This window comes from Nonomuraea sp. NEAU-A123 (genome assembly GCF_018603905.1).
Taxonomy (GTDB): Bacteria; Actinomycetota; Actinomycetes; order Streptosporangiales; family Streptosporangiaceae; genus Nonomuraea.
This window is the reverse complement of record NZ_JAHFZZ010000017.1, coordinates 1-229681: the sequence shown is the minus strand read 5'-3', so window position 1 is coordinate 229681 and position 229681 is coordinate 1. Positions and strand designations below refer to the sequence as shown.

Sequence of the window (229681 nt, the reverse complement as noted above, 5' to 3'; positions counted from 1 at the left end):
GACCGGTGCGGTGCACAGGCTGAGGATGACGCCCGCCAGCATGGCACCGGCGATCGGACGCGGGATGGCGGCGATCGCCCGGGCCGGCCAAGGCGACAGGCCGGCGAGGACGATGAGCCCGGCGCAGACGATGAACGCGCCGACCGCGGCCGGGAAGCCGCCGGACACAGGACCGGTAGCCACCAGCAGCGCCGCGCCGGGGGTAGACCAGGCGATGCTGATCGGCATGCGGTACCGCAGCCCAAGGAAGAGCGCCGCCGCCCCGATGCCGCAGCAGAGGGCGAGCAGCCCGGACGCGGCCTGCCCCGGCGTCGCCCCGACGGCACGCAGCCCGGCGAGCACGACGGTGAACGAACTGGCGTAGCCGACCACCGCGCTGACCAGCCCCGCCATGACAGCCTGCACCCGCACGCCAACCCCTCAGACTCGCAATCGTTCCGTTTGCGGAACGAACCATAGCCATGTGGCCACCGCGGGACAAGCCCGGCGGCGGAATGCAAGGATTGCCGGGTGAACGGCCGTGACACGGATATCGGGAGCCGGCTGCGGCGATTGCGGGAGGCCCGCGGCATCTCCCTGTCGGCGCTGGCCCGCAGCGCCGGCATCGGCAAGGCCACCCTGTCCGGCCTGGAACTGGGCACCCGCAACCCGACGCTGGAGACGCTCTACGCGGTGGCGGGAGCCTTGGGCCTACCGTTGACGGCCCTGGTTCTGGAGCCCGGCGCACCGCCCACAGAGGCAGTCCACGTGCCCGGCGCCGCCGTAACGGCCACACTGCTGGAGGTCTTCGAGGAGCCGACCGCAACGTTCGAGTTGCTGCGCATGCGCGTCCGCCCCGGCATCGTGCAACACTCGCCACCCCACGCCCCCGGCGTGACCGAACACGTCACGGTCCACGCGGGCGTGCTGCGCGCCGGCCCGGCCGACGCCCCCCTGCTGGCCGCGCCAGGCGAGCACATCTCCTGGCAAGCCGACGTCCCACACATCTACAGCACTGTCGGCCCAGACGAAGCGCTGGCCACCCTACTGATCCGCTCCCCCCGACAGGCCTGAACCGAATCCACGCCACATGAGTGCCGATCTGCTTCAGAGATTTGGTATCAGCCGCGGGCTGATCGGCCGAGCATCGACCCGGACGATGCGTTCGGCGCGTCCGCGCGCGGCTCAGGCCGGGTGAACATCAGCCCAGCGATCCCCTCGGTCAGCTCCGCATCCCAGGACACGATCAGATCGTAGGTACGAGAGCAGGTCACAAACCGACGATGAACCCACTACACCGCCGCATGGCATTTCCTTTGACGCCCGCCCGCCCGTCGGCGAGGGCGACGGTGATGTTTCGGTAGCGGCGACTATTCACGGCGAATGCGCGCGTTTATCGTTCGGAGCCTGCCGGAAGCGAACAACCAACAAATGGGGGCTCCATGTCAGCGCGTTCACGACTGGTCGTGGTGACCATTCTCGCCGTCACGTGGATCGGCGGAGGAGGCGTGAGCGGAGCCGAGGCGGCGGTGAAAGTCGACAGCCTCCAGCAGGACATCGGGACGGCCGTCTACGCGGTCCATCGATTCTGGTCAGATCACTGGTCGGATTACTTCCCCGGGAGATATTCGCCGCCCCGCGTCCTGGGTTCCTACGACGGGCGCGACCCGAACCGGCCTGCGTGCTCGGGACACAAGATGCTGCCCTACAACGCCTCCTACTGCATGACCCAGCATTTCATCGCCTGGGACATCAACCTGATGAGGATGAGCTACACCTACGGCGACGGGCTGGTGTACCAGGTCATCTCACATGAATGGAGCCACGCCGTCCAGAATCGTATGCCGTTCAGATATCTGGCGGCGCAGGTCGAACTGCAGGCGGACTGCATGGGAGGGGCGGCACTCGCGGGGGCGTCGAGGGACGGCACGCTGACGTGGGAGCGGGGCGACAACCGAGAGATCGCGGCGACGCTGCGGGGGCTGTCGGGTGACACGCCGTGGACGAACCCGCGCGATCACGGCAGCGCCACCGAACGGATCAACGCGTTCAACACCGGCGTCCGGTACGGCGTCAGGGCGTGCCTGGCCTAGCTCGCCTGCAGATCGACCTGGTGTTCGCCCCCGACGAGCACGCAGTAGTGCAGCACTCTGCTGACCACTTTGGTGACCATGTCCGCGCGACCCCTGTCCAGCCAGACGTATCCGGCCTGGGCCATCGCCCGCAGGGCGGGGTCGTCGGACGAGGCGACACGGTTGATGAGCCCGGCCGCCAGCACGTAGTAGCGCTGGTCGGTGTTGAGCGCGTCGCGCACTCCCGGGCTGGCGAACACGCCCAAGGCGTAGCGGCAGGCGTCGAGCTGCGGAACCGAGCCCGGCTTGATCGGCTGGTTGGCCGCCTCCATGACCGGCCGCTGCCAGGTCATGCGCGCCGCGGGGATGGCCCCGACGGTCAGCCGCCAGTTCAGCAGGGCGCCGTAGACGCCGGCCGCCAAGGCGAGCGTTATCACGATCGTCGCGCTCGCCACGACCGGGCGGTTGACGCCCCGACGCGGTTCGGGGACGGGCGGTCGCCTCCGGGCTCTGAGGAGGCTGCCGCACCCGGCGAGCAGAAGACAGGGGTAGATCGCGTACGTGTACGTGAGCGTGGCGTAGTTGCCGATCGTCACCTGGAGCGGCGCGCCCTGCGCGAAGCAGGCGCCCGCCCGCTCCCACCCGCATTCGGCCACGGCGACATGGCCGAGGATCACCAGAGCCATCGGAACGACCGCCGCCAGGAGCATGACCCCCGCATGAGCCACGGCCCACGTTCCCGAGCCGCGGCCGCCGACCAGGATCCCGGCCGCCAGCGCGGCCAGCGCCAGCAGGCCCACGGCCACGCCCATGGTCACGTAGACGGCCTCGAGGAACTGACCCGTACCCACCTGCCTGCTGCCCGCGGTGAGCATGGGTTGCAGCGCGAAACCGCCCACCGCCATGAGACAGCAGGCCACGGCGAACGGCAGGGATGCCCGTACGAGGTGGGCGGGCAAGCGCTGGAGCAGGACGGGCGCGGCGTCGTCGAGATGAAGCCGCAGGCCGCTCCCCGGTGCCGGCCGCGCTCGTGTCCCGGCCGCCACAAGGTAGGCGCAGGCCAGCGCGATAGTGAGCACCAGTGGGGTGTACCTGACCATCGTCACCAGTGTCACCACCAGCAGGTCCCACGTGACACCGGCCTGGACGACGGTGGCGATGCCATAGAACCAGAATCCCAGCCACGAGCCGATCACCACCGCCGACACCGCCACGGCCGCCAGGGTGATCGTCCGAGGGTGGGTGGAGACGGCCAGCCAGGCCGAGGAGCAAGCCTTGGCCCAGGAGAGGAATGCCCTGATGATCAGCAGAAGCACGAGACAGTAGGTGAGCCCGATCAGCGGGTTCGCGGAGGCGAGGGTCCAGATCCACACCTCCGCGCGGATCATGGCCGCGTACTGGCCGGCGATGACGCCCACCGTGAAGCTGGCCGAGGCCCACCACAGACTCATCCGCGAACCCTGTCCCGCGAGCCGCCCGGTACTCGCCCTCCAGACGGCCACGACAAGGACGCCTGAGATGAGCAGCCCGAACATGAGCCCGGGCGTGAAATAGCGGGCGTCGACCACCCCCTCGATGTCGAGCTGGGAATAGGAGTGGTAGACGGGTGCGAAACCCAGGCCCGCCAGCGACCCCGCGCTGAACATCTCCCACTGGTCCAGACGCAGGAGCCTGCCCGGCTCGTTCAGTACGGCCAGGCGATATCGCCGGGCGGGATGACTGCTGAAGAAGCGCAGCGGCCCCGGGTAGCGCCGGTTCGACGAGGCGGTCTCGATCGCCGCAGCCATCGTCTCCTGTCGTTCGGCGGTGTCGCCCGCCCTGACGTCCGCGTGGTGCTCGCGGGCGCGAAGCACCGCGGTCCTGGCCAGCCACAGCACCAGGGTCATCGCCGCCAGCCTGGCGCACTGCGGAAGCAGGCCGCCGGGAATCCAGATCGCCGTGGCGACCAGCGCGGGCACGCAGGCCGTCAGCAGGAACGACCACCAGATCGCCACCGTGAAGTGCGCGATGCCGACGTCGCGGTTGCGAATGTGCGCCAGTTCGTGCCGCAGGACCGCCTCGGTAATGGCGGGCGTCGTCGCGTGCGCGAGGACCAGCCCCATGCTCAGCACCACGATGTGGCGTCGCGGCAGGCCGAGCGCGCGCCCGGTGACTTCTCCCCTTCCCGGATCCACCAGCAACCGGACGTTCTTGCCGGGAGCCTCCTCCTCGGCGATGGAGGTGAACCCGCGTACCAGGTCCGCGTGGGCTTCGCCGCCGCTCACCTGCGCGAGGGCCATGAGTCCGCGGCGGTACGCCCACAGCGGGTGAAACGCGTAGAGCAGCAGGGCGAACAGCGCGGGCACGACGAGCGACCCGATCGGCAGGAGTGCCTCGCCCGCCGTCACTCCCGCGGTGCATTCGCCGTACCTGTCCACGAGCAGGGTCGGTTCGACCGAGCGCACGCCGGAACGCAGCGATGACAGGCACTCCGCGTGCCGAACGTGCTCGGGCAGATAGGCGACGCGCAGCCGGAGCTCGAACAGAAACAGGGCAAGGTAGAGGGAGCAGGCGATCGTCGCGGTGATCAGGATGAGGAACCGGGACGTCGTCGACGACGGCAGCGCGAACGGGTTCAGCCTGCGGCCTGACACCATCTCGCCCGCCGCGGTCACCTCTCGCCCGACAAGTGCCCGAAGGTCGCCTGTCGCAGGCGGAGGGCCGTGGCCTTGTCCACGCCCAGCGCGAGTGCGATCTCCTCGACAGCCTGCGCGGTCTCCTTCACCTGAGCGGGGTCGAGAACGGGAACGACGGTCTCGGAGCCGGCAATGGGCGCCGGGCGCGAAGGGAAGAGCCTGTCCCACACGCTCTTGGAGACCTGTTTCGAGGTACGTTCGACGGCCTGGGTGAGCGTGTTGGTCGCCGCGCCGGTCAGGACGGTCAGGACGATGGGAGTCAGGAGTGTCACCGCGTCCGCGAGCGAGAACCCGAGAAGGTCGTCACCGCCGCCGCGGAAGGCTCGCCGAGGGTTTCTCCGGGTGGCCTGGGCGATCGCCGGAAAGTATTCCGCCTCTTTGGGGGCGACCTCGGCGACAATGGCGCGAGCCATGTCATCGAAGCGCCGAACGGGCCCGTTCTCCGATTCCGACGCCATACCTGTCCTTAACGAATGAATGGCCAGAGTCACCGCATGCTAACTTCCGTTCTGACGGGAGCACCAGAAAGAAAAGTTCCGGCCACCGTGATACGCGTTGCGCGTCAAGTACAAAAGCAATTCCGATTCGGGCGGAAATGATACGACGTGTCCGGATTTCGCGGCTGAGGGCGGGCGGGTGCAGGCAGGCAAGCCCGTACAGCCGAAAACCGGTTGCCTCGAATGGCAGGGCTCAGGGAATGTGGAGTCCATGATGCTCTGACGGACAGCACCCGCTACCCCGAGATGCCACGGCGTCGGCTCGTGCCGTAATGCCGCCTGCCCACACCCTGTTCAGCGAAGAGAGCGTCTTTGTCTCAGCAAGACACCCGGACCCCGGCCACCGTCACCGTGTTCGCCTCCCCCACAAGCTGGATCGAGTCCGATGCCGTCGCGCAATGCCACCAGGTGGCCACCCTCGACGGCATGATGCACGTAGCCGGCATGCCGGACCTGCACCCCGGCAAGGGCGCCCCCATCGGCGCCGCCATGGCGTCGGCCCTCTTGTACCCGTTCCTGGTGGGGTCCGACATCGGTTGCGGCATCGCCGTGTTCCCCGTCAAGCTGAAGCGCGCCGTACCCGAGAAGCTCGCCGCCCGGTTCCCCGATCTCGATCGAGAGCTGGACCTCGAGGATCCCGCCTGGGCCGTGGTCAAGGGTGATGTTCCCGCGGGTCACGTCGAGGGCCTCGGGACGGTCGGCCGGGGCAACCACTTCGTCGAGCTGGCGCGGATCGGGACCGTCTTCGAGCCGGGGCACGCGAGCCGTCTCGGACTCGCCGCCGGGGACCTGGTTCTCATCGTCCACAGCGGTTCCCGCGGGCTGGGCGAGCGGATCCTGCGGGCGCACACCGAGGTCAACGGCGCGGGACCCGCCCCTGATCCCGGCGCCTACCTGGCGATGCATGACGACGCCGTACGCTGGGGATCGCTCAACCGTCGGCTGCTGGCCGCCCGGGTCGCCCATGCCCTGGGTACCGAGCCCACCGAACCGATCGTCGACCAGTGCCACAACCTGGTCGAGATCCGCGACGGCATCTACCTGCACCGCAAGGGGGCGGCGCCGGGTGACGGCCGCGACGTGCTCATCGCCGGTACGCGAGGCACCCCTTCCTATCTCGTGGCCGCCCACGCCGGGCCGGACGCCAACCATTCCGTGGCGCACGGCGCGGGCCGCAAGATGTCGCGTGCCGACGCCCTGCGCCGGGGCCGGGCCAAGCACACGGTCGAGGAGCTGCGCCGCACACCGATGGGATCGCTGGTGGTGTGCGGTGACCGCCAACTGCTCTTCGAGGAGGCACCAACGGCCTACAAGCGCATCGAACAGGTAATCGCCGACCTCGTCGACCATGACCTGGCCACGCCCGTGGCCACCACGATCCCTCTGGTCACCTACAAGACACCCGACCTCGGCCCCCGAAGCCGCCGGAAGCGAGGCCGGCCGTGAGCGTTCACCTGCTCCTGTCGGCCGGGCGCGGCCCGCAGGAGTGCGCCTGGGCACTGGCCCAACTGCTGCACCGCCTGGAAACCGACGCCACCCGGCAGAACCTGGAGACCCATCGAGCCCAGACCGTTCCCGGTGACCGGCCCGGCAGCTACCGTTCGGTCCTCATCCAGATCGAAGGAGACGGCGCCGAGGCATTCGCCGCCTCGTGGACCGGAACCCTGTGCTGGCAGGCCCCCAGCCCATACCGGACCAACACCAGCCGAAAGAACTGGTACGTCATCGCCCAACCGTGCCAGGTCGACACCCCCCACACGACCTTCACGGAAGCAGACGTCGACATCGTCGCCTGCCGCACCGGCGGCCCCGGCGGGCAACATCGAAACAAGGCCAGCACGGCCGTACGGGCGATCCACCGGCCCACGGGGATCGTCGTCGTGGTCGACACCGAACGGCAGTTCAGCCTCAACCGCCGCATCGCCATACGGCTGCTGCGACAGCGCCTCGAGCACGGCAACGAGGCGGCAGGACGCGCCGTCACCACGGCCCGCTGGCGCATCCACGATGAGCTCGTACGCGGCAACCCCACCCGTATCGAACGTCCGTAAACGTCGAAGCAGGACCTGGCTCCGCCGTCATCGGCATCCACGTCGGCGGCCGGATCTTCATGGCGTGGGGCCGGCAGCGCTGGGATCGAGCAGGATAATGACGGTCAGCACGACGATCCAGGCCACGACCGCAGTCAGGATGAGCCTGTTCAGGGAGGGCCTGCGGCGGAAGAACTTCAGGCTCTTCACAGCCATCCGCTCTTCCGCAGCAGCCGGTGCACGATGATCACGGAGATGACCATGAGGCTCAGGCTGAGGGGATAGCCGAGCAGCCAGTGCAGTTCGGGCATGTAGTCGAAGTTCATGCCATAGATCCCGGCGATCATGGTGGGGACGGCGATGAGGGCCGCCCACGAGGAGATCTTGCGCATGTCGGCGTTCTGTTGCATGGCCGCGGTGCTCTGCTCCCGGCTCACCAGGGCCAGGTGCGCGCTCAAGGCGCTGGTCAGCAGTTCATTGTGCTCATCGACCTGGGCGTCCACTCGAAGCAGGTGGTCCAGCACGTCTCGAAATTGGTCGCGGGCGACGGTGCGCAGCTCCACCCGGCCTTTGACGATCTCCTCCAGGACCGGCACCAGCGGGTCCTGGGCCGCACGGAATTCCAGTACCTCCCGCTTGAGGGAGTAGATGTCCTCGGTGACATCGGTGTACTCCCCGCTGAACACCCGCCGCTCCAACGCGATGAGGTCATGCTCGACCTCATGGGAGATGCGGGAGTAGGTGTCGACGACCTGATCACAGATCGCGTACAGCACCCCAGCCGGCCCTGCCGCCAGCAGGTCGGGATCGGATTCGATGCGCCGCCGCACCCCCGCGAGCGGGTTGGCCCGGCCGTGACGGACACTGATGACGAAGTCGCCGCTCAGGAACAGGTTGATCTCGCCGACCTCGATGTCGGAGGTCTCTTCCACGTACAGCAGCGGTTTGAGGACCACGAACAGGGTGTCGTCGTAGCGTTCGAGCTTGGGCCGCTGGTGGGCGTGGATGGCGTCCTCGACCGCCAGGGGGTGCAGCTTGACCTCGCTGGTGATCAGGTCGAATTCCTCCTGGGTGGGCTCGTGCAGGCCGATCCATAGGTAACAGTCGCCTCTGGCGCGGGCGGCGTTGAAGGCATCGCTGATGTCGCCGGTGATGGTCTCACGCATGCCGTTGCAGTAGATCGCCTTGTCCACAATCACATCAGGCATTGTGACGGATCCGCCAACTCTCCTCCATTTCCTCCCCTGTCAGGGGAGTTCACGCAGACATTCCCCACCATCGCCCGCGCCCTGGCGGAAGGCCGCCGCACCGGACTCACCGCCGACGACATCTTCAACGCGGGCGTATCCCTGATCATCGGAGACCGCGACATGCGGTAGCCCAGGAATTGTCCACTGTCCCTCAGCGCGAGCGAAAACGCGTTGCCGTAGATGCTCGCAAAACGTATGGTTTTGCGCTCGTGATTACAGTGGTGGAGCGAGTCCTGCCTGCTCGGCTGGGGACAGGATTTCGGTGGTTGCTGGCCTCGAGCTGGCTGACAAATCTTGGTGACGGGGTCGCGGCCGCCGCGGGCCCATTGCTGATCGCGACCTTGACTCGCGACCCGCTGCTGATCTCGCTGTCGGCCCTGGTGGGCTGGGCGCCGCCGCTGGTGTTCGGCCTGTATGCGGGCGTGCTGTCGGATCGGCACAACCGGCGCAGGATCGTGCTCGCCGCGAACGCGATGCGGACCGTGGTGCTGGCGGCGCTCGTCGCGCTCATGGTGAGCGGCACCGTGACCGTGGCGACGGCGCTGGTGGCGCTCACGCTCCGATCCGTCGCCGAAGTGTTCGCTGACAACGCGACGGCCACGCTGACGCCCATGATGGTCGGCAAGGACGATCTCGTCATCGCCAACGCCCGCTTGGGCACGGGGTTCATCACGCTCAATCAGCTCGTCGGGCCGCCGATCGGCGCGGCACTGTTCGGTCTGGGCTTGACCTGGCCGTTCGCGGGCCAGTTGCTCCTGGTGGTGGCGGGGATCGTCCTGGTCTCCCGGATCACGTTGCCGCCGCACGGCCGACAGGCCGACGACCCCGTGATGCCTGACACCGTACGAGAACTGATCGCCGGGTTCACCTGGACCATCCAGCACGCGGCGGTCCGCACGCTGGCGCTCACCATCCTGATCTTCAACTTCACCTTCGGCGCGGCCTGGTCGGTGCTCGTCCTCTACGCCCAGGAGCAACTCGGCCTCGGCGCCCTGGGCTTCGGTCTGATGACCACCATCGGCGGGATCGGCGGCTTGATCGGTACCGGCCTGTACGGGGCCATCACCCGCAGGGTGAGCCTCGGCGCTCTGATGCGAATCGGACTCATCATCGAAACGTTCACTCACCTGGGCCTGGCCCTGACCCATTCGCCGTGGGTCGCCGGGGGCATCTTCCTGGCCTTCGGCGCGCACGCCTTTATATGGGGCACGACCTCGGTCACCGTCCGCCAGCGCGCGGTCCCGCGCGACCTGCAGGGCCGAGTGGGCAGCGTCAACACCGTCTGTGTCTACGCCGGTCTGGTGGTCGGCTCGTTGATCGGCGGTGTCCTGGCCACCCACCTCGGTGTCGCAGCGCCCTTCTGGTTCGCCTTCGCTGGTTCCGCGGTGTTCGTGGTGCTGCTGTGGCGGCAGCTCATGCACATCGCCCACGACGACTGAGATGGTCGGTGATCTTTGGGCCTTGACATTCCGCCGACGTTGATCACGATCTTGAGGTAGATGTCGATCCACCGAAGGAGATCTGGCATACGACGCAAGCTTTCCGCGATGCTCGCGGGGACGATCCTCGGCCTGATGTTCGTCAACGCCGCCCCCGCCCAGGCCATGATGCTCGGCTGGGAGATCGTGGCCGTCTACAAGTACGAGGCCACCTGCCACCAGATAGGCAGGCTCTGGCTCGACGTCGGCCGGGCCACCCAGTACAAGTGCCGCTGGGACAGCCCGGGATTCGCCCTGTGGGTCAACCGCATCGACGAGTAAAGGCTCAGAGGGGCCAGTCATGCCGGTCACCAGGTGTTAAGTGAGCCGAAGAGCAACCCGCCGGCGATCCCGGTGAAGAAGAGGGCGAACACGATCTGTACGACGAGATCGGTGCCGGTGGCCAGGCCGTAGGCCAGGGCGTCCGTCGTGATGTCCACTGGCATGAAGCTCATGAACATCCAGGCGAATGTGCGGAAGGCGAGCATGAAGAGCCCGTCCCACCAGCCGAACAGCAGTCCCCACAGCAGGACCCCGAGGCCGAAGAAGGCCAGGTACAGCCAGCCGCCGAGCGTTGTGCCGGACTCCGGCAGGAACCACTGCGCGCCGCCCATCACCTCCACGCCGACGACTTCGTCGTGCCAGAGCCGCAGTGTGGCCGGTTGTCCCTGTTTGGCCTTGGCGTAGAAGCTCGAGGACACGTCGCGGGCCTGCCGGGCACCGTTGGCCCACTGCCAGGTGACCTCGTAGTGGGTGGTCGTGGTCGTGCTCGTGTGCGTTTGGCCGTTGGCGTCGGTGTTCGTCGTCGTCGAGGTCGTGGTGTAGGTGCGCCGACCGACAGTGGATCCCGCCTCGCTGCCGAAACAGTCGCCGACGCTCCGGTCGCACGCCACGACCTCGCGGAACTCCCTGGTCTGCCGGTACGGGCCGGCGGCGCCGGCGAGGGCCGCCACGAGCACACCCAGACCGAGCGCGACCACGATCCACCGCCCTAAGGAGCGCTTGGGCCAAGATACGCGGCGCGGCAGCAGACGGAACCGGCGAAGCCTCATGCCCCATCTTTACAACGATCACTTACCCGTGGGGCCTCCTTGAGGATCGCCTCCGAGGGCTCGGTCAGCCCGACGTGACGGTGACGGCTTGCTGGGCGCGTGCCCGGGCGGAGCCGTTGCACTGGGTCGAGGTTCCGGTGAAGATCAGGTCGGTCGATGGTCCTCGCCTCCCGTAGGGAGAGTGCATATCATCTCCGTCCATGAATGGGCATTCAGGGGAACACGAAGCTGCGTGACCATTGTGCCCAGGTGGAGCTTTGGACGCCATTGCGTTTCGCCGAGCCGTAGCTTTCATGTCCGGGGCGAATTTCGAAGGTGACAGGGCCTCCGTTCTTCAGAGTGATGATGCCGGCGTGGACGGCGGCGAGGCCAATGGAGGAGTCGTCGGTGTAGATTCCGTCTCCCCAGACGCCTCCGGCGTCACTGCGTGTTCCGCCGGGCGGGTAGACGAGGGTGAACACTTCGTAGTCGCGGCCCCGAAGGTCGGCCGCCGTGACGTTCCAGTTCGCGGCGCCGAGGTACACCGCCGCCGGCCCCGACGGAATCGGGCGCGCCCTTCCTTGCTGCTCGGAGAACACGAAGCTGCCTGACCAGTGTGCCCAGGTGGAGCTTTGGACGCCATTGCGTTTCGCCGAACCGTAGCTTTTATATCCGGGGCGAATTTCGAAGGTGACAGGACCTCCGTTCTTCAGAGTGATGATGCCGGCGTGGACGGCGGCGAGGCCAACGGAGGAGTCGTCGGTGTAGATTCCGTCTCCCCAGACGCTTCCGACGTCACTGCGTGTTCCGCCGGGCGGGTAGACGAGGGTGAACACTTCGTAGTCGCGGCCCCGAAGGTCGGCCGCCGTGACGTTCCAGTTCGCGGCGCCGAGGTAAGTCGTCCCCGCCACCGGCTCATCCGCTGGCGCCATATGCCGTGTCCGCACGATGGGCGGGTGCTGCTCGTGGGAGGCGGCGCGTAGCCGGGCGGCGAGCGCGGTGGCGTCGTCCGGACGGTGAGCGGGGCTCTTGGCCAGCAAGTCCATGACAATCTCAGCCAACGCGGCGGAGATTTCGGCGCGCAGTGCACTCGGCGGGACGGGCAGCCGGGACAGGTGTCCCGCCAGAATCTCGATAGGGGTCTCTCCGGGGAACGGCGGCCGCCCGGTCAGCAGGTGGTACAGGGTGCAGCCCAGCGAGTACAGGTCCGCACGCCCGTCTACTGCTTCGTTCGAGAGCTGCTCGGGAGCCGCATAGAGCAGGGAGGCGAACCCCTGGGCGGTCACGCTGGTGGTGGCCCCGGCGGCTCGCGCGATCCCGAAGTCGCAGACCTTGATCCGCCCGCCATCCAGCAACATCAGATTGGCGGGCTTGATGTCACGGTGCACGATCCCTGCGGCATGCGCCACCGCCAGCGCGTCCGCCACCTGTGCACCCCAGTCCGCGACCTCGTCGATCTCCAGCCCCCGAGGGTTCGCACCCAGCACCGTTGCCAGGTTGCGGCCGGAGAGTAGCTCCATCACCACGAACCGGCAGGAGCCGTCGACCCCCACGTCGTGCACCACGGTGATCCCTGGATGCGCTAACCGCGCTCCGAGCTTGGCCTCGCGTTCGAAGAGCCGAGCAGCCTGCCCGTCCCTGTCTCCGGCCCCCAGCAGGATCTTCACCGCTATCTCGCGTTCCAGACGCTCGTCGACGCCCTGCCAGACCTCTCCGAAGCCGCCCGCGCCCAGCGGATGGACCAGCCGGTACCGCCCCGCCAGCACTCGCCCTGGAACGATCATGCGCCACCCTCCACTCCCAGGCATGGACAGTCCGAGCATGCCCATCGCCATGACATGCCGCCAGCCCTGCCTTCGCGCTCCGGCTGATGGCGAGTTCCGGCTGATGGCGAGTTCGCGCTGCCCACACGCCGAGGTTTCGGCCACATTCAGAAAGAGAACAGCCATGGACGTACTGGAAGGCAAGGTAGCAGTCGTTACCAGAGCCAGCAGAGGCATCGGCGCCGCGATAGCCGGACGGCTGGCCGCCGAGGGTGCGAAGGTCGTCATCGCCGCCCGTACCGTGAGCCGTTCGAGTTCCACCCCCGGCCAGGCGGTTCGCGCAGTTCGCCCGCATCGCGGCCGACGAGGTGGTGGCGCAGAGCGGGCAAGTAAAGTGTCGGGATGGCGGGTGAGCAGCTGAGTGCGCGGGCGGACAGCTGGATCTGGTCGGTGCGGCTGACCAGAACTCGTTCGATCGCGTCCGACGCCTGCCGGGGCGGTCACGTCCGAGTCAACGGGGTGCGGGTCAAGCCCGCGCACGCCGTCCGGGTCGGGGACGAGATCCGCCTGCGACACGAGGGGCACGAACGCATCGTGGTCGTCTCCCGGATCATCAGCAAGCGCGTCGGCGCCACCGTGGCCGCCGAGTGCTACGTCGACAAGAGCCCTCCACCTCCTCCGCGCGAGGAGACCGTGACGGTGGCCGTCCGGGCTCGGGGCGCAGGTCGTCCCACCAAACGCGAGCGCCGCAGCATCGACAAGCTGCTCGGACACCCGGCGGTGGAGTCGCCGGGCCGCCGGGCGCACCCGGAGTGATCGGGCGTGCCGCATCGAACGGGGTGTGCGGTTCTCGCGCACCCCGTTCACCGGTACGGTTCCCATCGTCGCCCCTCAGAGCCACATCATGGGCCCGTCACTTGACGGATCCAGCCCGGTGAGCGGCGAGGCCAGCTTGCTCGTCAGGTCGGCGATCACCAGCTCGGTCAAGGTGCCGGAGAAGACGCGTCGATCGAATTCGACGTCCCAGACCATCGTCCACCGGTCGGGGTCCGGATCGCCGGTGTCCCACCAAATGCAGTCGCGGCCTTCGGTGTTCGCACACCACAGCAGCCCTCCCGGGGCGGGATGCACGGCCATCGCCTCGTCTTCCTCCCAGCCGAGATATTCGACCTCCTCTTCATGCCGCTGCTGGAGGTCCTCCGGCTCTCCGATCATGAGGCCGTTGATCCCGATCGTCCCGTACACCTCGAACAACCGCTTGTAGTCGCTCGGAAGCCGCAATCCAAGCGACTGCTCGATCCCCGGCCAGTCGTAGGTGTGGCTACCGGTCCGCGGCTCCCCGATGATCGTGGCCAACTGCGCCAGCGCATCTCGCGGCCCCTCCCCCGCAGGCGTGGCGGAAGCAGCGGGATCGACGCCCGGCGGGAACAGCACGCGCGCACGCGGCACCGCCGACAGCGACAGCACAGGCAGATCCAGCCGCCCATCCAGCCACCGGTCAAGAAACCCTGAGGCGCCGTACGGCAGCCGCTGCCACCCAAGACCGTCGCCATCCAGCAGCACCACCGGCCACTCGGCCGACTCGCCGCTGACAGGAAGCCACCAGCACGTCTCACCCCCGTCGAACACCCCCCACAACCGCAACCCGCCCGGCTCGGGCGCGATCGGCGACGGGACCACCCGCTTCCCCGCCACTCGCCGCGAACGCAACCGCTCGCTCACCACGGCCTCCTCCGCAGTCAGTTCGAACCCCTCCGGCGCCCCGGGACCGAGCAACCGCAGCACGCCGGCCAGCCTCCCCACGCCGTACTCGCCTACAAGCGCGGCATAGTCCTCGGGCACCCCCGTGGCCGCCTCGACCCTCGCCGCTTGCCCAGCGACCTCGAGAACGAGCGGCGCTCCCGGGAAGGAAGTTCTCTCCGGCACGTCCTTCAGCACGAGCGGGGCGAACTTCCAGGCGTACGGAGGCGACACCGCGGGCAGGGCCTCCCCCAGGTCCAGGCTGCCCCCCACCCGCGCGGCGAGCACCTCCGTCATGGGCGCGTCCACCAGCCGCCACTTCTCATCCGGCCAATGCTGGGTGAAGACCCTGGTCGGCCAGTCATTCGGATCGGCGGACACCGAGGTGTCCCAGAAGTAGTGTTCGCTTCCGCGCGACTCACCCCACACCAGGAGCGCACCCGGTTCGGGATGGAAGGCGAACGGGTGAGACGGCGGATCACCGGCACGGATGCTGCGCTGCACCCCCTGCCGCTGGTCGAGTTGCCGGAAATAACCGCCGAGCCCGGAGCAATGCGGCACCACGACCCAGACCCACTCTCCGACCAGTACGGGCCCATACCTCTCTGCGAACTCTTTGTAGTCGTCGGGAAGCCGGAGACCGAGCCACCGCTCAACGCCGGACCAGTCGACGGGAAAGGCAGCAGGGGGCGGCGGGCCGATGATGGCGGCCAGGGAGGCAAGATCCATGCCTGGATTGTGCTGCACCACACCCGGTTCGGGCGGCGGGAGGAAGGCTGAGATTTGAAAGCCGGCTCCGCGAGACCAGCACACCGTGTTGCTGCGCGCCGAAATCGACGGGGCCGCGGGGCTCAGCGGCCCCCATAGACACAAGCAGTACTTCCTGCGACTGGCTCATGCAACGATCCTGGCGACCGGAGAACTCGGGGTCCTACACAGTCATTAGGTTCGAATCCTGCCGAGGCACCAGGTTCGACCAGCAGCAAAGCGCCCTTGACCAGCAGAACGTCGGTCAAGGGCTTTTTGATGTGTCCGGTGGTGTCCGGCCATGGGTGATCGTTGGCGAGTGGTTGTGCCAGATACGTGCGCACGACCACGGACATGCCACACTCTTGCCGACCAGACGTGACACCTAGCGAGCCACGTGCGAGTCCTCACGAGAGGTGGCGCATGTCCGTTCCTGCGAAGCACTCCAGGACGACCTCCTCGCCGAAGACCCAGTCGCCCGAGCCCGGGCTGTCTTCGCCTGAGCCACCTCCTGCCGACGGCGACATCTCTCCCCGCCCCCAGGTCCCTTACAGGCCGCGCCTTGCAGCAGCAACGTCGGGTCCCTCGCCCACCACGCCTAGCGGGCATTTTGATGAGTGCTTACTGCGTAGATCCTCCTCGTTACCGTTCCATAGAGCCCCGAAAATGTCGTACGCGCGTTCTAATGTGAGTGCATGGTGATCGAGGGGCCGGACGGGCAGGGACTCTGGGGAACCAAGACACGCCTATTCATCGTCTCCTATGTTCCACTCATCGGGATCTTCGCGGCCCGGAGTGCACCGAACTGGTTGTGGACCATTTCGCTTTCCATCCTGGCCATAGTGGGCGCAGTTGATGGATGGCGCATGGTACGCACCAGCCAAAAGCGATCGAGCGCGCGCATGAAGATTACCAGCGTCGAAGATCAGGGCAATGCAGTCTCAGGCTACCTTGCGACCTACCTTCTTCCCTTCCTTACAGAGCTACCTAACGGCTGGGGCGACGGGATCGCATACTTCCTATACTTCGCTACTGCCTTTGTGATCTTCCTCAAATCGAATCTTGGAGTCGTTAATCCTACGCTCTACGTTCTCGGCTGGCGCGTCTCGCGTGTTGCCCTCAACGGACGAGACACGCTGCTTGTATCACGCAAACCAGTCAAACTCGGAGAAAGTGTACATGTCGCAGTGGCGCTAGGAGTGCACGTGACTGTCGCAACATATGGCACCATTGAGCAATGACCCCCGATGGACCAAGAGCGCTTGGCGACATCACTCTCGATGGCACTCCCTACCTGGTACTCGGTCGACGCAAAGGGCGGCGCGACATGGAGGCCAAGAAGATCATAATCCACGAGGCCCTACACGAGCCCCTCTGGGAGCTGTCCCTTAACGCCTTGGAGCGAGTTCGGGCAAGTAGCCCGCGCCCCTACGAGCCAAACGCAGAACTCGAACGGGGGGAGGAGTACTTCCTGCTTGACCTCGACGAGATACCCGAGCAGCCCGAGAAACCGTCGAAGCGCAAGAAGAGTGATCTACCTGAAGAGGACCACAATGAAGATCGCACTGCTGCTCTCGTCCGCACACTTCGAGATGTCGGAATCCTGGATGTACTAGGTCCTTACGGGCTCCCGGAGTTCGCTCCGGCCATCTTCTACTCAGTAGCTTGGCAGCAGGCAGACGACGCATGGGTTCACTTCATCCGCAAGACGAACCCACGCTCAGTATTCAAGCCTGGCCTGAAATGGTTCGGCTTCGGCGATAGCTTGAAGCGGATCGAGGATCCGGCCATGGTTATTGACGAGCATGTGGACATAATCCTCACCTCGGATCAACTAGTCGCGTTCAGCGGACAGCACCTCAGAACTCTTTTCACAGACGTACACATCGTTCTGCAAGACGTTCCGAAGTACGTGGAATCCATCAGCAAGGTACTCGAAGAGGAAAGTATCGGCATCACCGGTGATGCCAAGGCGGCATTGCTCGCAGCTTCGAAGAGGCGAGTATCGTTCGCCGCAAGGCTCTATCGATTGCAGGAGCGCCTATCAGAGATCAAACTGGACCTCGACCGGCTAGGCAATGTTCTCGATCTCCATTCGATCGACATCAGCTCTCTACTCGATGGTGAGGGAAGACTTCACTTCCAGGAAGACCAAGCAGGCTTGTTCCTTGATGTCCTCGATGGTCGGTTCTTCAAGGACGACTGGACGGGGGAGCCGCGCCGGGCGGATAGGTACTCGCGCTGGCAGCCAACGTCCAGTCAGTAGATTGCCCTGACGGCCTACTGCTCCTCATCGCGCTTGACCCGGCTGGCAATCGTCTAAGTCTGTGCTCTGACATCATCGAGGGCAGTTCGGATGGCCGTGCGGTGTATCGCCCACTCGTCGCCGCCCGGTCGATCAGTGCCAGCAACTGACGGCCCACATCAATCTGGAGCCATCTGCTGATGCGCAAGGTCTGGGCCTACCAGGCCTGCCGCAGCGCCGAAGCGATGGTCCGCCGAACGCGGTCCCCGGTTGGCGATTTTTCGCTTGTCAGATCCTCGGTAGGCCGTCGAGGGCGCCCGTGTGCAGCCGTAGGACCATGTTTCCGGATATGGGCGGAGTGATCTTGGGATGTTTCACCGCTCACGGCGCTTGTTGCACCAGGTGTTGTGACGCCCACAACCGGCTAAACCTTCTTCAGGTCGTCTCATCCGGCGTGTGGAAGGTAGACCTCTCGATCCGTCCGGCTTGGATAAGCAATCCAGCTTGGACCCGCCCAGTGATGTGGTTGTACACCGTGCCGCCAGGCGCGGCCGAAAGCTTCTGCAACTCACCGACCCAGCTCGAGTCCGACTGGAGAAGCCGCAGCAGGCGAGCCCGCCACTCGCCTTCGACCACCGCCGCCCCCGCGCCGTCTCCCCCTGAAAGGGCGTTCACAAGGACGGCCCGGGAAGCTTCCAGCTCCCGCAGCACGTCCTCCTCGTCACCAGCCCTCCCAAGCACGGCAGCGAGCCTGTCTTTCGTCTGGGCCCAGGCGTCGGAGATCATCAATGTGATCAGAGTCGATGCGCCGGAAACCGCCAGCGCCATCAGTTCAGCTTCCATGATCTCCTCCTTACTGATCGTTCCACGGATTCTGTCCATCAACGTCTGGGTCGTTACGCGCGTCGCTGTCGGGGGGAGCGCTCGGTTCGGCCAGGTCGAATCGGCGTACGATCTCCTCGGCAACATCTGGTCGGCCGTAGTTGTGCACCAGCAGGGCTATCTGGTGCACGAAGAGATCTCTCTGCCCCTCTAGATCGAGGGCGTGCAAGAACGCTGCCAGGTCATCCACCGGCGACGCTCCATTCACCGATGGCATAGCGCTGAACTCGTAGCTGGTTGCGTCCGGCAGTTTCCTGTTATTGGCCGCGGAAGCCAGCGTGGAGAGCAGGCCGATGTCGTTCACCGTCTTCTCCACCTGGTCGTCATTTTTGACGAGCCACCACACGACGGCGCTCCCGGTGTCCTTGAGTACGTCTTCTTCGAGGTACTCCCGCTTGCTCTGCTCGTACTTGCGGTCGTGTTCCCAGACCACCCGGTCCTTGCGCACCTCGGCCAGCTTGTCGAGCCGTTCCTGATCTTGTGCAGAGAGGGTGACCTGTACAGACTCGGCCATGGCTTGGACATGGCCGGTGGGGTCCTTCTGCATCGTGCCTAGAATTCCGCCGAGCTCGTGCGCGACAAGCGAGGCCCTGCCCGGCTCGCGGTGCTCGGTGATCTCCCGCGCGCGCTTGAGGATCGCGTCCATGGCCAACGCTGCGAGATTGACCCGCTTGTCGTCCCAAAGCCGATCGACGGGCGTCCAAAGGACGACCGCGGAGAAAAGGAAATCGTAGTCGTCCTCCTGGCTGGGCAACGGGACCTGGTCAACCCGCTGTTCTCGGGGCTCGACCGGAGGCGGCGGCGGAGGCACGTAGAGGCTCGAAGGCTCTATCGGGGCTGTCGTCCGACGCCTGGCCATGACGAACCTGTAGAGCGAGCCCACCGCGACCACGAGCGCCAACGCGACAGCTGAAAGCCATATTTCCCAGGGAGCGAAGGCGACGAGGCCGGCCAGCAGTACTCCGCCGATGACGCAGAGATAGATCATGACCGTGTTGCGGCCCGAGCTCATGGTGCCCTCCACAGCGTTGATCAGGGGATCTGGATGCCTTGACTGGTGGAAATCTTGCGCAGGACGACATCGAGGAAGGCGGCGGAGTGGTCAGCCCCGTTCTCCGCAGATCGGGACACGGCCCGCGCTTCGGTGTAGAGGCGACCCAGGATCGCGCTACGCTGCTCGCCGCCGGAGACGAGCACGTCGACGAGTACGTCGCGGTGACGATCGTCGTGATGAGCCACGGCGAGCCACTGCCGCATACGCGCCTGCCAGATGGTCTCGTCGCGCTCGTGGAAGACGCGCCTCCACCCGTCGGTCAGCATGGTGCGAACCTCCGCATTCGCAGCGAGGGGCCGGCCGTGGTGCCCGGGAGCGGTGAACGCCGCGGGGTCGGCGAGGTCCAGGAAGAGATCGGGGTCTTTTTCGTACTCCTTCCGGTTACCTTCAAGCGACTGGGTGAGCCGGAGGAGCAACTGCCGCCTGAACCACGGGTCGCCGGAAACCAGCTCCAGCAGCGCGGTACGGGCGTCCGACGTCCGATTTTCCCTCCTGGCGCGGTGATGGAGCCGCACTATGGCCTGGTCGGGATGGCTGAGGGCGATGACCTTGGCGCACATCACGATGACGACCTGGGACAACGCCTCGGAGAGGTGGTCGTCGGTCGCCCAGTTGTAGATCTGCTTGCGGAAGAAACCGCCGTGTTCCTCGGTGTTGAGCGCGCGCTGCAAAGCCTTGTGGGCGGCCATCTGCCGACGGTAGGTCATCGGTCCCTTGGTCCACTCGGCCACCGCGTCGACCAGAACGTGCCGGTATCTCGGGTGCAGGCATTGGCCGGCGAAGCGCGTGACAAGGAGGTCGCGGTCCTTGTCGGGCAGGTCGGTGCGATCGATCATCTTCCCGACCCACTGCCGGATGCCGTCCCGCAGCCCCGGCATGTGGTGCCAGAAGTGCGCGCGGACCGCGGCGTCGTACCCCAGCTCCTCGAACCGCACGTGACCTCGGTCATCGAGTTCCGCGCCAATGCCTTTCAAGCTCTCCACGAGATCGGAACGCTCCAAAGAGTGACATTCATCAGCGTACGAGACAGTCGAAAGCAGCGTCATGGCGGCGTTGTAGACGTGGTCGACGTGGGCGTCCTGGAGCATGGCCGCAGCGAGAAACAGAGCACGTTGAGGGCCGAGGCGCAGCTTGGCGATCCTTTCAGCTACCTCGGCACCGTGTCCGGTGTAGGCCGTTTCCGCGGCCTTGTACCAGGCGGCATAATCATTCCCGGGGTTCTTCTGATGTGCCAGGTCGACGAGATAAGCGAACCGTGCGACGTCCCGAAGCGGCCGGTTGGTACGCAGAAACCCCGGCAGCGGACCGGTCGCAGCGCCGGGTACACCCGCCAGCCGCAGGTAGCGTCGGAGAACCTCGTGCGCGACCGGCCGTCCGATCGCGGCGTGGAACCGAGTGAACTCTGGCCAGAGCCCTTCACCGCCCTTGCTCGGCAAAACGACCACGAGAAGGGCCGAATGCCCGACGATCATCTTGCGTACGGAGGACAGCTCTTCCTGGAACGCGCGCCAGACCCGTTCGTCAGCCTGCGCCAGGTTCAGCCATACGCGGTCGTCGTCACCGACGGCGGCTGGCTCCAGCCGGTATCTCCCGATCTCCTTGTCCCATTCCCAGGTCAGCTCGTGAAAGAGCTCGTCTCCCGTGGACAGCCCGCGCAGAAGAGCCTTGGCCGTCGCGACCCTGCCGCTGCCCGCCTCACCACTCAGCAACACCGTCCGGTGGGTCTCGAGGAGATCGCTCGCCTTGCCGTAGCCGGGAGGATGGACAAAGCGCCGCCAGAACCAGTCCAGTTCCTCGATGAAGGTGAACCGCGGGTCCGGGCTCCGCGCCGCCGTCGCTGCCATGACGGCGTAGTAGTTGAGGTCCCCGCTCCCCGTGTGTATCGGCCCGGTCACCGGTCGTCGTCCTCCTCCTCTTTGTCGCGCGTGCCACCGAAGTCGTGCTGGATCCCACCCTGATTGGCGCCGGCGATATACGTCGCCCCCATCCCCGAGATGCGCGGGGAGTGCTGGTTGATGTCACCCGATCCGGTATGGAGCAGCCCCTGATTGCCTTTGAAGACGGTGCCAGCGTCTCCGGTGAAGTCTCGGGCCTGGATGATGTTCCCGCGCGCCTCGTCGATCGAATTGCGCACGTCGCCGGCCTCGGGCTCCCGCTGCGGGGTCCGGTCCGCGGCCTTGAGCCGGGGCAGTTTCGCGGCGAGCATGTCACCGATTCGTGTGAGACCCGACTGCAAATCATGCAGGTCCAGCCGAACCGATTGGACGTCGGCGAGCCGCCTCAGCGGCGCCGGCAGGTCGGCGGGGTCCAACCGCTCGGTCTTGCGGTCGTCGAGGACGGGGATTACCTCTATGCCGCAGGTGAGTGCCTCCAGGATCTCCTTGCGTACCCAGTCGCCCTCGTCATGCAGCTCGGGGCGCTTCGACCAGTTCGGCCCGATGACGGCCAGCACGACGCCGCTGCGCCGTACCGCGCTGATCAGTTGGTCCGGGTACGCGGCGCCGGGCTGAATGGACTTGGACGCGCGGAAAATGTATTCGTCCCCGAAGCGGTGCGAAAGATCCCGCTCGAGCAGAGCAGCGATCTTCTCACCGTCACCCGTGCGGTAGTTGATGAACACCTCGTACGTCACTGGCTGGTCCCCATCCCTGGGTCTAGGAGTTGACGAATTGCAGAGCCGTGCCGAGTTCCGGCGCCACCCGTCGCACCGCCACGTTCCTGGGATGACGGGAGAGCGTCCGCGCGAGCGCGCGCATGTCCTGTGCGATGGTGGCCGAGCTCACGGTGGCGGCAGCGCCGAGGAGTTGACCGGTCAGATCACAGGCGTGTTCGATCTCACCTGCCATGGCGTGGGCGAGCGCCCGGCGCATCCCGTAGCGGACGCGCGTCCGTAACGCGTGCGGCGGCACGTGCGCCATCTGCTTGCCCATCACCTCAGCCGCATCTCGCGGGCGTCCGAGGTCGTACAGGCACCAACCGGTGATCATGCCCACGGGATCGGGCAGATTGGTGGTGCCGATCACAGGCGGCCCATCCGGTTGCGACCTCACCCCGGTCAGCAGGACGCGAGCCCGGTCCAGGCTTCGCATGCAGGCGTCGTAGTCACCCGCGAGAGCGTGGCCTTGCGCTTCGCGTTGTGCGGCCAGGCCTCGGATCCGAGGCGGTAACATCGGCTTCTGCGCCCGCCTCGCCAGCTCAATCGTCTGCGCAGCATCGTCTCGGTACAGAGTGACCAGGGCGTGACGGACATGGCCATACGCGGCCAGGTCCCTGTCCCCGCCCGCCGCCGCGAGGTCCACCGCGTGGCGGGTCCACCACAAGGCGCCCTGATCGTTGCCGATCTCCTGCATCATCCAGCCGGCGTACTCGGCGTACCGAGAGGCCAACTGCAGTAGTCCTCCACGGGTGCGAGGTCCCGTACCAGAGGAGAGTTCCTGCAGCGAGTGGGTCTGCGCGATGAGCGCAGGCAGCAAAGCCCCAGGCCCGGCTACCTGACCGAGCTGTCGGTAGTTGTCGAACAAGGTACGGGACGTGCCAAGAAGCGTCGTGCCTCCAGCGGGGAAGGATGTGTCCGGGCGGCCTATGCTCATCCCGGCGGCGGACGCGACACCCATGGTCATCACCTGCCGTCTGCTCAACGGCTGGAACCAGCTCTGTCCGTCTCCGGACAACGCCATCAACCACACCTCCTCTCCATTGCGTGCTTCGGTAGCCTCCGTGGAGGTCGGCTGTATGCGAACCAGAGCCGCCAACTCACCAGCGGCGCCGAGCGTGTTGTCACAGAGTCGCGCCAGCTCTCGGCTGGGCGCTTTCAACCCTCGTTCGACCTTGCTGAGCTGGCCTTTGCTGTAGTGGACCAGCTTGGACAGGCCAGTGAGCGTCAGACCTGCAGCCAGACGTCGCCGGCGCAGTTCTCGGCCGAAACCGGCTGGGTCCTGGACCACCTGAACCTCCCCCTCACCCCGCCGAGCAGCCGAGAGTCACTGCCTGTAAGAGTGCGTCAGCAAATCAAGGTGGACAAGGGAGATTTCCTCGTTTCCCGTTTCCACTTGCCTTCGCACCCACCATGGGCGGACTACGCCTGCCCAGTTGCTCTTCCAGCAGAACCGCATCTCCGTACTGGGCCTGTGCAGGAGGGACGTGTGCAAGACCGCGAGAGGATCTCGGCCAGGCTGCGAAACTGCGTTTCCCCTGTTCTTGTCCGGCTGCGACGGCCGCGTCATGGCGGCGTTCACGGCAGCGTGTATTGACCTCTATCGCAGCTCGCTATAGCTGGAGCGAATCGGATATACGAGCGGGCGATGGTCGGATAAGGTCCGGATCATGCACCTGGGTGCGTTTTCGAAGGCAGTTGCCACGGTACTTGCTTGTTCCGCGGTCCTGGCGGGCTGTGCGGGAGAGCCGGAACGACCGACGCTTGCAGAGGCGACCCGGCAGCTCGTGAGCGATGGCGACGCGTTGGTATCCGGGATCAAGTCGGGCCTGACAGGGCTGACGCAGGAGCGGGCGGACCAGGACCGGAACACGACATGCCTGAAGGGCGAGACACAACGCTACTTCAGGGCCAAGGGAACCTTCGCGAACCCGTCCGCGGAGAATCCGCCCAGTCTTGTCGGGTTGCTGAAAGGCGAACTCGAAGGTAAGGGCTACACCGAGGTCGTGGACAACCTGGACCTCTGGGAAGACGATGTGAGTGTTTCTGTGGTGACCAACCCGACGACCAAATTAACTTTCGTGCTCCTCGCCCGCAAAGAGCCAACACCCAACGTCATGATCGTCGGCAAGACAGAGTGCTACCCCGGCAACAGCTGAGCTCGGTCACATGGGATCCGGCACCTGTGCGGCCTCCGTCCGCAACTGCTGGGCTCGGCGGCGAAGGCTTTCAGCGGTGGCCAGGCACGAGTTTTCCAGGTCGCTCATCTCGCGCCTGAGGCGGATGGCATGCGTGAGATACCGTTCCGCGGCTGGCCCCTTCCAGAAAGGCTCGCTGTCGCTTGGTTTTGACGGGATGCCCTCGAATGTGTCGGCCAGGGTCCGCGCATACGTGGTGAAGGTGGTGGCGAGGGCCTCCTTCTCGGCGGCCTCGCGGAGCAGTTGGTGCCGGACGGGCATGGTCAGCCGCCCCTTCTTTTCAGCGCGTCGAGCAGAGCGTCCTGCATCCGGCCCTCCATCGCGTCTCTCATGAAGCCCATCTGCGATGTCGTCATCGGGGCAAGCCCGTGTGCTCGCAGCGAGCCATCCAGCCAGGAGATCTGCTCGTCGATGAGCTTGTCGGCGACTTTCTCAGCAGTGTTTGGTGTCTTCTTGTCGAGATAGTCTGTGATCATGCCCTTCAGCGCGTCTTTGACCTCGTCGAGCCCCTTGGCTTTGCCGGTGGACACGATCTTGCTGCTGATGGGGAAGTGTTCGTCGAAGTAGTCGACGGGCATGAGGACGAAACCGGCTAATCGATCGGCGTACTCATCGTCGCTCCACTCGGCGTAGGTCGAGCCGGCCAGCAACAGGTTGGACAGCGCGCCCGTCCGCTCGGCGAGGTTGATGTGCGCTTCCTGCTTGTAGTTGCTCGGGTCGAAGGGGTGAAAGCGCCCCATGTCGAGTTCCTTGGTGTACTCCGTCCCTGCCTTCATCAATGTGTCGGCTGCGGCGGGGTCCTGCATTAACGCGCCCAGGAACCGGGCGCTCACTGTGGGGTCGAGCTTGTCCCATGGTGGACTGGGCCCCAGGTAGGGCATCTTCGGCGAGTTGCGCTCGGCCTGGCCTCGGGCGAGGTTGTCAAGGATGGGCTCGATGTCCTGGGCTAACACCCGGCTGATGGGCGAGTTGGCGAAGGTCCCGATGCCGCCGCCGACCCAGAAGGTGTTCTCGGATCCGATGCTGTTGATGACGGTGAGCCACGCCCGCCCCCGCACGTCGTCCGCCCCGGAACCCGGCTTCAACGCCCCGTGCAGCGCCTTTGCCAGCGCTTCCTCGTAGGCCGGGACGCCGGTCGTCGTGATGGTGTAGGCGTCCAGCAGGACACCGGCCTCTTTCTGGTGCTCGGCGAGTAATCGCTGGAACGCCTCCGGATTGGCCTGGTATGCCTTGGCCAGGTTGTACAGGTTCCAGTTGGGGTCCGTCGGATATGCGTCGGAGTTCGGTGGGCGATTCAGCAGGTTGGTCGCCACCTGATTGAGGAACGTGCCGGATTGCGGGGCCAGCCGGACCAGGGCCGTCAGGATGTCCGAGGGTGCCGTCTCCACCATCTTCCGCCAGTCGTTCCCGAGCCGCCCGGAGCCCTCCGCGCTGGCGAAGGCCTTGGCCAGCAGCCCTGGCGAAGCGTCGCCGGCTCGCTTGAGCGCGTCCGGGGCCAGGCCTCTGCGGTCTCCCTTGGCCTGGGTGTTCATCCAGTCGCGGAACAATTTCTGGAAGGTCTGGGTGCCGAGTGCGGTCAGCAGTGCAGCGGCGTAGGCAGGGTCGTCAGCCCTGCCCTTGAGCGCCGCCAGAGCCTTCTCCACCTCACTCCAGCTCTGCCCGGAAAGGTACTGGTCATGGTGCTTGAGCGCGTCAGCGATGGCGGCCGCGTCCTTCCTGGCCGCCTGCATCGCCTCGGTCTCGCTGCTGAAGGGGAAGGTGCCGGTCAGCATGCCCTTCTGCTGCGTCGCCACCATCCGCTTGATGGTGCCGACGCGCCATTTGAGGTCCTGCTGCGACTCGTGGAAGAACGCCCAGGTGCGATGCATCGGGGTGACGCCCCCGCGGCCGGCCCAGTCCTCACCGGCCTCGGCGATCGCCGCCTCGAGCCCGGGCCGCGCCCTGCCCAGGACATCCTTCCCGGCCTCCATCTGGCGGATCAGCTTCTCCGCGCCGAGGGGATCGACCCCGACGAACTCCCCCATGGCCCCCTCCCAGAGGGTGTGGCTACACGCCGGGAGTCAAGCACAACGGGCGTCTCACGTAAATGCGTTATACATTCTTACAAACAATCTGAACCGCGTATGTGCGTTTAATCGTAATAAGTACGGACGCAGCCGCAACTTGGCAGAGATCCGATAGCCCAACAACTCATGGCAAGCATGGTTGCGAAGCAGGAACTCGGGGCGATCAGCAGACGAGCCGCTCGTGATCGCGATCAGGTCGGTAAGAATCCTGGGCAATACCTCGCCCAGAGCGGTGAACTTGGCGTCTTGGCGAAGCTGCTCGGCGAGTCGAACATTGGCCTCCAGTTCCTGAAGCGTCCGCGGCTCCCCCGGGGCCGGCAGCACCACCCCACTGGGCAGGGAGGCTTGCTGAAGCGCCAGCCGCAGCCCGGGAACCGCGGCGTGCCCGGAGTCGAGTTCCGCCGTCTCGTGCTGGTAAGGCTGGCCGGTGAGCTCGGCGACCTCGACCCCGAGGACCTCGGCGAGCTGGCCGACGACGCTCATCCGGTCGAGCGGCATCCGTCCGTTCTCCACCTTGGACAGCCAGGAGATGGACCTGCTGATCTTCTCGGCGAGGGTCGCTTGATCCCATCCCTTGCGGTGAGGAGCTCGCGCGATCCGCTGGCGCTGCGTCACGTACTCTGTTGCCACGTCGCCGCCCCTCCTTCTCGTCGTCGCCTGCTTTGACGATAAGGCGGAGGACCTGCGCGACTGGCAGAAAGACTGCCAGTCGGCGGGCATGCGAAACCGCAGGTCGGGCTTCGGTGAGTAGCCGGGGGCATCTCAGCCCCCGGCCCTCGCAGAACCGGGCTTAAGCCTCTCGGCTTACCCGGCTCCCATCATCCGGTCGTTCGCGCTCACGGCTTGACCAGTTGCCAGTGGGCGAAGCCTCTGGGATGGAGCGCTGCGGCTCTGCCCAGGGCGTCTCTCGCTCGCATCCATCGGCCGCGATACCGCTTGTATTTCAGCACGATCCACCGGACCAGATAGTCGTTGATCCGGTTGAGACTGGGAACCAACGCGGACGGATAGAACCGTCCGTAGTAGTTGATCCAGCCCCGCACCACGGCGTTGATCTCGTGTGCGAGGTCCTCAGGCTTGATCCGCTGCGTCGGTGCAGCCGCCAGGCGCGAATCCGCGCGCGGATGCGTTTGGCGGCCTCGTCGCTGATGGCCGGGTTGAAGCTGAAGAAGTACCTTCCATGCCTCGTCCGGACCTTCCGCACCCGAAACCCGTACCCCAAAAAGGTGAAGGAGGTGTGTTCGTACGAGCCGCACCTCTTGCCGTCCTTGCAGTACACGATGCGGGTCTTGCCGGGATGCAGCCGCAACCCCCCGCACGCGTCCAATCGCTGCGCGATCGCTTCCCGCACCTGGTGCGCTTCGGCTTCGCTTCGGCAGTGGACCACCACATCATCGCAGTACCGTTCAAAGGCGACGCCCGGGTACTCCCGAGCCATCCACACATCGAACGCGTAGTGCATGAACAGGTTGGCGAGCAACGGTGAGATCGCCGAGCCCTGCGGGCTGCCGCGATCTCGGGCCTCCAGGGTGCCGTCCGGCCGCTGGAGCGGAGCCTTCAACCACCGCTCCACATACAACAGGATCCACCTCTGGCCGGTGTGATGAGCGACCGCTTGGAGGACCAGATCACGATCGAGATTGTCGAAGAATCCTTCAATATCGAGATCGATGACCCAATCCGTTCGCCAGCAGCGCTCCCGGCACGCCCCCACCGCATCCAGCGCGCTCTTGCGGGGCCGATACTCGTAGGAGTCGGGGTGGAAGATCTTCTCCACTTCCGGCTCCAAGGCCATGGCCGCCACCGTCTGCGCGATCCGATCAGCGACGCACGGCACGCCGAGAACCCGGACCCCCTTGCCTGCCGGCTTGGGGATCTCCACCATCCGCACCGGCGGCGGGAAGTAACAGCCCGACGACATCCGATTCCACAGCTTGTACAGGTTGCCCTTGAGGTCCTGTTCGAACTGCTCGATCGACTGGCCATCGACACCCGCCGCACCCTGGTTCGCCTTCACCCTCCGATACGCCTCAAAGACCATGTGCTTGGAAATCTCAAACGACTTCGGCCCGCTCACCTGGCTCCTCCCGGCAATGCCGGTTGACCACCGAACAGACCAGGATGACCCGTCCCCTTGGCTCCACCCGCATTACCGGGCTTCATCGCTACTACGAGACGGTCCGCCCCCGTGCCCCGCGACGGTACTCGGCCTCTTGCGGCGTGGACCGCTTGAGGATCTCCCTCTCGCCGCCACCCTGACGGGTCGGCGACAGTATCGGGGCGACAGGTTCCCACGTTCCATGCAAGAGCCCAGGCCAGGCTCGCGCCGCCTACATGCCGGACGCCATCTGGGCAGTCAGCAGGCTCCCCCCAGACTTGTCCCGGAGCCCAGGTCTTGCCCCGGTTTCGACGCCACCGGAATTTCTTACGACACGTCATCAGCGGTTCGCTCTCGCTCGCCTTCCTGACCCACACCTGACGCGATCTGGCCGCGCCTTTTCCCGCAGCGCTCACCACGAACGGCACTTAACCGACGCAGCCTGCGGTGGTTTGGAACCTCCCCCTGCAGGGCGATCCCAGAGGACCTACCTCCATCTCTTGCACAGCACCGCCTCCGGTGGCGTCAACGGACACGCCTACTTCAGCGCTCGTGGCACACGACCTGCGGAAACGGCCGTCACAGATCAGTTGCGAATCGTGACGCTACGTGTGTGAGCTATGGGTTCGGCGTGTCATCACCTCGCTTCGCCGCGCATGATGCGCTGCCACAGCACTTCCGCATCACCGACCTTCATCCATGGACTGTCGACGACGATCCACGGGGAGACGGACCGGTCATGCCGCCGTACGAATCCCAGCCCGCCGGCCCTGCACTGCTCGAAGACCAGAGGCAGGCACTCGCAGGTGTGAGCCCGGACGCGGACACGATCCGTACGCTGCTGGACGGGTGACCATGCCACCGATGCGGCGTCCGGCCGCGGCGAGGTGGGATGCATGCTGTGAAAATCGCCGAACGCAGCCACAGGCTCACCGTCCCTCATAGCGCACGAGTGCCCCTGTCGGGCTGGCGATGCCCGAAAAGAGCACGGTCGATGAATGGGCGTTGGTGAGCGAGCAACCAGCTCGTACCGCATGGTGCGCCCTCACGGGGGCGGCCCGCCGGAGCGCACGAGCGGAGCCCCACCCGGAGGGGCTCTAGACCTTCGCTCACCAACGCCACATCTCCAAACTAGCAAGCCTGTAAGTCCCTGTCTACTCCGTGAAATTCCATGGAGCTTCACGATCCGGTGTGAAGGGCAGTGAAACGCCCTCCTACTCTCATACCGTGGCCAGCTATGTCGAGCACACGCGCACCTGGGAGTTCGACGAGGACCGTTCCCGCTGGGAACAGATCCTCGAAGTCCTGCTGGAGCGGATCGACACCGGTGAATGGGGACCCAAGTTCAAGATCTCCGAAGTCAAACTCATGGAAGAGTTCGGGGTCTCCCGCCCCACCATACGTAAGGCCATGGAACGCCTCAGGGCCGCAGACAAGATCTACACCGTCCCCAACCTGGGCAGCTTCGTCAACGCCGCCCATGAGGCGTGAAGAACAACGACGCCGACGAGCCCAGAGACAAGCCTCCAGCGGAGTAGCCTCCTGGGACGTGAGTCAGCGGATCGACTACTTCAACGACCCGAACGCGCCTGCCCCTAACAGCCTCGTCCCGTCCGTGAACGTCGTGGTCACCAACGACGCTGGCGAGGTGCTGCTGATCCGACGTTCCGACAACGACAACTGGGCCGTGCCCGGCGGAGCCATCGACCTTGGCGAGTCGATCCCCCAGGCGGCCATTCGGGAGACTCTCGAAGAGACTGGGATCACCTGCGAGATCACTGGGCTGGTCGGCACCTACAGCGATCCTCGCCACGTCATCCACTACACGAGCAACGACGAGGTCCGGCAGGAGTTCTCCATCGTCCTCACGGGCCGGCCGGTCAGCGGTCGGCCGACTCCGAGTACGGAATCTCGGGAAGTGCGTTGGGTGCCCCGAGACGAGCTTCATGGCTACGGCATGCACCGCTCGATGCGACTGAGGATCAGCCACTACCTCCAAGGCGGCAGTCCACACATTGGCTGAAGCAGCCGCAGCCAACAATGTCAAGCATCAACCGCTACGAAGCAGCAGGTCACTAGGCAGTATGACTGCAGCTCAGAGACATGATTGATCAGCCGGATGAGACTTTTCTCTACGGTTTCAAGGCGCGGGCCGCCTGTGGCGGCACGCGCGTGGGCGGTCGCTGGCCGTGCTGCGGCTCTCCGGCCGGTCACAGCCAGTGCCGCCCATGCGCCGAACCATCACGTGATGGAAGCCGCGAGCAAGTCGGAGCAGCCCAGACGCGCCAACTCGGCGGTAAAGGGAACGTGGAGCGATCCGCAATAAGGCCCCGGCTCGCATGCGGAAGACGCGAGCCGAGGTGGATGAGCCATCACCTCTTCTCTCCGTATGCTCAAGGCATGTCATGCCGACCACTGCCCACGGCCAAGTACCCACAGACCAGCCAGCGCGCGTTGAGTCATCCACGACCAGTAGGTACACGAACAACAGTTTGATCCGGCATATCCGATCCGGCATGGCGGAACTTGAGCAACGTGGAATGACATCTTGAGGAAGACGTGAGCGAACCGGAAACCCCATCCCACACCTTGTGCGCGGTGCTCCTAAATCCCCCTACAGGGACTCCTACCAAAACCCCAACCCACAAAAATCTGATCTCAGCACTATCTGTAGTTAGGTGCAATCTACTGGAGGTTGTCAACCTATTGGACGTCCCCTCTAAGGGGTTGGATACGCTAGGTGAAGTCCACATCGGAGCAACAGAAATTATGAGGTCGCGAGAAGCAATCCAGGCCTCGATAGGTCACGCAAATGAACTTCTATTCGCTTGGGGGACCAGCGCCATACGAGGCAAGCATGCGACCGTCTTAGCCGAGCAAATTGCATGGACTTATCGGCTCGCATTCGATAGCGGCATCTGCGAGGTTTGGATGCTCGCCGGTGCTCCGCGCCACCCATCACGATGGCGACAGTACGTAGGCCCACAAAAGATGCGCGTCAAAGGTAACACCTTTGAAGATAGGCTAGCACAAGCACTGATGCGATATCCGCTTTGCTGTGACAGCAAGCTACCCGTGGCCGGCCAGTAGATGTACTCGTGGCGCCGATTGGGCGATTATCCTTACCTCGGGGGCAAAGTGTTACCCATAGTCTGTGGACGCTCAGGGCATAGATCAACAAACCTTCGGTGCATGACTGACAGCAGCGAAGGGTCGAGGAACCGCAAGAGATCGCTCTTGATTCCAACTGGCGATATTCGCGACATCGTGGAGTTGGGCACGCAACTTCAGCACGAGGCATCCGAATATAACATCCATAACGTTTTCGACGACGGTGGATATAAAGAACTTCTCCTTCTTAAAATGTTTGGCCTCCACAAGCTGAACCGAACGGGCGACGATGCCGCCGACGACGATGGAAATCAGTACGAGATAAAGACAGTGGCACGGGTTAGCTCAAGCGGAAAACGGAAGACAAGCCTTTCAGTTACCACAGAGCACACGTTGACGCTTGAGAACCTTCGGCGCTATCGATCGGTGCGACTCTGGATTGTCGCCGTTTTTAATCAATCCCACCCCGAAGCCATTTACGAGGTCACGCCGCAAGCGTTAGAGCGGTATTTCATGGATTGGGAACAGAAACTCATCACGCAAGCGGAAAACCAGGTAAACGGTGGTGCACCATCACACCTGAACAACCCCAAGATTCCACTCAACTTCATTAAACAAAATGGAGTGCGAGTATGGCCTGAAGGAGAATTGCCAATGCCGGACTACGTACAGCAAGGGCTTTACGAAACCGAGGAATTGCCGTAGCCAGAACGCGCACTTATTGCGAGAGGCCCGGCGCCAGACTCTCTAACAGCCGGGCCTGTGGTACGTTGGATTCCTTTCACCTCTATGCGGCCTGCGCGACGCGGTGGTTTCGATAGCCTTGCAGAGACGACCAGCCTTGGAGGGGCTGCTGCGTCACGAGAACCGAATCTGCTGAGCATCAAGAATGTCGAGGGCTCCTAGATTCTCGGGACGTCGCAGCCAATCTCGGTGTTGAATCCAGATCGGCTCAAGAGCCTTCAACGTCTCTGGGCGAATGGGGCCAGAAGCGCCGCGTTCAACCTGATCTCGAGGAAGATCTCCTAAGGCTCGTAGAGCCAACATGGAACCAAAAGCATTAGAAGTCTCTACCGCCTCTAACAAGGCTTGAACATGACCGTGCCGCGCAAGAAGCGACGCAGCGACTGCCGCCTTACGCTCTTCACCAGCAAACAGCCACTGTTGCAGAGACTCAATAACCGTAGAAGGCAACCCCCCGGTCAGGGAAGATGCTGCATGGAGAGCAACGCGGTCGCTATCATCAGAAAGAAACTCCACGAGCCATTCAGGCCGCTTGTTCGCTCCCACCCCTAAGCCCCACACCGCAGCAGCACGAACCTCCTCAGGCCTATTGCTCTCCGGCCTTGCTAAGTCGTAGAGAGCATCAGCTGCTTCGGTGCTAGCCAAATCTGATAGCAGAAAAACACCTTCTATTTGCTGCTCTGGAGCCATGGATACATCGCTCGCGAACGCTCGGAGAAAAGGTACCCACGCGCTTGCGTCAGCAGCCGCCAACACACCTGCAGCTTCGAGCCTTACACGCCAATCCTGATCGTTATGTGCTATATCGCCAAGCAGGGCATCCAAGTCAGCATCTTGACGCATATAGCATGACTTAACGGCAGCATAGCGATCATCATCATTGGGCGCAGTCAGATCTAGCCGCCAATCCCAGGCATCACCGACGCACTCAATGCTAGCGGGAGCTACACTCCCTGCTACAGCAGTGAACGTGCCCTCAAAAGACTCACCCGGAGATAGGTACAGATAAACCTGCGACCATTCCTTCTTCCGCTTATAGGTTCGCCTTCCGCCGTTCAGCTTTTGTACATAGACGTTGCCGCCACTATCGAAAGGTTCAATTGAGGAAAGTTGCCCCGAATAGCTAGGAACCCAAATCGGCCAAGACAGACTGAGTTCCGAGCCAGCAGAAACAGCCTTCCTAGTACTTTTTTTGGCAGTTCCATATGCATCTTGAAGTGCTGCGCGAGTCACATATACTGGTCGACCTATCCGAACATCTTGCTCGGCGATAGCAACGCGAACAAAGCCGAAAATATCTTCATCACGCATACCTCCGGCGTCCCACTCCCGCCCAGCAGTGGCGGAATCCGAGAGTTGAATCTCAAGCTTTGACTTGCCTTTCGCCTCGAAGCGCCGGCCACATCTGATACAAAGCAGATCAGGGATTCGAAGACGCTTAACCTTTATACCCCAGACCTTATTGGCCAGGGCATATCGCTCAAGCTCTATTATGCTATGATCATGCAACTCTAGATCATTCTTGAGAGCAACCGCCCCATAAGCGCCCATTGTTAAATTTCGAGCGAAGACGGCATCTTCCTTAAATCCCATTTGTCTCCTCGGCATGTTCGAATAGCCGAGCAGGTGAAACCTCCAACGCCCTAGCGATGGCAAAAACGTTGTCCAGGCCCACGTTTCGCTGGCCACGCTCTACGCTAGAGATGTACGTTCGGTGGATGCTCGCCAGGTCGGCCAGCTTCTCCTGGGATAGTCCCTTGGCTTCACGAAGCTCTCGTATACGATTGCCGAACGCTACCCGTTGGGGCTGGAATCTCGCCTGTCCCCGCTCGGTCATGCTGATCGAAGCTAGGGCCGATGCAGACGATGAGGCTACAGACTATGAGTAACATCAGAGCCGTGACAGAAGAGCTCAACGTAGGCAGGAGCGATCCTGCCTACATGGCGCACGCCTACCTGACCAAGGTCCCCGTGCCAGCGATCACCCCGTTCATCGAAGCCCACACCGGCCCCGGGGCCGTGGTGCTCGATCCGTTCGCCGGCTCAGGCATGACCGGCGTCGCTGCGGCGATGCTGGGCCGTTCTGCACGGCTCTTCGACATCAGTGTGCTCGGCCAACACATAGGCAGGAACTACGTAAACCTGGTCGATGCCCAACTCTTGGAGAAACAGGCGGGCGAAGTAGTACGGGCGGCCCAAAGAGAACTTGGCAATGTATATGCCGTCAAATGTCTAAGCTGCTCGCGTACAGGAGAGCTTGCCAAAACCGTATGGTCGGTCGTTATACAATGCCCGGCTTGCGAGCAGCCCGTTAATTATTACGAGTCCATGAAGGCAGTTGAATGGAACAAGCCAAAGATGGTTTGCCCTCACTGCCGCAGCTCTATCAGTAGTCGCAATGAACGTGTCAGCGAAATCCCAGTCCTAGACTACGTCGACTGCGAGTGCCGCAGGACTCAAGTGGAGCAGCGTCCGCAGCAAACTTCGGCCGACCTTGAGATCGAACGACTTCCGTATCCTCGAGTCGAGATAACGCCAGACCGCCAAATGTACAAGGCGTCAGCACTTGGCAAGAGCGGCATGACCACGATCGCTTCCTTCTATTCGAATAGGAATCTAGCTGTTCTCACAACTCTACGAGAGCAAATACGCGCAGTATCCGATGAGGCTATACGAAGCAAGTTGCTCTTCGCGTTCACTGCATGCCTGACGCGCGCCTCCAAGAGATATCAATGGCATCCGAAGCGTCCACTCAACGCCGCAAACGCGAATTACTATATCGCTCCTGTGTTCTACGAGTGGAACGTCTATAATCTCTTCCTTCGCAAGGTAACTGCTGTAGTTCGTTCGGACGAATGGATAAAGTCGGCCCGCCATCCATATTCTACTCCCGATTCCCCTGCGCCTGACGTGACTTATGAAATAAGTAGCGCAGAGGCAATACCGCTTCCTGACCAAAGTATCGACTATGTGTTCACGGACCCCCCGTTCGGATCGAACCTATTCTATGCCGACATGGCTCTCTTTCAGGAAGCCTGGCTTGACGGCTTCTCTGATGTAGAAAAGGAAGCAGTCGTTGACCGTAGCCGGGGAAGCAACAGATCAGCGACGCGGTATGAGGAACTGCTAACCTCAGCCCTTTCCGAATGTCGAAGAGTGCTAAAGCCCGGTGGCAGCATAAGCATGGTTTTTGGCAACTCTTCGGGACGTATGTGGGCGCTTGTGCAACGAGCAATCCGCGGCGCTAAGCTAGCTATCGTTCCGGAATCCCTTACCATCCTGAACAAGGGTCAGCGCTCTGTTAAAGGCTTGGCGTCTGGTTTCGAGCACATCGCCACACTAGACTTGATCATCACAATGCGCTCATCTGATGCAACCCCTCCAGACCTATCTCACATTCCCGCAGGGGAAATTGTGAGGGAAGTGCGTAGGCTAGCAGAAGACAGTCGCGGGACTACACCTAGCCATCTATATTTGGAGATCCTACGAGCGGCGATTCGCAAGAATTGGACAGTCGAAGAGCTCGACCTAAGCGTTATCAATAATACTCTGGTCGAAGACGGGTGGACAATCGAGTCAAAAAGCGGACGACTCTGCCGCAAGGACGAGTCGGAGCAGCAAGTTTCAGAAAGCGCCCCTCTCGCCGATGAAGCAACCGTCGAGGAGGCCTATGCCGATCCGCTCTTCGAGTAGCGCGCCGGTCGCGGCTTTGGCTGTATCTTATCCCTGGTAATCATGCTCTTCTGAGCTGACTCCGGATTGCTGAGGCCGTGACGATCGCCGACTTCGGACCCCGCCGTTCGGGGCCGGGGCGATCGCCGCCAAGTCCTTCCTTCGTCAGGACCCGGCATCGAGTAAGCATGGCTGAGGTAGCAGTCCAGTTGCACGAAGGTTCCAGTCGCCGATCTCGCCCAAGCGCATGCGGGATGCCGACGACGCGTGAACACTGGCACTGGCCAGTACGTAGCGCCCGTCAGAAACGCACGCGCACCTGCGGCTCCAAGGCCAAACGCTATGTCCACAGGGCGTACGACCAAGACTCTCTGTCCGGGCTTGATCGTCCCTGCCATGGCGGGATGAGGACCTTCGCCTCATAGCGCGAGCAACGACCGTTCTTTCGCCGTTCGAGCTGGCGACGCGGCTTCCGTAGCTAGCGGCGCTCGGGGCCGCTGTATTCAGTCACATGCGCCTGGCATGATCGCCCTATGACCAAACGTGGGCTATTACAGGAGTTCCGGGCTATCACGTCGATCAAACGGCCCGCGCAGCGTGGTTACGCCCTCGAACGGTTTATGGTCGATCTGTTCCGCGCTCATCACTTTCAAACTACGCCGAACGCTGGAGCTGCCAAGCCTCGACAGGTGGATCTCTTCGCGACACGGGACGCGGAGAGCTACCTGATCGAAACAAAGTGGCGAAGCGACAAGTTGGACATCAGTGATATCGATGGGCTGCGGTCGCGGCTACGCCGAGTACCTGCGTATGTAGCCGGGCTCCTGGTCAGCGTTGAGGGATTCTCTGAGTCCGTGATCGCAGACGTGGTGGCGAACGCCGCCCAACCAGTCATTCTTCTGTCCGGTGGCGAACTTGAGCGAATCCTGCTCGATCGCGAGTCGCTACTGCGGCTCCTGCATCGGAAGAAAGATGCCCTGCTTACCCATGGTGAGGTGCTGCTGGACGCGCCGCTCGTGCAACCCAAGCCGGCGAGGCGCAAGAAGTCGCCCACGGCGCTGCCCGCGTCACCTGCGGAGTTCGTATGGCCTGACGGTCATCGCACCCGCGTGCTGGACTGTCGTGGTGGGTTCGGGCAGTTCGTGTTCACCCAGGAGATCCCGGACATCGACTGGGTGCCGGCTGCCGGCGTCGGCGTAACACTTGATCTGTACCCGGAGATCTTCAGTGAGCAGGCAGTCCTAAATTTGATCGATACGCTCGCGAGCCTCGGATGGGCGACCGGGCAAGCGCGCTGGAGCATCCAGCAGTCCTCCCAGAACTGGCACGGCCTTGGCACAGACGAGTTCACCGCAGTGCTCCCTCGGTGGGCAGAGCGAGCCGCGTCCGAGGATTCTCACCATTCTGAGGAGCTCTGCTACACCGATGTGTGCGACGGCGGGTTCTATACCCTCACGGCTAAACTCGCCGCTCACAAGTCGCGGCTCGCGTCGATAGTCAATCTGTCGTTTCAGCTACAAGGTATCCCGCTGGACCTAGCCCCGCTGATGCAACTGTGTAAGGCCATCGGACTTCATGAGGCGGTGTACTTCCGGCCATTGGAAGGCCGATCGATCACCCATTCCCGGAGATTCTCTACGGGAACGCAGATCGATATCAGGAAAGTGGCCTACATCGTTCAGCCCGATGTGTTCGACCTAGACTTCGATCTTGACGACGAAGATGCAGAGCCAATCGCCAACATGCGAGTGCGGGAGTGGGTTACTGGAATTGTCATCGAGAACCCACTCTGCGGCGATCCTGAGCTTGCGCGTTCAGAGGTGGAACTGGAACTGCGACCGCTCGAATCCAGTGAACTCGTAATCTGTAACCTCACCCATCACCACCCACTCGACTATGAGCCGGTGATCTACCGCGCCAACCGAGTGGAGTGCGCGAGCTCCACAAGCGCACAGCTGTACACACTGAGCTGTGACTGGGAGCCAGTCGAGCCGCGGAGTCGAGTCCGCGATCTCATTCCGGGCGAGCCACGAGACTCTGGACGTCACCGGCCTCGTCCCACTGCTGGCCTGTAAGGTAGCCCGGTGCCGCGTCGTGGAGCAGTTCGTAGGACAGCGGAAAGGTGAGCCCCAGCCAGTTCCAGTCGAGGATCAGAGGTCGCCCGTAGAGCGTCGAGGTCCTGGTCGGAGAACGACTCGGGCATGGAGATTCCCATGCCGCTCAACAGAGCTCTGCGCTGGGCGTGCGGATCAGCGGCACCAGGAGAGGGCGGTGGCCGTCAGGGTGGCCCGGTGCTCGGGCCACAGTGGGCCCAGCACGAGCACCGGTGCCCTGCCGGGGTAGCGCAGGAGCTCCCGCAGGCCTGCGACCACCCGCTCACCCAGCGAGTCCGGAGCAAGGTAGAACTGAGACTCGTTCAGCCACACCACGGTGCGGGGACCGATCTCGGACAGCACTTCGGCTGCCGCGTTGGGTCTGTTCGGGTCGATGGGATGCCATAAGCGCCATCCGCTGTCGCGCAACCTCTGGACGGCCTCCCAACAGGCGCGGGTCTTGCCGGTCGATGATCCGCCCACCAGTACCGCCAGAGAATGAATATCCATCCATTGAGTTTCTGAGAAGGGCTACCGCACGTGACTTCCTGCGGCGGGCATGAGAGTGCCGGAGTTGGTAGAGATCTCGTAATTCGGCGCACATGGTTACGGCCGTTTGTCACAATCTGAATCACCACGATCTGATCACGAAGAACGGCCGTAGGGCGTCATTGTGCTGCACCGGGTCATCGGTAACCAAGCTCGTCTCCTTGTCCTGCTTTTTCCGCACCTGGACGACCAGGCGTTCGTATCTTGTCGGGCCGTACGCTGAATGACAGCTGCGGTACTAGGTCAACACCGTCAAGATCAACCGATAGTCGTTGGCACGCATCTCAGCCGGGCACCAGATAGCCGCTGGCAAGCGGCACTGCCCTCAGCCGTAGGACCGTGATCACGGGTGTCCGAGATAATCTTGGATGCGTTTCCCCAGATCACTCACAGGTCATGGGTCACCCTCGCGACCGGGACTCCCCTTCAGGAAGAACACGTACAAGCCGCCACCTCCTCTTGAGATCGGCCTGGTTTAGACGCTGCGGAACAGCGATGGTGGATACACAGAGGTGACGAGACCGGAGCAAGAGTCCTTCGACGGGCCGTTTCGTGGCTAGGCGCAGCAGCCTTCGAGCGAACGCGCCGACCTTGACCAGGAGATCGTGTGGACAGCACGGTGTGGGTTGCGATCTTGACGGGCGGGACGGCGATCCTAGCGGGATGGGTGACCAGCCTGGGGAACGCTCCCGCAGCACGAATCCAGGCCGAAGCGTCCGCTAAGGCTCAACATCATGCTCAGATTCGTGAAGCACGTCGGACGACCTACCTCGAGTTCTTGGAGCAGGCCCACATCACGGGCGAGCTCTACTACAGGCTCGGCGACGTCTACATGCAACTGACGGAGCAGGACGAGCAGTTGGAGAAGATTCAGGACTTACGTACTGCCCTGCGGGATGCTTATGATCCGCTGGCACGATGCGCCAGGGTGGTTCTCCTCGAAGGACCCGAAGCAGTCGCTGCGAAGGCAGAAGCCGTCAAACATGCGGCCACGGACGCCAACGGAGCGCTGTGGTACATCGCGCAAGGCGCCCCTGAAGCACGTTCACGCTTCGACAACGCGCACCAGGTGTTCCGTGACCGGCTGCAGAGCTTCATCGAAACGGCCCGAGCGACGATCGGCTCCCCGTAACAGGTTGCTCTGCGAATACCAAAGGGGGCGTAGTGGCGTTCACTGGCCTCACTGGACGCTTCGGAGGTGAGACACGAACATAAGCTGGCCTCGCCCGAGAGGATCAGCGCCCACATGCGTTCCGCTACCTGGCGGCGCCACGGGCCGGCGTATGTCTCACCAGGAGACAATGCCTGGTCCGTGCGGCGGATCCGATAGTTGCCACCGCAGGCCAGGAACTCGTAAACGACCGCGTCGCATGAGCAGGTGTAGTCGAGGACCCGGCAGCGGGACGACTTATCCGCCGTCCACTCCAGGAGGGTCTTCGGGTCGTCTGCCCGGTGGGGTGGGTGTGGGGAGAGTCCAGGGCAGGGCCATGTCTTCGTCTCCAGACCTGCGGGTGGAGCCGGGGCGTCAGCCGCGCGCTTCTCGTTGGCCATGGCCTCAGCGCGGCCCATCCGGCGCTCCAGACCCTTGGTTGATCTTCAGTGCGGCCCAGACGATCTTCCCGCCCGTGCTCGGCCATCGATAACCCCAGCATGCGGCTGTCTTGTCGACCACCTGCAGCCCTCGTCCGCCCTCTTCCGACGCGTTGGGGTGGCTGATTCTCGGCGGCTTACGACTGGGATCCCACACCTCTATGACCACGTCATGGACCGTCCGATGGAGGCCGATCCACACGTGTCGATCACACCAGGCGAACATCCCGATTTCTTCTCCATGGGAATGTTCGCTTGGCTCGACGGCTTTTATGCCGTTTGTCACGAGCTCGCTGATGATGAGCTGGGCGTCGGCAACCAGCTCTTCGCAACCCCACCCCTTCAGCACACGCACGACATGTCTACGCGCAATCGACACAGATACCGGAAAGGCGGGTAGCTCTATGCAGGTGTGTCGATTCGCCATTTCCTTCGCCGCTCCGTCCATATCGTGCTCCCGGAGACGGTCGCGTTGATCCACACCCGCTTGGGTCGGCGACGGCCACATCTCCCGCTCATGGCCTGCGCCCCCTTTCTCTTGCCGATCAAGATCCGGATGTACGGGCCGGACGACCTCTCCACGAGCTGAGCCGTGCGCGTCCATCTCGTCGACCACCTCCACGGGCCTGGAAATCCGTTCACCGCACGCGACGAAAGCTCCGTCTTTCGCTGTTGCTTGGAACCCAAGCATGAGCAATATTGGCGGCCGATAGAGCCTCCACTTCACGAAACTGGATGACAAAAGAAGACGCAAAGCCTGTATTATCTGTCGCATATCCGTCGTTCTATTGCTGCGGCCCTGGCCATGAACGGCAGAGCGTGATGATCGGAGGGCAGGGTGGATACCGGCAACAGCGATCAGATGTCACCGCGGGCGCGCTTCGCCTCCAATCTGGAGCACTACCGGAAGAAGGCGAAGCTTTCCCAAATATCGCTAAGCGCCCGTATGCGATGCCATACCTCCCTCATTAGCCACGTCGAACGAGGGCGCCGGACGCCGACACTGGAGTTCGCCGAAGCGGCCGATCAGGCTCTCGGGCTTGACGGGCATTTTGCAAAGCTATATAGGCAAATCGCCCATTCACCCGCCCTCGGTTGGTTTGCACGCTGGGTGGAGGAGATAGAGCCACAGGCGGTCATCCTTCAGTCGTGGGATCCACTCCTGGTGCCAGGGCTACTCCAGACCCCGGAGTACGCGCGAGCGCTCTTCTCCACAACGTCTCCTCCCGACCGAGTGGAGGAACGGGTTCAAGCGCGAACGCGACGCATACAGATCTTCGAAGGTCCGACGCCTCCGACGTTCCTCGCCCTGGTCGACGAGAGCGTGCTCGATCGCCCCATCGGAGGGCCGGCAGTCCTCCTGAACCAGCTCCATTACCTGCACGAACTGACGCAGCACCCGCGAATCACCATCCAATTGGTGCCAGTCGCAGCAGGCTGCGTGGTTGGCATGGTGAGTGCATTCGCCCTGGCACGTCTTCGTGACGGGACCGAAGTGGTGTCGGCGGACTCGATCCTGTCTGGCCATGTCACTGGGGATCATGGTGCAGTAGCACAAATCAAGGTGAGATATGACACCATCAGAGCGGACGCTCACTCACAATCAGTGTCACAACGGGCAATAGGGGATGCGATAAGAAAATGGTCGAAGTGAACCTGGAGCAAGCGGAGTGGCGTAAGGCGACCGCCAGCGGCGATACCGGCCAGTGCGTCGAAGTGGCAACCAATCTCCCGAACGTCGTCGCCGTACGTGACAGCAAGAACCCAACCGGGCCTGCATTGATCTTCACGCGCGATGAGTGGACGGCGTTCCTGCACGGAGCGACCCACGGCGAGTTCGACGTCTGATCGCCGGGAAGCCCTCGCGCGCTATCGCAAAGACTTCCCGCATCGCCGTACGACACTTAACGAGAACTCCATGTTCGGGGTCGGGCGCCGCAGCAGCGGGTACAGCGGCATTGTGGCGGCGGTCCTCTTCTCGCCCACGGCGGTTCTGGTACTGCCCGCGGTCACCGTCCTGGCGATCATCGTGCAGGTCGGGTATGGCAGCGGTGGCCTCAGGCACGCTCGCCCTGCGGTGTGAACCAAGGCTCCGAACCACGGTCAGTCGCTGCCTCCGATGATGAGGCACGTGGTGGTGGCGTGGGCGACCAGTTTCCCCTGATCGTCCAGGACCTTTCCTTCTGCCGTGGCGGTACGGCGGCCAGCGTGGATGACGTTCCCCTCGGCGGTGAGCGTTTGACCCCCGGTGTGGGCTGCCCGGATGTAGTTGACCTTGAGTTCGAGGGTCGTGTAGCCGACGCCCGCGGGGAGGGTGGTGTGCACCGCGCATCCCATGACGGAGTCCAGGAGGGTGGCCGCGATGCCGCCGTGGACGGTACCGAGGGGGTTGGCGAAGTCGGGTCGGGTGTCAAGCGAGATGACGATGCGGCCGTGCTCCACTTCGTCGAACCGCATGCCGAGCAGCCTGCCGATCGAAGGGATGTCGGTTTCGGTCGGCCGCACGGACTGTACCCAGCGCATCATTTCGAGGCCCGACAGAGCGGTGAAGTCGGTCGTGGACACGGATTGCTCCTTGCGGTGGTGCTGATAGAGCCGTCGGGTGACGGTCAGTCCTGGAGGCGTTCCATACGGGCAGGCGCCTGCTTGTGCCAGGTGGGGGTGGTGCCGGGCAACTCGTCGGCCGTGGGGCGGATACGGTGTCAGCCCATGAGGCTGGTCGTGTCGCGCAGCGCGGCCAGGACAGGTGCGTACATGCGGGTTCTGATCGTGGCGAGTGTGTCGCCCGCCTTGGCCGCCTGTGCCCGGGCAAGCTCAACGGCGGTCGTCCGTACGGCGTTCTCGTCGACGGCGTGGTCGACGATGCCGGCGGCCACGGCTTCATGGCCGCCGTAGCGGCGGGCGGTGAGCATGGCCTCGTGGGCGGTCTGCGGCGTCAGACGGGATTGGATGAGAGCGGACATGCCGGGTGTGAAGGGAATGTTGATACTGGCCTCGGGCAGGCACCAGAAGCCGCGGTCGGCGCGCATCACACGGAAGTCGTGGGCCAGCGAGAACATGGCGGCGGCCGCGAAGGTGTGCCCCTGCAGCGCCGCCACGGTGGCCACCGGCAGGGACAGCAGCCGCGCGAAGAGCGCGTGCACCGAAATCACGTAATCCTGGTGCTGGTCCGGATGGGCGAAGTACCAGTCCAGGTCGAGCCCGGTGGAGTAGAACTTTCCCGTCGCGGCGGTCACCAGGGCGCGAGGCCCGTCCGCCTTCTCCACCTCGTCCAGGGCGGCATCGACGGCGGCTATCCAGTCGGGGTGGAATCGGTTCTCGCCGTCGCCGAGGTCGAGGATGAAGACGTCGTCCTGGCGGTCGAGTACGGGCATGGCGCGGCTCCCTCGGGCTGAGCGGTCGCGGACGGGTGCCGTGACCGGAGTTGGGCGGTCACGGGCGGGTGCCGTGACCGAGGTCAGGGTCGGGCCGGTCCCGCAGGGCGTGGACCAGCAGGTCGTGGATCTCGGCGGCGGCGTCGTCCAGAGGTGCGGTGCCGCGTTCGGCTCGGCACATGACCACGGCGCCCTCAACTGCGGCGATGACGAAGGCGGCCAGCCTCCTGCTCCGCCCCTCGGGCAGGCCGTTGTGGAGGAACAGGCCGGTCAGTGCCTCCCTCCAGCGGGCGAAGACCTCGGCGGCGGAGCGGGCGAGTTGCGGGGCGTCGTCGTTGGTCTCCACGGCCACCGCCACGATCGGGCAGCCGGCCCGGAAGTCGCTCTCCACCAGCCGGTCCCGCCACAGGGCGAAGAACGTGTCGAGGGCCTCCAGCACGTTGTCGGCCCGCGTCGCGGCGTCGATGAGGCCCGCGACATAGTCGCCGGCCAGCGTCACCGCTTCGTCGATCAACTGGGCGCGTCCGCCTGGGAAGTGGTGGTAGACCGACCCGCGCGGGGCGCCGCTGTGCGCGAGGACGCGGTCGATGCTCGTCGCGCCGGCGCCGTACTCGCGCAGCAGGGTGGCAGCGCTGAGGACCATCCGCTCCCGGCTGTCGCTCCTACGGGGACTCACACCGCCACCGACCTTCATTCGACGCTACTCGTGGGTAACTTATGCCATATGTCATAGAACATGCAAGAAGGAGCCGGACGGGGTAGCGGCGCCGCCCACGACCGCCTTTCCGCCGCGCGACGGAAGGCATGGCAGGACAGAAAGCGGCGCTGTCGGGCTCGCCGGCGGTCTCTTTCGGTCAAGAGAACCGGAAGCTCGGAACCCCGACGGCGTGAATCGTTTTAACACCACGTGCATAAGAGGGTGGGGGTGCGAGACATGGCGGCGCTTGACGCCTGAGCCTCTCGCGCAGGGAAGCGAGGCTCGTCGGGCCCAGTTAGAGCAGGAAGCCGCCCACACCGACATTTTATAGTTTCCTCACGACATTGCTTTTGCGCGCGGCGCGGCCTAGTGTCGGCCCCAACGGCACCCGCAGGATGCGTTAAATCGATGCAACCATGAAGAGGAACGCATGTCACTTGACGACCTCACCCGCCTGGTCACCGACCCGCCCATCGAGTTCCGGCCTGAGGTGCGATGGTGGCTGGCCGAGGGCCTGCACACCGACGAGACGCTGTTGCGCGAGGTCGACACCGCGCACCGGCTCGGGTTCGGCGGGATGGAGTTCCTCGCCATGGACGAGGCCGGCATCGACCATGCCCGTTACGGCTGGGGCTCGGAGGAGTGGACGCACGACTCCCACGTGGTGGTGGAGGAGACGACCAGGCGGAACATGGCGGTGAGCTTCACCTCCGGTACGAACTGGGCGAACGCGAACCTGCCCACCATCACGCCCGATCACCCGGCTGCGGCGCAGGAGCTCGACGTGGTGACCGAGGACCTCGGGCCCGCCGGCTCGCGCAGCGGCCTGCTCCCGCGCGTGGACCTCGACGCCGAGGCGCCCGTGACTCAGCTTCCCGGTCATCGCGGCAAGGTGACCGAGCAGCATCTGGTGGCCGTCGTGGCCGCGCGGGTGTTGGAAGCCACCACGCTCGACCTTCAATCCGTCGTCGACCTCACCGACCAGGTACGGGACGAGACGCTGGAGTGGCGCGCCCCGGACGACGGCCCGTGGCGGCTGTTCGTCTTGTGGATGCACGGCACCGGGCAGACCGCCTCGCCCTCGGCCTCGGTCAACTACACCGTCAACTACCTGGACCGGGACGGCGTCGAGGCGGTCATTGACTACTGGAACTCGGTCGTGCTCACCCCCGAGCTGCGCGAGCAGATCAGCCGCAACCCGCGGGTGCAGATGTACATGGACTCCCTGGAGCTGTCGACCTACGGCGCCGGCGGCCTGTTCTGGGGGCGTACCTTCGCCGAGGAGTTCCGTGCCCGCCGCGGCTACGACATCACGGTCTGGCTGCCCTTCCTGCTGCGCAGTGTGCCGTTCATGGCGGTCAGTACGACCTATCACTACGACGTACGCGAGGAGCATCGCGTCACCGTCGAGAAGGTGCGCTTCGACTACGTGCGCACGCTCACCGACCTCTACATCGAGAACATGCTGCGCCCGTTCGCCACGTTCCTGCACGACAACGGGATCGGGCTACGCTCCGAGATCAGCTACGGGCTGCCGTTCGAGCTCACCCGGCCCGGGCCAGAGGTCGACGGCATCGAGACCGAGTCACTGGAGTTCGGTGCGCAGATCGACGCCTACCGGTTGATGGCCGGGCCCGCCCATCTGTTCGGCAAGCAGTACTCCTCCGAGACCGGTGCGACCACCCGCAACCACATCCTCGACCACCGCTTCTACGACCAGATCATCGCCACCCAGCTGGCGGCCGGGATCACCAAGACGGTGCTGCACGGCTGGGCGAGCACCGCCGGCGCCGAGGGTGTCACCCAGTGGCCGGGGCATGAGGGCATGTGGTCCAGGTTCTCCGAGCGGTTCGACACCCGGCAGCCCGCGGCCGAGTTCTATCCCCTGTGGAACAAGGCGATCGGCCGATTCCAGGCCGTCCTGCGTCAGGGCAGGCCACGGATCGACGTCGGGATCCTGCGTACCGACCACTTCACCGACAACACCTGCGGCGTGGCCCTGACGGACTCGGAGGGCCGTCGCATCCCGGACGAGGACGCCTACGGGCGCATGTGGATGCGCGACCGCCAGAACCACTGGTGGCAGGACCTGGGCATGCAGGACGCCGGATGGACGTATGAGTTCTTCGACGGATCGCTGCTGCTGCGCGAGGAGGTGTCGTTCACCGGCGGGCTCGTCCAGCCCGACGGCCCTGGCTACCAGGCGCTCATCGTCTACCAGGAGACGTTGGACGCGGACGTGGCGGCCGAGCTTCTGCAGTGGGCGCGCCAGGGTCTGAAGCTTGTCATCGTCAACGGCGCCCGCGAACTCAAGTGGCTCGTCGCCGGCCAGCACACCACCCATCACCAGGCGGCGGCCCGCACCCCGGGCCTGGATGGCCGCGATGAGGAACTCGCCCAGACGATGGCGCAGCTGCGCGTGCTCCCGACCGTCGCCGAGGTGCCCGATCCCGCCCATAGCCTCCAGGCGTTGCGCGACCTCGGCCTCTCCGGACGCGCCGAGTTCACCACCAGCAACGACACCGTCCTGAGCCATCTGCGCGAGGACGGTGACCTGCTGCACCTGTACCTGTACCACTTCCTCTACGAGACCGGCGAGCCGACCACCGTCGAGGTCGCTCTCCCGGGTACCGCGGCCGTACACCGGATCGACGCCTGGACCGGCGACATCCGGCCCCATCACGGCGTACGGCACGAGGCGGGCCGGACGATCGTCACCGTGGCCCTGGCCCCCGGTCAGACAGCGCTGCTCACCCTCGACCGCGCGGCGCCGCAGCCGACGGGCACCGATCCTGTCACGGCCAAGCCGTTGCGGGAGATCCCCCAGTGGACGATCGCGGTCGAGAGTTGGGACGCCGGCGACCTGGAAGTGATCTCCGAGGACCGCGGGCTCGGCTATGAGACCCGCGAGGAGCGCCCCACCACGGCCATCACCCGCCTCGACGCCGGTCACGGCCCCCTGCGGCCATGGAAAGACCTCCCCGAGGTGGGGCCCGAGGTCAGCGGCATCGGCGAGTACACCACCACGTTCACTCTCGATCAGGCCCCGGCCGCAGGAACCAGGTACCTGCTCGACCTCGGATCGACGGCCGGCGCCTTGGGCTGTGTCCAGGTCAACCAGGGCGCGGTCAAGGGCTTCGACACGTCCTGCCCGCAGGTGGACGTCACCGGCGACCTGCAGTCGGGCCAGAACCGGGTGACGGTCCGGGTTTCCAGCTCACTGAACAACCGGCTGCTCGCCCGTGGCTACTACGACGCCATCCCTGACGTGATCGCGTCCTTCACCGGCGGCAACGAGACGCAGAAGACGACAGTGCACGGCCACGGGCTGCTCGGACCGGTACGGCTGCTGCTCGAAGCGACGACAAGCTGAGCCATCCGCGCGGGCGACCATGTGCCTGACCGGTCGCCCGCGCCTGAACCGCCAGCACATAGGCTTTCGCCGAGTACGAACTATGCAACGCCATAGGGGAGGCACATCGTGGCGCGCGTACAACGCTACGAGCTGGGCGATCCAGACATCGACCTGTCACCCGCCATCCCGCCGGACCCTCTCGACCTGCGTGTCTCCTTGGCCTCGATCATCCACGAGGCCGACAGTCTCACCAGGCGGCTGACCGTCATGGCCGCTGTCGACTTCCCCGTGAACGACGTGTCGATGTTCCTCGTCGTCAACCAGCTCAGTTATCGAGGGGCGATGCGCCCCAGCGAACTGGCGGAGGCCCTGGGCACAGGACGGGCGAACCTCTCCAAGATCGCCCACCGCCTGGACGAGGCGGGCCTCATCGTACGGGTGCGCGAGCCCTCCGACGAACGCGGCGTACTGCTCGCGCTGACTCCCCGAGGCCGGGAGATCGGAGAGCGGATCATGACGCACGGCCAGCAGTACGTCGACACGATGCTCACCGACTGGAGCGAGGAGGACGTGACCACGCTCAAACATCTCCTCTCCCGCCTGGCCCGCGACGCCATGCGGATGCAGCAGGCGCCACGAAAGCGCATCGAGCCGAACACGTGCTGAACCATCTCCCATACTCACGGGCGGTCGTCAGCCCGCGGCGGCCGTGAGCGCTCCAAGAGCGCTGGCCTGCGTCCGCCAGTCGGTCTGGTTGGGGCTGGTGCCGGCCCAGCGTTGACCGAGGGCGTTGAGGGAGCTGCGGTCCTGCGCCCACAGCGTGTCCGCCTGCTTCTGGATGTAGCCCTGGTAGACGCTGGAACCGGTGGCCTTCGCGAGGTCGGCGAAGTGCCGCATGAAGATGCCCTTGAACTGCTTCTGGTTGTCGTCGCATGACGCCGAGCCGATGTCGCAGGACTCGGTGAGCACTCCGTCCCGGGTCAGCGCCGGGCGGCTGATGGCGGCGTCGGCCAGGGCCCGCGCGGTGGTCAGCAGCGAGCTGTCCCCGGTCGTCTTCCACAGTTCGGTGAAGCCGCCGATGGCCAGTCCTTGGTTGTAACTCCACACGGTGCTGCCGTTGTTGGCGCAGGAGGAGTTCAGTCCGTCGTTCACCAGTCCCGAGGAGTTGATCATCCCACTGGACCTGTACCAGTCGGCGGCCGTCTTCGCCCGCTGGAGCCATCCGGTGTCGCCGGGGATGCGCTGGTGGAGCGCCGTGGTCAGCCAGAGGTGCTGCCCGTTCGTCACGGCGTTCTTGTAGGTGCGTTCCCGATCCCACCACACGCCGCCTCCGCAGGTGCCGGGGTCCCAGTACTGCTGGACGTAGTTGGCGATGATGACAGCCTCATTGAGGTAGCGGGCGTCGCCGGTGTAGTCGTACGCGTCGATCCAGGCGATGGCCCACCAGGCCGAGTCGTCGATGGAACGGCTGATGAAGTGACCCTCGAGCGCGTCCGAGCTGCGCACTCCGGCGGCGAAGACGCCCTTGTTCTGCTCGAAGGTGCGCGCCAGGATCCAGTCGTAGTCGTGCGTGCCGGTGGTCCTGGCGAAGCCGATGAGGGAGCTGAGGGTGGCGGCGGAGTTCCACCAGCTGCTGGGCCACCAGCCGTTGTACGGGTCGTAGGAGTACATGAGCGCGTCTGCCGCGGCGCGCGCCCTCGTCGGCGCGGGCCTGACCCAGGCGGTGCAGCTGCCCTCCTGGTGGGAGGCCTCCCGGCCGCAGGCGCGAACCGCGCCGCCGTAGAGGAGGCCGCGCGGATCGCGGGTGGCGTACATGGCGGTACGGGTGCTGGTGGCTCCGGACGGGGTGCTGGTACGGCCGAGCGATGAGCCGTCCGGCCAGGTCGAACCGCCGTCCCAGGAGCGGTCGAGCCAGATCTCGTCGCCGCTGCCGCCGGATTCGATGCTCGCCCAGGCCATGGAGTTCTTCTGGTCCATGTGCAGCCGGATCGTGCGGCCGTAGAGGGTCTTGGTCGGCACCGGCTGGTCGTCCCCGGCCGCCTGACCGGCGTTGGTGCCGTCGCAGAGCGTGTCGCAGACAGTGGGGTAGACCCAGTCCGTACAGCCGACGGCGGCGGCGTCGCCGCAGGCCCGGACCAGGCCGCGTCGGTGGTTGCGAGGATCGGTGATGTTGTACATCAGCGTCCTGGTGCCGGTCCAGGTTCCCGGGATGCTCGCCTTGCCCAGCAGTCCCTCCCAGGTGGCACCGCGGTCCCAGGAGCGGTCCAGCCACACCGAGTCGCCCGTCACGCCGTCGTCGATGCTGGCCCACGCCATGTCGTCCGCGTCGGAGACGTGCAGTGCGAGGCGGCGGCCGTTGAGGTTCTTGGCCGGTACCGGAAAGCTCTCCTGCCGAGCCAGCGAGGGGTCCCGCGTGTCACAGGCCAGTACGCACACCGGGGTGGCGGCGGCCGCGGGCGTCGCGGCCGGGACCAGTGCCGCACACGCGAGAGCGGCCGTCAGCAAGAAGGTGAGGAGTGATCTGACAACGTTGTCGGCGCTGCGTGAAGACACCGGAGCTCGCCTCGATTTCACGGTGGGGGATGCCGCCACGCGGGCGGGAATCGGGCACTTGTCCATCTGTTTTCGACCGCAGTGAAACCGGGTTGGCAGGGCTTGTCAATAGTTTCGGAAGGAACGTTTTAAGAGCGGTCCGCGGTGGCGGCGACGGGTTGACACGCTGTTTTCACACGTCCATCATTCGGTGGGAACTTATCTTGTAACAAACTTTCCGATTGACTGTCGGGGTTTCATGATCGTTTATTAAAACGATCAAATGGCCCCCGGTCCCAGGAGGTTTCCGTGCGTCGGCACCACTTACCCAGCCTCGCTTTGCTCGCCGCTCTGCTGACAGCAAGTCCGGTGCCGTCCGCCGCCGCGGCGGCCTCGACCGGCTCGGCGGCCGTTGACCCCCTGAGCTACTCGCCGACCTCCCGCACCCTCAAGCCGACTGCCGTGTACTCCACATCCGGCAGCGTCGCGAACCCGCAGAACGTCCTCAGCGGACTACCTACGCGGATCTCCGGCGCGCAGTCGGCCATCACCCTCGACTTCGGCAAAGAAGTCGCCGGCCTGACAACGTTGTCTTTCGGCGACACCAGCAGCGGCCAACGGGTCGGCCTCGCCTTCAGCGAGTCGTCCCTGTACGTGGGCACCAACAGCGACCGGAGCAGCGGCCGCGACAGCGAGGACGGAGCGCTCCACGCCACGGCCTCCACCAACGGCACCTACACCATGCCCACCGCGCAACAGCGGGGCGGCTTCCGCTATCTCACCGTCTTCCTCGACACCTCGGGCTGGGTGGACCTCAAGGGCGTCAGCCTCGCCTTCACCGCGGCTCCGGGAAAGGCCAACCCGGCCGACTACGCCAACTACTTCCACTCCAACGACGACCTGCTCAACCGCATCTGGTACGCCGGGGCGTACACAGTGCAGCTCAACACGATCGCCTCCAACCAGGGCCGCGCCTGGCCCCCACCGGCCACGCAGTGGGACAACGGCGCCACCGTCGGCGTGGGCGACTCCGTCCTGGTCGACGGGGCCAAGCGGGACCGGACGGTGTGGCCCGGCGACCTGGGCATCGCCGTACCCACGCAGTACGCCTACTCGGGTGACCTCACCTCGACGCGCAACGCGCTCAGCACGATGTACGGCGTGCAGTCCGCCGAGGGGGAGATCCCCTGGTCCGGACCGCCGTTCAACCTCACCGGGTCGGACACCTACCACCTGTGGACACTCCTTGGCACGGCGACGTACTACACGTACTCGGCCGACCGGGCCTGGCTGGACTCCCAATGGGCCAACTACAAGCGGGGAATGGCCTTCATCATCGCCAAGATCGGCGGCACCGGTCTCCTCAACGTGACCCGCACCCAGGACTGGGCCCGCGTCGGCCAGGGCGGCGAGAACATCTCCGCCAACGCGCTGCTGTACGCCACGCTCAAGGGCGGCGCCACCCTGGCCTCGGTCAAGGGTGAGAGCGCGCTCGCCACGAACTGGGCCAACAGGGCGACCGCCCTCAAGAGCGCGGCCAACTCCCGACTGTGGGACGTCTCGCAGGGCCTGTACAGGGACAACCCGACCAGCGGCCTGTACCCGCAGGACGGCAACTCGCTCGCGGTCTGGTACGGGCTCACCGACTCCACCGCGAAGTCGCGGACCATCGTCAGCCGACTCGCGACCCGTTGGGGCATCTACGGCCCCACCACCCCCGAGTGGGGCGGCAACGTCTCGCCCTTCGCCGGCGGGATGGAGCTGAACGCCCACTTCGCCGCCAACGACGACCACACCGGCCTAGCGCAGATCCGCCGTACCTGGGGCCACATGCTCAACAGCGACATCGGCACCAAGAGCACCTTCTGGGAGGGCATCAGGGCCGACGGCGGCCACGCCTACGGGGGTTCGTTCATGAGCCTGGCCCATGGCTGGTCCACCGCGCCCACCTCCACGCTCACCTTCGACGTGCTCGGCACCGCACCGGAGTCGGCGACCGGCGCGTACCGCTTCGTTCCGCACCCCGGCGACCTGACCAGCACCGAGGGCCGCATCACCCTGCCCCAGGGTGCCGTCAACGCCTCTTGGTCCCGCGTCCCCGCCGCCGGCACGTACACGGCGCACCTCACCAGCCCGGCCGGCACCACCGGCCGTATCGGCGTCCCGAAGTTCGGCGGCGGCAACATCTCGGTGTCCGTGAACGGCAACGTCGTCTGGAGCAACGGGACCTTCACCCCCACCCCGGGAGTCACCGGCGCGAGCCAGGACGACACCTACGTCTACCTCACCGGCGTCGCTCCGGGCAGCTACACCGTGAACGCCACCGGACTGGGCAATCCTCAAGCGCCCGCCGAGCCGGGTACGGGCGCCCTGCGCGCGGGCTACACCCGGTGCGCGGGCGAGGGCGGCACGTGCTCCTTCAGCGGTACCCGTTCGGTGGCCTACGGGGCAAGGGCCTACACGTACAAGACGGCGACCGGCAGCACTGCCTGCACCAACGCCTCCTTCGGTGGCGACCCGGCGTCGAATCTGGTCAAATCCTGCTACGTCGCCGACGCGGGCGGCCCGCCCGGATACACCGTCTGCGCAGCCGAGGGCGGCACCTGCGCCGTGCCCGGCTACAACCGTGACGTCGCCTACGGCGCCAACGGCAACTTCGCGCACCAGGTCACCAAGGGCTCCGTCCCCTGCACCAACGCCCACTTCGGCGATCCCATCGACGGAGTCGCCAAGTCCTGCTATCTGCCGCCCGACGGAGGGCCGCCCGGCGGCTGGACCAAGTGCGCGTCCCAGAACGGCACTTGCCCGGCCGCCGCGGGACAGCCGGTGATGTACGGCGCCTTCGGCGCGTTCACCACGATCACCGCCACCGGCGACACCCCGTGTACCGACGCCACGTTCGGCGACCCGATTCCCGGCGAGTCGAAGGGCTGCTACACCGCCACCGGCGGCCCGGCCGGCTACGCCACGGCCTGCTCGGACGAGAACGGGACATGCGCCTTCGGCGGACAGCAGACCGTCGCCTACGGCGCACGGGGCAGCTTCGTGTACAAGTCGTTCACCGGCGGCACCGGCTGTACGACGGCGGCGTTCGGCACCGATCCGCTGCCAGGCGTACGGAAGGGCTGCTTCCTCACCTCCTGAGGAGCGCAGGGTCCGGACCCTAGGTGGTGGTCAGGCGACGGACCGCCTCCACGACGGTGGCCCGTTGGGCGGCGGCGTCCGCGTACGTGGGCTTGGCCAGCGCGCCGTACCTGCTCGGCCAGGCCTGCACGTGCCGCGTGTGGACGGAGGCGGCCCTGGAGCGCGGCGACTCGGTGGCCGCGACCGCCCGTGACCTGAACGCGCTCGCGCCCCTCGTCGAAGCATGGGGGACGCCGTCCTGCCGATCGAACTGGACGTCACCGACCGCGACGCCGCGTTCGACAGGGCAAGGAACAGCAGGCCACACGCGGCGATCGTCGCGCCGTAGATGGATGTGGCCAGGGCGCTGTCGTTGTAGCGGCTGAGGAGTTTGGTCGGGAACGGCAGGGCCGCGATCACCGCGAGCAGCGCCAGATCGATCTGGATGGTCCGGCGGTCCAGGACCTCGACCATGCTGAGCAGGCGATGGTTGGAGATCCAGAGCACGGCGATGCGGATGAGGGCCACCCGCGCTCACCCCGTCTGTCGTCGCTTGTACGGCACTCAACAGCGTGAGTTCGTGGAATTTCTCTCAGTCCAGAACTGTTCCTCAAATCGACTGTTTAATATTCAACCAGATTTGGAGGAGCCCATGCCCGCCATCACCGCCAACACGCTGACGCTGCCCCGCGTCGTCGTGGCCGATCCCGCCGCCGCCGTTCAGCGCCCGGTCCGGTCGGTGACCACCGCGCCCAGCGACTTCGAGGGCGAGGGTTTCCCTGTACGGCGAGCCTTCGCCGGGGTCTCCTTCGCCGACCTGGACCCGTTCATCCACATGGACCAGATGGGCGAGGTCGAGTACGCGCCCGGCGAGCCCAAGGGCACCCCCTGGCACCCGCACCGCGGCTTCGAGACCGTCACCTACATCATCGACGGGATCTTCGACCACCAGGACTCCAACGGCGGCGGCGGCACGATCACCGACGGCGACACCCAGTGGATGACCGCCGGCTCCGGGCTGCTGCACATCGAGAAGCCGCCCGAGCACCTGGTGGTGTCCGGCGGGCTGTTCCACGGCATCCAGCTGTGGGTCAACCTGCCGCGAGCGGACAAGTTCCACCCGCCGCGCTACCAGGACATCCGCGGCGGCCAGGCAAAACTGCTCGCCTCGGCCGACGGCGGCACGCTGCTGCGGGTGATCGCCGGCGAGCTGGACGGCCACGAGGGGCCCGGGGTCACGTTCACCCCGATCACGATGGTGCACGCCACCCTCAGCCCGGGCGCGACGCTGAATCTGCCGTGGAACCCCGGCTACAACGCGCTGGCCTACGTGCTGGCCGGCCAGGGTACGGCAGGCACCCGGCATGCGCCGATCCGCAAGGGGCAACTGGCCGCATTCGGGCCCGGCGGGGCGCTCACGCTGGCCGCGGACCAGCGCCAGCCGCAGGCCGAGCCGAACCTGGAGGTGCTGCTGCTCGGCGGGCAGCCGATCCGCGAGCCCGTCGTGCACTACGGCCCCTTCGTGATGAACACCCGCGCCGAGATCCTGCAAGCGATGGAGGACTACCAGGCCGGCCGCCTGGGCGTCGTCCCCGCCGCCCGGATGCCGCACACCGACGGAAAGGAGCGGCCATGACCGTGAGCCTGGCCGAGGAGTTCGCCCGCGGCCGGATGTACTTCGAGCTGAAGGATTACATCGGCGCCGCCCGCATCCTGGCGCCGTTGGTCGCCGCCGAGCCGGGCAACGTGGCGGCCCGGCTGCTGCTGGCCCGCGCCTACTACCACTCCGCCCAGCTCGGCCGGGCCGAGGCGGAGCTGCGGGCCGTCGTCGAGCTGGCTCCCACCGAGGAGTACGCCCACCTGCTGCTGGGCCGTACCCTCCAGCGGGCCAACCGGCACGCCGAGGCGGCGACCTACCTGCGGTTGCACGCCGCCATGACCGGATGATCGACGGCGTCCCTGGCCGGCGCGGCCGTCCTGGGACGCTCATACAAGCCGCAGCTCACCGCTGGGCAGCCGTCCCTGGCGAGGCGTTTGATCGCGGCGGGCACCGCAAGGGTGAGCCCCGGGGGCTGGTGTGCTCCCGGGGCTGATCGGATATGTCGTGGCTACCGCTTGCTGCACAGTGCGGTGTCCATGGCGTCGATCACGTGCTGCATGGTGTCCCGGGTGGCGGGCAGGGCCGTGACGGCGACGGTGGCGGCCCGGCCGCCCTCGGTCACCCCGTTGCGGGTCTCGTAGCCGTCGATGTCGCCGCCGTGGCCCCACGCGACGCCGCCGCAGGTCAGCGGCATCTTCACCAGGCCGAGCCCGTACTCCCAGCCGGCCGGCATCCCGGTGGCCTTCACCGTGTGCTTCATGGCCGCCAGTTGCGCCGGCTTGAGCAGCTTGCCATCCACCAGCGCACTCATGAAACGGTTGAGGTCGCTGGGGGTGGCGATCAGCTGCCCGGCCGCCCACGCCCGCGACGGGTCCTGGTCGGTGATGTCGACCAGCTTGCCGCCAGGCTTCTCCGAGCCGTACCCCTGAGGGTGACGCCCGCGGATCGTCGCGTCCCCCTTGGCCGGCCAGTATGTGTGGCGCAGCCCGATCGGCTTGATGATCCGGTCAGTGATCGCCTCAGCCAGCGGACGGCCGGTGACCTTCTCGATCAGCAGACCGGCCAGCACGTAGTTGGTGTTGCTGTACTCCCAGCTCGTGCCCGGCGCGAACGACGCCTCGCGCGCGAAGGCCAGCTTCAGCAGGTCCTGGGGCGAGTAGGAGGCGTTACGGGCGGAGAAGACGCCCGGCAGATACCGGACGTACTCCGGCAGGCCACTGGTGTGCTGAAGCAACTGCCGCACCGTGATCTTGCCGCCATCTATGCCCTTGCCGCGTACCACCTTCGGCAGGTACGTCTCGATCGGTTCGTCCAGACTCACCTTGCCCTCTCCGACGAGCTGGAGCACGGTGACGGAGGTGAACATCTTGGTGTTGCTGGCGACGCGCACCTGACCGTCGACCGGGACCTTCGCCTTGGTCGTCAGATCCGCGACCCCGGCGGTGTAGTGGCGCGTCCGGCCCTTTCGGTCCTGTACCGCGGCCAGCGCCGCCGGGAACGTGTCCTTCGCCACCAGTTCGTCCAAACTCTTCTGCACGGCGTCGGGCCTGTGGTTGCGCTTCAGCTCGTCACGAATCTCGGCCAGCTCGGCGGACAGGCCCTCGTCCGGGCTCTGGCGTACGACGTTCGTGGTGCGGTCAAGGCTGGTGGCCGCGGCGGCCGGCGTCCCTGCCACGACCAGCCCCGTCAGCACCGCCGCTGCCAGAACCCGCACGCGCCGGGTGGACTTCGACTCGGAAGAGGTACGTGACATGGGGAAACGCTCCTGATTTCTTGGTGAGGGGCTGTCCGCTCCGGACATCACCAAGCATGTCGATGGACGGTATCCCTCATCGATCCCGTGCACTGGAGCGCTCAGGTATAGCCAGCGCTACCTCTGGGGAACGACTGGTAGTAGATGGATCACCGGCTTTGACGATGGGCTTGGCTAGCCGTAGATCTGATGACACACCTGGTTGCGTAGGCGGAACGCGGGGCGGGAAGGCGGGAACAACTCATCGCACTTCCCGGCGATCAGCGCTGCCACTCCCTTCTTGCTGCTGTCATCGGGACCGATGCGCTTGGGCTTTCTAGCACGATCAACAAGGGTCGTTGTCTTTGTGCGCGGTGCCGCCGGGACGCTCTCACGCCGCTGCCGCGGCACAGCCGAAACCGCTGATCGATGAAGGCTTCCCGACGATGTCCACACCTTGGGACTTGAGCTGGGCGTCGCCGGGGGTGGCGTCCGGGGCGTGGATGTGGGCGGTGAGGTGGCCACCGAGCGTGCAGCAATGCTCAGGCGAGGCGTCGGCATCGAGGCGGCCCTCGTACGGGGCGAGGCGCTGTCAGTGCCCCACACGCTCGACCAGATGCCGGCAGCTACGCAGGCTAGGACGCCATGGATGAGCGCCAGCCGGGTCAGGCGGTCCCAGCTTTGAAAGGATGTTCGCTCTGGTGGGGCTGGAAGGGAGTACTTTCGCCAGTCGAGGGAGTCGGATGCGGCGACGAGCCGGGGCCGGTCGCGGAGCGGCAGGCCGTACGGTGGCCGTCTCAGCGGGCGCGGCTCGCTGGGAGACGGGGCGGGGCTGTCGTGGTCATCGTGCATGGTCCTCCTCTCTCACTACCCGTTCATGCCAGAGTGACGCAGCGTGGCGATGCCTGGCAGGAACGACGCGGCATGCCAATGCGGAAGTGGCCCCGGCCACCCCGAGGCCGAAGGTGGAAAAGCGTCAGCTAAATCGTCGATCTTCGGCTGGCGCAAGCTTCCGGAGTTTCCCGAGGCGGACGCTCATGACGAGCCCAGACCAGACACCCGCACGGCTTCGCCTGGACGCCGCCCTGGCGGACTTGGCCGTCACCTTTCGCGGGATGACCGCCCGCCCCGACGAGCACAACTGCCCGTGTCACTGGGGCAGCGCCGAAAACCTCGCCCTGCTCAAGGTGCCGGACGTGGAGCTGTACCCCGACCTGCTACGGCGCGCCTAGCAGCCCACGGACTGGGACGATCACCCATCGGTACTGCGCCGCATTCTGCCCCAGCTCGCATCCGACCTGGTCAATTGCGGGATGCCAGGGGCCGGAACGCCCGAGTTCAGCCAGAGCGAGATGAAAGATCGAACGGTAGCCTGTGCTTCAGCGGCGACCTGCCAAACCGCAACCGGATCGACGAGCAGAGCAATCTCCTTCCTCCCTCGGGAGAAGGTTTCAGGGCGGCTACGGCCGCCCGTTGAACCGTTTCGCCAATGCGTCCTCTCGCATACTAGGAATTGGTCATGCGGAAATCTGCCTTAGCACCCCTGGCGATCGCAGGAATGCTGATCATCGTGGTCGCGGCCGCGATTGCCACTGTCGTGCTCGTCCTACCAGGGCCGTCTGGCGAAACCCGCCCAGCGACCACCCCGGCACCTGCCGCGTCCCAGCAAGTCATCGACGAGGACGAAGAAGACGGGGAACGGGTAGCTCCCGGGACCGCATGGTCGCTGCAGCTCGACGGGGAGACACGCGAGAGCCTCGTTGACGCCGCTCGTGAAGCAGGTACGCCCGCAGCGCTGACGGTGGCTGCGAGCGGGACCGTTTACTACGGCGCCGTATATGGGCAGACCGAAGCCGACGATGTTTTCTATGCCATCGCCATTGTCGACAGGATCCATTTCTGGAGCAAACATGGCGGCAACGCATGGCGCTATGGGGGCGACTTCGAAACGGCGGGCTGTATAGCCCCGGTACCGCTCCGGCTGTACACCGCATGGGGCTTGAGTCTTTCGACGGAGCGGCCGGCCGGCCAACCGCCTTGTCCTAACCGACAATAGACAGGTCCATACCTCTCTCCATTCCGCATTGAGGTCACTCCATCACCTGTCGTGGCAGACAATATGACCGGTCCCGCGCTCTGCGGTTCACTCGATGACGGTGTACTGTACTACGTCGAAAGCAACCCGGCGATGAGCCGGATGAGCCTACGCACCCTGGAACGCATCCTGGCGGACAAATCGCTCGCCCGACATCATTGCCACGATGCGTGAGGGCGACGAGCCACAACCGGATTCGGGTGAGACTAGGGCACGCTTAATGGTGTGATGGCGATTCATTCCCGCTCTCGCGCAGCACCGCACGCACTCCGGGCTCGACGGCGGCGCGGAAAGCGGCGTCCAACTCGGCGGGCGAGGCCGTGGTCTCACCCTCCAGCCACGCCCGCAGCAGCCCCATGAATGCACCCACCACGCAGACCACCAGCAACTCGAGCGTCGCCGAGGGCCGCGCCCCCGCGCCCAGCAGCTCGTCCCGCACGACGGCGGCGAGCAACTGCTCCCCCCGCGCGTGCACCGGCCCGCCACCGCGCCGCCCCAGCAGTGCCCGCACCAACCGCTCCTGCTCGCGCACATGCTCGAACATCGGCAGGCTGAACGCCAGCAGCCGGTCCGATCCGCCGTCGGCCGGCGAGCGATGCAGGACGGTGAGCTCGTCGAGGTTGCTGAGCAGCACGTCCTGCTTGTCGGTGAAGTGCGAGTAGAAGGTGGAGCGGCCCACGTCCGCCCGGTCGATGATGTCGGTGACGGTCACCGCGTCATAGCCCTTGTCCAGGATCAGCGTCACGAGCGCCTCCTGGATCAATCTGCGCGTGCGCCGCACCCGCCGGTCTCCGGACACTTTCCCGCTCCCTGTTCGGTACGGCACAACACGACCGATCTGCTCGTTGACCCGCCCTCAGTATGAACGCATCATTCATAACCGAACACTCTGTTCGGCACTACTTGGGAGGCGACGCCATGGGACTGGGAAAGCTCCTGCACCAACACACCGAGCACGCCGACGCCGGCGGCGTCCTCAACCGGCCGCGCGCATATGAGCTCTTCGGCGCGATCGCGTTCCTCGGCGGCCGCCGGGCCGCCTTCACGCGCGTAGCCGCAGCGGCCCGGCCACGCGCCGGCGATCAGGTCTTGGACGTCGGCTGCGGCACCGGCTACCTGAGCCGCATCCTTGCCCCGGTGGTCACGCCCAGCGGTCACGTCACCGGTCTCGACCCGGCGCCGGAGATGATCGACTACGCCACCCGGAACGCCCCAGGCAACTGCACCTACGTGCATGGCGAAGGGCAGCGCCTGCCCTTCCCGGACGGCTCGTTCGACCTGGTGATCTCCAGCCTCGCCGTGCACCACATACCCGTCGAGGCACGCCCGCAGGCCCTGCGGCAGATGGTGCGCGTGCTGCGGCCGGGCGGACGGCTGCTCATCGCCGAGTTCCGCCCGCCGGCCAACCGCCTGGCCCGGCACGTCATCGGCGCGCTGTCCGGTCCGGCCATGCGACACGACCCCCGCGACCTGCTCGGCACCATGATCCCGGACGCCGGTTTCACCGTGGAGTCCGAAGGCGACCTGCCCTACCTGCTGTACTACGTCCGTGCCAGGCGGCCGTAGACCACCGGTCGCCCTTCCCCGGCCGTCTCAGGACCAGGTGACCGGCAGCGAATGCACGCCGAAAATAAGCATCTCGTTGCGTACGGGCACCTTCTCGGCGGGCACCGCCAGGCGCAGATCCGGCAGACGGGAGATCAGTTCGCCCAGCCCTATCCGCATCTCGATCCGGGCCAGCTGCTGACCCAGGCACTGGTGAACCCCATGCCCGAAGGCCAGGTGCGGAGTGCGCGAGCGGTGCAGGTCGAGCGCGTCGGGATCGGGCCAGTGTCGCGGGTCCCGGTTGACCTCCGGCGTGGCGATCACGACGGTCGCGCCGGCCGGGATGTCCACACCGCCCAGCGTCACCGGCTCCGTGGTGACCCGGCTGACCCCGAGCTGGATGATCGACAGGAACCGCAGCAGCTCCTCCACCGTGTTGTCGATCAGGTCCGGATCGGCACGCAGCGCCGCGAGCTGGTCAGGATGCTCCAGCAGCGCGAACGTACCCAGACCCAGCATGTTCGCCGTGGTCTCATGGCCAGCGTTGAGCAGGATGAGTGCGACATCGACCAACTGCGCGTCCGTCAGGGGCGGGTCGGCGTCGTGGATGAGCCCGGACAGTAGGTCATCGGTGGGGTTCGAGCGCTTGTCGGCCACCAGCCGCCGCATGAACGCATACAGCCCGGCGCGCGCCATGGCCTGCTCCTGCGGGGTCGAGTTCGCGTTCAGCCCGACCGACGTACGCTCCTGGAACTCCGCACGGTCGGCGTAGTCCACGCCCAGCAACTCGCAGATGACCAGCGACGGCAGCGGCAACGCGAACGCGGGCACCAGATCGGCCTCCGTGCCCGCCGCCTTCATCGCCTCGATGTGCTCGACCGCGATCTCCGTCACCCGCGACTCCAGCTCGCGCATCCGCCGCACCGTGAACTGTCCCGTCAGCAACCGCCGCAACCGGGTGTGCTCCGGTGGGTCCATGAAGACGAAGATGCCGTCCTCCCGCTCCACCACCTCCGCCTTCGACGGCTCCGCCGCCTCCATCGCGGCCACCTCGTGCGGCTGCAGCTTCGTCGCGTCGCGATGGCGCATCTTGTCGGCGCTGAAACGCGCGTCCGACAGGACCGTACGGGCCTCTTCGAACCCCGTCACCAGCCACGCCCGCGCGCCATTGAGCAGATCCAACGGCCGGACCGCGCCCTCTCCCCGCAGACCCGGTGGCGGATCGAACGGGCAGCGCCCCCGCTCCACCATGTCCGCTGGCAGGATCTGCCGCATCGCCGTGGGGCTCGCGCTCGGAGACTCCTTGATCAAGCTGTCGTCGGCCATCAGCACGTCCTGTTCTCGAAGGGGTTTTAGAGTACGGGGCTGTATCTAACGGTGGACACCGTAAGTCACCGCGATAAGATACGCAAGTGAATCGTAAGCACGAGCGGATCGCGGGTGAGCGCGGGACGATTGGGGCGCAGACGGCGAAACGTCGTGCCGACGGCGGCACGACCCGCGACAGCGGCGCATCCCGTCGACGCGGGCCCAGACTCGAGGACGCGATCCTCGACGCCGCGTGGGACGTGCTGGTCGAGCACGGATATCACGGCTTCACCTACGAAGCGGTCGCCACCCGCGTCGGCACGAGTCGTCCTGTGCTCTACCGGCGCTGGCCGCAGCGCGACGACCTACTGCTGGCCACTCTCACCAAGTTCTGGCAGCCGATCGCGGTGCCCGACACCGGCAGCCTCCGCGATGACGCGATCGGCTTCCTGCACAACGCCGACGCCGACCGCGCAGGCATGATCACGTTGATGAGCGTGCAGTTGGCGGACTACTTCCGCGACACCGGTACCAGCCTCAGCGAGCTACGCGACACCCTCCTACCGCCGGGCCAGGCGACCGCCTTCGAGACAATCGTCGCCCGCGCGGTCGAGCGCGGCGAGCTGCCCGACGTGCCGCGTTCGTCCCGCGTGGTGAACCTGCCGTTGGACCTGTTTCGCCACGACATGTTCATAACGATGCGCTCGGTGTCGGACGAGTCGATCGTCGAGATCGTGGACGAGGTGTGGCTGCCGCTACTGGGGGTGCCTGGGGCCCCGTCCGCGTCGTCGGCTCCGGCCCCACCGGCCTGACCCTCGCCTGCGACCAGGCCCGCCGGGTGTCGCCGCTCGCGACCTGACCCGCTACCGACGCAGCCTGGTCCGCGAACGCACCCGCGAAAAGCAGCGCGTGGAGAAACCACTGGAAGACACGCAGATCAAACTGTCCAGCATGATCAGCGACATCTTCGGCCGCGAGATGCTGCAGGCGCTGATCGACGGCCGACGTGACCTCAAGACGCTGGCCCAGATGGCCCGCCTTGCTGGCGGTGTCGCCGCTGTCGACTGCCTGGCGATAGCAGGCTTCGGCCTCCTCGGAGCGGCCCTGCTCGAAGAGGAGGAAGCCGAGGTTCAGCATGGCGTGGGAGTGTCGGCGTCGGCGGCTACGCGGTACCACTCCGCCGCCTCGTCAGTGTCGCCGCATTCATAGGCCAACACGCCGAGTTCGTGCGCCGAATCGACGTGCCCTGCTTTGGCTGCTCTGCGGAACCGGTTCGCGCCTTCCTCGACGTTGCCCCCAGGTAGGTCAGCCCACGCAGCCAGAACATGGCGTCGGTGTGGCCACTTTTGGCGGCCTGGCGATACCAGTGCATGGCGTCCTCGCGGCGATTTTCCAGCCGACGGGCGGTGGCTGTGGGTAGGTGTCGTCAGCGGAGGGCCGAGGGCGCTCATGGCGGCCGTTGCCGGCCCTGGATCGACGGCGGCACAATGGAACAGCACTCGAGGCTCCTGGTTGCGACGGTGTGGATTGTGGTGATCAACCCGTCTACCAGGAGCTTCCTCGCGTCACCGGCAGAACACCAGCGCAGCACTTAGCCGGGCCCTGAGGGACGTGGACCTGCTGTCGGGGAAGTCGACGAGGAGGGAAAGGGCCTCCCTGCGGTACCGGTTGGCCTCGTCCTGGGCTGCGGGCGTTCTGAGTGCCTCGGCGAGGTACCCAAGACTCCTGGCGCGCTTCGGTGGTGAGGCCTACGCCGAAGACGCACCTCGCGAACACGAGGAGCAGGACGAACGGTAGTCCCATGTGGGCGTGACTGAGGAGCCGGTACGGGCGAGAGCCACGACAAGGCGGACTCAGGCACTGGCATCCTGAGGACGGGGCCACTTCCACGCATACCGGATAATGAGCAACATACACACGACTTCCACAGTCGCAAAGAACGCGTAGTGGAGATTCGCCGTCCCGCCGCCGATCGTGAACACAATGGTTACGCGCCGGTGCCAGCGGGTTCCTGCTCAAGGACACCCGGCCCACCGAGATCCTGCGTGCGATATCCCGCGTCGCGGCCGGCGACCCGATCCTGTCGCCGGCGATCACCCGCCGGCTCATCGCCCATGTCGGCACCACCGGTGCGGACGCCCGGCAGCGCAACGCCCGGACCCAGCTGGCCAGGCTCAGCGAACGGGAACGGGAGGTCGCCGTGGCAGTGGGCCGGGGCAGGTCCAACGCGCAGATCAGCGACGAGCTGTTCATGAGCGTGGCCACCGTCAAAGCCCACGTGTCGTCGATACTCGCCAAGCTCGCCCTCAACAACCGCACCCAGATCGCGCTGCTCGCCCACGACGCCGGACCGACCATCTGACCGTCGACTGGAGAGCCCCGAGGCCGGCCCAGACGACGTCTCTCTTTCGCCTGGCAGTGGGCCCTTCATGGGCGCCGATGACGATGCGTTCAGGCACTGGCCTCGGCCTCGCGAGGACGGGCGTCCTCGGCGGTGCGCAGGTGGCGTACGGGCGACAGCAGCACCCACACGGGTGCCAGCGCGAGCCCGATGCCTCCCGCCAGCAGTGCCGGGCGCAGGCCGATCAGGTCGCCCAGCAGGCCGCCGGCCAGGGCTCCAAGCGGGAGCACGCCGAACGACAGCGTGCGGTAGGCGGCGTTGGCCCGCCCGACCACGGCGGCGGGCACGGCGACCTGCCGCAGCGTGACCGCCTGTGAGGCCGACACCGCGATGCCGAACCCCTCCACGAAGTAGGCGACGGCCAGCACGATCGGGCTGGCCGGGCCGGTCGCCAGGGGGATGGCGATGAGCGGCGTGGAAGCGACCACCATGGTCGCGATGAGTGCGGGGCCGAAGCCGAGCCTGCGCACCAACGGCTGTGCGGCAAGTGCGCCCAGCACGGCGCCCGCCGCTGCCGCCGAGGCGATGGCGCCGATGATTCCGGCGGACAGCCCCAGGTCGTGCACGGCGTACAGGACGTAGAGGGCGGCGATGAACTGGCCGAAGAAGTTGAACGTGGCCGCCTCCAGGGCGACGGGCCGGACGTGGCGGTTGCCGAAGGTCGCGCGCAGCCCTTCGGCGATCTCCTGCCGGATCCGCCGGCGGCCGCCGGGCTCCGGGATCGGCTCGCGGTGCCGGATGCGGACCAGGAACAGCGCCGAGAGCAGGAAGGACAGCGCGTCGAAGACGAGCGCGACGGGCGCGCTGAACACCTGGATCAGCAGACCGCCCAGCCCCGGCCCGGCCAGTTGGGCGAGCGAGGCGCTGAACTGCAGGCGGCTGTTGGCCCGCATCAGATTCTGGCCTGGCACGAGCGTGGGCACGTAGGCGTGGTAGGCGGTGTCGAACAGCACGGTCAGCGCCCCGCTCACCAGGACGATCAGGTAGAGGCCCTCGATCCCCAACGCCCCGGCCAGGGCGGTGACCGGGATCAGGCCGATCGCGACCGCTCGCCCCAGGTCGGCTCCGAGGAGCAGCGGCCGGCGACGGCTGCGGTCGATCCACACGCCCGCGAGCAGGGTGAGCAGGAGAGCGGGTAGGTAGCCGGCGGCGTTCAGCAAGCCCATCTGAGCGGGGCCGGCGTCAAACAGCGCGACGGCGGTCAGCGGCAGCGCCACGGTGGTGATCTGGGATCCCACCTGGGAGATGGACTGCGCGGCCCACAGCGATCCGAAATCGCGATCTTCTACCCTCTTAAGGAGTATCACGGGGTTAGAAATAAGCCTTCTAACCCCTTGTGTCAACTCTTATAGTTAGAGCATGCCGTTCATGTTCGTCGGGGGTTCGCTTCCGCTCGACTTCGCCAACACGGTCAGCTGGCACACCGGGCCGGAGCCGTACGACCATCTGCAGACCCCTCAGGACCTCGCGGACTGGGCGGAGCAGGCGGGAATCCCGGTGCCCGCCGGCACGCAGGCCACACTGGCCGCGGCCCGGGAACTACGCGAGATGCTGTTCCGCTCCTTCCTGGCCGCCATGAATGAGCACTCCCCCGACCCCGGGGACCTGGACACGGTCAACGCGCACCTGCGGATGGCGATGAGTCATGCGCGGCTGACCCCCGACCTGGCGTGGGGCTGGGACGACGAGGGCTCTCCCGACCTGGTGGTGTGGACGATCGCCCGGCAGGGCACCGAACTGCTCGCCTCGCCCGATCTGCGGTCGGTGTCCATCTGTCAGGCCGACAACTGCGGCTGGCTCTTCCTCGACCGTCGCCATCTGCGCCACTGGTGCACGAAGGAGGGCTGCGGCAACCGGGCCAAGGCAGCCAGACACTACCAGCGGGTCAAGGCACGGAGGATTTCACCGAGACAGAGGTAATGACCTCTCGTCTCTTGCCGCCTCCAGCCGGACCACAACGTGTACATCGGCATCGACGAGCTCGACAAGATCGGATCAGGAGAGCGTCGTCGGACTCACCGAGCCATCCAGACCAGGTCATCCAGCACCGCGGCCAGCGCCGCCGGGAACCCGTCCTTCGCCACCAACGCGTCCAGACTCTTCTGCACCGCGTCGGGCCGGTGGTTGCGCTTCAGCTCATCACGCACCTCCGCCAACTCGGCGGGCAGGTCCTCATCCCAAGCCGTCCGGTTCTGCACGACACTCGCGGTCGCCGCCGCCGTCTCCGCCACCACCAGCCCTGTCAGCGCCGTCAGCGCCACCGCCGCCAGAACCCGCACACGCCGGGGAGACTTCGACTCAGAAGAGGTACGCGACATGGGAAACGCTCCAGATTCTTGGTGAGGGGTCGTCCGCTTCGGACATCACCAAGAATGTCGGTGGACGGCGCCCTTGATCGGTCCGTGCACTGGAGCTTCGAGGTAGTGCCAGCCGTACCCCTGGGCAGTAGATGCGGCGCCGTCCGGCGACTCACACGCCCTTGTGACGTACGCCAATTTCCGTGCTCGCCCCCGACCATGGCCCGGCCGATCGCGTTACCGTCCTCGAAATCGGCGGGCTCGGCGGCATGGTCGGGCTAGGGGTGCTGGCCGGGGGCGACACGCTGTGCGACGGGGTCGGCTACGGCGTTGCCGGGCTACCCCCGAAGGTCACGACGAGGCGGCCGTCCGCGGCGAAGGACCAGTGCAGGGCGCCGGTGTAGGAGGAGCATCGGGACCCGTTCGAGCCGGACCAGAACTGGTTCGAGCTGTCGGCGTCGCCAACGATCCGGTCGTTCGTGCCGCTGCTGCTGCGGCATGAGACGTTGTTCCGGAAGACCGAGGTGCCGCCGTCGAACGAGTAGTTGCGCTCGGTGTTGTCGATGCTGACGTTGTCCGATATCGACATCGTGCCGAGGTTCCGGTTGTAGGTGAACCCGTGCTTGCCGTTGTGGTAGGCGATGTTGCGCCGGATGACGTGGTTGACCCCGATGTCCTCACCGCCGAGCTTGTAGCCGTTGCGGTCACCGTTCCCGTTCTGGGTGCCGTTGCTGAGGGTGCCGTTGCCGTACGAGAGGGAGTCCTCGATGGTCACTGGGCCGATGGGGCCCGTATCCGTCTTGGTGTAGAGGTCCCAGCCGTCGTCGATGTTGTTGTGGGAGACGGCGTAGCGGAAGACGTTCCCGGGGCCGGAGGTGAGCTTCGCGGCGAAGCCGTCGGCGTCCTCGCCGTCTGAGTCGGCGTTGTCGTGCGACTCGGCGCTCAGGACGAGGTTGTTGGATGGCCACTGGTCGTGGGGGGTGTCAGAGGCGATCCGGGAGATCTGCAGTCCTGAGTCTCGGTTGAAGCGTGTCACCGTGCGCTCGATGATGTTGTTGCTGCCGCCGACGAAGATGCCGTTGTCACCGGCATGCTCAACGACGATGCCGTACAGGTGCCAGAACGACCCGTTCAGGGCGAGCCCGCGGTTCGCCGAGTCCTCGGTCATGGCCGAGAAGTTCAGTACTGGGGTCTCACCTGGGTAGGCGGACAGGTTCTTGCGGGCGCTGGAGGTGCCGTTGTTGCCTGGCGCGATGGTGACCGTCTGCGCGAGGTTGTAGGTCCCGCCACGCGCGTAGATCGTCCCGCCGGCGGTGATGCGGGTGATCGCCGAAGCGAGTGTGGTGGGGCTCGACTCCGTTCCGGGTGCGCTCGCGCTGCCGTTCGGTGATGCGTACAGGGTGTCGCCCGGGGGCTGTGTGGTGCCTGAGGTGAAGTCGATGTAGTCGATGTTCGGCAGGCCAGTGCTGCCGGTGGGGTTGAACCGGATCGTGTTGCTGCCCGCGTTCACGTTGACGGTCAACGTCTTGGTGACCCAGGTGTCCCATGTACCGGTGCCTTCGAACGACGGCGACTGCGCGGTCGTACCGTTGACGATCAGGCCGGTGGGACGGCTGATGGTCGTGCCGTTGGCGAACCGCACCCCCAGCGTTGCCGTGCCCGCCGCCGAGGCGTTCACCGTGAACTGGGCGTACGCGCCCGCGGCGTTGGTGCCGTTGCAGAAGCCGCTGCCGGAGTAGCCGGCCCAGTTGGAGTCGATCGTGCCGGTGCAGACAGCCGGCGAGGTCTCGGCCTCGTAGCGGGTGGTCGCGGCATTGGCGGCGGATGGTGATAGTCCGACGAGTCCGCTGGCTAACAGGCCGGCGCACGCGATGACGGCTTTTAGGCGCATCTTTCGTCTCCATGGGCTTGGTAAGCGCTTTCCGGTGGACGAGCGAAGCTAAGCACGCACCGCCGAGTACGGAAAGGCACGCGACCACCTGCGCCATGGCAGCTTCACTGGGGGGCGCAAGTTAGCCGAGGTCACAGGCAGGGAGAAGGCCTCATCCTCGTGCTGTGCGGCTGTGCGGCCGTGAAAATTTCAACGAGGACGCGGATTCCCGCGCTAGCCTCGAAGATCATGGCCCCAACGTCGTGCTTTACCGGGCAGGTACACAGACTGCCCGACGCGCCGGAAGCTTGCGGGCCATGATCACTCGCGCCGAAGCAGCTCCCGGCCAAAGTCGTTCCGCCGCCCGCGTGCGCATCAGGCCCGACCGTGGGGCCTGCCCTTGCGCCGCCCGCTTAGGGCATGTCCGCTCGATCAAGCTAAGTTCGATCTTCGGGAATCACCACCGTCGACGCGCTTGGGGGTTACGGTTACGGTCGTCCGATCAGTCGGTGATCGGCTTGCGGTAGCGCACGTACTCGTTCTTGCGCCGGAACCCTACGCCCTCGTACAGGTCGTAGGACCGGTGCGGATTCGCCGTCCCGGTGTACAAGCGGGCGGTTACTGCGCCGTGCTCGCTGAGGCATCGCAACCCAGCCAGCAGCAGGGCCCGCCCAAGTCCTAGACGCCTCGACTCTGCCCGCACGCTGAGTTCTTCGACTTCGCCCACGGTGCGGTCTTGCCGACGGATGGAGCACAGAGCAACGCCGGCCATCTGCTCCCCGTCCCAAGCGGCCCGCCAGCAGGTCGGGTCTGCCGTGGCGAGGAAGCTGTCGAAAGTCCACTTCTGGGTGAAGGCGGCATTCGCATACGAATCAACGACTGTCTTCCATGCCGGGCGGTAACTGCTCGGCTCGACGGCGCCGATGCGGACGCCAGCCGGCAACTGACCGCGGTCGGGCAGCCGTCGGAGATCGGCCAGTTCCAGCTCTACCAGGCTGAAGACACGCCGATAGCCGGTGTCGAGCAGCAACGCCGTCGCTTCCCTTTCGGAGGCCATGGCATTCGCGCCGAACACGGCCGTCTGTGCGGTTCCCTGCTGCCGCACGAGCTGGCGGATACGGCTTTCGGCCCAGGTGAGCATGGCTGAGCCGACGCCCTGGCCGCGATGCTCGGGCAGCAGATAGCCACGGTGCAGGTACAACCACGTCCCGTCCCGCTCCTGCCACCACCTGATGGTCGAGTAGCCGACGACGCCGCCGTCGTGCTCTACCAAGACCTGGTTCTCGGACGGATCGTCCAGCTTGGCACAGGATTCCGCGATCTTGGCTGCTGTCGGGAGCCCTTCCACAACCGACCCGGGGTCGATGCCATCCCGCTCCGCACATCCCAACCGCACAGCCACCATCGCGCCGTGATCTGCGTGGCCCCGGTATGGCCGGAAGACGTAGCCAGGCAGTCGCACCAGCGACGCCAGGCCGCCACCGTTGTTCACGCCCACATCAAAATCCTTCCGTCACGTTGGACCTGCGGTGTCGCAGCGTATGCCGTGCCTATCAGACAGACGCTTCGTGACCGCTGCTCGCCAAAGGATCACGGCCATGCCCGTCACGGGCGTGACCACCACAACGTAGGCCGCAGCGGGGTTCTATGAGCGGGTTGCCTCGTAGCCGGGGATTACGGCCGGGGTGGTCCGGGTTGCCGGGCGCATGATCAGGATCAGTACGGCCAGCCCGGCGAAGATGACCGCGGCGACCACGCCGGTGACGTGCAGGCTGGCGGTGAACGCCTCCCGCGCGGTGTGCAGCAGTTCCGCGCCCTGTCCGGCGGGAAGGTGCCGGCTGGCGGCGACCGCGCCGGCCAGCGAGTCGGACGTGCCGGCCGGCGACGTACCGTCCATCCCGCTGCGATAGACCACCGCGGCCACCACCCCGAACAGCGCGAAGCCCAGCGAACCGCCGAAGTAGTTGCCGGTCTCCGACATCGACGCCGCCGAGCCGGCGCGCTCCGGCGGTACGGACCCGACGACCAGCCCGGTGCCCAGCGCGAACAGCGGGCCGGTGCCCAGCGCCAGTACGGTGATGCCGATCATCACCAGTGGCAGGGCGATCGCGCCGTCGACGTCGACGGCGATCAGCAGCAGGCTGCCCAGCGCCGACCCCACCAGCCCGCCGGCGATCGCGGTCGTCTGCTTGATCCGCCGGGCCAGCGCCGGCGCGGCCATGGTGCCGGCCGCCACGCCCAGGCCCATGGGTGCGAACAGCATCGCCGACACGACCGGCGAGAAGCCCAGGACGCTCTGCAGGTACTGGGTCACCAGCAGGCCCGTACCAGCCATGGCGACCCCGGCGAAGACCAGCCCGACGAGTACGGCCGTGAACGGGCGGTTGCGGAACAGCCGCAGGTCCAGCAGCGGCGTCTCCAGCCGCAACTGCCGGCTTACGAACACGAATCCGATGGCTGCGCCGGCGACGAGGGCCACCGCCGGGATGACCGGCACGCTTTCGACGGTCAACTGCTTGATGCCGTAGACCATCAGAAGGACCGCCACGAGCGACAGCCCGACGCTGGCCAGATCCAGCCGGCCCGCCTGGTCGCTGCGGAACTCCGGCAGCAGGACCGGCCCGGCGAGCAGCAGCAACGCCATCGCCGGTACGGCGGCCAGGAACACCGATCCCCACCAGAAGTGCTCGAGCAGGAATCCGGCGAGTACGGGGCCGAGCGCGCCGCCGGTGAACTGGCAGGTCGCCCAGATCGCGATGGCCTGCCCGCGCTGGCGTTCGTCGCGGAACATGTTGGTGATCAAGGCAAGTGTGGACGGCGCCAGGGTCGCGCCGGCGACGCCCAGCAGCGCACGCGCGACGATCAGCATCAGCGGGCCGGTCGCGAAGGCGGCCACGACCGACAGCACCGCGAACGCCGCGCCGCCGATCATCAGCAGGCGTCGGCGGCCGATTCGGTCGCCGAGCGTACCCATCGTGATGACCAGGCCGGCCACCATGAACCCGTAGCTGTCACTGATCCACAGCTGCTGGACGTTGGTGGCCCCCAGGTCGGCGCTCAGCTGTGGGAGCGCGAGGAGCAACGCCGTCATGTCCATCGCGACGAGCAATGTCGGCAGCATGAGGACGATCAGTCCCAGCCACGCCCGGTTGACTCGCATATCCGTAACTTCCTGTTCTCTCGACGGCTCGACGTTCGCCGGTTGGTCGGAGCGGTCGCGAGCTTCTTGACATGGGTGAGGACGGGGGCGCCAGGACGGTGAAAAGCCATGCGAAAGTTCTGGCGGGGGATGTCAAGACTGCGGCGGCGGCTCCGACCAACCGGTGGAAGGCCCAGCCGAACCACGAGGGAGTACGAGATGAAGTTCCTGATCAGCCTGCACATCAACCCGGCCGTGCTGGACGCGCTCACCGACGAGGAGAAGGCGGCGATCGGTGACGGCCACGGCAAGTTCATCGAGGCGCTGAAGAAGTCCGGCGAGCTGATCACCACGCAGGCGCTGGTCGACCCGTCGCAGGCGGCAGTGGTGTCCGTGCGCAACGGCCAGCCGGTGGTGACCGACGGACCTTTCCTGGAGTTCAAGGAGTATCTGGGCGGGTTCTACCTGATCGACTGCGAGAACAAGGAGCGGGCGATCGAGCTGGCGGCGCAGATCCCGGACTCCGCGATCCAGGGGCTGGGGGTCGAGGTGCGGCAGGTGATGTTCGCTGACGGACAATTGGAGGCATGACAGCACCTGCCATCGAGGACCTGCTGCGTGAACTCACGCCGCAGGTCCTCGGCACGTTGGTACGCCGGAACGGCCAGTTCGAGGGGTGTGAGGACGCCGTACAGGAGGCCGTACTCGCTGCCACCACGCAGTGGCCGGCCGAGGGGGTACCGGACAACCCGCGCGGCTGGCTGGTGACTGTCGCGTCCCGGCGGCTCATCGACCAGATGCGCAGTGACCACGCGCGCCGCGAGCGGGAGTCGGCGACGGCCACCGAGGTGGTGCCCGAGGACGTACCAGACGCCGACGACACGCTCGTCCTGTTGTTCCTGTGCTGTCATCCGACGTTGACCGCGGCCTCGCAGACCGCCCTGACGCTGCGCGCGGTCGGTGGACTGACCACTGCCGAGATCGCCCGCGCGTTCCTGGTGCCTGAGGCCACGATGGCGGCCAGGATCAGCCGGGCCAAGCAACGTATCAAGGCCGCCGGCAGCTCGTTCGGTCTGCCGGACTGGGCGGAGCGCGAGGAGCGGCTACGGGTCGTTCTGCACGTGCTCTACCTGATCTTCAACGAGGGTTACACCGCCTCCTCGGGCAGCGAGTTGCACCGCGCCGACCTCGCGCGCGAGGCGATCCGGCTGACCAGGATGGTGCACGCGCAACTGCCCGAGGACGGCGAGGTGACCGGGCTGCTCGCGTTGATGCTGCTCACTCACGCCCGCCGGGAGACACGTACGACGGCGGCCGGCGACCTGGTGCCGCTGGACCAGCAGGACCGTACGAAGTGGGACCGCGAGCTGATCGACGAGGGCATCGAGCTGGTCAAGAGGTCGCTCGCGGGCACGGAGCTGGGGCCGTACCAGTTGCAGGCCTCCATCGCCGCCACGCACGCCGACGCGGCCACGGCCGAGGAGACCAACTGGCCGCAGGTGCACGCCCTCTACCTGGTCCTGGAACGGATCGCGCCCAACCCGATGGTCACCCTCAACCGGGCGATCGCGCTCGCCGAGACCGAGGGCCCGCTGGCCGGGCTGGCCCTGCTGTCCACGTTGGACGGTGACGAGCGGATGGTCGGGCATCATCGGCTGCTGTCCGTACGGGCGCATCTGCTGGAGAAGACCGGCGACATGGCCGGGGCGTACGAGCACTACCGGCGCGCCGCGAAGGCCACCGCGAGCATCGCCGAGCAGCGCTACCTGGAGTCCAGGGCCAGCCGGGTGATCCTGCTGGCCGCCGACCAGGCGACCAAACAGACGAACCCGTAGAATGCCGATCTTCAGCACGGCGAGAGAGCTGAGGAGGAGCACATGAAGGTGGAGATGCGATTAGCCCACGAACGGACGTTGCCGATCACCGGCCACGACACCACGTGACCGTCATCGCGAACCGCTACCGCCTGCTGTCGCCTCTGGGCCAGGGCGGTATGGGGACTGTCTGGCGGGCCGTTGACGAGCTGCTGCGGCAAGAGGTCGCCGTCAAGGAGGTACGTCTGCCGCCGGAGCTCGATCAGGCTGCCCGCGCGGAGCTGACCGAGCGCACCCTGCGCGAGGCCCGGGCCGCGGCGCGGCTGCGCTCCCATCCGTCGATCGTCACCGTCCTCGACGTCGTCATGGACGGCGGACGGCCCTGGATCGTGATGGAGCTGATCAACGGCCGCTCGCTCGACCAGATCGTCCGCCAGGACGGGCCGACCTCCCCCAGCCGGACCGCATGGGTGGGGCAGCACGTGCTCGACGCCCTGACGGCCGCGCACTCCATGGGCGTACTGCATCGTGACGTCAAGCCCGGCAACGTGCTGATCACCCAGGACGGGCGCGTTCTGCTCACCGACTTCGGGATCGCCACCCTCGCCGGGGACGTGGCGCTGACTCAGACCGGCCTGCTCAACGGCTCGCCCGGGTACATCGCTCCCGAACGGCTGCGCGGCGAAGCCGACGGCCCGTCGGCCGACCTGTGGTCGCTCGGAGCCACCCTGTACACCGTGGTGGAGGGCAGCCCGGCCTTCTCCGGCATGAACGCGGCCGCGGTGATGGCGGCCGTGCTGCTCCACGAACCCGCGCCCGCCCGCCTGGCGGGGCCGCTCGCGCCCGTGCTGGCCGCGCTGCTGGAGAAGGATCCGGGTCGGCGCTGCACTGCCGAGCAGGCCGCCGTCTGGCTGCGGGACGTCGCCCGGGGTGACGTGCCCGAGTCCGTGCCGACGGTCCCGCGGGGCCGGGCGCGCGCCGCGAAGAAGCGCAGAGCCGCCCTGGTGGGCGGCTCGGCCGCCGCGGCGCTCTGCGTGGCGGCGGGGCTGGTGATCTGGGTGAACATACGTGGCGGGCCCCATGATCCCGTCAAGGAGACGCTGCCATCCACCGGCTCCACCTCCTCCTCCCCTTCGCCCATAGCCGTGAAGCTGTTCAGGGCCCAGCCCAAGACCTGCCAGTTGCTGAGCAACGCGCAGGCACTCAAGTTGCTCAACGGAACGGTGAAGCGCCCGCTCCGCTCCACCATGCGCTGCCAATGGTCGAGCCCCAATAACGCGAGCATCATGGTCACCACCTATCGCGTCCCCACAGTCAAGAGCTGCAAGCTCAACTTCGACGGCGCGGTGACCCAGATGGGGGACGAGAAGGAGCGCTATCCGAAGACCAGGCTCCGGTCCGCTCGGCCGGCCGGATACCCGACCTACGCCTACACGCGCAACGCTCCCGAGATAGGCGCGGGGTTCCACCGTTCCGCGACGACGTTCTGCTTGACGAACGTCCAGGTGACCGTGGACTACTGGGGTCCGCGGGCCGGATACTTCCCCGTGGACCGCGCGGCCGCCTACGTCGTCGAGGCGTTGAAGGCCAAGCGCTGAGCGCGATCAGCCACTCCGTGGACGTTCGAAGTCGTCGTTCAGCAGTTTGAAGAAGGTGTCGCCGCGGACGATTTCAAAGGGGTCGGCCAGCAGGGCGCCGAGCTCGGCGACATCGGACGGCGTCCAGTTCCAGGCGTTGATCGCGCCGGCGATGAACAGCGGTGAGTTCCCGTCCCAGCCCTCGATGTGCTTCAGCAGCGTGTCGCGATACTCCTGGGCTTTCCCCTGGGGAGAGAAATTGCCGATCAGCGGGATACCGGCCGGGCGGGTCCGCAGGTCGCCGCTTTCCCACGATTGGATGATGCCGCGCAGCGGGGTGTTCTTTCTGTACGAGCCGGCGATGCGGTCGTCGAACGCCACCCAGCCGGTGTTCTCCGGGTTGCGGTAGTTGTAGGCGTAGACCAGGTCCATGCCGGTGTCGCGCAGGAAGCGTCCGCTGAGTTCGGTGTAGGCGTCCAGGTCCTTTGCCGGCCATGAGCCCGGATAGGTGTAGCCCGCGCCGGAGGGGCCCGAGATCAGCAGGTCGTTGGCGGTGGCCGTGCGCTGGTAGTACGCCAGGAGCGCGGGGCCGATGTCGGCCAGCAGGGGGCTGACGGTCCAGTTCACCGGCACGCCGCCGCGTTTGGGGTCGTCCCAGAGTTCGCGCATTCTGCGCTGGCAGTACTGGATGTTGTCGCCCTCGCCGAAAGTGAGGGTGAGGTAGACGCGGTTGCGTAACGTGGCCGCCGGTCTCGGGCGTACGCGGTTGGAGACCTTCGCGGGGACGCCCGCGTGCACGGTGGCGTTCATGTAATAGTCGGCGGGCACCACTTCGACGGCGTGCTGCGACGCGCGGTCCACGCCGCCCCATTCACCCGCCACGTCATTGGAGAACCAGCCCGCATAAGGGGTGGTGGGCTTCACCTTGCGGAAAATCTCGTCGAGTAACTTGCCCGTCTCGCCCGATGGTGGCAGCCAGAACACCATCGCGCGCATCGCCGCCGCGTAGTCGCGGAAATACGGGAAGGGCTCCACGCGCGTAGGCGCGGTGGTGGCGGCGGTGACCAGATATTGGTTCCACAGGTCGACCTCGACCAGGAGCTGCTGAGTCCCGGCCGGCGCGGTGAATCGGTAGATGAAATAGCCGCCACCGTCGGAGAAACGGTTGGCGTCCCCGCCGATCGAGGAATTGAGGCCGTCGAACAGGTATGGGGCCTCGGCGTCCGTACCCGGGATGAAGGACACGATGTCCTTGCCGTCGGCCTTCACCTTCACCGAGCCGACCGAGGCGCCCCAGCCGTCGTCGCCGAGGGAATCCTGGAAACGCAGGTAGACGCCGTCCTGGCCGGAGAGCTCCTGGCTCAGGTCGAAGGTGCGTACCGCCCGGTTGGAGGAGTCACGGATGCGCTCGCTCTCGCGGGCGATCTCCCGCCACTGAACGCCGTCCACCCGCACCGTCCTGGTCGGCGGGAGTCCGGTGAGCAGCGCGTGCGTGCAGCGGGGGAAGAGGTTGTCGAACTGCCACCGGTACGTCCCCAGAACGTCGTCGGCTTTGAACCGGCCGCGCAGGTCGGTGATGATTCTGAAGCCGTACTGGCTCGCCTGCTCGGCGGTGGCGGCGACGGCGTTCTCCAGCCCGGCCAGCGTGGTGGCGACGTTCACGGAGTCGGGCACCGCGGGATCGTGCACGATCGCGCCGCGCACCTCGTTCTTGTAGCGGGCGACGAGGTCGAGCGGCTGGCCGTGGCGTGTGACGGTGGCGCCGGTGCTGGACAGCCAGCGGAGGTCGTAGCCGGCGCTGTCGTAGTTGAAGTAGAGGCGCGGCTGCCGCCGGTTGACGATTCCCTGGAGGGTGGTCAGCAGAAGCTGGTCGTTTCCATGAAGCGCGCCGACGTCGGCGACGTCGAGCCGGGTGGGGCGGCCGAAATTCGGCAGGAGGGGGGCGGCGGCGGTACGGGTTGTGGCGGCGGCGGGGTCGGAGAGTGTGATTCCGAGGCTGCCGGCCGCGAGGACCACGCCATTCGCCCAGAGGAAACTACGTCGTGACACCATCAGCGATCGCTGCTCCTTGCTGGAGGGACCGGGACTGACATCGTTGTCATCTGCAGCGAACCTAACCGCCTGACGAAATGTTGTCCATGGTGTAAATACGCCTGCGGAGGCCCGGCGCGCGTCGCGATGAACAGGGGTACGTGACGCGTCCGGGCCTGCGGCTGTCAGTGGCCGGCGCTCATACCGCCGTCGACGTGAAGGATCTCGCCGGTGACGAACGGGGCGTTCTCGAGGAAGACCACCGCGTCGACGATGTCGCTCACCTCGCCCATCCGTCCGACCGGGTGCAAGGAGGCGAGGGCCTGGTGGGTCTCGTCGGGGTGCATCGGGGTCTTGATGGTGCCCGGCGAGACGGCGTTGACGCGTACGCCGCGGGTCGCGTACTCGATGGCGAGGGACTTGGTGGCGGACTGCAGGCCACCCTTCGTCAGCGAGGCCAGCGCGGAGGGGACGTTGGAGTTGGCGTTGTCGACCAGGCTGGTGGTGACGTTGACGATGTGGCCGCCGCCCTGAGCGAGCATGTGCGGTATGGCCAGCTGGGTGATGCGGAAGAACCCGGTCAGGTTCACCCCGCTCACGGTGGCGTAGTCGTCGGCGGTGTAGTCGCTGAAGGGCTTGGCGATGAAGATTCCGGCGTTGTTGATCAGAGTGTCGATACGGCCGAAGCGCTCGACGCCGGCGGCGATGACGCGCTCGGCGGTGGCGGGGTCGGCGATGTCGCCCTGGACGGTCACGACGTCGGCGTCGTTGGCGGGGGCGATGGTGCGCGAGGTGGCGACTACGCCATAGCCGAGCTTGCGGTAGGCGGCGACGAGTCCGGCACCGATGCCCTGCGACGACCGGTCTAACGGACAAGGGGGCCGCCTCTGTGTCGAGGCGACCCCCTTGTCTGCTCCGTCTACTCCTGACCCTCTTCAGGCAGGCCGTTGTCGAACTGCTTCGGCTGCACCTGCTTGTGCGGCTGGCCCCGCTCGGCCTTTGCCAGGGCGGCGGTGTCGGGATAGTCGGCGACGAAGGCGTCCACGCCCTGGTCCAGGTGCGCGCGGTACTCCGCCAGCGCGTCACCGTGGTCGGTCGGGATCTGGCCGCGGCGAAGCTGCAGGGGCAGGTACTGGTTCTCGCTGCGGAAGGTGTACACGCCGATCTTCAGCCCCGCCTTGTGCGTGTCGGACACCAGAGTCGTCGGGGTGCCAGAGCTGCCGTCCGGGTTGATCGGGATAACCGATGACTTGTCCGGCCCGATCCACTGCGCGTACTGCGCGATCTTCGCCAGCCCTTCGGGCTTCATCATGTCCGCGTAGGTCGTGGGGTCTCCGGCCGCCGTCAGGTCGTACGGCTGGCCGGTGGTGCCCAGGGCCTGCCACAGCGGCACGCGCAGGTCCTTGGCCACCCGCTTCAGACTGGACGGCTCGAACGACTGCACCACCACCGGGCTGTTCGGCCGGTTGAGCCCGTTGCGCTTGACGGTCTCGATCAGCGGCTCCTCCAGCGGCAGCCCGATCGACCTGAAGTAGGTCGGGTGCTTGGTCTCGGGAAAGACGCCGACCTGCTTGCCGTACTGGCGCGAGAGCCGCTTGGCCAGGTCGAGCACTTCCTGGAAGGTGAGCACCTGGTAGTAGCCGTTGTACACGGTGTTGCGCTGGCGGATCGCGGGCAGTCGCTCGACCGCGCGCAGCGTCTTCAGTTCGGCCAGCGTGAAGTCCTCGGTGAACCACCCGGTCACATTGCGCCCGTCGACGACCTTGGTGGTCTTGCGTGCGGCGAACTCGGGACGCAACGACACGTCGGTGGTGCCGGAGATCTCGTTCTCGTGCCTGACGACCAGCACGTGGTCCTTGGTCGGCACCAGGTCGGGCTCGATCCAGTCGGCGCCCATGGCCACGGCCAACTCGTAGCCGCCCTGCGTGTGCTCGGGGCGGTGACCCGCCGCGCCGCGGTGGCCGATGATGACAACCTGGGACCGGTCGGGTGCGGCTTCGGCTGGAGCCGCGCCGGCTCCGGCCAGGGGGACGAGGACGGCCAGGGTGGTGGCTGCGATCTTTCGCACGTGAGACTCCCGGCGGTGTCTGCACCGGAGACTTTCACCGGCGATCACCGCGGGCATTATGGTAAGGACCGAAATCCGCCTACGGGCCAATAACGGCGAAATTTCCGGTGACAAGCACGATCCACTCATGGCGGGATTGCCTAGAAGATCATACCTTCTTGACGACGATCGAGTCCGGGACCAGCTTCTCCAGGCCGTCTACGTCTGAGGTGAAGACGGTGACCTGCCCCTTCTGCTGTCGCGCGACGACGGCGAGCACCGCGTCGATCGCGTACTTGTGGCCGTGCAGCTTGGCATCGGCCAGGAGCCGGCGGGCCTGATCCTTCCCGATGTCGGCGACGTTGAGCCTCGACAGCACCCAGTCCCAGCGCCCATGCTCACGGCTTGGCTTGCTCACGCAGCCTCTCCGGCCTCGCGCTTTCCGCGGGCACGGCGGCGCTCGTGCTCGGCGTCGAGATCTTCCAGCTCCTCGATCGCTGCCGCTCGCTCCTCTCCTGTGACCGGCCCGTACTCCTCCCCCAGCCAGTTCACCAGTTCCAGCAACCGTCGCCTCACATTCTGAGGGGCTGTGTCGTCGGACCGCTGAGACGAACACACCAGATTGGCCTCAAGTAGGACCACGAGCGGCTTCGAAGCCGAGGTCGCTTACCACCCTTGCAAGGAGAACTGTCATGAACATCGCTCTGTGGAGCATTGCGGGACTGCTGGCCCTGATCTTCCTGGCCGGCGGCGTCGTGAAGCTGATCCAGCCCAAAGAGAAGCTGGCCGCCTACGGCTTGGGATTCGTCGAAGACGTCAGTACCGGCACCGTCAAGGCCATCGGCACCCTCGAGGTTCTGGCTGCGGTGGGTCTGATCCTGCCCGCCGTGCTCGACGTCGCGCCGGTGCTGGTGCCGCTGGCCGCCGTCGGTGTGGTGCTGCTGATGGTCGGCGCGATCATCACGCACCTCCGCCGTCACGAGGCCCAGGCGATCGTGGTGAACCTGGTCCTGCTCGCCCTGGCCGTCTTCGTGGCGTGGGGCCGCTTCTAGACCGAGGCGCTGCGCTGCGGGTTCACCTGCCGGTTCAGCGCAGGGTGGCGGTGAAGGTGCGGCCGTGGGTGTGGCGGGTTGTCGCCTGGATCAGGGTGCCGCCCGGTACGCGCCGTACCGTCACCCCTTCTTCGGCCGTATCGAGCCTGAGGTGGGCGCCGAGGAGGACGACGGAGACGCGGTCGCGTTTCATCGTGGGGTCGGACAGGGCGACGACCGTGCGCTTGCCGGACTGCACGATGACCGAGGCGGGGCCGTCGATGAGCAGGCGTTCGGCGTGGCGCGGGCCGTTGGAGAAGACGTTGGCGGCGACGATCCCGAGGGTCTTGTGCTTGATCGCTTGTACGTGGCGGTCGTTGGCCAGGACGGCCAGCCGGCCGTCCGTGTAGCCGCGCAGGTGGTTCTCGGTCGCGTTCGGGACCAGGGCGTAGGCGAGGGCGGGGACCGCGCCGGTGGTGGGGTGGGCGATCGAGGCGGTGAAGACGTTCTTGGTCACGCTGGTGTCGGGATTGGACGTGCGCACGACTCTGCGGCTGCGGGTCACCGTCTCCATACCGGCTGCGACGGGCTGCCTGGTGAGGAAGGCGTAGCCGACCGCGGTACGGCGGGTGCCGTTGGCGTAGTGGAGCCAGCGTGGGGGTGTGGTGTCGCCCGGCTGCCAGGCCTTGCCGTTCCAGCCCTCGCCGGTGAGTACGACCGCGTCGCCGGGGGCGGCGATGCGGCTGTCCACGGTGGTCACCGCGTCGCGGCCGCTCTCACCGGAGACGCCCGCGGCCAGCACCACGATCTCGTCGTCGAGCATGAACCAGGACTTGGTGGCGCGGGCGTTCTGGTAGGCGACGAAGTCGTCGGGCAGGATGCCCGCCTGTTTGGCGGTGTAGGCGGCGTCGTCGGACTGGACCATGCCGGCCGCGCCGTACGCGCCGAGCGTCGCGCCGCCGGAGAAGGCGTTCCCGGCGCGGGGGAAGTACACGTAGGTGTTCTGGGACTCCGAGGAGGAGGTGAAGTTCAGCGGGTGACCCGGGTTCTCGTACCAGAGCCGGCCGTACAGCTCGGGCACCGTCCGCCGCTCCTGCACCGGCGCGGTGATCCCGGCCAGCCGGTACGGCGAGACGGCCGTGTAGTAGTCGACGCCGAAGACCTCGCGCTGGTCCTCGCCCGCGAGGTAGAGGTAGTACGCGCCGTCGCCCTGGAACCAGGGCATGAGGTTCTCGCCGCTCATGTACTCGTATTTGCTGATCCGGTCGGAGCTGCGGGCCAGGGCGAAGGCGTAGCCGGGGCGCCGGTGGACGGTCCTGTCCATGGCGTTGAAGGCCACGCAGCGCTCGGGCGGGTTCAGGTCGGCGGCCGGGATGGCGGAGTCGGCGCGGATGGCCGCGTACCGGGCGACACTGATCGGGGAGACGAAGGCGGCCGTGTCGGCGGCCGGCAGGAACTTGACGTACTTCTTCAGGGCGAGCGCGCCCGCGCCCTCGACGTGGTCGGCCAGGTCGGTGATGGCCTCCACGACCACACCGACGTCGGCGTAGCCGGTGGTGGTGCGCGAGGCCGCCCGCCCCTTGACGATCTCCATCATCCACCCCTCGAAGATCAGCGGGGCGAAGCCGTCGGCGATCCAGCGGTACACCACGCCGGCCAGGTCGGAGGCGCCGCCGCTCGTCGCGCCCTCGAGCATCTTGAGGGTCTGTACGACGCGGGTCAGCAGGGCGCGACCGTAGGAGCCGGTGTAGGCGACGGAGTCGTGCTGGATGAAGGAGCCGTCGCGGTAGTAGCCGTCGGTGACCCCGTGCTGGAGGTTGTAGGGGTCGATCGTGGCGAAGACGGTGGCCTGGTCGGAGATGGCCTTGCCGACGCGGGCGTCGTCGCCGGTGAGCGCGCCCTGCAGGATCCGGTTGCCGGTGATGTCGGCCAGATTCGCGCCGGTGTGGAAGCGCGAGTCGAGGTCGACGTCGCCGTTCTTGCCGTTGCGCAGGTAGGCGTCCATCGAGGCGATGTAGGTCGCCGTCAGGTCGGGCCGTTCCTCCCGCAACCGTTCGGCCAGCAGGGCCAGCGTCCTGCTCACCTGGGTGGAGATGCCGATCTCCCAGTTGAACCAGTTGCCGTAGTAGCCCGCCGACTGGTGGCCGTAGTAGCGCTCGTGCAACCACAGCAGACCGTCGGCGACCCGCCGCTGGGCGGCGGCGTCACCGTCGAGCGCGCCGCCTGGTGTGCGGGTCGCGAGCGCGATCTCGTACAGGTACTGGAAGGCCAGTCGCAGGTTGGCGTCGTCGGTGCCGAGCCTCAGGCCGGAGAACAGTTCGCCGTCGCCCGCCTGGTCCATGGCGGCCAGCCGCTGCTTGGCGTTCCGGAGGATCGCCGCGAGATTGCCGGCGACCTCGGGGCGGGCGTTGACGTCCGGGGTCCCCGCGAAGATCGCCACGGTGTTGGCGAGCAGCCGCGCGTGATCGATCCCCACCGCGGCACGCGAGGGGGAGGCTACGGCGAGCAGACCGGCGGCGGGGAGCAGGGAGAGAACCTGGCGGCGAGACATGTGCGGCACGGCGGACTCCAGGCCGTTGGAGGGTATGCCGGGCTCACCTTACATGATCTACATTTGTCCGCCCAGAAGTCCGATCCTGGGCTGCGACGGCGTTTATCGAGCAAACGCTTGGTAGAGTCGGGGCGTGCTGCTGGAGGGCAAGGTCGCAGTCGTCACCGGGGCGGGTCCCGGGCTGGGTCGGACGCTGGCGGGGCTGCTGACCGAAGAGCCCGCGCCGTCGTCTACCTCGCCTCCGACCACGCCAAGGCCGTCACCGGCGCCACCATCGACGTCAATGGCGGCCAGCAGTTCACGTGACGGGTCCGGATCATCACATCTGGATATCTAGTGCTTTACCGTACCGTGATGCACTGATTTCGCTACTGTCGCTTCCGTCCCGTACGAGAGGAACCCCGGATGCGACGTTTACCCTCCGTTCTCGCTACCGCGCTCGCCGCGACCTCGCTCCTCCCATCCCCCGCCCTGGCGCAACCTGCCCGGAGCGGAGAGACCACGGCGGCCACCCATGTGACGGCGAAGGCGATCAAGGGGCAGGCGACCCTGTACGAGCTCCAGTCGGGGGGCGGCAACTGCTCGTATCCGTCACCTCCCGCCGGCAACCTCTACGTCGCCCTCTCCCCCGGCGAGTACGCCGCCGCGGCCGCCTGCGGCGGCTACCTGGACGTCACCGGACCGAAGGGCACCGTCCGGGTCAAGGTCGTCGACCAGTGCCCGGAGTGCCGGGCGGGGCACATCGACCTGAGCCGTACGGCCTTCGCCCGCGTCGCCGACCCCGGCAAGGGCCTGGTGGGGGTCACGTACCGCCCGGTCTCCAACCCGCGAGTCGCCAGTCCGCTCTCCTTCCGCGTCAAGGAGGGGTCGTCGCAGTGGTGGCTGGCCCTGCTGGTCGTCGACCACGGCAACCCGCTCACGTCGGTCGAGGTGAAGACCACCGGCGGCGCGTGGCGCAAGCTGGCCCGCGCCGACTACAACTACTGGATCGCCGAGTCCGGCGTGGGCCAGGGCCCCTTCACCGTGCGGGTCACCGACACCCGCGGCCACCGGGTCACGGCCAAAGGCATCCGTCTGACCCCCGCCGCCGTCCAGCGCACCAGTACCAAGATGTACTGACATTGCTTCTGGCCGTGGTGGTTCAGGACAGGCTCAGCCGTTGCGTCGCGGTCCGGCCCTGTCGCAGTGCGCGCCGGGCGACCACCGCGCCCATCCAGCCGCTGACCAGCGCGCTGGCCGTCACCGCCACCACGAAGCCCGGCGACGCCTGTGGCAGGCCCAGCAGCAGCAGGAGCGCGACGGGCAGCCAGGCCGCCATGTTGCAGCCCGCCGCCACGGCGAGCGTGCCGGCGCTGTTGCGCACGCCGGGCCCGAGCGCGGGGGTGTAGGCCGCGACCGAGGACAGCGGCAGCACCAGCGCGATGACGATCGGGGCGAAGAAGCCGCCCGTCATCGCGTCACCCAGCGGCCCGACAGGAAAGCCCGCGTCGGCGAAGACGAGCTGGTAATACAACTGGCAGAACAACCAGATCGGCAGGACGAGGAGCAGAGCCGTCGCGATCACCCCCAACGCCGTGCCCCGGGTGACGGGCAGCCGCCGCCCCGCGAGCACGGCCAGCGAGGTGATCAGCAGCGGCGCCGCCGAGAGTATCGCCGTGCCGCCCGCCACGATGAACAGCGACGTCGCCAGCGTCTCCAGCGCCTCGGCGAGCGCCCCCGTGTCCGCCGCCATGGCCCAGACGCCGTACAGGCTGGGCACGTCCCGCACGCCGGGGTTCCACAACGACAACAAGCCGTAACTGGTGATGGGCAGCACCAGCGGGAGCGGGATCAGCAACGGCTTGGCCCCCGGGACGCGCTCACGGTGCAGCCACGCGTCGGTCGCGCCCCGGGCCAGGTCGAGCACCGTCCGCAGGCGGACCGGCCGGGAGTCGAGCAGGTCGCGGACCTCCTCGCCATAGCGCCGCCGCCACACCGGCGGATAGAGGACAAGCACCCATCCGGCGACGATCCGCATCATGACGACCCCCAGGCCACGCCGGTGCGTTTGGCGCCCGCCAGCTCGATGCGGCGCAGGGTGGCGAGCTGCTCGCGCAGCGCCTCGCGCCCGCCCTCGGTGATCCGGTACGGCTTGCGCCGCTCCGCCGACTCGACCGCCTCGATCCAGCCGCGCTGCTCCAGCCGCATCAGCGCACCGTAGAGCGTGCCCGGCTCCAACGAGGTCCCCGAGAACTCCTCGATGTCGTTGATCATGCGGTAACCGTGTTTCTGACCCTCGGCCAGGCTGATGAGCACCAGCAGCGCCACGTCCGTGAAGCGCCCGAGGTCCGGTGTCCTGCGTCCCATCTATTAAGTAAAACTTAGTAAGTCCAACTGAGCAAGAACCGTGTGGCTCGGAAACCAGTCCGGCCCCGGCAACCGTGGGCTGCCCGGGCCAGAGGTTGACCCGTCAGGGCGTGGCGATACCCAGGTTGACCGGCAGGGACAGCGGGCCGATCGTGAAGAACGACGGGGAGTACGGGATGTCGTCGGGGTCGATCGCGAGGCTGAGCCCCGGGAATCGCCGGTACAGCGAGGCGAGCGCCAGTTGGCTCTCCAGCCGGGCCAGCGGCGCCCCGATGCAGTACCGCGGGCCGTGGCCGAAGCCGAGGTGTCCGGTCTGCTCGCGGGTGATGTCGAACTGGTAGGCGCTCTGGCCGTGCTCCGCCGCGTCGACGCCAATCGCCTGGAAGACCACGCCCACGGCGTTGCCCTGGGGGATGTGCACCCCGGCGATGGTCACGTCCTCCGCCGTGAACCGGAAGTTGCTCATCATCACCGAGTGGCGGTAGCGCAGGGTCTCCTCGACCACGTCGGCCCACCGGTCCTCGGCCTTGGCCAGGTCGAGCTGGCCGGGGTTCTGGGCCAGCGCCACGATGGCGTTGCCGAGCAGGTGGACGGTGGTCTCGTGGCCGGCGACGAGCATGACCCACAGCACGCCGACCAGTTCGTCGGTGGTGAGCTGGTCATCCTCGTCGCGGGCCTGAACCAGGCTGGTGGTGAGGTCGTCTCCCGGTTCGCGCTGCTTGTGCTCCACGAGTGCGTGCAGGAAGGCTTGAAGGTCGTTCTGCGTCGCGAACGCCTCCTCCGGCGAAGTGGTGTGCGCCAGCAGCGTGGCGGTCCACTTTCGCAGCCGGAGCCGGTCCTCGGCGGACACGCCGAACAGCTCGCAGATCACCCACATCGGCAGCGCCTCGGTGAAGGCGGGAACCAGGTCGGCCCCGTCACCGGTGGCCGCCACGTCATCCAGTAAGTCATCGATGATCTGCTGGATCCGCGGCTCCATGGCCTGCACCCGGGCGGGCGTGAACGCCCTGCCGATCAGGCCGCGCAGCCGCCTGTGGTCGCCACCGTCCATGGTGGCCAGGTGACCGCCCTGAATGATGGCGCGTAGCGGCCAGTCCTCGGGAATCGAGCCGTCGTGCAGTGCGGGCCAGTGCTGGGGATCCTTGAGGAAGGTCTTGTTGTCCCCGGCGAGGATCTCCCGCGTCGCCTTGTGGGTCAGTGCCAGGAAGGCGGGTACGCCCCCCGGGAACTCCACCTCGACCACGGGAGCGATCTCCCGATATCGGAGGCAGGTGTCGAGCGGGTTTTCGCCCACGACCGGAAAGGAGGGGAGGTTCGTCGTCATTTGACCCCTTGTGGAGGAACTCGGTAAATGATCAGCAACCCATCACATAGGGATTGGGGCCGAGAAACAACAGATGTCAGTGATCAGTGACGCGATGGTTACCTTGCGTCGCTCACGCGCCCGTCATCTGCCCGCGGTCACGGCCTTCAGCTCGTCCATTGACTCCCGGATGACCTGCGACCAGTCCGTCTGGCCGGTTTCGCCGATCCAGCGGTCGAACGCGACCCTGAAAACGGCGATCCCGACCTCGGCGGCCAGGCTCGCGGCCGGGTCTGCGATGCCACGCAGGCGCAACGCGCCGGCGAGCGCCGAGGCGAGTGATACGAGCTTGATCAGCTCACGCTCTCGAAGCTCCGCGTTCGCGGCGATGATGGCGTGGCGCTGCTGGGAGTGTTCGCGGCGCCCCTGAAACCGGGCGCCGGCGACCTCGAGGGCCGCGGCTATCGCGTCGATCGGCGCCACGGAATCAGGCGCGTCGGCGACGGCGTGCACGAGGAGTTCCTGCAGTGCGCCCTGGCCCCAGAACAGAACCTCGCGCTTGTCGGCGAAGTGCCGGAAGAACGTTCGCTCCGTGAGCCCCGCCCGCTTGGCGATCTCGGCCACCGTGGTCTGTTCGAACCCGCGTTCGCCATAGAGCTCCAGTGCCGCCTGCTCAAGCCGGCCGCGCGCGTTCGGCTCCCATCGCCCCATGCTCAGATCATAGTTGATGACAGTGACTGACATTGCTTGCTATGGTGATGACAGCAACTGACATCGATCGCGTCTCACCCGGAGGTTTCTCATGCGCGTTTTCGTCACCGGCGCGTCCGGCTGGATCGGCTCCGCCGTCGTCCCCGAGCTCATCGGCGCGGGCCACCAGGTCACCGGGCTGGCCCGCTCGGACGCCTCGGCCGCCGCCCTCACCGCGGCCGGGGCGCAGGTGCATCGCGGCACGCTTGATGATCTCGACAGCCTGCGGAGTGCGGCTGCCGCGTCGGAAGGCGTGATCCACCTCGCGTTCAAGCACGACATCGCTTTCTCGGGAGACTTCCAAGGCGCCGTCGACGCGGATCGGCGCGCTGTCGAGGCTCTCGGCGAGGCACTGGCGGGTTCTGACCGGCCGTTCGTCCTCGCCTCGGGGCTGATCGGACTCGCACCAGGGCGGGTGGCGACCGAACAGGACGGCCGTGGTGCGGGGCAGCCAGGCAGCGGCGTGCAGGGCCGGCTGGCCACCGCGCAGCTGACGCTCGCCCTCGCCTCCCGCGGCGTCCGCTCGTCGGTGGTACGACTGCCTCCGACGGTGCACGGCGAAGGAGACAACGGCTTCATGGCGACTCTGGTCGGCATCGCCCGCGACAAGGGCGTCTCCGGCTACCTCGGCGACGGGTCCAGCCGCTGGCCCGCCGCGCACCGGCTCGATGCCGCGCACGTGTTCCGCCTGGCACTGGAGAAGGCCCCGGCGGGATCGGTGCTGCACGTCGTCGCCGACCAGGGCGTGCCGATCCGGACCATCGCCGAGGTGATCGGCCGGCAGCTCGGCGTCCCGGTGGCCGCCATCTCTCCCGAGGACGCGGGCGAGCACTTCGGCTGGCTGGCCGGCTTCCTCGGGGCCGACAGCCCGGCCTCGAGCACGCTGACCCGCGAGCTCCTGGGCTGGCAGCCGACCCACCCCGGGCTCATCGACGACCTCGACAAGGGCCACTACTTCCGCCTTAGCTGATCTACCGATTCGGGACTAACGAGACAGCCCAGAAAGCGGACAATAGGTACAAATCATTCGGATGGCTGGGGAACGCCAATGGTGGACATCGATGTTCCGATCTGGGCCGCACGTCTGCGGGTCCTGCGCCGAGGGCGGCTGTGGAGCCACCGGGAGCTCGGGAGGCGGCTGGCCGACGCGGCGGACGAGACGTCGCGTGATCAGTTGCCCGCACCGGAGACGCTCAGCGCGATGATTCGTCTCTGGGAGACCGGCGAGCGGCGGCCCGACGAGTCGTACGCGGAGTTGCTCTGCCGGGCGTTCGGCGTGGCGGAGGCGGATCTCTTCGTCGGGGACGCGGCCGGCACCACTCTGTGGCACTACCTCACCGGCATTCCGCTGCGGTCGGGGATGTTCACCGCCGAGGAGGAGGAGCGCACCGGCCGGGCGATCGAGGCACCCCAGCGGGCCGATGAGGGAACCGTCCGTTACTTCCAGGCCACCCTCGACGCCTACGCCCGGACCGATCTCCGGCCCGCCGACCTGATCCACGTGCTGCGGCCGGTCTTCGCCGGGATCGAGGAGTTCCACCGCGAGGCCGGTTCGCCTGTCAGGCGGGCCTTCCTGATGCTCGCCGCGGAGAACGCCGAGCTGATCAGTCGCATGCACCACGAGGCCGGCGACCCTGACGGGGCGCTGGCGTGGTCGGACGAGGCCATCCGCGACGCGCGTGAAGCGGCGGACGCGCTGCTGGAGGCGTATGCGCTCGCCCAGCGGGGCGGTCTGTGCGACATCGGCGATGATCCCGGCCGGCTCGTCGATCTCGCCGTCGCCGCCCGCCAACGCGCCCACCTTCCGCCGCGGGTGGACGCCCTGTCGCGGGATCACGAAGCGCAAGGTCACGCCCTCGCCGGGGACGGGGACATGTGCCGTCGCCGCCTGGAGGAGTCGGCGCAGTCGCTGGAGGAGCCCGGCGACGAGACGCCCTACCGGTTCGACAGTTCCGCCGAAGCGCACAACGCGCTGTGCGCCGGGTGTCTCGTCGATCTCGGTCAGGCCGGCGGCGCGATCGAGATCCTGGAACACGAACCGCCCAAGGCGCAGCCGACCTATGCCATCGCGTACGCCATGGCCCGCATGGCCCACGCGTACGCCGACGCCCACGAGAGGGAGCGGTCGGCCGAGGCGGCCCGTCAGGCTCTCGCCCTGGCCAGGCGGAGCGGCGCGTTGCGAGCGCTGCGCGAACTCGCCAGAGTCCAGCTCCCGCGCCAGGACGCGAGACACAGACGCATCCTGCTGTAGCGAGTAATGCGTTCTTTTCTCTTTGCTAGCTCCAACCAGTGAATTACCAGGCTTTGCTGGAGGGGAATGCAGAGTTCTTTGGGGGGCCGTCATGGCTCGTTCTCGTATCGTCTTCTCGCTCTCACTGGTCGCGGCCATCGCGCTGGTGGCGCTGGTACTCGGGGTGGTGGGCGGCCGGGCGACGAGTTCGGCCGTACAGGCTGCGGGCGGCGGCGCGGGCGGGGCGGCCAGCGGCAAGAAGATCGACGTGATCATCAAGGCGAGCGATTCATCCTTCTGGCAGACGATGATCGCCGGGGCCAAGCAGGCGGGTGGGGATTTCGGGCTCAACGTGAGCACCTTCGGCCCGACGTCCGAGACGAACATCGACCAGCAGGTGCAACTGGTGGAGAACTCCATCTCCCGGGGCGCTGACGGGCTGGTCATCGCGCCCAACTCCTCCAGCGCCCTGAACTCGGCGATCGACCGGGCGCGCAAGGCGGGTATCAAGGTCATCACCGTGGACAGCCGCGTGACCGCCCCCTCCGAGGGGTTCATCGGCACCGACAACGTCAAGGCCGGAATGCAGGCGGGCAAGCGCATGTGCGAGCTGCTCAAGGCGCAGAACAAGACGAGCGGCAGTGTCATGATCGAGTCTTCCGTGGCCGGCATCCAGTCACTCGTCGATCGGGACGCCGGCTTCAAGCAGGGCATCGCGATCAACTGCCCGCAGGTCAAGGTGGCGATGCAGCGCTTCAACAACAACGACATCAACACCGCGGCCTCGCAGGTCAACGACGCGCTGACCGCCAACCCGAACCTGGCGGGGGTCTTCGCCGACAACAACACCTCAGGTGTCGGCGCGGCTCGGGCGATCCAGGACAACCACGCCGCCGAGACCGTCCCCGTCGTGGCGTTCGACTCCGACCCGCAGGAGAACGCCGCACTGTCCGCCGGCACCATCGACGCGCTGGTGGTGCAGAACCCCTACTTCTTCGGCTACCAGGGTGTCCTGGCCGCCGGGATGGCCACGGTCAAGCGCATCCCGCCGCGTGACATCGATCCCGGGGCGGTCGTGGCCGACAAGGCGAACATGACCGAGCCCGACGTGAAGCAGCTGCTCAACCCGCCGACGATGAAGGCGGAATGATGGCCGATCCCGTCGTCGAACTGCACGGCGTCTCCAAGGCCTTCGGCCCCGTCCAGGCGCTCAGCGACGTCTCGCTCCGGCTGGTCCCCGGCCAAGTCAACTGCCTCGCCGGGGAGAACGGCGCGGGGAAGTCGACCCTGATCCGGGTGCTGACGGGTGCGCTGCGCCGGGACAGCGGCAGCTACGAGATCGACGGCCGGCCGGTCAACACGCCGACCCCGGCATCCGTACGGGCGGCCGGCGTCCAGGCCGTCTACCAGGAGCTCAGCCTGCTGCCCCACCTGTCGGTCGCGGAGAACCTGTTCATGGGCCGCCTTCCCGCCCGCACCGGGATCATCGCCAGGGGCCGGCTGCAGGCCAGCGCCAGGAAGGCCCTCGACGAGGTCGGCCTGACGGAGCTCAGCCCGCAGGCGATCGTGGAACGGCTCCCGGCGGCCACCCGCCAGCTCGTGGAGATCGCCAAGGTGCTGACCGCGGAGTCCGTCAAGGTGATCGTCTTCGACGAGCCGACCACGGCGCTCACCGAGGCGGAGTCGGAACGGCTGCTCCAGCACATCCTGCGGCTGCGCGAGCGCGGTATCGCGATGCTCTACGTGACCCACCGGCTTGAGGAGATGTTCGAGATCGGCGACTGGGTGACCGTCCTGCGGGACGGTGGCCTGTCCGAGGCCGGGCCGATCAGCGGGTACGACGAGGACCGGCTGATCACCGCCATGGTCGGCCGGGAGATCAGCTCGCTCTATCCGGAGACCCATCGGCACGCGGGAACGCCCGCGCTGCGGGTCCAGGGGCTGCGCCGGTTCGGCGGCTCGCCGAGCATCGACCTCCAGGTCGGGGCCGGGGAGATCCTCGGCATCGGCGGGCTGCTGGGGGCGGGACGGAGCGGGTTGCTGCTGTCCATCTTCGGCGCCGCGCCCATCGTGGCCGGTCAGGTGGAGGTCGGGGGCAAGGCGGTGAAACCGTCCGGACCGCGCACGATGATGAACGCCGGGGTCGGGCTCCTCACCGAGGACCGCAAGGTGCTGGGCCTGTTGCCGGAGCTGTCGATCCGGGAGAACGTCACCATCGCGAGCCTGCGCAGCGGCTCTCGCCATGGTCTCCTGCCCGGCCGCGAACAGGCCGAGGAGGCGGACCGGCTGCTCGACAGCCTGCGGCTGCGGGCCGGTTCCTATGACCAGCCGGTGTCGACGCTGTCCGGCGGCAACCAGCAGAAGGTGCTGCTCGCCCGCTGGCTGCTCACCAAACCGAAGGTGCTGATGTTCGACGAGCCCACGAAGGGCATCGACGTCGGGGCCAAGGGCGAGCTGTACACCGTCATCGGTGACCTGGCGGCGCGCGGGCTGGGGATCATCGTGGTCTCGTCGTACCTCCCGGAGCTGCTGGGGCTCGCCGACCGCATCCTCGTGCTGCGCGACGGGGCCATCGCGGGCGAGCTGCCCGGCTCCGCCACCGAGGAGGAGGTGCTCCGCCTGGCGAGCGGCAGCGGAGGCGCCGAGCCTCCGCCCGCCGCGGAGGAGAGCCCGCACGACCCAGGAGGGGTGAGCCGAGATGCCTAAGCTGATCTGGCGCGAGCCGATCGAGACCACGACGATCACCAACCGGCCACCCACCGCCGAAGCAGGCGGAACAGCCGAAACAACCGACGCGGCGGCACTGGAGACGGTGCCGCAGCCCAGGCAGACGGCCGAGACGAAGGCCGAGCCGAGGCGGCGGGTCATCACGCTGGGAGACATCGCCGGACGGGAGAGCGGCGGGCTCGTCGTGCTGCTCGTGGCGATCGGCGCTCTCACGCTCGCCAGCGATGAGTTCCTCACCGGCAACAACCTGGCCAACCTCGCCCGCCAGGTCGCCATCTTCGGGATCATCGCGGTCGGCCAGCTCCTGGTCATCCTGACCGCCGGGATCGACCTGTCGGTCGGGTCGATTCTCGGCCTGTCCGGCGCCTCCACCGCGCAGTTCCTGGTCGCCGGTATGCCGATCCTGCCGTCGATCCTGCTCGGAGTGGCGATCGGCACCGCGCTCGGGATCGTCAACGGACTGCTGGTGACCCGGGCCCTGCTGCCGCCGTTCATCGCGACGCTGGGCATGCTCGGCATCGCCCGCGGATTGGTCCTGGTCACCACCGATGCCCAGACCATTCAGGGCGTACCGGACGCATTCCAGGTCATCGCCAACGGCACGGTCCTGGGCATCCCCAATCTCCTCATCATCGCCGCGGCGATCACCGCCGTGATGTGGTTCGTGCTCGCCCGGACGGTCTTCGGCCGCTACATCTACGCCGTCGGCTCGAACCCGGAGTCGGCCCGCCTCGCGGGCGTCCCCGTGCGCATGGTGACGGTCTCGGTCTACATGATCTCCGGCCTGCTCGCCGGTCTCGGCGGGGTGCTGCTCGCCTCCCGCCTGGGCGCGGGCATCCCCACCGCAGGCACCGGCTTCGAGCTCAACGCGATCGCCGCCTGCGTCATCGGCGGCGCGAGCCTGTTCGGCGCGAAGGGCAGTGCGATCGGCGCCGCCACCGGTGCGCTGATCATGGGCGTACTCAACAACGGCGGCAACCTCCTGGCGATCAACGCCTTCTACCTCCAGATCGCCATCGGCGTGCTCATCCTCGTCGCGGTCGGGTTCGACCAGCTCAACACCAGGCGGTCGGCCGCGAGCGGCTGATGACGCAGGCTGGGTGCCGTATTTAGGACGGCAGATTTAACGATATTGACATCTCCACAAAACGGACTCTAGGTTGTGCGAAACGTTTCGACAACCGTACAGGCCGGTCATCGGCGGCCGGACACAGGGCCGGAGTGGAATGTCTTCGATACATGACGTGGCCGAGCGGGCGCAGGTGGCGGTCAGCACCGTCTCCGCCGCGCTCAACGGCACCCGCCCGGTGGCGGCGGCGACCAAGCGGCGCATCCAGCAGGCGGCGGCCGAGCTCGGATACCGCCCGAACCTGCTGGCCCAGGGCCTGCAGAGTAAGCGGACGCGCATCCTGGCCCTGCTGTTCCCGGCCCCGCGCAGCGGGTTCGGGCTCACCGAGATGCAGTTCGCGACCGGCGCCGCCGAGGCGGCCAGCGAGCTGGGCTATCACCTGCTGCTCTCCCCCGAGAACGCGGACCCGATCGAGGAGCTGCGCCACCTCACCGGCTTGGGGCTGGTGGACGGCGTCCTGCTGATGGAGGTGGGCCTCGACGACGAGCGGCCGGAGTTCCTGTCGGCGGCCGGGGTCGCGTTCAGCATGATAGGGCGGACTCGCGAGCCCGGCTCGATCGACTACGCCGACATCGATTTCGCGGCGACGGCCAGGGACGCCGTGGCGCACGTGGCCGGGCTGGGGCATCGCAAGCTGGCCTTCTTCAACCTGTCGACCGACACGTACGCGGCCCAGTACGGGCCCGCGATCCGGGCCGAGATCGAGTTCGCCGAGGCCGCCCGCGCGGCCGGGATCGGGTACGTGGACGACTTCCGCCCCGGCTCGGCCGAGGAGGGGCGGAAGGCGTTCGAGGAGCTGGTCGCCGCGCATCCCGACGTGACGGCGCTGGCCGTGATGGACGATCACGCGGCGGTCGGTGTGATCGCCGCCGTGGCGGCGCGCGGCTGGCGGATCCCGGAGGATCTGACGCTGCTGCTGGTGCTGTCGTCGGCGCGGGTCGCCGAGATGTTCCACCCCAGGCTCACCACGCTGGAGCCGCCCAGCGCCGAGCTGGGCCGGCTCGGCGCGCGCATGCTCATCGACCGGCTGCTGGACGACGGCCCACCACAGCAGCGGCTGGTGCCCTGCCGCCTGGTGGTCGGTGACAGCTCCGCACCACCACGCGACGAGCCGCCCCGCGACGGGCCATCACGCGAAGAGAGGACGGCATCGGCATGAGAGCGCGGCTGGGGATGCACACGCTGACCGACGGGCGCGGGCTGCTGTTCGGCGGGGACTACAACCCCGAGCAGTGGCCGGAGGAGGTCTGGGCCGAGGACGTCGAGCTGATGCGGGCGGCCGGGGTCAACCTGGTGACCGTCGGCGTGTTCAGCTGGGCGCGGATCGAGCCGGAGCCGGGCGCGCGGGACTTCGGCTGGCTGGACCGGGTGCTCGACCTGCTCGGCTCGGCCGGGATCGCGGTGGACCTGGCCACGCCGACCGCCTCGCCGCCGCCGTGGCTGGGGCACCGCTGGCCGGAGACGCTGCCGGTCGACGAGTCGGGGCACCGCCTCTGGTACGGCTCGCGCAACCAGTTCTGCCCGTCGTCGCCGGTCTACCGGGAGCGGGCGCTGGCGATCGTGACCGACCTGGCCGACCGGTACGCCGGCCACCCCGCCCTGGCGCTGTGGCACGTGGGCAACGAGTACGGCCAGATCTGCCACTGCGACGAGTCAGCGGCGGCGTTCCGCACCTGGCTCCAGGACCGCCACGGCGACCTGGACGCGCTCAACGAGGCGTGGGGCACCACGTTCTGGAGCCAGCGCTACAGCGACTGGGCCGAGATCATCCCCCCGCGCCATGCCCCGTACATGATCAATCCCACCCAGCGGCTCGACTGGCAGCGCTTCTGCTCCGACGCGCTGCTCGCCCACTACCAGGCCGAACGCGACATCCTGCGCGAGCGCACCCCCGGCACGCCGGTCACCACGAACTTCATGGGCCTGTTCAAGCCGGTGGACTACTGGTCGTGGGCCGGCGAAGAGGACATCGTCTCCAACGACTGGTATCCCGACCCGGCGGACCCGCTCTCCCCCGCGCGGGCGGCGCTCACGCACGACCTGATGCGCGGGCTCGGCCAGGGACGGCCCTGGCTGCTGATGGAGCAGGCCACGAACGGCGTCAACTGGCGCCCGCACAACCTGCCCAAGCCGCCGGGACAGTTCCGGCTCGAATCGCTGCAGGCGGTGGCCCGCGGCGCGGACGGGCTGTGCTACTTCCAGTGGCGGGCCTCGCGCTTCGGCGCCGAGCGCTTCCACGCCGCGATGGTGCCGCACGCGGGCCCGGACACGCGCCTGCACGCCGAGGTCCGCGCGCACGGCCAGGAACTACGCAAGCTCGCCCCCGTGGCGGGCGAGCCGGTGCCGGCGCAGGTGGCGATGGTGTTCGACTGGGCGAGTTGGTGGGCGCTGGAGGAGCGCGGCCGGCCCAGCGACCGCCTCAACGCACCGGACCAGCTCTTGAGCTACTACCTGCCGTTCTGGGAACGCGGCGTGAGCGTGGACCTGGTGCCGCCCTCGGCCGAACTGGGCGGCTATCCGCTGGTCGTGGTGCCGAACCTCTACCTCCTCAGCGATCAGGACGCCGCCGCCCTTACCGCGTACGTACACGGCGGCGGCGTGCTGATGGTCGGGCCGTTCTCCGGGATCGTGGACCCGCGGGCGCACGTGCGTACCGGACGGTTTCCCGCGCCGCTGCGCGAAGTGCTCGGCGCCTCCGGCGAGGAGTGGCTGCCCGCGCCCGAGGACCGGCCCGTGCGCTGCCGGTGGAGCGGCGGCGCCGAGTTCGCCGCGCACACCTGGACCGAGCTGATCGCCGCGGAGGGCGCCGAGGCGGTGGCCGAGTTCGCCGAGGGTGACCTCGCCGGGCACCCCGCCGTGCTGCGGCACCGCGCCGGGCAGGGTGTCGCCTGGTACGTGGCGACCATGCCCGAGCCGGTCGCGCTCGGCGCGCTGGCCGGGCGGATGCTGGCCGACGCGGGCGTGCGCGGGGTCCTGCCCGACCTGCCGCCGGGCGTCGAGGCGGTCCGCCGCGGCGACGTCCTGTTCCTGCTCAACCACGGCACCGCCACGGTACGAATGCCGATCCCCCACGCGGCCGATGACCTGCTGACCGGATCCCCCGTGACGGACCACGTCACGCTCACGCCACGTGCGGTCGCCGCGCTGCGCCCCCGAGTTCAACCCCACTTTGGAGATCCCCTTGCGTAGAAGAACGTTCCTCCTCTCGTCGGCCGCCACGCTGCTCCTGGCCGGTTGCGGCACCGGCGACCCCGGCTCCGACGCGGGCGCCCCGGCTCCCTCCCCCGTCGCCGGGGACGAGAACGCCGCGGCCTCCCTCGTCTTCTGGAGCTGGGCGGAGAACATCCAGCGCGTCGTCGACCTCTGGAACAAGAAGAACCCCACCCAGAAGGTCACCCTCAGCGGGCAGGCCGCCAGCGACGAGCTGATCGCCAAGTTCCTGACCGCGGTCAAGGCGGGCAACGCGCCCGATGTCCTGCAGGCGGAGTACCAGTCGCTGCCGACCCTGATCACCAACAACGCCCTGCAGGACCTGACCAACGTGATCGCCCCGGTCAAGTCCGCCTTCCCCGAAGGCACCTGGAACCTGACCTCCTTCGGCGGCGCCACCTACGCGGTGCCCGCGGACGTCGGCCCGATGATGCTCTTCTACCGCGAGGACCTGTTCGAGAAGCTGGGCCTGGAAGTGCCGAAGACCTGGGAGGAGTTCGGCGCGCTCGCCGAGACGGTCCGGCAGAAGGACGCCAAGCGCTACCTGACCACGTTCTCTCCCGGCGACGCCGGCTGGGTGGCCGGGTTCGCCCAGCAGGCCGGGGCCAACTGGTGGTCCAACGAGAAGGAGGCGTGGAAGGTCGCCATCGACGACCCCGCCACGCGCAAGGTGCTGAGCTTCTGGGGCGGGCTGGTCAACTCGGGCGCGGTGCTCGGCGACCCGATGTACACGCCGCAGTGGAACAGCCAGATGAACGACGGCACCATCATCGCCTGGCCGAGCGCGGTCTGGGGCTCCGGCGTCCTCGCGGGCGTCGCCCCCTCCAGCAAGGGCAAGTGGAAGATGGCCCCGCTGCCGCAGTGGAGCGCGAGCGAGAACGTCACCGGCTTCTGGGGCGGCTCGTCCACCGCGGTGAGCGCGACCTCCAAGCAGAAGCCGCAGGCGGCGAAGTTCGCCAGGTGGCTGAGCACCGACCCCGAAGCACTGAAGGTGCTCGTCGAGATCGGGCTCTATCCGGCCGCCACGCTCGGCCAGACCTCCGGCGGGCTCGACACCGCGCCCGAGTACATGACCGGACAGCCCGACTACTACGAGTCGGCCTCGAAGATCTCGCAGACGGCGCGCGGCTTCGACAGCTGGGGGCCGAACACCAACGTCACCTACGGCCAGTTCGAGGACCAGTTGCCGACCGCGGTCAAGAACAAGGCCGACCTAGCGGCCGTGGCCACGAAGGTGCAGCAGGCGAGCGTCGCCGACCTGAAGAAGCAGGGCTACCAGGTCGTCGGCGGATGACCGGACAGCAAAAGCGGGCGCCGTACCTGATGGCGGCGCCGGCCGTCATCCTGTTCACGGTCTTCATCGTGGTGCCGATCGGGTACGCCATCTGGCTGAGCCTGCACGCCATGCGGGTGCGGGGCGCCGGGTTCGGCATCCGGACCGAGGTGTTCATCGGCCTGGAGAACTACCTGGAGGCGATCCAGGACTCGGCGCTGTACGAGGCGATGCAGCGTATGCTCGGCTACGGCGTGATCATGGTGCCCGCCACCATGGGCCTGGCCCTGCTGTTCGCCCTGCTGCTGGACGCGCCCAGGGTCGGGGGCAAGCGCGCCTCGCGGATCACGATCTTCCTGCCGTACGCGGTGCCGGGCGTCATCGCCAGCCTCCTCTGGGGGTTCATCTACCTGCCGGCGGTCAGCCCGATCAGCGCCGCCCTGGAGGGGGCCGGCCTGCCGGCCGCGGACTTCTTCGGCGACGTGTCGATCTTCTTCTCGGTGGCCAACATCGCCGTGTGGGGCTCGGTCGGGTTCAACATGGTGGTGCTCTACACCACGCTGCGGGCCATCCCCAAGGAGCTGTACGAGGCGGCCCGCATCGACGGCGCCACCGAGTGGCGGATCGCGCTGCGGATCAAGGTGCCGCTCCTGCGCCCGGCGCTCACCATGACCTCGGTCTTCACCCTGATCGGCATGCTGCAGGTCTTCAGCGAGCCGGCCACGCTGCGGCCGATGACCAACGCCATCAGCCAGGACTGGGTGCCCCTGATGCGGATCTACCAGCAGGCGTTCGTGGACAACGACATCTACCTGGGCGCGGCCAGCTCGGTGTTGCTGGCCGGCGCGACGGTGCTGCTGTCACTGGCCGCGCTGGCCGTCTTCAGGACCCGTAGCGCGAGGAGCGATCGATGAGAGCGCCTACCAAGATCGTGCCCACGCTGATCCTGGCGCTCGGCGGCGTGTACGCCCTGCTGCCCCTGCTGTGGGTGGTGATCGCGGCGACGAAGGGCCCGGAGGAGCTGTTCACCACGTTCTCCGGCCGGCCAAGCTTCAACGGCGGCTTCACCGAGAACATCGCCGCGCTGAGCGCGTACGGCAACGGGCGGTTCTGGCTGTGGATGCTCAACAGCCTCATCTACGCCGGCGGCGGCGCGTTCCTGACCGTGGTCGTGTCGGCCGCGTGCGGGTACGCCCTGGCCAAATACCGCTTCGCCGGGCAGCGGCTGATCTTCGGGGCGCTGCTGGCCGGGGTGCTGGTGCCGCAGATCACCCTGGCCATCCCGCAGTACCTGCTGCTGTCGGACATGGGGATGGTCGGCACCTACTGGTCGGTCATCCTGCCCAGCGTCATCAGCCCGTACAGCATCTACCTGTGCCGCATCTACGCCGCCGCGGCCGTGCCGGACGAGATCCTCGAGGCCGGCCGGGTGGACGGGGCGAGCGAGTTCCGGCTGTTGTGGTCGGTCGGCGTGCCGATCATGACGCCGGGGCTGGTGACGGTGTTCCTGCTGCAGTTCATCGGGATCTGGAACAACTTCCTGCTGCCGTACATCATGCTGGCCAACGACGACCGCTTCCCGCTCACCGTGGGGCTCTACTCGCTGCTCAACCGGGGCGCCTCGCAGCCGGCCCTGTACAGCCTGGTGATCAGCGGCTCGCTGTTGTCGATCATCCCGATCATCGCGCTGTTCCTGTTCCTGCAGCGGTTCTGGCGGCTCGATCTCGTGGCCGGCAGCGTCAAGGGCTGACCACTCCACTCACGAACGGATTGTCATGAAGTTCAAAGACGGCTATTGGCGGATGCGTCCCGGGGTGCGGGGCGACTACGCCACCGCGGCCCACGACGTGACCGCGGACGCCGCCTCGCTGCGGGTGCTGGCGCCGACGCGGCCGATCACCCGTCGCGGCAACACCATCGACGGGCCGGTCCTGCGGGTGGACCTGTCGTCCCCCATGCCGGACGTGATCAGGGTCCGTGCGGTGCACTTCGCCGGGTCCGTACCGGCCGCGCCGGTTTTCGAGGTACGGGACGAGGCGCCCGCGGTGAAGATCGTCGTGGACGGCGAGGAGGCGAGCCTGACCAGCGGCGCCCTGACCGTCAAGGTGCGCCGGGACCTGCCGTGGGAGATGTCCTTCAGCGCGGACGGCCGGGAGCTGACCCGCAGCGCCGGCAAGAGCCTGGGCATCATGCACGATGCCGACGAACGGCACTTCATGGTCGAGCAACTTCGGCTGAGCGCCGGGGAGCTGGTGTACGGGCTGGGCGAGCGGTTCGGCGCGCTGGTGCGCAACGGGCAGTCGGTCGACATCTGGAACGACGACGGCGGCACCAGCAGCGAGATGGCCTACAAGAACATTCCCTTCTACCTCACCAACCGCGGTTACGGGGTGTTCGTCAACCATCCCGGACGGGTCTCGTTCGAGGTCGGCTCGGAGACGGTGTCGCGGGTGCAGTTCAGCACCGAGAGCCACGACCTGGAGTACCTGATCATTCACGGGCCGACGCCCGCCGAGATCCTGCGCCGGTACACGGCGTTGACCGGCCGGCCGGCGCTGCCGCCCGCGTGGTCGTTCGGGCTGTGGCTGTCCACGTCGTTCACGACCGACTACGACGAGGCCACCGTGGCGTCGTTCGTGGACGGGATGGCCGAGCGGGGGCTGCCGCTGAGCGTGTTCCATTTCGACTGCTTCTGGATGCGGCAGTTCCGATGGTGTGACTTCGAGTGGGATCCCGAGGTGTTCCCGGATCCTGCGGGGATGATCGCCCGGCTCAAGGAGCGCGGGCTGCGGGTCTGCCTGTGGCTCAATCCGTACATCGGGCAGGCGTCCGCGCTGTTCGACGAGGGGGCGGCGGCCGGTCACCTGCTGCGCCGCGCGGACGGCAGCGTCTGGCAGGACGACCACTGGCAGGCGGGGCGCGCGGTGGTGGACTTCACCTCCCCGGCCGCCCGCGAATGGTACGCGGACAAGCTGCGCGGGCTGCTCGACATGGGGGTGGACGCGTTCAAGACCGACTTCGGCGAGCGCATCCCCACCGACGTGGTCTACGCCGACGGCTCGGACCCCGAGCGGATGCACAACTACTACAGTCTGCTCTACAACCAGACCGTGCACGACGTACTGGCCGAGCGGCGGGGCGCGGGCGAGGCCGTGCTGTTCGCGCGGGCGGCCACGGTCGGCGGGCAGCGGCTGCCGGTGCACTGGGGCGGCGACTGCGAGTCGACGTTCGAGGCGATGGCGGAGAGCCTGCGCGGCGGGCTGTCGCTGGGCCTGGCCGGGTTCGGGTTCTGGAGCCACGACATCGGCGGGTTCGAGGGGCGGCCGGATCCGGCGGTCTTCAAGCGCTGGGTCGCGTTCGGGCTGCTGTCGTCGCACAGCCGGTTGCACGGGAGCGGGTCGTATCGGGTGCCGTGGCTGTTCGACGAGGAGTCGGTCGACGTGCTGCGCTCCTTCACCCGGTGGAAGCTGCGGCTGATGCCCTATCTGTACGGTGCCGCCGTCCAGGCCACCCATGAGGGCCTGCCGATGATGCGGGCGATGCACCTGGAGTTCCCCGGCGACCGGGCCTGCGACCACCTGGACGCCCAGTACATGCTCGGGCCCGATCTGCTGGTGGCTCCAGTGCTGTCGGCGGATGGTGATATTTCCTACTACGTGCCAGACGGTGTGTGGACCAGGCTGCTCGACGGCGAGACCGTCACCGGGCCCGGCTGGCGTACCGAGCGGCACGGGTTCGACAGCCTGCCGCTGCTGGTACGGCCGGGAGCGGTGCTGGCGACGGGCGCCCGCGCGGACCGGCCCGACTACGACTACGCCGACGGCGTCACCCTGACCGCCTACCAGCTCGCCGACGGCGCGTCCCGCACCGTCACCGTGCCCGCCGTGGACGGCGGCGCCGGGGCCGTGTTCGAGGTGTCCCGCTCGGGCGACCGCGTCCACGCCCGCCGCCTCCAGGGCGCGCCCGCCCCCTGGAACCTGCGGTACGCGGGCGTCGACGGCGCCGCGGCCCCCGGCATCGACCACATCGAGATCACCCTCAGCTCCAAGGAGTGACATGCCCACCTTCCCCGAGAACTTCCTGTGGGGCACCGCCACCGCCGCCTACCAGGTCGAAGGCGCCTGGGACGAGGACGGCCGCGGCCCCTCCATCTGGGACACCTTCTCCCACACGCCCGGTCTCGTGACCAACGGCGACACCGGCGACCTGGCGTGCGACCATTACCACCGGCTGGAGGAGGACCTGGACCTCCTCGCCGGCCTGGGCGTCGGCGCCTACCGGTTCTCCATCTCCTGGCCGCGCGTGCAGCCCGGCGGTCGCGGGCCCGTCAACCGGCCCGGCCTCGACTTCTACTCGCGTCTGGTCGACGGGCTGCTGACCAGGGACATCGCCCCGGTGGCCACCCTCTACCACTGGGACCTGCCGCAGGAGTTAGAGGACGCGGGCGGCTGGCCGCACCGTGACACCGCGCTGCGCTTCGCCGACTACGCCAAGCTCATGGGCGAGGCGCTCGGCGACCGCGTCCACACCTGGATCACCCTGAACGAGCCGTGGTGCTCGGCCTACCTCGGCTACGCCTCCGGCGTACACGCGCCGGCCAGGACCGACCCCGCCGCCGCCCTGGCCGCCGTGCACCACCTGAACCTCGGCCACGGCCTGGCCGTCCAGGCCCTGCGCTCGGTCGCCGACCCGGCCGCGCGGATGTCGGTCACGCTCAACCTGCACCAGGTGCGCGGCGTGTCCGAGCGCGACGCCGACGCGGTACGCCGCGCGGACGGCCTGGCCAACCGGGCCTTCCTCGGCCCGATGCTGGCGGGCGCCTACCCGCGCGACCTCATCGCCGACACCGCCTCGGTGACCGACTGGTCGTTCGTCCGCGACGGTGACGAGGCCGCCGCGTGCCAGCCGCTGGACATGCTCGGCGTCAACTACTACAACCCCGTCCTGGTACGCCAGTGGGACGGGGTCAGTTCACGGGAGACCGCGGACGGTCACGCCGACGGCGCCGCCTCCCCGTGGATCGCCTGTGAGGACATCGAGTTCGTCCGCCAGCCCGGCCCGTACACCGAGATGGGCTGGAACATCGACGAGACCGGCCTGACCGAGCTGCTCCTGCGCCTGCACCGCGACCACCCCGGCCTGCCCATGATGATCACCGAGAACGGCGCCGCGTTCGCCGACGTCGTGGACGGCGACGGCCGGATCAGGGACGAGCGGCGCGTCGACTACCTGCACCGCCACCTGACGGCCGTCACCGAGGCGATCGCCGGCGGGGCCGACGTGCGCGGGTACTTCGTGTGGTCGCTGATGGACAACTTCGAGTGGGCGCACGGCTATGCCAAGCGGTTCGGCATCGTCCGCGTGGACCGCGACACGATGGAGCGCACCTGGAAGGACAGCGCGTACTGGTACCGCGACGTGGTCGCCTCGGGCAAGCTGCCGGTGCGCTGAGCCCGGTTCACTCCCCGGGCGAAGGGACGCTGAGCGCGAGGATGGCGGTGTCGTCGTCCAGACCGGTGCCGAAGCCTTCGAGCAGGCCGGCCAGGGCGGCGACGGCCGCGCTCGCGGTGGTGGGGGCGAGGCGCGTGGCGAAGGCGTGCAGTGCTTCGTCTCCGAAGCGGCCGTCGGGGGTGCCGGTGGCGCCGGTACGGGCCTCGGTCAAGCCGTCGGTGTACAGCAGCAGCGTGTCACCCGGTCCCAGGTGAATCGCTCTGGAGGTGAACGTGGCGCTGGGCAGGATGCCGATGAGCAGGCCGTTCGGGGTGGGCTGGTAGTCGGCGGTGCCGTCGGCGCGCAGCAGCAGGCACGGAGGGTGGCCGCCGCTGGCCAGCGTGATGGAGAAGCCGTCACCGTCAGGGGCGAGAATGCCGAAGATCGCGGTGCAGTAGCGGGGGTCGTCACCGTGGTATTCCTGGTGCAGGGCGGCGTTGAGGGTGTCCAGTACGGTCACCGGGTCGGAGTCGTAGACCGCGGCCGCGCGCAGGGTGTAGCGGATCAGCGAGGTCACCGTCGCGGCACCGGCGCCTTTGCCGCACACGTCCCCCAGGAAGAAGCCCCACCGCGCGGAGGTCAGCGGGAACAGGTCGTAGAAGTCGCCGCCGACCTCGTCGCGGGAGGCGATGTGGTAGTGGGCGGCGGCCCGCAGGCCGGGCACCTGCGGCAGCGAGGACGGCAACAGGCTGTGCTGCAAGGTCCTGACCAGGCGCTGGAGCCGTTCGCGGTCGAGCTCGGCCTCCTGACGGGCCCGCAGCAGCTCGCGTTCGTAGGCGCGGCGGTCGGAGGCGTCGAAGATCGTGGTGCGGATGAGCTGGGGCCGTCCGTCGGCGCCGGACTTGACCTTGGAGGTGACCAGCACCGGCAGCCTGCTGCCGTCGGCGGTCCGCAGCTCCAGGGCCACGCCGCCGACCTCGCCCTGCAGCCTGAGCAGCGGCGCGAAATGGGTCTCGTGGTACAGCCGGCCGCCGACGGTGAGCAGGTCGGAGAAGGCTCGGCGGCCGACGAGTTCCTCTCGGGTGTAGCCGAGCCAGCCCAGCAGGGTGGCGTTGACCTTGGCGATCTGGCCGTCCAGGAGCGTGGACAGGTAGCCGCAGGGCGCGTTCTCGTACAGGTCCTCGGCGCTGTCCTCCAGCAGCGAGGAGAACACCACCACCTCCCTCCGACCGCCGTGCCCGGGCGCGTTCATCACCGAGCGGCGAAGGAGGCGATCGCCTCGATAGTGACCTCCGGGGCGCTCAGCTGCGGGCAGTGACCGGTCGCGGGCAGCGTGACGAGCCGGCTCCCCTCGATCTGGGCGTGAACGAACGCGCCGACCTCGCGGGGCGCGATCACGTCCTCCACACACTCGACCACCAGCGTCGGCACACTCACCTTGGCCAGCTCGGCCCGGTGATCCGACAGGAACGTCACCCGGGCGAACGACCGCGCGATCAGCGGATCGGTACGGCAGAAGCTGTTGGTCAGTTCCTCACCCAGCTCGGGACGGTCCGGATTGCCCATGATCACCGGCGCCATCGCCGCGGACCAGCCCAGATAGTTGCTGTCCAGCGACTCCAGCAGCTCATCGATGTCGGCCCGGCTGAACCCGCCCCGGTAACCCTCGTCGTCGATGTAGCAGGGCGAGGGGACCAGCAGCACCAGCTTGGCGAACCGCTGTGGCTCCTGGATCGCCGCGAGCACGCCCATCATCGCGCTGACCGAGTGGCCCACGAAGACCACGTCCGAGAGGTCCAGCTCCCGGCAGATCCGCAGGATGTCCTCGGCATAGTCGTCCAGCGTGGCGTAGCGCTCCGGCCGCCAGGCCGACAGATCGGACCGGCCCGCCCCCACGTGATCGAACAGCACCACCCGGAAGTCGCGGGCCAACTCCGGCGCCACCAGACGCCACAGGTTCTGGTCGCAGCCGAACCCGTGGGCCAACATCACCGTCGGCCCGTCCGTACGGCCGCTCACCACCACATGGTTCCTGGCTCCGATATCCCCCATTTCCGTCACCCTTCCGCCGGCAGGAGAACACTCGCTGGAAACCCCTTGCCCCCGGTAGTGACTTTTCACATCAAACCGGGGGCAAGTTACGCTCCCTGACTATCTACCGTGGCTAAGCCGGGAAATCCCTCGGGTTGATGGAGCTGGTCCGCGCGTTGCCTCCCCTGACCGGGTTGAGGGTCAGGGTCCAGATGCTCGCCGAGGTAGCGGTCGTGGCGAACTTCAGCCGATCGTTGAACCGCTGGTAAACGGCGTTCCGGCCGAACCTGCCCTTCGACGTGCTGAACCGGGAGCCGGTGGTGAAGTAGACCCGGTACGTCCCGTCCCTGACGTCCTTGACGCTGGCGGTGGATCTGGCGCGAACGTAGATGCTGACCGCCTTGGCCTTGCCCTTGACCAGCGTGACGACGCCGTCCCTGGAGGTGCCGTTCTTGATCTTGAGAGTGCCCAGCCCGCCACCGAGGCGGTGGTAGAGGATCTTGCCGTTACGGGGACGCGCCGCAGCGGCCGTCTGCGACACCGAATCGACAGTACGCTCACCGGCCACGGCAACGGCGGGGGTGGCGGCCAGCAGTCCACCGGCCAGCGCGACGGCCGCGACACCGGCACGTAACGGGGTTCCTTCGAGAAGTCTCTTCACAGTGAACATCTCCTTCGGAGGCCTACGGTCAGACCGAACATAGAAGAACCCGGCCCGATCGCCTAGGTGCGTTCGCGCTGTCAAGATCGCCACATGCTGCGATTAGTGATGACGCTCCTGGCCGGGATAGTGCTCCTCGGCGGCAGCCGACTCCCGTTCGAACCGCGTACGTTCGAAGACCACGCCGCACAAGCCGTCGGGACCTGGCGGACCAGCGGTGCCGCGGAGATCTGGCACAAGGGTTTCGTCCCGGTCGAGGACCTGAGCGCGATACCGCCGAAGGTGCTCAAGCAGATCCAGCACGATGAGGAGTACGGCTGGGTGGTGGCCGGCCCGCTCCCCGCTCCGCCGGCCGGCGCGCAGATCCGCTGGGACGACGGGTCCACGATGCGGGTCCCCGTGATCACAGCGCGAGAGGCGCTGCTGGCTGTGTCTCCCTGGCCTGAGGAGTACACCTTTCCCGAAGGGGAGGCGTATAAGCTGACCAGCGCCACCTACACGAGGATGCGGCTGAAAACCCTGCGCGGCATGGCGACCGTGCCCGCGTGGCGGCTGTACTTCTCGAACCTGCCCGGCCCGATCGACCGCGTCGCTGTCGATCAGAAAGCGGTCGGTACCGTCAAAGCCGCCGTCGGCGACCAATTGCCAGGCAGCATCAGAGACTTCGAAGTGCTCGACGAACGCACGCTGCTGGTCAGCTACGACTACGGCTCCTGCGACGGCGAACCGCTCGACGTCCGCCTACGACTCCGCGAGGAGCCGGACCTGGTGGTCCTGGGGATCGACGTCCACGGCGACGCCGGTGGCATATGCGGGGGGGTCGGCATGTCCGGCAAGGACGTGATCAGGCTCCACGGGCCGCTGGGGGATCGCGTGGTGTTGGACGCGGTAAGCAGGCTCCCCGTCCTGTGCGATCGTGCGCTGAACGCGTGCCGTTCTGGAAACGGATGACGTCGGTCTTTGACGGCCATGGCGAATCAGCCGCCCAAAGCCTTGAGCGTGGCCGTGCCCCCGGGATCGCGGTCCGTGCTCACCGGTACCAAAGCGACCTCGTCCACCCCGGCCTCGGCGTACCACAGCCCAAGTGCTGCTCGCCGCGGCGGGGGTCAAAGCCAGAAGATCACCAGCACGACGAGGCCGAGGCCCAATGCCATAAAGGCCGACGTTCTGGGGTCGCGGGCGGCCTCCCGGTACGAGGAGATCACCAGCACGACACCCATGGCCAGCGCCGCCAGCAGGTGCAGGCCGTACCACAGGGGAATGGGAAGTTTCCCCAGGACGGTCCCGGCCAGCAGGTCGTCAACGGATCCGTAGCCGGCGAGGCCGCCCAGCAACCCCAGGCCCAGGCCCAGCAGCGCGAGCGTGTACCGGAACCGGCCGAGCAGAGCCCAGACGACGGCTCCCATCACCAGCAGAACCGAGGATTCGTGGTGCAGTTGCCGCATGAGCACACCGCCACGCACCTCGAAACTGGTCCTCAGGGCGGACTCGTAGGCTTCGCTCATCATGACGCCTCGGAGCGGCGCGTAGCTGCCGTCGTACATCGCCGTCTGGCCACTGGGCGTGTAGAAGAAGGCCAGGAATCCGCCGGTGAGCAGGACCACCACAAAACAGTAGACGAGCATCTCGCCCACCAACTGCCGCGCTCGCTCCATTCGGCATATTTCACCATAAGAACGGAGCGGCGGGGATGCGGCGATGGCATCCCCGCCTAGACCGTTCAGTTCACGCGTCGGAGTTCTGGGCGTTCAGTTCGGCGTCCCGCTTCACTCGCTGGATCTGCGCGTCCGTGACGACGAGGTCACCGAACTGCTTGACCGCCTGGTAGTACGTCCAGGCAAGGCCGTCGCAGGTGGACTTGGAGAGTCCCGAGTATCCGGCGCACACTTGCTTCATATCGAAATAGAATGCGCTGTCGATGCGATCCTTGTTCGCCGGGAATTGGCTCACGGCCTTGTAGTTTCGATAACCGAAATCGTGTCGCCGACAGGGCATCCGGAAATCGAAGCCGAGTGGCTGGTCGGGGCTGCTTGAGCACAGGTCGGTGGACCAGTCGAAGGCGTAGTCGGCCCATGCCGCCTGGTCCTGCCAGGCGGCCCGCCAGGAGGCGGCGCTGGGGGCGGTGGGCTGGGAGAATCCGGAAAGCGCGGCGAGTTTCTGCTCCAGAGTCACCGCGTAGGCTGGTAGTGCGAATCCGAGGACGGCGATCAGGGAGAGGGCGACGGAGGCTAACGGCACGAGGGATCGTCTGACCATGAGGACCTGCTTCTCTTGCCCGGGGCCGGAAACGGCAAGGTTCACCTGACGGTCTAACGATGAAGCGAGATGCCGCCTGAAGCAGAAGCAGATCTTGCTTAATTTCCTCGGTAATGTTCGCCGACAACGGACCTTTACATCGAGTCGATATTCTGCAAAGGCTCAATCAGGTCCACCGGCGGGGGTCGTTCGCAGGTGCTCGTGATGTTCACCGCCGCGCCTGAGTGTGCCGAGGCCAGCAGCGACTCCATGACGTCGAGCACGTGGTACGCCAGCGTTCCACTCGTACGAGGCTCCTCGCCCACGGGGGTCGCCGCGAAGTCGGCCAGGCCCACTCCGCGCCCGGCCCCGACGTAGCCGGCCGCCGCCGGAAGCGTCTGCCAGCCGTCCCGCACCTCCGAGAACAGGACGGATCCATCGAAATAGTTGGGGTCGGGGACGACGAGCGAGCCCGCCTCGCCGTGTACTTCGATGTTGGGCGCCTTGGTCGCCGTCCCGTCGAAGCTCATCACCAGCGTGGACAGCGCTCCCGAGGTGTGGACGAGCACTCCGGTGACGTGCGTGTCCACCGTCACCGGGATCTCCTCGCCCTGGCGGGGGCCCGAGCTGATGGTGCGCTTTGCCCGCGTGCGGCTGGCGGCGCCGATGACCGTCGCCACCGGCCCGAGCAGCGTCACCAGGCTGGTGATGTAGTAGGGGCCCATGTCCAGGAGCGGGCCGCCGCCGGGGGCGTAGTAGAAGTCGGGGTTCGGATGCCAGCGTTCGTGGCCGGGCGTCATCATCGTCGCGGTCGCCGCGACGGGTCTGCCGATCAGGCCGTCGTCGATCGCCTTGCGCGCCGTCTGCGTACCGGTGCCCAATACGGTGTCCGGCGCGCACCCCACGCGGACCTGAGCGGCATCGGCCGCCCGCAGCATCCCCGCGGCCTCCGCGGCGGTCGCGGCAAGGGGCTTCTCGCAGTAGACGTCCTTGCCGGCCGCGATGGCCTGGAGCGCGATCTCGGCGTGGGCGGCGGGAATGGTGAGGTTGAGCACGACGCCGACACGCGGGTCCGCCATCAGCTCCGCCACGCTCAGCACGTCGACCCCCGCATACGGCCGCACCGCCTCCCGTGCCCGGTCAAGGTCCAGGTCGGCCACGGCCACCAGCCGCAACTGCGGCAGCCGGTCGATGGTCTGGAAATACTGCGCCGAGATGGCACCGCACCCCACGATGCCCACGTTCACCGGCTGGCCCACAGCATGCCCCTTTCGATGATGGTGCGCACGTTCTCGTCCTGCAGGACGTCGAGGCTGTGTCCCGGGGTCGCGACGAAGATCCGCCCGCTCCCCCATTGCCGGGTCCAGATCGCCGGCGAGGTGACCTCCCGATGCCAGGGGTCCCAGGGGCGGACCTTCTGCGTCGTGGTCGCCAGCACGTCGATGTAGTCGTCCGTCAGCACCCAGTACTGCTCGGTCACCAGGCCGAAGTCCGCGATGCCCTCCGTGATGGAGTGATCGCCCGCCTCGGGGAGCAGGTTCACGGTGTACGGCACGAAGTTGTCGGCCTGCGAGCCTTCCCGCTCGGCCGGATCCTTGCCCGGATGGCAGGCGAACTGCCCGCCGATGAGATGCAGATAGTCGGAGGAGTTGCGGAAGGAGTCGGCGATGCCACCGTGCCAGCCCGCCATCCCGGTGCCCGACTCGATCGCGGCTCGCAGGCCGTTGAGCTCCGCCGGCTCGATCGTGCCCATCGTGTAGCACTGCACGATGAGATCGACGTCGGCCATGAACCCGGAATCCGCGTACGGCGCCGGCGAATCCGCCCGGTGCACCTCGAACCCCTGCTTCTCCAGGAAGGGAACAAACAGCTCAGTGGCCGCGACCGGAGCGTGCCCTTCCCAGCCGCCCCTCACTACCAGAGCCTTCCGGCCGTGATCGTCCGTCATGCTTTCACCCATCCGCTCGGCAATGGACGACTCTGATCATCGCATTCCACCCCAAACCTCCTAAAGGGAGGTCGTGAGCACCCGCCAGCAGTCCGAAAGTTTCAAGCTTTGATACCTCGCCGACGGAGCTTTCCCAGGTCACTTGCCTGCCCAATCCTACGGCTCACGTGGACTCTTGCCGATCGAAATATTTTTGCAAATACTCCGAATATTTCGGGCCGCATCGAGAGAACGGGAAGCGGATGAGGATAACCACCAGGGTGCTCGGCGCCTCGATCGCCGCCGCGATGTTCATCATCGCCTGGCTGACCATGGCCTCGCCGGCGTCGCCGGCCTCGCTCACCGAGGTGACCAACTTCGGCACCAACCCCAGCGGCCTGCGCATGCACCTGTACGTGCCGAACAACGTCGCGGCCCGGCCGCCGATTCTGGTGGCCGTGCACTACTGCACGGGCTCCGGGCCCGCCTTCTACTCCGGCACCGAGTTCGCCTCACTGGCCGACAGGTACGGATTTATCGTCATCTACCCCTCCGCGACCAGGAGCGGAGCCTGCTTCGACGTCTCCTCGCCGCAGGCGCTCAAGCACGACGGCGGCAGCGACCCGGTGGGGATCGTGTCCATGGTCAAGTACGTCGAGCAGCACAACAACGGCGACCCCGCCCAGGTCTACGTGACCGGCGCGTCCTCGGGCGGCATGATGACGAACGTGCTGCTGGGCGACTACCCCGACGTCTTCAAGGCCGGGGCGGCGTTCATGGGAGTGCCGTTCGGCTGCTTCGCCACCACCGACGGCTCCGGCTGGAACAGCGCCTGCGCCAACGGCACCATCATCAAGACCCCGCAGGAGTGGGGTGACCTGGTGCGCGGGGCCTTCCCCGGCTACACCGGAGCGCGTCCGCGCATGCAACTGTGGCACGGCACCGAAGACGCCACGCTCCGCTACCCGAACTTCCAGGAAGAGATCAAGCAGTGGACCAACGTCCACGGGCTCAGCCAGACCCCCACCTTCACCGACCACCCGCAGTCGACCTGGACCCGGACCCGTTACGGCGGCACCGGCACCAACGTCGCCGTCGAGGGCGTCAGCCTCCAGGGCATCGGGCACAGCCTTCCGCAGGGCGGCATGGCCGCGTCCGTCATCCAGTTCTTCGGCCTGGACAGCGGATCCCCCGGCTCGCCGGCACCGACGCCGACGCCGACTCCAACGCCGGGCGGGGCCTGCCGAGTCACCTACACCATGAACACCTGGAACACCGGATTCACCGCGGCCGTCACCATCACCAACACCAGCGCGTCCCCGATCAACACCTGGGCCCTGACCTTCACCCTCCCCAGCGGCCAGACGGTCACCTCCGCCTGGAACGCCACCATCTCCCCCACGAGCGGCCAGGTCACCGCCAGGAACGTCAGCTACAACGGCACCATCGCGGCCGGGGCCTCCACCAACTTCGGCTTCCAGGCCACCCACAGCGGCAACACCGGCAAACCCACCGCCTTCACCCTCGGCGGCACGACCTGCACCATCGCCTGACGTAGTGCGGAGCCGACGGCGTACCGGGCCTCAGGGAAGCGTGACGAACTTGGCGAGGAACCGCCGGGCCGTGGCGGTGTCCAGACGGTAGTCGAAGTTGGTCGCCTTGCAGGCGTCGTCGGCTCCGCTGACAGTGGTGGCGATGAGGAGGTGCGAGGTGGGATCGCCCAGGAAGTTCGGGCCACCCGAGTCGCCGAAGCAGGTGCTTCCGTCGCCCTTCGAGCGGTTCACCGACAGGTCGAGCCACTTGCGGGACAGGGCCTCGAAGGAGATGGAGGTCTGCTGGCGGACGTCGGAGTAGTCGAAATGCCGCTCTTTCCGACCCACCGCGCCGTACCCGACGGGGGTGAATTGCGCAGTCTTCAGCTTGTTCTCGGCCTTGAGACGGCCGAGCAGCCCCTCAGCGGGCAAGTCAGCAGGCTTGATGCCCGGGATGGCCGTCTTGAAGATGACGACGGCCATGTCATGAAGCTCAGAGCTGTCCTTGAAGCGCGCGTCCGGCACGTAGCGACCGGTGTAGGTCTTGGCCCCAGGCTGGTACTGGCTGGCGAAGGAGACCCGGGCGGTCTTCTGGCCGCGCTCTCCGCAATGGGCAGCGGTGAGGAACACGGTGGGCGAGATGAGCGTGCCGGTGCAGTAGCTCCACGTGCCGTCCGAGTGCGGCTTGCCGGCGATGAGGGCGCCCACCTCCGGATGGACGCTTCCGTCGGCGGAGCCATGGGTGATGGCCGACGCGGGGGCGGCGATACCCACCATGCATGCCAGAGGAATTATGACAAAGGGGACAAAACGCATGCGGGAACTGTAAGTTGCGTCCGGCCTCCGCGCCAAAGAATGTGGAGAAAGATTTACCTACGGACTGTCACACGGGAGGACGAAAGCGACGCGCTGCGAGCGGCGCTTCGCACCGCTCGCAGTGTCGCTAGGACGCCCTGGCGAGCATGCCGTGCGGGTCGAGCACGTACTTGCGCGCGGCCCCCTCGTCGAACTCGTGGTAGCCCCGCGGCGCCTCGTCCAGCGGGATCGCCGTGGCGTTGACGTTCTTCGCGATCTGCACCCGGTCGTTCAGGATCGCCATCATGAGCTGACGGTTGTACTTCATGACCGGGCACTGGCCGGTGACGAAGGAGTGCGACTTGGCCCAGCCGAGGCCGATCCGAATGGACAGCGAACCGTGCTTGGCCGACTCCTCGCGCGCACCGGGGTCGCCGGTGACGTACAAGCCGGGAATGCCGAGCGCGCCACCCGCCCGGGTGACGTCCATCAGCGTGTTGAGCACGGTGGCGGGATGCTCCTCCTCCGACTCGTGTCCGTGACCGCGCGCCTCGAAGCCGACGGCGTCGACGGCGCAGTCCACCACCGGTTCGCCGAGAATGTGCTCGATCTGGTCCTTCGGCTCGCCCAGGGCCACGTTGATGGTCTCGCAGCCGAAGGTGTGCGCCTGGTCCAGTCGCTCCTTGTTCAGGTCGGCGACGATGACCACGGCGGCACCGAGCAGGAACGCCGAGGTCGCCGCGGCGAGCCCGACCGGGCCGGCCCCGGCGATGTAGACGGTCGATCCCGGCTTCACCCCCGCGCTCACGCAGCCGTGGAACCCCGTCGGGAAGATGTCCGCGAGCATGGCCAGGTCGAGGATCTTCTCCATGGCCCGGTCCTTGTCCGGGAACTTGAGCAGGTTCCAGTCGGCGTAGGGCACCAGGACGTAGTCCGCCTGGCCGCCTACCCAGCCGCCCATGTCGACGTAGCCGTACGCCGAACCGGGCCGGTCGGGGTTGACGTTCTCGCAGACGCCGGTCTTGCCCTCCTTACAGTTGCGGCAGCGGCCGCAGGCGATGTTGAACGGTACCGACACAAGGTCGCCGATCTTGATGAACTCCACGTCGGGACCGGTGTCGACCACCTCTCCGGTGATCTCGTGGCCGAGGATGAGGCCCTGCGAGCCGTGGTGCGGCCGCGGACCATGTGCTGGTCGCTGCCGCAGATGTTCGTCGCCACCGTTTTGAGGATGGCGGCGTGCGGTAGTTTGCGTCCTACATTGGCCGGGTTGACGCCCGGGCCATCCTTGAGCTCGAATTCGGGATAGTCGGTCTGGCGTACCTCGACTTTGCCTGGACCGTCGTACGACACGCCCCTGTTGCCGGGCATGACGATCCCTCCCTTGTACGAAAGTGACGGATGTTCGTTCGCTCACTTGGTCACGGATCACCTCCTGTGTCCGAGGTGCCAGCGGCGGCGGCCGCCGTGCCCCACCCGGTCACGGATCTCTTCGTCGTGCGGCTGCCGGGCCGCCGGAATGTCACCCGCGGCACCCTGCGCGGCCTCCTGCGCGGCCTCGGCCATCTCGCTCCGCGGCCCCCGCGCGCCGATGATCTCTCCGGCGGTGCCCTGCTCGACCATCTCCGGCACCTCGCGGGCCGGGCGCGCCACCAGGTCGTACACCACGACAGCCAGCACGGCGCCGATGATCGGGCCGGCGACGTAGACGCCGTACAGCGCCCATGGCGCGCTACCGCCGAACAGACTGGTCGTCAGGTACGGCCCGAACGTGCGGGCCGGGTTGACGGAGCCGCCCGTCAGCGGGCCGAGCACGAAGATCTCGCACGCCACGGCCAGCCCGATCATCCAACCGGCCCAGCCGGACGGCGCCCGCCGGTCGACCGCCATCGCCATGATCGTGAGCAGCAGCAGGAACGTCCCCAACGCCTCCAGCAGGATGCCCTGCCCATAGCTCACGCCCGGGGCGAGCGCGGTCAACCCGACGCCCTGGGTGACCGCCCGCCGGCCGAACCCACCCACGATCAGCAGGCCACCGGCGAACGCGCCGACGAGCTGGGCGACGATGTAGAACGGCACCTCGGCCCACGGGAACCTGCGTCCCGCGGCCAGGGCGATGGTGACCGCCGGGTTGATGTGCGCGCCTGACGTGGTGCCGAACGCGTAGATGACGAGCGCGACCACGATGGCGAACGACAGCGAGATGATGCCGAGCCCGGCATAGTCCAACCGGCCGTTCCCCATCACCAGCGCGGCCACCACTGAGCCGGCACCGAAGAGAACCAGCAACATCGTTCCGATGGCTTCCGCGACGAGACGTCGCGGCAGGTCTCTAACCATCGCAACCCCCCGATGACGATGGTTTATCCCCAAATTCGAATATATACCTGACACCCTGAAAAGGAGCTGTGTCAGAGACAGCGGCGATGGGCCTCGTCCACGCGCTGGGTGAGCCCGCTCCGGTCGAGGTGTTCGAGCAGCGGCACCGCGACCCGCCGGCTGGTGTCGAGGGCGTTCCTGGCCTGGCTGACCGTGAAGGGCTGCGGCAGCCGGCTCAGCACCTCCGCCGCCCGGGCGTCCGCGCCGGGCAGCAGCACGATCCCGTCGGTCACGCGCAGCAGCCGCCCGGCCCGTACGGCCGCCGCCACCTCCCGCGAGCCCAGCCCCAGCTCGGCCAGCCGCCCGGCCTCCGGCGCCTGGAACGGGTGCGCCGCCAGCTCCCCCCTCAGCCGCTCGACCGCCCGAACCACCGGCGCGGGCAGGCCGGCGGGCCCGGTCATGATCCGCCCCTCGGCGAGCGTGAGCGGCGGCCGCACCAACGCGGCGACCAGTTGCCGGTCGGGCAGGCCGAGCTCGTGGCGGGCGGCTTCGAGCGGCATGCCGGGCTCCAGCGGGTGTTCCACGGCGTACCGCCTCGCCGTGGCCGTCAGCCGCTCGGCCAACTCGGCCCAGTACTCGGGATCGGCGTACCAGTCCCCGCAGACCGGTCCCGCGCTGAGCGCACCGACCTTGGTGTCCGCGCTGGACGTGCCGACCATCGCGATCAGGTCGGCCGCGCGTAGCAGCCGGTGGATGCGCAGGGCGGAGGCGGCGTCCGGTGCCGCCGACTCCAGCCGGGCGGCGTGCGCCCGCGCCGCGCCCCGGCGGCCGAGCGCCGGCGGGCGTACGTCGAGCACGCTCGCCCCCGCCAGCACCCGTACCTCTGCCCGGTCGCGGCCGGGGTCGCGCAGCAGCAGCACGTCTCCGAGGTGGAGCGGGAGCGGGCGGGCCAGGCGCACCCGTACGACGCGCCCACCGAGCATCCGCACCTCGCACCCCACCGCCGCCGACCCGATGTGCGCGATCAGCCGCCGAGGCAGCCGCCACTCCTCCCCGGCATCGCGGCGGCCCCCTACCGGGGAGATCCGGACGTCGACCAGGTCCGTGTACGTCCACCGGCCGGGTGTGACCAGCGCCTGGCCGCGCTCGGGCAGTCCGTGGCCACGCAGATTGACCGCCACCCTGGCGACACCGGCCACCGAGGACATCGGCTCCTTCAGGGCCTCCAACGCCCGCACCCGCACCGACTCCCCACCAAGCGCCAGCTCGTCACCCACCGAAATGGTGCCCGCAGGCAGGGTCCCGGTCACGACCGTCCCGCTACCGGTCACGCTGAACGCCCGATCGATCCACAGCCGCACTGGCGCCTCCGCATCGGGCGGGGGAAGCCGGGCGACCAGGCGGTCCAGCGCCTCCCGCAGTTCCCCGAGCCCCTGTCCGGTCCGCCCGCTCACCACCACAGCCTCGAGCACCGCCGTGGTCAGGCGAGTGCGTGCCTGTTCGAGGGCCGCCCCCGGGTCGGCGAGGTCCGCTCGGGTCACCACAAGCAGGCAATGCCGTACGCCGAGAGCCTCCAACGCCACCAGATGCTCCTCCGACTGCGGCATCCACCCCCCATCCGCAGCCACCACGAACATCACCGCCGGCACCGGCCCAACCCCAGCCAGCATCGTCCCAAGAAACCGCTCATGCCCCGGAACATCCACAAAGGCAAGCCGCCGCCCCGAAGGCAGCGTCGTCCACGCGTACCCCAGCTCGATCGTCAGCCCGCGCCGCCGCTCCTCCGCCAGCCGGTCGGGCTCCATCCCGGTGAGCGCCCGCACCAGCGTGGACTTGCCATGGTCGACGTGCCCCGCCGTGGCCACGACGTACATCAGCCGCCCACCCCGAGGATCACGCGCACCACGTCCTCATCGCGCTCACCAGGAACGGTACGGAGGTCGAGCAGCAACCGCCCGCCCTCGACCCGTCCGACCACCGGCGGCTCACCGGTCCGCAGCGGCGCGGCGAGCCGTTCGGGCAGGCTCACGGCGGCGCTCGGCAGCGTCACACCGGGCGCCCCGCCACCCCCGACGACGGCCTGGCTCGGCACCGCCCGCGCGTCAACACCCGCGTCGGCGAGCCGCCCGGCGAGCACCGCGGCACGGTCGCCAAGTGCGGCCGGATCGGCATGCAGCGCCAGCCGAACGGGCACGGCGGGACCCCGGAGCGTGGCCTCCAGCGCGGCCAGCGTCAGCTTGTCGACCCGCAGGGCGCGGGCAAGCGGGTGCCGTCGGCACCGTTCGACCAGGTCACGGCGCCCGAGGAGGAGTCCCGCCTGCGGCCCGCCGAGTAGCTTGTCACCGCTCGCCGTCACCAGATCCGCCCCAGCCGCCAGTACGGTCGCCGCGTCCGGCTCGTCGGGCAGCAGCGGCTCGCGAACGAGCAGACCGGAACCGATGTCGGCCACGACAGGCACCCCAAGCCCGGACAGCTCCCCTACCTCGACGGAGCCGGTGAAGCCCTCGATCAGGAAGTTCGACGGATGGACCTTGATCACGCATCCGGTCTCCGGCCCCACGGCCGCCGCGTAGTCCTGGTAGGAGGTGCGGTTGGTGGTGCCCACCTCGCACAGCCGCGCCCCGGTGGAGCCGAGCAGGTCGGGGATGCGGAACCCGTCACCGATCTCCACAAGCTCGCCCCGGCTGATCACGATCTCCCGCCCGGCGGCCAGTACGGTCGCCACCAGCACGAGCGCGGCCGCGTTGTTGTTGACGACGTGCACATCCTCGGCACCCGGCACGGCCCGGGCGAGCGCGCCCAGCGCACCCCGCCCGCGACGGGCCCGCGCACCGGTCTCCAGGTCGAACTCCACGTCGGCCGCACCGGCCGCGGCGGCCACCGCCTCGATCGCGGCTGACGACAGGGGCGCCCGGCCGAGGTTCGTGTGGACCAGCACACCGGTCGCGTTGATCACCGTCCGCAGGCTCGCCGCCTGCGGCGGAAGCGCCGCCACCGCCATGTCGGCGACCTCCTCGGGACTGATCTCGCCGCTCCGCGCCCGCTGCTGCGCCCGCGTCACCGCGTCCTTGACCACCGACCGGCCCAGCCGCCCGCCCGCCGCGACCAGCCGCGGATCGGCGAGCACGGCATCGGTACGTGGTACGTGCCTTCGTGGGTCCACCATTCGAAAATAAGACGGAGGCGGACGGGAATCGAACCCGCCAGGCCGAGGACCTCGGCCTCGTCGGTTTTGAAGACCGCGGGGGCCACCAGGCACCCAGACGCCTCCAAGGGAGAACCTACTTGACCAGCGGGTATGGCCTGAAGCGCCACACCCGTCGCGAGCCACCCGAGGACGCCATGACACACAGGACCGAGACGGTCCGGCTGACGCAGTACGCGCACGGAGGCGGCTGCGCCTGCAAAATCCCGCCAGGCGAGTTGGAGGCCGTGCTGGCGAACCTCCACCTACGTGACCCCGGCGCCACAGGAGAGCTGATCATCGGCCTCGACGACGGGGACGACGCCGCCGTGGTCCGCATCGCCGGCGACCGGGCGATCGTGGCCACCGCCGACTTCTTCACCCCCGTCGTGGACGACCCCTACGACTGGGGCCGCATCGCGGCGGCCAACGCCCTGTCGGACGTCTACGCCGTCGGCGGGGAGCCGCTGGTGGCGGTCAACCTGCTCGGCTGGCCCCGGGAGAAGCTGCCCCTGGAGCTGGCGAAGGAGGTGCTGCGCGGCGGCCTGGACGTGGCCCGGGCCGCGGCCTGCCACGTCGCGGGCGGTCACAGCGTCGACGACCCGGAGCCGAAGTACGGCATGGCGGTCACCGGCCTGGCCGATCCCGAGCGCCTGCTGCGCATCGACGGCGGCCGGCCCGGGCTGCCGATCACCCTCACCAAACCGCTCGGCATCGGAGTGCTCAACACCCGGCACAAGGCGACCGCCGAGGTGTTCCCGCAGGCAATTGCGGCGATGACCGCCCTGAACCGCGACGCTTCACGGGCCGCGCTGGCCGCCGGAGCGGGGTGCGCCACGGACGTGACCGGTTTCGGCCTGCTGGGCCACCTGTACAAGCTGGCCAGGGCAAGCGGCGTCACGGCCGTGGTGGACGTGGCCGCCGTACCGTACCTGGAAGGGGCCCGCGAGGCGGTACGCGACGGCTACGTCAGCGGCGGCACCCGCCGCAACCTCGACTGGGTCCGTCCGTGGCTCGATCCCGGCGGCTTCGGCGAGGACGACCTGCTGCTACTCGCCGACGCCCAGACCTCCGGCGGCCTGCTGGTGGCCGGTGAGATCCCCGGCGTGCCGGTCATCGGCGAACTGGTCCCCCTGGACGGCCCCCACCTGCGACTCCGCTGACCGCATAAGGCTCATACCCCAGCAGCCGACGTTACCGAGTATGCGCGGGCTTGCGGCTCATGAGCCGTGGTCGACGTCACCAGCCTGTACGGGATGCTGTGGCTGGACAACAGCCTTCTCAGGCCCGTTCACCCCCGAGTCGATCTGCAGGTCGTCCCAGTGGACAGACCATCGCCGCACCCCGCCGGGCAACTCACCGGACTCGCCCTCGAGCGCGATCAAGGCCAGCGTGCCGTTGCGCAGAATGCTCACCACGGTGCCCTGCCGCCCGATCAGCAGCGAGGCGAACCTCCGAGAGGACGCGGGACTGTGCATCAAGTCCACGATCACCGCCCGACAGCCGAACCTTGACCATGGCGTACTCACCGGACGCTGTCTCCTGCCGATCAGGTGGAGGAGACGACATCGACGATCAACTCCGAGTGCGGATGGTGTCGGCAGACCTCTTCGTATCGGAAAGCCACCCGCCGACCGGCTCGAACGGGTTCGTCTGCTGGATGCCGGGCGTACAAGACTCGCTTGCGCTGATCGTTCCAGCCCACCCGCCACCAGAACCAGTTGCCGTCGCACCACACCACGAGGCTGACCCACACCGACACCAGAGCGAGCCCGTAGCCGACGTGAATGTCGGAAGTGATGCCCTGATCAGCCAGGGCATGCCGAAGGGCATGTGCGCTCTGAGCAGGGCTGAGCGCGATCATCGACGGCTTGAGAAGCATTTCTTCTCCACCCCTTCGGCCTCTTTGAGGACTGACGGCCCGGATGTGACCAGGCGGCGGCAAAGTCGTTTGCGGCTCGATCGACTTGGATCTAACCTTACTGCGATTCGCGAAAGGCATCAAGAATTTCGACATCCGTGCGTCACGGCTTCCCTTGATCGGTCTGGGCTGCCACCGACCCGGTACGGTGGCTCCTGAACGGCCTTTCGTGACCGAAGGAGGAGCGCATGGAAGACGCGAGCTGGGTCAGCGTTTCCGCGCCCTACGTGCGGCCGCGGCGTCCCGGAGAGCCTGATGCATGGGCAGAGGAAGCCGCCCAGCACGGCAAGGTTGGGACGCATCACCTCCAGGCCGTGGAAGAGGTCCATCCGCCGAAGGAAGTCGCGCGGGCCTTCGGACTGGCCGCGGATCAGACCGCCTTCGTCCGCCGCCGTCTCGTGCTCGCGGACGGCCAGCCGACAGAGCTCGCCGATTCCTACTACCCGGCGACGATCGCCCGTGGCACTCGGCTTGCCGAGATGCGGAAGATCCCTGGTGGGGCTCCCACCCTTCTCGCCCAGCTCGGCTACCACCCGCACAGCGCGGAAGAGGCCGTCCAAGCCCGCCCCGCGACCGAGACGGAGCGACAGGCGCTCGAACTCCGGCCAGAGGACTGGGTTCTGGTCCTGACCCGCATCGTTCGAGCTGGCGACGGAACGCCGATCGAGGTCAGCGTGATGACGATGGTGGCCCACGGTCGCGAGTTGCGCTATCAGATGATCATCAAGTGAGGGGACCTGCAATCGTGGGTAGGCGGCTGGATTCTCGTCCGCGCCATCAGCAGATCGCAGCAGAACTACGTGCGGAGATCATGTCTGGTGACCTGAAGGCGGGCGAGCAACTCCCTTCCACGCCACATCTGGTGGCACGTTTCCATGCGGCGAACGCGACGATCCAGCGCGCCCTTCAGGCATTGAAAGACGAAGGATTCGTACGCGGCCACGCGGGAAAGGGCGTGTTCATCCGCGACAGGCGGCCGCATGTCGTCGACGCAAGCGCGTATGAGCCCCCAAGTCCTCGTGAATACAGCTATGAGCTACTGAAGGTCGGGCAGGTAACACCGCCCAGCGACGTTGCTGCGGCGTTCGAAGTCGGCGGTGACGATCTGGTCGTCATGCGTCACCGGCTGCTGTTGCATGGCGGCGCTCCTGTGGAGCTGTCATGGTCTTACTACCCGGTAAGCATCGCGGCAGGAAGCCCGCTGGCCGGCCGGGGAAGAATCCGCGGTGGCGCGCCACAGGCGTTGGCCGACCTCGGGTATCCGCAGCGCCACTTCAGAGATCGCATCTCCGTTCGGCAGCCCACCGAAACGGAGGTGCAGGGACTGGATCTCCCACCTGATGTGCCGGTGTTTCGGCAGTTCCGTGTTATCTACAGCGACGGTGAGCGGCCGGTCGAAGCGTCGGTGCTGATCAAGGGCGGGCACCTCTACGAATTGTCATACCACCAGATCGCAGTCTGACGGACCCGGACCCGGACAGCCGGAGGGCCTAGGAGCAATCCATGTGCAGCGAGGAGGCCTTGTTGTCGAAGTGGTTGTTCGTCACATCGGAGTCCTCGGACCTGCCGTCCGAGTAGTAGGAGTCGCCGCCGTACGAATTGGCGTCGTAGAGCCATACCAAGCAGTTGGTGCCGTTCTTTACCGAGCTTGTGCCGTTGTTGACCGGGCGTGACGTGCCCGCCCAGTAGTTGTTGGACAGGCTGGGGTCCTTCTTCTGCTCCTTGTAGCCGCCTTCCGTGATGCACCACTTCCCGCCCTTGAAGTCGTCGTGCTCGTAGAGGCAGAAGTAACGTGTGGCCGCCGGGGTGTCGGCCTCGGCTGGGGACGCACCCGGGAGGATGACCAGGACCAGGGATGCGAGCAGCGCGACAGAGGCCGGTTTCCGCACGAATTTCCTCTTTCACACGCAGGAGTCAGTAAGGGGAAGATCACGTTAGTCGGTGGTTGTTCCGACTGTCCACTTCCTCCCACCTGACGCAGTGCGTACGCCGAAGTCGAGCCGAGCGAGTCCTGCGGCCGCCTTATCGGCCTCTATCGCGTTTGCGGTCTGGGGCTCATCCCGGCGAAGAGTGCCTGGAGTACGCCGTCGATGTGGGCGTGCGTAATCGGCTGCTGGGTGATCAGCAGTCGGAAGTACAAGGGGCCCGACAGGATCTCCATCGCCAGGTCGAGATCGAAGTCGGGTGACACCTGTCCCTGTTCTTGGGCCGCCTGGAGACGGGCGATGGTCTTGTCCGTCTGCGGGCGGATGAAGCGTTCGTTGAGGCCGGCGGCTACCGCTGGATCGTGCTGGGCCTCGCCCACCAGGGCCTGATAGAGCGGGCCCCACGGTGGATTGCCCAGCAGGTCTACCGCTTCGTAGATCTGCCGGCGCAGGTCGGCCAGGACATCGCCGGTGTCGGGATAGTCGAGGACGGGCTCGTTCATCGACAGGAGCGAGTCGAGGAACAGCAGGCCTTTCGAGGGCCAGCGGCGGTAGACGGTGTGTTTGCCGACGCCGGCCCGGGTCGCGACGGCCTCGATGCTGAGCTTGGCGTAGCCGGCCTCTCGGGCCAGGTCCAGCGTGGCCCGCATGATCGTTTCGGTCCGGTCGTCGGTACGAGTGGCGCGGCGGGCGGTCATGCCGCCACCTTATCGGAACGGCACGTGCCGTGTTGACAAGTGCGCATCCGTTGAGCACGCTATCCCTCAACGGCACGATCCGTGCCGTGCCGATCTGGTCCAGCCGTTACCCCCAGCAGGAGGCCACCCATGGGCTCGCTTGAACCTCATCGCCGGCCCGGTCGCAGCAAAGTTGTACGGCTTGCGCACCTGGTGGGGGCGCGGCCGCGGAGCCGTGCGGACCACTGGTCGTTCCTGTTCGGGGAGATGGCGGTCTACAGCCTGGTGGTGCTGCTCGTCAGCGGAGCCTTCCTGACCTTCTTCTACGACCCCGGCATGGCCCAGGTGATCTACCAGGGCGGTCACACCCCGCTGCGTGGTGTGCTGGTCAGCCGCGCCTTCGCTTCCACACTGGAGGTCAGCCTGGAGGTGCGGGGTGGTCTGCTGATGCGGCAGGTCCACCACTGGGCCACGTTGATCCTCATCGCCGCCGTCTGCCTGCACCTGTTACGCCTGTTCTTCACTGGCGCCTTCCGCCGTCCGCACGGCCTGAACTGGCTGATCTGGGTCGGCCTGTTCGTCCTGGGCATCGTGGCAGGCGTCACCGGGGGCATCCTGCCCGACGACCTGCTGTCCGGTGGCAGCCTCGCGCTGATCCAGGGCGTCACCCAGGCCATCCCTTTCGCCGGGACCTACCTGACCGGTCTGCTCTTCGGCGGAGCCGTCCCCGGTGAGCAGGTCATCCCGCTGTTCTACTGGCTGCACGTGCTGCTCGTTCCAGTGATCATGATCGGGCTTCTCATCGTCCGGCGTGGGCTGCTGCGGCGGCACGGCCGTACCCACTACCCGGGCGCGGCCCAGCTGCCGCCGCTGAGCTCGCCGGCGTTGTTCTTGGCCACCTGCGGCGTGCTGACCCTGCTGGGCACCGTCGCGCAGATCAACCCCATCTGGCTGTACGGCCCGAGCCGGCCGGGCACAACGGGCGCGGGCGCGGTGCCCGACTGGTACATGGGCTTCCTGGACGGCGCCATCCGCATCATGCCCAGCTGGGAACCCATCGTCGCCGGCCACCCGCTCACTCTGTCGGTCCTCATCCCTGCTCTTGTCGTGCCGGGCGGCTTCTTCACCGTCCTGGCGGCCTATCCCCTCATCGAACGCCGGCTCACCGGCGACAGCGGGGTCCGCCGTCCCCTGGATCGGCCCCGTGAGGCCGCTGTCCGCACCGCTCTGGGCGCCGCCGGCATGACCTTCTACGGCCTGCTGTGGGCTGCGGCCGCCAACGACCAGTTCGCCTACCACTTCAGCTCGTCCCTGTTCGCGGTCACCTGGTTCTTCCGCATCGCGGTCGTCGCCGGACCGGCCGTGGTCTTTGAGGTCACCCGCCGCATCTGTCTGACCCTGCAGGCCCAAGGCCGCGAACAGCGCGCGCACGGGGTCGAGACCGGCATCATCCGCCGTTCGGCCCGTGGGGAATACACCGAGGTCCACCAGGCGGCCACCGCACTGCCCGCACACGGAGGTATCCATGCCGATCAACACTGACTGCCGACCTGGACTCGACGGGGCGGCTGGTCGAATGAGGGTGCGGCCAGATCAGCGAGGTCGGGACCCGCCTATCTGTTGCGCACGTCATCTAGATGCGCAACCACAGGGATCAGGTCGTCGGCGTCTCATGGTCGACCAGGTACCGCGTTCAACAGCCAGCAACAAAAGAACGGGAAGACATCATGAGTAAGGTCTGGTTCGTCACCGGTTCGTCGCGCGGTCTGGGCCGCAGCTTCGTCGAGGCCGCCCTGTCGCGCGGCGACAAGGTGGCCGCGACCGCCCGCAACACCGCAAGCTTTGACGAGCTGGTCGCCGCCTATGGCGACGCGGTGCTCCCGCTGGAGATGGACGTGACCGACAAGGCCGCCGTCTTCGACAGCGTCAAGCGGGCCATGGAACACTTCGGCCGTCTGGACGTCATCGTGAACAACGCCGGCTACGCCCAGGTCGGCGCGATCGAGGAGCTGACCGAGCAGCACCTGCGCGACCAGCTGGAGACCAACGTGTTCGGCGCGGTGTGGGTCATTCAGGCCGCACTGCCCTACCTGCGCGAGCAGGGCTCAGGGCACATCATCCAGCTGTCCTCGGCGGCCGGGCTCATCGCGATGCCGCTCGGCGGCGCCTACCACATCTCCAAGTGGGCGCTGGAAGCCCTCAACGAATCCCTCGCCCAAGAGGTCGCCGACTTCGGCATCAAGGTGACCGTGGTCGAACCCGGCGGCTTCGCCACCAGGTCCGGCAAGAACCCCGACCCACTCGCCAACGGCCACATGGCCGAGCCCGACCCGATCTACGACGGCCTCCGCCAGCGCCTCGCCGAATTCACCGGAAAGCAGCCCACCGGCGACCCCGCCGCCGCGGCCCAAGCCCTCCTCAAGATCGTCGACTCCGACAACCCGCCCCTGCGGATCCTCTTCGGCAAGGGCTTCTACCCGATGATCCAGCAGATCTACGCCGACCGGCTCAAGACCTGGGCCGACTGGCAGGACCTTTCAACGGAGGCTCACGGCAAGCTCGATCAAGAAGATCGGTGACCCCGGTCTGAGCTTTCAGACCTGAGCCGCGTCGTTCTTCTCAGCCCGACGCACGCCCCCAGTAATAGAGGTGCCCCCGGTCGCGCGTGCGTGAGCTGTACGGCTGGCGCCGGCCGTACAGCTTTCGGGATGGAAAAGCCCGAGGTCAGGTATTGAGGCGTTGCCGCTGAGGGACGACCGTGTACTTCGGGTCTCCGGCCGAAGCCCTGCCCGCCTCCAGGATGCCGAACCGGGTGCACAGCGCGCCCGCCGTAAGGGCGAGACCGGAAAGCGCCGTGAGGGCACGGCCGCGCCCGGCGACCGCCGCGAGCAGCCCGCCACCAGCCGTCAGCACGCGGGCCGAAAGCATCAGACGTCCCGCCTTCCCCACCCGGTACGGCTCACCGATCGGCCCAAGCCGGCGTTCCATCAGCAGGCCCGCGACACTCTCCACCGCAGCCCCGACCACCGCCAGCACCCGAGCCGGCCCCGCCTCCGCCCGAGGGGTCGCCAGCATGCCCACCGCCCCGGCACTGGCCAGCGCGCTCCCCGCGAACAGGAACGGCAGCTCCCGATAGGCCTCGTGCCAGACGGGCACGGCGGTGTCGGCGATCAGTACAGCGGTGTAGGTGGCGGTCAGCGGACCGGTCAGGCCAGTGGCGAGCACCGCCGCGTCACCCACGGCGGGCAAGATCCCGGTCAGCTCGGTCGAGGCCGCGACCGCCGACAGCCCGCCCTGGGCGGCCAGGATCCAGGAGCCCATGCTCATCGGCGAGGTGGGCTTGAACACGCGGAACATATTGAGAAACCGCGACGGCCTGCCCAGCTCGGCTGTGAGAAGGCCGGCTCCGGCGACGGCGCCGATCGCCGCCGCGACCCGGGCGGTGCGCGCCAGCCGTTCGTGCCCCGTCAACCCGGCCATGACCGCCATCACCGACGAAACTCCCGACAGACCCCCCATGTACAGATATGTCGGCATGTGGGGTTCGTGCCAGACCGGAGCCTTGAGCACCGGCCGCCCGTAGTACGACCGGAACTCCGCCTCCGGCACCATCGACCGCTCCCGCGTCACCGCCGCGCCCCTCTGCGCGACCCCGCGAAGGCCACCGCCACCGCCCCGGCCAGGGACAGCGCCGCCGCCCCCGCCCAGCGCCACATGGACGGCAGGTCACGGGTGGTCACCACGGGATCCGGCGGCAGCCCGTACACCTCGGGCTCGTCCAGCAGGAGGAAGAACGCCCCCGCGCCGCCCACCCCGTCGTCCGGGCTCTCGCCGTACAGCCGGGCCTCGGTGTGCCCGTCGGCGTGCAGCCGTTCCACCCGCTCCTCTGCCCGCTCGCGGAGCTCGTCGAGCGGGCCGAACTGGATCGAGTCGGTCGGGCAGGCCTTGGCGCACGCCGGTTCGAGGCCGCCGCGTTGCCGGTCGTAGCACATGGTGCACTTCCATGCCCGTCCGTCGCCCTCCCTGCGGTCGATCACGCCGTACGGGCAGGCCGAGACGCAGTAGCCGCAGCCGTTGCAGATGTCCTCCTGGATCACCACCGTGCCGAACTCGGTGCGGAACAGCGCGCCCGTCGGGCAGACGTCCAGGCAGGCGGCGTGCGTGCAGTGCTTGCACACGTCCGACGACATCAGCCACCGCTCGATGCCCTCGTCAGCGGAGGGCAGCTCCACCGGACGCGACTGCTCGATGAAGGCCACGTGCCGCCAGGTGCTCGCCCCGAGCGCCCCGGTGTTGTCGTAGGAGTTCGCCTCGAACACGAACCCGTCGTCGGGCAGTTCGTTCCACTCTTTGCAGGCCACCTCGCAGGCCTTGCAACCGATGCAGACGCTCGTGTCGGTGAAGAAGCCGTACCTATGTGGTGCTATGTCCGTCACGGGAAGCCTCGAATGATGAGTGTCCAAGTTTCTGCCCTGACCTGGGAGAACGCTGAGGCGTCTCTGAGCGGCGTGCCCGGGTCGGAGCGGGACAAACCTTTCAATGGCCGTCGTGACGGACTCGGCCACAAATTCCCCTGACAACGCGAACGGCCCCAAGCCGGTGCTGGAACACCTGCTCAGGGCCTTGATCCCCCACCTGCATCAACCAGGAGAGGACCCATGACCATTAGTAGCATCCCCGAGCCTGAGGACGTCTCTGCGCTCATCAGCGGTGCCGAGGCGCTCCTGGCGGCCAATGCGCCGGTTGAGCAGCCCGCCCCGCCGGTCGCCACCACCGGCCCGGCAGTGACCCCGTCGGCGGCCGTGACCGGCGAGACCAAGCGCGTGCGCCAGCTCCGGGCCGAGGTCGCCGAGGCTCACCTTCTGGCAGACCTCCAGGACGACGATTCCCCGCTGCTCCTCGACTCCCCCAAGGTGCGCAAGCGCCGCCGGGCCGCGTACGAGGCTTCCCGCCTGCACGAGCTCGCGCAGGACCCGATGATGAAGGCGTGGCAGGCCGCGCGGATGCGCAAGCTCCTGGTGGCCGTCTCCATGGTGTCGCTGACGCTCGCGCTGGCCTGGTCGACGGCCGGTGTCCAGGTGTTCGCCTCCGAGGGAGCTCCGGCCTGGTCGCCGTCGTGGGTCTTCGCCTGGCTGGTCGAGCCGTTCATGAGCATGGCCCTGCTGGTCGTCGTCGGCGCACGCGCCTACATGGCCACCCACGGCCAGCCCATCGAGTCCAAGACGCTCACGTGGATCGAGTACCTGTTCCTGGCCCTCACGCTCGGCATGAACGCCTGGCGCCACCTGCCCGGCGTGGCCGCCGATTTCAGCCTCTCCGCTCTGGTCCTCCACATCCTCGGGCCGGTCGTGGCCGTGGCCATCGTGACCGCTCTCCCGATCATCCTGGCCGCGTTCTCCGGCCTCGACCACGGCCGCCAGTCGGTGACCCCCTCCGGCTCGACCCGTCCGCAGACCCCCGCCGCCCCCGCTGACCTGCGGTCGGAGAGGGTCACGGAGACCCACACGAGCAGCCCGACGCGCGGCAAGTCGCTGGCTGACCACCGGACCGATCTCACGGTCCTGATCGCGAACGGCGTCCTCCCTCCGGAGCCCTCTGCGGAGCGCATCCGCAAGGCCCTGGGCTGCAGCCGTGAGGCCGCCATGACCCTTCGCGACGAGCTCCGCGACGAGAGCTGATCCAGGCCCGCACAAGGGCCTGACGAAGCCACAGAGACAGTACGACCCCGGTCGGTGCGCCAACACCGGCCCGGGGTCTAGGGCCACCCCTGCACCTTCAGGAGCGAACCTTGCCCAACCGTACCCCGGGGTTCCGCCGGGCCGAACTCCCCACCGATCACTTCACGACGGTCAGTAACAGGTGGGTCCGTGACAAGCGGCTGACCTGGAAGGCTCGCGGTGTCCTCGCCTGGCTGGCCTCCCACAAGGTCGGTTTCCGGATCTCGGAGAACACCCTCATCGCCGCAGCGCCGGACGGCCGTGACGCCGTACGCGGGGCTATCAGGGAGCTGGAGAAGCACGGCTACCTCGTTCGGGAGCGCCAGCGCGCCAGCAGCGGGAAGCTCGGCCGCGTCGACTACATCCTTTGCGACCCCTGGACCGCCGGAAATCAGCAGGTCAGCACCAACGACGGATTTTCCGTCCCTGGTGGCACCTCCACCCCCGCGCCTACGCCGGAAAATCCGTCACAGGTTCCGACCAGCGGAAACGAGGTCGACGCCCAGGCCGCACCTACGACGGAAAACCCGTCGCAGGACGTGACCAGCGGAAACGAGGCATCGTCGCAGGTCAGCACCAACGACGGATTTTCCACCCCTATAAGAAGAACAGAAGAGAAGAAGAACAAGAAGAAAATCAGTGATCATCTTCTCGCCGTAGGCGAGCGCACGGTCCGTACCGCGCGAGGCGCCGCACAGACGCCTTCGGCGAATCAGGAAGATCTTTCTCGGCTGGCTGGCGACGTGCTCGGCCAGATGCCGGACCACTACCGGACGGCCCCGGCCTGGCTGCGCTCCCGGATGCTCAAGCGGATCTCCGAGGCCCTGGCTGATCACGAGCCCCTGGCCCTCGTCGCCTACGCCCACAAGTTCGCCTCCGACCCGGATTTCGGCGACTACGAGCACCTGCGCCGGTTCGCCGACGTGATCCGGAAGCTGGACGCCGACGTGACCGACGGCTCCACCTGCCCCCGCTGCGGCCGTGACCCGCTGCACACCTTCTGCTCCGCCGACGTCGAGGGAGGCACCCGATGAGCGCCGATGCCGTAGAGATCACCCTGAGCGGCCCTGAGCGCGCTCCTCTGCCCGTTTCCGTGGCTAAGCCGATCAAGACCATCTCCGAGGCGGGCAAGGCCGCTCAGAGCCGCATCAGCGACGAGGCGGCCAGCCCGGTCAAGGCTTCCGAGCCCACGGGCCGCACCTCCACCGGTCGGCCGCTGTCGCCGGGCGACGCGGGCGCCCTGCGGTATGCCGTGAGCATCGTCGGGCACGGGGCTCTGCGGACGCCGCTGCACTCCTGGGAGCGCGCGTGGGACTGGGCCATGCTGTCTCACCTGCGCGAGGGTGGCACGCACCGTGGCGCCGTGGCCGAGAAGCACGCCGCCATTTACACCAAGCTCCAGCAGGACCGCGCCGCGCGGGCCGGTGCCGTCGTCAAGTTCGCTGCCCTGCCCTGGATCACCCGGGTACGGGTCGGTAAGTTCCCCTTGGCGTTCGGGGCTTGGGGCGTTACCGCTGGTGAAGTGGCCTACCTCGCTTCCCCGTCGCACCCGTTCCTGTCGACGGTCATGGGCGGACTGAACGGTCTCCTCGCCGATGCCGTGGCGGCCGTTGCCAGCCTGGCCAGCCCGGTTGCCCTGCCTGCGGCCGGAATTCTCGGCCTGGCCATGATCGGTGGCAGCATCCGCCAGGAGCACGACCGCCGCCGCGCACAGATGCGTATCCGGGACGGCGCCGACGTCGGCGTGATGCAGGACGGGGAGCTGCTCCCCGCGATCCCGATCTCGGACTGCTCGACTCCGCAGGCCGCCATGGAGGCCGTACGTCGGGCCCTGGCGATCGAGAAGATCAGCGTCCGGCCGCTTTCGGCCAGCGCAACGGCCTGGGGCTGGGAGGTCGTCGTCCAGATGCGCAAGGGCCAGCCTGGCGACATCACCCGGGCGGGTGCTGACCTGGAAACGCTGCTCGACGTCCGGGAGGCCGGAGTCCTGACGACGCCGCACCGCGACAGGCGGGCCCGTGTGACGCTGCGGATCGTCGAGTCTGACCCGTGGGCGGACATGCCGTCCATGCCCGATTACGCAGCTCTGGGCCGGTCCGTGCGTGACTCGATCTGGCTGGGCCAGCGTCTCGACGGCGCCCAGATCAACACGGCGTTCGCCAGCAAGCACAGCCTCATCCTGGCCGCGTCCGGCGGGGGGAAGTCGATCCTCCTCCGGTCCATCGCTGACGGCCTCGGAGCGGCCTCCGACACGCACATTTGGGACCTTGACCCGTCCGGCGTCGGCCAGGCGCCGCAGGCGGCCGTCATGGGCCGCGTGGCGCTGGACCCGGAAGACTGTGAGCGGGCCCTGACGGACGCCGTGGCCATCGCGGTTGCCCGTACGAGGCTGCTCCGCAAGCTGGGCATGGGCGACTCCTGGCAGGCCACTCCGGAGCGTCCGGCCCTGGCCGTGATCGTCGACGAGTACCCGCGCCTGACGTCGGCCGCCCGCGAGGCTGCGGTGTCGCTGCTGCGGATCGGCCGTAAGGCGGCCGTGTTCCTGATCTTCGCCAGCCAGGACGCCAAGAAGGACACCCTCGGTGACTCCATCGCTGGTCAGGTGGCGTTCCGGGCGGCCGGTCCTGGCCTCCAGGACTGGCAGGCTGATCTCTTGTTCGGCGCCGGTGCGCGGTCTCGTGGCTGGGACCCGGGCCGCTACCAGCCCGCCACCTCCGCCGATTCTCCGAACGACGCGGGGACGTTCTACGTGGCCGGAGCCGGGGAGGACATGGCTCTGCCCATGAAGGTCGGGTACATGTCCGGCGCCACGGCACAGACGAGGGCCGAGCAGTACGCGGCCATGGGCCTGTGCCCGCTGCTCGACGCCGGGACGCTGACGGCCGCCGGGCTGGACGAGGCCAGCGTGTACGTCCGTACGGACGCTGACGAGATCGAGGCCGCTCCGGTGACGCTGGAGCTCGTCTCCGCACCGATTCCTGACGAGGCCCTGGCGCTGCTGGTGGCCATTGCCCAGGACGTCCAGTCCTGGAGCACGGAGTGGGTACCCGCCGCCGAGCTCGCCAGCATGGCCGCGACCCGGATGGGCTGGGAGCAGGGCAAGACGGCCGAGATGCGGACGGCCGCCCTGCTCGACGCTGCGGACATCCCGTCACGGCGCCGGTCGACGGGCATGGTTCGGCCGCGCGCCGCACTCCTGACGGCCGCCGGGCGGGATCTCCTGGCCACGCCGTAGCTACACGCTGCGTGACGGCCTGCGGGTCTGCACGGGGGTCTACATCGGTCAACACGGTGTAGGCCCTGTGCAGACCTCCGGTGCAGACCTCATGACCAGCCGAAACGGCCTCGCTGACAAGGCCGCCCTACGAAATCCGCCGGCAAAGGGTCGCGAGTCTCTCACCTGCGAAAACGGTCAGTGACTCCCCCCTCCCTCTAACAGACCTCCCCCGCCGCGTTCCTCGCGCTCCGTGATCACGCGGCGGGCCCGTCATCCCCTCGGAAGGACTCCCTCATGGAACTGCTCATCGCCCTCCTGGTCGCCGCCGTGGTGGTCGCGCTGATCTCCCGCAACCGGAACCCCCTCAAGGTCTGCCCGACGTGCAAGGGCGCCGGTGTACTCCGGTCGGGCGTGTGGTCCAAGCGTTTCCGGCCGTGCACCAGGTGTGGCAGAAAGGGTGAGATCAGCGCCCGCTGACCGCCTGGCCGTTTTCCCGAAAGCCGGTAAGAGGATCATCCAGAAAGCAGGGAAGAGGAACATGAGCAAGATCGTGGTCACGGGGAGCGCGATCGTCGGCCTGATCGCCCTGGGCGCGCTGGTCAACGCCTGTGACGAACGGCCGCGCCCGCTGGCTAACGCCTTCACCACCCCGACGGCCACCAGCTCGCCGACGGCGCTCCCGCCGGAGGCTGAGCGGTTCTACACCGAGCACAAGACCATGCCGAACCTGTCCGGCCGGACGCTCGCGCAGCTCACCAAGCTGTTCCAGCCGGTCAGAGACACGGTGTTGGTGGCCAGGACGGCGGACAACACGTTGGCCGTCGGCCGGGAGAAGGTCACGAAGCAGGTCCCCAAGGCGGGCGCCAAGCTGGCCGCTGGCCAGCCGGTCAAGATCTGGATCACGTACGGGACCAAGCGGCCTCGCTCCACCTACCGGCCGCACGTGCCTGGTCGGGACGGGAATCGGGACAGTCATCGGGACCGTGGAGAAAGCCGGTTCTGTAGCCGCCGCTGGTATTGCTGAGCAACTGATCAGAGAGCCCCGCGAGGACGTCCCTGCGGGGCTCTGTCGTGTCTGGGGACGCTGTGAGGCCATGAAGTCGTGACGTCATGGGGCCGCCTGGCGTACCGCCTAACGTAGTTGGTACATCCCTCCGGGTCACCTTTGCCGGCGAGCGAGGATCACGATCAGCCGAAGCTCGACATCCTGTACGACGTCCAGCGCGTTTGGACTCAGATTCAGCCCAAAAAACAGGGGGAGAGCCGGTCGCTACACCGCTACCTCGGTACATAACGACACGTCAACCAGATAGCGCACTCTGGTAGCGGCTCCGCTACCTCGGTGAGGCTCCGCAACCTGATCTAGCTATCGCAGATGGACAGTTTGCCTAACGAGCCCCACGGTCAGTGTGGCGCACTGCCAAGGGCGTGATCATTATCGGCGGATGCGAGCTCGAACACCCATAAACACGGAAGTGTCGCGGTGTGCGAGCACAGGTAACGGCATGGCAAACTTGGGTCAGCCAGTCCTGCGCTCTTACTTCCAGAGGGCGTCGTGTGCACGTCATAGTGCACCTGGGCTAGCTCACGAGTCACGCACGCCAAGACTCGGGGAAGACCCCTTGCACGCCAAAAAGGACACGGCAAGCCAAGGCTCACGCGAATTCAGCACGTGTGCAAGGGGAACCTGCGGGATACACAGGACGGTCCCAGCAGGTCAGGGACTGCCAGACCGAGGCAAGTCATCACGCTTAGTGGGAGGGGAGGACCTCGTGAGTACCGCTACGACATCTCAGGAGCTGCTTCCCCGACCTAACGGGGCGTTGATGATTGTTGCTAGGTCGGGCGTTCCGTACCACCTGTCCGTAACGAATCCGGGGAAGGGCAACCGATGCCGCTCGCCAAGATCGATCTGGGCCTGGACTAGGCTCGCCCACCATGCCATGGACCACATGGGGAGCTTGGCTCCTGGATGTGGGTCCATGGGGGATGATCGTGTTCATCGTCTACCGATTGATCGCCGTCCTGTGGACACGCCAGATTCTGGCCTCTGCCCGCGATCAGAAGCAGAAGGTGAGCGACGCTCGTCTGACTTTGTGGGGAGCCTCAATACATCTGGGTCAAGATCTACAGCAGCAGACAGATTCAGAGATGCCGGAGTTGGAACCGCCCAAGGCGGAAGACCAGCCGGATCCCCCAGCGGTGGAGCAACCTCCCCGCCGCCGACGAAGACGCAGGCATCGGTCAGACGGCAGGAGTAGAAGCCCTTAGATAACGGTCCGGGTGCCCTAACCCGAGCAGGCCCCTTCGCGAACTTGCGGAGGGGCCTTTTGCATGCCGTACGCAGACGAGATTCTGCGTCGAGACGTTCGCCTCCGGCCGACCTTCGACCTATTAGGAGCCATGCTTGCCTCGAACCTTCCACAGGAAGTACAGATCCGATAGTTCGATCGCGGACCGGTCGTCGAAGTACTTGTGAAGGTGCGCAAGCGACGCAACAATCGTGCCAACACCGGAGGTTGCGACACCTGCAGTTGCTACCAATGGCGCGCTTGAAAGCGCACCAACCATGGTAGCCATGCTTCCCAAAGACACGTTAGTGGTGAGCTTACGAGCCAGGGTCTTATTTACGGCCTTTAGTTTGCTCTCTATCTGAGCTAGTTCAGGTTTGATGAACTCGTCAACCACTGACTGTGCGATCTCATGTGGGTCACGTTCTCCCTGTTGAGCGATTTGCTCTCGAATAGCCTGGCGCAGAGCATTGCGGTATCGCTCAAAGTGCGGCCATTCGTCATGGCGAATTCGAAGCAGCTCACGCGCGGGCACGCCTCTAAGGACAGGTAGCCGGATCTCTAGAGCAACGGCCTTTTCTTGTTCTTGTTCTTGTCGCTCTGTGTCCGACCTGTCGTTATTCATGTTGAACCAAAAGGCGTCGGGGGTCTGGAGAAGCGGAAGTTTGAGAGCGCGGGCAGTGTATACGTCCATCACGAGCGCATTTGAATGTCTTCCAATGACCTCCAACGCAACATCCTTGGCTGTTGGCTCGGTGGATGGATCTTCTGCGTGAGAAATCTCTCCATATACTTCATCCATTCTCGGATGCTTAAGCGTGTAATGCCATGCGCGAGGGTATTGCTTCAGTTCAATCCGCGATTCATCTATTAGCGCGTCTGTTAGACGAGCGAGCATAGAATCGTCAATCAAGACCGACAGACCGTACTCCTCGGCGCTTTTACGAAAATGCTTGTCGCAGAAACTTCCGGCCTTGGGGGCAAAATCCAAGAAAGGTTCAGCGCCGATTTGGCGGAGGTGCAGAAGGAGGCGTATGCGTTGCTCCAAATTGTAAAGAGCCTTGTAGTGCGCTTCCGAATTATCATGGCTCGCTACTCTTTCGACGGGGCTATGTCCGTCGACGGTAACTTTGTCAAAGTAGTGCCATATGCTGCCGAATAGACTATCTATCTGTGGCCGAAGACAGTCGAAGTGAACGCAACCCATTCGTCCCGACAAATCCATTCGGCGACCGGCGACGATGTTATTTGTGTTCAACCTTCTAGCATGAAGTGGCAATGCCACATCTGCTGCCTGCAACTCCACCAGTCTTTCAATATTTGCAGGCTTCCTGATTGCTTTCCGATAATCTTTAATCGACCGAATTTGCAGCTCGTCCAACCACGTGTATTGCCAGTATTTCTCGTTATCGGATGGTTGCATGAGGTGACCCCTTCGCGCTCCTCCGGTTAAGGAGAGGCCGGATAACTGACCAGAAGATCCCCAAACGTCAGGGACTTATAGATACGTTACTCGCTTCTCGAGGGCGATCAAGGCTTGATCACTGATGACAGCTGAACGTTCTAGTGAGCCTAGAAGGCTACGGGATCTTGAGAAACCGCCTGGCGGCTTGAAGAGCTTCCTCACGAGCTGCTCCCAACCCACAACGAAGCTTTCGGTCCTGCTCAATATCTCCATTAAGCCCTTCCGTAGCGAACGTCAGATAGTCCTTGTTCCTGTACCGGACCGCGTTGGCTGCCTTCACCACGCTCGGAGGAGCAAGAAGGCGGAGTCGGGTTAGCGCGTCCTTCTGCTCGTCGTAGACGGCACTCGCAGCGTCTAAATGAGATTTGAGGTCATCGTCCGACAGGCCCGCCCTCTTCATCGCTGCGGCTTGCTTGCACTCGTCCTTGCACCGATAGCTTGCGGTCAGGAACTCCGCGAGGGTATCGACGAGTACCTCCCTGGACCACTTCGTTTGCTCCCGGCGTCCAGTGACGAAGAGATTGAGGCCAGCTAACACAGCGGCACAGGCGGCAGCGATGGCAGATAGTACAGGCGCACTCATGCAGCGAGTCTCTCGGATCTCCCTTCGCTCTGCCACTCGACTGTCGGTTGGGACCACCCTCGAATGGGACGGCAGGGAACCTGCAGCGACAGGGCACGTTCGCGCTCCGCAAGGCCGCAGAAGTAGTAGGTACATTCAGGACGGCCACACATCCGCCGGCGAATGCTGCAGGGGCCTGGCGTTGTGCGTTTTCCCAGTTCAGGGTAATGATATCCAAGCCGCGGGGACCTCCAGAGCTTGCCACGCTGCCCGCGCTGAAGTTGGGGTGCTGTTCCGCATTGCCGGTGGTTAGGCCCCAACTCTGACGGCGCTGAATTCCGTGTTTCTCCGCGTGGCCGATCGGCCAACATACCTACTACGGGCCCTCTCGCAGGCTTCAGAGAGCCCTACGACTGCCGGACAATGCCCAGACACGCGTGTGGCCTGAAAAGCCTCTGCGTAAGTGCTCTACCAGGCCACTGCTCACGATCACGGGTCGATATGCCGTGCAGATTTCCAGGTAGCATCCCCTTCCTCAGGAGTGTTTAAGGATGCCCCCTCGCGAATTCTTAGTCGTCGAAGTTGAGTGCAGCGAACTCCCCGAAACGCTCTTTGGCGGCTGCGTCGTATAGGCGTGCCGCCTCCTCGGCCGTTTTCAACCTGCCTAGATAAATGCGCTTCTTGTCAACGTAGATAGCGGCCTCATACGGCCCTGCTCCTCGGGGCCCCCGGGCCCGGACACCCTTGTACCCCGTCTGTCCCCAGCCCCAGCGGTTCCTGGCATTCTGGGTGCGCGTGGCAGGCCGGAGATTCTCCCGGCGGTTGTCCAGCGGATTCCTGTTGATGTGGTCTACCTGTATACCCTCGGGCACATCAATCACCAACCGAGCCACGGGCTTGGTTCCCGCGTCGGTCCGCGCCCACGCGTACCACGCCCCAGGGGTGCTGGTCCGTACGGTGATCTTGCAATCCTTCAGCATCTCGGCAATATCATCATCAACGATTACTGTTATGCCCGGTCTATTCGTTTCAAGCTCTGCCATGCAAACAACTGTGGCCAACTCCTTCCGCCATTCGGTAATGCCGTTTCTCGTGGCGGGAGGCCACTGTTTACGCCATGAACCGCCCGGCTACTCGCGACACCAGGCGGGGTCCCCTGGGAGGGGCTGGCTTAAGGGTGGGTGGGGTCGCTTTTGCCAAGGGCAAGCCGGTTGGAGGTCGACGGCCAGGAGCTCGACGACGACGGCCGCCGTGCGCGTGCGCCAGCTCGACGATGGCCGGGCCCAGGAACGCAGAAAGCGCCCACACTCCCGAGAGAAGGTAGGCGCTCCTGGTGGCCGTGGCTGGCTACAGGCCGGTCACGGGGTTGTCCGTCCAGCGGTCTCCCTCCTCCAGGTAGCCGAGCAGGGCCTTCGAGCCGTCGGCCCAGCCACCATGACGGCCGATCCTCTCCAAGGCCGCGCCGGAGCGCCTGGCGGCCGTAGCGAAGCCACGCCGCAGGGAGTGACCAGTCCACCGGCCGTCAAGGTCAGCAGCCTGAGCGATCCTGGTGACCACGTCCGCAGCAGCGTCAGAGGTCATGCGGCCGGACGGATCACCGATCGGGAGGCCCTTGCGCAGCATGGGCGGGGCCACACGGCCGTGCCTGTCGATCCTGACCAGGAGCGGGCCGGACGTCCGGCCATCCTCGGCCATCGCGGTGAGCAGATCCTTCAGGGCACGCACGGGGCACGTGGCCGGAACGCGGCCGTAGGGGATGGCCGTCTCCGTGAACGTCTTGATCTTGCGTCGGTAAACGTTGACCAGCAGGCCGTCAGGGGTCTCCCGAACGTCGGCCACGTCGAGCGCGACGAGCTCCGAGACGCGAGCGGCGCAGGCGTAGCCGAGCAGCAGCAGGACGGCGTCACGCTTGCCTGCCAGCGTCGAGCGGTCGAGCGTGGCCAGCATCGCGCGCAGAGTGTCGGGCACGGCCGGATCGGCCTTACGAGGACGGGCGGCCGGATCCTTCGTCAGGGCCAGGCGCTCCCGGTAGCCAGACAACACCTTGCGGCATGCCTTGGTCTGCGGGGGCTGGGCGTTCGCCGCGTTGTGCGCCGTCCGGATCGCGGCCAACGCGCGCTCGATGCTGGACGGCGAGAGCGGACGGCCGGTGCGTGCCGAGGGAGTCAGCGTGAGATGAGTGACGTACTCGGTAATGGTCTCTGCGGTCGACGGGAGCGCCACGCGGCTACGGTCGGCGCACCACGTGGTGAACGCGCTCCAGTCGGAGGCGTACGCGCGGCGGGTCGACTCCGGGATGCCCGCGAGGATGGCCGCCCGTGCGTCGTCGCTCAGGGCGATATCGGCGGCCGAGTGAACGGGCACGGCGGGGACGGCCAGAGCGACGGGGACGAGCTCGGTCACGGGGGTCTCCTCGGGCTGCTTTTAACTCCTGAGAAGAAACATTATCAGGAGCCAGATCTGTAACGATCATCCCAGCGACACGATTAGACAACGACGGGGCGGCACGGACGAACCTCCCCTCGCTCGGCTGAGCCAACGGCTCTGGACGATCAGCCCGCGATCAATAGAGGGGGCATCCATTGGCGCGTAATCCTGATGCGGTAGAGCATCGTTGCTTGGAATGCGGGGGCATGACGCGGGCCAATCAACGGACGGGTCGCCTCTACTCCCATTCCCTTCCCCGATCGACCAAGGTCTGTAGGGCGTCCGGATCGCTCGTGATGGAACCCTCTGGCGGTCCCCCTCCTGTACCGCCTCGGCTGGAGAAGCCCAACCCTCCCCGGCCTCAGCGCAAGAGACGCATCACCCCGCCCGAAGGGCCGTCCGTCAGCGTGCGTACCGTGTCGGGCGGGTTGCCGGGGTTGGGCAAGAGGCGCTGAAGGGCGGTCGGAGGCCCGGCCTTCACATGTTTTGCGGTGGAACCAGCTAGATGTCGTCGGTTGGCATCATTCGTCGAGAGCGGCCACCGCGGATGTGATGAGGCTGCGGGCCGCTTTGCCGTACACCGCAAGCTCTGCCAGCTTCGTGAATACGTCGCCGTACATGGCGATCTCGTGCGGCTGCGTGATCGTCAGATGGCCGGAGACGAGTTCGACGGTCACCTCGGCCTCGTCGAACATGAAGAAGCCCTCGGTCGGCCAGATTGTGGACCGGTCGGCTCCCAAGGGGATGATCCCCAGGGAGATCGAGGCCAAGATGCTCACGCTCAGGAGATGACCGAGCTGCGCGGCCATGATGTCGACGCCGCCTATGGGCTGGCGCAGCACGCTCTCCTCCAGGATGACCGCGATGCGCCGGCCACCGTCGTGGATGATGTGCTGCTTGTCCACGCGGACCTGGACGGCCTCCTCGATGTCGTCAGGCAGCCTCCGGCGATGCATGAGGGAGGTCAGCAACGCCTCGATGTACATGGGCGTCTGCAACGGGCCAGGGATGAGCTGCGAGGAGTAGATGCGGAAGTGCCGGGTCCGCTCCCAGGTGGGGATGACGGACTCCTGCGCGGCCTTCAGGCCCGTGCGCTCCATCTCCCTCCACTCCACGAACATGCCCTCGATGGCCTCCAGGGAGGCCACCAGATCCTCCGTCTGATCGGGCACACCGCAGCGTGCGCACCACACGCGGATGTCGGCGGTCGAGGGTGTGCGGCGGGCGTTCTCGATACGGCTGACCTTGGAGGGGTGCCAACCGGCTAGCTCCGCGAGATCTCGGCCGGTCATGTCGGCGTCGGTCCGGACCTTGCGGAGCCTGGCCGCGAGCACACGCGCTGCGTGCTGGGCGCTGGAGGACGAGAGGGGCACGATCGGCTTGATCAAGCTGGCTGGTACTGGTCGTGCGGAATGGCGCGTCGCCAGACGGCCTCGAACGCCTCGGCGCTGAACTTGATCACCTCAAGGTCGGTGACGTGCTCGACGTCCAGCCAATCCCCCTCTCCGCTGAAGTGGTTAATCAGGAGCACCTCCCCGTCGAACAACCAGAAGTCGTTGCCTGGGAGGGCAAGGTCTGAGGCTCTCCTGCGCGGCAGCCACCGGACCTCCTCACCGGCTCGCAGGTTGGGGAAGGTGATGTCGTACTCGTAGCGGATGTAGTTGCTGATGGGCTCGGACACGATACGCGCCCGGCGTACCTCGACACCACGGGCGACGACGTCGGCGATGTTTTGCAGCCACGGTCGCCACCACGATGATCGGTCTTCCGGATCGAGCCGGTGACCGGCTTGCCAGGCGTGGTAGTCCGGATCATCGAGCATGTAGCCGTCGCGCATCTCCAGGTGGAGCGCAGAGCGACGGCACCGCCGAAGGGCCTCGTCGACGCGTTCGGCTGGGGTCACTACTCGGCCTTAGGCAGGAACTGGACCATCCGTAGGGGGATCCGGACGACGGCCTCCCCCAGGGGGATGTCTCCGACTTCCCCCACGGCTACAGGGTCTGTGAGGGTGTAGCCCTGCACGATGAGGTCGCCGGTGTCCTGGTCCTGCCACAGGGTTGGCGACCCCCCGCTTGGGCTGTCGGGATCCTTGCCGAGGAACCGAAGCATCATGGATTTCCTCCTCCTGAGAGATCGAGTACCCACGTGCCGTAGCTTGCGCGCTGCCGCACCCAACCTCAACACGATTGCCAGAAGTTGCCAAGCAAGATCGGAGTGACCACCCCCTGACCGATATGTGGGCAAGGCATGGCAACGGCATTGAGCCAGCTCGGAACGCCTTCGTAGCTTCCACCCATGGCGCTCCACATCCCAGAGAGCACGACGTCTAGCGGCACCTACGTCCCTGAATTTCGCGACGTCGAACAACGCCCGGACGGCACCTGGACGGCCGTTCACTACAGCGGCAAGGTCATCACCGCGCCGACTCGCCAGCGCTTGGAGTACATAGAGGCGCCGACCGTCCGCATCCTCCACACGTGGGGGCGACCGGCCTCATGAGCGGCTACACGACTGTGCCTTACACGATCGCGTACGCCAACGAGCTGGTGTCCGACCCGATCGGATTTGTCCCGTACGCGTGCCGACAGCGCTTGAGCTATCTGCCCTCATCCAGATCTGGCGACTGGGTCAAGGGCCCGTCAGCCCGGTCGTGGGAGCCGGGCATCCTCCGCGCCCGTGTGCGCGACCTGCGAGGCAAGCCGGACGAGCGCGGCGCTGAACGTATGCGCAAGCTCAACCAGCGCCGTCAATGGCAATGCATGGACAAACGGCTCTGCCAGGTGTGCGGCGACCCCGCGACCGACCCTGAGACGGGGCTTATCCCGTGGCTGCTGACGGCGACCGTGTTCGAGCGCACCGGCGCGGAGAGCGGACGTACCAACGCACCGCCGACGTGCTGGGGCTGCATCCCCAGGGCCATGGAGGAGTGCCCCATGCTGGGCGAGAGCTTCGGCCTCGTCACGGCGGTCGGAGTCGAGTCCGCTGGAGTCCTCGCCGACATGTACCGGCCTGGCTTGCTGCCTGGCACGTTGATGCCGACGGCGCACAACGTGTTCGTGTCCTGGGACGACTCCACACATCACCCTCATGCGCTGGCCACCTCTCAGGTTGTGGAGCTGCGCGGACTTAGATCCGTGCCCTAGTCCCCCGGCTTCCGTTGCTGCAGCTCACCACCCACCGCCGACGGAAGCCGGGCCAGCACCCTCGGTACGTCACTACCGGGGTAGGTGTTGGTCCCCGCCTCTGCTCTGGAGGGCCGATTTCCCAGGGCGGGGACCACACCACACACACGCGCGGCTGTACGTCATCCGGTTCACGTACGGGTGACGTACGCGATGCCGTCGACACCCCCGGCCGCCGGACGCAACCGGCGCGCGTTCATGACGCCGTGTCGGGCATGTTCGTCGTTTCAGGGGACGAGCAGGTTGATGGCGATACCGATGGGGATGGAGACCAGCGCGCCAAGGGCGAAGAACAGCCACTGCTGACGCCGTTCAGCGCGAATCGTCGCTTTGGTCTCGCCGACCAGGATTTGGCGGATTTTCTCGGCCTGCACCTCATTGACCTCCAAGAGCCGCTGCTGTTCACCGGCCTGTTCGAGGAGCACCTCGCGGGCGGCCTGCTGTGCGTCGAGGTCGCGCTGTAGATCGCTCATGACGGAGGCCGCTTCGGCGAACGCCTTGTTGACCTCGTCGATGTGGCGTTGGAGCCGGGCGTGAGGGTTTTCCTCCACGGCGGCCAGGCGCTGGTCAGATCTGCCAGTGATGCTGCGACCTACGCCACTGAGTTCCAACAGGCCGCCCACACTGCCGAGGAGGAAGAACCCGGCAACCCACCAGGCGACTGCACCCCCCTCGGCTACGGCAACAACGGTGGTTGCTATCGCGGTCAGCCAGATTGCAGCGACTGTTTGGGAAGTGACCTTCACTCGGCCATTACATCGCTGGGACTCATGCCGTTGAAGGGCCGTGACCTAAATCGTGATCAGCTCCGGCCACTGTGCACGATCCCCCGACGCTCGTCTGCGCCCCATGCCTGAAAAATCGGGGGGCGGGGCGCTGGCCTAGTTGGTCGACGGCGGGAAGCTGCTAGCGCTCGGCCTCGGCCGGAGCTGGCGGCATGGTGTCGACGGCCACGGCAGGCACCAGGCGCCCGTGATGTGACGGTGTCGCTGTAGGGGGTGGAAGAGGGATCGGCCCAGACCCTCGCTGATTCCGCCGGCCGATTGCCCAGAAAATCCGGCACCATTTTTTGACCTGCGGAAACGGTGCTCAGAGGCAAAAATACGGTGACTGGCCGAGGGCATCGGGCCCAGAAAATCCGGCTCGTAGCCGGGAGCTGGTAACGCCGTACGGCGAGGGGAGCCGGTCAGTGCCTCGGGGTATTTATCTGATGGGTGTACGAGCACATCCCCGGCGCCTCGGCCTGCCCGATTTTCCCCCGCCGCGCGGGTCTACACGCTGGCTCCAAAAGTGTCGCTGCTGCCGAGCGCAATCCACTGGCGCAGGTCGTCAGCCCGCTGCCGGGCCTGGCTCTGTGCTTCCGGCGGGGCGGCCGGGTCAGCAGCGGCCTGCTCCTCGGCACGCATGCGCGGGCCAGTGGAGAAGCCCGACGCCAGCCAAATCACCCGCCGAGGCGTCAGCTGGCCATCCGGCTGCGGTACATGGCGAGCCGGTTCGCGGGGCTCCACGGGTCATCGTCGGCCTTGGCGACCTTGGGCGCGGGGAGAAACACGTTGTTCTCGTAGAAGTCCTCGTACCCTTCCGACGGACTGTCGTCCAGGTTCGGCATGATCGCCTGGGCCTTCTGCCCGTCAGCCTTCTCGTGGAGCAGGAAGCGCAGGCCGACGAAGTCCCTCCAGATCACCGTGTGAGACATAGCCTCACGGAGCCCCTCAGGAAGGTTCTCCTGATCCCTGCCAAGGTTCGAGAAGATCGGGTACAGGTCGATCATCCGGCGGATGACGCTGGCCTCCACACCGTTGCTGAGCCACCGGTTGATCGTGCTGCCCAGAGCGGGGGTGTTGAAAGCCCCCTCACGGCTCAGAGCCAGCGCCCAATCCCGATCATTCCGGTACTCCTTCATCGACTGGCGGAACTCCTCGGCCAGGGTCTTCCCGGTGACGATCCCCTCGTCCTGGAGCTCTTCTGCGGCCTCGTCGAGCTCGGCCTGTCCGGCACTAGCGAGCTGATCCGGCAAGCGGACCATGCCGCGAACCTCCACGCCGTTCACGCGGTGGATCTCCTGGTTCAGGATGTATTCGTTCTGCTCCATCTGGCCGGGGCGGTGGCGCTCCAGGAGGCCGATTCCTTCAAGCTCGCGGAGCCAGGTGTTGAGCTGCCGAAGGCTGATGTACGGATCCTCGGCGTTCTTGCCGGGACGCGGGCTCTTGAAGTACGTCCGGAGCTTGCTCTGAGGGACCTTGACGGCGTCGTACCGGCCCTTGGCCGTGGCCTCCAGCATGTAGAGCAGGTGAAACGCCTCGTCCGAGATTTCGCAGGCGATCACGGGCATCTCGATCTGGGACTTGGCCTTGAAGCTGATGTGCGGCTTACCACGGTAGGTGTCGTCCTCGAAGATCCTCTCCAGGACCTCGTACCGGACGCCGTCCTTGGTCTTGATCTTCTTCAGGAGGTCCAGCTTCTGGAGCTGAGCGGTGGTCCGCTCGATCGTGCTCTCCGACGTGTGGAGCTTCTCGGCGATTTCCGGGACGGTGAAAATCGGCCAGCGGATACCGGAACCGTAGGCGCTGTGGTCGCTCTTGCTCGCGAGGATCAGCGCAATAATGCGAATTCCAGTACTGGTCACATAGTCCGAGAACATGGTCGTCTCCGGCACTTCGCCAAAAGCTCGTACGACCCTACGGACTGATACGCTATTCACAGATGAACCATCCTTCATCTCACCGGCCCGAAGTGTTCCCAGCACTTGCGGGCCGTTTTAGTGGCCAAGATCCACGATAGCAGTGCCTGTTTCTCGGGCAGCAGTGCCAGGAGCGCGGCGAACGCTTTAGGGCTCGCGAGCCGGGGATTTCAGCTCGGGTTTTGTGGGGACCCTACAGAACATCCCAACTCAAGAGGGCCGGAAGTCTGTCCCGAGACGTACGCCGATGAAGTTCCTGGTCGAGGCCGATCCCGTCACCAACTTCCGATGGATGCCGTCACCGGCTTCCGATGGATCCCGTCACCGACTTCCAGCTATAAGCAGAGTCTTGAAGCAGAGCAAATAATCACAGTACTTCGTACGTCACGCGCTTCGCGCTCGACGCCGGGGAGACCGAGAAACGAGGCCGGAAAACGCGGAGAGCTGGAAGCAGGCTTTCGGGGAGATGTATATCTTCAGCCAGTGATACGGCCGCCTCCGACCGATTTATCGGCAGGGTACCCGGACCCCTGGCTGCGTCTTCCAGTCACATCAACCCCTACGCGACCCCGAGAGCCACTCTCCGGCCCCATCAATGCCGCCCTAGCCCAATTCCTCGCCAATCGGCTGTGGGCAGCGCTGTGACGCTCTGGCGACTCCAGGGAAGCGATCAGGCTCTGGGGCCGCTATCAGACGCGCCTGTGGTCTGGCAAACAACATCCCAACTAGGTGAGCTGTGAGTTTTCACTCTTTTGAACGGCTTGCGCATCCCAACTAACCCCTCCGTAACGTCGTGCCCGTGATCAACCGGACGAATGCGGAAGCGGTGAGTAACGCCCCTGTGCGTGCGATGAATGACCAGGCGTCCGTGAGCGATGACGAACGCAAGCGTGAGGCGTGGCTGGAGCGCCACGCAGCACTCGCCCCCCGGCTTTCCCCGGAGGAATGGGCGGCGGCCAATGCCTGCCTCGGCATCCGCGTAAGCGGAAGTCGTGCGTCCGCCCGCCCGAGGCAGCAGGCCGCCTGAGACCGGTTCCTATTGCAACGGCGAGCCGTGGATCCACACCGGCTCGATCAGGTCAGGGTTGAACTTCGGGGACGGCACCAGCTTGTCACTGGTCTTGCTCTTCATGAGCGGGATCGGGTGGATGATCACGGCCTTCAGGTACTTCCCGAGGAACGCCTGCTTCTCGTCCAGCGTGGCGTCGTCCCAGCCCTTCCTGACCGCGTCGGCGAAGTCGGCGTCGGCAACAACCTGGGTCGTGGCGGCCCGGTTCGCCATCAACTCCCCCTTCTCGGCCTCCAGGTCATCGGACATGGCGAAGTACCGGTCGGACGGCAGCTTCTTCGCCTTCCACCGCTCGTACAGGTCCTTCATCAACTCGTCGATCTCGGCGAGCCGAGCTTGCACGGCAAGCTCCTCCGGCGTGTCGCCCGGTTCCTCGACCACGCCGCCGCTCATCTGCTGGTCGTGAACCATGAAGATCAGGTCACGGATCAGCTCGTCGACGGGCGGCCCTGTCCGGCTGTTGCCCTGACACTCACCACGCTCCACGCCGGGGCAGTAGTAGAAAAAGTTCTTCTTGTACCGCTTCGAGGGGCGGATGGCGTTGCCTGACATCTTCAGATGGCCCTCGCAGGCACCGCACCGGGCGAAACCGGTCAGCAGGTACTTCCGGGCGCTGGCCCCTCCGGGGAGCCCGGTCGGCTTCGCGTGCTTGCCGATCCTCTTGATCAGCCTGTCCCACTCATCCCGGGTAATGATCGGCTCCCACTGCCCGAGCACTTCCGTGCCGTCCGGCCTGGTGACGATCTCCAACTCGCTGACGTACGTGCCCTTGTCGTTGAGCCACTGATTCACCCGTCCCCGATAGCCGCAGAGGCGTGGATTCCGCAGCATCAGGAGCAGGTTGGTCCACACCCACTTGTTGCCGCGAGTCGTCCTGACCCCGCGCTCATTCCAGTCCGCCACGATGCCGCCGACACGGACGCCCGCCAGGATCTTCCGCACGGCCTCACGGACCAGCTCCGCCTCGACGGGGTGAACGGTCGTCCTGTCCTCGTTCCAGCCGAACGGACGCCACGGGCCCTTCGAGATGCCCTTTTCGGCCAACTCCCGGTGCATCCGCTTCACCCGTCGAGCCGTGTCGGCGGACGACTTGGACGCCATGGCTACCATGACGCGCGCCATCGCTACGCCGGAGTCCGTGTTGAGGTCGAGCGAGCCGGTCACGCCCTCAAAGCGCTTACCCCAGTACTGGGCGATCTCGATCGCGTCTTCGAGGTCACGCGGATCACGTGCCAGCCGGTCGATGTCGTAGACCACGACCGCGTCGATCGCGCCACGGCGGAGATCGGCCAGCATCTGCTGCCATACCGGGCGGATCACCCGCCAGACGAAGTACGGGTCCCCGTCCTCACCTCGGACCACCCGCCGCCGCTTTTTGTAGGCGCTGGTGTCGTTCTCCTCGTACACCTGCGTATGGGATGCGCCCCGACGCAGGGCGTGGGCCGTTGCGTCTTCAAGTTGACGGGCCACTCCTCGGCCCAATTCCTCGCGGTCGTCAGAGATACGGATATAAAGGCCAACGCGCAGGCCAGATAAGGTGCGAGCACCCTCGGGGAGCAGGTCGCTGTCGCTCATGCTCCTCAGTATATGGAGCCTATGGGTACACCATGCTAGTGTCGGTGAAGAAGCCCATCCGCTCAGCCATGGCGGTAACCCTCCAGCAGATCGAGCATCGCCTGGCCCCTCGGCCGCCTACCGGGCCGAACGTCGCAGGTCATGGCCTTGCTCTCCTGAATGTAGACGTTCGGGTCGAGCACCAGCGGCAGCAGGTCGTTGGCGACGTCGCCGGTCACCAGGCCGCCACCGCCCCAGCCCCAGTGGTACGGCAGGCCGATCTGATGGATCACCCTGCCCTGGATGCGCAGCGGCCGGACCCGGCCGGTGACCAGCACCCTGGCCTCGATCACGGTGCGGCTGGTCACGATCGTGGCCCAGCCGCCGTTGACCAGCCCCACCTCGGCGGCGAGCTGCGGGGACACCTCGCAGAACAGCTCGGGCTGCAGCTCGGCCAGGTAGGCCAGCGGCCGGCTCATGCCGCCCGCCGTGTGGTGCTCGGTGAGCCGGTACGTGGTCAGCACGTAGGGGAAACGCGGCGACTCCGGCGGGTTGTAGGGGCTCTCCGGCCGCGAGTAGACCTTGCGGGCGGGGTTGGCCTGCTGGGTGTACAGCGGGTTGCCGACCGGCGACTCGTGCGGCTCGTAGTGCGCGGGCAGCGGGCCGTCGGCCAGCCCCGCCGGCGCGTACAGCCAGCCCTTCCCGTCGGACTGCATGATGAACGGGTCGATCCCGGCCAGCGCCGCCTCGGCCTTGGCGCCTTCGGGTGGCACGTAGTCCGGCGGCTTGCCCTTCTCGAAGTCGGGCACGTCGTGGCCGGTCCACTCGCCGCGTTCGGCGTCCCACCAGACGTAAGCCTTGCGCTCGCTCCACGGGCGGCCCTCCGGGTCGGCGGAGGCCCGGTTGTAGAGGATCCGCCGGTTGGCCGGCCAGGCCCAGCCCCATTCGGGCGCCACGGGGGACTGCTCCCGCCCCGGTCGGCGCCGGGCCGCCTGGTTGACCTCGTCGGCGTAGACCCCGCAGTAGATCCAGCAGCCGCAGCTTGTGGATCCGTCCGGCTTGAGCTGGGTGTAGGCCGACAGCGCCCGCCCGTCCGGGCCGACCCCGTTGATCTCGCGGAGCACCGCCGACGCCGAAGGATCCCGGTGCTCCCCCTCCTCGGGATAGTCCCAGGTCAGCTCGCGCAGCGGCCGGTCGATCTCGTCACCGGACAGCCGCTGCCTGATCAGCCTGCCGAGGTGGTAGTAGAACCACAGGTCGCTGCGGCAGTCGCCCGGCGGGTCGAGTGCCTTCTCCCGCCATTGCAGCAGCCGCTGGGTGTTGGTGAACGTGCCTTCCTTCTCCACGTGGCTCGCGGCGGGCAGGAAGAACACCTCGGTGGCGATGTCCTCGGTACGCAGCTCCTCGGTCTCCAGCTCCGGACCGTCCTGCCAGAAGGTGGCCGTCTCCACCAGCGTCAGGTCGCGTACCACCAGCCAGTCGAGGTTGGCCAGGCCGAGGCGCTGCGCCCGGCCGCCGGAGGAGCCTACGGCGGGGTTCTCCCCCATCACGAAGTAGCCCTTCACGGTCCCGTCGATCTGGCCCATCACGGTGGTGTAGTGGCCGTGGTCGCCGGTGAGGCGTGGCAGATGGTCGAAGCAGAAGTCGTTCTCCTCGGTGGCCGCATCCCCCCACCACGCCTTGAGCAGGCTGACCAGGTAGGAGCGCCGGTGGCCCCAGAACCCCTTCTCGCCGCCCTCCCGGGCCAGGTAGTCGTCCAGGCCCTCGTGCCGGTGGGCGTTGGGCATGGCCAGGTACCCGGGCAGGAGGTTGAACAGCGTCGGAATGTCGGTGGAGCCCTGGATGCTCGCGTGCCCGCGCAGCGCCAGGATGCCGCCACCGGGCCGGCCCATGTTGCCCAGCAGCAGTTGGAGGATCGAGGCGGTGCGGATGTACTGCGCGCCCACCGTGTGCTGGGTCCAGCCGACCGAGTACACCCAGGCGGTGGTGCGCTCCCGGCCGGAGTTCGCGGTGATCGCGTCGGCGAGCTCGGCGAAGTCCGCCCGCGAGATGCCGCACAGCCGCTCGACCAGCTCCGGGGTGTAGCGGGCGAAGTGCCGCCGGAGGATCTGGTAGACGCAGCGCGGATGGCGCAGCGTCGGATCCGTCGCCGCGCTGGGATGCGCGGCGGCACCGCCGGAGCCGTAGGTATCCGCCCCGGCCGCCGCGGCGTGGTGCCGGCCGCCCTCCAGGTGCTCGCCCGGCGCCTGCTCACCCGTCCCCTCGTACGCCCAGCTACTTGGGTCGTACGTCCGCGTCTCCGGATCGAAGCCGGAGAACAGCCCGTCGAGGTCCTCGGTGTCCCGGAAGTCCTCGGACACGATCGTGGCGGCGTTGGTGTAGGCCAGCACGTACTCGCGGAAGTCCAGCTCGTTGCCGAGCACGTGGCTGATCAGCGCACCGAGCAGCACGATGTCGCTACCCGCGCGGATCGGCAGGTGGCGGTCGGCCAGCGCGCTGGTCCGGGTGAAGCGGGGATCCACGTGAAACACCTTCGCGCCCCGCGCCCGGGCCTCGACCACCCACTGGAACCCCACCGGATGGCACTCGGCCATGTTGGAGCCCTGGATGACGATGCAGTCCGCACCCGCCAGGTCCTGCTGGAAGGTGGTCGCGCCACCGCGCCCGAAGCTGGTCCCCAGACCGGGGACGGTGGAGGAGTGTCAAATACGCGCCTGGTTCTCCACCTGGATCGCGCCGAGGGCGGTGTAGAGCTTCTTCATCAGGTAGTTCTCTTCGTCGTCGAGCGTCGCCCCGCCCAAACCGGCGATGCCCATCGTGCGGCGCACGACCTTGCCCTCATGGGTCTGCTGCCACGTTTCCCGCCGGGTCCGCACCACCCGTTCGGCGATCATCTCCATCGCGGTGTCGAGGTCGAGCCGCTCCCAACCGGTGCCGTGCGGCCTCCGGTACAGCACCTGGGTCTGGCGGCCGGGATGCGTGACGAGCTGCTTGCTCGCCGACCCCTTGGGGCACAGCCGCCCGCGCGAGATGGGCGAGTCGGGGTCCCCCTCGATCTGCGTGACCCGGCCGTCCTTGACGTACACGAGCTGCCCGCAACCGACCGCGCAGTAGGGGCAGATCGACCGCGCGATCTTGTCGGCCTCCTGGATGCGGGGAGTCAGCGCGTCGGTACGGGCGGAGCGCACAGCGTCGCCCCGGCCATCCTCTCCCTTGAGCTGCCGAACCACCGGCCACCGGGAGAACCATCCCCCACCGGACACAATGCAAGTCTTGCCCAGATATGTACGACATAACCACCCTGCCATACATCGATCATCGGTATATATTGATCATATGAGGCAAATGCAGGAACCCAGCTTCCTGATCCTGACCGCGCTCGCCGCCGGTCCACAGCATGGGTACGGCGTCATCACCGATGTGGACCGCATCTCCGACGGCCAGGTCCGCCTACGTGCCGGCACCCTGTACGCCGCCTTCGACCGTCTCCAGGCGGAAGGTCTCATCGCCGAGGACCGGGAGGAGATCGTGGACGGCAGGATTCGGCGCTACTACAGGCTGACCGGCGACGGCGCGGCCAGACTGGCGGCGGAGGCCGAGCGGATGCGGCGGCATGCGCGAGCGGCCACCGTACGCCTGCGCGCCGCCGGCGCGGGAGGCACGGCATGAGCCCGCTCGAAGCCCGCTACCGCCGCCTCCTGGCCTGCTACCCGCGCGCCCACCGAGTGCGGCATGAGGAAGAGATGATCAGCGTGCTGCTGGCCGGGGCGCGGCCGGGCCAAACTCGCCCGGATCCGGCTGACATGGCCGACCTGCTGTGGGGTGCGCTGCGCGTACACGGCCGGCGGGCCTTCGGCCCGGTCTCCGCGCCCGCCTGGCGGGACGGGCTGGCCCTCGCTGTCGCGCTGTGGCCGTTCCTGATGCTGACCGGCGCACTGGCGCTCCGTCTGCTGCAGGCCGCCGAGACCTTGAACAACGGCTACGGCACCGCTTGGGAGCGACTGACCTGGACGCTGCTCCCGACCGAGCCTGTCGTCGTCGCGGCCTTGCCCGTGCTGGCCCTGCTGCTCCGCCGCCGGTGGATCGCCGTGCTCGGCGCGGTCGCGTTCGTGCTGTTCCAGGCCGACCACCCGCGCCTGCTGGAGCTGGACACGCTGCTGTTCCCGAACCACGGCCCCGTCCTGCTGGCCGAGGTGGCCGCGATCATCATCGCTTTCGCCCCCGCGGCGCACCGTGCGATCACGCTCATCCCCTGGCGCGCCTTCCTGCTGTGGGGGCCGCTCGCACTGGCAGCACTGACCGCCAGCAAGGCCATGGTGCGCTGGGTGGATGTGATCGCCTACCACGACATCGTGACCTGGAAACCCGTGCCATGGCTCATCGTGGTGGCGCTGGCGGCCGGATACGCGTGCCGATCGGCCGTGGGGCGACGGGCGGCGCTCCTGCTGTTCCTACCCGCCGCAGCCCTCGGCGACCTCGGCGACCTGCCGTTCGTATCCACTCCCACAGCCCTCGCCCAGATCGGCTGCGCGGCCCTGGCCTTCGCCGCCACGGCCACCCTGACCTGGACCCGGAGCGGTCCAGTCGCCTCGGCGACTGATCACTAAAGGTGGTGATCAGAGGCGGAGCAGGCTGCCGTCCTGGTCGATGTGGTCGGCCGACTCGTCGTCGAACCACACGCCACCGGTCGCCAGGTAGCGGAAGCGGTGCGTGCCCGGCGGGAGGATCACCGACACTGTACGCATGCCGTGCCGGCGGGTGCGGAGTTCATGGCGGCCGGGTGACCAGTCGTTGAAGTCGCCGACCACACTGACGATGCCGGCGGGCTGGTCCACGGGCAGAGTAAAGGTGATCCGGGCTTTCGTGCCGAACAGGGGCGTACGCCTGAGCATTGTGCAACCTCCCAGAGGGGCAGGGAATGGCCCTAGCTTGGCGGGTGGGAGAGTTGGGACGAACGAGACACACGGGTCGTAACCAACCCGTTCCGCAAAATTCACACGGAGACCGCCCGCTACGGGCTACTCGCCGAGAATCCCACGCTCGGCTCCGACCTGCCGCTCGCCCCCGGCATGACCTTCGCCTTCACCCACCCCTAACTGCGCACAAGGCCGGCGCCTGGCCGGCCTTGGCGGCACCGTCGTGGTCGGCGAGGAAGCGCCGATCGAGCTCAACGCCATCACCACCCATCTCATGAGGAGCGACGGCTGACCGGCCGCGGCGACGACCGTTTCGTCGGTTCGCCGACGACGCCGCGCAGACCTACACCCGATCTCTGGCCGAGACCGGGTGGCGGCTAGGCGGTGGCCGGCTTCTAGGCCTCGCAGTTGAGCTCGGACTCACCGTCGCAGGTGTCGAAGTCCGCGCCCCCGTTCGTGGTGTCGTTACCGGCGTTGCCGACCAGGACGTCGTTGCCGGTACCGCCTGAGAGGATGTCGCGCTGGGAGCCACCGGAGAGCCGGTCGGAGCCGGCGCTGCCGAAGATCTCGGCGGTCAGGCCGCTGTTGTTGTTCACGACGTCGTCGCCCTGACGGACGTTGGCGGAGATGTGGTCGACGTTCGCGCAGCTGACCTTGCTGGGCCCCTCCTGCGCGCACCCCGAGCCCGCGGTGACCGAGTGCGCGCTGGAGGTGACGAACACCGTGCTGCCGGAGTTGCTGATGTCGATGCTGTCGCTGCCGAGCGTTCCCACGATGGTGACGAGACCGATACTCGCCTGGACGGTGGCACCGGCGGCGTGCGCCGGCGACGCGAGAACGGCGGACGCGGTCAGCGTGGCGGTGGCCAGCGTGAGGGCGGCGAAAGAACGGCGGATACCGAACATGATGGGACTCCTTCAGTCCTTGGCTAATCGCCCCGCATTACGCACGCACCGACCCGCTCGCACCACGAATGAGTAAAAATGCACTTATCGCCGCAGCCGGTCAAGCTCGCCCGAGATGACCGCCACCAGGCCGCCGGCGCCGAGGTCGGCCGCCGTACGTAGTGCGTGCTCGGCATGGCCGGTGGCCTCCGGCAGGCCGAGCACCCCGGCCAGCAGAGCCAGCGGCCGGGTCATCGGCCACAGCAGCGGGGTGTTGTTCCCGATCGCCATGCGGTCGGCGTACGGCAGCAGTTGCTCGTAGAGTTCCGCGCACGCCGTACGGTCGCCCAAGTAAGCCCAGACGACACCGCGCACGCCCGCGTGGGCCAGCCACAGGAAGGTCCGCGGGATCGGCGGCTGCTCGCGCCAGTGCCCCAGCAGCCGCCGCGCCTCGGCCACCCGACCGTCCATGATCAGCAGTAGCGCGTGAACGTCGCGCACGATCTCGCCCAGCGGGCCTGCGGCCGCCGTACCGGCCTGCCGGAAAAGCTCCTCGTCGAGATCCCGCGCCCCGCCCAGCCTGAGCTGGAGCAGGCCGGCGAGCTGGGCCTCTGCCAGGCCCCACATCGAGGTCGTCCGCTGCAGCGCCGCCGTCTCGTCGAACAGCGCCCGCGCCGCCGGCAGGTCACCGGTCAGCGCCACGACGCCGAGCCGGAGCCAGCCCAGGTAGACGCGCGCGTACGGCAGGGCGCGCGCGGCGACGGCGACGGCCTCGTCGATCAGCGTGCGTGCCTCGCGGAAGCGCAGGCATTGCAGGAGCGTGGCGCCGGCCAGGCCGAGGCCGAGAACGAGAAGCTCGTCGTCGCCCGCGAGGCGGCCGAGTTCGGCCAGCTCTGTCGCGATCGCCAGCCGCTCCTCGGGGAGGTCGGGGCCGCGGATGGACAGGTAGCGGGTGTGGAGGGCCCACCCCAGGAGCCGCCGGTCGCCGGACTTGCGGGCCAGCGCCACCGACTCGGCACTCAGCGCGTCGCGCCCGGCCGGGGAACTGCCCGGCTGGTAGTAGCTCTCCACGGCGAGGCCGCCGAGGACGCGGCAGCGGTCTTCGAGGTCGAGATCCGGCAGCGCGGCCAGCCCGGCCAGCGTCTCGATGAGCTCCCCGTCCCAGGACCCGAACTGGACCATCGACGCGGTGTTACGGTTCTCGGTCCCAGTGGCCGCGGTGAGCAGGCCGCGCCGGTAGCCCGCGGCGGCGGCCAAGTGGCGTGCCTCGGCCAGCACGGCACGGCGGCCACGCGCGTCGCCGCTCCCGTGCCGGGCCTCGGCGAGCGCGAGCAGCAGATCCACCCGGTCGGCCGCCGAGGCGCCGGGGTCGGCGGCCAGCATCGGCAGGGCCCGCTCCAGGAGTTCGGCGGCCATGTCGTACGCGCCGAGCCCGCCCGCGGCGCCCGCCGCCCGGCGCGCGGCCCGCCATGCCTGGCCGGCGAAACCCGCCGGAGCCGCCAGGAACCAGTGGTGCGCCGCGGTGGCCAGCCGCTCCGGCGTGGCGCTGCCCGGCAGCCGCTCCGTGGCCCGCGCGGCCCTGGCGTGCAGCGCCGCGCGGCGCAGCACCGGCAGCGTCTCAGCGAGGGCCTCCTGCACCAGCGCGTGGGGGAAGCGGAAGCGCCCGTACAGCCCCGCCTCGATCAGGCCCGTGGCGATCGCCGGGTCGAGCCGTTCGACGGCCGCGCCGAGGTCGAGCTCGGCCATCTCGGCGACCACCGACACCTCGAACTCACGCCCGGCCACCGCCGCGAGCTCCAGCAGCTCGGCGGCGGGGCGAGGCAGCGCGCCCACCCGGGCCCGCACGACGTCCCGCACGCCGAGCGGCAAGGCGTCGCGCAGCTCACCGGTACGGATCAGCTCGGTCAGGAAGAACGGGTTGCCGCCCGTCCGGTCGCGCAAGGCCTCACTGGATTCGGGTGCCAGCCGGGCGATGTCATTCAGGCCGAGGCCCTCCAGGAGCACCTGTACGGCATGACGGCGCGCGAAGGCCTCCCGCACCCGAGCCAAAGGCGCGTCCGTACGTGCCGTGCAGAGGATGGCCATGGGCTGGCGCTCGAGTACGTCGGCCAGGTAACGCAGGAGACTCAGGGACGAGGCGTCGGCCCAGTGCAGGTCGTCGAGCACGATCGCGAGCGGCCGGCGGGCGGCAGCGGTCGTCAGGGCCCGTTCGGCCACGCGGTAGGCGCGAAAGCGCGCCCCCTCCGGATCCTCCCCGGACGGCGCCCAGCCGATGCTGTGCAGTTCTTCTGGGATGGCGAGCTGCTCCAGCACAGCGGTCCACGGAAAGAACGCGGGCGCTCCCTCCACCGTCGCGCACCGCCCCACCGCGACCTGGAACCCCGATGCCTGCGCATGCGCGACGGCCTCGTGTACCAGGCGCGTCTTGCCGATCCCCGGCTCGCCGGTCACCAGGGCGAAGCCCGCGCCGCCTCGTACCGTCTCCTTCAGCAGTCCACGGAGGGCACCGAGCTCGGCCGCCCGGCCGACGAAGGGCAGCGGCCCTCGTGCCGGAGCCGGCCGCGGCGGGCGCAGCACCGGATCTTGGGTCAGGATGTCCCGCTCCAGTTGCCGCAGCTCCTCGCCGGGGTCGAGGCCGAGCTCGTCGCGGAGCACCCGGCGCGCCGACCGCAGCGTCTCCAGGGCGTCGGCCTGCCGCCCGGACCGGTAGAGCGCCAGGGCACGCAGCAGCCAGAGGCGCTCGCGCAGCGGATGGTCTCGGGTGAGCGCCGCCAGATCTCCCAGAATCTCCGCGTGCCTGCCCTGCTCCAGGATCGCGCTCACCCGCAGTTCCCTGGCCCGGTCGCGGTTCTCCAGCAGGTGCGCCTGTACCGGCATGACGTAGTCGCGGCCGTCCAGCTCGGTGTACGGCTCGCCGTGCCACATCGCCAGCGCCCGTGCCGCCTCCGCCTCGGCGTCCGCCGCATCCCCCTTGCTCAGCGCGCGCTGGGCCCGCGCGACGATGTCCAGGAACCGGTTCGCATCCACGGCCTGCGCCGGGACGCACAGTTGGTAGCCGTTGAGCCCGAGAACGACGCGACCGGGGTCGACGGCTCTGCGGAGTTTGCCGACGTACACGTGAAGTGCGGCGAGGGCGGAGGAAGGGGGCTCCTCACCCCAGATCCGCTCGATCAGGGCGTCCGGCCTGACCGGCTGCGGATGGGCGAGTACCAGTGCCGCCAGAAGCATCCGCACCTTGAGCGGCCCCAGGTCCAGCGGCACACCACGATCGAAAGCCGCGATGGGCCCAAGAACGCGAATCTCCACAATCCCTCGATTTAGTCCGGATTTAGGGCGATTTAAGAGTGCGTGGGGACGCTGCTGCGCATGTCCCACCTTGCATCACGGCCCATGGGCACAACAACGGACTTATCGCTGGGCGACCGCTTCCGCCGTGGCAGCGAGACCGCTCTGGCGGAGATGTACCGCGTCTACTCGCGATCCCTGTTCTCCCTGGCGCTGAGCCTCCTCGGTGACCGGGAACTCGCGGCGGAGGCAGTGCAGCTCTCGTTCATCCGCGCCTGGCGGGCGGCCCTGACCTTCGACCCGGACCGCGAGCTCCAGCCGTGGCTGTACTCCATCGCCCGCCGCGCCGCGACCGACGTGTGGCGCCGCGAACGCCGCCACCTGACGACCACGCCCCTCGACGAGACCCACCCCACGCCGGAGCCTCCCTCGGACCTGTTCTCCCAGGTACGCCAGGCCCTGATCGGACTCCCCCGGGAGGAACGGGATGTCCTCCTGCTGTCCTACTTCGAGGGCTTCACCCACAAGCAGATCGCCGACAGGTTGGGCATCCCTGCGGGAACCGTCCACAGCCGCGCGGTCCGCGCCAAACGCCTGCTCGCGAAGGCCCTTGAGAGCCACTGAACTGGGGCGTCTGCCCGACCTCAGCTCCTGACTTTGGGAGCTTCCACAATCCTTGCTACATGATCGCAGGAGGTTTCGACATCTCCCGAAGAGATCCCCGGATCGCAGACAAAACCCCAATCTCTTACTATTTCGCCAATGATGCCGGCCAGCACCCATACGAAAAACAGCCCCGATAGAGCGAACGCCGTTGTCAGCATGCCGGGCGCCCCGTCTGTGGCGTCCCGCATCTGCGCGAAGAACGCCACGACTCCGACGATCGAGAGCAACAGGCCCCCCGAAAAACCGGCGACCCAATATTTCTTCGCCGCGAGACGCGAACGCTTGGAAGGGGTACGCCGCTTCTTCATGGTGACCAGGACGCCACAACGGCCGCACTGCGACACACCCTGATGAGTGAATTCACGATCCTGGGCCAGAGGAGCGAGGAGTATCGGCATCGCGGTAGGCGTTTCGATGGCCTCCGAGCCGTAACTGCCACGGGACACATACCTGAGGTAGCCGAGCTGCCCCCAAATCGGTGCTGGCTCCAGGGGAGAGTTCGCCTTGTGTGCCGTCGGACGCGTCATGTCACCCGCCAACCACGAGCCTATGATCACGCCCACTCTAGAGCCCGACGGTGAATCCGGGAGATCTTGGCTACCGGACCACGATCGTTCGGATCTCCCACGGGCCGAGGGCGAGTTCGAGTCCGTCCGTGACGGGCGTCGCGGACAGCGGCCGGCCGAGCAGGTCGACCGTGGTGGCTTCGGTGAAGGCGCCGGTCACGCGGGCGGTCGATCTCGTGTCGCTCATCGCGGCCAACCGCACCTCGATGCCGGCGCCGTGGTCGTCGTCGGCGACGCGGCGGATGCTCGAGACGAGGACGTCCGCGCCGTCGACCCGTACGCCGGTCGCGTCGGGCGGCAGTTGACCTTCGGCGGGCGCGGTCCCACGGGTGACCAGCATGTCGTTGCGGAAGTCCTCGGCGAGAGCGACCGCGTTCGCGCCCTGCCAGCCGGTCGCCGAGGGCACGACGGCCAGACGGTGCTCGATGCGCACGCCGAGATCTTGCGCGCCCGGTGCGGGGATCTCGGTCGCCGCGGGCTCGTCACGGAGTGGATGGATGTTGACGCTGATCGAGCCGATGGCACGCAGCAGGGTGATGGCGAGTTCGGAGCCGTCGCCGACGAGTTCGTACTCGGTGGCGTGGTCGAGCAGGACGTTGGCGGCGCCGGCCGACACGAACGTGCTCGCGGGGAAGGTCGGGATCGGGTATTCGCCCCAGCCGCCCTCGGCGGTGAGCCCACGCTCGGTGACGGCGAACTGCCCGGCGGAGGCGGACACGGCCACCGGCTCGGGCAGCGGCACGTGGAAGCGCAGCCGGTGGTCGGCGGACTGGTTCAGGAACGACGTGGAGACGCGTACGAACGGCTCCCCTGCGCGCACCTCCACGAGCGTCTCCACCGGGGTCGGCACGGTCCGGCTGTCGCGTAGGTCGCGCTCGGAGGAGAGCGCGATGGGCCATGCGTAGACGCGGGTGACACGCACTCTCGACCGCAGCGGGCCGTTCTCGAGGAGTTCGATGGTCACCTCCGCCGGCTCCGACACGAGCACGTCCTGTGCCGGCGGGGCGTAGTTGTAGCTGTCGCCGCGGTCACCGCCGTCCACGAGGCGGCCGACTCCGCGCAGCACGGTGCCGTCGGCCCCGGTCACGTCCAACGTGCCGTCGGCGGCGATCACGACCTCGACCAGCCCGTTCGAAAGCGCGCGGGCCGTCGCCGTCGCGGGTGCGAACGTCGTCGGCGGCACGGCGGCCTGGTCGCTCGGTTCGACCCGGAAACTCGCCAGCCCGGAGGCGGGCACGTTCACGGGCACGAGCGCGGTCGCCCGAGCCTCCGCCAGCGTCAGCACCGTCCACTCACCCGGATGCGCGGCGGCCGCGGCGGCGACCTCGCGGCGCAGGATCAGCAGGTCGAACGGTCCGCTGGCCGGCACCTCGGCGAGGTGGAAGACGAGCGACCCCGGGGTGAGTTCGTAGTGGTCGATCAGGCGGCCGAACAGCTCGCGGCGGTGGATGCGGCGCAGCACCCGTTCGAGCTGCGAGGCGTCCATGCGCTCGTCGCTGAGCACGGTCGGGGCCGCTGAGGTCAGTTGCACGGGTTGCGCCGAGCCGTCGGCGGCGGTCGCGACCAGAACGGTTCCCTCGGGCGGGGCCACGACATCCACCTCGACCAATGCCGTACGCGGGAACGACAGCGGGTTGGCGGCCAGATAGCCGTCGCTCGGCACCAGGGCGGCGGGCTCGGCCAGGGCCGCGTCCCGAACCGCCCGCGCGATGTGCGTGGCTTCGGCGAGCCGCGCTTCGACCTGATCGGAGGTCTCGTCGGTGCCGGAGCCGACGACCGAGTCGTGCGCGGTCGACTCGATGATCTTGTGCCACGCGAGCGAGAGGAACGGCGAGTCGTCGCGCTGGGACCACAGGGCGTTCACCCGCTCGGCGTGGTCGATGGTGCGCTCGGCGACGGACATCCGCTGCTTGAGCCCGAGCCGCACGGAGAGCACACCCGGCAGGATGTTGCCGCGCACGTGGCTGCGCAGCTCACCGGTGACCACGGCGGTGACCTCGTCGCGTACGTGCTCGCGGATGTACTCGTCGAGCGTCGCGATGGTGATGACGCGCTCGTCGCTGGACGCGCGCCGCAGCCAGGCCGCGAGGCGCGGGTCGGGCGCGTTGTGGTCGGTGCCGGCCATCGCGAGCACCGGGTCGTCACCCCACCGCTCGGCCGTCATCTCCGCGTACTCGCCGAGCGCGCGCCCGATCTGGTCGGGCACCAGCAGGACGTCGAGGCCGTTGTCGTAGCCGTCGAAGAGGAACTCGGTACGCACTTCGGAGCCGTCGGGAGCGCGCCAGCGGAAGGCGTGGCCGTCGACAGATCCGGGAACACCGCGCCACAGCGCCGCGTGCTCGATCCCGGCGCGCGCCAGGATCTGTGGCATCTGCGCGACGTGGCCGAACATGTCCGGCAGGTAGCCGATGGGCATCGAGCCGCCGAGCTCCGCCGCGGCCGCCCACCCCAGCTGCAGGTTGCGCACGATGGTCTCGCCGGAGCAGAGGAACTCGTCGAGCAGGATGAGCCACGGCCCGATGGCGAGCTGACCGCGGGCGACCAGGGCCACGACGCGATCGCGGTTCTCCGGTCGCATCTCCAGGTAGTCCTCGATCGCGGCCATCTGCCCGTCGACGGTGAACCGGAAGTCCACGTCCGCCTCGGCCGTCGCCAGCACGGTGTCAAGAGCGGCGACGAGCCGGTGCCGGAAGACCTGGAAAGGCTCATACCATTCCCGGTCCCAATGGAAATGGGGCACGAAGACGGCGGATTTCTGCATGGAAAGAGGAGCCTTCTACTTGAGGGAGCCGGAGGCGAGCCCGGTGCGCCAGAACCGCTGGAGGAGGATGAACAAGATGATCACGGGCACGATCGAGACCAGCGAGCCGGTGATCACGGATCCTTGAAGGAGCGAGACCCGGGCGGTCTGACCGTTCCACTGGTAGAGGCCGAGCGTGATCGGAAAGAGCGACTCCTTCTGCAGCATCACCATCGGCAGGAAGAAGTTATTCCAGATGCCGACGAACTGGAACAGGAAGATGGTCACCAGCGACGGCGACATCAGCCTCAACGCCACCGAGAAGAACGTGCGGAACTCACCAGCGCCGTCCAGGCGCGCCGACTCGATGATCTCCTCGGGAACGGCGGCGGCGGTGAAGACGCGGGCGAGGTAGACGCCGAACGGGCTGACGATGCTGGGCAGGAACACCGCGAGGTAGGTGTTGACGATCCCGGTCGCCGAGAACAGCAGGAACAGCGGGAGCGCGAGCGCCGTGGTGGGCACGAGGACGCCGCCGAGGATGACGGAGAACAGGAACTCCCGGCCACGGAACCTGAACTTGGCGAGCGCGTAGCCGCACAGCGCGGAGATCAGGGTGCCGACAGCCGCGCCCAGCACCGCGTAGATCACGCTGTTCAGAGCCCACCGCCCGAAGATGCCGTCGCTGCGGCCGAACAGGGTGCCCAGGTTCTTGACCAGGTCGAAGTGCGAGAACGCCAGCCCGAAGGTGGAGGCGAGGTCACCCTGCGGTTTCGTCGCCGCGACGAGCAGAAAGTAGACCGGCAGCAGGAAGTAGATCGCCAGGAGGAACATCAGCGCCATGGCGGCCGTACGGCTGACGCGGCTTTCGCGGATCAGGGTCTGGTCGCTCACAGTCCGGCCCTCTTCGCGGTCAGTCGCATGAACCCGAAGCTCAAGACGAAGGTGATGACGGCGATGACCACGGAGATCGCCGCCGCCAACTGGTAGTTGTTTCCGGAGGCCACCGCGTACGCGAGCATGTTCGGGGTGAACGTGCTCGAGATGTTCGAGGAGATCTGGCGCAGCACGGCCGGCTCGGCGTAGAGCTGCAGCGTCCCGATGATCGAGAACACCGTGGTGAGGATGATCGACGGGCCGATGATCGGGACTTTGATCCGCCACGCGATCGCCCAGTTGCCGGCGCCGTCGAGCTTGGCGGCTTCGTAGAGCTCCTGCGGGATCGCCTGCAGCGCCGAGAACATGATCAGCATGTTGTAGCCGGTCCAGAGCCAGGTGGAGACGTTCGCCGCCGACCACAGCACGGCGCCCGGGCCAAGGAAGTCGGGCTGGAGGCCGAGGCCTTCCAGCAGGTCGACCAGGGGGCTGAGCTGCGGCGAGTAGAGGAACGACCACATGATCGCGGCGATGACGCCGGGCACGGCGTACGGCATGAACGCCGCGACGCGGAAGAACGCCTTGAGCTTCAGCAGGGGCGTGTCGAGCAGCAGCGCCATGATCAACGCGACGAACAGCATGACCGGCACCTGCACGATGCCGAACAGCGCGATGCGCCCGATGCTTGCCCAGAACTCCGTGTTCTGGAACACCTGCCCGTACTGCTCGAAACCGCCGAAGGTCGTGTACGACGTGCCGTACTGGCCGCGGGTGCGGCGTACGACGAGGAAGCTCTGCCAGACCGCGTACCCGATCGGCACCAGGTAGAACAGCACGAACGGGAGGAAGAACGGGGCCAGGAACGCGACGATGGTGCCCGCCCGGGGGCCGCCGCCGTTGGGACGACGGCGGCTCCCGGCCGCTGTGACCACGCGGGTCGCGCGGGTTGCGATGTCAGTCATGCTGCGGTCAGTTGCCCGCCACCGCGGGGATCGCTTGATCCTTCATCGACTTCAGCGCGGTCGCCTGGGCGGCCGAGAGCGCGTCGGTGAGCACACCGCTGCCGCCTGCCGCTTTGGCCATCGCGTCCTGAAGCGCCAGGTTCACCGTCTTCTGGGTGGGGCCCCAGGTGAAGCTGGTGTCGATGTTCTTGGACGAGTCGGCGAAGACGTCGAAGATCTTCTCGTTGTTGTAGTACGGGACGCCCTGCGAGAGTGCGGGCAGCTCCGAACCGGCGGTGGCCGCCGGGTAGAGGCCGCCCAGCTTGTTCTCCAGCGCGAGGGCTTCCGGGTCGGTGTTCAGCCAGGAGTTGAACATGACCGACTCGTACAGGTGCGTGTTGCCCTTCATGAACGCGACGGTGGATCCGCCCCAGTCGCCGGATGCGGCGCTCGAGCCCCATGTCGGCATCGGGACGATCGTCCACTTGCCGGCCTGGTCGGGCAGGTTGTCGCGGAACATGCTGTAGCCCCAGGCGGCGCCGACGTAGCTGGCGATCTGGTTCTGCTGGTACGCGGCGTACATCGGGGTCGAGCCGTGGGCGAGGTCGGTGCGGACGAGCTTGGCGTCGATCAGCTTCTGCCAGTAGTCGGCGACCTGCTTGCTCTGGTCGGACTCGACTGTGACGTGCCACTTGTCGCCGGAGTAACCGTACATCTCGGCGTTGTTCTGCCAGAGGAGCCCGTTGAACCACTCGGCGTTGTTCGGGTCGAAGAACGTGATGCTGAGCTTGGGGTCCGCGTCGTGCAGCTTCCGCGCGTCCGCCGCGTACTCGTCCCAGGTCTTCGGGATCTCGAGGCCGTGCTTCTTGAACAGGTCGCTGCGCACGTAGAGGGCCATCGGGCCGGTGTCCTGCGGGAAGGCGAACACGCCGGTGCCGCCGAAGCTGGACTGCGACCAGGTCCACGGCACGAACTTCGACTTGGCCGCGGTGGCCGCCGAGCAGGCCGAGGCGTCCACGAAGGCGTCCTGGGTGCGCAGGGCGGGGAGTTCGTCGTAACCGACCTGAGCGAGCTCCGGCGCCTTGCCCGCCTTGAGGGCGTTGCCGATGGTGCCGTACTGGTCGTTGGAGATGTTCTTCGTCTGAACCTGGATGTTCGGGTTCTTCGTGTTCCACAGGGCGACGACCTGATCCATGCCCGGAACGGTGTTCCAGTACTGGAGGGTGACCTTGCCCTTCGCGGGCTCGCAGGAGGCTGCGGACGCGTCACCCGACGGAGCGGGCGACGAACAGGCGGCTAGTACGGCGATGCCGGCGGTTGTGGCGACGACGGCGCCCGCGAGGCGGATGCGCGTGACTGTGTTGCTCATATTTTCTTTCCAGAGAACGACTGGCGACGGCGCTGAACGGGCCGACGCTGACGCCGAGCGCCATGGCGGGTTAGCAAATCATATTTCCTAATTACCCGCAACACTTTGTGAGGACAAAGTGGCGTGTGGTTACTCCGCCGCGAGCAGCAGGGCAGACGGCCGAGGCGAGAAGGTGTTGTCGAGCACGAGAGTCGCGGCTCCGACGGCGGCGACATCGACGGGGATCGCGGACTGGGCGAACCGGATGGGGTGCGGCGGGATGAGGGCGGGATCGTCGCGCACCGCGTCCGGCAGCGCATCGAGGATCACCGGGGAGATGCGCGCCCAGAACGGCCCGCCGAAGATGACCTCGTCGATGTCGAGCAGGTTCACGATCACGACGATCGCGCGCGCCAGAGAACGCGCGGCGTCGATCAGAATCGCCCTCGCCTCGGGCTTCCCGGTCGCGGCGAGGGCCGCCAGCTTGCTGAACGCCGCGTCCACGTCGACCGTGTCATCGAGGTCACCGGCCTCGGCCGCCGAGAGCACGCCGTCGAGCACCGCGCGTTCGACGAGCGCTCGCGGAACGGTGATGTACCCGACGCAGCCGCGTCGCCCGCAGGTGCACACCGGACCGTCGGGATCGACGGTGATGTGACCCGCGTCTCCCGCATTGGAGCTGGCGCCGCGGACGACCTCGCCCGCCACTGACAGGCCGGTGCCCAGACCGGTGCCGTAGTACATGAACGCGAAGTCGCGGCTGCTGCCCGGACCCGCGAACCACAACTCGGCGACGACCGCGGCCGTCGCATCCTTCTCCAGCAGCACAGGCAGGCCGGTCGCCTCGGCGAGCGAGCGCCGCAAGGCCACCCGATACCAGTTGGGCATCATCGGCGGGTTCAAGAGCACACCGTCGTCAACGTTGACAGGGCCGGGCGACGCGATGCCGATCCCGAGGATGCGGGACCTGTCGACGGCGGAACCCGCGATGAGCGCTTCGATCGCGTTCGCCATCTCGTCGATGACCGCGCTCGGGTCTCCCGCGGTCGGTGTGCCGGTACGCGAGTGGTCCCGAACCCTGCCGGACAGGTCGACGAGCACGTAGGTCACCACTGCGGGATCGATGTGCACCCCGATCGCGAAACCGCCGCCCGGGTTCAGCTTGACGACCGCCGCCGGCTTGCCGGGGCCGCTCGTACGCGTGCCGTGCTCGTCAACGAGACCGGCATCGAGCAGGCGCCGGCAGACCTTCGTCACCGTCATCCCGCTCAGGCCGGTCAGGGCGGCGAGTTCGGACCGGGTGATCCCCTCGGGGCGCCGGCGAATGGCGTCGAGAACGACCGTCTGGTTGTACTCACCGACGGCGGGAAGGTTCGTTCCCGTACGATCCAAGGCTGACCTCCCCACGCGCTGCGGCCCGTCGAAAGCCTAGCGGTGCCTCTGCTCGCGATCGCTATTGACGTTTGACGCCGTCTTCGCGCTGAGGCAGGATCTCTCCACCGAGATCATCCAGAGGATCCGAGGGGCCTGGCCCGATGACGGTCCGGCAACCTGCCCAAGGGCAAGGTGCCAACGCCAGGAACGATGAGGAGAGCCCCATGAGCCTACGGCTCGATGTTCCCGTGCTCCATGGATCGTCCGTACGGCTGGAGCCACTGGCGATGACACACGCGCCGGATCTGGCGCGGGCAGCAGAGGAGGACCGTTCCTCCTACGGTTTCACCTTGGTTCCCCGGGCCGCCGAGATCGAGGATTATCTGGCGGCGCAGTTCGCCCGGGGAAACGACGGCCTGACTCCCTTCGCGCAGGTTCGGACGCGGGACGGGATGGCGGTGGGATGCACCGCGTTCTGGGATCCCCGGACGTGGCCGGGTCGGCAGGACCTGCACGCCATCGAGATCGGTTGGACATGGCTCGCGGCATCGGCGCAGGGCACCGGGATCAACGCCGAGGCGAAGCTCCTCCTCTTCACCCATGCGTTCGAAACGCTGGGCGTGGCGCGCGTCGACCTCAAGACGGACGCCCGCAACGAGAGGTCACGTCGGGCCATTGAGCGCCTCGGCGCGCGCTTCGAGGGCGTATTGCGTAGCTGGTCACCGTCATGGGCGCCCGGCGAAGCGGGGATGCTGCGAGATTCGGCCATGTTCTCCGTGATCGCCGCCGAATGGCCGGCCGTCAAGTCGGCGCTGCACGCTCGCCTCACCGCCGTGAGCGCCGGGTAGTTCGGTGCGCGACTGCCGGCCCGGACCAGCGACAACCGACGTGAGCCTCACCGGCCGGGCGTCTTCGGGCAGGCCTCCCGGTACGCGACGTCGCCCAGGTAGCGGCGCCACTCCGCTTCGGTGAGCCGGCGGCCCGCGCGCCCGCACACCAGCGCGGCGACCCGCTCGGGTCCTATGGGGATCTCCAGGATGTCGCCGTCGGCCGAGTAGTACAGCGTGCTGCCGTCGGCGCTGAAGGTCAGCGAGTCGACATCCTGGATCGTCCTGGGGTCGAAGCCGCCGCCGAGCCGCCGCCTGCTGACGGGGTCCCAGAGTTGGAGGACGCCACCGCTGGCTGCAGCGAGCACGTCTCCGCTCGGTGAGAAGGCCAGGACACTCACGGGACCCGCCGCTTTCGGCAGCATGGGGCGCAATGCCGTCGGCCCGGAGGGGTCCCAGAGCGAGACACGTCCCGTCTCGTCGTAGGCGATGGCCATGAGACCACGGCTGCTGAGAGCGACACCTACCCCGCCGGAGGTGGACGTGTCATAACCCGCCCCGACCAGCTTGCCGGTGGCGACGTCCATGAACCTGCCGGAGCCCGTGGCGAGCCTCTTGCCGTCGGGCAGATACGGGCCGCCGTCGCTGGTGGTGAAGCTGTCGTGCAGAACCCGGCCGGTGGCCGCGTCGAGCACGGTCAGCCAGTACTCCAGGGTCTGCCCGTACGGACCGAGGACGAGCGCGATCGTCCTGCCGTCAGGGCTGAAGAAGGCCTCCAACGGTGCGAAGCCGTCGGCAGCGTGCCGGGAGGCGAACGACCAGATCCGTTTGCGGGTACCGACGTCGACCAGCTCGATCCGGCCGGAATCCGGCGCGATGAGCAGCCGTCTGCCCAGCTCGTCGAACCGCAACACGGCCGTCATGTCCGGGTCGGCGGGAAAGCGGCCGACCTCCTTGCGCTCGCGCACGTTCCAGAGCCGGACGTACTTACTGCTAAGGCCGCGGATCGCGGCCCAGTCGCTGCCGGGACTGAGGATGGCGTCGTCACCCCCCACCCTGATCGAGGTGGCGCGCGGGGACAGGTCCACGCTGATCACCGCGTCGTCCATCAGATAGCGCAGGGTCGAGCCGTCGAAACCGACATCGGACAGGTCGCCCTCGGCCTGGTACGAAAGCAGCTCGAGGTCGTGGTCGGCAACCTTCCACACCCGGAGCTTGCGCACGTTGAACGCGGCGAGGTAGCGACCGTCGGGGCTGAAGCGGAGTCGCGGAAAGTCGCCACCGCAGACGTCACAGGTCCAGACGTCCTTGCCACGACGGCGTCCGGTGACGGCGTCCAGCAGCACCACCTCGCTGTCCGCGCAGGCCAGGGTCGCGCCGTCGGACGAGAACGCGGCGACCGAGTGCGACCGGCGGCAGCCCGCGTAGCGGTGCTCGGGGACCCAGCCGGGCAGGGCGCGCTCGGCGAAGCTGTCGCCGGTGAGCAGCAGGTGCTTGCCCGTCGGGTCGATCAGTGGACCCCACCCGTGCAAGGCGGCGCTCCTGCCGAACTTCCTGCCGGTGCGAACGTCCACCAGGTGGTCGAGGTCGTTGTCGTAACTGACGGCGAGGGTGGCCTCGTCCTCGCCGATCGTGACGCCGATCTGCATGCCGCCCGCCGGAAAGCGCTCCTTGAGCAGCCGCTTGCCGGTGGCGAGGTTCCAGACGCCGAGCTCTTCCTGGGTGTAAATCACCACCAGCCGTCCGGTCCTGCTCAGCACCGGGGCATAGAGCTCTCGGCCGTCCTTGAGCTCTGGCCCCCTCCAGCCGCCCGTCCGCTTGTGCGTGCGGACGTCGTACACGTTGACGCCGCCGTCGCTGACGCTGACCAGCGTGCGGCCATCGCCGCTGAGCGTCCGCGTGGCCACCCCCTTGACCTGCGGGTCGTGGAAGACGGCCGTCTCCTGCTGCTGGAGCGAGGCCATCAGCGCGGAGCGGGCCTCGACCTGCGGGGAGACGCGCCAGGCCGCCACGCTGAGCAGCATCGCCAGAACCGGGTCGGTGGTACGCAGCCGGTCCGCCTCGGCCGCCACCTGCTTGGCGGTGACCACGTCGCGCTGACCGGCCGCCTGCTGGCGCTGCCACAACGCCAGCCCGCTCGCCGCGAGCGACACCACCAGCAGCACGGCCAGCGCCGTGGTGGTCAGGGCCCTGCGCCTGTTGCGCTTCCTGGTCAGCGCGGTGCCCGCCTGGAGGAAGTCGCGCTCGCGGGGAGTGAGCGTCACGTGGCGGCGGCCGGTGGCCGCCCAGCTCAGCGCCTGTTCCAGGCGGCTGCCCTGGAGCAGGTCGCCGTCTCGCCTGCCGTTGTCGGTCCAGTGCCGCGCCGCGCTGGTGATCTGCCCCAGGACCGCGAGACCCTCACGGTCGGCGTCCACCCACATGCGCAGCCTGGGCCAGGCGCGTAACAGCGCGGGACGCGACAGCGCGACCGACTCGTCGTCGGTGACGACGACGTACGAGAACATTCGCAGGATGCGCCGGATGGCAGCAGCCTCTTCTTCGGGACGCCCGCCGAACAGCTCGTCCTGGGAGACGGTCCTGCCGCTCTCGCGACCGTCCTCGTCCACGGCGACCAGGCGCAGGAACACTTCGGCGGCCAGCTCACGCTCCTGCGGCCCGAGCGCGCCATAGGCATCCTCGGCGATGGTGCCAAGCGCCGGATCGGCCTCCCCCTCCCCGCGCACACCCTCAGCGGCGCGGCTGCCTTCGGCCAGAAGCCCTCTGGTGTCGGTACCGTTGCCGCTGACCAGCGCGAGCAGCAGTTCGCGGGAGGTCGGCCTGGTCGCGGGGTCCTTGCGCATCGCGACCGAGACCAGCTCGGCCAACCGGGGCGGCAGCGCGCTCAGGTCGGGCTGGTGCGACAGTACCCGGTGCATCACGCCTCCGAGGTTGTCGGCGTCGAACGGTTCCTGCCCGGTGGCGGCGTACACCATGATCGCGCCCCACGCGAATACGTCCGCCCGAGCGCCCGCCCGCTGCCCGGTGAACACCTCGGGCGCCATGTAGCTGGGCGTGCCCGACACCTCTCCGGTCCTGGTGAGCGACATGTCCAGGGTCCGCGCGATGCCGAAGTCGATCACCCGCGGACCGTCGGGGCCGAGCAGCACGTTGTCGGGTTTCAGATCGCGGTGAATGACGCCCGCCTCATGGATCGCCGTCAGCGCCGTCGCGACCGCCGTCGCCAGCCGGTGCAGATCGTCACCGGTGAACCTGCGCCCCTCGCGCACGGCCTGCCGCAGGCTCGGCCCCGCCACGTACTCCGAGACGATGTACGGCCTGGGCCCGTCCAGATCCACGGCCAGCACCCTGGCCGTACAGAACGAGGCCACCCGGCCCGCGGCGATCGCCTCCTTGGCGAACCGGTCGCGACTGCCGTCGCCACCGGCCGCGTGCAGCATCTTGAGCGCCACCCGGCGCCCGTCCCCGTCGTACGCCTCGTAGACGACCCCCTGACCGCCCGACCCGATCCGCCCGGCCAGCCAGTAACCTCCGATGTGCTGCGGATCTCCCCCGCTCAGCGACTCCACGGCGGATTAGACGCGAATCGTCACGCGTGAGTTGTCCCCCGAACATACACCCTTTCCCTCCGGCGCTCGACGAGCGTCGCGTAGATAATCTGCATGTACCGAACTAGAATGGATCCGGAGAACGAGTTAGAGAGCGTGCAATGCTGCTTAGGTTCAGAGGAGCCAACCATAGATCGTTTCGCGGCGAGTTCGAGGTCTGGCTGGCGGCAAGCAAATTCAACCAAGGGGCAAGGCGCCCTGCCGGTCTCGCCGAAGATCCCGATCTGGCCTACCTACCGGCGACCGCGATCTACGGCTCGAACGCGTCCGGCAAGTCGAACGTCCTGCATGCCATCCGCTGGATGCGGCAGGCCGTCCTCAACTCCGTCCACGGCTGGTCCGCCCTTGACGGCATCCCGCGCGAGCCGTACGAACTCGACCCGGACGCCCGTACAGATACGTCCCTTTTCGAGGTCGACATTGTTCTCGACGGTGACCGGTACGTCTATGGCTTCGAGGTGTCCGACCAGCGGGTAGAGACCGAATGGTTGCATACATACCCTGGTGGACAGGCCCGTCGGCAGGTCTGGTTCGAACGCGACGCCGACGAGCCCTTCGCTTTTCCTGGTGAAGGACTGAAGGGGTCGAAGGAAAGCCTTGTCTCCCAGACCCGGCCCAACGCGCTGTTCCTGACCGTCGCCGCAGCCTTCAATCAGCCATATCTCAAGCCGATCCACGACTGGTTCCGGCACAACCTCTGGTGGATCAGTCCAGGGCGTGACTTCGAAGATCGGCAGAGCTTCACCCGCAAGATGCTCGACGACCCCCGGCAGCGGGATCGCATCATCGGCCTTCTCAAGGTCGCGGACCTAGGAGTCGTGGGGACCGAGATCGACAGCCTGACCGGCGAACTCCGACTCATGCACGAAGGCCCCCACGGTCCTGTCGCACTGAGCTATGAACGACAGGAATCCATGGGCACCCGATCCTGGTTCGCCTTCCTCGGCCCCCTCCTCACCACCCTCGACCACGGGGCGGCCCTCCTCGTCGACGAACTCGACACCAGCCTGCATCCCCTCTTCGCCGCCGAAGTCCTCCGGCTCTTCCAGGATCCCGCGGCCAACCCCAACAACGCGCAACTGGTGTGCACGGTCCACGACGCGACCCTGTTGGGCCGCACGCACATCTTCCAGCCGTTGGAGCGGGACCAGGTGCGCATCACGGTCAAGAACCGGGACGGCGTCTCCGAGATCTATCCGCTGACCGACGCCCGTCCTCGCAAGACCGAGGCCCTCGACCGCAACTACCTGGCCGGCACGTACGGCGGCGTGCCAAGGCTGACCGTCGGCGAGATCGCAGAGACCCTTGCCAGACCGCTCACGGAGCCGACGACGGAGGTGCGCACCTGATGGCCAAACGCGGAGCACCCAGTGGAGCTACGCCTCCGCGTCCAGGTCTGGGCACCCCCAGAAAGAACAATGTCCTGTTCGTAGTCTGCGAGGGGCAGACCGAGCGGAGCTACTTCCACCATCTCAACCACCGTTATGGAGCAGAGCATAACTTCCAGATCCAGCTCACCCCGCGCAAGGTCACCGAGGGACAGCAGTTCAACGGCTATAAGCCAGCCCCTGCGGTACGAGAGGCGATCCGGCTCAAGAAGTCCACCAAGGGGATCAAAAAACTCGGCATTCTGGGCGGTCTTCGATCGTGATGAGAACGAGGACATCTACGAGGCGTTCCGCCTTGCCCGCCAGAACGGGATCAACGTCGCCTTCTCCCACCCGCACTTCGAGCTCTGGCTCTGGCTCCACTTCGCGTCAGGCCCACCTGGCCGGCTCGGCGGAGACCGTACGGCGATCCCCGCGAAGCTTCGAAGGACCAAGGAATTCGCAGACTTCGAAAAGCTCATCGAACCTCATCACTTCGAGGAGCTGATCAAGGAAGGTCGGCAGGCAACGGCGGTCAAGCTGGCCCAGCATCTGGTTGCCGACTGCCCGAGCGGACGCTGCGCTCCCACACCCGAGCCCGGTGCACCTGGCCACGCCCCCAACTGCGACATCCTCCGACGCGACCCCTCCACCGACGTCTACCGCATCCTTGAGGTCCTCGGGATCGTCTCCTGAACGATGTGGCGTCTCGCTGCGAACGACCGAAAAGCATTTCGAGAAGCCGCACGTGCCACGTCAGCGCCGCAGGCCCGCCGGGGCATGCTGTCCTCGTTGCCCCGATGTAACGTTCATAAGATCTTGCCGAAAACCTTTTCGTTTGTCATGGTGTCCGCAAGGCCGCAAGACCCATCCACGGCCGGGCGACGATCGAGGGCGTCACTCAGACCCGGGAGATCGTCGCCACCTGCGCTCATCCCCACGACACGGAGGACGCGTATCGATGAGACGATTACCCGCTGCCATTGCGCCGCTCACCGCCGTCGTAGTCTTTTTGATCATGACGCTGGCCGCCCTACCAGCCAATGCCGCGACGACATTCACCTCGACAGCCGTCAACCAGAACGGCGGCAACTGCCTGACCCTGCCCAACAGCTCCACCACCAACGGCGTCCAGCTCACGCAGGCGACCTGTAACGGCGGCGCCAACCAGAACCTCACCTTCACCCCGGTGAGCGGCACCACCGACCAGTACACCATCGCCACGTCGACCGCCGGCAGGTGCGTGGACGTCTACGGCGCGTCCACCGCCGACAACGCCACGGTCATCCAGTGGACCTGCTCCACCGCCAACAACCAGAAGTTCCGCCTGGTCCCGGTGACGGTCAGCGGGACCGACAAGACCTTCAGGCTCCAAGCGGTGCACTCCAGCAAGTGCGTCGTGCCCACAGGCGGCTCCTCGGCCGCCAACGCCGCCCTCGTGCAGTTGCCCTGCGACGCGGTGTCCTCACGGACCTGGCGGTTGCCGAACTACAGCAGCGGTGGCGGCACCACCACACCCCCGGAAAAGACAGTCCGGGTGTACTGGCTGAAGCCCTCCGACGTGGCGTACGACCAGCGGTGGCCCGACGGCATCGCCAACGTCATGCGGGAAGCGCAGCGCTACTACAAGCAGGAACTGGGCAAGACCTTCACCCTCAACACCACCGTGGTCGAGGTCGTCAACGGCGACCACGTGAAGAGCTGGTACGAGACCACGCCCAACGGAAGCGACCCGTACTGGTGGACCGTATTCAACATGCAGCAAGAACTCATCAGAAAGCTGAGCCTGAGAGCACCCGACTCACGCTGGATCAACGTAGGTGAGATCAGCGCGGAAGGCTCCGGCGCGGGCGGCGGTGGCGGAGGCGGCTGGGTGATCCTGAACCAGCACGACGCCGACGGCGCCGCGGGCGTGAACGGCCCCATGAACCGCTGGTACGGCGGCATGGTCCACGAACTGGGCCACGCCTTCGGCCTGCCCGACTCGACTTCCACCGACGGGACACCGATGTCGGCGTCGTTCTACGACTACCCGAACACGCACTTCAGCCAGAGCCAGAAGAACCAGATCTTGTCCGGTCCGTACGGCAGCTTCCTGAGCTGACATCGGACAGAGGTACGACCACAGCCGGCCCGGCCTCGATCGACGGGGGCCGGGCCGGTCACGGGCAGACCTCCCGGTACGGCACGCCGGGCAGATACCGCTGCCAGTCGGCCCGCGTCAGCCCCCGCCCGGCGCGGGCGCAGATCGTGGCGGCCGTCGCCTCGGGGCCGACGGACATGTCCCGCAGCACGCCTGTGTCGTCGAGCGTGTGCAGTACCGCGCCACCTGATCCGAACGCGGCTGACACAAGGTTCTGGTCCACCGCCATCGACGGCCCGAGCTTGCGCGGCGTGGCGACGTCCCACAGCTGGACCTGTCCTGCGCCGATGGACGCGGCCACGTCGCCCTTGGGAGAGAAGATGATCTGGGTGATCCCGACGCCGTCGTTGGGGTTCGCCCGGAGTGTCGGACCGTGCTTGTCGCCCGTGGCCACATCCCAGAACGCGAGCCTGCCCGAGTCGTCGCCGGTGGCGAGGGTCGCTCCGTCCGGGCTGAAGGCCATCCTCTGCATCCTGCCGTTGAGCCCTCCCGGGCCGAACCCGGGGCCCACCGGCCGTCCGGTGGAGAGATCGATCAGGTGGTTCCCTGAGTTGACCACCGGGACCATCATCGGGCTACCCGGCCGGAACACGACCTCCGACAGGTTCCCGGTATCGACGGACCGCATCCACGTGTGGTGCGGCACGTCCCAGACGAACACGCGACTGTGCCCCGTACCCTCAAGGTCGTCATTGGTGTCGCTGGCGCCGACCGCGACGAGCGTCCCGTTCCCGTTCACCGCCATGGTGGACGCCGTCCAGTTGCCCGGCAGCCGGGCCTCGGACACGTGCGACGGCTGCGACGTGTCCCGCATCTGCAGCCGCTGTCCCAGCCCGCCGATGGATGCCAGCAGCCGCCCGTCACCGCTGAAGGCGAGGGCCATGTCCCCGTCTCCGATGGTGATCTTCAGCGGGGAGCCCAGCGGGCGGCGCCGCACCACGTCCCAGAGCACCAACTGCCGCGACTCGGCCTGCTGCTGCGTGGCCAGGAACCGGCCGTCGGGGCTGAACACCGCGGCCTCCGGGGTGCGGCCGGGCAGCCGTACGGGGTGGACCAGATCGGAGATGTCGAGGCTCACCACGGTCTCGTCGGCCAGGTAGCGCAGGGTCGTACCGTCGAAGACCACGTTCTGCGGCGCGGCCCGGTAGTCGAGCAGGGTGTCCCCATCGGAGACGCGAACGAGCACGAAGCGGCCGACGCCGCCGCTCACGAGGTAGCGGCCGTCGGGGCTGAACCAGATCTGCCCGTCGCCGTTGGCGTCCCAGCCGGTGGATGCCCGGTTGGGGAGCGTACGCCCGGTACGCAGGTCCACGAACGAGATGTTCGAGCCGGTGCCGCACGCGACCGTGTGCCCGTCGGGGCTGATGGCGGCCACCTGCCCGTCCTTGCCGCAGGTCTCTCCGTCGTGCCACCGCGCCACCGGCTTCCCGCTCGGCAGCCTCAGCAACTGGAAATGCTTTTCGAGGTCGACGTTCACGACCAGGTCGCCCGCCGGAGTGACGGCCGGCCTCAGCATGCCGGCTCTGGCGGAGACGGTCGCGCCAGTCCGTAGGTCCCACAGGTCACCACCTTGGCTCCCCACGACGTTCACATACCGGTCGCCAGTCAGGAACTGGACGCCGTTGAAGAACCCCGGCACATCGATCTTGCGCCTGGCTCCCGTCTGCCGGCCGGTGCTCGTGTCCCAGATGGTGATGGCATGGCCCGCGGCCACGGCCAGCAACCGGCCGCTCGGGCTGAGGTCGGCTCCGAGGAACCGGTCCGCGCCCATCTTCAGGTCGTTCCAACCGCCGATTCTCTTGCCCGTACGCACGTCATAGATCCGCACGCCCTGAGGCGACACGCTGACGAACGTACGCCCGTCCGCGGTCAGCTGCCGTACGGTCTCGGCGCCGGTGTCGGGGTCGGTGAACGCCGCGCGTTCACGCTGTGCCCACGCGTTCTCCAGCGTCGCCCGCGTCGCGGACACGGGGGCCAGCCGCCAGGCGGCGACGCTGAGCAGCATCGCCCGAACCGGGTCCGTCGCCCGCATCGTGTCGGCCTGCGCCGCCACCTTGCCCGCGACCGCCTCGTCCCGCTGTGCCGCGACGATCCTGCTCTGCTCCGAGACCAGGCGGCTCTGCCGCAGGGCAACGCCGCCGCCCGCCAGAGCGAGGACGAGCAGGACGGCCAGGGCGACCGTGAGAAGGCGGCGGCGCCTGACCCGGTTGCGGGTGGCGGCGTTGCAGGCGTCGAGGAAGTCGCGTTCGAGCTTGCTCAGGGTGAGGTGGCGGCGGCCGGTGGCGGCCCAGCGCAGGGCAGTCTCCAGGCGGCTGCCCTGGAAGACGTCGCCCTCACGGCGTCCATGAGCGTTCCAGTGGCGCGCGCCGGTGCGGATCATGTCGTGCATGGGCAGTCCGTCGCGCTCGTCGCCGACCCAGGAGCGCAGCCGCGGCCAGGCCTGCACCAGCGCCGGACGGGCCAGGGTGATGTCGTCCCCCCGCGTGATCACCAGGTAGGCGAAGACTTCCAGGATCCGCTCAAGTGCGGCCTGTTCCTGCGGCGTCCTGGCCTCCGACAACTCCTCCCGCGACGCCGCCCGTACGGTCACCTCGCCGGTGTCGGTGACGTTCACCAGGCGCAGGAACAGATCGGGGACCAGATCACGTTCGGCGGGTTCGAGGAATCCGTAGGCGTCGTCGGCCAGGGCGCCGAGAGTGGGGTCGGCCGGGGCCCCGCGATCGAGCAGCCCGGCCTCGGCGCTGCCGACGGTGAGCAGGTCGGCCTGGCTGCCCTGGAAGCCGCTGACCAGGCCGAGCAGCAGCTCGCGCGCGGTCGGCCTGCCAACAGGGTCCTTGGCCAGGGCTGCCGAGACCAGAGATCGCAGCGACCGCGGAAGCGCCGTCAGATCCGGCTCGACCAACAAAACACGGTGCATGACCGCGCCAAGATTCTCCGCCCTGAACGGATCATCACCGGTCGCCGTGTAGACCACGATGGCGCCCCACGCGAACACGTCGGCGGGCGCGCCGGCGCGCTGTCCGGTGAACACCTCCGGAGCCATGTAGGTCGGGGTGCCGGTGACCTGGCCGGTGGTGGTAAGCGACATCTCCGGGGTACGCGCCACACCGAAGTCGATGACGCGCGGGCCGTCGGGCCCCAGCAGCACGTTGTCGGGTTTGAGATCACGGTGGACGACCCCGGCGTCGTGGATGGCGGTCAGCGCCGTGGCCACCGCGGTCGCCAGCCGGTGCAGCTCGTCGCCACTGAACCGGCGCCCGCCGTCGACCGACTGACGCAGGCTGGGCCCCTCGACGTACTCGCTGACCAGGTACGGCTTGGGCGCGTCCAGATCAACCGCCAGCACCCGAGCGGTACAGAACGAGGCCACCCGCTGGGCGGCAGCAGCCTCCTTGCCGAACCGTGCCCGCAGACCCCGATCACCGACGGCATCCCCGTGCAACACCTTGATCGCCACCCGGACGCCCTGGGGGTCGTACGCCTCGTACACCACCCCCTGTCCCCCGGCACCAAGCCGACCGGCCAGCCAGAAATCCCCCAGCCGAGGCGGGTCGCCAGGAAGCAGGGCCGACGCCATCTCACCACCCCGTCACCTTTGATCGACTACGTCGTTTAGATGCCGTCCCCCTCCCTGGAGTTGCCACATGGACAGATCCTCAACGCGCCCGGCCTACCTTCTCCTCGTCACCGACATCCCCGGCAACCGGCAGGCCTTCTACCGGTTCCTGCTCGAACACAACAAGGTCTACATCGTGAGCCTGGAACTCAAGAACCAGGACTGCACCAACTAGTGGCCCGTCACCGCGCCCAAACAGGCTCGATGAGCTCGGCGGCTTCGGGCGCCTGCCGTACCCCTGCCTGGTAGACAGACGACCAAGCGGCACGGTTGTTGAGATCACCGAGGGCTTCCTGTGCGGCCAGGTCCGGCGCGAGCCGTACCGCCGCTGCGTCCTGTGGCAGGTTCGCAGGGAACAGGTGGGCCAACGGTTCGATGATGATTGCCGTCTGTATGCCTGCGGCGAGGTCGGCGTTGGAACCCGAGCGGAGTGTGCCGTCCATGTAACGCCGACCGTTGATCGTTATCGGCGGGGCCATGCCGGGAAAGGCGGTGCTCGAAGCCACCGCCGCCACCAGAGACACGCCGCTGGCCTGCTCCCACACCAGCGGTTCGCCTGTCTCGACGTCCACCGCGGGGATCAGCAGCCTGCCCTCGGGCCACTCGCGAGCCCCGATCAGGAACTCCATCCGCGCCAGGTACGCCTCCTCGGCACCGGTCTCGGCAGCCAGCGCGAGCCGACCGACCCGGTGCCGAGCCGCAGCCGGCTCCAGCGTGGGATCACCGAGGATGGCGAACGCCTCGCCCATTCGCTCGTGATCTGCCTTGACCGCCGGCTCACCATCCGGATCGGGCAGCACCGCGAGCCGTTCCAGGTCCTGCCCCGCCGCCAGCGCCGCACCGACAATCGCTCCTGCCGACGTGCCGATGGTCAGATCGGCCTTCGCAAGGTCGAATTTCTCGCGTCGCAACCCGACGACCAGTCCGGCCAGCCAGGCCGTCCCCAACATCCCACCAGGCCCGAGCACCACCGCTGTCTCTTGTCTCATGGTCAGCAGCTTGCAACCCCAAGTCCACTTGAGGTCAACTCCCCCCGCCTGGGTGAACCCGCCTACACCCCGTCACGCAACTCTCGGATCGCGGCGAGCACCTCGGCCCGGTTGCCGGCCGCCTTCATCCACGCGGGCAGCCGCTCCAGCAACGTCTGCGACCCCGCGGGGCTGGGCCGCTCCCGCTGCGACGCGGCCACGTACGCTTCCAGCAGTTCCAGATGCGGCACGTTGTACGCCCACAACACCCGCCCACAGCACGGCCGCCGCAACCACAACGGCAGCCCGAAGTAGGGGTCGTCCGGCCCGCCGAACTGCGGCACCAAAAGCGCGCCGCCGCCGGTGAAGTACGCATCTCCGGCACCGCTACGCCACCGCCGCGGCACCCATTCGGCGAGGTGGCCGCACCCGAGACAGGTCAGCCGATGAGGCGCCGTCAGCCAGCCGACGGCGTACGTATGCCCGTCGCGATGATCAGGATGTACGGCCACCAGCGCACGTCCGTCACACCGCGGACACCGGACCAAAATCTCCTTGGCGAAATGCCACAGACGAACACCGGGATCCCGAAACCGACCCCCTCTGCCTTGCTCAACTTCCACAGCACACATCCTGCCCCGCGGGTTTCGGTGACGTTCAACGCTGTTGGAGAGCCCGGCGGGCGCGCTCCAGGTCGTCTCTTGCGGTCTTGGTCAGCGTCTGCTCCGGGCCCATTACGGCCTCGAATCGGTTCGCGACCCATTCGTATTCGGCGAGCGCGTCCGCGGTCCGTCCCACCGCCGCGTACGCCGCGGCCAGGCCATGTCGTGTGATCAGCGTGTCGGGATGGTCGGCGCCCAGCACTCTCGCCTGCCTTTCGGCGACGTGTTCGTACATGTGGACAGCCTCGTCAGTCCTGGCCGCCGCCTTGTAGGCCCGGGCCAGTTGCCCTTTGATGACCAAGGTCTCGGGATAGTCCTCACCGAACAGTCGCTCATGATCGGCGATCAGCTGCTGGAACAGAGTGATCCCCCGGTTCGGCCGAGCTGCCTCGATATTGGTGTAGGCCTGGAAGTACCGCGCTCCGAGCAGGGTCGTATGGTCGGGGTCGAGAACCCGCTCCTGGTCGGCCAGAACCTGGTCCAGCAGCGTCATCGCCTCGGATGCCCTGCCTGCCATCGTGTACGAGAACGCCGCACAAGCACGTGACCACAACGTATCCGGGTGATCCTCACCAAGGGTCCGGGCGCGCTCGGCCGCGACGCGCTGATACAGCGCGGTGGCCTGCATCGACCCGTCCTCGGAGGCGTGGGCGAGATTGTGCAGAGCAGTGAGGGTGTCCGGATGCTCGGCGCCCAGGAGCTTCTCACGTCCGGCAGCGACGGCTTCGGCGATCGGGACGGCCCGGACTTGGTCGTTGAGATAGATGAGATGGTTGGCCACGACCTGGCGGACGTGCAGCACGGCCTCGGCCGCCGCCCGGATCCGCACGGATTCGTCGTCAGGAAACTGCTCCACGGCCTCCCACAGGGCCGTCGCATGGTCGGCCACCGCCATGATCGTGGGGAACTTCCGCCAGGTGTCCTGGTCGGTGACATCCTCGACGGCCACGCGCAGCCGCTGGGCGGCAGTCTCGATCATCACGGCCAGGGTGCCGTCACGTTTGGCCCGTTCACGTACTGCACGCCGGACCAGCCGGTGGACGAACGCGGTCGCGTCGTCGCGGCTGAAAGTGACCAGCGATCGAGCCCCCAACTCGGCCAAAGCCGTCTCCGCCGGCGGGTCGAGCAGGTCGAGTCCGACACCAGACGTCGACAGCACCGACAGCTCGCCGAGCAGCTGCGCGGACACGCGGCCGATCTCCCCGACCGACAGCATGATCGCCTGCGCGACTCCTCTGGGGTACGGCTGGCCGCGGGGCCGGACGAGGAGTACCTCGATGGGGGTGGCATGCAGCCGCGCAAGGTAGGAGTCGCAGGACAGGCGGGGCGGGCCGACCAGTGCCGCGGCGGCGATCGCCAGGGCGAGCGGCAAGCGATCCAGTTCCTCGGCGAGCGGCCGGAAGCCGCCGCTGTCGCTTGTGCCCACTCGTGTGCTGAGGTAGCTCACCGCCTCGCCCTCGGTGAACTGCTCCACGGTCGTCGGCGTCGCTGCGTAACCCGAGTTCGGCAGCCATCTGATCCACGGAACCGTGAAGTTGCTCGACGGTCTCGGAGTGCAGGCCAAGGCCCCAGCCATCGACGGCAGCACCGCCGCGATCACGACTTTGAGCCAGCGCGGCATCTCCGCCCCTCCTGCAATGAATCGGAGCGCCGTATTCGATGAGTGTCACATGCCGCTATCCGCAAACCAGCCGGCCAACCTCCAGGAACGCGAGTCATGTAATTGATCTGTGACGGATGGTCAATCCTTGTCCCTCCTCCGCCATGTCGATCGGTGTTCGCCCTATTGCGGTGCGTAATCATCGCAGTGATCCGGCAAGGCTGCCGGATCACCCATGCGCACCGGAGAGGGAAATGGGATGAGCGACGAGCAGGCAGTACGAGCGGCGCAGGCCATCGGGCCGATCAAGCTGATCGCGCCACTGGAGGTCTCCGCACCGGCCCCCACGCCGGACAGGATGTGGGAGCTTCCCGGCGGCACCGCTTGGGTGTACTACGGAGAAGGCCGCCAGCACCTGGTCAACCCGGTCATTCTGGCCGACGGCTTCAACACAGGTCCGTCCAACCTGCACGAGTCCTGGCATTTCCTGGAGCGGGGCGACTACCCCCTCATCAGCGAGCTGCGCCGCCGTGGCCACGACCTCATCATCCTCGGCTTCGCCGAGCGCAGCGCGTCGATCCTGGACAACGCGCGGACCGCGATCGCCGCCATCACCCAGACGATCGCCGAACGGTTCGGGGACACGCCGCTCGCTGTCGGCGGTCTCAGCATGGGCGGCCTGGTCACCCGCTACGCCCTGGCCAAGATGGAGCACGACGGCATCGATCACCAGACGGCTCTCTACGTCTCCTACGACAGTCCACATCGGGGTGCGTGGATCCCGATCTCCCTGCAGGCGTTCGCGCACTTCCTCAGGCTGGGCAATCCCGTCTTCTCCCGCCAGATCAACAGCCCGGCCGCGCGCCAACTGCTGTTCCGTCACATCGCTGAGGTCGACAGCGACCCCCAGCAGGACACGCTGCGCGACGAATTCCTCGACCGGCTGCGCGAGGTCGGCTCGTGGCCCAGCATCCCGAGGAAGATAGGGGTCGCCAACGGTTCGGGGAACGGCACCGGCAACGGGGTTCCGCCCGGCGTCGAAGCGCTCAAGTGCACCGGCCTGATATTCAACGGCACCGTGCTCTACACCCAGTCCGCCGGGGATGACCAGCAGGTGGCCGCGCTCAGAAGCATCTTCGGCGCCACCGAGGACATCTATACCAGCGGGCTGCCCGAGCTGGACGGCGCACCGGGCGGGACGCTGGAGTCCTTCGGCATCCTGGCCGACGCCCTGAATCAGCACGACCCGGCCGAGGCGTACTACCGCTCCATCTGCTTCGTCCCCGCGGTCAGCGCCGTGGCGATCCGCGACATCGATGAGCAGGACGACGTGTACGCCAACATCGGCAGCCTGCCCCCGTCGGAAAGCGAGCTGGACGAGTTCCTGTGCGCGTCCGAGAACGAGGCGCACACCCAGATCACCGAAGAACTCTGCACCTGGATCCTCGATCGACTCCCGGAGCCGACATCACCGTGACGTTTCTGCTGGCTGAGGGTTTATTTGGTCAGGTGAATCAACCTCTTGCCCGCGCTGGCACTGCGGCGACCGTCCTGCGCAGGACGGTCGCCGCGTGCAAGCCAGGAAGGGGTGATCATTGTAGTTATGGCGTTTTCGACAGCATTCACGAAGTTGTTCGGCGTGCAGCACCCCATTGCCCTGGCTCCGATGGGCGGGTCGGCCGGTGGTGCGCTGACGGCGGCCGTCTCTCGCGGTGGCGGACTCGGCCTGCTGGGCAGCGGCGACGGGGATCCGGAGTGGTTGGCCCGCGAGATGCCGATCGTCGCCGAGGGCGCCGGCGGAAGGCCGTATGGGATCGGTTTCCTGACCTGGCAGATCGATGTTGGGGCGGTAGAGCGGGCGCTGGAGTACGCCCCCCGGGCGGTGATGCTGTCCTTCGGAGACCCGAGCCCCTTCACCGAACGCATCCGCCAGACGGGTACGACGCTGATCATTCAGGTCACCGATCTGGAGGAGGCCAGGCGGGCGGTGGACCTGGGCGCCGATGTCATCGTGGCGCAGGGGGTCGAAAGCGGTGGGCATGGTGCTCGGCAGGGGCGCTCCACGTTGCCGTTCGTACCGGTCGTGGTGGACCTGGCGGCACCGGTGCCGGTGCTGGCGGCCGGCGGGATCGCCGACGGCCGCGGCCTGGCCGCCGTACTGGCTCTGGGAGCCGCCGGAGCACTCCTCGGCACCCGCTTCCAGGCCACGACCGAGGCCCTGGTACCCCCTTCGACCACCAAGGCGATCGTCGAGGGACGCGGGGAGGACACCGAGCGCAACAGCGTGCTTGATATCGCCCGAGGGTCCCGATGGCCGTCGCAGTACACCGCCCGCACCCTCGGCCACCCCTTCCTTGATCAGTGGCGGGGCCGGGAGGCCGAACTCGCCACCGATGTCCAGGCCAAGCAGGCGTACCAAGAGGGCGTGGCACGAGGCGAGATACCCCCACTGCCGGTGTGGGCCGGCGAGGCCATCGACCTCATCAACGACCTGCCCTCCGCAGCCGACCTTGTCGGGACCCTGGCCGCCCAGGCTGAGGACGCACTAGCCCGAGCGGGAAGGCACTGACTGGAACGGTCTGCCGGGAGCTCTGTCCCTTCTGCTTGAACGAGTCGCTCGCACCTCGGCGGTGAAAGTTTCACGACCGCACGCACACCGAACAAATAGCCCTGCCCACTTTATTGACTATTTATGTCACATTAATTCACTCTATATACGGAACTTCCGTCGGGGAGGTCCGAGTGAAAGCTACTCCCATCGATGCGCTCACCAGCACCGAAATCACCGTCCTCTCGCTGATCGGCAGTGGGCACCGCGTCTCGGAGATCGCCGAGCTGCTCAGGATCGGCCCGCGATGCGTCGAGAGCCACAAACGGCACATCTACCGGAAACTCGGCGTGGGCTCGCAGATCCATGCGGTGTCTCGCGGGATCTCCCTCGGCCTGTTCGACGTACCCAAGAATGCCGAGGACGTGCACCGGCGCCGTCCGGAACCCGGATGTTCGGAGCTGGTGGTCGTGCACGCCCGGCCGGAGGGTGTCTGCCCCGAGTTGTGGATCGCGCTCCTGGAGCATGGCACGGCCTTCGTCTTCACCCGGACGAACGACGTGATCAGCGACCCCGGGATCCGCCGGCACCGGGGCCCGTTGACCGTCCTGCTCGTGGATCCCCTTCCACAGGACTGGCGGTTGCCGGCGCGCCTGTGCGCTCCGGTCGTCATCGTCCGGTCCGCGGTGCCGGACCTGGACGCGGTCACGGACGCGCTCCGCCGCGGCGCCCGTGCCCTCATCCGCGCGACCGATGTCCGCCGGGAGCTGGAAACGGTCCTGAGACTGGTGGCTCGGGACTACTGCTTCGTCATGACCTCTCCGTACCTCTCCGGGCAGGCCGAGTGCCTCCCGCGCGTCCCGGAGCTCACGTCGAGAGAGCGGGACATCCTCCGCTCCATCGCCAGCGGGCACACCATCCGGCAGACCGCCCGCACGCTCGGCATCACCAGCAAGACGGTCGAGAACACCCAAGCTCGGTTGTTCAGGAAGCTGGGTGCGCGGAACAGACCTGAGACGCTCGTCATCGCGTACCAGCTCGGGGTGAGCTTGGGTGTTCAGGAATAGGGCCGTTCAGGAATAGGGCCGTTCAGGAATAAGGCGTGGTGCGCTAGCCGCGGGCGCAGCGAGCGTTGTTGAGGGTGAAGTCAGGCGGCTCCGCGTTGGTGGCGTCATCCCAGGTGGCGTTGAAACCGACCCCGGTGAGCGTGCCGCCCGGCGGGATGACGGCGTTCCAGCTCGCGTTGGTCACCGTCGCGTTCACGCCCGACTGAGCGACGACGCCGTTCCAGAGTTGGGTGACCGCCTGCCCGTTCGGGAACCGCCAGCGGAGGGTCCAGCCCTGCGTCGGGGCCGTGCCCAGGTTGGTGATGTTCAGGGCGACCTGGAAGTTCCCCGGCCAGCTCGTGGCCACCGTGTAGTCGATCTTGCAGGTCGTGGGGGGCAGCTCGGCGTCGGAGACGAGGAAGACGTTGTCGTTCAGCTCCGCGGCCGGGATGTCGGTGTTGGCGGCGATGATCTGCCCCAGCGTCCGCCGGTAGTCGATCCCGTACTGCTGCTTGATGGTGTCCAGGCCGGCGATGTTGCGGTAGAAGAACCGGTCGCCGTCACGCAGCGCCTGGAACTGCTTCGTCCAGATGGCGAGCTGGAGCTCACCGAACTCGGTGCCGGGCACATGCCGCTCGGCGACCATGCCGACGAACGCGTCCACGTTGTTCACGTTCCCGTAGATCGCGCGCAGTCGCGACGCCGTTGTGGTCCGGCGGACCGATCGCGTCCCGACGACGGCTTCGTCGCCGACCGGGAGCGGCGCTCCGTCGATGTCGAAGAGCTGGGTGTGGGTGAGACTGTCCGGATCGTTGATCTCGTTGCCGGGAGTCAGCACGGGGTCGGCGGGGAAGGCGTCGGTGGCCTCGCCGGTGATCGCGGTGAAGCTGGTGCGCGGCGCGAGCCCGTACGCCTGCCGGAGCTCGTTGTAGCTGGGCAGGCCGTGGTCGCGGGCCCGCTCGGTGTCGATCGCGCCAAGGTCGACGACGCCGCGGAAGCACTGGGGCAGGGTCGGCCCGTCCAGGCATCCCGGGTTGCCCGCGACGGGGACCTGGAACAGCACGCTGCGGAGCTGGTTGTCGATCTGCTCGTCGTTGCGGTACTCGGATTCCAGGCCGATGGCCTGGAGCAGCGGGCCGAGCTGGAGGGAGGGCACCAGATCGGGGTTGAAGAACGCCACGTTCAGCGGAATCGTGATCTCCGCCTCTCCGTCCTCGATCGCGACCTCGATGCCCTGAGCCTCGAGGGCCTGCACCTGGGCGGCCGTGTAGCGGTCGGCGTCGGTCTCCAGCTCGATCTCGCCGTGGATCTGGCTGTGCGCGCGGTAGCCGACGGTGGCGAACTCGTTGCTCAGATTGGCGTTCACGCCGGACTTGTAGCCGGTGTAGGCGGGCAGGGTGACGCCCACCGCCGGCAGGAACTCGTTGTAGGTCACGTACTGCTGCTCGGCGATCACCACACGCCGGGCGATCTGGAACTTGTCCTCCTCCGACAGGGAGGCGGGCAGCAGCGACACGATCCGGTTGTGCTCGCGGGCGAACAGCGTCTGGGTCGCGGTCAGCGCGATGTTCTCGTTGGCCCGGACGTCCCCGGCGACCATCGCGTTGTTCGGGGTGGCCGCCAGCCTGCCGTCCGCGTCCATGGCGGGCGCGGTGGCCGCGTTCCCCCGGCTGGTGCGCCGGGGCAGGTACGCGCCGGGCATCAGCAGGCGGGCGCTGTTGTTGGCCAGGTTGCCGTCCACCGGACCCTCACGCAGCCATTCGAGCCGCTGGTCGGTGCCCCCGTAGACGGCCCACGCGTCGAGGTAGGAGCTCACCGTGTTGGACTGCTGGCGCGGGTTGTTGGTACTGGTCCCCGTGCCCGCGGTGGCCGCGGAGCGGCTGAACGCGATGTTGCCGAGGGTGTTGGTGAAGCTCTCAAGCGGATCGTTGCTGTTGAACGGGATGTTCGCCGCGGTCGCGGTCGGTCCGGCGGAGTCGCGCAGGCCGATCGTGTGGTCGACGAACTGGCCCCAGGTGAAGGCCCACTGGGTGATCCGCCGCTCGGAGAAGATGTTCTGGTTGACGTCGTTGAAGACGCGGTTGCTGATGAAACGGGTGTTGGGCCCCGTACGAGGGGCGCTCACCCCGTCGGCGTAGCGGGTCGGACCCACCCGCGAATAGGCGGTGCCCGCCTTTCCCCATGCGGGATTCGCGACGTTGTTGCCGGTGCCGTCGAGCCTCTGGACCTCGAAGGGGACGGCCGCGTCGGCTTCCGTGGCGTTGATCACCCCGCTGAGGACGAGCAGCGTGGCGCAGGCGACGGATAACAACGCTCGTCGAGTGGCAGAATGGGCATGACGCTGCATCTGGTCTCCACGCAGTCTTTTCGCGAATGGTTTCTTCGCGAGGTGAACCGTCTTCCTTTTCTGCGCGTTGAAACATTGAGAGGAATGACGGGAAGGTTGCGGCAATGTTGTTCTTCCGCCCGTGACTCGTCAATGGAGATCCATTGACGAGTCACCCTTAGGAGTGATTAACCCCTAAGGGAAATTCCATTCCCGCGGCCGCTTCCGGCCCGGGGATTTGCCCGCTGTCACCGCCGCCCGCATCGGCGGGCCGAGCCCGATAGCGAGGGGCGAGGCGTCTCGCGAACACCGCCACACCGGGCCCACACCCTCGCTTCGTAAATTCAAGAGCACCAAGTGGTCCACCGCACGAAAGGAAACAGCATGCCGACTCAGACCGTGGAATTGCCGCAGTTCCCGCTGGCAGGGAACACCGCCCCCAGCGTGACGACCGATGCCGTGCACGAGCGCGCGTGGGTCCCGGAGTTCTCCTCACCCCGCGTCCAGTAACGGAGAACGAGCCGACCGGCGGCGGGGCATCCCGCCGCCGGTCCCCCACCAGTGAATGGAGGCGACGTCTTGGACACCGAATCACATGCCGATCTGACGGCCGGCATCGACCTGACACTCGGCTCGGATCCCCGGTTCGGCAGCGCCGAGGCGATCGAGGTCAGGAACCTGGCTCGCTACCGCCTGGGTCTCGGCGTGCTGGCCCGGCACCACCCACACGCCGCCGACCGGCTGGAGCGATTGTGCAAGGCTGATGACGCTGAGCTCCGCCCGGTGATGTACGACCCGGTGCTGCGCAACGCGTTCGAGAATGACCTGACCGCCCTGGAGCGGCAGGCCGGTGAGAACGGCACTCTGGTCGGCTACCTGGAAGGCGGTGCGGCGGACGTGCTCGACGGCCTCGGGCCATGCGAGCGCCTGTCTCACCCCAGGGTGCGTCCATGGCCCGGCCATGCCGTCTCGTGGGTGTGGACCGACCTCGAACCGGGCTCCGAGCCGGAAAGGGTGCTGGCCGCTCGCCTGGAAGAACTGATGGCCGGGACGCTCTCGAAAAACGGCTCCGGCGGCCGGGTACGTCCCGACGCCGGCATGCTGGCCGGGCTCAGCCGGGGAGCCGAACTGCTCGCCGAGCTGCTGCCCAACGCGGGCGCCGGCGTGCTGCCGCACATCTCCCTGACCGGGTTGGTCCGTGACGAGCTGGCCGACGGAGTCCTCAACTCGTTCTCCGGCGGCGATCCGCTTCCTTCGGCGGTGCTCCTGGCCCCCGAGCGGCTGACCGACCCCTGGATGGCAGCGGAGACGCTGTTCCACGAGGGCCTGCACCTGAAATTGTTCGACGTGCTGCGCACTGGGTCCATGGCCGCCGATCCGGACCAGCTGATCCCGATCCCCTGGCGCCTGCGGTCGTGGACGCTGTCGCGGGTGCTGTTCGCCATGCACGTCTACGCTCACCTGCTGCTGTTCCGCGCGGCCGCAGTCGGCGCCGGCCCTGACCTGCGCGCCAGGTACGGAGAGCCGCCCGCGACCGACTTCGTCGATCAGGCCACGCCCGGTAGCCAGGCGGCCGGGAGCGGTGAGTACACCACCACTGTCGAACGGGTGACCTATCTCGCCGGGCAGGCCTCGCAGGCGTACGGCGGGATGCTGACGGCCGGCGGGAGGCGGTTCGTCGACTGGCTGATCGGCGCCGTGGCTCCCCTCGCGCCGGGCATCCTGCCCGAACCGCTACCCGTCCAGGCCCGCCCGCGCACGGAGGTGGAGCTGGAGGTACGGGGCTACCGCCAGGCGCAGCCGGTTCAGGTGTGCCCGATCCCCGAGCAGCGTGAGCTGGTGGCCGTCACACCCGGCGCGCCGAGCTTCCAATGGCTGAACGAGCAGGCATGGCTGATCTACGCCCTGTGCGACGGCAGGGACCTGTCGTCGCTGCGCGACCGGTACCACCAAGCAGCAGGACCCGGCACGGACGACCGGTTGGGGCTCGGTGTGGCCGAGCTCCTCGCAGCCAGGCTCATCGTCCCCGTAGGCTCCTGAGCTCAGGTGATCACGCCCAGCTCCTTGAAGATCTGGTCCGCGGCGGCCAGATGGTGGTGGGCGGTGGCGTCGCCCTGGTCGGCAAGGGCCTCACCGAGATCCCTGTGGGTTTCGGCGAGGCCCCTGCGGTCGCCGATGCCGGAGCGGATGCGCAGCGCCGCGGCGAAATGCGTGAGCGCCTCCTCCTCCCGCCCGAGACGGTGGTAGAGGCCGGCCAGGTCGTTGGTCACCTGCCCCTCGCCCTTGAGGTCGCCGCTCTCGCGATGGCTGGCCAGCGCGGCCAGGAGATGCTCGCGCGCGGGTTCGAACCGGCCGAGCTTGGCCTCCACCAGGCCGATGTTGTTCAGCGCGCGTGCCTCTCCCTTGCGGCTGCCCGCGGCCCGGCGCAGCGCGAGCGCCTTCCGGTACAGCTCCAGCGCCTCGGCGTGGCGGTCCTGGGCCTCGCGTGCCACGCCGAGGTTGTTGAGGGTGTTCGCCTGGCCTTGGAGGTCGTCCGTGCGCTGGTGGATGGCCAGCGCGCGCTCATAGTGGGTGACTGCCTCCTCCAGGCGGCCCAGATTCCGCAGCACGATGCCGAGCATGTTGAGCGTCTGGCCCACGGCGTCTGTGCCCTCCAGGAGGCGCCGTGCCTCCTGGAGATCGGTGAGGGCTTCGCCGTACCGGCCCAGCAGCCAGGAGACGGTGCCGATGCTACGCAGCGCGGTGCCCATCCCGTGCCGGTCCTCCAGTTGCCGGTAGATCTCCAGTGTCCTGCGGTGCTCGGCCAGGGCTTCGGGGTAGCGGCCCAGGTGCTCCAGGACGGCGCCGAGGTTGTGGTGGGCGACGGCGGCCTCCAGGTGCCTGCCGGCCTGCTCGGCGGCGGTGGCGGCCAGGGTGTGCAGCTCAGCGGCATCGGTCAGGCAGTGGCGCAGTCGCAGCGGCTGGGCGAGCGCCGCGGGCAGCCGCCAGGCGGCGTCCATGCCATGCTCCGCGGCGTGGCGGGTGCCTGCCATCATGTTCTCGTGCTCGTCCTGCAGCACGAGCGGGTCATCGATGGTGAGATACCACTCCAGCAACCGGCGCACGGACTCCTCGCGGATCGGCGGGGCGTCCTCGGCTTGGGCTCGGTGACGGGCGTAGTCGAGAAGGAGATCGTGCAGCTGGTAACGCTCTTGGAGCAGTCGGCCGCGGTGGGGGTGGATCAGGCTGGCCGCCCGTAACGCGTCCAGGTGAGTACGGGCCTGGGCGGCGGAGACGTCGAGCATCGCGGCCAGCGACTGAGCGGTGAAGCCCGAACCGGGCATCAGGCCCAGGCGGCGGAAGGTGACCTGGTCGGCCTCGGCCAACGCCTGGTAGGACAGGTCGAAGGTGGCGCGTACGGCGGTGGCCGGGACGTCGCCGAGGCACAGTGTGCTGAGCCGTCCGCGCTCGGTGAGGTCCGCCAGGTAGGTGGCGATTCGGCGGTGGGGGTGGCCGGCCAGGTGGGTGGCGGCGATCCGTAGGGCCAGGGGCAGTTGCCCGCACTGGTCCGCGAGTTCGGCGACCGCGTCCGGCTCAGCGCCGGCGCGTGGGCCGATGACGGCGGTCAGCAGGGCGACGGCCTCGGGCTCGGCCAGGATGTCGAGGTCGATGGTGCGCGTCACGTGGTGCAGGGCCAGACCGGAAAGCCGGTTCCTGCTGGTGACCAGCGCCAGGCAGCCGTCGGTGCCGGGCAGCAGCGGTTGGACCTGGGCGGGGTCGGCCGCGTTGTCGAGCACCACCAGCACCCGCCGTCCGGCGAGCAGCGTTCGGTACGCGGTGGCGAGCTCGTCTTCGCCCGCCGGGACCCGCTCCGGAGGCATGCCCAGGGCGCGGACGAACCGGTCCAGCGCCTCTCGTGGCGTGATCGCCTCCTGCGGCCGGTGCCCGCGCAGGTCGATGAAGATCTGCCCGTCGGGAAAGCGCTTGGCCATCCGGTGGGCCCAGTGGACCGCGAAGGCCGACTTCCCGACGCCGGGCATGCCGCTGATGACGGCCACCGTCCCCGGTGCGGTCTGCACCAGCGCGGTCAGCTCACGGAGAGCGGTGCCGCGCCCGGTGAACTGGGCCAGGTCGGGCGGGAGCTGCGGGGAGATCGGCCCGCGAGCCTCCCGCTCGTTCTCCCGCTCGTTTTCCTGCTTGTTCTCCCGCTTGTTCTCCCGCCGCAGGATCCTGGTCTGCAGACGGCGCAGCTCCGGTCCGGGGTCCAGGCCGAGCTCCTCGGCGAGCACCCGGCGCGCTTCGCCGTAGGCGGCGAGCGCCTCTCTGGCCTGACCTGAGCGGTCGAGGGCGCCGATCATTCTGGCCCACAGGGATTCGCGCAGCGGGTGTTCCGCCAGCAAGGCACGCAGCTCAACGGCGACCTGGGCGTGCCGGCCGAGCCCGGCCAGCGTGTCGGCGTACTCCTCGAAGACCGCCAGCCGCAGCCCGTCGAGCCGGGCCCGTTCCGCCTCGATCATCGGCGACTCGGGCGCGTCCGCCAGCGCCGGCGCCCGCCACAGATCCAGCGCCTCCCGGAAACGCCGCGCGGCGTGCTCCAACTGCCCCGCCTCCGCCAGTTCCCTTGCCTCTACGGCAAGCCACTCGAAGGTACGAGCGTCCAGGGTCGCGCCCTCCAACCCCAGCCGGTAGCCGCCCGGCTCCCTGACGAGCGTGACGACGCCTATTCCGCGCAGACGGGAGATCAGGGAGTGCAGCGTGCTCCCCACGCTCCGCGGTGGTGTCGCGCCCCACAGCTCGTCGACCAGGCGCTCGACGGGGACGGGCCGTCCCGCCTTGATCAGCAGGAGCGCGAGCAGCGCCCGCTGCTTCGGCGCGGTCAGCGGCACCGGCAAGCCACCGTTCCAGAGCTCCAGGGGCCCGAGGATCCGGAAATCCACGCCGCCCCCTTCGCCGCGCAAGTCCCGCGCAAGCCCGGCGTGGCAGTCTAGATCGCGATTCATCCCGTCCGGTAGTACGGATCCGGCCTGTCCGGTTCAGGAGGTGATCGTGCCCTTGACATTCCGCGGAGCCCGGCTCAGTCTGCTCGGCCCGCTCCAGGTCGTGCGCGGCGACGGGGTGGTCCCCATCACCGCACCCAAGCATCGCGCCGTCCTCGCCATCCTGGCGATCAACGCGGGCCGTCCGGTCTCGGCGGACCGGATCATCGAGGAGCTCTGGCAGGGCTCCGAGCCCAAGTTCGCCCGTAAGACGCTGCAGGGATACGTCTGGCGGTTGCGCCGGGTGCTGGGCGAGGACCTACGCACCCGAGGGGGCTTCTACGAACTGGGCGGCCCCGCGCTGGAAACCGACGCGACCCGCTTCCAGGGGCTGCTCGCCGAAGCACAGCAGGCCATTCGAGCACGTCAGCTGGAGCCGGCCCGCGGGCTGCTGGGCGCGGCGCTGGATCTGTGGCGCGGGCCCGCGCTGGCCGACGTGCCCGCCAGCCCGATGATCCAGGCGCACGCCGACCGGCTGGAGGAGGCGCGACTCCTGGCCGTCGAGGTCAGGCTGAAGGCCGATGTCGAACTCGGGCACCAGGCGACAGTGATCCCCGAACTGCGCGAACTCACCGCCACTCACCCGCTGCACGAACCGCTGCACGCACTGCTCATGCTCGCCCTGTACCGGTCGGGACGGCAGGCCGAAGCCCTGTCCGTGTACACCGGGTTGCGCGCGGCGCTGATCTCCGAACAGGGCCTGGAACCGGGGATGACTGTACGGGAACTCCACCAGCGGATCCTCACCACCGATCCCGCCCTCGACCCCGCGGCCTGAGGAGCGTTTACGCGATGCCCTGGGCCAGGCGGGCTGCGCTTCCAGGCTCTTCGCCGCTTCCATGGCCTTTAACCCCGATTTCAATGGGTTCGGCGCTCCCTGTTCCCACCCGAAAGCAGGGCTTCGCTTCGAACACGAAGATCAGCTACTCACGTAGCCTCACCTCCGTTCTGCTGGGCGCACGAAAAGGTTCAGTTGAGAAATCAGTTACGTGAAATCGTGACAAGCGTGGGCGGCATGCTGGAACCTGGTTAGGTGCTCACCTTCATTGCCATTGCGGGTCTTATGTTTGCCGCAGGAAGCTTTGTGTACGATGCATTGAGCTACCACCGTAAAGATCGAAAAGGCCCGACGACCACGGCGCCACAACCGTCTCGCCCCGCCGCGCCCCCTTACTCCACAGAGCCCCCGGTGCACGGTCATGCACAGCCGCCAACGCAAGGCATCTCTTGGCCCGAACTTGCTTATCCGCCGCGGCAGTCACCCAGGCCCCGATCGTTCAGCTCCATTAAGCGACAGCCACGGTGGGTGTTTGTCAGCGCCTGGATCCTGGCCGGGTTGATCACATTTGGGGAGTTGGCGGGCCTCGTAAATCAGGGTCACGATCTTGGCTGGATCGGCCTCTCGGCCGCCGGCGCCGGCATTGCTGTCGCCGTCCCCTTGGTCATTCGTCTCGGCAGGACTGCTGACGACGACTACATCGCTCCGGTCATCGGGGTTCTGTTCTGGGCACTTGTCGTGCTCGTCATCAGAAGTTTCTTCCCAGACTGGACACTTCTGGAGATCACCTGGCCGGGCGGTGGTCTCCGACTGTAGAAGGGGCCGACGGGTAGTAAATCGTCACGAAGTCTGAGGAGGCGCGACTCCTGACCGTCGAGGTCAGGCCGAAGGCCGACGTCGAACTCGGACATCAGGCAACGGTGATCCCCGAACAGGGCCTGGAACCGGGGACGACCGTACGCGAACTCCACCAGCGGATCCTCACCACCGATCCCACCCTCGATCCTGCGGCCTGAGGAGCACGTCCGGGAAGCCGAACGTCGCGACCAGCGCGGGATCGTGGAACTTGATCACGCGGGAGACGCCGGTGGCGGTGGGAGCCAGCACCACGGCGCCGTCGGCTCGGAGCGCGCCGTCCGCGTCCCGGTGGTACACGACGGCGGCGGGTTGGCCGTTGGCGGTGGTCGCGATCATCCGCCAGTCGCCCGGTGTGCCCAGCACGTACGCGTCGAGCATGTGGATGCACATCGCCCGGCCCGACTGCCAGTCGCGGAATGGCGTCGCCTCCAGCGTGGCGTCCGTGCGCAGCACCTGTTCCAGCAGGCCGGCGTCGGAGCGCTCGAAGGCCGCGATGTAGCCGTCGAGCAGCGCGCGCGCCCGTTGGTCGGTCGGTTCGAGCAGTTCCGCGGGCTCGGGCGCCAGTTCGTCGAGCCGGGCGCGGGCGCGCTGCAGACCGCTCTTGACCGCCGCAGTGGTGGTGTCGAGGATCTCCGCGGTCTCGGCCGCCGAGAAGGCCAGCACTTCGCGCAGGATGAGGATCACGCGTTGGCGGGCGGGCAGGTGTTGCAGGCTGGCGATGAGCGCCAGCCGCAGCGACTCGCGTTCGACGATCACCGCGGCCGGATCGTCGGCGGGCGGGGCGATCCATGCGTCCGGCAGCGGTTCCAGCCACGAGACCTCGCCCGGCGCAACGGGACTCGGCGGGCGATCGGATCCGTCGTACGGGCCTGTCAGACCCGAGGGCAGCACCCGGATCGGGCGCGGCTCCAACGCCGTCAGGCAGACGTTGGTGGCGATCTTGTAGAGCCAGGACCGAATCGACGCCCGGCCCTCGAATCCGGAGTAGGACCGCCACGCCCGCAGATACGTCTCCTGCACCAGGTCCTCGGCGTCGTGCGCCGAGCCGACCATGCGGTAGCAGTGCGCCAACAGCTCCCGGCGGAACCGCTCAGTCTCCGCGGCGAACCGGTCTTGATCCGGTACCGCCCGCAGATGCGATGTCACGCCGCGACCCTAGTACCGCAACGCGCCTGGGCGTGGTCCACGTGGCGATGCCGCCGACAACACCCGGCCCCGCCTCGGCCACCATCGACGACGCGGGTACCCTCTCGCAGAAGCCGCATCCGCGATCAGACCTCGTCGAGCCGCAGGATCATGCCGCGGAAGGTCGCGTAGCGGGCCAGGTTCGCCACGGCATCCTCGCCGGTGCGCCGGCCGATCTCGGACCCGAGCGCGGCTTCCAGCGCAGCCATGTCGTCCCAGTCCAGCATCACGACCATGTAGCACGGCTCGCCGATCACGGCTGCCGGCTCATGACTGCGCGTGTAACGGCGCAGGCCCGGATACTGTTTCGCCAACGGGATGTGGACCTCGTTGTAGTGACGTTCGAACGCGTCGACGTCGGAGGGGGTGTCGTACATCACCACGAATCGCGCCATCTGCTTGATGACCGGGTCCACGGTTGCGGTCATGGTTTCGACTCCTGTCATAGGAAACCTTTGCCAGGGGGTTTTCTCAGGGCAGCAGGGCCAGTTTGCCGATGGTGGCTCTGGTTTCCAGTTCCGCGAGCGTTTTCGGGCCGTCGGCCAGGTCGTACGCGGTGGGCCGGCCGGGGGCGAGCACGCCGGCGGCGATGAGCGCGGACAGCTCACACATGACCTCGCCGAAGATCTGTGGCGCGGCCTGGATCAGCACGCCGATGTTGAGGCCGATGACGTGGACCTGGTGCTTGTACACCAGGTCCCAGTTGGTGAGCGCGGTTTCGCCGCCTGCGACACCGTAGACGACGACACGGCCGGTGACCCGCTTGGCGGCGGCCAGGCTGGCGTCGAAGGTGGCGCCGCCCGCCGACTCCAGCACAAGGTCGGCGCCGGCGCCGCCGGTCAGCCGCAGCACCTCGGCGGCGAGGTCGCCGCCGCGGGAGTCCAGGATGTGGTCGGCTCCCAGTGCCAGCACTGTCTCGTGCTTGGCCGGTGAGGCGGTGGCGATGACCGTCGCGCCGTAGTGTTCGGCCATGGTGACCGCGACCTGGCCGGTCGCGCCCGCCGCGGCGTGGATCAGCACGGTCTGCCCTGCGGTGATGCCGCCCAGCGGCTTGAGTGCGGCCAGCGCGGTGGGCCAGTTCACGACCAGGCCGAGCGCCTGCTGCTCCGTCCAGCCGGGGGGCACCGGCACCGCCGCAGCCGCGGGCAGCACCATGTACTCGGCGAAAGCGCCGTTTCCGACGCCGGTGACGCGGGTCCCCGGTTGCGGGCCGGTCACCGCCTCGCCCATCGCGACGACCTCACCGGCGGCCTCGAAACCGGCCAGGTACGGTGGCCGCGGGCCGTCCATGAACGTGCCGTGGGCCTTCGAGATGTCGGCGAAGTTGACGCCGGCGGCGGTGACGCGGATCAGGACCTCGCCCTGCCCGGGGCTCGGCACTGGCGCGTCGGTGATCAGGCGCATGTCCTGCGGGCCGTTGAGGGAAGTCTGCTGCAGCGCGCGCATGGTCGCGGGAATGCTCATCGGCGATCAGCCTGTCTTTCTCGGCGTACATGAGAGAGACCGGCCCGGCGCGCGAGCCTGTCTCTCTCATGTAGACCCCGGCCACCACAAAAAGGAATCGGCCGCTCCCGAACGGCACGGGGTCAGCTTCCGCCGAGGGTGAGTCGGCTGTTCATGTTGAGCTTGACTTCGCCGTAGGGTAACCACACTGTCCAACGCCGATGCCCGCCACCTCGACGTGCCGGCCGCCCGGCGGCGCGAAGGCGCCTGTGTCCGCAGTGAGAAAGGCATCCGCTGGGGCGGCCGAACACTCACCCCAGCAGCTCAGCCCTCGACGGACCTGGTGATTGTTTCCAGTCCCAGCCCTGGCCCGGGGTAGCTCTTCACACCGGCATCGAAGTGGACACCCATAGGATTTCGCCACGCTCTGCTGAGCGTCGCGGGTCAGAAGAGGCCGCGAGAATGGCGCTTGATCGTTAGGGTGATCGTCGTTATGTAGGAAAATGCTATGTCCTGATCAGGAAGAAACGAACATGGCCATCGAGGAACACCTGATCAGAACGACCGCGCGTCTGCTGGAGCAGTGGCTACCGCCCGACTCGCGTACCGACGTCTCGGCATGGCGTGTGCAGGTCATTGGTGGCAGTGCGCCCCGCGTGTTCGACGAGGATTGGGAATCGCCGCCGCCACTGACAAAGATCACCGAGTACGGCCTGTTCCCGGAGACGTTCGGCGCAGACGGGAACCGTTTCCCCATCGAGGCCGAGCTGATGGAGTTCGAGGAAGGCCTGGACTACTACTGCGGCCAGCGGGCTTCAGCCGGTCGGCCCGACGAGATCGCCGCGTACGTCATCGAGGCCCTGACCGAGACCTTGGAGGCGGGTTCCGGACCGCTCGACCGACGCGTCCGGCCGCTGGTGGGCTTCCTGGCTGGTGTGCTGACCGAGTGGGCCTGCGAGCACCTGCTGAGGATCCACGTCGCCGCCGAGCCGGGCGGCGCTCGGCTTGACGACGAACTGCACCTCCTCATACGCGATCACGATGGAAAAGCATGCCGACTGTCCGTGGCTCCAAGCACCGCAGTGCCGCCGGTCGACGAACCCGCCGGACTGGACACGCGGATCACCTGGGATAGGACGCTGCTCAGCGAGTTTCTCTGGATGAACAACAACAACCCAGTCGGCTTCGAGGTCACCGTCGAACCGCACGGCCTCGTCCTGGACACCAGTGCCGATGCCACTTTCCGCACCTGGAAGGGGTTCAAAGATGACGACTTTCGACTTCTGGACGGCGTGGCTCTGGCCACCGTACTTGCCGAGACCGAACAAGCCGCCGCCAACATGGCCCTGTCAGTGTGCTTGAGCGAGGACGACAGCTCGGACGACCCTCAACCACCCGTAGACCAACTTGTCATCCCCGTCCTTCGCGATCTTATCGACACGGTCACCAAACGGGTCTCCGACAGCGACGAAAAGCCGCTGCTCGTCTTCAGCAGCGGCTGGCCGCTGGAGTTTCGCGGTGAAGGCGCCCAACTGGTTCTCGTCGGTCCCGAAAAGGTCGGTGTTATCGACGTCGACGACTCCTGCTGACCCCGTCGTGTAACTCCTACGATCCAGAGGGGCGCCGAAGACGGGTTACACCTGCGCGGTGAGCCAGTGGGGAACAGCGACGATGACGTGAAGACCACCATGTTGGCCAGTTGGGTGTTCTTGATCGAGGAGTAGAGCTCCAGCCTGGCCGCGGGGATGTCCACGCCCGGCGCGTCGTTGAGTCGCTGCCGTAGCTCATCACGCAATGCCGGGTCGTCGAAGGGCGGGCGTTTCTTGAGTGTCCCGAAGGGGATTTCGAGGGTCTCGGTGGACGCGCAGGCCACCGGACCTGGTCCGGCCGTGCGGTGAATCCAGGAGGAACCGTACGAGTGATCGCACACCGCGCCTCAACGCTCTCGGCCACCGTCCAAGGGTTCACAACCCCGGAGTCGGCCGCACGGCCATCCCTCACCATCGTGATCAACGTCCCTTTCCCGCGGCCGCCGTGACCGACGCACCACGGTCACCCGCTCGGCGGGGTGGTTCACGTTTCTCCGTCGATGGCGGAGAACGCCCTTGACCTGTTCCCGGACGGTCAGCCGGTTGCGTTGGGTGTCCTTATCAGCGGAGGCCTCGTTGGCGGGAAGCTTGCCTGTCGCAGTCGCCGTAGCCGCTCCAACCGCCCCAGGCCCGGAAGCCGGATCCGGGAGAGCTGATCATTCCCTTGAAGGAGACGCATCTGCCTCTGGCGTTCACCTTCACCGGACCCGCGTAGTACTTGAAGTTTCCCAGGTCCTCTTCTTTGCGCGGGCCGGTGAAGGCGACGCTCTGCACGAGGAGGGTCGCCGTGGTCATGGTGGGTGTGCCCACGAAATCCGACTTGATGGTGACGACGCAGTGCTCTCCCGTGTACGGGCTGTAGAGCAGGTAAGCATGGCCACGAAGGGTGTTCGTCTGGTCGGTGACCGGCATGCGGCCCAGCGCCACCGTGTTGAAACCGCTGCCACATACTTGCTCGGGGGTGTACCCGCCTGCGGCGTCGGCGGGTGCCGCTAACCCGGCGGTGGCGGTGGCGAGCAGGGTCGCTGCGGCGAGTCGCGTGAAAGCGTTTCTGGTCACGAAATCTCCTCCCGCGCCAGATACCCGTGATCTGGCGGAACTTGGGGGCGGCAGGGCTGCGCGGATGGTTACCATCCGGCGTTTTCGAGGCTGACGGGTCCGCCGATTGTCCGGAAGCGGCCGACGTGAATCCCTGATCAAATCCGGACAATGAGTTGTCCGCGGACAATCCGGCCTGTTGACTTGATCACCGGCGGAGGGAGCGATGGCCGCGATGAACCGCAAAGTGGGCAGGCCCCAGGGCGGCCCTCGTGGCAGCACACAGCAGGCGAACGCACTGGCGGAGTTCCTGCTGACGCTCACCGCCGGAATGACCGTCCGCGAGCTCGCCGCGCGGTATCACGTGGGCAAAACGCTCTGGAGCGAGTACCGCTCAGGCCTGAAGATCATCCCATTGGAGCTGCTGACACGACTGGTCCAGGACCACGCACCGGACGAACGCACCCGCCACGGTCACATGGAGACCGCCACCCGGCTGTACGCGGCGGCCCTCGAAGCAGCACACCGGGAACCCATCCCGGTGGCTCCGCCGCCGCTGCCTCCGCCGACGTCCACACCGACGGCGGCGGTCATGGCACCGGCCGAGAGCCTCGAGCGCCTGCGAGACGCCGCCGTCCACGCCCCCTGTTCCTCGTCGGTGGCGGCACCGCGATCGCGGTTCTCACGGTGCTCGCCCTGCTGCTCGGACGGGGTTCTCCAGGTGGGGACGCCGTGTTCGCCGTAGGGCCGGGCGGTGATGGCGTCTTCCGCTGGGATGGCACGGACGCAGCAGGCTGGACCAGAATCGGCGACGGAGCCAAGCGCCTGCACTCCGGACCCGCCGGTCTGTTCGCGACCGGCACGGACGACCGCCTCTACCGGTATGAGGGCCGACCCGGCCGCTGGACGCTGATCAGTGAGCCCGGCAGCGACTTCGCGGTCAGCGGCGCACACGTCTTCCGGCTGGCCGCCGACCGCCAGTCCGTCACCGTGTGGGACGGGCACGGCACGTCATGGACCACGATCGGCGGCCCAGCAGTGCGGTTGTACGGCGGCGAGCCCGGACTCTTCGCGACGAATCCGGAGGCGGGGTGGATCTTCCGGTATGCGGGCCGCCCCTTTGCCTGGGACCGCGTCGGCACGGCAGGGGCCTCGTTCGCTCTGACCGACCGTCACCTGTACGGCCTGACCCCGGAACGCGCTCTGGTCAACCGTTGGCTCTCGGACGATCCGTCGGCACCCTGGCCGCCCTGGACGTACGCGGCAGGTCCGGCGGCAGAGCTGTACGGAGGCCCCGCCGGCCTCTTCTCCACCGACCCCTCGCGCGCACGCCTGCGCGTCCTAACTGACTCGACGAACGGCCGCGCGGACCAGAGCTGGCAGGACATCGGCCCGGCCGGCGCGGAGGTGGCGGTCGGCCGGGAGGCGGTGTTCGTGCTGACCGAGGACCGCTCGCGGATCCTGCGCTGGTCCGCTGACTCCGGCACCTGGCAGCACATCGGCGGACCCGCCCAGACCTTGACGGCGGGCTGAGTTCGCTCCACGGGCGGGATCTCTCAAGGTGATCAATGTCCGGTGACGGCGAATCTTGTGCGTATGTCATCGAGGTTTGAGCGGCTCAGGAGCTGTCAGGCGTAGCGGTGGAATCTGATCGTGCCGGACAAGACGAAGGTGTCGGGTTCGTCCATGACCCACATCAGGCCGGCGAGATTCGCCAGCTCAGATCGTCCAGGAAGCTGCTCAGCGCGGCATTGACCTCCTGAGGCCGCTCCAATGGCGGCAGATGTCCCGTTGCCGGCAGATCGAGCCGCCGGGCTCCCTTGATCTTCTCGGTCAGCAGATCCGACACCGCCTGGATACCCGGCACATCCGACAGTCCGTTGATGACCAGAGTGGGCGAAGTGATCTCGTGCAGCCGATCCTTGGCCGACAGGTGCCGCTCGGCTACGGGCCGGCGATTCCAGGAACGCTCGAACACCCGGCGCATCATGGCGAACGCCAACTCCCATACCTCCGGATCGAGATCGTCCATACCGCGGTCGGGGCCGGCCACCTGCCATAGCGCATGGGCCCGGGAGAAGGCATCGAGATCGGCGGAGACGACCTCTGCCGTCCCGCTCCGATAACGGGCCAGCCGGTCGGCAGGGACGGTGCTGTGCACCCGCTCCCGCGCTTGGGCGATCATGTCATCGGGCCATAGGTGGCCCGACAGCCCAGAGGAGATCAGCACGAGCCCGGCCACTCGATGCGGCGCCGTCAACGCCGCCTCCACTGCGTGCGAGCCACCCATCGAATCACCCACCAGCACCGCCCGTTCCACGCCGAGTCCGTCCATCAGGCGCAGCAAATCTTCATGGTGTACGAGTTCGTCTGCCGGATCGGCCGACTCGCCATACCCGCGCCAGTCGTAACCGATCACCCGGTAACGGCCGGACAGCGCGTCGCGCTGGTGTCTCCACATGCGTCGATCGGCGATCCCCGCGTGGATGAGCACCACCGCAGGACCCTCACCCACCTCGTCATAGGCCAAACCATCAATCCTCATCACGCTCCGGATCGTATGAGCCGAATCGAAGCATCACGGCGGAGTTCGCAGCCGGCGTACCCGGTAATGCCCACGACCTGATGAACCCCTTAGCCCGCTCAAGCCCCAGCACATGTGAAGATGACCACATGATCGAGACGAGGCGCGTGGAAAGGCCTGCGTTACGCAGAGCTGCGTACTTGGGTGCGGTTCTCCTGACTGCCATCCTTATCGTGGCTCTTATCTGGGCTGAGGATCTGCGCTTCATCCACTCGTCAGGGAATATGGAGACGGTCGCCCGCGCATTGGGGGAAGGCGTCGAACTCAGGGATCAAAACATCGGAAGCCTCTCGTTCGAGTTCGTCCGTCGGGAGAACGAACAGGTCTACTTCTACCGAGGCAAGGGCTGGGGAGGGGACGGCTACGGCTATGTCTGGAGCCCCGCGAGCCGCCCAAGCGATGTCCGGCACGTGAGGGGGCCTTGGTATGAGTTCCGGGACGACGCGCACCAGTGAGCCGTTCCGTCCTCAGGCGGCCTGGGTAACTCGGTGGTTTTGAAGGACGGCGATGGCCTTGCAGAGGTGGCCGGCCTTGGAAGGGCTGGAGCGTAGCTTTCGAAGGATGCGCCAGCTCTTCATCTGCGCGTACCGCCGGGTCCGCACCACCCGGACAGACCGCAGACCCGGCCAGCGGTGGGAGCCACCTTCCCCGACTTTTCCCCAAAAACCCTAATCTGGCGAATCCACGCCATCGCAACCCCTAAATCTGAGGATTCTTTGCGCAAGCCACTGCGATGCACGGTTGGAGAAATCCAATCCAACTCTTTCATGGAGGTAGACATGAAGAAGTCAGCGCGGCTGGCAATGACGCTGGGAACCTCTGCCGTCATCGTTAGTGGCGTCTTCGCCACCCCAGGAGCAACAGCGGAAACCGGCTCCGCAGGGAAACCGGTCGTCGCCGCTCCGCTCCTCGGGTTCCCGGCCGCCGCCCAGGCGAACTCTCTTCCCTCGACCGTTTTGCGCAGCAAGGCCGGCAGCGGCAAGTGTGTCGGTCTGGCGAACCGCGGCAGCACCGCCAACGGCACCCCGCTGGTGATCTGGGACTGCCACTTCCACCCCGACCAGATCTGGCAAGGCAACAACGACCGCTCCATCCGCACACTCGCCGGCAGCGGCAAGTGTGTCGGTCTGGCCAACAACGGCAGCACCGCCAACGGCACCCCGCTCGTGATCTGGGACTGTCACCTCCACCCCGACCAGCAATGGAGGTTCGCGGCCCTGGGCGCCAACACCTACTCCATCCGCAGCTTCGCCGCCAGCACCGCCAAGTGCGTCGGCCTGGCCAACAACGGCAGCACCGCCAACGGCACCCCGCTCGTGATCTGGGACTGCCACTTCCACCCCGACCAGCAATGGAATCTGCCTGAGTCTCCTGCGGCCTTCGGATTCGCTTCCTGATCGAGGTTTCCCTACCAGGCTCGCCATGAAGGACGAGCGCGACCACAGCGTTGCAGGCCAAGGTCGTGTCGTATCCGGCCAGAATTCCCGCTGCCAGCCATCTCCGCAGGCCGGCAGCTTTCGAGAGCACCATGTTCTCGGAAGCCCTCCACCCGAGGGCTTTCGAGAACATGGCTGCGAGGGTAAGGCCCGAGTAGGAATCGGCGTCCTCAACCGTCTGCATCCATCGAGGAACACGCGGAAGTTACTGCGCACTCGGCCCACCAGGATCGGCTGGGACCGCTTACGGCACCTCCGAGACGGGGACTGGCCACCTCTCACCTAGCTAGGCAACGAACCCGCCTTGAGCGTCTGAATACGGAAATGGCCTCATCTGCCTGGGCATATGATCGGCGGCGTGGCATTGAGATTTGTTCAGGTGAACTTCAAGGCTCGGGATGACGCGGCGCTCGGCCGTTTCTGGGCGGAGGCGCTCGGTTGGAATGTTTCCAGCGAGGGACCCGGCGTGACCAACCTCGAACCCGAGGGCTTCGCCTGGCCAGACCCCGCCGGCTTCTACATCGATGTCGTGACCGTCCCGAACCCCGAAACAGTGAAGTACCGCGCGCACCTCGAACTCGCCACCACCTCTGCGGCCCATCACGCCGAGTTGGTCGCGCGCCTGAAAGATCTCGGCGCTACACCCGCCGACGTGGGCCAGGGCGACGTCCCGTGGACGGTCCTGGCCGACCCAGAAGGCAACGAGTTCTGCGTACGGGAGCCTCGGGAGACCCACCAGGACACCGGGCCGATCGCCGCCGTGGTCGTCGACTGCACGGACCCGCGGTCCATGGCCCGGTTCTGGGGCGAGGCGGTGGACTTGACCCCGCACGAGGTGACCGACGATCACGCGCTGCTGCGCTCCGCCGACGGCGTCGGGCCATATCTGGAGCTCCGCCGCACATCCGACGTGACAACCGTGCGGAACCGCGTCCATCTCGACCTGCTGCCGTACCCCATTGACGACAAGGAGACGGAGGTGACCCGACTGCGGGCCCTGGGCGCCACCAACGCCGACGTCGGCCAAGGCAATGTGTCATGGACAGTCCTCACCGACCCCGAAGGCAACGAGTTCTGCGTCCTCGGCAAGGGCTGACGCAGCCCTTCTTCACCAGCGAGTCGTACAACGGCTCCTCAGCAGCGTGGTCGAGCATCTTCCCGTACAGCGAGGCCATCGCAGTCTGGCCTGCGCTGTCCTGACCTTGACCTGCGGCGAGCGGCGTGATGGTGAATGATGACGGGATGTCGAGCCCTTTGTTCGTCCAGAGTGGCGGCGATTCCCGCGCCAAGCGGCCATCACAAGCGGATGAGCGTACGACGTTGGTGGCATTCCTGCGCTGGCATCGGCAAACCCTGGAACACAAGTGCGCCGGCCTGGAGCCGAAGCAGCTCGCCGAGCGGGCGGTAGGTCGATCGGCGCTGTCGCTCCTGGGCCTCGTGCGACACGCGGCCGAGTCCGAACGCTTCTGGTTCCGTCGGGTGATGGCTGGACAGGAACTCCCACCCCTGTTCTCCTCTCCAACCGCCCCCGACGGCGCATTCGATGTGGCAAGCGCGGACGCGCAGATGGTTGCCCAGGCATGGCGAACGTGGCAAGCGGAGATCGCATTCGCGGATCGTTTCGTCGACGCCGCCCCCGACCTCGAACTCACCGGGCATGAACCCGGAGAAGGACCCGTGTCACTACGCTGGGTGCTGATGCACATGGTGGAGGAGTACGCGCGGCACAACGGCCACGCGGACCTGCTTCGGGAACAGATCGATGGAGCGGTAGGGCTCTGACCACCGGTCCGGCTCAACGACTCGGCACGCCAGCACTGCGCACTGCCCGGTGACTTCGAGGCCGAGTGTATCGAGCCGGGCGAACGTGGTCAGGTCAGGACGGTCGTTGGTAGCGAAGCACGTCGAGGTCTTCCCGATGGGTCCTCTACACCCCTACTCGGCCTCCCGATCTCGGCCACGCGCGCGGAGTACGTGGCCCCAGACGACGGCATGAGTATTGCGGGGCCGGATGGAACTGGGCTTGTGCAGCCCTCAATGGCAAACCTGTCGTCTGTGCGTCGACGCATCCGCGATGCATTCGCCGAGCAGTAGTGCAGCGACCGCCTCCGGGGCCTCATGCATTGCGTCGTGGCCGGTTGGGAGGTCGTGGACCTGCCACTCGGGATCGGCTTGGAGCCGGGTGCGGAGTTCAGCGAACGGCGTCCGGTCTTCCCATCCCGAGCAGTAGACGAACTCCCGACGGGGGACCTGGGCGAGCGCGCCTGTGAGCCGGATCGTCTGCAAGAACGAGGCGAGGGGATGGGGACGGCGGCGGGGATCGCCGCCGTCCGGCGGTCGGACGGCATAGCCGGTGGCCGCAGCGCCGGCAGCGAACACTTCCCGGAAGTGCTCGTTCGTTGATGACCAGCACGACTCGCCATCGCGCGGTACGTAGGCGTCGAGATGCACCAGTCGTGAGATCCGGCCGTCAGCGCGGTCGGCGGCGGCGGCGATCACCATCCCGGCGTAGCTATGGCCGACCAGCGTCGCGCTGGTGATGTGGGCGCGATCGAGGAGCCGCAATACGTCGTCGGCGTGCGTGTCAAGGTTGGCGGTCGCGATCGTCGCGTTGTCGTCGTCTGGCCGCAGACCGGTCAGGGTCAGGGCGTGAACGGTGTGACCGGCACGCTCCAGCAGCGGAACCACCGCCTCAAACGACCAGGAGCCCTTCCAAGCGCCGGGCACAAGGACGAACGTCGCCATGCGTTTCTCCTTCTCTCTCAAACCGCGGCATCGAGGCACGCTGCCTCGATGACATGTGGTGCGGTCGGGCGCTCTGCACGACTGAGGACCACTCCGCATGGAGACAGTGTCACCGGGTGAAGGTGTGGCGTGCTACCGCTAGGATGCCAACCGATGCCCGTTCGCCGCCAACCTCGCCCGATCGCCGGTGCGACGTCACATATGTGGCCCTCTGGCGGGCGCCACCTGTGGCCATCCGGCGAGACAAGCGCGGTGTAGTCGCATCCCGCCGTGTTCCTGGCCTCCGGCCTCGCCCGCGAGGTCCTGCTCGCCCTGACCGGCCCCCACAACTACGACGACGCCGCGCCCGACTACAGCCGCTCCGCGCGCTCCCGCCTCCTTCGAGCCCTCGTCGATGAACTCCGCGAAGCACACGAACACCGCACCTGTCGGAGCCACGGAACGACCGACTGCAAGGAATTGCCCGGATGCTGTACGAGAAGCCGGCAGACAACGCCTCGCTGGCCGAACTCGGGAAGACGATCGAAGCCAGCACCCGTTGTGCGAATCGGCATTTTGTGGCCTGTTTTAGAGGCCGGTACGGTCCCGGATTCATGGAGTGGAATTTTCAGACAGCCGAAAAACTCGCGGCCGCCTTGCGTACCGGTGAAGTGACCTCGGCGGAATTGACCGACGAAGCGATCGCCCGTATCGAGCGGGACGACAAGGCGATCAACGCGATCTGTGTGCCGGACTTCGACCGCGCACGAGCCGCCGCACGCGGCGCCGACCAGGCGCGCGCCCGCGGTGAGGACCGGCCGCTGCTCGGCATTCCAGTGACGGTCAAAGAGTCCTACAACATCGCCGGGCTGCCCACGAACTGGGGCATGCCGCAACACCGGAACTACATGCCGGCCGAGGACGCGGTACAGGTGTCGCGGCTCAAGGCCGCAGGCGCGGTGGTGCTCGGCAAGACCAATGTGCCCTTGGGGCTGCAAGATATCCAGAGCTTCAACGAGATCTACGGCACCACCAACAATCCGTGGGATCACGATCGCACGGCGGGCGGATCCTCCGGCGGATCAGCGGCGGCCCTGGCGTCCGGATTCGGGGCGCTGTCCATCGGTTCCGACATCGCCGGTTCGCTGCGCACCCCCGCGCATTTCTGCGGCATCTATGCGCACAAGCCGACACTCGGACTGGCGGCAACCCGCGGCATGGTCGCGCCGCCCGCGCCGGCATTGCCGGTCGACCTTGACCTCGCCGTCGTCGGCCCGATGGCGCGCACCGCCCGCGACCTCACGCTCCTGCTCGACGTCATGGCCGGACCGGACCCGCTGACGCTCGGCGTGGCGCACGGCTTGACGCTGCCGCCCGCGCGCCACGAACGGCTCCGCGACTTCCGGGTCTTGGTCCTCGACGAACATCCGCTCATTCCGTCCGGGGCCGCTGTACGGGCGGGCGTGAACCGGGTGGCCGACGCGCTTGCCGACGGCGGCGCCCGCGTCGAACGGCACAGTCCGCTGCTGCCCGATCTGACCGAAGCCGCGATGGTCTACATGCATTTGCTGATTTCGAGCTCAGTTGCCCGTTTTCCCGTCGAAGCGTACGAGCAGTTGCAGACCCGCGCCGCCGGACTGAGCGCAGACGACCAGAGTCTCGAAGCGGCGCGGCTGCGCGCCATGGTGTTCACCCACCGCGACTGGATGGAGGCGAACAGCCGTCGCGAGCTCCACCGCCACGGCTGGCGGCAGCTCTTCGCCGAGTTCGACGCCGTGGTGTGTCCGATCACGCCCACTCCCGCGTTCCCGCACGACCACCACCCCAATCCGTTGGAACGCCGGATCAACATCGACGGCGTCGAGTACCCGTACTTCGACCAGCTCGTCTGGGCCGGTCTTGCCACCATGCCCGGCCTCCCCGCCACTGCCATCCCAGCGGGCCTGTCCCCCGAGGGTCTGCCGGTGGGAGTGCAGCTCATCGGCCCGATGTTCGAGGACCGCACCCCGCTGCGGCTGGCCGAACTGCTCGAGCAGAAGATCGGCGGCTTCCAGGTACCGAAGTAGGGCGTACTACCAGGGTGTCCGTCGAGGACGAGGTGCGGATCACGACGAGCAGACCGCGGCGCTCGTAGTAGCGCAGGATCTGAACGTTCACCCCGGCGGCCTCGGCGCCCTGCCCGCTGCGCAGGCCCGCACTCATCGCGGCACCTGCGTCCCGGCCCACACCGCCAGGGCGTCCAGAACCGGCTCGTGCACGTGGTCCACCGAGATGTCCAGACGGATCCCGCTCTCGCCGGGGGCGACGGCGAAGGTGAAGAACGAGCAGCACCCGCCCTCGCGCTCGGCCAGGTCGCGAACCTGATCAGTCACACCCGGACCGTCTTCCAGCTCCAGCCTCAGCGTCAGCGACTGCGGCCGGGCCACCCCGGTCAGCCACTTCGCGAACAGCGCGTCCCACTCCGCCACCCGCAGCGGCCGCTCCTCGGTGGGCAGCGTGCAGGACTGCGGCACCCACGCCAGATCACTCATCGCACTCACCACTCCCGTCATCCCGTCCCCGGGCCCCGGGGACGGGATGACGGTAAAACTGTATTTAGGTACAGGATGCAAGCCGCGAGCGGCAACGACCCCGGCCGCGGGTCAGTCGCAGTGCACGTTCCACACGTAGCGCTCAGTTCCCCCCATGTAGCCGGCAAGATCGATGCATGTGTCCTTGGCTGAGATGTAAACCGGACCCGCGTAGTACTTGAAATACCCGTTGTTCGACACCCATCCGCCGCTGCCCCCCGCACGGCGAATGGCCACGTCCTTGTAGGTGGACTTTCCGTAGTAGTTGGAGCCGACCCCGTAGGCGAGGGCGCAGTTCTTCCCGGTGCCCGAGTTGTAGTAGAGCTCGAGGGAACCTATCTTCGGACCACTCTGGGGGATGGCGTAGACGTCGATGCGGCTGTAGCCGGCTCCACATGGGCCGGCTGCGCTCGCCGGCGACGGGCTGATCAGGAAACAGGTGGAGGCTAGCGCCACACTGGCCAAGGTGACGACACTGCTACGCGTGCGCATGAAGTTAGATGCTCCCGACTCGTCATATTCGCAGTCCCGGATCGCGTGGAATGCGAGCTGTTCAAGGCGGAAGATCATAATCAACTCCAGGGAACGCCTAACTTTCGGCCGCGTTTCTGGATCCCTAACTGCATGAGAACGCCCGCCCACGCCGAAGCCCGTGATCCCGGCCATGTCCGTCCCTGGGTCGTGCTCGTCGACGGAGCCCGCCACCAGCTCGATCTGATCACGGCGGAGGCCGCCCGCCGCGGCATCAGCGTCCACATCGTCATCGACTTCGTTCACGTGCTGGAGAGATTATGGGCTGCCGCCTGGAGCCTGCATTCTCCCGCGGCACCGGCCGCCGAGGACTGGGTCGCCGGTCACGCTCTGGCCCTGCTGGCCGGGCACACCGGCCACGTCATCACCGCGCTGTCCGGCCAGGCGGCCACCACGGCCGTCCACCGCCGCGACGGCATCGAGGCGTGCATCCGCTACCTCACCAACAACGTCGAGTATCTGCGCTACGACCAGGCGCTGGAGGCGGGATGGCCGATCGCGACCGGCGTGATCGAAGGCGCCTGCCGCCATCTGATCGCCGACAGATTCGACCTCGCCGGGGCACGCTGGGGCCTGGCCGGAGCCGAAGCCGTCCTGAAACTCCGCGCCCTGATCGCCAACGGTGATCTCGACGAATACTGGCGTTTCCACCGCGCCCGGCAACACGAACCGGATTACCAGAACGGATACTCCCTCACGGCTTGATCGCTCCAGCCACTGAGGAAGAGCTACGCCCGATTGCGCTTCTCAAACAGACAGACTGTTTCTCTATTCCGGACTACAATCTGCGGCCCTGCGGCCAGCCCGTAAACCGCTCACTAAAATTGCATACCCTCCCCTATGGATCTCCACCAAGGCTGTGACTACCATCAAGCAGTAAACATCGACACCGAAAGAGGTAACTAATGGGCCGTATCAAGAAGTTCGGCGTTTCGGCGGCCGCGGTGGCCGCGATCGCCGCCGCGACAACCCTAACGTCACCGACCGCTCCCGCCCAGGCAGCGACCTGCAGCACTAACGCGCAGATCGGCACTATCGGCGGCACTGGCTGGGCGATGTGCAGCGGTGCCGGAGTGACTCAGACACGGGTCGTGCTCTTCTGCCAGGACAGCAGCGGTAGCTACACCACGGTATACGGCCCTTGGGTTGTTAATTCCGTTAAATCAAATGCCCGATGCAGCAGCACCTCATGGCCGATATCGGTCGGATATCAAACAATGTGAGCCATCACAAGCTCATCCGATCGCGGCGTCAATTCCGGCTCGATCGTGACCCGAATGTTCCGGGTGAACCTTGAACCACCCGAAGTCTTCATCTTTAGTTGTCGGTCTTGGCCGCGGGGACACGGCCGAGGTCTCGGTCGTTGAGCCGGTAGCTGTCGCCTTTCAGCGAGACGACCTCGGCATGATCGACCAAGCCCCTGGAGGGCATGGCGCTACTCGCCGCGCAGCAGTCGCGCCAGGCTCACATCGCCGGACTCGACGGCCTTCTTGGGGAGCTTCGGCCTGTGGCGGTCGCGCGATTGCGTGCCACGGTGGCCTTCTCGGCGGTGAAGGCGTGCCCGCGCAGCGTCGGCGGTACCCGGGACGTGCACTACGAGGTCCTGTCCAAGCCGCGCGACCCGGCGGCGTTCATCGCCGACCCGCAACGCCGCCACACCGCCGACCTGGATCGGCTGGAGACGGCGATGCGCAGGGGCACCACCGGCGGGGCGAAGATCACACGGAAGAGGGGCGAGCCGTGGATCAGCGCGTCGCCACTGAATAAGCAGCAGGAGCCGAACAGGCCTGAAGGCGCTGAAGGTGGAGATCTCCCGCCGGTGGGGCGTGATCGACCTTTTGGACGTGCTCAAGGAAATTGCCGCGTCTCCCGCGTGATCGTCACCGTGACAATGGGTCGAACAGTCATGACCACAAAACCCCAGCTCAGGCACTCACTGAGGAAGAGCTACACCCTTTCGAGATTCGCGCTGTCGTCCGTTCGCCCTGGCTAGGAAGGGCCGGACAGCTCAGAGATGGACAAGCGCAGCCACGCCCAGAGTCTTGAGTTCGGATCCTCCAGATCCAGTTCGAAGTCCTCTGCCAGTCGCGTCATCCGGTAGCGGACGGTGTTGTTGTGCACTTGCAGGCTCGCAGCCATCGCGGAGATGTTGGTGTTGTGGACGAAGTACGCGAGCAGCGTCGGCAGGTAGTCAGTGCCGTGCTCCTGGTCATGTCGTCTGAGACGGTCGATTCCATCGTCGAAGTGCAGGCCGGCGTCGGCGACGAAGTGACCGATCTTCAACAGGCTGAGCGGGACCCTGTGATCTTCGTACATCCCGGAGATATGTTGGGTGTCAGGCCATGCGCCATTCCTATGCAGCTTGCTCAAGTAGTGCAGCGTCTCCAATGCCTCGTCCTTGGACTGCGCCACCTGCTCGATCTTCGGCGCGATGCTGCCAACGGAGGCGATGAGGGGACCCGTTGTGATTTTGTTCGCGTAGGTGCAGATCTCCTCGATCACCCGCCGTTGCGTTGCTCTGGGGTTCGCGCCGTCGGCGGGCAGCAAGGCGTAGACCACCGAGTCGATGACCGCGCTGTGGCTTGTTCCGAACTGGACATTGCAGATGGTCGTGATCAGATGCAGCAGACGTCGAATCTCCCGAACCGCGTCGAGGTTTCCGCGCTCGGGCCGAACGATGCTGAATGCGGCGACCGCGATCTCGTGGGCGACATCCAGCCCCAGTTGGGCGGCTGCGAAGGGAGCGCTGGGCGGATCGTCCACGAGCGTGCGGATCAGATCGCTGCTACGCCGTTGACCAAAGTCAGATTCTGAACGCGCATTGAGCATATGCAAACCCGCCAGGTCTCCCATCCTGTCCAAGGCCTGCAGCGCGGCTGCCCGCTTCTCATCGCCGGGGTCGATGACCCAGATGGACCCGAGCAGTTCTCCGCCTGCCCGCACTGCCAACGCGAGTCGGTCCATCCCTGCGTAGGGGGAGGGCATGACCAATGCGTTCTCAGAGGCGTAGACCTTTTTGAAGCCCGGGTCGAATGCGGGGGGCTCGGGCTCCTGCAGGGTCAGGGTAGTAAGGCGCCGGATCTCGTCGATCGGCTGTCCGGGCAACGTCGAGTAGCCGACGACATTGCCGAACGTGTCCACGATGCTGGCTGCGCCGTCGGTGATCGATGCGATGGCGTTGGCGAATGCGTACAGGTCACCGAGCCGGACCCCTGACACGGTGTCGACCGCAGCTCCTACGACGGCAGATCTCGCGAGGGCGGCCAGACGGGCCCAGTCGGCGTCGTGGGGGGCGACCAGCATCGCCACGCTGTGCCTGTCGGCGGTTGAGCCCAGGAGTGCGAGGTTTGCGCCATACGCCTTCACCACGACGGCCGCGGCGTTCCCCGCGGAAGCTCGCTGCAGGAGTGTGTCGAACTCAGGCGAGCCGTAGGTGCAGCCGACCGCGAGGATGATGCGCCCGTCCAGGCTCGTCCAGTCGTCGACGGGGTCGTAGAGCATGACGTCAGTGACGGGCCGCTCGGTGGTGTCCGAGCGGGGGTTGGCGTGTACGAGGTCGGACTGCATGAGTCTCACGCAGTCGGCCAGGCGAACGATCGATGTCGCTTCGTCAGAGCCGTGCGTCGAGTCGTGCGTCACGCTGACCGCCATCGACTGTCGCGGATGCAACCCACCGCCAGCCATGGGTTTGGACGCTAACACAATCAAGGTGCGTAGGGTCTGGACGTTTTCACATTTACCTTGCTTGTGGCGAAAGTCATTGTTGGGGCGTGCCAGCCCCACACTCGCCAGAGAGGTGCCACGTGAAGTTCAAGGACTTGCGGACCCTGGCCTTGGTACAGGCCCCCGCCAGGTCCGTCTCCGAGCGGCTCGAGAGGAGCTGCTTCAGTGTCGAAGACGTCCGCCGCATCGCGGCCCGCCGGCTCCCCAAGGGCATCTTCGACTACATGGAAGGTGGAGGAGAGGACGAGGCCTCGCTGCGACGTAACCAGGAGGCCTACTCCGACTGGTCGTTCGTCCCGAGGTGGGGCTCTGTTGCGAACCTCGACGTCAGCAGCTCGTTGCTCGGCGGACCGGCTTCCATGCCTCTGTACCTCGCACCCACCGGTGGCACTCGCCTGTTTCACCCCGAAGGCGAGATCGCAGTGGCCCTGGCAGCACAAAAGGCAGGCCTGCCCTTCGGACTCGCGGGCCTGAGCAATACGCCCATGGAGGCCGTCAGCGCTGCTGCGCCCTCGTTGCGCCGGTTCTTCAACTTCTCCCTCACGACCGACAAGGGCCTGCTCCAAGCGCTCGTCGACCGGGCAGCAAGCGCCGGCTACGAAGGTCTGATCATCAACGTGGACTGCCGGGCGATCGGGCACCGCGAGCGCGACTACCGCAATGGATTCACGGCTCCGCCGTCGATCCGCGGCAAGACCGTCATCGAAGGGGCGCTGCACCCTCGATGGACCCTGCGCTTCTTGGCCAATGACGCGATCGCCTTCCCCAATCTGAGCGGCGAGGTCTCGACCGGCCCGCTCACGAGCACGCCGGACATGTGGCGCTCACTCCTCGCCGGCAGTTACGAGCCAACCGACTGGAGGGACATCGAGGACCTGCGCGAGCGGTGGCGCGGTCCGATCATCGTCAAGGGCTGTGTCAGCGCCGATGACGCCCTGGTCGCCGCTGGAATCGGCATCGACGCCGTCCAGGTGAGCAACCATGGCGGCCGCCAGCTCGACCACATGGCCGCACCGCTGGACGTCTTGCCCGAGATCGTCGACAAGGCCGCAGGCCGCGTGGAAATCATCGTCGACGGTGGCATTCGTCGCGGCACCGATGTGGTGAAGGCCCTCGCGCTCGGGGCTGATGCCTGCGCCATCGGCCGGCCCTACCTCTATGGCGTGGCGGCCGCCGGGCAGGCCGGCGTGGAGCACGTCCTCAACCTGTTTCGCGCCGAAATCACCAGAACGATGATGCTCCTCGGCGTCACAAGCATCAAGGAACTGCGGACCCGAGGCAGGGACCTGCTACGACACCGTAGCGACGTACTCGGCCTCCAGGCACGCCCCACAAGCACCCACATTTAGGTCCGCCATGCAGCGCCAAGCACAATGGAAGTCCCAGATGAACAACCTCTTCACCATCAAGCGCCCCAGTCGCCCCCGGGCCGTCGTGGCCACGGCCGTAGTGCTGCCCCTCCTCGCCTTGCTCGCAGCCTGCGGTTCAGGTACCGACAGCAAATCGTCGGCGTCGGCGTCGGCGCCCTCCACGGCTGTCGACTCGAAGGCCGCGGGACTGCTGCCCGACTCGATCAAGTCCAGCAAGATCCTTCGGGTCGCCATCCCCACCAACGAGCCTCCTACGCAGTACTACAAGGAGGGTACGAAGGAGATGACGGGGATCAACCCCGACATCGCTCGCCTCATCGGTGACGCGCTGGGCGTGGATGTACAGATCGAGGTGGCCAACTTCGACTCCATCATTCCGGGGCTCGCGGCGGGCCGATACGACATGACGGTCTCGTCGATGACTCCCACCGCGGAGCGGATGAAGGTCCTTGAGTTCGTCGACTACCTCTCCATCGGCAACTCCATCGCTGTCGCGAAGGGCAATCCGGTCGGCGTCAAGGACGAGCACGGCTTGTGCGGGAAGCGGGTCGGTTTCCTTACCGCTTCCTACCAGCTGACGACCCACGTTCCCGAGTACAACAAGGAGTGCGCCGGCAAAGGCGAGAAGGACATCGCCACGTTCCAGTACCAGGACACTCGTCAGGCCATCTCCGCCCTCACGAGCGGACGACTCGATGCGGTGCTGGCCGACTCGCCGATCATGGGCTACGCGGCGACGCAGAACCCGCAGATCGAGGTGGTCGCCAACTACGGCGTGGACCCCGTCGGTGTGGGCATGCCGAAGTCCTCGGGCCTGATCAAGGCAGTCGGTCCTGCTGTGGCCGCCGTGATCAAGAGCCAGGGATACGCGAAGGTGCTCAGCACGTACGGCATCGAAAGCGCGGCAATCACCGACGCTCGCGTCAACTTTGCTCAGTAGTGGTACCTGACATGCGGAAACAGTCCAGGTCACCAGGAACGAGTGGTGCCACGGACGAGGCGACCACGGTGGTGCCGCTCAAGCACAACGTCCGGCTGGCCATAGCGATCGTGCTGCTTGTCGTGGCAGCGGCTGTCGCCTTCAGCGTGGCGACCAACGAGAACTACCGATGGGGGGTCGTTCGCTCCTACCTGTTCAACGAACAGATTCTGGCCGGAGCCGGCCTCACGCTCGTGCTGACCTTGATCTCCATGACAGCCGGCATCCTCCTGGGCACGGTCCTGGCGATCCTGCGTCTCTCAGCCAACCCCATCGTCAGCACGCTGAGTCGCGGCTACATCTGGTTCTTCCGCGGTACACCGCTGCTGGTGCAACTGATCTTCTGGTACAACATCGCCGCGCTGTACCCCACCATCAGCATGGGAGTCCCCTTCGGAGGGCCTTCGATCGAGATCGCCTCAGCCAACCAGCTCATCACCCCGCTCGGGGCGGCCCTCCTAGGCCTCTCACTCAACGAGGCCGCGTACATGGCGGAGATCATCCGAGGTGGAATCGGATCGGTCGACCGCGGTCAGACCGAAGCCGCACGAGCTCTGGGGATGAGCAGGGGCACACTGATGCGGCGCATCGTGCTACCCCAGGCGATGCGGGTCGTGCTACCCCCGACGGGCAATCAAGTCATCTCGATGCTCAAGGGCACCTCGCTGGTCAGCGTGCTCGCAATCTCCGACCTGCTCTACTCCGCGCAGATCATCTACGCGGCGAACTATCAGACGATCCCGCTGCTCATCGTCGCCAGTCTCTGGTACCTGCTCATGACGACGATCTTGTCCTTCTTCCAGAACAAGATCGAGCGCCGCTACGGCCGCGGATTCGACACACCACCGCGGCGGGTCCGCCACAAGACGAGGACGGCATCATGAGCACCGCGATGGTGTCAGCCCAGAACGTTCGAAAGAGCCTAGGCTCCACGGAGATCCTCAAGGGCATCAACCTCGAAGTGGCCAAAGGTTCAGTTACCTGTCTGATCGGGCCGTCGGGTTCCGGCAAGACGACCTTCCTGCGGTGCATCAATCACCTGGAGAAGGTCGATGCCGGGCGGCTCTACGTCGACGGGCAGCTCGTTGGCTACACCGAGCGCAACGGGAAGCTCTACGAGAAGAGGGAGCGCGAGACCGCGAAGGCGAGACTCAGCGTCGGCATGGTCTTCCAGCGCTTCAACCTGTTCCCGCACATGACTGTGCTCGCGAACGTCGTAGAGGCGCCGATTCAGGTGCAGCGTCGTCCCCGCCAGGAGATCACCGCCGAGGCTCAGACGCTTTTGGACAGGGTCGGGCTCGGGCACCGCGGCGACGCGTACCCCCAAGAACTCTCCGGCGGCCAGCAGCAACGGATCGCCATCGCCCGGGCACTGGCCATGAAGCCGAATCTCATGCTGTTCGACGAGCCCACCTCGGCTCTGGACCCCGAGCTGGTGGGGGAGGTCCTCGACGTGATGCGCGACCTCGCCGGGGCCGGTATGACCATGGTCGTGGTCACCCACGAGCTGGGCTTCGCCAAGCAGGTCTGTGACCAGGTGGTGTTCATGGACGACGGCGCCGTCGTCGAGAGCGGCCCACCCAGCCAAGTGCTCGACCGCCCTCAGCACGAACGGACTCAGGCCTTCTTGTCCAAGGTGCTCTAGCCAGTTCGACGGACACCCCACCCACGACGAGGAGCATGGCCCGTGACCACGCGCCTGATCGGTGTGGCGTGATCAGTAGGGCGCGGGCCGGTTGTCCTGCGCCCAGAGCTGCTCCGCCTCCGAGCCCGTCGGGGGCGGGAACAACCCGTCGATCATCCACAGATCCCGCGGGGTCTCGTCGATGTGGAACTCGCAGTGCAGCCCGCGGTCGCCGGTATGCGCGGCCAGCAGGCGACCCAGGCCCTCGCTCATCCGCTCGCGCAGGCCGGAATCCTCAGCATGGCGGGCGATGTGCTCGATCACGACGCGCACGGTGTCGTCCGAAGGTACTCCCCCGACCAGAAACGATGCCCGCGGGACCTCGTGGAAGAGCGTGACGACGTAGAACTTCGGCAGCCCGAAACGGGCGTAGAACTGCGTGACATCCTCGGCGAAGCCACGCTTCTGCTCCTCGGAATACGCGCCGACGGGATGATAGACCTGCCACAACGGCATCTGCCCTGCCTCCTTGAGGTTCGACGGCTACGCGCCTGACGGCTCGATGTCAGACGGCTCAATGTCAGATGGCTCAACGCCCGATGGCCACGGTGAGCCCTCCTACCGGGCCGGACAGCGCCGCCTTCATCTGCCTGGTGACCTCGTCCACGAGCACCTCGTCGGCACCGCCTTCGATGCCGTCCAGCACCGCGATGGCGACCTCGACGGGCGATACCTTCGGGACCGGGATCCCCGCCGTCATGTCGGTGTCGGCGAAGCCGAGGTGCACGCCGACGACCTGGGTGCCCTGCGGGGCCAGTTCGACGCGCAGGGAGTTCGTGATCGACCACAGCGCGGCCTTCGAGGCACCGTAGGCCGCCGCGCCGGCACCCCAGGACAACACGGAGTGTATGTCGACCAGCGCCCCACCGCCGTTGGCCGCCAGGACGGGAGCGAAGGTCTGCGCCACTCGCAGCGCGCCGAACACGTTGGTGTCGAACGTGGCGACCACGTCGGCCATGTCCGCCTTCAGCAGCGGCGATGGGATGAGCACGCCGGCGTTGTTGATCACGATGGTCACCTCCCGGGCCTGGGCGGCGAGGGACGATACCGCGTCCTGATCGGTGACATCGAGGGCAACGGGCAAGATCCGCGGATCATCGCTGGTAGCGGGTTTGCGCGCGGTCACGTAGACCTTCGCCGCACCGCGCTCCACCAGTGCCTCGGCGAACGCCTTGCCGAGACCGCGCTGGCCACCGGTCACCAGCGCCACGGAGTTCTCGATCGCGACCATGGACGGACCTCCTTCTGAGTAGAATAGATTATTAGCATCATCTATACCGTGAGGGAAGTGTACCCACCATGCCCCGAGCATCCAAGGCCGAAGCCGCGCGGCACCGTGAGCAGGTGATCGAGGCCACGGCGAAGCTGCTGCGCGCGCACGGCGTCGACAAGGTGAGCGTTCCGCAGGCGATGGCCGCCGCGGGGCTGACCCATGGCGGCTTCTACCGCCACTTCAGCTCCAAGGACGACCTGATCGCCCAGGCCTGCTCGGCAGCGTTCGCCGAACGGGCCACCGCCCTGGACGACCTCACACAGCACACCGCCCCCGGCCGCGCCCGCACCGAATTCCTGGCGGGCTATGTGTCGGCCCTGCACCGCGACAACCCCGCCCTCGGCTGCCCCGGCCCGGCCCTCGCGGTGGACGCTGCCCGCGCCGAACCCGGCGACCCCCTGCGTCAGGCGTTCACCATCGGCTTGCATGGCATGGTCGACGGGATGCGGCAGCTCGACGACGGGAATGAAGAGGCGGTGCTCGTGGAGTTGTCCACCATCGTGGGAGCGTTGCTGTTGTCACGGGCCTGCGCCGACGACGACCTGTCCGACCGCATCCTCACCGCGGTCCGCGAACATCTCGTGGGTGACGCGAACGGGGAGACAAGCCCCGCCGAGTAACCCGGAACTCCGCGCCCAGCGGTTCCCACTTCGCGATCAGCGCACGCGACCTGCTGGAGTTCGTCCATTTGCACCGGCTGCGGGCTCCTCAGCGGCGTGGTCTGGCATCTTCCGTACAGCGAGGCCATCGCCGTCTGACCTGCGGACCCGGCCTGCTGGGCTCGACTGGGTCGCGGTAGGCGGGAGGATGTCGCGTGCCCGAGAGAGAGTCAGCGCGGCGCGTAGGCCTTCGGCAGTCGCATGCCGCGGTCGGCCATGATCTGCCGGACGTGGTTCGGGTAGTTCGTGATGATGCCGTCAACGCCCATGTCCATGAGGGCCTCTATGGTGGCGGGGTCATCGCAGGTCCACGGGATGACCTTCAGGCCCCGGGCGTGCGCCTCCGACACCATCGCCTGATCGGGGTAGAAGCGGAAGCCTGGGTCACCGACCTTCCCACTCTGCGGGAAGCCGTAGTTCGGAGAGAGGGCCGTGACGCCAGGGATGGCGGCGGCCGCCTTCACGAAATCGCCTTCATAGTTGTCGACGTCAATGCCACCGAGCCACGGGGAGGCGCCGGGCTTGCCGATCTGAAGGAAGTCGTAGTTCGTCAGCGCCACCAGCGGCCACGTCGGCGCAAGCCGGTGCATCTCCATCAACGCGCCCCAGTCGAAGGACTGGATGGTGACCTGGCGTTCGATCCCCGAGGTGTGGATCTCTTCGAAGACCCGGCGGACGAACAGCTCGCGAGGCGCGGTCTGCTCGGGCGCGCCCGCCTCGACCTTGGTCTCGATGTTGAGCGTGACCTGCTTGGCGCGGTAGCTCTTGACGAGGTTCAAGACGTCCTTGAGCTCGATCATCCGGAAGCCCTTGATCTGCTCCTGCTCGGGGAAACCGGGCAACTGCTGATACCCGCAGTCCATGGTCTTGATCTGAGCCAGGGTCAGGTCCTTGATGTACTTTCCGACGTACGGGTACAGCGGATCACCGGGCGTGACCGGTGCGGTGTCGCGGCACTTCTGGGCGCTGATCTGCCGGTCGTGGTTGACGACGACCTTCTCATCCTTGGTGACGTGGGTGTCCAACTCCAGGGTGCTGACCCCGAGGCGCATCGCTTTACCGAACCCCTCCAGCGACTCCTCGGTCGTCATGCCGATGCCACCGCGGTGGGCCTGAAGGTCGAAGTGAGTCTTCTGGGGCAACACGCCGGGACCGTCGGCCGTTGACGCGTGGGCAGCTACTGGCGCGGCGAGCGCAGGCACAAAGGCCAAGCTCAGCAGGACATGACGAAGGTGCATGAGGGGGCTCCGCTGCGTTAGGTCTATCTGGCCTCACGACGCTAGATCGTTGGCCAACCCTCGTAACGGCCATGGCGTGATGGGGGCGTGAACCTTCGCGGAACGCGCAGGAGGCGGCAGCTCGCACGGATCTGAAGGTCAGTGACCGGAGCGCTGTCGTCTGTGGTGGTCTGCCATACGGTCTCGGCGTCCGGGGCGGCATCGCCGTACAGCAGCTCCTGGAGATAAATCCGATCCCCGTCGAACCCGCGATGCGGGAGCGATCCGATAGCTCCCGCCCGGTCCGCACCCACCGCAACCTGCACCTTTCACGGCGACTCGAAGCCGTATCAGGGCCATGTCAGCTCCGTGTTGGGTCGCGGGGCCACGATTCTCGGCATGGACACAGCAATGCGGCCCCCGGCCGACACCCAAGGCGCCCAGCCGAAAGGCTTCGTCGCGAAGCTCCTCGCCGACCGTCACTCCGTCCCGTTCTCCATCGCACTGCACCTGGTGCCCGGCGCGGTCATCGTCGCCGTGTACGCGTTCATCGCCGCCCCCCTGGTCCGGACGATGAACTTCCCGATCTTCCTGGCCTGGGCCATCGCCCTCGCGGTTGTGCTCTTCCCACTCCAGCTGTTCCTGCTGTGGCTGGGCAAGAAGCAGACCGGCCGCTTCACGATGAAGGGCGTCGTCCACTACCGCGACAAGCCGCTCTCGCGGCGCAAGGTCTTCTGGCTCGGGGCCGCGTGCCTCGTGTGGATGACCGTGGTCTCGCTCTCGCTGACCCCGCTGGACAACATCGTCTACGACTGGTTCTTCACCTGGGTGAACTACCAGGGCGCCGGCCCCGACGGCGCCACCTACCTACAGGGCTACTCACACGAGCTCGTGCTCACCACGCTGCTCATCTGCGCGCCGTTCACCGGCTTCACCCTGCCCCTGCTCGAGGAGTACTACTTCCGCGGCTTCCTGCTGCCCCGCCTCCCGCAGCTCGGCAAGTGGGCCCCGTTCTTCAACACCTTCTTCTTCTCGGTGTACCACTTCTGGGCCCCTTGGACGGTCCTGTCAAAGCTTGTCTTCCTCTACCCGGGCGTCTGGCTCGCCTGGAAGAAGCAGGACATCCGCATCTCGATCGCCATGCACCCCGGCTCGGCGCTGCTGATGACCGTGGTCGGCGTCATCGCCCTCGCCTCCGGCGCCTACTCTCTGTAAGACCGCCCGAAACGAGGGGCGCCGTACGCTGGCCGAGCTCCGGATGCGTCGCTCCGGAGCGGGCCGCAAGCGAGCCGAGCAGGTCGACCCCGGGCTGCCCGCGGCGCTGGATACGCTGGCGGAGCCGGTCACTCAGGGCGATCCAGAGTCGCCGCTGCGCTGGACGGCGTTGTCGTTGAACACACTCGGTCGTTGAACACACTCGCCACCGAGTTGACCCGCCAGGGGCATCCGATCAGTGACGACACCGCGCGGCGGCTGCTGATCGAGGCGGGGTACTCGTTGCAGGGCAACGCCGAGGTGCTGGAGGGCAACCAGCAACCGGATCGCCATGCCCAGTTCGGGTAAATCCACTTCCAGGTGACCGCCTACATGGCCGAAAGCGAGCCGGTCGTGTCGGTCGACGCCAAAGAAGAAGGAATTGGTCGGAGACCTATCTGACCACTGATATTTCGTCCCCGTCTCCACTGACATTCTCGCCGCGCTCAACATCAAGGCGGCAGCTCGGCGCAGGCCGCCAACCCGCCTTCCTTATGACCGCCCACCGGGAGGACTCGTGGCCGTGTACCACGATCGTGATGGCCGCCTACCAGGAGAAACTCCTGTCCGTCCACAGGGCGGTCTTGCCCCGACGCGCATTAGGACACCGTCCGCCGTGACAGTCTCATCGCACCTCGCCGCGCAGGATCCGTTCGTACAGACTCCTCGCCGCCGCGGTCAACATCCACGTGGTTTCGTGGGTGGTACCCTCGGCGCGGTCCGTTCAGCGTACGAACCCTTAGCCACCGGCGGCGCACAGCTCGTACAACGTCCTGCTGCACTCGCAAGAATGCGAGACCACGCGGATCCACCGTGCCCGATCGGTTAGTGCGTACCAGGTCAGCTTGACGTGGTTGGCCTGCGGAGGCCCGAAGTGCGGGCCATGGAAGTCAGGGATCTCCGCCATGTCACGCGGTCCTCCCCTCGAAGACCTCGACGAGGTTCCTGAGCGCGACGTCGACGCGGACCATGACGAGTTCATGGATGTAGTCGCTTCCCGGCGGCAGCCGATGCCCGTACTTCGATCGTTATCCGGAGTTCTTAGCATCTCCTCGCAGGTCAACGCGAGATGATCTTTTCAGGCGCGTAAGGCATGTTGGCTCACCACCCGGGTCGGCGCGATCGGGCAGTGTCACCAGATGCAGCGGCCCCGGATCCTCCTTCAGCGCGGTGAGCCGGTAGGCAGCGCGCCCGTCCAGTGCTGTCTGTCCGCGGTCGTAGCGCTGGGTGATGACCGGGGAAGCGTGCCCAAGGAGCCGCTCCAGCCCAGGATCGGGTCCGGCTTGGTTATCAAGTCGTACAGCGGGCTCAGGTTGCTCCGGGGAGCTTGGCGCTGACCGGAACGTTTCGTTCGTGCCCGACGATAGAGTCGCGTGGGCATCCAGCCGCCGGACGATCCGTCAGAGTTGATGCGCGCCGGGATACGTGCACGCATCATGCGGCTGACCTCGGCTGCGGGTACGGGAGCGCGGAGGTGGACGCCGCCGACCCTGCTGGCGGTGTTGTCGGCGGGTGCGCTGGGGCCATTACTGATCCCGGGCGCCACGGCCACCGCGGCGCTGGTGGGCGCGCTGGCCGCTGTGGGCGGCAATGTGCTCACCGATCTGGTCAAGGCGGCGATCAATCGGCTGGGCCCGGGCGGGCCCGACACCGCCGCCGCCGGGCGGGATCTGCAGACCATGGTGGAGCAGGAGATTCAGGTCGCTCTAGAGGCCGGTGGTGAGCGGGCCGACCAGCTACGGGCAGAGATCGCCGAGGTCATGCGACACCACGATCTGGTCGGGGCGGCGATCGAACAGGCCGTGATCAGCGGAGACCGCCTAGTACAGCGACAGCTGGCCACGGGCCTGGCCAGGCTAGGTGAGCAGTTCACGGAGTTCGGGTTCGTGGCCGCCGAAATGGCGCTACAGCTACGGCTGATTCGTACTCGGATGGACCAGGCCAGCGCCGATCTGCAGGTGTCGGTGGGGTTACAGTACCGGCAGACGACCGACATCCGGCTGCTGGCCGACCAGGTCGCGGTGATCGAACAGCGCACCCGCGATCCGGGGGGTAGCCAGGACCGCACACGCCCAGCCATTTGGGAGCAGTGCCCCTACAAAGGGCTGGTGGCCTTTCACGAGGACGACGCCCCGGTGTTCTATGGCCGCGAGGTGATCGTCGCGGAGCTGGTGGCCACGCTGGCTCAGCGGTCAGGCGGGCCGAGCCTGGTGGTGGTGACGGGCGCGTCGGGGGCGGGCAAGTCCTCACTGCTGCGCGCGGGACTGCTGCCCGAGCTGGCGCGGGGGAAGCTGAGCGAGCAGGCCCGCCTGTGGCCCCGTGCTGTGCTGGACCGGCCGACCTCCGCCCCTCTGGAACGCCTGGCCACATTGCTCGCTGGCCTGACCGGGCTGGAGGCGACCTCGGTGCTGCGGCAACTGGCCGACCATCCCGAGCAATCCCATCTGCTGGTTCGCCAGGCGGTCGAGGCAGACGCTGCACGGCGGGGCCTGACGGACCGGCAAGCGGCGGCGAGCCGGCTACTGCTGGTCGTCGACCAGTTCGAGGAGATCTTCACCGCGGCCGACGATTCGTCGGCTGCCGCGCATGAGCTGATCACTGTGCTGCACTCGGCGGCGACACACTTGTGCGGGCCGGAGGAGATCCCGGCCGCGGTTGTGGTGATGGCGGTCCGGGGCGATTACATCGACCGGTGCGCGGACTTCCGACTGCTGGCCCAGTCCCTGGCCCAGCCATTCATCGTCGGGCCAATGAGCGAGCTGGAACTTCGCCTGACCATCACCGGCCCTGCCGCCGAGGCGGGGCTGGAGCTGGAGCCTGGGCTGGCCGACGACATCCTGACCGAACTGCGGCAGGGGCCAGGCGAGCCGCTGGCCGGGACATTGCCGCTGCTGTCCCAGGCGATGCTAACCATCTGGGAGCACCGTGAAGGCATACGCCTGACTCACCACGGTTACGACCGTACCGGCGGGGTCAGGCAGGCGGTGGCCACCAGCGCCGACGTCGCCTATCGGGAACTGAGTGAGGAGGCCAAGGCGGCCGCCCGGCGCTTGTTCCAGCAGCTGACCCTCGTGACGGCGGACGGCGTGCCCGCCCGCCGCGCGGTCCCGCGCTCGGCGCTGGGCATCGACGACACCGGAAACGTGCCGGCCGACGGAGGGCTCGCCCAGCTGCTGGAGGTTTTCACCCGGCGGCGATTGCTGGTTGTGGACCGGGAGACAGTGCAGATCGCCCACGACGCATTGCTGGTGAGCTGGCCCCAGCTGCGCGGCTGGCTGGAAGGCGACCTCGCCGCTCATGCCCAGTACAGCCAATTGCTGGACGACGCCCGTAACTGGCAGAGCAACGGCAGACGGGCGAGCTACCTGTACCGGGGCGAACAGCTCGCCAGCGTCCGGGAACTGGTGCCCAGCTGGCAGGCCAACACGGATCGCTACCCAGACCTGGGCAGCGTGCCCGCCGAGTTCCTGACCGCCGCGATCACAGCGGAGACCCGGACCACGCGCCTGCGCCGGACCCTGATGACCGCTCTCGCGGCCCTGCTCCTCCTATCCACCGGGACCGCCGCGATCGCGATCCGGCTCCAGCAGACCGCCATACGAGAACGGGACAGCGCGGCATCCCAGGTCCTGGCTGCGCGGAGCGAACAGGTCCCCGACGACAACCCCCGGCTGGCGGCACAGCTGGCGGCCGCCGCCTGGCGGGTCGACCAAGCAGCTGAAGCCCGCTACAGCATGACGGCTGTGACAACCAGGCCATTACGGGCGGTTCTGTCGACCCGCGACGGCTATGTCAGCTCGGTGGCTTTCAGCCCGGACGGCCGCGTCCTGGCCAGTGGCAGCCATGGTGGCGGAGAGGGGTGGGTGCGGCTGTGGGACCCGGCCACCGGCAAACAGATCGGCCATGCCCTCCACGACCCCGACGGCCGCGTGCGGTCGGTGGCCTTCAGCCCGGACGGCCACACCCTGGCCACCGCCAGCAGCAACGAGGCTGGTGAAAATGCGGAAGGCTGGGTGCGGCTGTGGGACCCGGCCACCGGCAAACAGATCGGCCATGCCCTCCACGACCCCGACGGCCGGGTATGGTCGGTGGCCTTCAGCCCGGACGGCCACACTCTCGCCACCGCCAGCAGCCGCAGCAGCCCCGGCAGCCCCGACATTGAGGGGTGGGTGCGGCTGTGGGACCCGGCCAGCGGGAAACGGATCGGACCGCCTCTGCACGTCCCCGGCTCGGGGGTGTCCTCGGTGGCCTTCAGCCCGGATGGGCGCATCCTGGCCGGCGCCGGCGGCCACAGTATCGGGGATGACGGCAGCGAAGGATGGATACGGCTGTGGGACCCGGCCACCGGGAAACAGATCGGCCCCACCCTGCGCGACCCCGACGGCCGCGTGAACTCGGTGGACTTCAGCCCCGACGGCCGCACCCTGGCAAGCGGCAGCGGCGCATCCAACGGATGGGTGCGACTGTGGGACCCGGCCACCGGTAAGCAGACCGGTCCCACCCTGCGCGACCCCGACGGCCGCGTGAACTCGGTGGACTTCAGCCCCGACGGCCGCACCCTGGCAAGCGGCAGCGGCGCATCCAACGGATGGGTGCGGTTGTGGGACCCGGCTGGCGGCGAGCAGATCGGCCCTGCCCTGCGTGATCCCGATGGCGCGGTGGCCTCGGTGGCCTTCAGCCCCGACGGCAAAACCCTGGCCAGTGCCACCCACAGCTTCATCGACAACGGGGGCCTGGGATGGGTGCGACTGTGGGGCCCGGCCACCGGCAGGCAGATCGGCCCCACCCTGCAGGAGCCCGACGGTGACGTATCCTCGCTGGCCTTCAGCCCCGACGGCCGCACCCTGGCCAGCGCCAGCAGTCGCGATACCTCGGACGGCGACAGTATTGAGGGGTGGATACGGCTGTGGGACCCGGCCACCGGCAAGCAGACCGGCCCCGCGATGCACAACCCCGACGGCGAGGTGTCCTCGGTGGCCTTCAGCCCGGATGGGCGCATCCTGGCCGGCGCCGGCGGCCACAGTATCGGGGATGACGGCAGCGAAGGATGGATACGGCTGTGGGACCCGGCCACCGGGAAACAGATCGGCCCCACCCTGCGCGACCCCGACGGCCGCGTGAACTCGGTGGACTTCAGCCCCGACGGCCGCACCCTGGCAAGCGGCAGCGACAGCATTGTCAGCGACACGGAGGGGTGGATACGGCTGTGGGACCCGGCCACCGGCAAGCAGACCGGCCCCGCGATGCACGACCCCGACGGCAAGGTGTCCTCGGTGGCCTTCAGCCCCGACGGCAAAACCCTGGCCAGTGCCAGCAGCGGGAGCGGTGGCGGCGAGAACATAGAGGGGTGGATACGGCTGTGGGACCCGGCCACCGGCAAGCAGACCGGCCCCGCGATGCACGACCCCGACGGCAAGGTGTCCTCGGTGGCCTTCAGCCCGGACGGCGGCACTCTGGCAAGCGGCAGCGGCGCATCGGGGGGTTGGGTGCGGTTGTGGGACCGCGCCACCGGCAAACAGGCTGGTCCCGCCCTGCGCGACCCTGACGGCTCGGTAACGTCGGTGACCTTCAATCCGGACGGCCGCACGCTGGCGAGCGCCAGCGGCCGCGTAAAAGCCGATATCAACACCGCGGAGGGCTGGATACGGCTGTGGGACCGCGCCACCGGCAGGCAGATCGGCCCCGCCCTGCACGACCCCGTCGGCTATGCGGTCTCGGCGGTCTTCAGCCCGGACGGCCATACCTTGGCCAGTGGTAGCAGGACCGGTGACCTCAACAACGAGCAGGGCTGGGTACGGCTGATGGCAGGCCCCCCATCCGATCTTCCCGCCGCCATGTGCGCACTTCCCGGGGATCCGTTGACTCAGGCTGAGTGGGACGAGTATGCACGCGGAGTGGAGTTCCGTGCCGTTTGTCCCTGAATGATGTCATCACCCAGGGCGATGATGACGCTGGAGAGCAGGTCGAGGTTGTTGAGCGTCTGGGTGCCTGCCTCGCCACCAGGGTATCGCCGACGCACAGAAAAGCGTGCAAGCCACAGTTCAGACGAACAGCGCGCCGGTGAGCGCAAGTGCGGCCAGCGCGGCCGCGACAGTGAACCGGCCCAGACGAGCGCTTGATCCCCGCAGGACGGCCCAACGGACAACTATCTGGGGTCGGCCCGTTCTAGGTCAGGCAGTCAGCCACTCGGAACCTTTCGGCCCGAAACGTTTGCCGATGCCAGGACCCGCGCTGGAGGAGCGAGGGCGCATGTCGTGACGATCGCTGGCGTTGGCCAAACTCCATACGGGGTCGGGGCGATCGATGCCGCATGTCTCCTTGGTCGGCCCACGGCATCGAGCTACTCGGGATCACCCGACCTTTGGCCCATGCCCGGCTTGAAGCGGCGCAGCGCGCAGACCATGCCAAGTGTGGTCGTTCACGAGACGCCTCTGCTTCCCGAGGAGACAGCAGAAGACGCCGCTGGAGACGGCCAGGCGCGCGAACCCCAGAAGCAATCGCATGCCTGCTCCGGCAGCGATATCTCGTCCCCTGGCGCCAGGTCACCAGCACCACCGTCGCAGGCGAGGTCAGCCCAGACGACGCGCCCGGTTTCGTCTCCCGTGACGCTCAGCCGCGTACAGAGGGCGGCCACTATGGCGAGCCCTCGCCCGCCTTCTGACATCTCTCCCCCACGACATGCACGCAGGACAGGCTTGCTCGATCCGCCGGCGTCCTTCACCGCGATTCGGGCGGTGGTCCTGGACGACCAGATGCCGACCGTGAACACACCGCCCGCCGACCTCGTGTGCAAGATCGCGTTGCTGGCCAACTCGACGATGCAGGAGATCGCATCATCGCGTGCGGGACAGTCCATCAGCAGCGCGGCAGCGAGCCGACGTACGGTACGCAACTGAACTCGTTCACCAGGGAAATCACAGCGCCACGCCATGCCGTTCATCGCCCCCACCTTTCCTCCGCCGACAGCGTTGGACGCCATCACGCAAACGACTTACTCCGTTACGTTCCGCAGATACACTGATGCTCACATGCACCATGCAAGCTTGCACAGCAAATCGATGAAGATCTCTCAACTGAACTACGCAGCGGAAGCTGCCAGCAGCCGACAAGGTGGTGACCATGAGCGGGAAGCGTGGCGTAACGCTCCGAGCCCAATGGCTCGGCAAGCACCTACGGGAGCTACGCGAAAGCGCGGGCCTCACGCTGAAGGAGGTCGGCGATTACCTCCAGCGCGACGCTTCCACAGTGAGCCGCTTCGAGGCGGGCCTCTATCCGGCCCGCACCCCTGACGTCATCGCCCTGCTCGACCTGTACGGCGTCACAATCCTGAACGAGCGCGAAACCCTCACCCGCCTGAGCCGCGAAGTGTGGCAGAACGGCTGGTGGGACGACTACTCCGGCGACGTGTCGCACGGCATCGTGGACTACGCCTGGCTGGAGAACCGCGCCGAGAAGATCAGCTCCTTTGACGCCTTCGTGGTCCCCGGCCTGCTCCAGACACGGGACTACATGGAAGCCGTCATCCGTGCCGAGGACCCGGACGCCTCCAGTGAGCAGATCGACCGCTGGGTCGAGTTTCGCCTGACCAGACAGAAGATCCTGACCGACGACGGCCCTGCTTTCTCCACGATCCTGGAGGAGTACGCACTACGCCGCATGGTCGGCGGCCCCAAGGTCCTGCGCAGTCAACTGTCCCACCTCGCGAGTCACGCCTCCTCCCCCAATGTCGAGGTCCGGGTCCTCCCAGTCTCCGCAGGAGCACATGCCAGCCCGGACGGCGCCTTTCGCATCTTCGAACTCCCCGAGCCCTACCCGGCCGTCGCCTATGTCCCCACGCCGGCGGGTTCCATCTACGTGGAAGGTCAGGCAGCTGACAGGCTTAAGCTGAAATATGACCGCATTCACCGCGATTCACTCAATGCCAAAGACTCGCTGGACCTGATCGCGGCAGTTGCGGACAGCATCTCCGACGCCTAGGGATGGAGCCGTCCGATCATGACCACCCCCGACATCTCCTGGCACATCAGCAGCTTCAGCGCCGACGGCGGCGGCAACTGCGTCGAGGCCGGCCCTCTCAACGACGGAACGGGCCGGGTGGCGGTCCGGCACAGCAAGCTTCAGGGCGACGCGATCGTCTACACCAGGGCGGAGTGGCAGGCGTTCCTGGATGGGGTTCGGGCGGGAGAGTTCGACTTCTTCGACTGAGTAAAGCGCCAGCGGCTGCTGCCGAGGTCGGACGTGGACACAACGTCCTGGAGCGACAGCGGCTCGATCCCCGTGGGCAGGCCAAGAATTCATCTCCGCTTGAGACCATGCCGCACAACGAAGTCCACAAGACGTCGACTAATAGGTGATTTTGCAGCAACTTCCTCAAGCAGAACATGAACGTCATCAGGATCAAGCATCGAAAGATCGCCGAGAACCGCCTTAAGGGGCACGCTGGCCTCGATCTCGTCAAAGACTGAGGCCACAGCTTGATATGCCGCAATACGGTCAGCTTGGGCCCCGTGCCGCAAGGCTAAGATTTCCAAAACTGTGCGGAGGGCATATTTAGTCAATCCCTTTTCTTCCTGCACAAGCACCAGGTGTCTAAGCGGCTCTACCGCATGCAGATGAAGAACTTCTTCTGAGCAGCAGAAAGCGGCCTGTTGCAAAAGATCTGTTGCAGAAAGGTCAAGTTTGGAGATCCAAACGGAATCCACCTCTCCCCAAGCAAACTCTCCGAGAGGCGTCAGCCCCAGATGCAGATCAAACCTTCCACCCTCTAAATTTAGAGGATATGTAGCGACAGCTCGAACGAGTCCAAGCCAGTCGGTAGGAGTACACTGAGAGCGCCACAGGAATGTAAATTTACGCCATTCCGCTAGAATGTCAGCGTCACGTAGCATAATCTCGCTAGCGCGCTTCATCCCTGCAGCAAGCCCCAACATGAATAGATTAGCCGAATAATATGCATGGCGTCGCGCAGGACCCCCGCGCAACGGTTCATAGCTGGCATATTCAGAATATCTGTGGCTGTCAATTCCCTGCAGAAGCCGAGCAATCAGCGCCTTGCACCGCGCTGATTCTTTTATCAGTTCGCTGAGGAAGTTAAGTACCGGTGTTCGATTGGACAACGTCGCCCAAGATAGCAGAGCCCCTAGCAATCCATCGTTGGTGCCAATGAAAGTGCGCTCCTGAGCGACCAATTCATGCAGAAGCGTTGCGACTAGCCGCGCTATTAAGAATTCACCAAAGGTGGCGTGGAGGAACTCGTACGTCAGGAGCATATCTCCGTCACGAACAGCTTGCGCCTGATGGACGAAGAAGAAGCGCCCGAAAGCCTCTTCGCTGGCAGTGAGCGGGGAATTAAAGGAAGCTGGGCGAATAATTGGAGGCGACAGGACCGCAAGATCTGCGTCCACCTCGCCGCCCGTTGCCCATTGACGACCCCGATTAAACATAGCAAATGCGATGATAGAAAGTCTAAAAAGCTCCTTGTCTACCTGGACAGAAACTTGATCATCTGGAAACTCTTTTTCAAGCTCCCGCTTGGCGAACCTACGCATAAGCTGCTCATAGAGTTCCACGCGTCCCAGTTCTTTAACGCCACGTCGGAGTGCATTACCGTCAGCGTCATAGAAAGCTAGCATCATAAGCAGGAGCGGCTGCCTAGCAAGTTCTATCTGTGAAAGCGCAACATCCCACGTAAAGGGCTCGATTTGTGATGATTTGAAATATGGAGCGTTAGCTTCATTCCAGATGGATAACCAATTGCGGACCTGTGCATCATCGAATGGCTCCAGTCGGACCACAATTGTTCCTTCGGGAAATTCAGCGCGATCGGCCACCGCCGTTCTGGAAGTCACAATGACTGCAACGGCCCGTCCGGCATCGAGCTCTCGTTGCTGAAATTGTGCGACTTGTTTCAAATAATCGGACTGACGAACGCCCGTTGCTTGAAGCAGCTCATCAAAGCCGTCAAGGAAAACGACGGGTAGCACACCTTTGGCGGCTCGAGCAAGGGCTGGCCATTCTAGTCGCTCACCGCTGAGCCGATAAATCGCCTGCTCAATTTGCTCCTGAATGTCCGCACCGGCATGGACTTCTCGTAGCGGCACACGAACAGGCAGGAACTGTGCTGGGAGCCGCGCCGCAAGCACCTTAGTGAGTACGGACTTTCCGGCTCCAGGTTGACCTAGGACTACCAACGGGACACGACTGGCCGCCGACCCAGTAAGAAAGCTCGCTAGGAAACTGGTAAAGTCTGCGCGCAATCGGCACGTCTCCCACCATTCCTCCAGACTCGGATTGTGCCTGGGCCCTGCCTCTTTGGCCAAGAAGTTTGGCGTGATATAGGCGTCAGCCAGGGCGGGCAGTACCATTCCCATTGGTACATCGCCTGTCTCCGCGATAGGCCTATCCAGGGCCGCTCGATGCAACCTGGCCAGGCTTTGTAGTTGCACATCGAGCACTTCGCTGGTAGCAATCTTCGACAAGAGCCGTTCAAGCTCGCCAAGGCTTGCTCGTGTTGCCTGGTGATCCACCATGCTCGACCAGAAGGCAAACTCTGGCACGTCCATAGCCAGTTGCCGATACTTATCCTTATAGCACCGTAGAGCAGCTAGGCTTAGCGCACTCTCGGAATAGCGATCACGCTTATGTTCGGGTAATGACTCCCAGATCGCCAACCCTTGAATAAAGCGCGTTAATTGCCCGGAAAGCCTAGAATAATATTTTTCTAGCGCGTCTAGAGTCTCCTCGTATGAGACTTGGGCCGAAGGACAACCCGGTACAGTGAGTAGACGTGCAGAATCGTTCTGATCTAGCTTGGCAAGTCTTTCCTGTTCACCTTTGCTGAATTGCAGCTTGAGGCCCGAGTATTTAACGGCCTCAAAGAATGCGGTTACCACTAGTACTGTGTGCGCTGCCTCAATTCTCTCGGTACGGTCACGCCACACCTTGCTCGCACGCCAGTCCCGCCATCGCCCAAGCAGATCATTGCCAACCTTGATGAGTTCAGTTTTGGCATCGATGAGATCCCACATACCGAGCGTAGCTGCGCTTAACACAGTGTCTAACGTTCTAACTCTTGGGTCCGTCCCTCCCAAGAGAGTGACTGCTTCTGAGTAACGGTACTCCCTCGCCATGCTGCAATTATGACCATGTTGAGGGGATCCCTCAGGCAAACCTGGCTACACAGGTTGAATTCGTAGAGTCGGTCATGGCTTTGTCGGGGTATCGAGGGTGAGTCCGGTCTGGGCCAGGCAGCCGGTGAGCAGGTGGGGCCGGTATTGGATCTTCTTCAGCTTGCGTTTGACGATCCGGACGAGACCGGCCAGGTCGGTGACAGCGAAGTTGGTCATGGCCCGGCGGAGCAGAG

At 67.0% G+C, this 229681-nt stretch carries 208 protein-coding genes, 1 tRNA gene, 2 pseudogenes and 1 riboswitch (1 of these 212 cut by a window edge); of the genes and pseudogenes, 102 read left to right on the top strand and 109 right to left on the bottom strand.

All coding sequences use genetic code 11. From position 1 onward, the window contains the following. Positions 1–411 carry the start of a benzoate/H(+) symporter BenE family transporter gene (locus KLK06_RS41385; RefSeq protein ID WP_308168689.1) on the bottom strand. The gene continues 828 nt to the left of window position 1, outside the view, so the window shows 411 of its 1239 coding nt (coding positions 1–411); its start codon is at positions 409–411; its stop codon lies off the left edge, out of view. 99 nt (positions 412–510) lie between these two features. On the opposite strand from KLK06_RS41385, the gene KLK06_RS41380 reads away from it, so the two are divergent. Then, a complete protein-coding gene (locus KLK06_RS41380; protein ID WP_214641151.1) occupies positions 511–1053 on the top strand; it encodes a helix-turn-helix domain-containing protein in 543 nt (180 codons plus the stop codon). 47 nt (positions 1054–1100) lie between these two features. Here KLK06_RS41380 and KLK06_RS61935 read toward each other — a convergent pair whose 3' ends face one another. Next, a complete protein-coding gene (locus KLK06_RS61935; RefSeq protein WP_284735279.1) occupies positions 1101–1223 on the bottom strand; it encodes a hypothetical protein in 123 nt (40 codons plus the stop codon). 198 nt (positions 1224–1421) lie between these two features. Between KLK06_RS61935 and KLK06_RS41375 the strand changes: the two genes are divergently transcribed. Next, a complete protein-coding gene (locus tag KLK06_RS41375) occupies positions 1422–2072 on the top strand; it encodes a neutral zinc metallopeptidase (protein WP_214641150.1) in 651 nt (216 codons plus the stop codon). Here KLK06_RS41375 and KLK06_RS41370 read toward each other — a convergent pair. Together KLK06_RS41370 and KLK06_RS41365 are read right to left on the bottom strand one after the other, a co-directional pair. Beyond that, positions 2069–4705, bottom strand: coding sequence for a M48 family metalloprotease (locus KLK06_RS41370; protein ID WP_214641149.1), 2637 nt, complete (start codon positions 4703–4705; stop codon positions 2069–2071). The two genes, KLK06_RS41375 and KLK06_RS41370, sit on opposite strands and share 4 nt — an antisense overlap. Further along, positions 4702–5139: a hypothetical protein gene (locus tag KLK06_RS41365; RefSeq protein WP_214641148.1), complete on the bottom strand. Its 438-nt coding sequence runs from the start codon at positions 5137–5139 to the stop codon at positions 4702–4704. Before KLK06_RS41365 ends, KLK06_RS41370 begins: the two co-directional genes overlap by 4 nt. A gap of 396 nt (positions 5140–5535) precedes the next feature. Between KLK06_RS41365 and KLK06_RS41360 the strand changes: the two genes are divergently transcribed. Both KLK06_RS41360 and prfH read left to right on the top strand, forming a co-directional pair. Further along, positions 5536–6669: an RNA ligase RtcB family protein gene (locus KLK06_RS41360; protein ID WP_250906793.1), complete on the top strand. Its 1134-nt coding sequence runs from the start codon at positions 5536–5538 to the stop codon at positions 6667–6669. Continuing rightward, positions 6666–7274, top strand: coding sequence for a peptide chain release factor H (gene prfH, locus KLK06_RS41355; protein ID WP_214641147.1), 609 nt, complete (start codon positions 6666–6668; stop codon positions 7272–7274). The genes KLK06_RS41360 and prfH overlap by 4 nt, the downstream gene beginning before the upstream one ends. Positions 7275–7331: 57 nt before the next feature. Here prfH and KLK06_RS61930 read toward each other — a convergent pair whose 3' ends face one another. Then, positions 7332–7463 (bottom strand): hypothetical protein, encoded by a 132-nt coding sequence (locus tag KLK06_RS61930; protein ID WP_284735278.1) that lies wholly within the window; start codon positions 7461–7463, stop codon positions 7332–7334. Beyond that, entirely contained in the window at positions 7460–8461 is a 1002-nt protein-coding gene (locus KLK06_RS41350) for a magnesium and cobalt transport protein CorA (protein ID WP_250906792.1), read from the bottom strand. Before KLK06_RS41350 ends, KLK06_RS61930 begins: the two co-directional genes overlap by 4 nt. Before the next feature lie 308 nt (positions 8462–8769). Between KLK06_RS41350 and KLK06_RS41345 the strand changes: the two genes are divergently transcribed. Then, positions 8770–9942: an MFS transporter gene (locus KLK06_RS41345; RefSeq protein WP_214641145.1), complete on the top strand. Its 1173-nt coding sequence runs from the start codon at positions 8770–8772 to the stop codon at positions 9940–9942. 108 nt (positions 9943–10050) lie between these two features. Then, positions 10051–10263: a hypothetical protein gene (locus tag KLK06_RS41340; RefSeq protein WP_214641144.1), complete on the top strand. Its 213-nt coding sequence runs from the start codon at positions 10051–10053 to the stop codon at positions 10261–10263. 26 nt (positions 10264–10289) lie between these two features. On the opposite strand, the gene KLK06_RS41335 is transcribed toward KLK06_RS41340, so the two are convergent. Beyond that, the gene (locus KLK06_RS41335) at positions 10290–10961 is read right to left on the bottom strand and encodes a hypothetical protein (protein ID WP_214641143.1); all 672 of its coding nucleotides are present in this window, start codon (positions 10959–10961) and stop codon (positions 10290–10292) included. Positions 10962–11245: 284 nt separating this feature from the next. After that, positions 11246–13096, bottom strand: coding sequence for an LCCL domain-containing protein (locus tag KLK06_RS41330; RefSeq protein ID WP_374197182.1), 1851 nt, complete (start codon positions 13094–13096; stop codon positions 11246–11248). Between KLK06_RS41330 and KLK06_RS63270 the strand changes: the two genes are divergently transcribed. Both KLK06_RS63270 and KLK06_RS41320 read left to right on the top strand, forming a co-directional pair. After that, positions 13011–13196 (top strand): hypothetical protein, encoded by a 186-nt coding sequence (locus tag KLK06_RS63270; RefSeq protein WP_374197186.1) that lies wholly within the window; start codon positions 13011–13013, stop codon positions 13194–13196. The two genes, KLK06_RS41330 and KLK06_RS63270, sit on opposite strands and share 86 nt — an antisense overlap. After that, complete coding sequence (locus tag KLK06_RS41320) at positions 13178–13591, top strand: RNA-binding S4 domain-containing protein (RefSeq protein ID WP_214641140.1); 414 nt, start codon at positions 13178–13180, stop codon at positions 13589–13591. The genes KLK06_RS63270 and KLK06_RS41320 overlap by 19 nt, the downstream gene beginning before the upstream one ends. A 75-nt stretch (positions 13592–13666) precedes the next feature. On the opposite strand, the gene KLK06_RS41315 is transcribed toward KLK06_RS41320, so the two are convergent. Then, a complete protein-coding gene (locus tag KLK06_RS41315; protein ID WP_214641139.1) occupies positions 13667–15244 on the bottom strand; it encodes an SMI1/KNR4 family protein in 1578 nt (525 codons plus the stop codon). Positions 15245–15957: 713 nt separating this feature from the next. Between KLK06_RS41315 and KLK06_RS41310 the strand changes: the two genes are divergently transcribed. Next, positions 15958–16503: a hypothetical protein gene (locus KLK06_RS41310; RefSeq protein WP_214641138.1), complete on the top strand. Its 546-nt coding sequence runs from the start codon at positions 15958–15960 to the stop codon at positions 16501–16503. Then, a complete protein-coding gene (locus tag KLK06_RS41305) occupies positions 16500–17528 on the top strand; it encodes a hypothetical protein (RefSeq protein WP_214641137.1) in 1029 nt (342 codons plus the stop codon). Before KLK06_RS41310 ends, KLK06_RS41305 begins: the two co-directional genes overlap by 4 nt. A 414-nt stretch (positions 17529–17942) precedes the next feature. Here the strand turns inward: KLK06_RS41305 and KLK06_RS41300 are convergent, their stop codons facing one another. Genes KLK06_RS41300 through KLK06_RS41280 form a run of 5 tightly spaced genes read right to left on the bottom strand, consistent with a single transcriptional unit; the run spans position 17943 to position 23387 of the window. Next, positions 17943–18350, bottom strand: coding sequence for a hypothetical protein (locus KLK06_RS41300; protein WP_214641136.1), 408 nt, complete (start codon positions 18348–18350; stop codon positions 17943–17945). Positions 18351–18360: 10 nt separating this feature from the next. Next, positions 18361–19401, bottom strand: coding sequence for a hypothetical protein (locus KLK06_RS41295; protein ID WP_214641135.1), 1041 nt, complete (start codon positions 19399–19401; stop codon positions 18361–18363). A 20-nt stretch (positions 19402–19421) separates the two neighbouring features. After that, positions 19422–21287, bottom strand: coding sequence for a hypothetical protein (locus tag KLK06_RS41290; protein WP_214641134.1), 1866 nt, complete (start codon positions 21285–21287; stop codon positions 19422–19424). A gap of 47 nt (positions 21288–21334) precedes the next feature. Next, the gene (locus KLK06_RS41285) at positions 21335–22075 is read right to left on the bottom strand and encodes a toll/interleukin-1 receptor domain-containing protein (RefSeq protein WP_214641133.1); all 741 of its coding nucleotides are present in this window, start codon (positions 22073–22075) and stop codon (positions 21335–21337) included. A gap of 22 nt (positions 22076–22097) precedes the next feature. Further along, the gene (locus KLK06_RS41280) at positions 22098–23387 is read right to left on the bottom strand and encodes a helix-turn-helix transcriptional regulator (RefSeq protein ID WP_214641132.1); all 1290 of its coding nucleotides are present in this window, start codon (positions 23385–23387) and stop codon (positions 22098–22100) included. Between the two features lie 379 nt (positions 23388–23766). On the opposite strand from KLK06_RS41280, the gene KLK06_RS41275 reads away from it, so the two are divergent. Beyond that, positions 23767–24255, top strand: a complete 489-nt coding sequence (locus tag KLK06_RS41275; protein WP_214641131.1) for a hypothetical protein — start codon at positions 23767–23769, stop codon at positions 24253–24255. Between the two features lie 6 nt (positions 24256–24261). Here the strand turns inward: KLK06_RS41275 and KLK06_RS41270 are convergent, their stop codons facing one another. From KLK06_RS41270 to KLK06_RS41250, 6 genes are all read right to left on the bottom strand, one after another. Next, the gene (locus KLK06_RS41270) at positions 24262–24555 is read right to left on the bottom strand and encodes a hypothetical protein (RefSeq protein ID WP_214641130.1); all 294 of its coding nucleotides are present in this window, start codon (positions 24553–24555) and stop codon (positions 24262–24264) included. Between the two features lie 2 nt (positions 24556–24557). Further along, the gene (locus tag KLK06_RS41265) at positions 24558–26318 is read right to left on the bottom strand and encodes a hypothetical protein (protein WP_214641129.1); all 1761 of its coding nucleotides are present in this window, start codon (positions 26316–26318) and stop codon (positions 24558–24560) included. A 54-nt stretch (positions 26319–26372) separates the two neighbouring features. Beyond that, positions 26373–26990 (bottom strand): helix-turn-helix transcriptional regulator, encoded by a 618-nt coding sequence (locus KLK06_RS41260; RefSeq protein ID WP_214641128.1) that lies wholly within the window; start codon positions 26988–26990, stop codon positions 26373–26375. Between the two features lie 206 nt (positions 26991–27196). After that, the gene (locus KLK06_RS63265; protein WP_374197181.1) at positions 27197–27403 is read right to left on the bottom strand and encodes a group II intron maturase-specific domain-containing protein; all 207 of its coding nucleotides are present in this window, start codon (positions 27401–27403) and stop codon (positions 27197–27199) included. Further along, entirely contained in the window at positions 27304–28437 is a 1134-nt protein-coding gene (gene ltrA, locus KLK06_RS41255; RefSeq protein ID WP_214641127.1) for a group II intron reverse transcriptase/maturase, read from the bottom strand. The genes KLK06_RS63265 and ltrA overlap by 100 nt, the downstream gene beginning before the upstream one ends. 658 nt (positions 28438–29095) lie before the next feature. Beyond that, entirely contained in the window at positions 29096–29356 is a 261-nt protein-coding gene (locus tag KLK06_RS41250) for a hypothetical protein (RefSeq protein ID WP_214641126.1), read from the bottom strand. Positions 29357–29685: 329 nt separating this feature from the next. Between KLK06_RS41250 and KLK06_RS41245 the strand changes: the two genes are divergently transcribed. From KLK06_RS41245 to KLK06_RS41230, 4 genes are all read left to right on the top strand, one after another. Next, positions 29686–29949 carry a winged helix-turn-helix domain-containing protein gene (locus tag KLK06_RS41245; RefSeq protein WP_214641125.1) on the top strand — a complete coding sequence of 88 codons (264 nt, stop codon included), beginning with the start codon at positions 29686–29688 and terminating at the stop codon, positions 29947–29949. Positions 29950–30007: 58 nt separating this feature from the next. Continuing rightward, positions 30008–30481, top strand: a complete 474-nt coding sequence (locus tag KLK06_RS41240) for an NUDIX hydrolase (RefSeq protein WP_214641124.1) — start codon at positions 30008–30010, stop codon at positions 30479–30481. A gap of 536 nt (positions 30482–31017) precedes the next feature. Continuing rightward, on the top strand, positions 31018–31548 hold the full coding sequence (locus KLK06_RS63260) for a DUF1643 domain-containing protein (protein WP_214641123.1): 531 nt from the start codon (positions 31018–31020) through the stop codon (positions 31546–31548). A 102-nt stretch (positions 31549–31650) separates the two neighbouring features. After that, entirely contained in the window at positions 31651–32274 is a 624-nt protein-coding gene (locus KLK06_RS41230; protein WP_214641122.1) for a hypothetical protein, read from the top strand. A 153-nt stretch (positions 32275–32427) separates the two neighbouring features. Here KLK06_RS41230 and KLK06_RS41225 read toward each other — a convergent pair whose 3' ends face one another. Both KLK06_RS41225 and KLK06_RS41220 read right to left on the bottom strand, forming a co-directional pair. Further along, positions 32428–33906, bottom strand: coding sequence for a HEAT repeat domain-containing protein (locus KLK06_RS41225; protein ID WP_214641121.1), 1479 nt, complete (start codon positions 33904–33906; stop codon positions 32428–32430). Further along, positions 33896–34150 carry a helix-turn-helix domain-containing protein gene (locus KLK06_RS41220; protein ID WP_214641120.1) on the bottom strand — a complete coding sequence of 85 codons (255 nt, stop codon included), beginning with the start codon at positions 34148–34150 and terminating at the stop codon, positions 33896–33898. Before KLK06_RS41220 ends, KLK06_RS41225 begins: the two co-directional genes overlap by 11 nt. A gap of 62 nt (positions 34151–34212) precedes the next feature. Between KLK06_RS41220 and KLK06_RS61925 the strand changes: the two genes are divergently transcribed. Both KLK06_RS61925 and KLK06_RS41210 read left to right on the top strand, forming a co-directional pair. Further along, positions 34213–36006 (top strand): DNA methyltransferase, encoded by a 1794-nt coding sequence (locus tag KLK06_RS61925; RefSeq protein WP_374197180.1) that lies wholly within the window; start codon positions 34213–34215, stop codon positions 36004–36006. Between the two features lie 512 nt (positions 36007–36518). Further along, on the top strand, positions 36519–38060 hold the full coding sequence (locus tag KLK06_RS41210; protein ID WP_214641118.1) for a restriction endonuclease: 1542 nt from the start codon (positions 36519–36521) through the stop codon (positions 38058–38060). Positions 38061–38234: 174 nt separating this feature from the next. On the opposite strand, the gene KLK06_RS41205 is transcribed toward KLK06_RS41210, so the two are convergent. Next, entirely contained in the window at positions 38235–38588 is a 354-nt protein-coding gene (locus KLK06_RS41205; RefSeq protein ID WP_214641117.1) for a hypothetical protein, read from the bottom strand. A 646-nt stretch (positions 38589–39234) separates the two neighbouring features. On the opposite strand from KLK06_RS41205, the gene KLK06_RS41200 reads away from it, so the two are divergent. Beyond that, positions 39235–39759, top strand: coding sequence for a hypothetical protein (locus KLK06_RS41200; RefSeq protein ID WP_214641116.1), 525 nt, complete (start codon positions 39235–39237; stop codon positions 39757–39759). A gap of 423 nt (positions 39760–40182) precedes the next feature. Here KLK06_RS41200 and KLK06_RS41195 read toward each other — a convergent pair whose 3' ends face one another. Beyond that, a complete protein-coding gene (locus KLK06_RS41195) occupies positions 40183–40839 on the bottom strand; it encodes an ATP-binding protein (protein WP_214641115.1) in 657 nt (218 codons plus the stop codon). 240 nt (positions 40840–41079) lie between these two features. Between KLK06_RS41195 and KLK06_RS63255 the strand changes: the two genes are divergently transcribed. Further along, a complete protein-coding gene (locus KLK06_RS63255; RefSeq protein ID WP_374197185.1) occupies positions 41080–41871 on the top strand; it encodes a Scr1 family TA system antitoxin-like transcriptional regulator in 792 nt (263 codons plus the stop codon). Then, complete coding sequence (locus KLK06_RS41185) at positions 41859–42065, top strand: DUF397 domain-containing protein (protein WP_250906790.1); 207 nt, start codon at positions 41859–41861, stop codon at positions 42063–42065. Before KLK06_RS63255 ends, KLK06_RS41185 begins: the two co-directional genes overlap by 13 nt. 255 nt (positions 42066–42320) lie before the next feature. Here the strand turns inward: KLK06_RS41185 and KLK06_RS41180 are convergent, their stop codons facing one another. The 3 genes from KLK06_RS41180 to KLK06_RS41170 all read right to left on the bottom strand — a co-directional run bounded on the left by KLK06_RS41180 (position 42321) and on the right by KLK06_RS41170 (position 44267). Further along, a complete protein-coding gene (locus KLK06_RS41180; protein WP_308168688.1) occupies positions 42321–42782 on the bottom strand; it encodes a PaaI family thioesterase in 462 nt (153 codons plus the stop codon). Positions 42783–42919: 137 nt separating this feature from the next. Then, a complete protein-coding gene (locus tag KLK06_RS41175; RefSeq protein WP_214641113.1) occupies positions 42920–43591 on the bottom strand; it encodes an enoyl-CoA hydratase-related protein in 672 nt (223 codons plus the stop codon). 58 nt (positions 43592–43649) lie between these two features. Next, positions 43650–44267 carry a TetR/AcrR family transcriptional regulator gene (locus KLK06_RS41170; protein ID WP_308168687.1) on the bottom strand — a complete coding sequence of 206 codons (618 nt, stop codon included), beginning with the start codon at positions 44265–44267 and terminating at the stop codon, positions 43650–43652. A gap of 451 nt (positions 44268–44718) precedes the next feature. Here KLK06_RS41170 and KLK06_RS41165 point away from each other — a divergent pair, with 451 nt between their 5' ends. Beyond that, a complete protein-coding gene (locus KLK06_RS41165) occupies positions 44719–47661 on the top strand; it encodes a glycosyl hydrolase (RefSeq protein WP_214641111.1) in 2943 nt (980 codons plus the stop codon). Between the two features lie 108 nt (positions 47662–47769). Beyond that, complete coding sequence (locus tag KLK06_RS60540; protein WP_214641110.1) at positions 47770–48309, top strand: MarR family transcriptional regulator; 540 nt, start codon at positions 47770–47772, stop codon at positions 48307–48309. 27 nt (positions 48310–48336) lie between these two features. Here the strand turns inward: KLK06_RS60540 and KLK06_RS62655 are convergent, their stop codons facing one another. Then, positions 48337–50196 carry a glycoside hydrolase family 76 protein gene (locus KLK06_RS62655; RefSeq protein WP_214641109.1) on the bottom strand — a complete coding sequence of 620 codons (1860 nt, stop codon included), beginning with the start codon at positions 50194–50196 and terminating at the stop codon, positions 48337–48339. 288 nt (positions 50197–50484) lie between these two features. Between KLK06_RS62655 and KLK06_RS41150 the strand changes: the two genes are divergently transcribed. Then, positions 50485–53319 (top strand): hypothetical protein, encoded by a 2835-nt coding sequence (locus KLK06_RS41150; RefSeq protein ID WP_214641108.1) that lies wholly within the window; start codon positions 50485–50487, stop codon positions 53317–53319. A gap of 19 nt (positions 53320–53338) precedes the next feature. Here KLK06_RS41150 and KLK06_RS41145 read toward each other — a convergent pair whose 3' ends face one another. Further along, the gene (locus KLK06_RS41145; protein ID WP_214641107.1) at positions 53339–53626 is read right to left on the bottom strand and encodes a hypothetical protein; all 288 of its coding nucleotides are present in this window, start codon (positions 53624–53626) and stop codon (positions 53339–53341) included. 324 nt (positions 53627–53950) lie between these two features. Between KLK06_RS41145 and KLK06_RS41140 the strand changes: the two genes are divergently transcribed. Together KLK06_RS41140 and KLK06_RS41135 are read left to right on the top strand one after the other, a co-directional pair. Continuing rightward, entirely contained in the window at positions 53951–54934 is a 984-nt protein-coding gene (locus tag KLK06_RS41140) for a pirin family protein (RefSeq protein WP_214641105.1), read from the top strand. Further along, on the top strand, positions 54931–55245 hold the full coding sequence (locus tag KLK06_RS41135; RefSeq protein ID WP_214641104.1) for a tetratricopeptide repeat protein: 315 nt from the start codon (positions 54931–54933) through the stop codon (positions 55243–55245). The genes KLK06_RS41140 and KLK06_RS41135 overlap by 4 nt, the downstream gene beginning before the upstream one ends. Before the next feature lie 161 nt (positions 55246–55406). On the opposite strand, the gene KLK06_RS41130 is transcribed toward KLK06_RS41135, so the two are convergent. Next, positions 55407–56651: a serine hydrolase gene (locus KLK06_RS41130; RefSeq protein ID WP_214641102.1), complete on the bottom strand. Its 1245-nt coding sequence runs from the start codon at positions 56649–56651 to the stop codon at positions 55407–55409. A gap of 1016 nt (positions 56652–57667) precedes the next feature. Here KLK06_RS41130 and KLK06_RS41125 point away from each other — a divergent pair. From KLK06_RS41125 to KLK06_RS41115, 3 genes are all read left to right on the top strand, one after another. Beyond that, positions 57668–57862: a hypothetical protein gene (locus KLK06_RS41125; RefSeq protein WP_214641101.1), complete on the top strand. Its 195-nt coding sequence runs from the start codon at positions 57668–57670 to the stop codon at positions 57860–57862. A 326-nt stretch (positions 57863–58188) separates the two neighbouring features. Then, a complete protein-coding gene (locus tag KLK06_RS41120; protein WP_214641100.1) occupies positions 58189–58686 on the top strand; it encodes a hypothetical protein in 498 nt (165 codons plus the stop codon). Positions 58687–58749: 63 nt separating this feature from the next. After that, on the top strand, positions 58750–58899 hold the full coding sequence (locus KLK06_RS41115) for a hypothetical protein (RefSeq protein WP_214641099.1): 150 nt from the start codon (positions 58750–58752) through the stop codon (positions 58897–58899). 43 nt (positions 58900–58942) lie between these two features. On the opposite strand, the gene KLK06_RS41110 is transcribed toward KLK06_RS41115, so the two are convergent. Continuing rightward, positions 58943–59524, bottom strand: a complete 582-nt coding sequence (locus KLK06_RS41110; protein WP_214641098.1) for a TetR/AcrR family transcriptional regulator — start codon at positions 59522–59524, stop codon at positions 58943–58945. Positions 59525–59643: 119 nt separating this feature from the next. Between KLK06_RS41110 and KLK06_RS41105 the strand changes: the two genes are divergently transcribed. Beyond that, positions 59644–60291 carry a class I SAM-dependent methyltransferase gene (locus KLK06_RS41105; protein ID WP_214641096.1) on the top strand — a complete coding sequence of 216 codons (648 nt, stop codon included), beginning with the start codon at positions 59644–59646 and terminating at the stop codon, positions 60289–60291. Positions 60292–60318: 27 nt separating this feature from the next. Here KLK06_RS41105 and KLK06_RS41100 read toward each other — a convergent pair whose 3' ends face one another. Beyond that, on the bottom strand, positions 60319–61596 hold the full coding sequence (locus KLK06_RS41100; protein ID WP_250906789.1) for a cytochrome P450: 1278 nt from the start codon (positions 61594–61596) through the stop codon (positions 60319–60321). An 86-nt stretch (positions 61597–61682) separates the two neighbouring features. Between KLK06_RS41100 and KLK06_RS62650 the strand changes: the two genes are divergently transcribed. From KLK06_RS62650 to KLK06_RS41085, 3 genes and pseudogenes are all read left to right on the top strand, one after another. Next, complete coding sequence (locus KLK06_RS62650; RefSeq protein WP_214641094.1) at positions 61683–62390, top strand: TetR/AcrR family transcriptional regulator; 708 nt, start codon at positions 61683–61685, stop codon at positions 62388–62390. Positions 62391–62529: 139 nt separating this feature from the next. Then, positions 62530–62787 (top strand): hypothetical protein, encoded by a 258-nt coding sequence (locus KLK06_RS63250; RefSeq protein ID WP_214641092.1) that lies wholly within the window; start codon positions 62530–62532, stop codon positions 62785–62787. 778 nt (positions 62788–63565) lie between these two features. Continuing rightward, positions 63566–63940, top strand: a pseudogene (locus tag KLK06_RS41085) (LuxR C-terminal-related transcriptional regulator); the annotation flags it as partial. A gap of 89 nt (positions 63941–64029) precedes the next feature. Here KLK06_RS41085 and KLK06_RS41080 read toward each other — a convergent pair. Next, complete coding sequence (locus KLK06_RS41080; protein WP_214641090.1) at positions 64030–65286, bottom strand: MFS transporter; 1257 nt, start codon at positions 65284–65286, stop codon at positions 64030–64032. Between the two features lie 52 nt (positions 65287–65338). Between KLK06_RS41080 and KLK06_RS41075 the strand changes: the two genes are divergently transcribed. Further along, the gene (locus tag KLK06_RS41075; protein ID WP_214641088.1) at positions 65339–65899 is read left to right on the top strand and encodes an ABATE domain-containing protein; all 561 of its coding nucleotides are present in this window, start codon (positions 65339–65341) and stop codon (positions 65897–65899) included. A 95-nt stretch (positions 65900–65994) separates the two neighbouring features. Here KLK06_RS41075 and KLK06_RS41070 read toward each other — a convergent pair whose 3' ends face one another. From KLK06_RS41070 to KLK06_RS41055, 4 genes are all read right to left on the bottom strand, one after another. Beyond that, a complete protein-coding gene (locus KLK06_RS41070; protein ID WP_214641087.1) occupies positions 65995–66258 on the bottom strand; it encodes a hypothetical protein in 264 nt (87 codons plus the stop codon). Positions 66259–66598: 340 nt separating this feature from the next. After that, positions 66599–68167 carry a carbohydrate-binding protein gene (locus tag KLK06_RS41065; protein WP_214641086.1) on the bottom strand — a complete coding sequence of 523 codons (1569 nt, stop codon included), beginning with the start codon at positions 68165–68167 and terminating at the stop codon, positions 66599–66601. 481 nt (positions 68168–68648) lie between these two features. Then, on the bottom strand, positions 68649–69644 hold the full coding sequence (locus tag KLK06_RS41060; protein ID WP_214641085.1) for a GNAT family N-acetyltransferase: 996 nt from the start codon (positions 69642–69644) through the stop codon (positions 68649–68651). A gap of 147 nt (positions 69645–69791) precedes the next feature. Beyond that, positions 69792–71306: an MFS transporter gene (locus KLK06_RS41055; RefSeq protein WP_214641084.1), complete on the bottom strand. Its 1515-nt coding sequence runs from the start codon at positions 71304–71306 to the stop codon at positions 69792–69794. A gap of 198 nt (positions 71307–71504) precedes the next feature. Between KLK06_RS41055 and KLK06_RS41050 the strand changes: the two genes are divergently transcribed. The 3 genes from KLK06_RS41050 (at position 71505) to KLK06_RS41040 (ending at position 74697) form a co-directional block, all read left to right on the top strand. Further along, positions 71505–71876, top strand: coding sequence for a YciI family protein (locus KLK06_RS41050; protein WP_214641083.1), 372 nt, complete (start codon positions 71505–71507; stop codon positions 71874–71876). Further along, complete coding sequence (locus KLK06_RS41045; protein ID WP_214641082.1) at positions 71873–73120, top strand: RNA polymerase sigma factor; 1248 nt, start codon at positions 71873–71875, stop codon at positions 73118–73120. Before KLK06_RS41050 ends, KLK06_RS41045 begins: the two co-directional genes overlap by 4 nt. Positions 73121–73224: 104 nt before the next feature. Beyond that, positions 73225–74697: a serine/threonine-protein kinase gene (locus KLK06_RS41040; protein ID WP_214641081.1), complete on the top strand. Its 1473-nt coding sequence runs from the start codon at positions 73225–73227 to the stop codon at positions 74695–74697. Between the two features lie 6 nt (positions 74698–74703). Here KLK06_RS41040 and KLK06_RS41035 read toward each other — a convergent pair whose 3' ends face one another. The 5 genes from KLK06_RS41035 to KLK06_RS41015 form a co-directional block, all read right to left on the bottom strand. Continuing rightward, positions 74704–76728 (bottom strand): GxGYxYP domain-containing protein, encoded by a 2025-nt coding sequence (locus KLK06_RS41035; RefSeq protein ID WP_214641080.1) that lies wholly within the window; start codon positions 76726–76728, stop codon positions 74704–74706. Positions 76729–76892: 164 nt separating this feature from the next. After that, positions 76893–77555: an SDR family NAD(P)-dependent oxidoreductase gene (locus KLK06_RS41030; RefSeq protein WP_214641169.1), complete on the bottom strand. Its 663-nt coding sequence runs from the start codon at positions 77553–77555 to the stop codon at positions 76893–76895. Between the two features lie 71 nt (positions 77556–77626). Beyond that, positions 77627–78775 carry a glycerophosphodiester phosphodiesterase gene (locus KLK06_RS41025; protein WP_308168686.1) on the bottom strand — a complete coding sequence of 383 codons (1149 nt, stop codon included), beginning with the start codon at positions 78773–78775 and terminating at the stop codon, positions 77627–77629. Positions 78776–78923: 148 nt separating this feature from the next. Next, positions 78924–79172 (bottom strand): hypothetical protein, encoded by a 249-nt coding sequence (locus tag KLK06_RS41020; protein WP_308168685.1) that lies wholly within the window; start codon positions 79170–79172, stop codon positions 78924–78926. Then, entirely contained in the window at positions 79169–79330 is a 162-nt protein-coding gene (locus KLK06_RS41015) for a hypothetical protein (protein ID WP_214641078.1), read from the bottom strand. Before KLK06_RS41015 ends, KLK06_RS41020 begins: the two co-directional genes overlap by 4 nt. A 116-nt stretch (positions 79331–79446) precedes the next feature. Here KLK06_RS41015 and KLK06_RS41010 point away from each other — a divergent pair, with 116 nt between their 5' ends. After that, positions 79447–79806, top strand: a complete 360-nt coding sequence (locus tag KLK06_RS41010) for a DoxX family protein (RefSeq protein WP_214641077.1) — start codon at positions 79447–79449, stop codon at positions 79804–79806. 34 nt (positions 79807–79840) lie between these two features. Here KLK06_RS41010 and KLK06_RS41005 read toward each other — a convergent pair whose 3' ends face one another. Then, positions 79841–82336 (bottom strand): polysaccharide lyase family 8 super-sandwich domain-containing protein, encoded by a 2496-nt coding sequence (locus KLK06_RS41005; RefSeq protein WP_214641168.1) that lies wholly within the window; start codon positions 82334–82336, stop codon positions 79841–79843. 405 nt (positions 82337–82741) lie between these two features. On the opposite strand from KLK06_RS41005, the gene KLK06_RS41000 reads away from it, so the two are divergent. After that, positions 82742–83455, top strand: a complete 714-nt coding sequence (locus KLK06_RS41000) for an expansin EXLX1 family cellulose-binding protein (protein WP_214641076.1) — start codon at positions 82742–82744, stop codon at positions 83453–83455. 22 nt (positions 83456–83477) lie between these two features. Here KLK06_RS41000 and KLK06_RS40995 read toward each other — a convergent pair whose 3' ends face one another. From KLK06_RS40995 to KLK06_RS40980, 4 genes are all read right to left on the bottom strand, one after another. Beyond that, positions 83478–84356: a hypothetical protein gene (locus tag KLK06_RS40995; protein ID WP_214641075.1), complete on the bottom strand. Its 879-nt coding sequence runs from the start codon at positions 84354–84356 to the stop codon at positions 83478–83480. Beyond that, positions 84353–84682: a PadR family transcriptional regulator gene (locus KLK06_RS40990; RefSeq protein ID WP_214641074.1), complete on the bottom strand. Its 330-nt coding sequence runs from the start codon at positions 84680–84682 to the stop codon at positions 84353–84355. The genes KLK06_RS40995 and KLK06_RS40990 overlap by 4 nt, the downstream gene beginning before the upstream one ends. Positions 84683–84785: 103 nt before the next feature. After that, entirely contained in the window at positions 84786–86006 is a 1221-nt protein-coding gene (locus KLK06_RS40985; RefSeq protein ID WP_214641073.1) for a cytochrome P450, read from the bottom strand. A 123-nt stretch (positions 86007–86129) separates the two neighbouring features. Then, the gene (locus tag KLK06_RS40980) at positions 86130–86696 is read right to left on the bottom strand and encodes a TetR family transcriptional regulator (protein ID WP_214641072.1); all 567 of its coding nucleotides are present in this window, start codon (positions 86694–86696) and stop codon (positions 86130–86132) included. A 91-nt stretch (positions 86697–86787) separates the two neighbouring features. Here KLK06_RS40980 and KLK06_RS40975 point away from each other — a divergent pair, with 91 nt between their 5' ends. The 12 genes from KLK06_RS40975 (at position 86788) to KLK06_RS40920 (ending at position 102755) form a co-directional block, all read left to right on the top strand. After that, a complete protein-coding gene (locus tag KLK06_RS40975; RefSeq protein WP_214641071.1) occupies positions 86788–87705 on the top strand; it encodes an SDR family oxidoreductase in 918 nt (305 codons plus the stop codon). A gap of 78 nt (positions 87706–87783) precedes the next feature. Next, on the top strand, positions 87784–88986 hold the full coding sequence (locus tag KLK06_RS40970; RefSeq protein WP_214641070.1) for a hypothetical protein: 1203 nt from the start codon (positions 87784–87786) through the stop codon (positions 88984–88986). 91 nt (positions 88987–89077) lie between these two features. Continuing rightward, entirely contained in the window at positions 89078–90115 is a 1038-nt protein-coding gene (locus KLK06_RS40965; RefSeq protein WP_214641069.1) for an ABC transporter substrate-binding protein, read from the top strand. After that, complete coding sequence (locus tag KLK06_RS40960) at positions 90112–91671, top strand: sugar ABC transporter ATP-binding protein (protein ID WP_250906787.1); 1560 nt, start codon at positions 90112–90114, stop codon at positions 91669–91671. Before KLK06_RS40965 ends, KLK06_RS40960 begins: the two co-directional genes overlap by 4 nt. Next, positions 91664–92779: an ABC transporter permease gene (locus KLK06_RS40955; protein ID WP_214641068.1), complete on the top strand. Its 1116-nt coding sequence runs from the start codon at positions 91664–91666 to the stop codon at positions 92777–92779. The genes KLK06_RS40960 and KLK06_RS40955 overlap by 8 nt, the downstream gene beginning before the upstream one ends. A 139-nt stretch (positions 92780–92918) precedes the next feature. Further along, positions 92919–93980 carry a LacI family DNA-binding transcriptional regulator gene (locus tag KLK06_RS40950; protein ID WP_214641067.1) on the top strand — a complete coding sequence of 354 codons (1062 nt, stop codon included), beginning with the start codon at positions 92919–92921 and terminating at the stop codon, positions 93978–93980. Next, the gene (locus KLK06_RS40945; protein ID WP_214641066.1) at positions 93977–96010 is read left to right on the top strand and encodes a beta-galactosidase; all 2034 of its coding nucleotides are present in this window, start codon (positions 93977–93979) and stop codon (positions 96008–96010) included. Before KLK06_RS40950 ends, KLK06_RS40945 begins: the two co-directional genes overlap by 4 nt. Continuing rightward, positions 96003–97325, top strand: a complete 1323-nt coding sequence (locus KLK06_RS40940; protein WP_250906786.1) for an ABC transporter substrate-binding protein — start codon at positions 96003–96005, stop codon at positions 97323–97325. The genes KLK06_RS40945 and KLK06_RS40940 overlap by 8 nt, the downstream gene beginning before the upstream one ends. Next, on the top strand, positions 97322–98218 hold the full coding sequence (locus tag KLK06_RS40935) for a carbohydrate ABC transporter permease (RefSeq protein ID WP_214641065.1): 897 nt from the start codon (positions 97322–97324) through the stop codon (positions 98216–98218). The genes KLK06_RS40940 and KLK06_RS40935 overlap by 4 nt, the downstream gene beginning before the upstream one ends. Further along, a complete protein-coding gene (locus KLK06_RS40930) occupies positions 98215–99054 on the top strand; it encodes a carbohydrate ABC transporter permease (RefSeq protein ID WP_214641064.1) in 840 nt (279 codons plus the stop codon). Before KLK06_RS40935 ends, KLK06_RS40930 begins: the two co-directional genes overlap by 4 nt. A 25-nt stretch (positions 99055–99079) precedes the next feature. Beyond that, positions 99080–101359: an alpha-xylosidase gene (gene yicI / locus KLK06_RS40925; RefSeq protein ID WP_214641063.1), complete on the top strand. Its 2280-nt coding sequence runs from the start codon at positions 99080–99082 to the stop codon at positions 101357–101359. Between the two features lies 1 nt (position 101360). Beyond that, a complete protein-coding gene (locus KLK06_RS40920; RefSeq protein ID WP_214641062.1) occupies positions 101361–102755 on the top strand; it encodes a GH1 family beta-glucosidase in 1395 nt (464 codons plus the stop codon). Positions 102756–102762: 7 nt separating this feature from the next. On the opposite strand, the gene KLK06_RS40915 is transcribed toward KLK06_RS40920, so the two are convergent. The 3 genes from KLK06_RS40915 to KLK06_RS40905 all read right to left on the bottom strand — a co-directional run bounded on the left by KLK06_RS40915 (position 102763) and on the right by KLK06_RS40905 (position 105426). Next, positions 102763–103947, bottom strand: coding sequence for a SpoIIE family protein phosphatase (locus KLK06_RS40915; RefSeq protein WP_308168684.1), 1185 nt, complete (start codon positions 103945–103947; stop codon positions 102763–102765). Between the two features lie 38 nt (positions 103948–103985). Then, positions 103986–104786 carry an alpha/beta fold hydrolase gene (locus KLK06_RS40910; protein WP_214641060.1) on the bottom strand — a complete coding sequence of 267 codons (801 nt, stop codon included), beginning with the start codon at positions 104784–104786 and terminating at the stop codon, positions 103986–103988. 112 nt (positions 104787–104898) lie between these two features. Further along, positions 104899–105426 (bottom strand): hypothetical protein, encoded by a 528-nt coding sequence (locus KLK06_RS40905; protein WP_214641059.1) that lies wholly within the window; start codon positions 105424–105426, stop codon positions 104899–104901. A gap of 93 nt (positions 105427–105519) precedes the next feature. Between KLK06_RS40905 and KLK06_RS40900 the strand changes: the two genes are divergently transcribed. Beyond that, positions 105520–106377 carry a hypothetical protein gene (locus KLK06_RS40900; RefSeq protein ID WP_214641058.1) on the top strand — a complete coding sequence of 286 codons (858 nt, stop codon included), beginning with the start codon at positions 105520–105522 and terminating at the stop codon, positions 106375–106377. A gap of 155 nt (positions 106378–106532) precedes the next feature. Here the strand turns inward: KLK06_RS40900 and KLK06_RS40895 are convergent, their stop codons facing one another. The 4 genes from KLK06_RS40895 to KLK06_RS40880 form a co-directional block, all read right to left on the bottom strand. Continuing rightward, the gene (locus tag KLK06_RS40895) at positions 106533–107081 is read right to left on the bottom strand and encodes a hypothetical protein (protein ID WP_214641057.1); all 549 of its coding nucleotides are present in this window, start codon (positions 107079–107081) and stop codon (positions 106533–106535) included. 70 nt (positions 107082–107151) lie between these two features. Beyond that, positions 107152–107682: a phospholipase gene (locus KLK06_RS40890; RefSeq protein WP_214641056.1), complete on the bottom strand. Its 531-nt coding sequence runs from the start codon at positions 107680–107682 to the stop codon at positions 107152–107154. A gap of 134 nt (positions 107683–107816) precedes the next feature. Continuing rightward, positions 107817–108920, bottom strand: coding sequence for a Gfo/Idh/MocA family protein (locus KLK06_RS40885; RefSeq protein WP_214641055.1), 1104 nt, complete (start codon positions 108918–108920; stop codon positions 107817–107819). Next, complete coding sequence (locus KLK06_RS40880; protein WP_214641054.1) at positions 108905–109609, bottom strand: ThuA domain-containing protein; 705 nt, start codon at positions 109607–109609, stop codon at positions 108905–108907. The genes KLK06_RS40885 and KLK06_RS40880 overlap by 16 nt, the downstream gene beginning before the upstream one ends. A gap of 242 nt (positions 109610–109851) precedes the next feature. Between KLK06_RS40880 and KLK06_RS40875 the strand changes: the two genes are divergently transcribed. Continuing rightward, positions 109852–111141 (top strand): PHB depolymerase family esterase, encoded by a 1290-nt coding sequence (locus tag KLK06_RS40875; RefSeq protein ID WP_214641053.1) that lies wholly within the window; start codon positions 109852–109854, stop codon positions 111139–111141. A 30-nt stretch (positions 111142–111171) separates the two neighbouring features. Here the strand turns inward: KLK06_RS40875 and KLK06_RS40870 are convergent, their stop codons facing one another. The 6 genes from KLK06_RS40870 to KLK06_RS40845 form a co-directional block, all read right to left on the bottom strand. Beyond that, on the bottom strand, positions 111172–111897 hold the full coding sequence (locus KLK06_RS40870) for a trypsin-like serine protease (protein ID WP_214641052.1): 726 nt from the start codon (positions 111895–111897) through the stop codon (positions 111172–111174). A gap of 166 nt (positions 111898–112063) precedes the next feature. Further along, a complete protein-coding gene (locus tag KLK06_RS40865; protein ID WP_374197179.1) occupies positions 112064–113332 on the bottom strand; it encodes an alcohol dehydrogenase catalytic domain-containing protein in 1269 nt (422 codons plus the stop codon). Positions 113333–113343: 11 nt separating this feature from the next. Beyond that, complete coding sequence (locus KLK06_RS40860; RefSeq protein WP_284735277.1) at positions 113344–114255, bottom strand: MIP/aquaporin family protein; 912 nt, start codon at positions 114253–114255, stop codon at positions 113344–113346. Positions 114256–114326: 71 nt separating this feature from the next. After that, entirely contained in the window at positions 114327–116108 is a 1782-nt protein-coding gene (gene selB / locus KLK06_RS40855) for a selenocysteine-specific translation elongation factor (protein ID WP_214641050.1), read from the bottom strand. Beyond that, positions 116108–117400 (bottom strand): L-seryl-tRNA(Sec) selenium transferase, encoded by a 1293-nt coding sequence (selA, locus tag KLK06_RS40850; RefSeq protein WP_250906784.1) that lies wholly within the window; start codon positions 117398–117400, stop codon positions 116108–116110. Before selA ends, selB begins: the two co-directional genes overlap by 1 nt. 12 nt (positions 117401–117412) lie before the next feature. Continuing rightward, positions 117413–117505, bottom strand: a tRNA-Sec gene (locus tag KLK06_RS40845). A gap of 71 nt (positions 117506–117576) precedes the next feature. Here KLK06_RS40845 and selD point away from each other — a divergent pair. Then, a complete protein-coding gene (gene selD, locus KLK06_RS40840; protein ID WP_214641049.1) occupies positions 117577–118581 on the top strand; it encodes a selenide, water dikinase SelD in 1005 nt (334 codons plus the stop codon). A 57-nt stretch (positions 118582–118638) separates the two neighbouring features. On the opposite strand, the gene KLK06_RS40835 is transcribed toward selD, so the two are convergent. Continuing rightward, positions 118639–118896: a hypothetical protein gene (locus KLK06_RS40835; protein WP_214641048.1), complete on the bottom strand. Its 258-nt coding sequence runs from the start codon at positions 118894–118896 to the stop codon at positions 118639–118641. Between the two features lie 71 nt (positions 118897–118967). Next, complete coding sequence (locus KLK06_RS40830; RefSeq protein WP_214641047.1) at positions 118968–119300, bottom strand: hypothetical protein; 333 nt, start codon at positions 119298–119300, stop codon at positions 118968–118970. Between the two features lie 227 nt (positions 119301–119527). Here KLK06_RS40830 and KLK06_RS40825 point away from each other — a divergent pair, with 227 nt between their 5' ends. Next, positions 119528–120070, top strand: coding sequence for a GntR family transcriptional regulator (locus KLK06_RS40825; protein WP_214641046.1), 543 nt, complete (start codon positions 119528–119530; stop codon positions 120068–120070). 14 nt (positions 120071–120084) lie between these two features. Beyond that, complete coding sequence (locus KLK06_RS40820) at positions 120085–120801, top strand: GntR family transcriptional regulator (protein WP_308168683.1); 717 nt, start codon at positions 120085–120087, stop codon at positions 120799–120801. Between the two features lie 28 nt (positions 120802–120829). On the opposite strand, the gene KLK06_RS40815 is transcribed toward KLK06_RS40820, so the two are convergent. After that, positions 120830–121228, bottom strand: a complete 399-nt coding sequence (locus KLK06_RS40815) for a peptidase inhibitor family I36 protein (protein ID WP_214641044.1) — start codon at positions 121226–121228, stop codon at positions 120830–120832. 143 nt (positions 121229–121371) lie between these two features. Beyond that, the gene (locus KLK06_RS40810; RefSeq protein WP_250906783.1) at positions 121372–121962 is read right to left on the bottom strand and encodes a TetR/AcrR family transcriptional regulator; all 591 of its coding nucleotides are present in this window, start codon (positions 121960–121962) and stop codon (positions 121372–121374) included. 129 nt (positions 121963–122091) lie between these two features. Here KLK06_RS40810 and KLK06_RS40805 point away from each other — a divergent pair, with 129 nt between their 5' ends. Next, the gene (locus KLK06_RS40805; protein ID WP_214641043.1) at positions 122092–123483 is read left to right on the top strand and encodes a cytochrome b N-terminal domain-containing protein; all 1392 of its coding nucleotides are present in this window, start codon (positions 122092–122094) and stop codon (positions 123481–123483) included. Between the two features lie 185 nt (positions 123484–123668). Continuing rightward, a complete protein-coding gene (locus KLK06_RS40800; protein ID WP_214641042.1) occupies positions 123669–124520 on the top strand; it encodes an SDR family NAD(P)-dependent oxidoreductase in 852 nt (283 codons plus the stop codon). Between the two features lie 145 nt (positions 124521–124665). Here the strand turns inward: KLK06_RS40800 and nrfD are convergent, their stop codons facing one another. Beyond that, on the bottom strand, positions 124666–125571 hold the full coding sequence (gene nrfD / locus KLK06_RS40795) for an NrfD/PsrC family molybdoenzyme membrane anchor subunit (protein WP_308168682.1): 906 nt from the start codon (positions 125569–125571) through the stop codon (positions 124666–124668). After that, positions 125568–126377 (bottom strand): 4Fe-4S dicluster domain-containing protein, encoded by an 810-nt coding sequence (locus tag KLK06_RS40790; RefSeq protein ID WP_214641041.1) that lies wholly within the window; start codon positions 126375–126377, stop codon positions 125568–125570. The genes nrfD and KLK06_RS40790 overlap by 4 nt, the downstream gene beginning before the upstream one ends. A gap of 222 nt (positions 126378–126599) precedes the next feature. On the opposite strand from KLK06_RS40790, the gene KLK06_RS40785 reads away from it, so the two are divergent. The 5 genes from KLK06_RS40785 (at position 126600) to KLK06_RS40765 (ending at position 131899) form a co-directional block, all read left to right on the top strand. After that, entirely contained in the window at positions 126600–127619 is a 1020-nt protein-coding gene (locus KLK06_RS40785; RefSeq protein WP_214641040.1) for a manganese efflux pump MntP family protein, read from the top strand. Between the two features lie 110 nt (positions 127620–127729). Continuing rightward, a complete protein-coding gene (locus KLK06_RS40780) occupies positions 127730–128692 on the top strand; it encodes a helix-turn-helix domain-containing protein (protein ID WP_214641039.1) in 963 nt (320 codons plus the stop codon). Next, the gene (locus KLK06_RS40775; RefSeq protein ID WP_214641038.1) at positions 128689–130893 is read left to right on the top strand and encodes a hypothetical protein; all 2205 of its coding nucleotides are present in this window, start codon (positions 128689–128691) and stop codon (positions 130891–130893) included. Before KLK06_RS40780 ends, KLK06_RS40775 begins: the two co-directional genes overlap by 4 nt. A gap of 276 nt (positions 130894–131169) precedes the next feature. Beyond that, positions 131170–131352 (top strand): hypothetical protein, encoded by a 183-nt coding sequence (locus KLK06_RS40770; protein WP_214641037.1) that lies wholly within the window; start codon positions 131170–131172, stop codon positions 131350–131352. Positions 131353–131413: 61 nt separating this feature from the next. Further along, complete coding sequence (locus KLK06_RS40765; RefSeq protein WP_214641036.1) at positions 131414–131899, top strand: PASTA domain-containing protein; 486 nt, start codon at positions 131414–131416, stop codon at positions 131897–131899. A 1370-nt stretch (positions 131900–133269) separates the two neighbouring features. On the opposite strand, the gene KLK06_RS40760 is transcribed toward KLK06_RS40765, so the two are convergent. The 7 genes from KLK06_RS40760 to KLK06_RS40730 form a co-directional block, all read right to left on the bottom strand. Beyond that, a complete protein-coding gene (locus tag KLK06_RS40760; protein WP_214641035.1) occupies positions 133270–134589 on the bottom strand; it encodes a hypothetical protein in 1320 nt (439 codons plus the stop codon). Between the two features lie 157 nt (positions 134590–134746). Further along, positions 134747–135214: a hypothetical protein gene (locus KLK06_RS40755; RefSeq protein WP_214641034.1), complete on the bottom strand. Its 468-nt coding sequence runs from the start codon at positions 135212–135214 to the stop codon at positions 134747–134749. Positions 135215–135762: 548 nt separating this feature from the next. Beyond that, positions 135763–136236: an HNH endonuclease gene (locus KLK06_RS40750; protein ID WP_214641033.1), complete on the bottom strand. Its 474-nt coding sequence runs from the start codon at positions 136234–136236 to the stop codon at positions 135763–135765. Positions 136237–136540: 304 nt separating this feature from the next. Next, positions 136541–137596 carry a site-specific integrase gene (locus tag KLK06_RS60525; RefSeq protein ID WP_214641032.1) on the bottom strand — a complete coding sequence of 352 codons (1056 nt, stop codon included), beginning with the start codon at positions 137594–137596 and terminating at the stop codon, positions 136541–136543. Between the two features lie 545 nt (positions 137597–138141). After that, positions 138142–138993, bottom strand: a complete 852-nt coding sequence (locus KLK06_RS40740) for a helix-turn-helix transcriptional regulator (RefSeq protein WP_308168681.1) — start codon at positions 138991–138993, stop codon at positions 138142–138144. An 11-nt stretch (positions 138994–139004) separates the two neighbouring features. After that, positions 139005–139523, bottom strand: coding sequence for a DUF6879 family protein (locus tag KLK06_RS40735; RefSeq protein ID WP_308168680.1), 519 nt, complete (start codon positions 139521–139523; stop codon positions 139005–139007). Beyond that, positions 139523–139732, bottom strand: a complete 210-nt coding sequence (locus KLK06_RS40730) for a hypothetical protein (RefSeq protein WP_214641031.1) — start codon at positions 139730–139732, stop codon at positions 139523–139525. Before KLK06_RS40730 ends, KLK06_RS40735 begins: the two co-directional genes overlap by 1 nt. 183 nt (positions 139733–139915) lie before the next feature. Between KLK06_RS40730 and KLK06_RS40725 the strand changes: the two genes are divergently transcribed. Continuing rightward, positions 139916–140119: a hypothetical protein gene (locus KLK06_RS40725; protein WP_214641030.1), complete on the top strand. Its 204-nt coding sequence runs from the start codon at positions 139916–139918 to the stop codon at positions 140117–140119. After that, positions 140098–140763: a hypothetical protein gene (locus tag KLK06_RS40720; RefSeq protein WP_214641029.1), complete on the top strand. Its 666-nt coding sequence runs from the start codon at positions 140098–140100 to the stop codon at positions 140761–140763. The genes KLK06_RS40725 and KLK06_RS40720 overlap by 22 nt, the downstream gene beginning before the upstream one ends. A 266-nt stretch (positions 140764–141029) precedes the next feature. On the opposite strand, the gene KLK06_RS40715 is transcribed toward KLK06_RS40720, so the two are convergent. Together KLK06_RS40715 and KLK06_RS40710 are read right to left on the bottom strand one after the other, a co-directional pair. Further along, the gene (locus tag KLK06_RS40715; RefSeq protein ID WP_214641028.1) at positions 141030–141548 is read right to left on the bottom strand and encodes a hypothetical protein; all 519 of its coding nucleotides are present in this window, start codon (positions 141546–141548) and stop codon (positions 141030–141032) included. Between the two features lie 710 nt (positions 141549–142258). Next, positions 142259–143443 (bottom strand): hypothetical protein, encoded by a 1185-nt coding sequence (locus KLK06_RS40710; RefSeq protein ID WP_214641027.1) that lies wholly within the window; start codon positions 143441–143443, stop codon positions 142259–142261. 838 nt (positions 143444–144281) lie between these two features. Between KLK06_RS40710 and KLK06_RS40705 the strand changes: the two genes are divergently transcribed. Beyond that, positions 144282–144509: a hypothetical protein gene (locus KLK06_RS40705; protein WP_214641026.1), complete on the top strand. Its 228-nt coding sequence runs from the start codon at positions 144282–144284 to the stop codon at positions 144507–144509. 9 nt (positions 144510–144518) lie between these two features. Here KLK06_RS40705 and KLK06_RS40700 read toward each other — a convergent pair whose 3' ends face one another. Continuing rightward, the gene (locus KLK06_RS40700) at positions 144519–145958 is read right to left on the bottom strand and encodes a recombinase family protein (protein ID WP_214641025.1); all 1440 of its coding nucleotides are present in this window, start codon (positions 145956–145958) and stop codon (positions 144519–144521) included. A 230-nt stretch (positions 145959–146188) separates the two neighbouring features. Further along, entirely contained in the window at positions 146189–149413 is a 3225-nt protein-coding gene (fdh, locus tag KLK06_RS40695) for a formate dehydrogenase (RefSeq protein ID WP_250906780.1), read from the bottom strand. A gap of 28 nt (positions 149414–149441) precedes the next feature. Here fdh and KLK06_RS40685 point away from each other — a divergent pair, with 28 nt between their 5' ends. After that, entirely contained in the window at positions 149442–149774 is a 333-nt protein-coding gene (locus tag KLK06_RS40685; protein ID WP_250906779.1) for a PadR family transcriptional regulator, read from the top strand. Next, on the top strand, positions 149771–150712 hold the full coding sequence (locus KLK06_RS40680) for a hypothetical protein (RefSeq protein WP_214641023.1): 942 nt from the start codon (positions 149771–149773) through the stop codon (positions 150710–150712). Before KLK06_RS40685 ends, KLK06_RS40680 begins: the two co-directional genes overlap by 4 nt. A 9-nt stretch (positions 150713–150721) precedes the next feature. On the opposite strand, the gene KLK06_RS40675 is transcribed toward KLK06_RS40680, so the two are convergent. From KLK06_RS40675 to KLK06_RS40665, 3 genes are all read right to left on the bottom strand, one after another. Next, the gene (locus tag KLK06_RS40675; RefSeq protein WP_214641022.1) at positions 150722–150997 is read right to left on the bottom strand and encodes an isoamylase early set domain-containing protein; all 276 of its coding nucleotides are present in this window, start codon (positions 150995–150997) and stop codon (positions 150722–150724) included. A gap of 419 nt (positions 150998–151416) precedes the next feature. After that, entirely contained in the window at positions 151417–151926 is a 510-nt protein-coding gene (locus KLK06_RS40670) for a hypothetical protein (RefSeq protein WP_214641021.1), read from the bottom strand. Between the two features lie 84 nt (positions 151927–152010). Continuing rightward, on the bottom strand, positions 152011–155166 hold the full coding sequence (locus KLK06_RS40665) for a BTAD domain-containing putative transcriptional regulator (protein WP_214641020.1): 3156 nt from the start codon (positions 155164–155166) through the stop codon (positions 152011–152013). 129 nt (positions 155167–155295) lie between these two features. Here KLK06_RS40665 and KLK06_RS40660 point away from each other — a divergent pair, with 129 nt between their 5' ends. Further along, positions 155296–155814, top strand: a complete 519-nt coding sequence (locus KLK06_RS40660; protein ID WP_214641019.1) for an RNA polymerase sigma factor — start codon at positions 155296–155298, stop codon at positions 155812–155814. A 20-nt stretch (positions 155815–155834) separates the two neighbouring features. Here KLK06_RS40660 and KLK06_RS40655 read toward each other — a convergent pair whose 3' ends face one another. The 6 genes from KLK06_RS40655 to KLK06_RS40630 all read right to left on the bottom strand — a co-directional run bounded on the left by KLK06_RS40655 (position 155835) and on the right by KLK06_RS40630 (position 163719). Next, complete coding sequence (locus tag KLK06_RS40655) at positions 155835–156383, bottom strand: hypothetical protein (RefSeq protein WP_214641018.1); 549 nt, start codon at positions 156381–156383, stop codon at positions 155835–155837. Between the two features lie 70 nt (positions 156384–156453). After that, positions 156454–159183, bottom strand: a complete 2730-nt coding sequence (locus tag KLK06_RS40650; RefSeq protein WP_214641017.1) for a glycosyl hydrolase-related protein — start codon at positions 159181–159183, stop codon at positions 156454–156456. A 15-nt stretch (positions 159184–159198) separates the two neighbouring features. Continuing rightward, positions 159199–160056: a carbohydrate ABC transporter permease gene (locus tag KLK06_RS40645; protein ID WP_214641016.1), complete on the bottom strand. Its 858-nt coding sequence runs from the start codon at positions 160054–160056 to the stop codon at positions 159199–159201. After that, positions 160053–161000, bottom strand: a complete 948-nt coding sequence (locus tag KLK06_RS40640; RefSeq protein ID WP_214641015.1) for a carbohydrate ABC transporter permease — start codon at positions 160998–161000, stop codon at positions 160053–160055. The genes KLK06_RS40645 and KLK06_RS40640 overlap by 4 nt, the downstream gene beginning before the upstream one ends. 7 nt (positions 161001–161007) lie before the next feature. Further along, on the bottom strand, positions 161008–162348 hold the full coding sequence (locus KLK06_RS40635) for an ABC transporter substrate-binding protein (protein WP_214641014.1): 1341 nt from the start codon (positions 162346–162348) through the stop codon (positions 161008–161010). Positions 162349–162477: 129 nt separating this feature from the next. Then, positions 162478–163719, bottom strand: a complete 1242-nt coding sequence (locus KLK06_RS40630; RefSeq protein WP_214641013.1) for an ROK family transcriptional regulator — start codon at positions 163717–163719, stop codon at positions 162478–162480. 110 nt (positions 163720–163829) lie between these two features. Beyond that, a riboswitch (SAM riboswitch) is annotated at positions 163830–163918 on the top strand. A gap of 7 nt (positions 163919–163925) precedes the next feature. On the opposite strand from KLK06_RS40630, the gene KLK06_RS40625 reads away from it, so the two are divergent. Continuing rightward, on the top strand, positions 163926–164549 hold the full coding sequence (locus KLK06_RS40625; RefSeq protein ID WP_214641012.1) for a GNAT family N-acetyltransferase: 624 nt from the start codon (positions 163926–163928) through the stop codon (positions 164547–164549). Between the two features lie 47 nt (positions 164550–164596). Here the strand turns inward: KLK06_RS40625 and KLK06_RS40620 are convergent, their stop codons facing one another. After that, positions 164597–168094 (bottom strand): serine/threonine-protein kinase, encoded by a 3498-nt coding sequence (locus KLK06_RS40620; RefSeq protein WP_214641011.1) that lies wholly within the window; start codon positions 168092–168094, stop codon positions 164597–164599. Between the two features lie 140 nt (positions 168095–168234). On the opposite strand from KLK06_RS40620, the gene KLK06_RS40615 reads away from it, so the two are divergent. The 4 genes from KLK06_RS40615 (at position 168235) to KLK06_RS40605 (ending at position 171604) form a co-directional block, all read left to right on the top strand. Further along, positions 168235–169482 carry an ATP/GTP-binding protein gene (locus tag KLK06_RS40615; protein ID WP_214641010.1) on the top strand — a complete coding sequence of 416 codons (1248 nt, stop codon included), beginning with the start codon at positions 168235–168237 and terminating at the stop codon, positions 169480–169482. Continuing rightward, complete coding sequence (locus tag KLK06_RS60520) at positions 169482–169784, top strand: hypothetical protein (RefSeq protein WP_250906778.1); 303 nt, start codon at positions 169482–169484, stop codon at positions 169782–169784. The genes KLK06_RS40615 and KLK06_RS60520 overlap by 1 nt, the downstream gene beginning before the upstream one ends. Then, on the top strand, positions 169690–170196 hold the full coding sequence (locus tag KLK06_RS63245; RefSeq protein ID WP_374197184.1) for an RloB family protein: 507 nt from the start codon (positions 169690–169692) through the stop codon (positions 170194–170196). The genes KLK06_RS60520 and KLK06_RS63245 overlap by 95 nt, the downstream gene beginning before the upstream one ends. Positions 170197–170518: 322 nt before the next feature. Beyond that, positions 170519–171604 (top strand): RICIN domain-containing protein, encoded by a 1086-nt coding sequence (locus KLK06_RS40605; RefSeq protein WP_214641008.1) that lies wholly within the window; start codon positions 170519–170521, stop codon positions 171602–171604. Between the two features lie 58 nt (positions 171605–171662). On the opposite strand, the gene KLK06_RS40600 is transcribed toward KLK06_RS40605, so the two are convergent. Further along, positions 171663–175220, bottom strand: coding sequence for a WD40 repeat domain-containing serine/threonine protein kinase (locus KLK06_RS40600; protein WP_214641007.1), 3558 nt, complete (start codon positions 175218–175220; stop codon positions 171663–171665). 67 nt (positions 175221–175287) lie between these two features. On the opposite strand from KLK06_RS40600, the gene KLK06_RS40595 reads away from it, so the two are divergent. Beyond that, the gene (locus tag KLK06_RS40595) at positions 175288–175434 is read left to right on the top strand and encodes a hypothetical protein (protein WP_214641006.1); all 147 of its coding nucleotides are present in this window, start codon (positions 175288–175290) and stop codon (positions 175432–175434) included. Between the two features lie 7 nt (positions 175435–175441). Here the strand turns inward: KLK06_RS40595 and KLK06_RS40590 are convergent, their stop codons facing one another. The 3 genes from KLK06_RS40590 to KLK06_RS40580 all read right to left on the bottom strand — a co-directional run bounded on the left by KLK06_RS40590 (position 175442) and on the right by KLK06_RS40580 (position 178510). Then, positions 175442–176248 carry a patatin-like phospholipase family protein gene (locus KLK06_RS40590; RefSeq protein ID WP_284735275.1) on the bottom strand — a complete coding sequence of 269 codons (807 nt, stop codon included), beginning with the start codon at positions 176246–176248 and terminating at the stop codon, positions 175442–175444. 62 nt (positions 176249–176310) lie between these two features. Further along, positions 176311–176739, bottom strand: a complete 429-nt coding sequence (locus tag KLK06_RS40585) for a hypothetical protein (protein WP_214641004.1) — start codon at positions 176737–176739, stop codon at positions 176311–176313. A 145-nt stretch (positions 176740–176884) separates the two neighbouring features. Further along, positions 176885–178510, bottom strand: coding sequence for a tetratricopeptide repeat protein (locus KLK06_RS40580; RefSeq protein ID WP_214641003.1), 1626 nt, complete (start codon positions 178508–178510; stop codon positions 176885–176887). A gap of 238 nt (positions 178511–178748) precedes the next feature. Between KLK06_RS40580 and KLK06_RS40575 the strand changes: the two genes are divergently transcribed. From KLK06_RS40575 to KLK06_RS40565, 3 genes are all read left to right on the top strand, one after another. Beyond that, entirely contained in the window at positions 178749–179966 is a 1218-nt protein-coding gene (locus KLK06_RS40575) for a triacylglycerol lipase (RefSeq protein ID WP_214641002.1), read from the top strand. 126 nt (positions 179967–180092) lie between these two features. Further along, complete coding sequence (locus tag KLK06_RS40570) at positions 180093–181058, top strand: nitronate monooxygenase family protein (RefSeq protein WP_214641001.1); 966 nt, start codon at positions 180093–180095, stop codon at positions 181056–181058. A gap of 173 nt (positions 181059–181231) precedes the next feature. Then, the gene (locus KLK06_RS40565; protein WP_214641000.1) at positions 181232–182104 is read left to right on the top strand and encodes a LuxR C-terminal-related transcriptional regulator; all 873 of its coding nucleotides are present in this window, start codon (positions 181232–181234) and stop codon (positions 182102–182104) included. A gap of 43 nt (positions 182105–182147) precedes the next feature. On the opposite strand, the gene KLK06_RS40560 is transcribed toward KLK06_RS40565, so the two are convergent. Continuing rightward, a complete protein-coding gene (locus tag KLK06_RS40560) occupies positions 182148–184430 on the bottom strand; it encodes a peroxidase family protein (protein ID WP_214640999.1) in 2283 nt (760 codons plus the stop codon). A gap of 363 nt (positions 184431–184793) precedes the next feature. Between KLK06_RS40560 and KLK06_RS61915 the strand changes: the two genes are divergently transcribed. Together KLK06_RS61915 and KLK06_RS40555 are read left to right on the top strand one after the other, a co-directional pair. Further along, entirely contained in the window at positions 184794–184919 is a 126-nt protein-coding gene (locus tag KLK06_RS61915; protein ID WP_284735274.1) for a hypothetical protein, read from the top strand. A gap of 69 nt (positions 184920–184988) precedes the next feature. Beyond that, complete coding sequence (locus tag KLK06_RS40555) at positions 184989–186449, top strand: HEXXH motif-containing putative peptide modification protein (protein WP_214640998.1); 1461 nt, start codon at positions 184989–184991, stop codon at positions 186447–186449. 2 nt (positions 186450–186451) lie between these two features. Here KLK06_RS40555 and KLK06_RS40550 read toward each other — a convergent pair whose 3' ends face one another. Next, on the bottom strand, positions 186452–189325 hold the full coding sequence (locus KLK06_RS40550; RefSeq protein ID WP_214640997.1) for a tetratricopeptide repeat protein: 2874 nt from the start codon (positions 189323–189325) through the stop codon (positions 186452–186454). Positions 189326–189434: 109 nt separating this feature from the next. Between KLK06_RS40550 and KLK06_RS40545 the strand changes: the two genes are divergently transcribed. Both KLK06_RS40545 and KLK06_RS40540 read left to right on the top strand, forming a co-directional pair. Beyond that, positions 189435–190202, top strand: coding sequence for an AfsR/SARP family transcriptional regulator (locus KLK06_RS40545; protein WP_214640996.1), 768 nt, complete (start codon positions 189435–189437; stop codon positions 190200–190202). A 528-nt stretch (positions 190203–190730) separates the two neighbouring features. Then, on the top strand, positions 190731–191018 hold the full coding sequence (locus tag KLK06_RS40540) for a hypothetical protein (protein ID WP_214640995.1): 288 nt from the start codon (positions 190731–190733) through the stop codon (positions 191016–191018). Between the two features lie 165 nt (positions 191019–191183). Here the strand turns inward: KLK06_RS40540 and KLK06_RS40535 are convergent, their stop codons facing one another. From KLK06_RS40535 to KLK06_RS40525, 3 genes are all read right to left on the bottom strand, one after another. Continuing rightward, complete coding sequence (locus tag KLK06_RS40535; protein WP_308168677.1) at positions 191184–192206, bottom strand: RNA polymerase subunit sigma-70; 1023 nt, start codon at positions 192204–192206, stop codon at positions 191184–191186. Positions 192207–192331: 125 nt separating this feature from the next. Then, positions 192332–192673, bottom strand: a complete 342-nt coding sequence (locus KLK06_RS40530; protein WP_214640994.1) for an EthD family reductase — start codon at positions 192671–192673, stop codon at positions 192332–192334. A 43-nt stretch (positions 192674–192716) separates the two neighbouring features. Continuing rightward, positions 192717–193709, bottom strand: a complete 993-nt coding sequence (locus KLK06_RS40525) for an NADPH:quinone oxidoreductase family protein (RefSeq protein ID WP_214640993.1) — start codon at positions 193707–193709, stop codon at positions 192717–192719. A 512-nt stretch (positions 193710–194221) separates the two neighbouring features. Between KLK06_RS40525 and KLK06_RS40520 the strand changes: the two genes are divergently transcribed. Then, on the top strand, positions 194222–195277 hold the full coding sequence (locus tag KLK06_RS40520) for a hypothetical protein (protein ID WP_214640992.1): 1056 nt from the start codon (positions 194222–194224) through the stop codon (positions 195275–195277). A 561-nt stretch (positions 195278–195838) separates the two neighbouring features. Here the strand turns inward: KLK06_RS40520 and KLK06_RS40515 are convergent. After that, positions 195839–196336 (bottom strand): hypothetical protein, encoded by a 498-nt coding sequence (locus KLK06_RS40515; protein WP_214640991.1) that lies wholly within the window; start codon positions 196334–196336, stop codon positions 195839–195841. Positions 196337–196550: 214 nt separating this feature from the next. Between KLK06_RS40515 and KLK06_RS40510 the strand changes: the two genes are divergently transcribed. Both KLK06_RS40510 and KLK06_RS40505 read left to right on the top strand, forming a co-directional pair. Beyond that, the gene (locus tag KLK06_RS40510; RefSeq protein WP_214640990.1) at positions 196551–197060 is read left to right on the top strand and encodes a hypothetical protein; all 510 of its coding nucleotides are present in this window, start codon (positions 196551–196553) and stop codon (positions 197058–197060) included. Beyond that, on the top strand, positions 197048–197848 hold the full coding sequence (locus tag KLK06_RS40505) for a hypothetical protein (RefSeq protein ID WP_214640989.1): 801 nt from the start codon (positions 197048–197050) through the stop codon (positions 197846–197848). Before KLK06_RS40510 ends, KLK06_RS40505 begins: the two co-directional genes overlap by 13 nt. Before the next feature lie 163 nt (positions 197849–198011). Here KLK06_RS40505 and KLK06_RS40500 read toward each other — a convergent pair whose 3' ends face one another. Further along, on the bottom strand, positions 198012–198860 hold the full coding sequence (locus KLK06_RS40500) for an alpha/beta fold hydrolase (RefSeq protein ID WP_214641158.1): 849 nt from the start codon (positions 198858–198860) through the stop codon (positions 198012–198014). A gap of 128 nt (positions 198861–198988) precedes the next feature. On the opposite strand from KLK06_RS40500, the gene KLK06_RS40495 reads away from it, so the two are divergent. Next, complete coding sequence (locus KLK06_RS40495) at positions 198989–199354, top strand: hypothetical protein (RefSeq protein WP_214640988.1); 366 nt, start codon at positions 198989–198991, stop codon at positions 199352–199354. 12 nt (positions 199355–199366) lie between these two features. Here KLK06_RS40495 and KLK06_RS60515 read toward each other — a convergent pair. Beyond that, positions 199367–199492: pseudogene (locus KLK06_RS60515) on the bottom strand (IS5/IS1182 family transposase); the annotation flags it as partial. 186 nt (positions 199493–199678) lie between these two features. Between KLK06_RS60515 and KLK06_RS40490 the strand changes: the two are divergent. From KLK06_RS40490 to KLK06_RS40480, 3 genes are all read left to right on the top strand, one after another. Then, entirely contained in the window at positions 199679–200296 is a 618-nt protein-coding gene (locus KLK06_RS40490; RefSeq protein ID WP_214640987.1) for an RICIN domain-containing protein, read from the top strand. 397 nt (positions 200297–200693) lie between these two features. Continuing rightward, positions 200694–201431, top strand: coding sequence for a VOC family protein (locus KLK06_RS40485; protein ID WP_308168676.1), 738 nt, complete (start codon positions 200694–200696; stop codon positions 201429–201431). A gap of 146 nt (positions 201432–201577) precedes the next feature. Further along, a complete protein-coding gene (locus KLK06_RS40480; protein WP_214640985.1) occupies positions 201578–202117 on the top strand; it encodes a DinB family protein in 540 nt (179 codons plus the stop codon). A 252-nt stretch (positions 202118–202369) separates the two neighbouring features. Here KLK06_RS40480 and KLK06_RS40475 read toward each other — a convergent pair whose 3' ends face one another. Continuing rightward, a complete protein-coding gene (locus KLK06_RS40475; protein WP_214640984.1) occupies positions 202370–203080 on the bottom strand; it encodes an alpha/beta fold hydrolase in 711 nt (236 codons plus the stop codon). A gap of 467 nt (positions 203081–203547) precedes the next feature. On the opposite strand from KLK06_RS40475, the gene KLK06_RS40470 reads away from it, so the two are divergent. Then, positions 203548–205125 (top strand): amidase, encoded by a 1578-nt coding sequence (locus KLK06_RS40470; protein ID WP_214640983.1) that lies wholly within the window; start codon positions 203548–203550, stop codon positions 205123–205125. On the opposite strand, the gene KLK06_RS63240 is transcribed toward KLK06_RS40470, so the two are convergent. The 3 genes from KLK06_RS63240 to KLK06_RS40455 all read right to left on the bottom strand — a co-directional run bounded on the left by KLK06_RS63240 (position 205037) and on the right by KLK06_RS40455 (position 206199). Further along, positions 205037–205261, bottom strand: a complete 225-nt coding sequence (locus KLK06_RS63240) for a MerR family DNA-binding transcriptional regulator (RefSeq protein WP_374197178.1) — start codon at positions 205259–205261, stop codon at positions 205037–205039. The genes KLK06_RS40470 and KLK06_RS63240 overlap by 89 nt on opposite strands. Beyond that, positions 205258–205590 (bottom strand): hypothetical protein, encoded by a 333-nt coding sequence (locus KLK06_RS40460; protein ID WP_214640982.1) that lies wholly within the window; start codon positions 205588–205590, stop codon positions 205258–205260. Before KLK06_RS40460 ends, KLK06_RS63240 begins: the two co-directional genes overlap by 4 nt. 111 nt (positions 205591–205701) lie before the next feature. Next, on the bottom strand, positions 205702–206199 hold the full coding sequence (locus tag KLK06_RS40455; protein WP_214640981.1) for a hypothetical protein: 498 nt from the start codon (positions 206197–206199) through the stop codon (positions 205702–205704). A gap of 54 nt (positions 206200–206253) precedes the next feature. Between KLK06_RS40455 and KLK06_RS40450 the strand changes: the two genes are divergently transcribed. Beyond that, complete coding sequence (locus tag KLK06_RS40450) at positions 206254–206865, top strand: hypothetical protein (protein ID WP_214640980.1); 612 nt, start codon at positions 206254–206256, stop codon at positions 206863–206865. 724 nt (positions 206866–207589) lie between these two features. After that, positions 207590–208153, top strand: coding sequence for a hypothetical protein (locus tag KLK06_RS40440; RefSeq protein WP_214640979.1), 564 nt, complete (start codon positions 207590–207592; stop codon positions 208151–208153). Here KLK06_RS40440 and KLK06_RS62645 read toward each other — a convergent pair. Next, positions 208150–209799: a CdaR family transcriptional regulator gene (locus KLK06_RS62645; RefSeq protein WP_214640978.1), complete on the bottom strand. Its 1650-nt coding sequence runs from the start codon at positions 209797–209799 to the stop codon at positions 208150–208152. The two genes, KLK06_RS40440 and KLK06_RS62645, sit on opposite strands and share 4 nt — an antisense overlap. A gap of 164 nt (positions 209800–209963) precedes the next feature. Here KLK06_RS62645 and KLK06_RS40430 point away from each other — a divergent pair, with 164 nt between their 5' ends. The 4 genes from KLK06_RS40430 to KLK06_RS40415 are packed head-to-tail and all read left to right on the top strand — an operon-like array spanning position 209964 to position 213877. Continuing rightward, the gene (locus KLK06_RS40430) at positions 209964–211232 is read left to right on the top strand and encodes an alpha-hydroxy acid oxidase (protein WP_214640977.1); all 1269 of its coding nucleotides are present in this window, start codon (positions 209964–209966) and stop codon (positions 211230–211232) included. Between the two features lie 37 nt (positions 211233–211269). Next, on the top strand, positions 211270–212193 hold the full coding sequence (locus KLK06_RS40425; protein WP_214640976.1) for a transporter substrate-binding domain-containing protein: 924 nt from the start codon (positions 211270–211272) through the stop codon (positions 212191–212193). Positions 212194–212204: 11 nt separating this feature from the next. Continuing rightward, a complete protein-coding gene (locus KLK06_RS40420) occupies positions 212205–213116 on the top strand; it encodes an amino acid ABC transporter permease (protein WP_214640975.1) in 912 nt (303 codons plus the stop codon). Beyond that, a complete protein-coding gene (locus KLK06_RS40415) occupies positions 213113–213877 on the top strand; it encodes an amino acid ABC transporter ATP-binding protein (RefSeq protein ID WP_284735273.1) in 765 nt (254 codons plus the stop codon). Before KLK06_RS40420 ends, KLK06_RS40415 begins: the two co-directional genes overlap by 4 nt. A gap of 72 nt (positions 213878–213949) precedes the next feature. Here KLK06_RS40415 and KLK06_RS40410 read toward each other — a convergent pair whose 3' ends face one another. After that, positions 213950–214372 (bottom strand): tautomerase family protein, encoded by a 423-nt coding sequence (locus KLK06_RS40410; protein WP_214640974.1) that lies wholly within the window; start codon positions 214370–214372, stop codon positions 213950–213952. A gap of 73 nt (positions 214373–214445) precedes the next feature. After that, a complete protein-coding gene (locus KLK06_RS40405; RefSeq protein ID WP_214640973.1) occupies positions 214446–215147 on the bottom strand; it encodes an SDR family oxidoreductase in 702 nt (233 codons plus the stop codon). 68 nt (positions 215148–215215) lie between these two features. Here KLK06_RS40405 and KLK06_RS40400 point away from each other — a divergent pair, with 68 nt between their 5' ends. Then, complete coding sequence (locus KLK06_RS40400) at positions 215216–215809, top strand: TetR/AcrR family transcriptional regulator (RefSeq protein ID WP_214640972.1); 594 nt, start codon at positions 215216–215218, stop codon at positions 215807–215809. Positions 215810–216018: 209 nt separating this feature from the next. Here the strand turns inward: KLK06_RS40400 and KLK06_RS40395 are convergent, their stop codons facing one another. Continuing rightward, a complete protein-coding gene (locus KLK06_RS40395; RefSeq protein ID WP_308168675.1) occupies positions 216019–216993 on the bottom strand; it encodes a glycerophosphodiester phosphodiesterase family protein in 975 nt (324 codons plus the stop codon). Between the two features lie 471 nt (positions 216994–217464). Here KLK06_RS40395 and KLK06_RS40390 point away from each other — a divergent pair, with 471 nt between their 5' ends. From KLK06_RS40390 to KLK06_RS40375, 4 genes are all read left to right on the top strand, one after another. Then, on the top strand, positions 217465–218280 hold the full coding sequence (locus tag KLK06_RS40390; RefSeq protein ID WP_214640970.1) for a CPBP family intramembrane glutamic endopeptidase: 816 nt from the start codon (positions 217465–217467) through the stop codon (positions 218278–218280). Between the two features lie 43 nt (positions 218281–218323). Then, positions 218324–218476 (top strand): hypothetical protein, encoded by a 153-nt coding sequence (locus KLK06_RS40385; protein WP_214640969.1) that lies wholly within the window; start codon positions 218324–218326, stop codon positions 218474–218476. Further along, positions 218473–218628, top strand: coding sequence for a hypothetical protein (locus KLK06_RS40380; protein ID WP_214640968.1), 156 nt, complete (start codon positions 218473–218475; stop codon positions 218626–218628). Before KLK06_RS40385 ends, KLK06_RS40380 begins: the two co-directional genes overlap by 4 nt. A gap of 1064 nt (positions 218629–219692) precedes the next feature. Then, the gene (locus KLK06_RS40375) at positions 219693–224240 is read left to right on the top strand and encodes an AAA family ATPase (RefSeq protein WP_214640967.1); all 4548 of its coding nucleotides are present in this window, start codon (positions 219693–219695) and stop codon (positions 224238–224240) included. Positions 224241–224737: 497 nt separating this feature from the next. On the opposite strand, the gene KLK06_RS63235 is transcribed toward KLK06_RS40375, so the two are convergent. After that, positions 224738–225175, bottom strand: coding sequence for an ATP-binding protein (locus tag KLK06_RS63235; RefSeq protein ID WP_374197183.1), 438 nt, complete (start codon positions 225173–225175; stop codon positions 224738–224740). Positions 225176–225438: 263 nt separating this feature from the next. Between KLK06_RS63235 and KLK06_RS40365 the strand changes: the two genes are divergently transcribed. After that, on the top strand, positions 225439–226296 hold the full coding sequence (locus KLK06_RS40365; RefSeq protein WP_214640965.1) for a helix-turn-helix transcriptional regulator: 858 nt from the start codon (positions 225439–225441) through the stop codon (positions 226294–226296). Positions 226297–226314: 18 nt separating this feature from the next. Next, the gene (locus KLK06_RS40360; RefSeq protein WP_214640964.1) at positions 226315–226524 is read left to right on the top strand and encodes a DUF397 domain-containing protein; all 210 of its coding nucleotides are present in this window, start codon (positions 226315–226317) and stop codon (positions 226522–226524) included. 89 nt (positions 226525–226613) lie between these two features. On the opposite strand, the gene KLK06_RS40355 is transcribed toward KLK06_RS40360, so the two are convergent. Continuing rightward, positions 226614–229448 (bottom strand): NACHT domain-containing NTPase, encoded by a 2835-nt coding sequence (locus KLK06_RS40355; protein ID WP_374197177.1) that lies wholly within the window; start codon positions 229446–229448, stop codon positions 226614–226616. Between the last annotated feature and the right edge of the window lie 233 nt (positions 229449–229681).

Bases quoted from the DNA above. Each gene is read 5' to 3' on its own strand.
- KLK06_RS40355 (WP_374197177.1), bottom strand. From the start codon at position 229,448: ATGGCGAGGGAGTACCGTTACTCAGAAGCAGTCACTCTCTTGGGAGGG.
- KLK06_RS41135 (WP_214641104.1), top strand. From the start codon at position 54,931: ATGACCGTGAGCCTGGCCGAGGAGTTCGCCCGCGGCCGGATGTACTTC.
- KLK06_RS40920 (WP_214641062.1), top strand. From the start codon at position 101,361: ATGCCCACCTTCCCCGAGAACTTCCTGTGGGGCACCGCCACCGCCGCC.
- KLK06_RS41010 (WP_214641077.1), top strand. From the start codon at position 79,447: ATGAACATCGCTCTGTGGAGCATTGCGGGACTGCTGGCCCTGATCTTC.
- KLK06_RS40425 (WP_214640976.1), top strand. From the start codon at position 211,270: ATGAACAACCTCTTCACCATCAAGCGCCCCAGTCGCCCCCGGGCCGTC.
- KLK06_RS41270 (WP_214641130.1), bottom strand. From the start codon at position 24,555: ATGCCCGTCCGGCACCAACTGCTCCGCGAGGCCGCCGAGAAGGAGGCC.
- KLK06_RS40725 (WP_214641030.1), top strand. From the start codon at position 139,916: ATGGCGCTCCACATCCCAGAGAGCACGACGTCTAGCGGCACCTACGTC.
- KLK06_RS40450 (WP_214640980.1), top strand. From the start codon at position 206,254: ATGAGAACGCCCGCCCACGCCGAAGCCCGTGATCCCGGCCATGTCCGT.
- KLK06_RS40680 (WP_214641023.1), top strand. From the start codon at position 149,771: ATGAGCCCGCTCGAAGCCCGCTACCGCCGCCTCCTGGCCTGCTACCCG.
- KLK06_RS40980 (WP_214641072.1), bottom strand. From the start codon at position 86,696: ATGGGGCGATGGGAGCCGAACGCGCGCGGCCGGCTTGAGCAGGCGGCA.
- KLK06_RS40455 (WP_214640981.1), bottom strand. From the start codon at position 206,199: ATGATCTTCCGCCTTGAACAGCTCGCATTCCACGCGATCCGGGACTGC.
- KLK06_RS41175 (WP_214641113.1), bottom strand. From the start codon at position 43,591: ATGCCCGTACTCGACCGCCAGGACGACGTCTTCATCCTCGACCTCGGC.
- KLK06_RS40830 (WP_214641047.1), bottom strand. From the start codon at position 119,300: ATGCTTCTCAAGCCGTCGATGATCGCGCTCAGCCCTGCTCAGAGCGCA.
- KLK06_RS40490 (WP_214640987.1), top strand. From the start codon at position 199,679: ATGAAGAAGTCAGCGCGGCTGGCAATGACGCTGGGAACCTCTGCCGTC.
- selD (WP_214641049.1), top strand. From the start codon at position 117,577: ATGACACACAGGACCGAGACGGTCCGGCTGACGCAGTACGCGCACGGA.
- KLK06_RS40580 (WP_214641003.1), bottom strand. From the start codon at position 178,510: ATGCCGCGCTGGCTCAAAGTCGTGATCGCGGCGGTGCTGCCGTCGATG.
- KLK06_RS41340 (WP_214641144.1), top strand. From the start codon at position 10,051: ATGCTCGCGGGGACGATCCTCGGCCTGATGTTCGTCAACGCCGCCCCC.
- KLK06_RS40945 (WP_214641066.1), top strand. From the start codon at position 93,977: ATGAGAGCGCGGCTGGGGATGCACACGCTGACCGACGGGCGCGGGCTG.
- KLK06_RS40410 (WP_214640974.1), bottom strand. From the start codon at position 214,372: ATGCCGTTGTGGCAGGTCTATCATCCCGTCGGCGCGTATTCCGAGGAG.
- KLK06_RS40765 (WP_214641036.1), top strand. From the start codon at position 131,414: ATGAGCAAGATCGTGGTCACGGGGAGCGCGATCGTCGGCCTGATCGCC.
- KLK06_RS40860 (WP_284735277.1), bottom strand. From the start codon at position 114,255: ATGGTTAGAGACCTGCCGCGACGTCTCGTCGCGGAAGCCATCGGAACG.
- KLK06_RS40825 (WP_214641046.1), top strand. From the start codon at position 119,528: ATGGAAGACGCGAGCTGGGTCAGCGTTTCCGCGCCCTACGTGCGGCCG.
- KLK06_RS41305 (WP_214641137.1), top strand. From the start codon at position 16,500: ATGACCCCCGATGGACCAAGAGCGCTTGGCGACATCACTCTCGATGGC.
- KLK06_RS41220 (WP_214641120.1), bottom strand. From the start codon at position 34,150: ATGACCGAGCGGGGACAGGCGAGATTCCAGCCCCAACGGGTAGCGTTC.
- KLK06_RS40650 (WP_214641017.1), bottom strand. From the start codon at position 159,183: ATGCAGAAATCCGCCGTCTTCGTGCCCCATTTCCATTGGGACCGGGAA.
- KLK06_RS40750 (WP_214641033.1), bottom strand. From the start codon at position 136,236: ATGGCAGAGCTTGAAACGAATAGACCGGGCATAACAGTAATCGTTGAT.
- KLK06_RS40635 (WP_214641014.1), bottom strand. From the start codon at position 162,348: ATGAGCAACACAGTCACGCGCATCCGCCTCGCGGGCGCCGTCGTCGCC.
- KLK06_RS40365 (WP_214640965.1), top strand. From the start codon at position 225,439: ATGAGCGGGAAGCGTGGCGTAACGCTCCGAGCCCAATGGCTCGGCAAG.
- KLK06_RS40460 (WP_214640982.1), bottom strand. From the start codon at position 205,590: ATGAGTGATCTGGCGTGGGTGCCGCAGTCCTGCACGCTGCCCACCGAG.
- yicI (WP_214641063.1), top strand. From the start codon at position 99,080: ATGAAGTTCAAAGACGGCTATTGGCGGATGCGTCCCGGGGTGCGGGGC.
- KLK06_RS40900 (WP_214641058.1), top strand. From the start codon at position 105,520: ATGCTGCGATTAGTGATGACGCTCCTGGCCGGGATAGTGCTCCTCGGC.
- KLK06_RS63255 (WP_374197185.1), top strand. From the start codon at position 41,080: ATGTCACCGCGGGCGCGCTTCGCCTCCAATCTGGAGCACTACCGGAAG.
- KLK06_RS40390 (WP_214640970.1), top strand. From the start codon at position 217,465: ATGGACACAGCAATGCGGCCCCCGGCCGACACCCAAGGCGCCCAGCCG.
- KLK06_RS40730 (WP_214641031.1), bottom strand. From the start codon at position 139,732: ATGATGCTTCGGTTCCTCGGCAAGGATCCCGACAGCCCAAGCGGGGGG.
- KLK06_RS40990 (WP_214641074.1), bottom strand. From the start codon at position 84,682: ATGGGACGCAGGACACCGGACCTCGGGCGCTTCACGGACGTGGCGCTG.
- KLK06_RS40405 (WP_214640973.1), bottom strand. From the start codon at position 215,147: ATGGTCGCGATCGAGAACTCCGTGGCGCTGGTGACCGGTGGCCAGCGC.
- KLK06_RS40970 (WP_214641070.1), top strand. From the start codon at position 87,784: ATGGTGGACATCGATGTTCCGATCTGGGCCGCACGTCTGCGGGTCCTG.
- KLK06_RS41310 (WP_214641138.1), top strand. From the start codon at position 15,958: ATGGTGATCGAGGGGCCGGACGGGCAGGGACTCTGGGGAACCAAGACA.
- KLK06_RS40560 (WP_214640999.1), bottom strand. From the start codon at position 184,430: ATGCAGCGTCATGCCCATTCTGCCACTCGACGAGCGTTGTTATCCGTC.
- KLK06_RS40710 (WP_214641027.1), bottom strand. From the start codon at position 143,443: ATGTTCTCGGACTATGTGACCAGTACTGGAATTCGCATTATTGCGCTG.
- KLK06_RS40835 (WP_214641048.1), bottom strand. From the start codon at position 118,896: ATGCACAGTCCCGCGTCCTCTCGGAGGTTCGCCTCGCTGCTGATCGGG.
- KLK06_RS40660 (WP_214641019.1), top strand. From the start codon at position 155,296: ATGGGCACAACAACGGACTTATCGCTGGGCGACCGCTTCCGCCGTGGC.
- KLK06_RS41350 (WP_250906792.1), bottom strand. From the start codon at position 8,461: ATGCCTGATGTGATTGTGGACAAGGCGATCTACTGCAACGGCATGCGT.
- KLK06_RS40400 (WP_214640972.1), top strand. From the start codon at position 215,216: ATGCCCCGAGCATCCAAGGCCGAAGCCGCGCGGCACCGTGAGCAGGTG.
- KLK06_RS40930 (WP_214641064.1), top strand. From the start codon at position 98,215: ATGAGAGCGCCTACCAAGATCGTGCCCACGCTGATCCTGGCGCTCGGC.
- KLK06_RS40470 (WP_214640983.1), top strand. From the start codon at position 203,548: ATGCTGTACGAGAAGCCGGCAGACAACGCCTCGCTGGCCGAACTCGGG.
- KLK06_RS41105 (WP_214641096.1), top strand. From the start codon at position 59,644: ATGGGACTGGGAAAGCTCCTGCACCAACACACCGAGCACGCCGACGCC.
- KLK06_RS40805 (WP_214641043.1), top strand. From the start codon at position 122,092: ATGGGCTCGCTTGAACCTCATCGCCGGCCCGGTCGCAGCAAAGTTGTA.
- KLK06_RS40675 (WP_214641022.1), bottom strand. From the start codon at position 150,997: ATGCTCAGGCGTACGCCCCTGTTCGGCACGAAAGCCCGGATCACCTTT.
- KLK06_RS41320 (WP_214641140.1), top strand. From the start codon at position 13,178: ATGGCGGGTGAGCAGCTGAGTGCGCGGGCGGACAGCTGGATCTGGTCG.
- KLK06_RS40870 (WP_214641052.1), bottom strand. From the start codon at position 111,897: ATGGTGGGTATCGCCGCCCCCGCGTCGGCCATCACCCATGGCTCCGCC.
- KLK06_RS40995 (WP_214641075.1), bottom strand. From the start codon at position 84,356: ATGATGCGGATCGTCGCCGGATGGGTGCTTGTCCTCTATCCGCCGGTG.
- KLK06_RS40530 (WP_214640994.1), bottom strand. From the start codon at position 192,673: ATGACCGCAACCGTGGACCCGGTCATCAAGCAGATGGCGCGATTCGTG.
- KLK06_RS40525 (WP_214640993.1), bottom strand. From the start codon at position 193,709: ATGAGCATTCCCGCGACCATGCGCGCGCTGCAGCAGACTTCCCTCAAC.
- KLK06_RS40785 (WP_214641040.1), top strand. From the start codon at position 126,600: ATGACCATTAGTAGCATCCCCGAGCCTGAGGACGTCTCTGCGCTCATC.
- KLK06_RS41185 (WP_250906790.1), top strand. From the start codon at position 41,859: ATGGTCGAAGTGAACCTGGAGCAAGCGGAGTGGCGTAAGGCGACCGCC.
- KLK06_RS61915 (WP_284735274.1), top strand. From the start codon at position 184,794: ATGCCGACTCAGACCGTGGAATTGCCGCAGTTCCCGCTGGCAGGGAAC.
- KLK06_RS40480 (WP_214640985.1), top strand. From the start codon at position 201,578: ATGTCGAGCCCTTTGTTCGTCCAGAGTGGCGGCGATTCCCGCGCCAAG.
- KLK06_RS40385 (WP_214640969.1), top strand. From the start codon at position 218,324: ATGCGTCGCTCCGGAGCGGGCCGCAAGCGAGCCGAGCAGGTCGACCCC.
- KLK06_RS40950 (WP_214641067.1), top strand. From the start codon at position 92,919: ATGTCTTCGATACATGACGTGGCCGAGCGGGCGCAGGTGGCGGTCAGC.
- KLK06_RS40755 (WP_214641034.1), bottom strand. From the start codon at position 135,214: ATGAGTGCGCCTGTACTATCTGCCATCGCTGCCGCCTGTGCCGCTGTG.
- KLK06_RS40975 (WP_214641071.1), top strand. From the start codon at position 86,788: ATGCGCGTTTTCGTCACCGGCGCGTCCGGCTGGATCGGCTCCGCCGTC.
- KLK06_RS40910 (WP_214641060.1), bottom strand. From the start codon at position 104,786: ATGGGGGATATCGGAGCCAGGAACCATGTGGTGGTGAGCGGCCGTACG.
- KLK06_RS40965 (WP_214641069.1), top strand. From the start codon at position 89,078: ATGGCTCGTTCTCGTATCGTCTTCTCGCTCTCACTGGTCGCGGCCATC.
- KLK06_RS41035 (WP_214641080.1), bottom strand. From the start codon at position 76,728: ATGGTGTCACGACGTAGTTTCCTCTGGGCGAATGGCGTGGTCCTCGCG.
- KLK06_RS40685 (WP_250906779.1), top strand. From the start codon at position 149,442: ATGAGGCAAATGCAGGAACCCAGCTTCCTGATCCTGACCGCGCTCGCC.
- KLK06_RS40880 (WP_214641054.1), bottom strand. From the start codon at position 109,609: ATGACGGACGATCACGGCCGGAAGGCTCTGGTAGTGAGGGGCGGCTGG.
- KLK06_RS40570 (WP_214641001.1), top strand. From the start codon at position 180,093: ATGGCGTTTTCGACAGCATTCACGAAGTTGTTCGGCGTGCAGCACCCC.
- KLK06_RS41225 (WP_214641121.1), bottom strand. From the start codon at position 33,906: ATGGGATTTAAGGAAGATGCCGTCTTCGCTCGAAATTTAACAATGGGC.
- KLK06_RS40655 (WP_214641018.1), bottom strand. From the start codon at position 156,383: ATGACGCGTCCGACGGCACACAAGGCGAACTCTCCCCTGGAGCCAGCA.
- KLK06_RS41100 (WP_250906789.1), bottom strand. From the start codon at position 61,596: ATGGCCGACGACAGCTTGATCAAGGAGTCTCCGAGCGCGAGCCCCACG.
- KLK06_RS41365 (WP_214641148.1), bottom strand. From the start codon at position 5,139: ATGGCTCGCGCCATTGTCGCCGAGGTCGCCCCCAAAGAGGCGGAATAC.
- KLK06_RS40510 (WP_214640990.1), top strand. From the start codon at position 196,551: ATGAACCGCAAAGTGGGCAGGCCCCAGGGCGGCCCTCGTGGCAGCACA.
- KLK06_RS41315 (WP_214641139.1), bottom strand. From the start codon at position 15,244: ATGGATCTTGCCTCCCTGGCCGCCATCATCGGCCCGCCGCCCCCTGCT.
- KLK06_RS41045 (WP_214641082.1), top strand. From the start codon at position 71,873: ATGACAGCACCTGCCATCGAGGACCTGCTGCGTGAACTCACGCCGCAG.
- KLK06_RS40415 (WP_284735273.1), top strand. From the start codon at position 213,113: ATGAGCACCGCGATGGTGTCAGCCCAGAACGTTCGAAAGAGCCTAGGC.
- KLK06_RS40985 (WP_214641073.1), bottom strand. From the start codon at position 86,006: ATGACGACGAACCTCCCCTCCTTTCCGGTCGTGGGCGAAAACCCGCTC.
- selB (WP_214641050.1), bottom strand. From the start codon at position 116,108: ATGTACGTCGTGGCCACGGCGGGGCACGTCGACCATGGCAAGTCCACG.
- KLK06_RS40640 (WP_214641015.1), bottom strand. From the start codon at position 161,000: ATGACTGACATCGCAACCCGCGCGACCCGCGTGGTCACAGCGGCCGGG.
- KLK06_RS41000 (WP_214641076.1), top strand. From the start codon at position 82,742: ATGCGACGTTTACCCTCCGTTCTCGCTACCGCGCTCGCCGCGACCTCG.
- KLK06_RS40760 (WP_214641035.1), bottom strand. From the start codon at position 134,589: ATGCAACCATCCGATAACGAGAAATACTGGCAATACACGTGGTTGGAC.
- KLK06_RS40520 (WP_214640992.1), top strand. From the start codon at position 194,222: ATGGCCATCGAGGAACACCTGATCAGAACGACCGCGCGTCTGCTGGAG.
- KLK06_RS41265 (WP_214641129.1), bottom strand. From the start codon at position 26,318: ATGGGGGAGTTCGTCGGGGTCGATCCCCTCGGCGCGGAGAAGCTGATC.
- KLK06_RS41290 (WP_214641134.1), bottom strand. From the start codon at position 21,287: ATGGCAGCGACGGCGGCGCGGAGCCCGGACCCGCGGTTCACCTTCATC.
- KLK06_RS41050 (WP_214641083.1), top strand. From the start codon at position 71,505: ATGAAGTTCCTGATCAGCCTGCACATCAACCCGGCCGTGCTGGACGCG.
- KLK06_RS41230 (WP_214641122.1), top strand. From the start codon at position 31,651: ATGACTGACAGCAGCGAAGGGTCGAGGAACCGCAAGAGATCGCTCTTG.
- KLK06_RS40420 (WP_214640975.1), top strand. From the start codon at position 212,205: ATGCGGAAACAGTCCAGGTCACCAGGAACGAGTGGTGCCACGGACGAG.
- KLK06_RS40955 (WP_214641068.1), top strand. From the start codon at position 91,664: ATGCCTAAGCTGATCTGGCGCGAGCCGATCGAGACCACGACGATCACC.
- KLK06_RS40495 (WP_214640988.1), top strand. From the start codon at position 198,989: ATGATCGAGACGAGGCGCGTGGAAAGGCCTGCGTTACGCAGAGCTGCG.
- KLK06_RS41115 (WP_214641099.1), top strand. From the start codon at position 58,750: ATGACCGGTCCCGCGCTCTGCGGTTCACTCGATGACGGTGTACTGTAC.
- KLK06_RS40875 (WP_214641053.1), top strand. From the start codon at position 109,852: ATGAGGATAACCACCAGGGTGCTCGGCGCCTCGATCGCCGCCGCGATG.
- selA (WP_250906784.1), bottom strand. From the start codon at position 117,400: ATGGTGGACCCACGAAGGCACGTACCACGTACCGATGCCGTGCTCGCC.
- KLK06_RS41055 (WP_214641084.1), bottom strand. From the start codon at position 71,306: ATGCGAGTCAACCGGGCGTGGCTGGGACTGATCGTCCTCATGCTGCCG.
- KLK06_RS40810 (WP_250906783.1), bottom strand. From the start codon at position 121,962: ATGACCGCCCGCCGCGCCACTCGTACCGACGACCGGACCGAAACGATC.
- KLK06_RS41375 (WP_214641150.1), top strand. From the start codon at position 1,422: ATGTCAGCGCGTTCACGACTGGTCGTGGTGACCATTCTCGCCGTCACG.
- KLK06_RS40670 (WP_214641021.1), bottom strand. From the start codon at position 151,926: ATGTTCGGTATCCGCCGTTCTTTCGCCGCCCTCACGCTGGCCACCGCC.
- KLK06_RS40960 (WP_250906787.1), top strand. From the start codon at position 90,112: ATGATGGCCGATCCCGTCGTCGAACTGCACGGCGTCTCCAAGGCCTTC.
- KLK06_RS40360 (WP_214640964.1), top strand. From the start codon at position 226,315: ATGACCACCCCCGACATCTCCTGGCACATCAGCAGCTTCAGCGCCGAC.
- KLK06_RS40440 (WP_214640979.1), top strand. From the start codon at position 207,590: ATGGCGCTACTCGCCGCGCAGCAGTCGCGCCAGGCTCACATCGCCGGA.
- KLK06_RS40625 (WP_214641012.1), top strand. From the start codon at position 163,926: ATGAGCCTACGGCTCGATGTTCCCGTGCTCCATGGATCGTCCGTACGG.
- KLK06_RS63240 (WP_374197178.1), bottom strand. From the start codon at position 205,261: ATGAGTGCGGGCCTGCGCAGCGGGCAGGGCGCCGAGGCCGCCGGGGTG.
- KLK06_RS41120 (WP_214641100.1), top strand. From the start codon at position 58,189: ATGCTGATCATCGTGGTCGCGGCCGCGATTGCCACTGTCGTGCTCGTC.
- KLK06_RS40800 (WP_214641042.1), top strand. From the start codon at position 123,669: ATGAGTAAGGTCTGGTTCGTCACCGGTTCGTCGCGCGGTCTGGGCCGC.
- KLK06_RS40775 (WP_214641038.1), top strand. From the start codon at position 128,689: ATGAGCGCCGATGCCGTAGAGATCACCCTGAGCGGCCCTGAGCGCGCT.
- KLK06_RS40575 (WP_214641002.1), top strand. From the start codon at position 178,749: ATGAGCGACGAGCAGGCAGTACGAGCGGCGCAGGCCATCGGGCCGATC.
- KLK06_RS40600 (WP_214641007.1), bottom strand. From the start codon at position 175,220: ATGGCGTCGGCCCTGCTTCCTGGCGACCCGCCTCGGCTGGGGGATTTC.
- KLK06_RS41300 (WP_214641136.1), bottom strand. From the start codon at position 18,350: ATGGAAGCTGAACTGATGGCGCTGGCGGTTTCCGGCGCATCGACTCTG.
- KLK06_RS40770 (WP_214641037.1), top strand. From the start codon at position 131,170: ATGGAACTGCTCATCGCCCTCCTGGTCGCCGCCGTGGTGGTCGCGCTG.
- KLK06_RS40590 (WP_284735275.1), bottom strand. From the start codon at position 176,248: ATGAGACAAGAGACAGCGGTGGTGCTCGGGCCTGGTGGGATGTTGGGG.
- KLK06_RS40595 (WP_214641006.1), top strand. From the start codon at position 175,288: ATGGACAGATCCTCAACGCGCCCGGCCTACCTTCTCCTCGTCACCGAC.
- KLK06_RS41005 (WP_214641168.1), bottom strand. From the start codon at position 82,336: ATGTCTCGCCGCCAGGTTCTCTCCCTGCTCCCCGCCGCCGGTCTGCTC.
- KLK06_RS40895 (WP_214641057.1), bottom strand. From the start codon at position 107,081: ATGGAGCGAGCGCGGCAGTTGGTGGGCGAGATGCTCGTCTACTGTTTT.
- KLK06_RS40935 (WP_214641065.1), top strand. From the start codon at position 97,322: ATGACCGGACAGCAAAAGCGGGCGCCGTACCTGATGGCGGCGCCGGCC.
- KLK06_RS41250 (WP_214641126.1), bottom strand. From the start codon at position 29,356: ATGCATCCCACCTCGCCGCGGCCGGACGCCGCATCGGTGGCATGGTCA.
- KLK06_RS63235 (WP_374197183.1), bottom strand. From the start codon at position 225,175: ATGGACTGTCCCGCACGCGATGATGCGATCTCCTGCATCGTCGAGTTG.
- KLK06_RS41275 (WP_214641131.1), top strand. From the start codon at position 23,767: ATGCACCTGGGTGCGTTTTCGAAGGCAGTTGCCACGGTACTTGCTTGT.
- KLK06_RS40500 (WP_214641158.1), bottom strand. From the start codon at position 198,860: ATGAGGATTGATGGTTTGGCCTATGACGAGGTGGGTGAGGGTCCTGCG.
- KLK06_RS40615 (WP_214641010.1), top strand. From the start codon at position 168,235: ATGCTGCTTAGGTTCAGAGGAGCCAACCATAGATCGTTTCGCGGCGAG.
- KLK06_RS41205 (WP_214641117.1), bottom strand. From the start codon at position 38,588: ATGGATATTCATTCTCTGGCGGTACTGGTGGGCGGATCATCGACCGGC.
- KLK06_RS41295 (WP_214641135.1), bottom strand. From the start codon at position 19,401: ATGAGCTCGGGCCGCAACACGGTCATGATCTATCTCTGCGTCATCGGC.
- KLK06_RS41065 (WP_214641086.1), bottom strand. From the start codon at position 68,167: ATGCGCCTAAAAGCCGTCATCGCGTGCGCCGGCCTGTTAGCCAGCGGA.
- KLK06_RS41075 (WP_214641088.1), top strand. From the start codon at position 65,339: ATGCCGTTCATGTTCGTCGGGGGTTCGCTTCCGCTCGACTTCGCCAAC.
- KLK06_RS63250 (WP_214641092.1), top strand. From the start codon at position 62,530: ATGATCAGCGACATCTTCGGCCGCGAGATGCTGCAGGCGCTGATCGAC.
- KLK06_RS41125 (WP_214641101.1), top strand. From the start codon at position 57,668: ATGACGAGCCCAGACCAGACACCCGCACGGCTTCGCCTGGACGCCGCC.
- KLK06_RS41140 (WP_214641105.1), top strand. From the start codon at position 53,951: ATGCCCGCCATCACCGCCAACACGCTGACGCTGCCCCGCGTCGTCGTG.
- KLK06_RS40890 (WP_214641056.1), bottom strand. From the start codon at position 107,682: ATGGTCAGACGATCCCTCGTGCCGTTAGCCTCCGTCGCCCTCTCCCTG.
- KLK06_RS40475 (WP_214640984.1), bottom strand. From the start codon at position 203,080: ATGGCGACGTTCGTCCTTGTGCCCGGCGCTTGGAAGGGCTCCTGGTCG.
- KLK06_RS41165 (WP_214641111.1), top strand. From the start codon at position 44,719: ATGTCACTTGACGACCTCACCCGCCTGGTCACCGACCCGCCCATCGAG.
- KLK06_RS60520 (WP_250906778.1), top strand. From the start codon at position 169,482: ATGGCCAAACGCGGAGCACCCAGTGGAGCTACGCCTCCGCGTCCAGGT.
- KLK06_RS41130 (WP_214641102.1), bottom strand. From the start codon at position 56,651: ATGTCACGTACCTCTTCCGAGTCGAAGTCCACCCGGCGCGTGCGGGTT.
- KLK06_RS41210 (WP_214641118.1), top strand. From the start codon at position 36,519: ATGACCAAACGTGGGCTATTACAGGAGTTCCGGGCTATCACGTCGATC.
- KLK06_RS40605 (WP_214641008.1), top strand. From the start codon at position 170,519: ATGACGCTGGCCGCCCTACCAGCCAATGCCGCGACGACATTCACCTCG.